The organism is Burkholderia sp. FERM BP-3421 (genome assembly GCF_028657905.1).
Lineage (GTDB): Bacteria > Pseudomonadota > Gammaproteobacteria > Burkholderiales > Burkholderiaceae > Burkholderia.
In genome coordinates, this window is record NZ_CP117782.1 from 569,180 (window position 1) to 799,865 (window position 230,686).

At 66.6% G+C, this 230,686-nt stretch carries 162 protein-coding genes, 7 tRNA genes and 1 pseudogene (2 of these 170 cut by a window edge); 113 read left to right on the top strand and 57 right to left on the bottom strand.

Annotated features, from left to right (window positions below):
- Both Bsp3421_RS18700 and Bsp3421_RS18705 read right to left on the bottom strand, forming a co-directional pair.
- Positions 1-45,853, bottom strand: partial view of a non-ribosomal peptide synthase/polyketide synthase gene (locus tag Bsp3421_RS18700; protein WP_274002322.1) — the 5' portion only. It extends 14,036 nt beyond the left edge of the window; the window shows 45,853 of its 59,889 coding nt (coding positions 1-45,853); it begins with the start codon at positions 45,851-45,853; its stop codon lies beyond the left edge, outside the window.
- Positions 45,854-46,494: 641 nt separating this feature from the next.
- Complete coding sequence (locus Bsp3421_RS18705) at positions 46,495-46,713, bottom strand: MbtH family protein (RefSeq protein ID WP_274002323.1); 219 nt, start codon at positions 46,711-46,713, stop codon at positions 46,495-46,497.
- A gap of 318 nt (positions 46,714-47,031) precedes the next feature.
- Here Bsp3421_RS18705 and Bsp3421_RS18710 point away from each other — a divergent pair, with 318 nt between their 5' ends.
- Positions 47,032-47,661 carry a glutathione S-transferase family protein gene (locus tag Bsp3421_RS18710; RefSeq protein WP_274002325.1) on the top strand — a complete coding sequence of 210 codons (630 nt, stop codon included), beginning with the start codon at positions 47,032-47,034 and terminating at the stop codon, positions 47,659-47,661.
- Positions 47,662-47,834: 173 nt separating this feature from the next.
- Positions 47,835-48,032 carry a hypothetical protein gene (locus Bsp3421_RS18715; RefSeq protein ID WP_274002327.1) on the top strand — a complete coding sequence of 66 codons (198 nt, stop codon included), beginning with the start codon at positions 47,835-47,837 and terminating at the stop codon, positions 48,030-48,032.
- Positions 48,033-48,124: 92 nt separating this feature from the next.
- On the opposite strand, the gene proP is transcribed toward Bsp3421_RS18715, so the two are convergent.
- Together proP and Bsp3421_RS18725 are read right to left on the bottom strand one after the other, a co-directional pair.
- Positions 48,125-49,606, bottom strand: a complete 1,482-nt coding sequence (gene proP / locus Bsp3421_RS18720) for a glycine betaine/L-proline transporter ProP (protein ID WP_274002328.1) — start codon at positions 49,604-49,606, stop codon at positions 48,125-48,127.
- A gap of 122 nt (positions 49,607-49,728) precedes the next feature.
- Positions 49,729-50,133, bottom strand: a complete 405-nt coding sequence (locus tag Bsp3421_RS18725; RefSeq protein WP_274002330.1) for a proline/betaine transporter — start codon at positions 50,131-50,133, stop codon at positions 49,729-49,731.
- Here Bsp3421_RS18725 and Bsp3421_RS18730 point away from each other — a divergent pair.
- The gene (locus Bsp3421_RS18730) at positions 50,132-50,464 is read left to right on the top strand and encodes a YnfA family protein (protein ID WP_274002332.1); all 333 of its coding nucleotides are present in this window, start codon (positions 50,132-50,134) and stop codon (positions 50,462-50,464) included. The two genes, Bsp3421_RS18725 and Bsp3421_RS18730, sit on opposite strands and share 2 nt — an antisense overlap.
- A 25-nt stretch (positions 50,465-50,489) precedes the next feature.
- Here Bsp3421_RS18730 and dnaQ read toward each other — a convergent pair whose 3' ends face one another.
- Genes dnaQ through Bsp3421_RS18745 form a run of 3 tightly spaced genes read right to left on the bottom strand, consistent with a single transcriptional unit; the run spans position 50,490 to position 52,506 of the window.
- Positions 50,490-51,194, bottom strand: a complete 705-nt coding sequence (dnaQ, locus tag Bsp3421_RS18735; protein ID WP_274002333.1) for a DNA polymerase III subunit epsilon — start codon at positions 51,192-51,194, stop codon at positions 50,490-50,492.
- Between the two features lie 56 nt (positions 51,195-51,250).
- Positions 51,251-51,697 (bottom strand): ribonuclease HI, encoded by a 447-nt coding sequence (gene rnhA / locus Bsp3421_RS18740; RefSeq protein ID WP_274002334.1) that lies wholly within the window; start codon positions 51,695-51,697, stop codon positions 51,251-51,253.
- Positions 51,694-52,506 (bottom strand): class I SAM-dependent methyltransferase, encoded by an 813-nt coding sequence (locus tag Bsp3421_RS18745; RefSeq protein ID WP_274002335.1) that lies wholly within the window; start codon positions 52,504-52,506, stop codon positions 51,694-51,696. The genes rnhA and Bsp3421_RS18745 overlap by 4 nt, the downstream gene beginning before the upstream one ends.
- 19 nt (positions 52,507-52,525) lie before the next feature.
- On the opposite strand from Bsp3421_RS18745, the gene gloB reads away from it, so the two are divergent.
- The 8 genes from gloB (at position 52,526) to Bsp3421_RS18785 (ending at position 63,010) form a co-directional block, all read left to right on the top strand.
- Positions 52,526-53,347 (top strand): hydroxyacylglutathione hydrolase, encoded by an 822-nt coding sequence (gene gloB, locus Bsp3421_RS18750; RefSeq protein ID WP_274002337.1) that lies wholly within the window; start codon positions 52,526-52,528, stop codon positions 53,345-53,347.
- A 152-nt stretch (positions 53,348-53,499) separates the two neighbouring features.
- Positions 53,500-55,089 (top strand): transglycosylase SLT domain-containing protein, encoded by a 1,590-nt coding sequence (locus Bsp3421_RS18755; RefSeq protein WP_274002339.1) that lies wholly within the window; start codon positions 53,500-53,502, stop codon positions 55,087-55,089.
- A gap of 147 nt (positions 55,090-55,236) precedes the next feature.
- Positions 55,237-56,466 (top strand): MFS transporter, encoded by a 1,230-nt coding sequence (locus Bsp3421_RS18760; protein WP_274002340.1) that lies wholly within the window; start codon positions 55,237-55,239, stop codon positions 56,464-56,466.
- 326 nt (positions 56,467-56,792) lie between these two features.
- Positions 56,793-57,938: a glutamine-hydrolyzing carbamoyl-phosphate synthase small subunit gene (gene carA, locus Bsp3421_RS18765; RefSeq protein WP_274002341.1), complete on the top strand. Its 1,146-nt coding sequence runs from the start codon at positions 56,793-56,795 to the stop codon at positions 57,936-57,938.
- A gap of 19 nt (positions 57,939-57,957) precedes the next feature.
- Entirely contained in the window at positions 57,958-58,623 is a 666-nt protein-coding gene (gene leuE / locus Bsp3421_RS18770) for a leucine efflux protein LeuE (protein ID WP_274002343.1), read from the top strand.
- A gap of 51 nt (positions 58,624-58,674) precedes the next feature.
- The gene (gene carB / locus Bsp3421_RS18775; protein ID WP_274002345.1) at positions 58,675-61,929 is read left to right on the top strand and encodes a carbamoyl-phosphate synthase large subunit; all 3,255 of its coding nucleotides are present in this window, start codon (positions 58,675-58,677) and stop codon (positions 61,927-61,929) included.
- A 117-nt stretch (positions 61,930-62,046) separates the two neighbouring features.
- Complete coding sequence (greA, locus tag Bsp3421_RS18780) at positions 62,047-62,523, top strand: transcription elongation factor GreA (protein ID WP_274002347.1); 477 nt, start codon at positions 62,047-62,049, stop codon at positions 62,521-62,523.
- Position 62,524: 1 nt separating this feature from the next.
- Positions 62,525-63,010 (top strand): DUF4149 domain-containing protein, encoded by a 486-nt coding sequence (locus tag Bsp3421_RS18785; protein WP_274002349.1) that lies wholly within the window; start codon positions 62,525-62,527, stop codon positions 63,008-63,010.
- Between the two features lie 27 nt (positions 63,011-63,037).
- Here Bsp3421_RS18785 and Bsp3421_RS18790 read toward each other — a convergent pair whose 3' ends face one another.
- On the bottom strand, positions 63,038-63,580 hold the full coding sequence (locus Bsp3421_RS18790) for a YhbY family RNA-binding protein (RefSeq protein ID WP_274002351.1): 543 nt from the start codon (positions 63,578-63,580) through the stop codon (positions 63,038-63,040).
- Between the two features lie 183 nt (positions 63,581-63,763).
- Between Bsp3421_RS18790 and Bsp3421_RS18795 the strand changes: the two genes are divergently transcribed.
- From Bsp3421_RS18795 to phoR, 11 genes are all read left to right on the top strand, one after another.
- Positions 63,764-64,426 carry an RlmE family RNA methyltransferase gene (locus Bsp3421_RS18795; protein ID WP_274002352.1) on the top strand — a complete coding sequence of 221 codons (663 nt, stop codon included), beginning with the start codon at positions 63,764-63,766 and terminating at the stop codon, positions 64,424-64,426.
- A gap of 167 nt (positions 64,427-64,593) precedes the next feature.
- Positions 64,594-66,480, top strand: coding sequence for an ATP-dependent zinc metalloprotease FtsH (gene ftsH, locus Bsp3421_RS18800; protein ID WP_274002353.1), 1,887 nt, complete (start codon positions 64,594-64,596; stop codon positions 66,478-66,480).
- A 179-nt stretch (positions 66,481-66,659) separates the two neighbouring features.
- Entirely contained in the window at positions 66,660-67,466 is an 807-nt protein-coding gene (gene folP / locus Bsp3421_RS18805; protein ID WP_443111592.1) for a dihydropteroate synthase, read from the top strand.
- Positions 67,467-67,491: 25 nt separating this feature from the next.
- Positions 67,492-68,850 (top strand): phosphoglucosamine mutase, encoded by a 1,359-nt coding sequence (gene glmM, locus Bsp3421_RS18810; RefSeq protein ID WP_274002354.1) that lies wholly within the window; start codon positions 67,492-67,494, stop codon positions 68,848-68,850.
- Between the two features lie 700 nt (positions 68,851-69,550).
- Positions 69,551-70,582: a phosphate ABC transporter substrate-binding protein PstS gene (gene pstS, locus Bsp3421_RS18815; protein ID WP_274002356.1), complete on the top strand. Its 1,032-nt coding sequence runs from the start codon at positions 69,551-69,553 to the stop codon at positions 70,580-70,582.
- Positions 70,583-70,671: 89 nt separating this feature from the next.
- Positions 70,672-71,649, top strand: coding sequence for a phosphate ABC transporter permease PstC (gene pstC, locus Bsp3421_RS18820; RefSeq protein ID WP_274002358.1), 978 nt, complete (start codon positions 70,672-70,674; stop codon positions 71,647-71,649).
- Entirely contained in the window at positions 71,646-72,542 is an 897-nt protein-coding gene (gene pstA, locus Bsp3421_RS18825) for a phosphate ABC transporter permease PstA (RefSeq protein WP_274002359.1), read from the top strand. Before pstC ends, pstA begins: the two co-directional genes overlap by 4 nt.
- A 15-nt stretch (positions 72,543-72,557) precedes the next feature.
- On the top strand, positions 72,558-73,406 hold the full coding sequence (gene pstB, locus Bsp3421_RS18830) for a phosphate ABC transporter ATP-binding protein PstB (RefSeq protein ID WP_274002361.1): 849 nt from the start codon (positions 72,558-72,560) through the stop codon (positions 73,404-73,406).
- Between the two features lie 18 nt (positions 73,407-73,424).
- Entirely contained in the window at positions 73,425-74,129 is a 705-nt protein-coding gene (gene phoU, locus Bsp3421_RS18835; RefSeq protein WP_274002363.1) for a phosphate signaling complex protein PhoU, read from the top strand.
- 31 nt (positions 74,130-74,160) lie between these two features.
- Positions 74,161-74,862, top strand: coding sequence for a phosphate regulon transcriptional regulator PhoB (phoB, locus tag Bsp3421_RS18840; RefSeq protein ID WP_017332664.1), 702 nt, complete (start codon positions 74,161-74,163; stop codon positions 74,860-74,862).
- Between the two features lie 67 nt (positions 74,863-74,929).
- Complete coding sequence (gene phoR / locus Bsp3421_RS18845) at positions 74,930-76,240, top strand: phosphate regulon sensor histidine kinase PhoR (protein WP_274002365.1); 1,311 nt, start codon at positions 74,930-74,932, stop codon at positions 76,238-76,240.
- Between the two features lie 65 nt (positions 76,241-76,305).
- Here phoR and Bsp3421_RS18850 read toward each other — a convergent pair whose 3' ends face one another.
- Positions 76,306-77,097 carry an SDR family NAD(P)-dependent oxidoreductase gene (locus tag Bsp3421_RS18850; protein WP_274002367.1) on the bottom strand — a complete coding sequence of 264 codons (792 nt, stop codon included), beginning with the start codon at positions 77,095-77,097 and terminating at the stop codon, positions 76,306-76,308.
- A gap of 99 nt (positions 77,098-77,196) precedes the next feature.
- Here Bsp3421_RS18850 and Bsp3421_RS18855 point away from each other — a divergent pair, with 99 nt between their 5' ends.
- A complete protein-coding gene (locus tag Bsp3421_RS18855) occupies positions 77,197-77,793 on the top strand; it encodes a TetR/AcrR family transcriptional regulator (protein ID WP_274002369.1) in 597 nt (198 codons plus the stop codon).
- Positions 77,794-77,826: 33 nt separating this feature from the next.
- Here the strand turns inward: Bsp3421_RS18855 and ppk1 are convergent, their stop codons facing one another.
- On the bottom strand, positions 77,827-79,890 hold the full coding sequence (gene ppk1 / locus Bsp3421_RS18860; RefSeq protein ID WP_274002371.1) for a polyphosphate kinase 1: 2,064 nt from the start codon (positions 79,888-79,890) through the stop codon (positions 77,827-77,829).
- Between the two features lie 274 nt (positions 79,891-80,164).
- On the opposite strand from ppk1, the gene ppx reads away from it, so the two are divergent.
- The gene (ppx, locus tag Bsp3421_RS18865; RefSeq protein ID WP_274002372.1) at positions 80,165-81,679 is read left to right on the top strand and encodes an exopolyphosphatase; all 1,515 of its coding nucleotides are present in this window, start codon (positions 80,165-80,167) and stop codon (positions 81,677-81,679) included.
- A gap of 102 nt (positions 81,680-81,781) precedes the next feature.
- Here the strand turns inward: ppx and Bsp3421_RS18870 are convergent, their stop codons facing one another.
- The 5 genes from Bsp3421_RS18870 to Bsp3421_RS18890 form a co-directional block, all read right to left on the bottom strand.
- The gene (locus Bsp3421_RS18870; protein ID WP_274002373.1) at positions 81,782-82,219 is read right to left on the bottom strand and encodes a hypothetical protein; all 438 of its coding nucleotides are present in this window, start codon (positions 82,217-82,219) and stop codon (positions 81,782-81,784) included.
- Positions 82,220-82,472: 253 nt separating this feature from the next.
- A complete protein-coding gene (locus Bsp3421_RS18875; RefSeq protein ID WP_274002374.1) occupies positions 82,473-83,036 on the bottom strand; it encodes a cupin domain-containing protein in 564 nt (187 codons plus the stop codon).
- Between the two features lie 197 nt (positions 83,037-83,233).
- A complete protein-coding gene (locus Bsp3421_RS18880; protein WP_443111565.1) occupies positions 83,234-83,623 on the bottom strand; it encodes a hypothetical protein in 390 nt (129 codons plus the stop codon).
- 64 nt (positions 83,624-83,687) lie between these two features.
- Complete coding sequence (locus tag Bsp3421_RS18885) at positions 83,688-85,457, bottom strand: S10 family serine carboxypeptidase-like protein (RefSeq protein WP_443111566.1); 1,770 nt, start codon at positions 85,455-85,457, stop codon at positions 83,688-83,690.
- Positions 85,458-85,821: 364 nt separating this feature from the next.
- Positions 85,822-88,002 (bottom strand): S46 family peptidase, encoded by a 2,181-nt coding sequence (locus tag Bsp3421_RS18890; RefSeq protein WP_274002376.1) that lies wholly within the window; start codon positions 88,000-88,002, stop codon positions 85,822-85,824.
- Between the two features lie 387 nt (positions 88,003-88,389).
- Between Bsp3421_RS18890 and Bsp3421_RS18895 the strand changes: the two genes are divergently transcribed.
- From Bsp3421_RS18895 to Bsp3421_RS18905, 3 genes are all read left to right on the top strand, one after another.
- Positions 88,390-89,358, top strand: a complete 969-nt coding sequence (locus tag Bsp3421_RS18895) for a phosphatase PAP2 family protein (protein WP_274002377.1) — start codon at positions 88,390-88,392, stop codon at positions 89,356-89,358.
- A gap of 544 nt (positions 89,359-89,902) precedes the next feature.
- Positions 89,903-91,483: an amino acid permease gene (locus Bsp3421_RS18900; RefSeq protein ID WP_274002378.1), complete on the top strand. Its 1,581-nt coding sequence runs from the start codon at positions 89,903-89,905 to the stop codon at positions 91,481-91,483.
- A 144-nt stretch (positions 91,484-91,627) separates the two neighbouring features.
- Entirely contained in the window at positions 91,628-92,896 is a 1,269-nt protein-coding gene (locus Bsp3421_RS18905) for an NAD(P)/FAD-dependent oxidoreductase (RefSeq protein ID WP_274002379.1), read from the top strand.
- 3 nt (positions 92,897-92,899) lie between these two features.
- Here Bsp3421_RS18905 and Bsp3421_RS18910 read toward each other — a convergent pair whose 3' ends face one another.
- Complete coding sequence (locus Bsp3421_RS18910; protein ID WP_274002381.1) at positions 92,900-93,817, bottom strand: LysR family transcriptional regulator; 918 nt, start codon at positions 93,815-93,817, stop codon at positions 92,900-92,902.
- 135 nt (positions 93,818-93,952) lie between these two features.
- Between Bsp3421_RS18910 and Bsp3421_RS18915 the strand changes: the two genes are divergently transcribed.
- The 3 genes from Bsp3421_RS18915 (at position 93,953) to Bsp3421_RS18925 (ending at position 99,066) form a co-directional block, all read left to right on the top strand.
- Entirely contained in the window at positions 93,953-94,990 is a 1,038-nt protein-coding gene (locus tag Bsp3421_RS18915) for a DUF1338 domain-containing protein (RefSeq protein WP_274002383.1), read from the top strand.
- A gap of 1 nt (position 94,991) precedes the next feature.
- Complete coding sequence (locus Bsp3421_RS18920) at positions 94,992-97,964, top strand: FAD-binding and (Fe-S)-binding domain-containing protein (protein ID WP_274002384.1); 2,973 nt, start codon at positions 94,992-94,994, stop codon at positions 97,962-97,964.
- Positions 97,965-98,352: 388 nt separating this feature from the next.
- Positions 98,353-99,066: a hypothetical protein gene (locus Bsp3421_RS18925; protein ID WP_274004274.1), complete on the top strand. Its 714-nt coding sequence runs from the start codon at positions 98,353-98,355 to the stop codon at positions 99,064-99,066.
- 150 nt (positions 99,067-99,216) lie between these two features.
- Here Bsp3421_RS18925 and Bsp3421_RS18930 read toward each other — a convergent pair.
- A tRNA-Pro gene (locus tag Bsp3421_RS18930) sits at positions 99,217-99,293 on the bottom strand.
- 136 nt (positions 99,294-99,429) lie between these two features.
- Here Bsp3421_RS18930 and sixA point away from each other — a divergent pair.
- Positions 99,430-99,891, top strand: coding sequence for a phosphohistidine phosphatase SixA (sixA, locus tag Bsp3421_RS18935; RefSeq protein ID WP_274002386.1), 462 nt, complete (start codon positions 99,430-99,432; stop codon positions 99,889-99,891).
- A gap of 151 nt (positions 99,892-100,042) precedes the next feature.
- A complete protein-coding gene (locus tag Bsp3421_RS18940; RefSeq protein WP_274002388.1) occupies positions 100,043-100,855 on the top strand; it encodes a GNAT family N-acetyltransferase in 813 nt (270 codons plus the stop codon).
- A gap of 201 nt (positions 100,856-101,056) precedes the next feature.
- On the opposite strand, the gene Bsp3421_RS18945 is transcribed toward Bsp3421_RS18940, so the two are convergent.
- Positions 101,057-101,227 carry a hypothetical protein gene (locus tag Bsp3421_RS18945; RefSeq protein ID WP_274002390.1) on the bottom strand — a complete coding sequence of 57 codons (171 nt, stop codon included), beginning with the start codon at positions 101,225-101,227 and terminating at the stop codon, positions 101,057-101,059.
- A gap of 182 nt (positions 101,228-101,409) precedes the next feature.
- On the opposite strand from Bsp3421_RS18945, the gene Bsp3421_RS18950 reads away from it, so the two are divergent.
- Positions 101,410-101,592 carry a hypothetical protein gene (locus Bsp3421_RS18950; RefSeq protein WP_274002391.1) on the top strand — a complete coding sequence of 61 codons (183 nt, stop codon included), beginning with the start codon at positions 101,410-101,412 and terminating at the stop codon, positions 101,590-101,592.
- Between the two features lie 19 nt (positions 101,593-101,611).
- Here the strand turns inward: Bsp3421_RS18950 and Bsp3421_RS18955 are convergent, their stop codons facing one another.
- The 3 genes from Bsp3421_RS18955 to Bsp3421_RS18965 all read right to left on the bottom strand — a co-directional run bounded on the left by Bsp3421_RS18955 (position 101,612) and on the right by Bsp3421_RS18965 (position 104,992).
- The gene (locus Bsp3421_RS18955; RefSeq protein ID WP_274002393.1) at positions 101,612-102,964 is read right to left on the bottom strand and encodes an MATE family efflux transporter; all 1,353 of its coding nucleotides are present in this window, start codon (positions 102,962-102,964) and stop codon (positions 101,612-101,614) included.
- Between the two features lie 9 nt (positions 102,965-102,973).
- Complete coding sequence (locus Bsp3421_RS18960) at positions 102,974-103,294, bottom strand: DUF2288 domain-containing protein (RefSeq protein ID WP_274002395.1); 321 nt, start codon at positions 103,292-103,294, stop codon at positions 102,974-102,976.
- A 75-nt stretch (positions 103,295-103,369) separates the two neighbouring features.
- Positions 103,370-104,992 (bottom strand): acyl-CoA synthetase, encoded by a 1,623-nt coding sequence (locus Bsp3421_RS18965; RefSeq protein ID WP_274002397.1) that lies wholly within the window; start codon positions 104,990-104,992, stop codon positions 103,370-103,372.
- Between the two features lie 114 nt (positions 104,993-105,106).
- Here Bsp3421_RS18965 and Bsp3421_RS18970 point away from each other — a divergent pair, with 114 nt between their 5' ends.
- Entirely contained in the window at positions 105,107-105,262 is a 156-nt protein-coding gene (locus Bsp3421_RS18970; protein WP_252983284.1) for an LPXTG cell wall anchor domain-containing protein, read from the top strand.
- Between the two features lie 57 nt (positions 105,263-105,319).
- On the opposite strand, the gene Bsp3421_RS18975 is transcribed toward Bsp3421_RS18970, so the two are convergent.
- The gene (locus tag Bsp3421_RS18975) at positions 105,320-106,036 is read right to left on the bottom strand and encodes a peptidoglycan DD-metalloendopeptidase family protein (RefSeq protein WP_274002399.1); all 717 of its coding nucleotides are present in this window, start codon (positions 106,034-106,036) and stop codon (positions 105,320-105,322) included.
- A gap of 157 nt (positions 106,037-106,193) precedes the next feature.
- A complete protein-coding gene (locus Bsp3421_RS18980; protein WP_274002400.1) occupies positions 106,194-107,102 on the bottom strand; it encodes an aldose epimerase family protein in 909 nt (302 codons plus the stop codon).
- A gap of 510 nt (positions 107,103-107,612) precedes the next feature.
- Between Bsp3421_RS18980 and Bsp3421_RS18985 the strand changes: the two genes are divergently transcribed.
- Positions 107,613-108,443 carry an undecaprenyl-diphosphate phosphatase gene (locus Bsp3421_RS18985; protein WP_274002401.1) on the top strand — a complete coding sequence of 277 codons (831 nt, stop codon included), beginning with the start codon at positions 107,613-107,615 and terminating at the stop codon, positions 108,441-108,443.
- A gap of 137 nt (positions 108,444-108,580) precedes the next feature.
- Positions 108,581-108,657: transfer RNA gene (locus tag Bsp3421_RS18990), tRNA-Arg, on the top strand.
- 125 nt (positions 108,658-108,782) lie between these two features.
- On the opposite strand, the gene Bsp3421_RS18995 is transcribed toward Bsp3421_RS18990, so the two are convergent.
- Positions 108,783-109,436, bottom strand: a complete 654-nt coding sequence (locus Bsp3421_RS18995; protein ID WP_274002402.1) for a hypothetical protein — start codon at positions 109,434-109,436, stop codon at positions 108,783-108,785.
- A gap of 329 nt (positions 109,437-109,765) precedes the next feature.
- Between Bsp3421_RS18995 and Bsp3421_RS19000 the strand changes: the two genes are divergently transcribed.
- Positions 109,766-110,080, top strand: a complete 315-nt coding sequence (locus Bsp3421_RS19000; protein ID WP_274002404.1) for a hypothetical protein — start codon at positions 109,766-109,768, stop codon at positions 110,078-110,080.
- A gap of 320 nt (positions 110,081-110,400) precedes the next feature.
- Here the strand turns inward: Bsp3421_RS19000 and Bsp3421_RS19010 are convergent, their stop codons facing one another.
- A complete protein-coding gene (locus Bsp3421_RS19010) occupies positions 110,401-111,585 on the bottom strand; it encodes an MFS transporter (protein ID WP_274002405.1) in 1,185 nt (394 codons plus the stop codon).
- Between the two features lie 101 nt (positions 111,586-111,686).
- On the opposite strand from Bsp3421_RS19010, the gene Bsp3421_RS19015 reads away from it, so the two are divergent.
- Together Bsp3421_RS19015 and Bsp3421_RS19020 are read left to right on the top strand one after the other, a co-directional pair.
- Entirely contained in the window at positions 111,687-112,622 is a 936-nt protein-coding gene (locus Bsp3421_RS19015) for a LysR family transcriptional regulator (RefSeq protein WP_274002407.1), read from the top strand.
- Between the two features lie 534 nt (positions 112,623-113,156).
- Positions 113,157-114,602 (top strand): sensor histidine kinase, encoded by a 1,446-nt coding sequence (locus tag Bsp3421_RS19020; protein WP_274002409.1) that lies wholly within the window; start codon positions 113,157-113,159, stop codon positions 114,600-114,602.
- A gap of 10 nt (positions 114,603-114,612) precedes the next feature.
- Here Bsp3421_RS19020 and Bsp3421_RS19025 read toward each other — a convergent pair whose 3' ends face one another.
- Entirely contained in the window at positions 114,613-115,110 is a 498-nt protein-coding gene (locus tag Bsp3421_RS19025) for an acyl-CoA thioesterase (RefSeq protein ID WP_274002410.1), read from the bottom strand.
- A gap of 380 nt (positions 115,111-115,490) precedes the next feature.
- On the opposite strand from Bsp3421_RS19025, the gene Bsp3421_RS19030 reads away from it, so the two are divergent.
- Positions 115,491-116,324: a response regulator gene (locus Bsp3421_RS19030; protein ID WP_337995310.1), complete on the top strand. Its 834-nt coding sequence runs from the start codon at positions 115,491-115,493 to the stop codon at positions 116,322-116,324.
- A gap of 584 nt (positions 116,325-116,908) precedes the next feature.
- Here the strand turns inward: Bsp3421_RS19030 and fabV are convergent.
- Positions 116,909-118,099, bottom strand: coding sequence for an enoyl-ACP reductase FabV (gene fabV, locus Bsp3421_RS19035; RefSeq protein ID WP_274002412.1), 1,191 nt, complete (start codon positions 118,097-118,099; stop codon positions 116,909-116,911).
- Positions 118,100-118,642: 543 nt separating this feature from the next.
- On the opposite strand from fabV, the gene Bsp3421_RS19040 reads away from it, so the two are divergent.
- Positions 118,643-119,521 (top strand): LysR family transcriptional regulator, encoded by an 879-nt coding sequence (locus tag Bsp3421_RS19040; RefSeq protein ID WP_274002414.1) that lies wholly within the window; start codon positions 118,643-118,645, stop codon positions 119,519-119,521.
- Positions 119,522-119,551: 30 nt separating this feature from the next.
- On the opposite strand, the gene Bsp3421_RS19045 is transcribed toward Bsp3421_RS19040, so the two are convergent.
- Positions 119,552-120,457 (bottom strand): LysR family transcriptional regulator, encoded by a 906-nt coding sequence (locus Bsp3421_RS19045; RefSeq protein ID WP_274002415.1) that lies wholly within the window; start codon positions 120,455-120,457, stop codon positions 119,552-119,554.
- Positions 120,458-120,939: 482 nt separating this feature from the next.
- Between Bsp3421_RS19045 and Bsp3421_RS19050 the strand changes: the two genes are divergently transcribed.
- From Bsp3421_RS19050 to purU, 7 genes are all read left to right on the top strand, one after another.
- Entirely contained in the window at positions 120,940-122,733 is a 1,794-nt protein-coding gene (locus Bsp3421_RS19050) for an FAD/NAD(P)-binding protein (protein ID WP_274002416.1), read from the top strand.
- Between the two features lie 15 nt (positions 122,734-122,748).
- Positions 122,749-123,573 carry an alpha/beta fold hydrolase gene (locus Bsp3421_RS19055; RefSeq protein WP_274002418.1) on the top strand — a complete coding sequence of 275 codons (825 nt, stop codon included), beginning with the start codon at positions 122,749-122,751 and terminating at the stop codon, positions 123,571-123,573.
- A gap of 20 nt (positions 123,574-123,593) precedes the next feature.
- Positions 123,594-124,916, top strand: a complete 1,323-nt coding sequence (locus Bsp3421_RS19060; RefSeq protein ID WP_274002419.1) for a hypothetical protein — start codon at positions 123,594-123,596, stop codon at positions 124,914-124,916.
- Positions 124,917-124,988: 72 nt separating this feature from the next.
- Positions 124,989-126,848: an NAD(P)/FAD-dependent oxidoreductase gene (locus tag Bsp3421_RS19065; RefSeq protein ID WP_274002420.1), complete on the top strand. Its 1,860-nt coding sequence runs from the start codon at positions 124,989-124,991 to the stop codon at positions 126,846-126,848.
- 72 nt (positions 126,849-126,920) lie between these two features.
- Positions 126,921-128,645: a gamma-glutamyltransferase gene (ggt, locus tag Bsp3421_RS19070; RefSeq protein ID WP_274002421.1), complete on the top strand. Its 1,725-nt coding sequence runs from the start codon at positions 126,921-126,923 to the stop codon at positions 128,643-128,645.
- A 21-nt stretch (positions 128,646-128,666) separates the two neighbouring features.
- Complete coding sequence (locus Bsp3421_RS19075) at positions 128,667-129,782, top strand: aminotransferase-like domain-containing protein (RefSeq protein WP_274002422.1); 1,116 nt, start codon at positions 128,667-128,669, stop codon at positions 129,780-129,782.
- 58 nt (positions 129,783-129,840) lie between these two features.
- Positions 129,841-130,722, top strand: coding sequence for a formyltetrahydrofolate deformylase (purU, locus tag Bsp3421_RS19080; protein ID WP_274004276.1), 882 nt, complete (start codon positions 129,841-129,843; stop codon positions 130,720-130,722).
- 65 nt (positions 130,723-130,787) lie between these two features.
- Here purU and Bsp3421_RS19085 read toward each other — a convergent pair whose 3' ends face one another.
- From Bsp3421_RS19085 to Bsp3421_RS19095, 3 genes are all read right to left on the bottom strand, one after another.
- Positions 130,788-131,864, bottom strand: a complete 1,077-nt coding sequence (locus tag Bsp3421_RS19085; RefSeq protein WP_274002423.1) for an NAD(P)H-dependent flavin oxidoreductase — start codon at positions 131,862-131,864, stop codon at positions 130,788-130,790.
- 56 nt (positions 131,865-131,920) lie between these two features.
- The gene (locus tag Bsp3421_RS19090; RefSeq protein ID WP_274002425.1) at positions 131,921-132,073 is read right to left on the bottom strand and encodes a hypothetical protein; all 153 of its coding nucleotides are present in this window, start codon (positions 132,071-132,073) and stop codon (positions 131,921-131,923) included.
- A gap of 221 nt (positions 132,074-132,294) precedes the next feature.
- Positions 132,295-133,878, bottom strand: coding sequence for an acid phosphatase (locus Bsp3421_RS19095; protein WP_274002427.1), 1,584 nt, complete (start codon positions 133,876-133,878; stop codon positions 132,295-132,297).
- Positions 133,879-134,097: 219 nt separating this feature from the next.
- Between Bsp3421_RS19095 and Bsp3421_RS19100 the strand changes: the two genes are divergently transcribed.
- The 3 genes from Bsp3421_RS19100 to Bsp3421_RS19110 all read left to right on the top strand — a co-directional run bounded on the left by Bsp3421_RS19100 (position 134,098) and on the right by Bsp3421_RS19110 (position 136,386).
- A complete protein-coding gene (locus tag Bsp3421_RS19100) occupies positions 134,098-135,426 on the top strand; it encodes a cytochrome-c peroxidase (RefSeq protein ID WP_443111567.1) in 1,329 nt (442 codons plus the stop codon).
- A gap of 83 nt (positions 135,427-135,509) precedes the next feature.
- Positions 135,510-135,896, top strand: a complete 387-nt coding sequence (locus tag Bsp3421_RS19105; protein WP_274002430.1) for a hypothetical protein — start codon at positions 135,510-135,512, stop codon at positions 135,894-135,896.
- A gap of 22 nt (positions 135,897-135,918) precedes the next feature.
- A complete protein-coding gene (locus Bsp3421_RS19110; protein WP_443111568.1) occupies positions 135,919-136,386 on the top strand; it encodes an NUDIX hydrolase in 468 nt (155 codons plus the stop codon).
- A 103-nt stretch (positions 136,387-136,489) separates the two neighbouring features.
- Here Bsp3421_RS19110 and fabI read toward each other — a convergent pair whose 3' ends face one another.
- Positions 136,490-137,281: an enoyl-ACP reductase FabI gene (fabI, locus tag Bsp3421_RS19115; protein ID WP_274002432.1), complete on the bottom strand. Its 792-nt coding sequence runs from the start codon at positions 137,279-137,281 to the stop codon at positions 136,490-136,492.
- A 118-nt stretch (positions 137,282-137,399) separates the two neighbouring features.
- Between fabI and Bsp3421_RS19120 the strand changes: the two genes are divergently transcribed.
- From Bsp3421_RS19120 to Bsp3421_RS19140, 5 genes are all read left to right on the top strand, one after another.
- A complete protein-coding gene (locus Bsp3421_RS19120) occupies positions 137,400-139,334 on the top strand; it encodes an extracellular solute-binding protein (protein WP_274002433.1) in 1,935 nt (644 codons plus the stop codon).
- Positions 139,335-139,373: 39 nt separating this feature from the next.
- Positions 139,374-140,414: a microcin C ABC transporter permease YejB gene (locus Bsp3421_RS19125; RefSeq protein WP_274002435.1), complete on the top strand. Its 1,041-nt coding sequence runs from the start codon at positions 139,374-139,376 to the stop codon at positions 140,412-140,414.
- 1 nt (position 140,415) lies between these two features.
- On the top strand, positions 140,416-141,516 hold the full coding sequence (locus Bsp3421_RS19130; RefSeq protein WP_274002437.1) for an ABC transporter permease: 1,101 nt from the start codon (positions 140,416-140,418) through the stop codon (positions 141,514-141,516).
- Positions 141,513-143,147, top strand: a complete 1,635-nt coding sequence (locus tag Bsp3421_RS19135) for an ABC transporter ATP-binding protein (RefSeq protein WP_274002439.1) — start codon at positions 141,513-141,515, stop codon at positions 143,145-143,147. Before Bsp3421_RS19130 ends, Bsp3421_RS19135 begins: the two co-directional genes overlap by 4 nt.
- A gap of 116 nt (positions 143,148-143,263) precedes the next feature.
- Complete coding sequence (locus tag Bsp3421_RS19140; protein ID WP_274002440.1) at positions 143,264-143,944, top strand: C40 family peptidase; 681 nt, start codon at positions 143,264-143,266, stop codon at positions 143,942-143,944.
- 104 nt (positions 143,945-144,048) lie between these two features.
- Here the strand turns inward: Bsp3421_RS19140 and Bsp3421_RS19145 are convergent, their stop codons facing one another.
- Positions 144,049-144,978, bottom strand: coding sequence for a patatin-like phospholipase family protein (locus Bsp3421_RS19145; protein WP_274002441.1), 930 nt, complete (start codon positions 144,976-144,978; stop codon positions 144,049-144,051).
- A gap of 305 nt (positions 144,979-145,283) precedes the next feature.
- Here Bsp3421_RS19145 and gltX point away from each other — a divergent pair, with 305 nt between their 5' ends.
- From gltX to Bsp3421_RS19180, 7 genes are all read left to right on the top strand, one after another.
- Positions 145,284-146,684 carry a glutamate--tRNA ligase gene (gltX, locus tag Bsp3421_RS19150; protein WP_274002442.1) on the top strand — a complete coding sequence of 467 codons (1,401 nt, stop codon included), beginning with the start codon at positions 145,284-145,286 and terminating at the stop codon, positions 146,682-146,684.
- Between the two features lie 133 nt (positions 146,685-146,817).
- Positions 146,818-146,893 (top strand) — tRNA-Ala (locus tag Bsp3421_RS19155).
- Positions 146,894-147,033: 140 nt separating this feature from the next.
- Positions 147,034-147,109: transfer RNA gene (locus Bsp3421_RS19160), tRNA-Glu, on the top strand.
- Positions 147,110-147,187: 78 nt separating this feature from the next.
- Positions 147,188-147,264: transfer RNA gene (locus Bsp3421_RS19165), tRNA-Asp, on the top strand.
- 65 nt (positions 147,265-147,329) lie between these two features.
- Positions 147,330-147,405, top strand: a tRNA-Glu gene (locus Bsp3421_RS19170).
- Positions 147,406-147,482: 77 nt separating this feature from the next.
- A tRNA-Asp gene (locus tag Bsp3421_RS19175) sits at positions 147,483-147,559 on the top strand.
- Between the two features lie 138 nt (positions 147,560-147,697).
- The gene (locus Bsp3421_RS19180) at positions 147,698-148,162 is read left to right on the top strand and encodes a GNAT family N-acetyltransferase (RefSeq protein ID WP_274002444.1); all 465 of its coding nucleotides are present in this window, start codon (positions 147,698-147,700) and stop codon (positions 148,160-148,162) included.
- On the opposite strand, the gene Bsp3421_RS19185 is transcribed toward Bsp3421_RS19180, so the two are convergent.
- Positions 148,159-149,010 carry an AraC family transcriptional regulator gene (locus Bsp3421_RS19185; RefSeq protein ID WP_274002445.1) on the bottom strand — a complete coding sequence of 284 codons (852 nt, stop codon included), beginning with the start codon at positions 149,008-149,010 and terminating at the stop codon, positions 148,159-148,161. The two genes, Bsp3421_RS19180 and Bsp3421_RS19185, sit on opposite strands and share 4 nt — an antisense overlap.
- Before the next feature lie 140 nt (positions 149,011-149,150).
- On the opposite strand from Bsp3421_RS19185, the gene rraA reads away from it, so the two are divergent.
- Both rraA and Bsp3421_RS19195 read left to right on the top strand, forming a co-directional pair.
- On the top strand, positions 149,151-149,645 hold the full coding sequence (gene rraA, locus Bsp3421_RS19190) for a ribonuclease E activity regulator RraA (protein WP_274002447.1): 495 nt from the start codon (positions 149,151-149,153) through the stop codon (positions 149,643-149,645).
- A gap of 50 nt (positions 149,646-149,695) precedes the next feature.
- Positions 149,696-150,109: a gamma-glutamylcyclotransferase family protein gene (locus tag Bsp3421_RS19195; RefSeq protein WP_274002448.1), complete on the top strand. Its 414-nt coding sequence runs from the start codon at positions 149,696-149,698 to the stop codon at positions 150,107-150,109.
- An 81-nt stretch (positions 150,110-150,190) separates the two neighbouring features.
- Here Bsp3421_RS19195 and aceB read toward each other — a convergent pair whose 3' ends face one another.
- Both aceB and Bsp3421_RS19205 read right to left on the bottom strand, forming a co-directional pair.
- Positions 150,191-151,783: a malate synthase A gene (gene aceB / locus Bsp3421_RS19200; RefSeq protein ID WP_274002449.1), complete on the bottom strand. Its 1,593-nt coding sequence runs from the start codon at positions 151,781-151,783 to the stop codon at positions 150,191-150,193.
- Between the two features lie 68 nt (positions 151,784-151,851).
- The gene (locus Bsp3421_RS19205; RefSeq protein WP_274002451.1) at positions 151,852-152,610 is read right to left on the bottom strand and encodes a haloacid dehalogenase type II; all 759 of its coding nucleotides are present in this window, start codon (positions 152,608-152,610) and stop codon (positions 151,852-151,854) included.
- Positions 152,611-152,769: 159 nt separating this feature from the next.
- Between Bsp3421_RS19205 and Bsp3421_RS19210 the strand changes: the two genes are divergently transcribed.
- Entirely contained in the window at positions 152,770-153,672 is a 903-nt protein-coding gene (locus tag Bsp3421_RS19210) for a LysR family transcriptional regulator (RefSeq protein WP_274002452.1), read from the top strand.
- A gap of 156 nt (positions 153,673-153,828) precedes the next feature.
- Positions 153,829-154,263 carry a universal stress protein gene (locus Bsp3421_RS19215; RefSeq protein ID WP_274002454.1) on the top strand — a complete coding sequence of 145 codons (435 nt, stop codon included), beginning with the start codon at positions 153,829-153,831 and terminating at the stop codon, positions 154,261-154,263.
- Positions 154,264-154,423: 160 nt separating this feature from the next.
- Here Bsp3421_RS19215 and aceA read toward each other — a convergent pair whose 3' ends face one another.
- From aceA to Bsp3421_RS19230, 3 genes are all read right to left on the bottom strand, one after another.
- Positions 154,424-155,731 carry an isocitrate lyase gene (gene aceA / locus Bsp3421_RS19220; RefSeq protein WP_274002455.1) on the bottom strand — a complete coding sequence of 436 codons (1,308 nt, stop codon included), beginning with the start codon at positions 155,729-155,731 and terminating at the stop codon, positions 154,424-154,426.
- Positions 155,732-156,108: 377 nt separating this feature from the next.
- On the bottom strand, positions 156,109-157,725 hold the full coding sequence (locus tag Bsp3421_RS19225; protein ID WP_274002456.1) for a DEAD/DEAH box helicase: 1,617 nt from the start codon (positions 157,723-157,725) through the stop codon (positions 156,109-156,111).
- Between the two features lie 416 nt (positions 157,726-158,141).
- Positions 158,142-158,411, bottom strand: a complete 270-nt coding sequence (locus Bsp3421_RS19230; RefSeq protein ID WP_274002457.1) for an acyl-CoA-binding protein — start codon at positions 158,409-158,411, stop codon at positions 158,142-158,144.
- Positions 158,412-158,557: 146 nt separating this feature from the next.
- Between Bsp3421_RS19230 and tsaB the strand changes: the two genes are divergently transcribed.
- The 4 genes from tsaB to Bsp3421_RS19250 are packed head-to-tail and all read left to right on the top strand — an operon-like array spanning position 158,558 to position 161,724.
- Positions 158,558-159,325 (top strand): tRNA (adenosine(37)-N6)-threonylcarbamoyltransferase complex dimerization subunit type 1 TsaB, encoded by a 768-nt coding sequence (tsaB, locus tag Bsp3421_RS19235; RefSeq protein ID WP_274002458.1) that lies wholly within the window; start codon positions 158,558-158,560, stop codon positions 159,323-159,325.
- Positions 159,322-159,819 (top strand): ribosomal protein S18-alanine N-acetyltransferase, encoded by a 498-nt coding sequence (gene rimI / locus Bsp3421_RS19240; RefSeq protein WP_274002459.1) that lies wholly within the window; start codon positions 159,322-159,324, stop codon positions 159,817-159,819. Before tsaB ends, rimI begins: the two co-directional genes overlap by 4 nt.
- Positions 159,806-160,756, top strand: a complete 951-nt coding sequence (locus Bsp3421_RS19245; protein ID WP_274002460.1) for a uracil-DNA glycosylase — start codon at positions 159,806-159,808, stop codon at positions 160,754-160,756. Before rimI ends, Bsp3421_RS19245 begins: the two co-directional genes overlap by 14 nt.
- Entirely contained in the window at positions 160,753-161,724 is a 972-nt protein-coding gene (locus Bsp3421_RS19250) for a DUF1853 family protein (protein WP_274002461.1), read from the top strand. The genes Bsp3421_RS19245 and Bsp3421_RS19250 overlap by 4 nt, the downstream gene beginning before the upstream one ends.
- 6 nt (positions 161,725-161,730) lie before the next feature.
- Here Bsp3421_RS19250 and thiD read toward each other — a convergent pair whose 3' ends face one another.
- Both thiD and lplT read right to left on the bottom strand, forming a co-directional pair.
- The gene (gene thiD, locus Bsp3421_RS19255) at positions 161,731-162,540 is read right to left on the bottom strand and encodes a bifunctional hydroxymethylpyrimidine kinase/phosphomethylpyrimidine kinase (protein WP_274002462.1); all 810 of its coding nucleotides are present in this window, start codon (positions 162,538-162,540) and stop codon (positions 161,731-161,733) included.
- Between the two features lie 85 nt (positions 162,541-162,625).
- On the bottom strand, positions 162,626-163,933 hold the full coding sequence (gene lplT / locus Bsp3421_RS19260) for a lysophospholipid transporter LplT (RefSeq protein ID WP_274002463.1): 1,308 nt from the start codon (positions 163,931-163,933) through the stop codon (positions 162,626-162,628).
- Between the two features lie 211 nt (positions 163,934-164,144).
- On the opposite strand from lplT, the gene alr reads away from it, so the two are divergent.
- The 3 genes from alr to Bsp3421_RS19275 all read left to right on the top strand — a co-directional run bounded on the left by alr (position 164,145) and on the right by Bsp3421_RS19275 (position 166,993).
- Positions 164,145-165,215: an alanine racemase gene (gene alr, locus Bsp3421_RS19265; RefSeq protein ID WP_274002464.1), complete on the top strand. Its 1,071-nt coding sequence runs from the start codon at positions 164,145-164,147 to the stop codon at positions 165,213-165,215.
- Positions 165,216-165,225: 10 nt separating this feature from the next.
- Positions 165,226-166,602, top strand: a complete 1,377-nt coding sequence (radA, locus tag Bsp3421_RS19270) for a DNA repair protein RadA (RefSeq protein ID WP_274002465.1) — start codon at positions 165,226-165,228, stop codon at positions 166,600-166,602.
- Between the two features lie 124 nt (positions 166,603-166,726).
- Positions 166,727-166,993: a DUF2866 domain-containing protein gene (locus Bsp3421_RS19275; RefSeq protein WP_274002466.1), complete on the top strand. Its 267-nt coding sequence runs from the start codon at positions 166,727-166,729 to the stop codon at positions 166,991-166,993.
- Between the two features lie 28 nt (positions 166,994-167,021).
- On the opposite strand, the gene Bsp3421_RS19280 is transcribed toward Bsp3421_RS19275, so the two are convergent.
- Positions 167,022-168,950: an ATP-binding cassette domain-containing protein gene (locus Bsp3421_RS19280; protein ID WP_274002468.1), complete on the bottom strand. Its 1,929-nt coding sequence runs from the start codon at positions 168,948-168,950 to the stop codon at positions 167,022-167,024.
- Between the two features lie 109 nt (positions 168,951-169,059).
- On the opposite strand from Bsp3421_RS19280, the gene Bsp3421_RS19285 reads away from it, so the two are divergent.
- Positions 169,060-169,539 carry a glutathione peroxidase gene (locus Bsp3421_RS19285; protein ID WP_274002470.1) on the top strand — a complete coding sequence of 160 codons (480 nt, stop codon included), beginning with the start codon at positions 169,060-169,062 and terminating at the stop codon, positions 169,537-169,539.
- A 20-nt stretch (positions 169,540-169,559) separates the two neighbouring features.
- Here Bsp3421_RS19285 and cls read toward each other — a convergent pair whose 3' ends face one another.
- From cls to dapC, 6 genes are all read right to left on the bottom strand, one after another.
- Positions 169,560-170,999 carry a cardiolipin synthase gene (gene cls, locus Bsp3421_RS19290; protein WP_274002471.1) on the bottom strand — a complete coding sequence of 480 codons (1,440 nt, stop codon included), beginning with the start codon at positions 170,997-170,999 and terminating at the stop codon, positions 169,560-169,562.
- Positions 171,000-171,125: 126 nt separating this feature from the next.
- Positions 171,126-172,049 (bottom strand): 50S ribosomal protein L3 N(5)-glutamine methyltransferase, encoded by a 924-nt coding sequence (gene prmB, locus Bsp3421_RS19295; RefSeq protein ID WP_274002472.1) that lies wholly within the window; start codon positions 172,047-172,049, stop codon positions 171,126-171,128.
- A gap of 14 nt (positions 172,050-172,063) precedes the next feature.
- On the bottom strand, positions 172,064-173,203 hold the full coding sequence (gene dapE, locus Bsp3421_RS19300) for a succinyl-diaminopimelate desuccinylase (RefSeq protein ID WP_274002473.1): 1,140 nt from the start codon (positions 173,201-173,203) through the stop codon (positions 172,064-172,066).
- A gap of 81 nt (positions 173,204-173,284) precedes the next feature.
- On the bottom strand, positions 173,285-173,647 hold the full coding sequence (locus Bsp3421_RS19305) for an ArsC family reductase (RefSeq protein ID WP_274002474.1): 363 nt from the start codon (positions 173,645-173,647) through the stop codon (positions 173,285-173,287).
- A complete protein-coding gene (gene dapD, locus Bsp3421_RS19310) occupies positions 173,647-174,474 on the bottom strand; it encodes a 2,3,4,5-tetrahydropyridine-2,6-dicarboxylate N-succinyltransferase (RefSeq protein WP_252986066.1) in 828 nt (275 codons plus the stop codon). Before dapD ends, Bsp3421_RS19305 begins: the two co-directional genes overlap by 1 nt.
- 54 nt (positions 174,475-174,528) lie before the next feature.
- A complete protein-coding gene (gene dapC, locus Bsp3421_RS19315; RefSeq protein ID WP_274002476.1) occupies positions 174,529-175,746 on the bottom strand; it encodes a succinyldiaminopimelate transaminase in 1,218 nt (405 codons plus the stop codon).
- Positions 175,747-175,949: 203 nt separating this feature from the next.
- On the opposite strand from dapC, the gene Bsp3421_RS19320 reads away from it, so the two are divergent.
- From Bsp3421_RS19320 to def, 5 genes are all read left to right on the top strand, one after another.
- A complete protein-coding gene (locus Bsp3421_RS19320) occupies positions 175,950-176,885 on the top strand; it encodes a DMT family transporter (protein ID WP_274002477.1) in 936 nt (311 codons plus the stop codon).
- A 148-nt stretch (positions 176,886-177,033) separates the two neighbouring features.
- Complete coding sequence (smc, locus tag Bsp3421_RS19325) at positions 177,034-180,552, top strand: chromosome segregation protein SMC (protein ID WP_274002478.1); 3,519 nt, start codon at positions 177,034-177,036, stop codon at positions 180,550-180,552.
- Positions 180,553-180,626: 74 nt separating this feature from the next.
- The gene (locus Bsp3421_RS19330) at positions 180,627-181,862 is read left to right on the top strand and encodes a cell division protein ZipA C-terminal FtsZ-binding domain-containing protein (RefSeq protein WP_274002480.1); all 1,236 of its coding nucleotides are present in this window, start codon (positions 180,627-180,629) and stop codon (positions 181,860-181,862) included.
- Positions 181,863-181,972: 110 nt separating this feature from the next.
- Positions 181,973-184,054, top strand: a complete 2,082-nt coding sequence (gene ligA, locus Bsp3421_RS19335; protein ID WP_274002481.1) for an NAD-dependent DNA ligase LigA — start codon at positions 181,973-181,975, stop codon at positions 184,052-184,054.
- Complete coding sequence (gene def / locus Bsp3421_RS19340) at positions 184,051-184,584, top strand: peptide deformylase (RefSeq protein WP_274002483.1); 534 nt, start codon at positions 184,051-184,053, stop codon at positions 184,582-184,584. The genes ligA and def overlap by 4 nt, the downstream gene beginning before the upstream one ends.
- 72 nt (positions 184,585-184,656) lie before the next feature.
- Here the strand turns inward: def and Bsp3421_RS19345 are convergent, their stop codons facing one another.
- The 3 genes from Bsp3421_RS19345 to map are packed head-to-tail and all read right to left on the bottom strand — an operon-like array spanning position 184,657 to position 190,184.
- On the bottom strand, positions 184,657-186,735 hold the full coding sequence (locus Bsp3421_RS19345; protein WP_274002484.1) for a pseudouridine synthase: 2,079 nt from the start codon (positions 186,733-186,735) through the stop codon (positions 184,657-184,659).
- Positions 186,736-186,751: 16 nt separating this feature from the next.
- Complete coding sequence (locus Bsp3421_RS19350) at positions 186,752-189,328, bottom strand: [protein-PII] uridylyltransferase (RefSeq protein WP_274002485.1); 2,577 nt, start codon at positions 189,326-189,328, stop codon at positions 186,752-186,754.
- A 40-nt stretch (positions 189,329-189,368) separates the two neighbouring features.
- Positions 189,369-190,184 (bottom strand): type I methionyl aminopeptidase, encoded by an 816-nt coding sequence (map, locus tag Bsp3421_RS19355; protein WP_274002487.1) that lies wholly within the window; start codon positions 190,182-190,184, stop codon positions 189,369-189,371.
- 379 nt (positions 190,185-190,563) lie between these two features.
- Between map and rpsB the strand changes: the two genes are divergently transcribed.
- From rpsB to Bsp3421_RS19435, 16 genes are all read left to right on the top strand, one after another.
- The gene (rpsB, locus tag Bsp3421_RS19360; protein ID WP_274002489.1) at positions 190,564-191,304 is read left to right on the top strand and encodes a 30S ribosomal protein S2; all 741 of its coding nucleotides are present in this window, start codon (positions 190,564-190,566) and stop codon (positions 191,302-191,304) included.
- A gap of 176 nt (positions 191,305-191,480) precedes the next feature.
- Positions 191,481-192,362: a translation elongation factor Ts gene (gene tsf, locus Bsp3421_RS19365; RefSeq protein ID WP_274002490.1), complete on the top strand. Its 882-nt coding sequence runs from the start codon at positions 191,481-191,483 to the stop codon at positions 192,360-192,362.
- A gap of 160 nt (positions 192,363-192,522) precedes the next feature.
- Positions 192,523-193,236, top strand: a complete 714-nt coding sequence (gene pyrH, locus Bsp3421_RS19370) for a UMP kinase (RefSeq protein ID WP_252987338.1) — start codon at positions 192,523-192,525, stop codon at positions 193,234-193,236.
- A gap of 83 nt (positions 193,237-193,319) precedes the next feature.
- On the top strand, positions 193,320-193,880 hold the full coding sequence (gene frr, locus Bsp3421_RS19375; protein ID WP_274002491.1) for a ribosome recycling factor: 561 nt from the start codon (positions 193,320-193,322) through the stop codon (positions 193,878-193,880).
- Between the two features lie 47 nt (positions 193,881-193,927).
- On the top strand, positions 193,928-194,710 hold the full coding sequence (gene uppS, locus Bsp3421_RS19380; RefSeq protein WP_274002492.1) for a polyprenyl diphosphate synthase: 783 nt from the start codon (positions 193,928-193,930) through the stop codon (positions 194,708-194,710).
- Positions 194,704-195,525 carry a phosphatidate cytidylyltransferase gene (locus Bsp3421_RS19385; protein ID WP_274002494.1) on the top strand — a complete coding sequence of 274 codons (822 nt, stop codon included), beginning with the start codon at positions 194,704-194,706 and terminating at the stop codon, positions 195,523-195,525. Before uppS ends, Bsp3421_RS19385 begins: the two co-directional genes overlap by 7 nt.
- Positions 195,526-195,541: 16 nt before the next feature.
- A complete protein-coding gene (locus Bsp3421_RS19390; protein ID WP_274002495.1) occupies positions 195,542-196,738 on the top strand; it encodes a 1-deoxy-D-xylulose-5-phosphate reductoisomerase in 1,197 nt (398 codons plus the stop codon).
- Positions 196,739-196,749: 11 nt separating this feature from the next.
- A complete protein-coding gene (gene rseP / locus Bsp3421_RS19395) occupies positions 196,750-198,120 on the top strand; it encodes an RIP metalloprotease RseP (protein WP_274002497.1) in 1,371 nt (456 codons plus the stop codon).
- Positions 198,121-198,187: 67 nt separating this feature from the next.
- On the top strand, positions 198,188-200,494 hold the full coding sequence (bamA, locus tag Bsp3421_RS19400; protein ID WP_274002498.1) for an outer membrane protein assembly factor BamA: 2,307 nt from the start codon (positions 198,188-198,190) through the stop codon (positions 200,492-200,494).
- 67 nt (positions 200,495-200,561) lie between these two features.
- Entirely contained in the window at positions 200,562-201,062 is a 501-nt protein-coding gene (locus tag Bsp3421_RS19405) for an OmpH family outer membrane protein (RefSeq protein WP_274002499.1), read from the top strand.
- 15 nt (positions 201,063-201,077) lie between these two features.
- Entirely contained in the window at positions 201,078-202,160 is a 1,083-nt protein-coding gene (lpxD, locus tag Bsp3421_RS19410; RefSeq protein ID WP_274002500.1) for a UDP-3-O-(3-hydroxymyristoyl)glucosamine N-acyltransferase, read from the top strand.
- A gap of 125 nt (positions 202,161-202,285) precedes the next feature.
- Entirely contained in the window at positions 202,286-202,753 is a 468-nt protein-coding gene (gene fabZ, locus Bsp3421_RS19415; RefSeq protein WP_274002501.1) for a 3-hydroxyacyl-ACP dehydratase FabZ, read from the top strand.
- Positions 202,754-202,807: 54 nt separating this feature from the next.
- Entirely contained in the window at positions 202,808-203,596 is a 789-nt protein-coding gene (gene lpxA / locus Bsp3421_RS19420) for an acyl-ACP--UDP-N-acetylglucosamine O-acyltransferase (RefSeq protein ID WP_274002503.1), read from the top strand.
- A gap of 3 nt (positions 203,597-203,599) precedes the next feature.
- On the top strand, positions 203,600-204,769 hold the full coding sequence (lpxB, locus tag Bsp3421_RS19425) for a lipid-A-disaccharide synthase (protein ID WP_274002505.1): 1,170 nt from the start codon (positions 203,600-203,602) through the stop codon (positions 204,767-204,769).
- Positions 204,766-205,398 carry a ribonuclease HII gene (gene rnhB, locus Bsp3421_RS19430; protein ID WP_443111569.1) on the top strand — a complete coding sequence of 211 codons (633 nt, stop codon included), beginning with the start codon at positions 204,766-204,768 and terminating at the stop codon, positions 205,396-205,398. Before lpxB ends, rnhB begins: the two co-directional genes overlap by 4 nt.
- Positions 205,395-206,177, top strand: a complete 783-nt coding sequence (locus Bsp3421_RS19435) for a TrmH family RNA methyltransferase (protein WP_274002506.1) — start codon at positions 205,395-205,397, stop codon at positions 206,175-206,177. The genes rnhB and Bsp3421_RS19435 overlap by 4 nt, the downstream gene beginning before the upstream one ends.
- Positions 206,178-206,257: 80 nt before the next feature.
- On the opposite strand, the gene ppsR is transcribed toward Bsp3421_RS19435, so the two are convergent.
- Entirely contained in the window at positions 206,258-207,073 is an 816-nt protein-coding gene (gene ppsR / locus Bsp3421_RS19440; protein WP_274002508.1) for a posphoenolpyruvate synthetase regulatory kinase/phosphorylase PpsR, read from the bottom strand.
- A gap of 218 nt (positions 207,074-207,291) precedes the next feature.
- Between ppsR and Bsp3421_RS19445 the strand changes: the two are divergent.
- The 4 genes and pseudogenes from Bsp3421_RS19445 to Bsp3421_RS19460 all read left to right on the top strand — a co-directional run.
- A pseudogene (locus Bsp3421_RS19445) lies at positions 207,292-208,050 on the top strand (phytochelatin synthase family protein); the annotation flags it as partial.
- A gap of 267 nt (positions 208,051-208,317) precedes the next feature.
- Entirely contained in the window at positions 208,318-210,720 is a 2,403-nt protein-coding gene (ppsA, locus tag Bsp3421_RS19450; protein WP_274002510.1) for a phosphoenolpyruvate synthase, read from the top strand.
- A gap of 115 nt (positions 210,721-210,835) precedes the next feature.
- Positions 210,836-211,270: an NfeD family protein gene (locus Bsp3421_RS19455; protein ID WP_274002511.1), complete on the top strand. Its 435-nt coding sequence runs from the start codon at positions 210,836-210,838 to the stop codon at positions 211,268-211,270.
- 49 nt (positions 211,271-211,319) lie between these two features.
- Positions 211,320-212,252 carry an SPFH domain-containing protein gene (locus tag Bsp3421_RS19460; RefSeq protein WP_274002513.1) on the top strand — a complete coding sequence of 311 codons (933 nt, stop codon included), beginning with the start codon at positions 211,320-211,322 and terminating at the stop codon, positions 212,250-212,252.
- 93 nt (positions 212,253-212,345) lie between these two features.
- On the opposite strand, the gene smpB is transcribed toward Bsp3421_RS19460, so the two are convergent.
- Positions 212,346-212,792, bottom strand: coding sequence for an SsrA-binding protein SmpB (gene smpB / locus Bsp3421_RS19465; protein ID WP_274002514.1), 447 nt, complete (start codon positions 212,790-212,792; stop codon positions 212,346-212,348).
- 99 nt (positions 212,793-212,891) lie between these two features.
- Here smpB and Bsp3421_RS19470 point away from each other — a divergent pair, with 99 nt between their 5' ends.
- Together Bsp3421_RS19470 and Bsp3421_RS19475 are read left to right on the top strand one after the other, a co-directional pair.
- Positions 212,892-213,329, top strand: a complete 438-nt coding sequence (locus Bsp3421_RS19470; RefSeq protein ID WP_274002515.1) for a type II toxin-antitoxin system RatA family toxin — start codon at positions 212,892-212,894, stop codon at positions 213,327-213,329.
- Positions 213,330-213,333: 4 nt separating this feature from the next.
- Complete coding sequence (locus Bsp3421_RS19475; protein WP_274002517.1) at positions 213,334-213,657, top strand: RnfH family protein; 324 nt, start codon at positions 213,334-213,336, stop codon at positions 213,655-213,657.
- 175 nt (positions 213,658-213,832) lie between these two features.
- On the opposite strand, the gene Bsp3421_RS19480 is transcribed toward Bsp3421_RS19475, so the two are convergent.
- Entirely contained in the window at positions 213,833-214,801 is a 969-nt protein-coding gene (locus Bsp3421_RS19480) for a DMT family transporter (protein WP_274002519.1), read from the bottom strand.
- Positions 214,802-215,083: 282 nt separating this feature from the next.
- On the opposite strand from Bsp3421_RS19480, the gene guaB reads away from it, so the two are divergent.
- The 8 genes from guaB (at position 215,084) to Bsp3421_RS19520 (ending at position 225,542) form a co-directional block, all read left to right on the top strand.
- Entirely contained in the window at positions 215,084-216,544 is a 1,461-nt protein-coding gene (guaB, locus tag Bsp3421_RS19485) for an IMP dehydrogenase (RefSeq protein ID WP_274002521.1), read from the top strand.
- Positions 216,545-216,549: 5 nt separating this feature from the next.
- A complete protein-coding gene (locus Bsp3421_RS19490; RefSeq protein ID WP_274002522.1) occupies positions 216,550-217,146 on the top strand; it encodes a hypothetical protein in 597 nt (198 codons plus the stop codon).
- Between the two features lie 86 nt (positions 217,147-217,232).
- Positions 217,233-218,852, top strand: a complete 1,620-nt coding sequence (gene guaA, locus Bsp3421_RS19495) for a glutamine-hydrolyzing GMP synthase (protein ID WP_274002523.1) — start codon at positions 217,233-217,235, stop codon at positions 218,850-218,852.
- 520 nt (positions 218,853-219,372) lie between these two features.
- Positions 219,373-222,081 (top strand): AAA domain-containing protein, encoded by a 2,709-nt coding sequence (locus Bsp3421_RS19500; protein ID WP_274002524.1) that lies wholly within the window; start codon positions 219,373-219,375, stop codon positions 222,079-222,081.
- A gap of 308 nt (positions 222,082-222,389) precedes the next feature.
- Positions 222,390-223,136, top strand: coding sequence for a glucose 1-dehydrogenase (locus Bsp3421_RS19505; RefSeq protein WP_274002526.1), 747 nt, complete (start codon positions 222,390-222,392; stop codon positions 223,134-223,136).
- Between the two features lie 150 nt (positions 223,137-223,286).
- Positions 223,287-224,144, top strand: coding sequence for a DJ-1/PfpI family protein (locus Bsp3421_RS19510; RefSeq protein ID WP_274002527.1), 858 nt, complete (start codon positions 223,287-223,289; stop codon positions 224,142-224,144).
- Positions 224,145-224,272: 128 nt separating this feature from the next.
- On the top strand, positions 224,273-224,737 hold the full coding sequence (locus Bsp3421_RS19515; RefSeq protein ID WP_274002529.1) for a YybH family protein: 465 nt from the start codon (positions 224,273-224,275) through the stop codon (positions 224,735-224,737).
- A gap of 136 nt (positions 224,738-224,873) precedes the next feature.
- On the top strand, positions 224,874-225,542 hold the full coding sequence (locus Bsp3421_RS19520) for a DJ-1/PfpI family protein (protein ID WP_274002530.1): 669 nt from the start codon (positions 224,874-224,876) through the stop codon (positions 225,540-225,542).
- A gap of 29 nt (positions 225,543-225,571) precedes the next feature.
- Here the strand turns inward: Bsp3421_RS19520 and Bsp3421_RS19525 are convergent, their stop codons facing one another.
- The gene (locus Bsp3421_RS19525; RefSeq protein WP_274002532.1) at positions 225,572-226,519 is read right to left on the bottom strand and encodes a GlxA family transcriptional regulator; all 948 of its coding nucleotides are present in this window, start codon (positions 226,517-226,519) and stop codon (positions 225,572-225,574) included.
- A 72-nt stretch (positions 226,520-226,591) separates the two neighbouring features.
- Positions 226,592-227,845, bottom strand: a complete 1,254-nt coding sequence (locus Bsp3421_RS19530) for a lipoprotein-releasing ABC transporter permease subunit (RefSeq protein ID WP_274002534.1) — start codon at positions 227,843-227,845, stop codon at positions 226,592-226,594.
- Between the two features lie 394 nt (positions 227,846-228,239).
- Between Bsp3421_RS19530 and Bsp3421_RS19535 the strand changes: the two genes are divergently transcribed.
- Positions 228,240-228,665 carry a hypothetical protein gene (locus tag Bsp3421_RS19535; RefSeq protein ID WP_274002535.1) on the top strand — a complete coding sequence of 142 codons (426 nt, stop codon included), beginning with the start codon at positions 228,240-228,242 and terminating at the stop codon, positions 228,663-228,665.
- Positions 228,666-228,692: 27 nt separating this feature from the next.
- Here Bsp3421_RS19535 and Bsp3421_RS19540 read toward each other — a convergent pair whose 3' ends face one another.
- A complete protein-coding gene (locus Bsp3421_RS19540; protein WP_274002536.1) occupies positions 228,693-229,499 on the bottom strand; it encodes an AraC family transcriptional regulator in 807 nt (268 codons plus the stop codon).
- A 269-nt stretch (positions 229,500-229,768) separates the two neighbouring features.
- Between Bsp3421_RS19540 and Bsp3421_RS19545 the strand changes: the two genes are divergently transcribed.
- Both Bsp3421_RS19545 and Bsp3421_RS19550 read left to right on the top strand, forming a co-directional pair.
- Positions 229,769-230,275, top strand: coding sequence for a DUF1993 domain-containing protein (locus tag Bsp3421_RS19545; protein ID WP_274002537.1), 507 nt, complete (start codon positions 229,769-229,771; stop codon positions 230,273-230,275).
- 44 nt (positions 230,276-230,319) lie between these two features.
- Positions 230,320-230,686: the beginning of an aldo/keto reductase gene (locus tag Bsp3421_RS19550; protein ID WP_274004281.1), read on the top strand. 620 nt of this gene lie beyond the right edge of the window; the window shows 367 of its 987 coding nt (coding positions 1-367); its start codon is at positions 230,320-230,322; its stop codon lies off the right edge, out of view.

The window sequence follows — 230,686 nt, forward strand, 5'->3', positions numbered from 1 at the left end:
AGAGCGAAGCGAGCGGCAGGTTTGCGCCGATCGCGGCGACGCGGCTCATGAGACGGACGGCGAGGAGCGAGTGGCCGCCGAGGGCGAAGAAGCTGTCGTGGCGGCTGACGCGTTCGATGCCGAGCAGTTCGCTCCAGATGCCGGCGATAGTCGTTTCCACTTCACCCGATGGTGCCTCGTAATCCTGTCGGACGAAGGCATCCTGATCAGGAGCGGGGAGCGCCTTGCGATCGAGCTTGCCATTGGGGGTGAGCGGGAAGGCATCGAGACGAACGAAGGCAGCCGGGACCATGTAGTCGGGCAGGCGTTCGGTCAGATAGATTCTCAGTTGGCTGGCGATGGCCAGATCAACGGACGCATCTTTCCCGTTGATCCGATCGCTGACGTTTTCGCTGGACGCATCTTCCCTGTCGAATGCATTGGCATCGGCAACGACGTAAGCGACCAGTCGGAGATTGCCTTCGGTGCCATGAGTCAGAACAGCCGCTTCGCGAACACCGGTATGTTCGGCAAGCCGTGATTCGATTTCACCGAGTTCGATGCGGAAGCCACGGATCTTGACCTGATGGTCGTTACGGCCGAGGAATTCGAGGTTGCCGTCGGGCAGATAGCGTGCGAGGTCGCCGGTTTTATAAAGACGAGCGCCGGGCCGATTACTGAACGGGTCGTCGATGAAGCGTTCGCTGGTGAGGTCCGGTCGGTTCAGATAGCCGCGCGCGACACCGGCCCCGCCGACATAGAGTTCACCGGCCACACCGAGCGGGACAGGACGCAAATGCGCATCGAGCAGGTACGCGGTGGCGTTGTGAATCGGTCGGCCGATATGCGGGACCTCGGCATCGACGGGCAACACGCCAGAGGTTGCCACGACGGTTGCTTCAGTCGGGCCATAGTTGTTGACCAGGGTGAGGCCATCGGGAAGCGCCTCGACACCCCCCGGGAAACGTTCACCGCCGATGAGCAGATAGCGGAGATTGGGCGGTAACTGCTTGCGGTCGATCGCCATGACGGCGAGCGAGGTGACGAGGAAGGAGACGTCGAGTTGCTGCTGCTGCCACCAGTCGAGCAGGGCAATCGGATCGCGAGCGGCATGCACCGGAGGCAGGACGAGGGTGCCGCCGGAGAGGAGGCTGGGCCAGAGTTCCCAGGTGGTGGCATCGAACGCCACGCCGGCCGTCATGGCCGAAGTCGATCCGGACCGAAGCGCGAAGGCATCGATATGCCAGTGGCAGAGGTTGACCAGATTTTGATGTTCGACCATCACGCCTTTAGGCACACCGGTGGACCCCGAGGTATAGATCACATAGGCCAGATTCCGGTCGTTCAGCCCATCGACCACCGGGTTGGTCGTCGGATAGGCGGAAAGCTTGAGCAGGATGTTGAGTTCGGAAGCTTGCCCGGCATGGAGGACGATACTTTCGTCGACAAGCGCCTCATTGGGATCGAGGACAGCCCGGTTGGCGAGCGGCGCATCGCCGATAGCAGCGAGGCCGGCGGTATCTGCGAGGACGATAGCAGGATTGGCGTCATCGAGAATGTGCGCGAGCCGGTCAGCGGGGTAAGCCGGATCGAGCGGGAGATAAGCCGCCCCGGCTTTAAGAATCGCGAGTACGCCAACAATCATGGCGGGCGCGCGCTCGACACAAACAGCAACCGGCATATCCAGGCGAGCGCCAAGCTCGATCAGATGATGCGCGAGCCGATTGGCACGCGCATTCAATTCGCCATAACTGAGCGCGACATCTCCAAACCGTACGGCGATAGCCGAAGGCGTCCGTTCAGCCTGCTGCTCGACCAAGCGCTGCACGGTGGCGCCAGTCGGGTGATCGCGACGCGTGCGATTCCACTCATCGAGCAGCAGCGCCCGCTCCGCAGCCGGCTGCACCTCCAGGCTGCGCACCGCCACTCCCGATCCGTATTCCAGCGCGTCGGCCAGACTTTCGAGCGCCTGCGCCATGTAGCGGCAAACACGCTCCGCATCCAGCGCCTCGATGGCCTGCAAGGTCAGCCCGAGCGCCTGCCCGAAATCCTCGACCGACAGCACGAGCGGATAGGTAGTGCGCTCCTCGGCATGCCCGAGCGAGATCCCGTCGAAGGCAATCGGATTGAGTGAATCGGTTGCATTGTGCCGATAGTTCAGCAGCGCGCTGAACAGCGGCGATTCGGCGGGCACGCTGCTGCACCGCTGCGCGAGCGCGAGTGACGCATGTTCGTGCGCAAGCAGATCCGCGAGGCGAGCATGCGCGGCTCGCACGCTCGCCTCGACCGGCGTGTCGTCGAGATCAAGCCGGATCGGCAGCGTATTGATGAACAGGCCCATCGCCCGGTCCGCGCCGTCGCCGGCCTGCATGCGGCCGAACAGCACCGTGCCGAACACGACCTGATCGCGGCCGCTGGTGCGCGAGAGCACCTGGGCCCAGGCAAGATGGCACAGGCTTGCGAGGCTGACATTGGCCCGTTTCGCCTGCGCGCGCAGCCGCTGGTTCAACACCGTCGGCAGCATCAGCTGGGTTTCGCGGACACGCGCGCCGTCGCGATGCACTTCCGAAAGGCCGAACGGCAGCGTGGGCTCGTCGATGCCGGCAAGCATCGACGTGAAGAACCGCATGTGTTCCGCTTCACTGGTCCCGAGCCGCGCCTGCGCCACGAGATTGCGGAATGGCTGAGCGTCGGGCAGCGCTTGGTCCGGATCCAGCAGCAACGCCTGCACTTCCTGATTCAGGATGTCGAGCGTCGAATGATCGCCGATCAGGTGATGCAGCAGCAGTTGAAGAATCCAGCGGCCATCCGTGTTGTCGGTCACCGCGAAGCGCAGCAGCGGCGCCTGCGTCAGATCGACGCGATAGTGATGCGGGTCGAAGCGCGCGGCGAGCTGCGCGGCGATCGGACCGTGGGCCGAATCGAGACGGCATTCCTCGACGGATAACCTCGCGTTACGCCAAACCACCTGCGCGGGCGTCGACACGCCTTCCCACACAAACGCGGTTCTCAGAATGTCGTGACGATCGACCACCTTCTGTACGGCATTCAGATAACGGTCGAGCAGGTCGCGCGTCTCGAACGCGAGTTGGCCGACGACCAGGTAAGGATCGCCGTCGGTCGACAGCAGATGATGGAACAGGATGCCGTCCTGCAGTGGCGACAGGGCATAGATATCCTGGATGTTCGATACCCCGCCGGGCACCCGTTCGACGATGCGATCGATGTCGGCCTGGGTGAGGTCGATGAGCGGGAGCAGGTCGGGCGTAATGGCGCGGGTTTCGGGCGTAATGCGATTCACCGGAACCTCGATCTCGCGATGTCCGCCCAGGCTTTGCGCGAGCGCGGCAAGCGTGGGCGCCTGGAACAGGTCGCGGATCGCGAGACTCAATCCGCGCTGACGCATGCGCTCGATCAGCTTGACGGCAAGCAGCGAGTGACCACCGAGGGCGAAGAAACTGTCGTGGCGGCTGATCGCGTCGATGCCGAGCAACTCGCTCCAGATGCGGGCAAGGGCGATTTCGATGTCGCCTTGCGGGGCCTCGTAGACCTGGCGTTCGAAGGCATCCTGATCGGGAGCGGGGAGCGCCTTGCGGTCGAGCTTGCCATTCGGTGTCAGCGGGAACGCATCGAGCTGAACGAACGCGGCAGGCACCATGTATTCCGGCAGACGCTCGATCAGGTGCGCGCGCAGCGCGGCTGTGGTGGGTGTGTCGCCGGGTGCGGCGGCATCTGCGATGAAATACGCCACGAGTCGCTTGTCCGCATCCGCGCCGACCGCGAGCACCACGGCCTCGCGCACCATCCCGTGCTCCACGAGGCGCGCCTCGATTTCTCCGGGTTCGATCCGAAAGCCGCGGATCTTGACTTGCTGGTCGTTACGGCCCAGGAATTCCAGTGTCCCGTCGGGCAGAAAGCGCGCGAGGTCGCCGGTTTTGTACAGACGGGCGCCGGGCAGCGGGCTGAACGGGTCGGCCAGGAAGCGCTCCGCATTCAGTTCGGGACGGCTGAGGTAGCCGCGCGCGACGCCCGCGCCGCCCACGAACATCTCGCCGATCGCGCCGATCGGCGCGGGCTCGCCGGACGGATCGAGCACATAGATCCGCAGGTCGGGAATCCGTTCGCCGATGGGGCTGCTCGCGGCGAGGCTGTCGTGTTGCAGGAGCGGCCGGTAGGTGACGTGCACGGTGGTTTCCGTGATCCCGTACATATTGACGAGTTGCGGCGCACACTCGTCGCGGGTCGCGTACCACGCCTGCAGCATCGTGGGTTCCAACGCTTCGCCGCCGAAGATCACGTAGCGCAGCCGGTCGCGCAGCGTGCTGTGCGACTGGCTGGCGATGAAGGTGCGGAAGGCGCTCGGCGTCTGGTTGAGCACGGTGACACGTTGTTCGCATACCAACTGGTGGAAATCCTGCGGCGAACGGGCGATCGCATGCGGCACGATCACGAGCTTGCCGCCGTAGCGCAGCGCGCCCCACATCTCCCAGACGGAAAAATCGAAGGCGAACGAGTGGAACAGGCACCACGTGTCGTTCGCGTCGAAACCGTACCAGGGGTGAGTGGCGTCGAACAGGCGCGTCACGTTGCGATGCTCGACCATCACGCCTTTCGGCTTGCCGGTGGAGCCCGACGTATAGATGACGTAGGCCAGGTGATGCGCGGCCAGATCGGTCGCGACGGGGTTGTCCGCTGGCTCATCCAGGGTTTCGTTCGGGTCGAGCACAGTCAGCGGGGCAAGCGTTGCGTCACCGAGCGCGGCGCGTCCCGCCGCATCGGCGATCAGCAGGCGAGGGGCGGCGTCCTCGACGATATGCGCGAGGCGCTCGCCGGAGTAGGCCGGATCGAGCGGAACGTAAGCGCCGCCGGCCTTCAGGATCGCGAGCAGGCCGACAACGGTGGCCACGCTGCGCTCGACACAGATCCCGACCAGGGTGTCCGGACGCACGCCGAGGCGGATCAGGCGATGTGCGAGGCGATTGGCATGGATATTCAGCTCCGCGTAGCTCAGCGTGCGACTGCCGCATACGAGGGCGGGCGCGGACGGCGCGCGCGCGACCTGGGCCTCGAACAGTTGCGGCAGGCTGGCGGCGGACGTGTCGTGCGCACCGACGGCATTCCAGGTGTCGAGCAGCAGCCTGCGCTCGTCGGACGGCAGGATGTTCAACTGACGCGCCGGGAGCGCCGGGTTCGTTTCCAGCGCCTCGGCGAGACTGTGCAGGGCCTGCATCATGTAGCCGCAGATGCGTGCGGCGTCGAGCGGCGCGACGACCTGGGCGGTTAGGCCGAGCGCGTCGCCGAAGTCGTCGATCGAGAAAGTGAGCGGATAGTTGGTCCGCTCCTCGCTGCCGAGCGATTCGACCTCGGTGGAAGCGACCTGATGCAGGGGATGCGGCGCACTGTGTCGATAGTTCAGCAGCGCGCTGAACAGCGGAGAGCCGGCCGGAATGCCGCTGCAGCGCTGCGCGAGCGCGAGTGACGCGTGTTCATGCACGAGCAGGTCCGCGAGCCGCGCATGCGCGGTGCGCACACTGGCTTCGATCGGTGTGTCGTCGAGATCCAGGCGAATCGGCAGGGTGTTGATGAACAGGCCCATCGCGCGATCCGAGCCGTCACCCGCCTGCATGCGGCCGAATAGCACGGTGCCGAATACGACCTGATGCTGTCCGCTGGTGCGCGCGAGCACCTGCGCCCAGGCGAGGTGACAGAGGCTCGCAAGGCTGACGCCCACGCGCTTGGCTTGGGCGCGCAGACGGTCGCTCAGCGAGCGCGGCAGGGGCAGATGGGCCTCGCTGATCTGCGAGCCGTCGCGGTGGACTTCGGCGAGGCCGAAGGGCAGGGTCGGCTCGTCGATGCCGGCCAGCATCGTGGTGAAGAAGCGGGTGTGCGCTGCTTCGCTGATGCCGAATCGCGCCTGTGCCACGAGGTTGCGGAATGGCACGGTGCGAAGCAAGGTGTCGTGGCGGCCGGAGAGAATTGCGTCGACTTCGGCGTTTATTATTTCGAGCGTGGAGTGGTCACCGGCCAGATGGTGCAGGAGCATCTGGAGAATCCAGCGGCCGCTGGTGTCCTGGGCAATCGCGAATTGCAGCAGCGGCGCGCGGGTCAGGTCGATGCGATGATGACGCGGGTCAACGCGCTGCGCCAGCTGATGGACGATGGGGCCGTGTTCCGGATCGAAGCGGTATTCCTCGATGGGCAGCTTCGCGTGGCGCAGGACGATCTGGGCCGGTGTGGACAGCTCTTGCCAGGCGAAGATGGTGCGGAGAATGTCGTGGCGGTCGGCAACCTGCTGGATGGCGTCGAGGTAGCGGTCGAGCAGGTCGCGGGTGGCAAAGGCGATTTGGCTGGTCAGCAGGTACGGGTCGCCTTCGGTAGACATCAGGTGGTGGAACAGGATGCCGTCTTGCAGCGGGGAAAGGGCGTAGATTTCCTGGATGTTGGCGATGCCGCCGGGGACCTGGGCGATGATGTGGTCGATGTCGGCCTGGGTGAGGTCGATGAGAGGCAGCAGATCCGGGGTGATCGCGGTGGTTTCAGGGGTGATGCGGTTGGCCGGGACTTCGATCTCACGGTGCTGGCCGAGGGTCTGGGCGAGCGCGATGACCGTAGGCGTGCGGAACAGATCGCGGATCGACAGGCTGAGGCCACGCTGGCGCATGCGTTCGATGAGTTTGACGGCGAGGAGCGAGTGACCGCCGAGAGCGAAGAAGCTGTCGTGGCGGCTGACCTTGTCGATACCGAGGAGGTCGCTCCAGATGTCGGCGAGGGTGGTTTCGACTTCGCCTTGCGGTGCTTCGTAATCCTGTCGGACGAAGGCATCCTGATCGGGGGTGGGGAGTGCCTTGCGATCGAGCTTGCCGTTGGGGGTGAGCGGGAAGGCATCGAGACGAATGAATGCAGCGGGCACCATGTGCTCGGGCAGGCGTTCGGCGAGGTGTGCGCGCAGTGCGCTCATCATCGCTTGGGCCGCGTCGTGTTCGGACGCATGTTCATCCGAGAATGCTTGGGCAGGTGCGACGACATAGGCGACCAGACGTTTGTCCGCATCGGAACCCGCGGCGACGACCACGGCTTCGCGCACGGCCTCATGGTCGACGAGGCGCGCTTCGATTTCACCGAGTTCGATGCGGAAGCCGCGGATCTTGACCTGATGATCGGTCCGGCCGAGGTATTCGATCTGACCGTCATGCCGCCAGCGTGCGAGATCGCCGGAGCGGTACATGCGTTCGCCCGAGGTGAACGGGTTCGCAACGAAGCGTTCGGAGGTGAGCGAGAAGCGGTTCAGATAGCCACGGGCGAGGCCCACGCCGGCGAGGTACAACTCGCCGGGCACACCCGGCGGCACGGGACGAAGCGCCTCATCGAGGATGTAAAGCTGGAGATTCCAGATCGGTGCGCCGATGGGTGCGGCGTTGCCAATCACCTCATCAGAACGATAAGCCCAGTAGGAGACGTCGACGGCGGCCTCGGTCGGGCCGTAAAGGTTGTGCAGCGGCGTGCCGAGAGTGGCATGAGCGCGCTTGGCGAGATCGGCGGAGAGGGCTTCACCGCTGCAGACGATACGGCGCAGCGTGTTTCCGCATTGAGCGGCGTCAGGCTCAAGCAGGAATGCTTCGAGCATGGAAGGCACGAAGTGCGCGGTGGTGATGCGTTGCTGCTGAATGAGCGTAGCGAGATAGGCGGGATCGCGATGTCCATCAGGACGAGCAAAGACGATGCGGGCACCGGCGATCAGCGGCCAGAAGAATTCCCAGACGGAAACGTCGAAGCTGGAAGGTGTTTTCTGAAGCACCGCGTCATCGCCCTGGAGTTGATAGGCGTGCTGCATCCAGAGCAGCCGGTTGACGATCCCGGCATGGGTATTGGCAGCGCCCTTGGGAGTCCCTGTCGACCCCGAGGTATAGATCACATAGGCGGGATGCAGTACCGAAAGCGGCGCGACGCGAGCACGGTTGTCGAGGTTATGGTCGGGCTGCGTGTCCAACTGCGCGAGAAGGGCGTCTCCATCGATCTGCAAGACAGGAATCGATCCGGTTTCGGGCAGCAGGGCGAGCACGTCGCCGCGCGAGATGAGTGCGGCGGGCTTGGCGTCGCGAAGCATGAAGGCGAGGCGTTCGGCGGGATAGTCGGTATCGAGCGGCAGATAAGCCGCCCCGGCCTTGACGACGGCGAGCAGCGAGACGATGAGATCGAGCGAACGCGGAATGGCGACGGCAACGACGGATTCCGGTCCGATCCCCGAGGCAACGAGCATGCGCGTCAGCTGATTGGCGCGGGCGTTGAGCTGCCGGTACGTCAACGCCTGATCGTCGAACACGGCGGCAATCGCGTCAGGCGATTTTTCGACCTGTTGTTCGACCAGCGCTTCCAGCGTCGTTTCTGGCAGCGCCTGGCTGGTGTTGTTCCATTCCCCAAGAACCAATTGGCGTTCTTGCTTGGAGAGGATGTCGATACGGTTCAGCGGTATAGCGGCTGATGTTTCGACAAACGCCTTGAGCATGGCGACGAGATAGCCGGCATGACGTTCGATCGTGGTCCGATCGAAGAGTGCGGTCGCGTAGTGGATGACACCGAGGATCTGGCCATCGGCCTCACCCATATTGAGTTCAAGGTCGAACTTGATGATCTGATGCTCGACCGGAACCAGCGTGGTAACGACGCCGGGCAACTGCCAGTTGCCGACCTCATTGTTCTGCCAGGAGAACATGACCTGGAAGAGCGGAGTGTGATCGAGGTGTCGTTGCGGTTGGACGATTTCGACGACCTGTTCGAAAGGCAGGTCCTGATGTTGCTGGGCATCGAGCGCGACGCGGCGGACACGCTGGACGAGTTCGGCGGGCGAAGGCAGGCCGTCGAGATCGATGCGCAGCGCGAGGGTGTTGACGAAGAAGCCGACGAGCGGTTCGATCTCGGCGTGTCCGCGATTGGCGGAAGGCGAGCCGATGACGATGTCGGATTGTCCGGAGAGGCGGGAGAGGACAGCGCTCCATGCGGCAAGGACAGTCATGAAGAGCGTGGCCTGCTGCTGTTGCGAGAACTGCCGCAGCGCGCGGGTGAGTTCGGCATCGATATGCAGGGGAACGGTTGCACCGGCATAGGACTGCTGGGGCGGGCGGGGCCGGTCGATGGGGAGTTCTATGCGAACAGGCGCGCCGGCGAGGTTGCTGCGCCAGAACTCGCTTTGCTCGGCGAGCCGTTCGCCGGCGAGCCATTGACGCTGCCATGCGGCGTAGTCGGGGTACTGGATGGCGAGGGCGGGCAGGTTGGCGGGTCGGTTCTCGACAGCGGCGGCGTAGAGCGCGCTGAGTTCGCCAAGCAGAATGCCAAAAGACCAGCCGTCGGAGACGATGTGGTGCTGGGTGAGCAGGAACTGATGATGATGCGCGTTGAAGCGGATCAGGCGGGCGCGAATGAGCGGGCCGTGTTCGAGGTCGAACGGTGTTTGAGCTTCCTCGTGTTGCAGGCGGAGGGCCTGTTCTTCGACATTGTCTCCGGACAAGACGTGCTGGCGAAGCGGCACACCTGACCCGGCGGGGAGCAGTTGGACCTGTGGTTGCCCGTCGACGGAGACGAATACGGAACGCAAGGCTTCATGCCGGTCGAAGAGTGCGTTAAGCGCGTCATGCCATGCATGCGTATCGAGTTCGCCATGAAGATCGATGGCGAAGGGGATGTTGTAGGCGTGGCTGCCCGGATCGAGTTGAGCGAGGAACCAGAGGCGCTGCTGGGCGAATGAAAGCGGCAGAGGCTGATCGCGGGACACCGATTCGATGGTGGGCAGGTCGAGGGATGCGGTGCGAAGCTGTTGAGAAACGACGTCGGCGAATGCGGCGAGAGAAGGTGCGGCGAAGAGGGAGGCGAGCGGCAGGTTTGCGCCGATCGCGGCGATACGGCTCATGAGACGGACGGCGAGAAGCGAGTGGCCGCCAAGAGCAAAGAAGCTGTCGTGGCGGCTGACGCGTTCGATGCCGAGCAGTTCGCTCCAGATGCCGGCGATAGTCGTTTCCACTTCACCCAATGGCGCCTCGTAATCTTGTCGAACAAAGGCATCCTGATCAGGAGCAGGGAGTGCCTTGCGATCGAGCTTGCCGTTAGGGGTGAGCGGGAAGGTATCGAGCCGCACGAAGGCAGCGGGCACCATGTAGTCGGGCAGACGTGCGGCCAGATAGGTTTTCAGTTGGCTGGCGACGGACGGATCTGTGCTTTCGTCGGGCGTATCTTCCCCGCCGAAGGCGGCAGCTTCCGCGACGACGTAAGCGACCAGTCGCAAGTCGCTGTCCTGGCCCAGCGCCAGAACGGCGGCTTCGCGGATCTCCGGATGCTCGGCAAGCCGTGATTCGATTTCGCCGAGTTCGATGCGGAAGCCACGAATCTTGACCTGATGGTCGTTGCGACCGAGGAATTCGAGGTTACCGTCGGGCAGATAGCGTGCGAGGTCGCCGGTTTTATAAAGACGAGCGCCGGGCCGATTACTGAACGGGTCGTCGATGAAGCGTTCGCTGGTGAGGTCCGGTCGGTTCAGATAACCGCGTGCGACACCGGCCCCACCGACATACAGTTCACCAGCGACACCGAGCGGGACGGGGCGAAGGTGAGCATCGAGCAGGTACGCGGTGGCGTTGTGAATCGGTCGGCCGATATGCGGGACCTCGGCATCGACGGGCAACACGCCAGAGGTTGCCACGACGGTTGCTTCAGTCGGGCCATAGTTGTTGACCAGGGTGAGGCCATCGGGAAGCGCCTCGACACCCCCCGGGAAACGTTCACCGCCGATGAGCAGATAGCGGAGATTGGGCGGTAACTGCTTGCGGTCGATCGCCATGACGGCGAGCGAGGTGACGAGGAAGGAGACGTCGAGTTGCTGCTGTTGCCACCAATCGAGCAGGGCGATTGGATCGCGAGCGGCATGCACCGGAGGCAGGACGAGGGTGCCGCCGGAGAGGAGGCTGGGCCAGAGTTCCCAGGTGGTGGCATCGAACGCCACGCCGGCCGTCATGGCCGAAGCCGATCCGGACCGAAGCGCGAAGGCATCGATATGCCAGTAACAGAGGTTGACCAGATTGTGATGTTCGACCATCACGCCCTTGGGCACACCGGTAGACCCCGAGGTATAGATCACATAGGCCAGATTCCGGTCGCTCAGCCCATCGACCACCGGGTTGGTCGTCGGATAAGCGGAAAGCTTGAGCAGGATGTTGAGTTCGGAAGCTTGCCCGGCATGGAGGACGATACTTTCGTCGACCAGCGCCTCATTGGGATCGAGGACAGCCCGGTTGGCGAGCGGCGCATCGCCGATAGCGGCGATGCCGGCGGTATCTGCGAGGACGATAGCAGGATTGGCGTCATCGAGAATGTGCGCGAGCCGGTCAGCGGGGTAGGCGGGATCGAGCGGGAGATAAGCCGCCCCGGCTTTAAGAATCGCGAGTACGCCAACAATCATGGCGGGCGCGCGCTCGACACAAACAGCAACCGGCATATCCAGGCCAGCGCCAAGCTCGATCAAATGATGCGCGAGCCGATTGGCGCGCGCATTCAACTCGCCATAACTGAGCGTGGTGTCTCCAAACCGCACGGCGATAGCCAATGGCATCTGTTCGGCGCGCTCCTCCACCAATCGATGCGTACAGATTTGGGTGGGATAGTCGCGCCGTGTCTGGTTCCATGTTTCGAGCAGCTGCGTGCGCTCGTGGTTTCCGAGGATCTCGATCTGAGCCGTCGACGTTGCCTGCTCATGAACAAACGCCCTGAGCATGGCGACGAGATAGCCGGCATGACGTTCGATGGTGGTCTGCTCGAAGAGCGCGGTCGCGTAGTTGATGACACCGACGATCTGGCCATCGACCTCGTTCAAATTGAGTTCGAGGTCGAACTTGACGATCCGGTGCTCGATCGAAACCGGCGCGGCGGTGATACCAGGCAACTGCCAGTTGCCGATCTCGTTGTTCTGCCAGGCGAACATCACCTGGAAGAGCGGGGTGTGATCGAGGTGCCTTGGCGGTTGGGCGATTTCGACGACCTGTTCGAAAGGCAGGTCCTGATGTTGCTGGGCATCGAGCGCGATGCGGCGGACGCGCTGGACGAGTTCGGCGGGCGAAGGCAGACCATCGAGATCGATGCGCAGCGCGAGGGTGTTGACGAAGAAGCCGACGAGCGGTTCGATCTCGGCGCGCCCGCGATTGGCGGAAGGTGAGCCGATGACGATGTCGGATTGTCCGGAGAGCCGGGAGAGGACAGCGCTCCACGCGGCGAGGACAGTCATGAAGAGCGTGGCCTGCTGCTGTTGCGAGAACTGCCGCAGCGCGCGGGTGAGTTCGGCATCGATATGCAGAGGAACGGTTGCACCGGCATAGGACTGCTGAGACGGGCGGGGCCGGTCGGTGGGGAGTTCGATGCGAACAGGCGCGCCGGCGAGGGCGTTGCGCCAGAACTCGCTTTGCTCGGCAAGCCGTTCGCCGGCGAGCCATTGACGCTGCCATGCGGCGTAGTCGGGGTACTGGATGGCGAGGGCGGGCAGGTCGGCGGGTCGGTTCTCGACAGCGGCGGCGTAGAGCGCGCTGAGTTCGCCAAGCAGAATGCCAAAAGACCAGCCGTCGGAGACGATGTGGTGCTGGGTGAGCAGGAACTGGTGATGGTGCGCGTTGAAGCGGATCAATCTGGCGCGAATGAGCGGACCGTGTTCGAGGTCGAACGGGGTCCGGGCTTCCTCGTGTTGCAGGCGGAGAGCCTGTTGCGCTTGTTCATCGATATTGTCTCCAGACAGGACGTGATGGCGAAGCGGCACACCTGACCCGGCGGGGAGCAGTTGGACCTGCGGTTGCCCGTCGACGGAGACGAATACGGAACGCAAGGCTTCGTGCCGGTCGAAGAGTGCGTTAAGCGCGTCATGCCATGCGTGCGTATCGAGTTCACCGTGCAGATCGATGGCGAAGGGGATGTTGTAGGCGTGACTGTTCGGATCGAGTTGAGCGAGGAACCAGAGACGCTGCTGGGCGAATGAAAGCGGCAAAGGCTGATCGCGGGACACCGATTCGATGGCGGGCAGGTCGAGGGGTGCGGTGCGAAGCTGTTGAGAAACGACGTCGGCGAATGCGGCGAGAGAAGGTGCGGCGAAGAGGGAGGCGAGCGGCAGGTTTGCACCGATCGCGGCGACGCGGCTCATGAGACGGACGGCGAGAAGCGAGTGACCGCCAAGAGCGAAGAAGCTGTCGTGACGGCTGACGCGTTCGATGCCGAGCAGTTCGCTCCAGATGCCGGCGATAGTCGTTTCCACTTCACCCGACGGTGCTTCGTAATCCTGTCGGACGAAGGCATCCTGGTCGGGGGCAGGGAGCGCCTTGCGATCGAGCTTGCCATTGGGGGTGAGCGGGAAGGCGTCGAGACGAACGAAGGCAGCCGGGACCATGTAGTCGGGCAGACGCTCTGCCAGATAGATTCTCAGTTGGCTGGCGATGGCCCGATCAACGGACGCATCTTCCCCGTCGATCCGATCGCTGACGTTTTCGCCGAACGCATCTTCCCTGTCGAATGCGGTAGTTTCCGCGACAACGTAAGCGACCAGTCTCAAGTCGCTGTCCTGACCCAGTGCCAGAACGGCGGCTTCACGGATCTCCGGATGTTCGGCAAGCCGCGACTCGATTTCGCCGAGTTCGATACGGAAGCCACGAATCTTGACCTGATGGTCGTTACGGCCGAGGAATTCGAGGTTACCGTCGGGCAGATAGCGTGCGAGGTCGCCGGTTTTATAAAGACGAGCGCCGGGCCGATTGCTGAACGGATCGTCGATAAAGCGTTCGCTGGTAAGGTCCGGTCGGTTCAGATAGCCGCGCGCGACACCGGCCCCACCGACATAGAGTTCACCGACAACGCCGAGCGGGACGGGGCGCAAATGCGCATCGAGCAGGTACGCGGTGGCGTTGTGAATCGGTCGGCCGATATGCGGGACCTCGGCATCGATAGGCAACACACCGGAAGTTGCCACGACGGTGGCTTCAGTCGGGCCATAGTTGTTGACCAGCGTGAGGCCGTCAGGCAATGCATTAACACCTCCCGGGAAACGTTCTCCGCCGATGAGCAGATAGCGGAGATTGGGCGGTAACTGCTTGCGATCGATCGCCATGACGGCGAGCGAGGTGACGAGGAAGGAGACGTCGAGTTGCTGCTGCTGCCACCAGTCGAGCAGGGCAATCGGATCGCGAGCGGCATGCACCGGAGGCAGGACGAGGGTGCCGCCGGAGAGGAGGCTGGGCCAGAGTTCCCAGGTGGTGGCGTCGAACGCCACGCCGGCCGTCATGGCCGAAGCCGATCCGGACCGAAGCGGGAAGGCATCGATATGCCAGTAACAGAGGTTGACCAGATTGTGATGTTCGACCATCACGCCCTTGGGCACACCGGTAGACCCCGAGGTATAGATCACATAGGCCAGATTCCGGTCGCTCAGCCCATCGACCACCGGGTTGGTCGTCGGATAAGCGGAAAGCTTGAGCAGGATGTTGAGTTCGGAAGCTTGCCCGGCATGGAGGACGATACTTTCGTCGACCAGCGCTTCATTGGGATCGAGGACAGCCCGGTTGGCGAGCGGCGCATCGCCTATAGCAGCGAGGCCAGCGGTATCTGCGAGGACGATAGCAGGATTGGCGTCATCGAGAATGTGCGCGAGCCGGTCAGCGGGGTAGGCGGGATCGAGCGGGAGATAAGCCGCTCCGGCTTTAAGAATCGCGAGTACGCCAACAATCATGGCGGGCGTGCGCTCAACACACACCGCGACGGGCGTATCCAGGCCAGCGCCAACTTCGATCAAATGATGGGCGAGCCGATTGGCGCGCGCATTCAACTCGCCATAACTGAGCGCGACATCTCCGAACCACACGGCGATAGCCGAAGGCGTCCGTTCAGCCTGCTGCTCGACCAAGCGCTGCACGGTGGCGCCAGTCGGATAATCGTGCCGGGTTTCATTCCACACGGTACACAACAGCGCGTGCTCTTCCGGAGGCATAACCTCGATCTGCCGAACCGAGATCGTGGACTTCGCTTCGATCGCGTCGGCAATGCTCTCCAGCGCCTGGGTCATATACCCGCAGATACGCGCGGCATCGAGCGTTTCAGCTACCTGCAAGGTGAGCCCGAGCGCGTTTCCGTAATCTTCCACGGACATCACCAACGGGTAGTTGGTGCGCTCTTGCGCGTTGAGGACTTCGACACCACCCAGCGGTGCATGTTCGGTTGTCAGGGCGGCATTATGTCGGTAATTGAGCAGCGTACTGAAGAGCGGTGATCCGGCGGGAACGCTGCTGCACCGTTGCGCGAGGGCAAGCGATGCATGCTCATGCGCGAGCAGATCGGCGAGCCGAGCGTGCGCGGTGCGTATCCCGGCTTCGATGGATGAGTCGTCGAAGTCGAGGCGAATCGGCAAGGTGTTGATGAACAGGCCCATGGTTCGGTCGGCGCCGTCGCCGGCCTGCATGCGGCCGAACAGCACGGTGCCGAACACGACGCTATCCCTGCCGCTGGTACGCGCGAGCACCTGCGCCCAGGCGAGATGGAAGAGGCTTGCGAGGCTGACTCCCAGATGCTTGGCGTGCGCGCGCAAACGGTCGTTGATGGCACTGGACAACGCGACATGCGCTTCGTTGATTTGCGATCCGTCGCGATGGACTTCGGCGAGACCAAACGGCAGGGTCGGCTCATCGATGTCGCGCAGCATTGTGCTGAAGAAGCGCACATGCGCCTCCTCGCTGATGCCAAGGCGGGCCTGTGCGATGAGATTCCGGAACGGCAGCGGTTGAGACAGGGCCTCGCCTTGGCCGGCAAGCAGGATCTGCACTTCGGCATTCATCGTTTCGAGCGTCGAGTGATCGCCGATCAGATGATGGAGTTGGTGCTGGAGAATCCAGCGGCCGTCGGTGTCCTCGGCGATCGCGAAGCGCAGCAACGGGGCGCGGGTCAGGTCGATGCGGTGATGACGTGGGTCGAAGCGCGCGGTCAGTTGCGTGGCGGTCGGACCATTGATCGGATCGAAGCGGCATTCCTCGACGGACAGTCGTGCATTGCGCCAGACGACCTGAGCCGGTATCGAAAGACCTTCCCAGACGAGCGCGGTTCGGAGGATGTCGTGGCGGTCGACAACCTGTTGAACGGCCGTGAGATAGCGGTCGAGGAGTGGACGGTTGTCGAAGGCGGCTTGTATCGACAGCAGGTACGGGTCGCCTTCGGTAGACATCAGGTGGTGGAACAGGATGCCGTCTTGCAGCGGGGAGAGGGCATAGATGTCCTGGATGTTGGCGATGCCGCCGGGGACCTGGGCGACGATGCGATCGATGTCGGCCTGGGTGAGGTCGATGAGGGGCAGCAGGTCCGGGGTGATCGCGGTGGTTTCAGGGGTGATGTGGTTGGCCGGGACTTCGATCTCGCGGTGCTGGCCGAGTGTCTGGGCGAGCGCGACGACCGTAGGCGTGCGGAACAGATCGCGGATCGACAGGCTGAGGCCACGCTGGCGCATGCGTTCGATGAGTTTGACGGCGAGGAGCGAGTGACCGCCGAGAGCGAAGAAGCTGTCGTGGCGGCTGACCTTGTCGATACCGAGGAGGTCGCTCCAGATGTCGGCGATAGTCGTTTCCACTTCACCCGATGGTGCTTCGTAATCCTGTCGGACGAAGGCTTCCTGGTCGGGGGCAGGGAGTGCCTTGCGATCGAGCTTGCCGTTGGGGGTGAGCGGGAACGCATCGAGGCGGATGAACGCTGCGGGCACCATGTGCTCGGGCAGACGTTCGGCGAGGTGCGCGCGCAGTGCGCTCATCATTGCTTGCGCGGCTTCCTGTTGCGAGTCAGCGAATGCGTGCGCGGGGGCGACGACATAGGCGACCAGACGTTTGCCCGCATCGGAACCCGCGGCGACGACCACGGCTTCGCGCACGGCCTCATGGTCGACGAGGCGCGCTTCGATTTCACCGAGTTCGATGCGGAAGCCGCGGATCTTGACCTGATGGTCGGTCCGGCCGAGGTATTCGATCTGACCGTCATGCCGCCAGCGTGCGAGATCGCCGGAGCGATACATGCGTTCGCCCGAAGTGAACGGGTTCGCAACGAAGCGTTCGGAGGTGAGCGAGAAGCGGTTCAGATAGCCACGGGCGAGACCGGCGCCGGCGAGGTACAACTCGCCGGGCACACCCGGCGGCACGGGACGCAGCGCCTCATCGAGGATGTAAAGCTGGAGATTCCAGATCGGTGCACCGATGGGGGCGGCGTTGCCAATTACCTCGTCGGAACGATAAGCCCAGTAGGAGACGTCGACGGCGGCCTCGGTCGGGCCGTAAAGGTTGTGCAGCGGCGTGCCGAGAGTGGCATGAGCGCGCTTGGCGAGATCGGCGGAGAGGGCTTCACCGCTGCAGACGATACGGCGCAGCGTGTTTCCGCATTGAGCGGCGTCAGGCTCAAGCAGGAATGCTTCGAGCATGGAAGGCACGAAGTGCGCGGTGGTGATGCGTTGTTGCTGAATGAGTTCGGCGAGATAGGCGGGATCGCGATGTCCATCAGGACGAGCAAAGACGATGCGGGCACCGGCGATCAGCGGCCAGAAGAATTCCCAGACGGAAACGTCGAAGCTGGAAGGTGTTTTCTGAAGTACCGCGTCATCGCTCTGGAGTTGATAGGCATGCTGCATCCAGAACAGCCGGTTGACGATCCCGGCATGGGTATTGGCAGCGCCCTTGGGAGTGCCTGTCGATCCCGAGGTATAGATCACATAGGCGGGATGCAACACCGAAAGCGGCGCACTCCGATCCCCGTCATCCAGATTCCGGTCGGATTGGCTACGCAGATGAGCCAGCCATTCCACGTCGTCGAGCAGCATGACTGGAGTGGCCCCGGCATCCGGCAGCTTGCGCGCGACGTCGCTGCGCGAGAGTAAAGCGGCAGGCTTGGCGTCGCCGAGCATGAAGGCGAGACGTTCGACCGGATAGTCGGTATCGAGCGGCAGATAAGCCGCCCCGGCCTTGACGACGGCGAGCAGCGAGACGATGAGATCGAGCGAACGCGGAATGGCGACGGCGACGACGGATTCCGGTCCGATCCCCGAGGCAACGAGCATGCGAGCCAGCTGATTGGCGCGCGCGTTGAGTTGCCGGTACGTCAACGCCTGGTCGTCGAACACGGCGGCAATCGCGTCAGGCGATTTTTCGACCTGCTGTTCGACCAGCGCTTCCAACGTCGTTTCAGGCAGTGCTTGTCTGGTGTTGTTCCATTCTCCAAGAACCAATTGACGTTCTTGTTTGGAGAGGATGTCGATACGGTTCAGCGGCATAAAGGCTGATGTATCGGCAAACGCCTTGAGCATGGCGACGAGATAGTCGGCATGGCGTTCGATCGTGGCCCGCTCGAAGAGCGCGGTAGCGTAGTTGATGACGCCGGCGATCTGGCCATCGACTTCACCCAAATCGAGTTCAAGGTCGAACTTGATGATCCGGTGCTCGATCGGAACCAGCGCGGAGGCGATACCGGGCAACTGCCAGTTGCCGACCTCATTGTTCTGCCAGGAGAACATGACCTGGAAGAGCGGGGTGTGATCGAGGTGTCGTGGCGGTTGGACGATTTCGACGACTTGCTCGAAAGGCAGGTCCTGATGTTGCTGGGCATCGAGCGCGACGTGGCGGACGCGCTGGACGAGTTCGGCAGGCGAAGGCAGACCATCGAGATCGATGCGCAGCGCGAGGGTGTTGACGAAGAAGCCGACGAGCGGTTCGATCTCGGCGCGCCCGCGATTGGCGGAAGGCGAGCCGATGACGATGTCGGATTGTCCGGAGAGCCGGGAGAGGACAGCGCTCCACGCGGCGAGGACAGTCATGAAGAGCGTGGCCTGCTGCTGTTGCGAGAACTGCCGCAGCGCGCGGGTGAGTTCGGCATCGATATGCAGGGGAACGGTTGCACCGGCATAGGACTGCTGGGGCGGGCGGGGCCGGTCGGTGGGGAGTTCTATGCGAACAGGCGCGCCGGCGAGGTTGCTGCGCCAGAACTCGCTTTGCTCGGCAAGCCGTTCGCCGGCGAGCCATTGACGCTGCCATGCGGCGTAGTCGGGGTACTGGATGGCGAGGGCGGGCAGGTCGGCGGGTCGGTTCTCGACAGCGGCGGCGTAGAGCGCGCTGAGTTCGCCAAGCAGAATGCCAAAGGACCAGCCGTCGGAGACGATGTGGTGCTGGGTGAGCAGGAACTGATGATGGTGCGCGTTGAAGCGGATCAGGCGGGCGCGAATGAGCGGACCGTGTTCGAGGTCGAACGGGGTCCGGGCTTCCTCGTGTTGCAGGCGGAGAGCCTGTTGCGCTTGTTCATCGATATTGTCTCCAGACAGGACGTGATGGCGAAGCGGCACACCTGACCCGGCGGGGAGCAGTTGGACCTGCGGTTGCCCGTCGACGGAGACGAATACGGAACGCAAGGCTTCGTGCCGGTCGAAGAGTGCGTTAAGCGCGTCATGCCATGCGTGCGTATCGAGTTCACCGTGCAGATCGATGGCGAAGGGGATGTTGTAGGCGTGACTGTTCGGATCGAGTTGAGCGAGGAACCAGAGACGCTGCTGGGCGAATGAAAGCGGCAGAGGCTGATCGCGGGACACCGATTCGATGGCGGGCAGGTCGAGAGGTGCGGTGTGAAGCTGTTGAGAAACGACGTCGGCGAATGCGGCGAGAGAAGGTGCGGCGAAGAGCGAAGCGAGCGGCAGGTTTGCGCCGATCGCGGCGACGCGGCTCATGAGACGGACGGCGAGGAGCGAGTGGCCGCCGAGGGCGAAGAAGCTGTCGTGGCGGCTGACGCGTTCGATGCCGAGCAGTTCGCTCCAGATGCCGGCGATAGTCGTTTCCACTTCACCCGACGGTGCTTCGTAATCTTGTCGGACGAAGGCATCCTGGTCGGGGGCAGGGAGCGCCTTGCGATCGAGCTTGCCGTTGGGGGTGAGCGGGAAGGCGTCGAGACGCACGAAGGCAGCGGGCACCATGTACTCGGGCAGACGTGCGGCCAGATAGGTTTTCAGTTGGCTGGCGACGGCTCGATCAACGGACGCATCTTTCCCGTTGATCCGATCGCTGACGTTTTCGCCGGACGCATCTTCCCTGTCGAATGCATTGGCATCGGCAACGACGTAAGCGACCAGCCGGAGATTGCCTTCGGTGCCATGAGTCAGAACAGCCGCTTCTCGAACACCGGTATGTTCGGCAAGCCGCGACTCGATTTCACCGAGTTCGATGCGGAAGCCACGGATCTTGACTTGATGATCGTTGCGACCGAGGAATTCGAGGTTGCCGTCGGGGAGGTAGCGCGCGAGGTCGCCGGTTTTATAAAGACGAGCGCCGGGCTGGTTGCTGAACGGATCGTCGATGAAGCGTTCGCTGGTGAGGTCGGGGCGGTTCAGATAGCCGCGAGCGACACCGGCCCCGCCGACATAGAGTTCACCGACAACGCCGAGCGGGACGGGACGCAAATGCGCATCGAGCAGGTACGCGGTGGCGTTGTGAATCGGTCGGCCGATATGCGGGACATCGGCATCGACAGGCAACACGCCAGAGGTTGCCACGACGGTGGCTTCAGTCGGGCCATAGTTGTTGACCAGCGTGAGGCCGTCAGGCAATGCATTAACGCCACCCGGGAAACGTTCACCGCCGATGAGCAGATAGCGGAGATTGGGCGGTAACTGCTTGCGGTCGATCGCCATGACGGCGAGCGAGGTGACGAGGAAGGAGACGTCGAGTTGCTGCTGTTGCCACCAGTCGAGCAGGGCAATCGGATCGCGAGCGGCATGTACCGGGGGCAGGACGAGGGCGCCGCCGGAGAGGAGGCTGGGCCAGAGTTCCCAGGTAGTGGCATCGAACGCCACGCCGGCCGTCATGGCCGAAGCCGATCCGGACCGAAGCGCGAAGGCATCGATATGCCAGTAACAGAGGTTGACCAGATTGTGATGTTCGACCATCACGCCCTTGGGCACACCGGTAGACCCCGAGGTATAGATCACATAGGCCAGATTCCGGTCGCTCAGCCCATCGACCACCGGGTTGGTCGTCGGATAAGCGGAAAGCTTGAGCAGGATGTTGAGTTCGGAAGCTTGCCCGGCATGGAGGACGATACTTTCGTCGACCAGCGCCTCATTGGGATCGAGGACAGCCCGGTTGGCGAGCGGCGCATCGCCGATAGCAGCGAGGCCGGCGGTATCTGCGAGGACGATAGCAGGATTGGCGTCATCGAGAATGTGCGCGAGCCGGTCAGCGGGGTAAGCGGGATCGAGCGGGAGATAAGCCGCCCCGGCTTTAAGAATCGCGAGTACTCCAACAATCATGGCGGGCGCGCGCTCGACACAAACAGCAACCGGCATATCCAGGCCAGCGCCAAGCTCGATCAAATGATGCGCGAGCCGATTGGCACGCGCATTCAACTCGCCATAACTGAGCGTGATATCACCGAACCGCACCGCAACAGCCGAAGGCGTGAGTTCGACCTGCTGCTCGACCAAGCGCTGCACGGTGGCGCCAGTCGGATAATCGTGCCGGGTTTCATTCCACACGGTACACAACAGCGCGTGCTCTTCCGGAGGCATAACCTCGATCTGTCGAACCGCGATCGTGGACTTCGCTTCGAGCGCGTCTGCAATGCTCTCCAGCGCCTGCGCCATATACCCGCAGATGCGCGCGCCATTGAGCGGTTCGACGACCTGGAGGGTCAGCCCGAGCGCTTCTCCGAAATCTTCGACGGAAAGCACGAGCGGATAATTGGTGCGCTCCTTTCCTTGCAGGAATTCGACACCTTCCAATGCAGCCTGCTCATCCGAGGTCGGTGTGTTATGACGGTAGTTCAGCAGCGAACTGAAGAGCGGTGACCCGGCCGGGACACCGCTACACCGTTGCGCAAGTGCAAGTGAGGCATGCTCGTGCGCGAGCAGATCGGCGAGACGCGCATGAGCAGCACGTATGCTGGCTTCGACCGATATGTGGTCGAGATCGATGCGAATCGGCAGGGTATTGATGAACAGGCCCATCGTGCGGTCCGCGCCGTCGCCGGCCTGCATGCGGCCGAACAACACGGTGCCGAACACGACGCGATTCTGACCGCTGGTGCGTGCGAGTACTTGTGCCCACGCAAGGTGACACAGGCTGGCGAGGCTCACGCCGGCGCGTTTGGCCTGCACGCGCAACCGATCATTCAATGCCTGCGGCAGCAGTCGATGCGCTTCGCGGACCCGGGTTCCGTCGCGATGAACTTCAGAAAGACCGAACGGATGGGTTGGTTCATCGAGGTCAGCGAGCATCGACGAGAAGAATCGCGCATGTTGTTCCTCAGTCATGCCGAGACGCGCCTGCGCAACCAGGTTGCGAAATGGTTGCGGCGGCGAAAGAGTGTGTTCGGGATCGCGGAGCTGAACCTGAATCTCGTTGAACAGAATATCGAGCGTCGAGTGATCGCCGATCAGGTGATGCATCTGCTGATGGAGGATCCAGCGACCATCGCTGTCCCGGGCGATCGCAATGCGGAGCAATGGCGCCTGGGACAGGTCGATCCGATGGTGATGAGGGTCGAAGCGTGCAGCGAACTGGTCGCTGACAGAACCCTCGGCCGGATTGAACGACAGTTCGTCGACGGTGAGTGATGCATGGCGTAAGACCACCTGGGCGGGGATGGACAAGCCTTCCCAGAAGAACGCGGTGCGCAGGATGTCATGCCGATCGACTACCTTCTGGACGGCGTCGAGAAAGCGGTCGAGCCGTGCTCGGCTGTCGAACGCCAGTTGCGCGACGAGCAGGTAGGGATCGCCCTCGGTGGCGAGCAGGTGGTGGAACAGGATGCCGTCCTGCAGCGGCGATAGCGCGTAGATGTCCTGGATGTTCGAGATACCGCCGGGGACATGGGCGACGATACGGTCGATGTCGGCCTGGGTGAGGTCGATGAGGGGCAGCAGATCGGGGGTGATCGCGGTGGTGTCCGCGGTGATGCGATTGGCCGGGACCTCGATCTCGCGGTGTTGGCCGAGGGTCTGGGCGAGGGCGACGAGGGTTGGTGCCTGGAACAGGTCGCGAACGGCGAGGCTGAGGCCGCGCTGGCGCATGCGCTCGATCAGCTTGACGGCGAGCAGTGAGTGGCCGCCGAGGGCAAAGAAGCTGTCGTGGCGGCTGACGCGTTCGATGCCGAGCAAGTCGCTCCAGATTTCGGCGAGAGTAGTTTCGATTTCGCCTTGCGGTGCCTCGTAATCCTGTCGGACGAAGGCATCCTGATCAGGCGCAGGGAGTGCCTTGCGATCGAGCTTGCCATTAGGGGTGAGCGGGAAGGCATCGAGACGGACGAAGGCAGCCGGGACCATGTACTCGGGCAGGCGTTCGGCCAGATAGATTCGCAGTTGGCTGGCGATGGCCCGGTCAATGGACGCATCTTCCCTGTCGAATGCATTGGCATTGGCAACGACATAAGCGACCAGCCGGAGATTGCCTTCGGTGCCATGAGTCAGAACAGCCGCTTCTCGAACACCGGTATGTTCGGCAAGCCGCGACTCGATTTCGCCGAGTTCGATACGGAAGCCACGAATCTTGACCTGATGGTCGTTACGGCCGAGGAATTCGAGGTTACCGTCGGGCAGATAGCGTGCGAGGTCGCCGGTTTTATAAAGACGAGCGCCGGGCCGATTGCTGAACGGATCGTCGATAAAGCGTTCGCTGGTAAGGTCCGGTCGGTTCAGATAGCCGCGCGCGACACCGGCCCCACCGACATAGAGTTCACCGACAACGCCGAGCGGGACGGGGCGCAAATGCGCATCGAGCAGGTACGCGGTGGCGTTGTGAATCGGCCGGCCGATATGCGGGACCTCGGCATCGATAGGCAACACACCGGAAGTTGCCACGACGGTGGCTTCAGTCGGGCCATAGTTGTTGACCAGCGTGAGGCCGTCAGGCAATGCATTAACACCTCCCGGGAAACGTTCACCGCCGATGAGCAGATAGCGGAGATTGGGCGGTAACTGCTTGCGATCGATCGCCATGACGGCGAGCGAGGTGACGAGGAAGGAGACGTCGAGTTGCTGCTGCTGCCACCAGTCGAGCAGGGCAATCGGATCGCGAGCGGCATGCACCGGAGGCAGGACGAGGGTGCCGCCGGAGAGGAGGCTGGGCCAGAGTTCCCAGGTGGTGGCATCGAACGCCACGCCGGCCGTCATGGCCGAAGCCGATCCGGACCGAAGCGCGAAGGCATCGATATGCCAGTAACAGAGGTTGACCAGATTGTGATGTTCGACCATCACGCCCTTGGGCACACCGGTAGACCCCGAGGTATAGATCACATAGGCCAGATTCCGGTCGTTCAGCCCATCGACCACCGGGTTGGTCGTCGGATAAGCGGAAAGCTTGAGCAGGATGTTGAGTTCGGAAGCTTGCCCGGCATGGAGGACGATACTTTCGTCGACAAGCGCCTCATTGGGATCGAGGACAGCCCGGTTGGCGAGCGGCGCATCGCCGATAGCAGCGAGGCCAGCGGTATCTGCGAGGACGATAGCAGGATTGGCGTCATCGAGAATGTGCGCGAGCCGGTCAGCGGGGTAGGCGGGATCGAGCGGGAGATAAGCCGCCCCGGCTTTAAGAATGGCGAGTACGCCAACAATCATGGCGGGCGCGCGCTCGACACAAACAGCAACCGGCATATCCAGGCGCGCGCCAAGCTCGATCAAATGATGCGCGAGCCGATTGGCACGCGCATTCAACTCGCCATAACTGAGCGCGACATCTCCAAACCGCACGGCGATAGCCAATGGCATCTGTTCGGCGCGCTCCTCCACCAATCGATGCGTACAGATTTGGGTGGGATAGTCGCGCCGTGTCTGGTTCCATGTTTCGAGCAGCTGCGTGCGCTCGTGGTTTCCGAGAATCTCGATCTGAGCCGTCGGCGTTGCCTGCTCAAGAACAAACGCATTGAGCATGGCGATGAGATAGCCGGCATGGCGTTCGATTGTGGTCCGATCGAAGAGTGCGGTCGCGTAGTTGATGACACCGACGATCTGGCCATCGGCCTCGCTCAGATTGAGTTCGAGGTCGAACTTGACGATCCGGTGCTCGATCGAAACCGGCGCGGCGGTGATACCAGGCAACTGCCAGTTGCCGATCTCGTTGTTCTGCCAGGCGAACATCACCTGGAAGAGCGGGGTGTGATCGAGGTGCCTTGGCGGTTGGGCGATTTCGACGACCTGTTCGAAAGGCAGGTCCTGATGTTGCTGGGCATCGAGCGCGATGCGGCGGACGCGCTGGACGAGTTCGGCGGGCGAAGGCAGACCATCGAGATCGATGCGCAGCGCGAGGGTGTTGACGAAGAAGCCGACGAGCGGTTCGATCTCGGCGCGCCCGCGATTGGCGGAAGGCGAGCCGATGACGATGTCGGCCTGTCCGGAGAGCCGTGAGAGGACAGCGCTCCACGCGGCAAGGACAGTCATGAAGAGCGTGGCCTGCTGCTGTTGCGAGAACTGCCGCAGCGCGCGGGTGAGTTCGGCATCGATATGCAGGGGAACGGTCGCGCCGGCATAGGACTGCTGGGGCGGGCGGGGCCGGTCGGTGGGGAGTTCTATGCGAACAGGCGCGCCGGCGAGGTTGCTGCGCCAGAACTCGCTTTGCTCGGCGAGCCGTTCGCCGGCGAGCCATTGACGCTGCCATGCGGCGTAGTCGGGGTACTGGATGGCGAGGGCGGGCAGGTCGGCGGGTCGGTTCTCGACAGCGGCGGCGTAGAGCGCGCTGAGTTCGCCAAGCAGAATGCCAAAAGACCAGCCGTCGGAGACGATGTGGTGCTGGGTGAGCAGGAACTGGTGATGGTGCGCGTTGAAGCGGATCAGACGGGCGCGAATGAGCGGACCGTGTTCGAGGTCGAACGGGGTTTGAGCTTCCTCGTGTTGCAGGTGGAGGGTCTGTTCTTCGACATTGCCTTCTGACAGGACGTGCTGGCGAAGCGGCACACCTGACCCGGCGGGGAGCAGTTGGACCTGTGGTTGCCCGTCGACGGAGACGAATACGGAGCGCAAGGCTTCATGCCGGTCGAAGAGTGCGTTAAGCGCGTCATGCCATGCGTGCGTATCGAGTTCGCCGTGCAGATCGATGGCGAAGGGGATGTTGTAGGCGTGGCTGCCCGGATCGAGTTGAGCGAGGAACCAGAGACGCTGCTGGGCGAAGGAGAGCGGCAGAGGCTGATCGCGGGACACCGATTCGATGGCGGGCAGGTCGAGAGGTGCGGTGCGAAGCTGTTGAGAAACGACGTCGGCGAATGCGGCGAGAGAAGGTGCGGCGAAGAGGGAGGCGAGCGGCAGGTTTGCGCCGATCGCGGCGATACGGCTCATGAGACGGACGGCGAGAAGCGAGTGACCGCCAAGAGCAAAGAAGCTGTCGTGGCGACTGACGCGTTCGATGCCGAGCAGTTCGCTCCAGATAGCGGCGATAGTCGTTTCCACCTCACCCAATGGCGCCTCGTAATCTTGTCGGACGAAGGCATCCTGATCGGGGGTAGGGAGTGCCTTGCGATCGAGCTTGCCGTTGGGGGTGAGCGGGAACGCGTCGAGACGAATGAATGCAGCGGGCACCATGTGCTCGGGCAGACGTTCGGCGAGGTGCGCGCGCAGCACGCTCATCATCGCTTGGGCGGCTTCCTGTTGTGAAGCGTGTTCGTCAGCGAATGCGTGCGCGGGGGCGACGACATAAGCAACCAGACGTTTGTCCGCATCGGAACCCGCGGCGACGACCACGGCCTCCCGTACAGCGTCATGGTCGACGAGGCGCGCTTCGATTTCACCGAGTTCGATGCGGAAGCCGCGGATCTTGACCTGATGATCGGTCCGGCCGAGGTATTCGATCTGACCGTCATGCCGCCAGCGTGCGAGATCGCCGGAACGATACATGCGTTCGCCCGGGGTGAACGGATTGGCGACGAAACGTTCGGAGGTGAGCGAGAAGCGGTTCAGATAGCCACGGGCGAGGCCCACACCGGCGAGATAGAGTTCACCAGGTACACCCGGCGGCACGGGACGAAGCGCCTCATCGAGGATGTAAAGCTGGAGATTCCAGATCGGTGCGCCGATGGGTGCGGCGTTGCCAATCACCTCCTCAGAACGATAAGCCCAGTAGGAGACGTCGACGGCGGCCTCGGTCGGGCCGTAAAGGTTGTGCAGCGGCGTGCCGAGAGTGGCATGAGCGCGCTTGGCGAGATCGGCGGAGAGGGCTTCACCGCTGCAGACGATACGGCGCAGCGTGTTTCCGCATTGAGCGGCGTCAGGCTCAAGCAGGAATGCTTCGAGCATGGAAGGCACGAAGTGCGCGGTGGTGATGCGTTGCTGCTGAATGAGCGTAGCGAGATAGGCGGGATCGCGATGTCCATCAGGACGAGCAAAGATGATGCGGGCACCGGCGATCAACGGCCAGAAGAATTCCCAGACGGAAACGTCGAAGCTGGAAGGTGTTTTCTGAAGTACCGCGTCATCGCTCTGGAGTTGATAGGCATGCTGCATCCAGAGCAGCCGGTTGACGATCCCGACATGGGTGTTGGCAGCGCCCTTGGGAGTCCCTGTCGACCCCGAGGTATAGATCACATATGCCGGATGCAGCACCGAAAGCGGCGCGACGCGAGCATGGTTGTCGAGGTTATGGTCGGGCTGCGTGTCCAACTGCGCGAGAAGGGCGTCTCCATCGATCTGCAAGACAGGAATCGATCCGGTTTCGGGCAGCAGGGCGAGCACGTCGCCGCGCGAGATGAGCGCGGCGGGCTTGGCGTCGCGAAGCATGAAGGCGAGGCGTTCGGCGGGATAGTCGGTATCGAGCGGCAGATAAGCCGCCCCGGCCTTGACGACGGCGAGCAGCGAAACGATGAGATCGAGCGAACGCGGAATGGCGACGGCAACGACGGATTCCGGCCCGATCCCCGAGGCAACGAGCATGCGCGCCAACTGATTGGCGCGTGCGTTGAGTTCCCGATAGCTGAGCGACTGATTCTCGAATACGGCTGCCACGGCATCAGCGGACTTCTCCGCTTGCTGCTCGACCAGCTCATGAAGCGTCACATGCGGTATTTCCTGCGTCGTGCTGTTCCACTCCTGTACGACAAGCTGACGTTCATCATCAGGCAACATATCGAGTAAGCGAACAGCGCGATTGGATCGATTGTCGAGCGCCTCGACGAGACTCTCGAGCGCCTGCGCCATATACCGACAGATGCGTTCCGCATCGATCGGTTGACTGACCTGGGCAATGAGCCCCAGCGCATTCCCATGATCATCGACGGAGAGCGTGATCGGATAATTCGTGCGTTCCTCGGCATGGAGAAATTCGATGCCTTCGATCGCATGCGAATCGTGCGTGGACGAATCGTTATGCCGATAGTTGAGCAGCGCACTGAAGAGCGGCGATCCGGCGGGGATGCTGCTGCACTGTTGGACGAGCGCGAGCGACGCATGCTCGTGTGCAAGCAGATCGGCAAGCCGGGTGTGAGCCTCACGGATGCCGACTTCGACCGATGCGTCGTCGAGATCGAGGCGGATCGGCAAGGTGTTGATGAAAAGTCCCATGGTGCGATCGGCGCCGTCGCCGGCCTGCATGCGACCGAACAACACGGTTCCGAACACGATGTGCTGGCGGCCGGTGGTACGGGCGAGGACCTGAGCCCAGGCGAGATGACACAGGCTCGCGAGGCTGACGCCGAGCCGTTTGGTTTGTGCACGCAGCCGGTTGTTCAACGCCGGAGGCAGAGTCAATTGGGCTTCGCTGATCTGCGATCCGTCGCGATGGACTTCCGCGAGGCCGAACGGCAGGGTAGGTTCATCGATCCCGGCCAGCATCGACTGGAAGAAGCGTGTGTGTTCCTCGGTCCTGATGCCCAGACGGATTTGCGCAATCAGATTGCGGAACGGCTGCGCTTCGGGAAGGTGCAGATCGGGATCGTGCAGCAGGGCTTGAACCTCCGCATTCAGTACATCGAGCGTGGAGTGGTCGCCGACCAGATGATGTAGGAGCAGCTGGAGAATCCAGCGGCCGTCGGTGTCCTCGGCGATCGCGAAGCGCAGCAACGGGGCGCGGGTCAGGTCGATGCGGTGATGACGTGGGTCGAAGCGCGCGGTCAGTTGCGTGGCGATCGGGCCATTGATCGGATCGAAGCGGCATTCCTCGACGGACAGTCGTGCATTGCGCCAGACGACCTGAGCCGGTATCGAAAGACCTTCCCAGACGAGCGCGGTTCGGAGGATGTCGTGGCGGTCGACAACCTGTTGAACGGCCGTGAGATAGCGGTCGAGGAGTGGACGGTTGTCGAAGGCGGCTTGTATCGACAGCAGGTACGGGTCGCCTTCGGTAGACATCAGGTGGTGGAACAGGATGCCGTCTTGCAGCGGGGAGAGGGCATAGATGTCCTGGATGTTGGCGATGCCGCCGGGGACCTGGGCGACGATGTGGTTGATGTCGGCCTGGGTGAGGTCGATGAGGGGCAGCAGGTCCGGGGTGATCGCGGTGGTTTCAGGGGTGATGCGGTTGGCCGGGACTTCGATCTCGCGGTGCTGGCCGAGGGTTCGGGCGAGCGCGACTAGGGTTGGGGTGCGGAACAGATCGCGGATCGACAGGCTGAGGCCACGCTGGCGCATGCGTTCGATCAGCTTGACGGCGAGGAGCGAGTGACCGCCGAGAGCGAAGAAGCTGTCGTGGCGACTGACCTTGTCGATACCGAGGAGTTCGCTCCAGATGTCGGCGATAGTCGTTTCCACTTCACCCGATGGTGCTTCGTAATCCTGTCGGACGAAGGCTTCCTGGTCGGGGGCAGGGAGTGCCTTGCGATCGAGCTTGCCGTTGGGGGTGAGCGGGAACGCGTCGAGACGAATGAATGCAGCGGGCACCATGTGCTCGGGCAGACGTTCGGCGAGATGGGCGCGCAGCACGCTCATCATCGCTTGGGCGGCTTCCTGTTGCGAAGCGTGTTCGTCAGAGAATGCGTGCGCGGGGGCGACGATATAAGCGACCAGGCGTTTGTCCGCATCGGAACCCGCGGCGACGACCACGGCTTCGCGCACGGCCTCATGGTCGACGAGGCGCGCCTCGATTTCACCGAGTTCGATGCGGAAACCGCGGATCTTGACCTGATGGTCGGTCCGGCCGAGGTATTCGATCTGACCGTCATGCCGCCAGCGTGCGAGATCGCCGGAGCGGTACATGCGTTCGCCCGAGGTGAACGGATTCGCAACGAAGCGTTCGGAGGTGAGCGAGAAGCGGTTCAGATAGCCACGGGCGAGGCCCGCGCCGGCGAGATAGAGTTCACCGGGTACACCCGGCGGCACGGGACGCAGCGCCTCATCGAGGATGTAAAGCTGGAGATTCCAGATCGGTGCACCGATGGGGGCGGCGTTGCCAATCACCTCGTCGGAACGATAAGCCCAGTAGGAAACGTCGACGGCGGCCTCGGTCGGGCCGTAAAGGTTGTGCAGCGGCGTGCCGAGAGTGGCATGAGCGCGCTTGGCGAGATCGGCGGAGAGGGCTTCACCGCTGCAGACGATACGGCGCAGCGTGTTTCCGCATTGAGCGGCGTCAGGCTCAAGCAGGAATGCTTCGAGCATGGAAGGCACGAAGTGCGCGGTGGTGATGCGTTGCTGCTGAATGAGCGTAGCGAGATAGGCGGGATCGCGATGTCCATCAGGACGAGCAAAGACGATGCGAGCGCCAGCGATCAACGGCCAGAAGAATTCCCAGACGGAAACGTCGAAGCTGGAAGGTGTTTTCTGAAGTACCGCGTCATCGCGCTGGAGTTGATAGGCATGCTGCATCCAGAACAGCCGGTTGACGATCCCGGCATGGGTATTGGCAGCGCCCTTGGGAGTCCCTGTCGACCCCGATGTATAGATCACATAGGCCGGATGCAGTATCGAAAGCGGCGCGACGCGAGCATGGTTGTCGAGGTTATGGTCGGGCTGCGTGTCCAACTGCGCGAGAAGGGCGTCTCCATCGATCTGCAAGACAGGAATCGATCCGGTTTCGGGCAGCAGGGCGAGCACGTCGCCGCGCGAGATGAGTGCGGCGGGCTTGGCGTCGCGAAGCATGAAGGCGAGGCGTTCGGCGGGATAGTCGGTATCGAGCGGCAGATAAGCCGCCCCGGCCTTGACGACGGCGAGCAGCGAAACGATGAGATCGAGCGAACGCGGAATGGCGACGGCAACGACGGATTCCGGTCCGATCCCCGAGGCAACGAGCATGCGAGCCAGCTGATTGGCGCGGGCGTTGAGCTGCCGGTACGTCAACGCCTGATCGTCGAACACGGCGGCAATCGCGTCAGGCGATTTTTCGACCTGTTGTTCGACCAGCGCTTCCAACGTCGTTTCAGGCAGTGCTTGTCTGGTGTTGTTCCATTCTCCAAGAACCAATTGACGTTCTTGCTTGGAGAGGATGTCGATACGGTTCAGCGGCATAAAGGCTGATGTATCGGCAAACGCCTTGAGCATGGCGACGAGATAGTCGGCATGACGTTCGATCGTGGTCTGATCGAAGAGCGCGGTAGCGTAGTTGATGACGCCGGCGATCTGGCCATCGACTTCACCCAAATCGAGTTCAAGGTCGAACTTGATGATCCGGTGCTCGATCGGAACCAGCGCGGAGGCGATACCGGGCAACTGCCAGTTGCCGACCTCATTGTTCTGCCAGGAGAACATGACCTGGAAGAGCGGAGTGTGATCGAGGTGCCTTGGCGGTTGGGCGATTTCGACGACCTGTTCGAAAGGAAGATCCTGATGTTGCTGGGCATCGAGCGCGACGCGGCGGACACGCTGGACGAGCTCGGCAGGCGAAGGCAGACCATCGAGATCGATGCGCAGCGCGAGGGTGTTGACGAAGAAGCCGACGAGCGGTTCGATCTCGGCGCGCCCGCGATTGGCGGAAGGCGAGCCGATGACGATGTCGGATTGTCCGGAGAGGCGTGAGAGGACAGCGCTCCATGCGGCAAGGACAGTCATGAAGAGCGTGGCCTGCTGCTGTTGCGAGAACTGCCGCAGCGCGCGGGTGAGTTCGGCATCGATATGCAGGGGAACGGTTGCACCGGCATAGGACTGCTGAGACGGGCGGGGCCGGTCGGTGGGGAGTTCGACGCGAACAGGCGCGCCGGCGAGGTTGCTGCGCCAGAACTCGCTTTGCTCGGCGAGCCGTTCGCCGGCGAGCCATTGACGCTGCCATGCGGCGTAGTCGGGGTACTGGATGACGAGGGCGGGCAGGTCGGCGGGTCGGTTCTCGACAGCGGCGGCGTAGAGCGCGCTGAGCTCACCAAGCAGAATGCCAAAGGACCAGCCGTCGGAGACGATGTGGTGCTGGGTGAGCAGGAACTGATGATGGTGCGCGTTGAAGCGGATCAGGCGGGCGCGAATGAGCGGGCCGTGTTCGAGGTCGAACGGTGTTTGAGCTTCCTCGTGTTGCAGGCGGAGGGCCTGTTCTTCGACATTGTCTCCGGACAAGACGTGCTGGCGAAGCGGCACACCTGACCCGGCGGGGAGCAGTTGGACCTGTGGTTGCCCGTCGACGGAGACGAATACGGAACGCAAGGCTTCATGCCGGTCGAAGAGTGCGTTAAGCGCGTCATGCCATGCATGCGTATCGAGTTCGCCATGAAGATCGATGGCGAAGGGGATGTTGTAGGCGTGACTGCCCGGATCGAGTTGAGCGAGGAACCAGAGACGCTGCTGGGCGAAGGAGAGCGGAAGAGGCTGATCGCGGGACACCGATTCGATGGTGGGCAAATCGAGGGGTGCGGTGTGAAGCTGCTGCGAAACGACGTCGGCGAATGCGGCGAGAGAAGGTGCGGCGAAGAGGGAGGCGAGCGGCAGGTTTGCACCGATCGCGGCGATACGGCTCATGAGACGGACGGCGAGAAGCGAGTGGCCGCCAAGAGCAAAGAAGCTGTCGTGGCGGCTGACGCGTTCGATGCCGAGCAGTTCGCTCCAGATGCCGGCGATAGTCGTTTCCACTTCACCCGATGGTGCCTCGTAATCCTGTCGGACGAAGGCATCCTGATCAGGAGCGGGGAGCGCCTTGCGATCGAGCTTGCCATTAGGGGTGAGCGGGAAGGCATCGAGCCGAACGAAGGCAGCCGGCACCATGTAGTCGGGCAGCCGTTCGGCTAGATAGGTGTGCAACTGGTCGATGATGGTCCGATCGGACGCATCTTCCCCATCGGCACGGCCATCGACGGTTTCACCAGACACATCTTTCCCATCGAATACGGCAGCATTCGCGACAACATAAGCGGCCAGTCGCAAGTCGCTGTCCTGACCCAGTGCCAGAACGGCGGCTTCGCGGATCTCCGGATGCTCGGCAAGCCGTGATTCGATTTCGCCGAGTTCGATGCGGAAGCCACGAATCTTGACCTGATGGTCGTTGCGACCGAGGAATTCGAGGTTGCCGTCGGGGAGGTAGCGCGCTAGGTCGCCGGTTTTATAAAGACGAGCGCCGGGCCGATTGCTGAACGGATCGTCGATAAAGCGTTCGCTGGTAAGGTCCGGTCGGTTCAGATAGCCGCGCGCGACACCGGCCCCACCGACATAGAGTTCACCGACAACGCCGAGCGGGACGGGGCGCAAATGCGCATCGAGCAGGTACGCGGTGGCGTTGTGAATCGGTCGGCCGATATGCGGGACATCGGCATCGATGGGCAACACGCCAGAGGTTGCCACGACGGTGGCTTCAGTCGGGCCATAGTTGTTGACCAGCGTGAGGCCGTCAGGCAATGCATTAACGCCCCCCGGGAAACGTTCACCGCCGATGAGCAGATAGCGGAGATTGGGCGGTAACTGCTTGCGGTCGATCGCCATGACGGCGAGCGAGGTGACGAGGAAGGAGACGTCGAGTTGCTGCTGTTGCCACCAATCGAGCAGGGCGATCGGATCGCGAGCGGCATGCACCGGAGGCAGGACGAGGGTGCCGCCCGAGAGGAGGCTGGGCCAGAGTTCCCAGGTGGTGGCATCGAACGCCACGCCGGCCGTCATGGCCGAAGTCGATCCGGACCGAAGCGCGAAGGCATCGATATGCCAGTGGCAGAGGTTGACCAGATTGTGATGTTCGACCATCACGCCTTTAGGCACACCGGTGGACCCCGAGGTATAGATCACATAGGCCAGATGCCGGTCGTTCAGCCCATCGACCACCGGGTTGGTTGTCGGATAGGCGGAAAGCTTGAGCAGGATGTTGAGTTCGGAAGCTTGCCCGGCATGGAGGACGATACTTTCGTCGACCAGCGCCTCATTGGGATCGAGGACAGCCCGGTTGGCGAGCGGCGCATCGCCGATAGCGGCGATGCCGGCGGTATCGGCGAGGACGATAGCAGGATTGGCGTCATCGAGAATGTGCGCGAGCCGGTCAGCGGGGTAGGCAGGATCGAGCGGGAGATAAGCCGCCCCCGCTTTAAGAATCGCGAGTACGCCAACAATCATGGCGGGCGTACGCTCAACACACACCGCGACGGGCATATCCAGGCCAGCACCAAGCTCGATCAAATGATGCGCGAGCCGATTGGCACGCGCATTCAACTCGCCATAACTGAGCGTGATATCACCGAACCGCACCGCAACAGCCGAAGGCGTGAGTTCGACCTGCTGCTCGAAATGCCGCTGTACGGTGGTCTTGATCGGATAATCGCGCCGGGTCTCATTCCAGGCTTCGCACAACAGCGCCCGTTCGCTGGCGGGCAGCACTTCGATGTGCCGAACTGCCACCGGGGATTGTGCTTCGAGTGCGTCGACCACACTCTCCAGAGCCTGCGCCAGATACCCGCAGATACGCGCCCCGTCGAGCGGTTCGACGGCTTGGAGCGTCAGCCCGAGCGCATGGCCGTAATCCTCCACGGACATCGCCAGCGGGTAATTGGTGCGTTCTTGTCCGCCGAGCACTTCAACATCGTTGTACCAAGCATTCGCCGATTCCTGCGAGGCGTTGTGCCGGTAGTTGAGCAGCGTGCTGAAGAGCGGCGATCCGGCCGGGACGCTGCTGCATCGCTGGGCGAGCGCGAGCGAGGCATGCTCGTGCGCGAGCAGATCGGCGAGACGCGCATGAACAGCACGTATGCTGGCTTTGACCGATATGTCGTCGAGATCGATGCGAATCGGCAGGGTATTGATGAACAGGCCCATCGTGCGGTCCGCACCGTCGCCGGCCTGCATGCGGCCGAACAGCACGGTGCCGAACACGACACGATCCTGGCCGCTGGTACGCGCGAGTACTTGGGCCCAGGCGAGATGGAACAGGCTGGCGAGGCTGACGCCGATGTGCTTGGCTTGCGCACGCAGACGATCGTTCAGGACAGTCGGCAACGCTACGTGAGTCTCGTGAACCTGCGAACCATCGCGATGGACTTCGGCGAGACCGAACGGCAGCGTCGGCTCATGGATCTCGGCGAGCATCGAGGTGAAGAAACGCACGTGCGCCTCTTCAGTGACGCCGAGGCGTGCTTGCGCAACCAGATTGCGGAATGGCTGGGCTGCGGGGAGCGGGTGGGTCGGATCGTTCATCAGTATCCGGACTTCCGCGTTCAGAACGTCAAGCGTCGAGTGATCGCCGATCAGATGATGCAGCAGTTGCTGGAGGATCCAGCGACCATCGCTGTCCTGCGCGATCGCGAAGTGCAGCAGCGGGGCTTGGGCGAGATTGATCCGGTGATGACGCGGATCGAAGCGCGCCGCGAGTTGCCCGGATACCGGGCCGTTCGCGGGATCGAAGGCCAGCTCGATGATCGACAGTTTCGCGTGCCGCCAGACGATTTGCGCCGGTGCGGACAGTTCTTCCCAAACGAACGCGGTGCGCAGGATGTCATGCCGATCGACTACCTTCTGGACGGCGTCGAGATAGCAGTCGAGCCGCGCTCGGCTGTCGAACGCCAGCTGCGCGACGAGCAGATAGGGATCGCCCTCGGTGGCGAGCAGGTGGTGGAACAGGATGCCGTCCTGCAGCGGCGACAGCGCGTAGATGTCCTGGATGTTGGCAATACCGCCGGGGATCTGATCGACGATGCGGTCGATGTCGGGCTGGGTGAGGTCGATGAGGGGCAGCAGATCGGAGGTGATCGCGGTGGTGTCCGCGGTGATGCGGTTGGCCGGGACCTCGATCTCGCGGTGCTGGCCGAGGGTCTGGGCGAGGGCGACGAGGGTTGGTGCCTGGAACAGGTCGCGAACGGCGAGGCTGAGGCCGCGCTGGCGCATGCGCTCGATCAGCTTGACGGCGAGCAGTGAGTGGCCGCCGAGGGCAAAGAAGCTGTCGTGGCGGCTGACGCGTTCGATGCCGAGCAGTTCACTCCAGATGCCTGCGAGGGTCGTTTCCACCTCACCCAATGGCGCCTCGTAATCTTGTCGAACAAAGGCATCCTGATCAGGCGCAGGGAGCGCCTTGCGATCGAGCTTGCCATTAGGGGTGAGCGGGAAGGCATCGAGACGGACGAAGGCAGCCGGGACCATGTACTCGGGCAGGCGTTCGGTCAGATAGGTTCGCAGTTGGCTGGCGATGGCCCGATCAACAGACGCATCTTTCCCGTTGATCCGATCGCTGACGTTTTCGCCGGTCGCATCTTCCCCGTCGAATGCATTGGCATCGGCAACGACATAAGCGACCAGCCGGAGATTGCCTTCGGTACCGTGAGTCAGAACGGCAGCTTCGCGAACACCAGCATGTTCGGCAAGCCGCGACTCGATTTCGCCGAGTTCGATACGGAAGCCGCGAATCTTGACTTGATGATCGTTGCGACCAAGGAATTCGAGGTTTCCGTCGGGCAGATAGCGTGCGAGGTCGCCGGTTTTATAAAGACGAGCGCCGGGCCGATTGCTGAACGGATCGTCGATGAAGCGTTCGCTGGTGAGGTCCGGTCGGTGCAGATAGCCGCGCGCGACACCGGCCCCGCCGACATAGAGTTCACCGACAACGCCGAGCGGGACGGGACGCAAATGCGCATCGAGCAGGTACGCGGTGGCGTTGTGAATCGGTCGGCCGATATGCGGGACATCGGCATCGACAGGCAACACGCCAGAGGTTGCCACGACGGTGGCTTCAGTCGGGCCATAGTTGTTGACCAGGGTGAGGCCATCGGGAAGCGCCTCGACACCCCCCGGGAAACGTTCACCGCCGATGAGCAGATAGCGGAGATTGGGCGGTAACTGCTTGCGGTCGATCGCCATGACGGCGAGCGAGGTGACGAGGAAGGAGACGTCGAGTTGCTGCTGTTGCCACCAGTCGAGCAGGGCGATCGGATCGCGAGCGGCATGCACCGGAGGCAGGACGAGGGTGCCGCCGGAGAGGAGGCTGGGCCAGAGTTCCCAGGTGGTGGCGTCGAACGCCACGCCGGCCGTCATGGCCGAAGCCGATCCGGACCGAAGCGCGAAGGCATCGATATGCCAGTGGCAGAGGTTGACCAGATTGTGATGTTCGACCATCACGCCCTTGGGCACGCCAGTGGACCCCGAGGTATAGATCACATAGGCCAGGTGCCGGTCGTTCAGCGCATCGACAACCGGATCGTGATCCGGATAGTCGCTCAACGGGCTGAGCGCAAGCGTGACAGGCGGCTCGTTCGCGCTATCCGGATTCAGCGTGATGGACGAGTCGAGCGATGCCGCCGTCGGATCGATGATGGCGCGCTTGGCGAGCGCATGCGTTCCGATCGCGAGCCGTCCGGCTTCGTCGGCGAGGACAATACTCGGATTGGCGTCGTCGAGGATATGGGCGAGCCGCTCGGCCGGATAGGCGGGATCGAGCGGCAGATATGCCGCGCCCGCCTTGAGGACGGCGAGCAGGCCGACCACCATCGCGGGTGAGCGCTCGAGACAGACGGCCACCGGCGTATCGATCCATGCGCCAAGCTTGATCAGATGATGCGCGAGACGATTGGCACGCGCATTGAGATCGCCATAGGTCAGGGCCACGTCGCCGAAGCGGACGGCGTGCGCTTCCGGCGTGCGCTTGGCCTGCTGTTCGAACAGATGATGGACGGCGTGCCCGACCGGATAGTCCCGACGGGTCTCGTTCCACGACGCCAGCAGCAAAGCGCGCTCGTCGGCAGGGAGCACGTCGAGCTCCCGAGCCGGCAGGTCGCCCTGGAATTCGAGTGCATCGGCCAGGCTCGCGAGCGCCTGCGCCATATAGCGGAACAGGCGTTTCGCGTCGAGCGGTTGGGCCGCTTGGGCGGCAAGGCCCAAGGAGGCCTGACCGTAGTCGTCGACCGAGAGCGCGATCGGATAGTTGGTGCGCTCCTTGGTGAGGAGCGTTTCCATGCCGTCGATCGGGTTTTCCGCCGAAGACGACGTATCGCCGTGGCGGTAGTTGAGCAGCGCGTTGAAAAGCGGCGTGCCGGCGGGAATGTTGCTGCACCGCTGAGCGAGCGCGAGCGAGGCATGCTCGTGTGCGAGCAGATCGGCGAGGCGCGCATGAGCCGCACGGACGCAGGCTTCGACCGACATGTCGTCGAGATCGATACGGATCGGCAAGGTGTTGATGAACAGGCCCATGGCGCGATCGGCACCCGCGCCGGCCTGCATGCGGCCGAACAACACGGTGCCGAACACGACTTGGTCGCGGCCGCTGGCGCGCGAGAGGACCTGGGCCCAGGCGAGATGGCAGAGGCTCGCGAGACTGACGCCGAGCCGTTTGGCCTGCGCGCGCAGCCGATCGTTGAGGGATTGCGGCAGGCGTTCGCGGTATTCGGTGACCTGGGAGCCGTCGCGATGGACTTCTGCGAGGCCGAACGGCAGGGTGGGTTCATCGATCCCGTCCAGCATCGACTGGAAGAAGCGCGCGTGCTCTTCCGCCTTGGCGCCGAGGCGAACCTGGGCGATCAGGTTGCGGAACGGCTGGGTATCCGGCAACGGCTGATCGGGATGAGACAGCAGCGCGCGCACTTCCGCATTCAGGATGTCGAGCGTCGAATGGTCGCCGATCAGGTGGTGCAGCAGTTGCTGAAGGATCCAGCGGCCGTCGACATCCTCGGCGATGGCGAAGCGCAGCAGCGGTGCCTGGGTGAGGTCGATGCGGTAATGACGCGGGTCGAAGCGCGTGGCCAGTTGCGTGGCGATCGGACCGTTGGTCGGATCGAAACGGCATTCCTCGACGGACAGCCGTGCGTTGCGCCAGACGATCTGGGCCGGTGTGGAGAGCCCTTCCCAGACGAATGCGGTGCGCAGGATGTCATGCCGGTCGACGACGCGCTGGACCGCGCCGAGATAGCGATCGAGCAAGGCGCGGCTGGTAAAGGCGATCTGCTCGGTCAGCAGGTATGGGTCGCCTTCGGTGGTGAGCAGGTGGTGGAACAGGATGCCGTCTTGCAGGGGAGAGAGGGCATAGATGTCCTGGATGTTGGCGATGCCGCCGGGGACCTGGGCGACGATGCGATCGATGTCGGCCTGGGCGAGATCGATGAGGGGCAGCAGGTCCGGGGTGATCGCGGTGGCGTCCGCGGTGATGCGGTTGGCCGGGACTTCGATTTCGCGGTGCTGGCCGAGGGTTCGGGCGAGCGCGACTAGGGTTGGGGTGCGGAACAGATCGCGGATCGACAGGCTGAGGCCGCGCTGTCGCATGCGCTCGATCAGCTTGACGGCGAGGAGCGAGTGACCGCCAAGAGCGAAGAAGCTGTCGTGGCGGCTGACCTTGTCGATACCGAGGAGGTCGCTCCAGATGTCGGCGAGGGTGGTTTCGACTTCGCCTTGCGGTGCTTCGTAATCCTGTCGGACGAAGGCATCCTGATCGGGGGTGGGGAGTGCCTTGCGATCGAGCTTGCCGTTGGGGGTGAGCGGGAAGGCATCGAGACGAATGAATGCAGCGGGCACCATGTGCTCGGGCAGACGTTCGGCGAGATGGGCGCGCAGCACGCTCATCATCGCTTGGGCGGCTTCCTGTTGCGAAGCGTGTTCGTCAGAGAATGCGTGCGCAGGGGCGACGACATAAGCAACCAGACGTTTGTCCGCATCGGAACCCGCGGCGACGACCACGGCCTCCCGTACAGCCTCATGGTCGACGAGGCGCGCTTCGATTTCACCGAGTTCGATGCGGAAACCGCGGATCTTGACCTGATGGTCAGTCCGGCCGAGGTATTCGATCTGACCGTCATGCCGCCAGCGTGCGAGATCGCCGGAGCGGTACATGCGTTCGCCCGAGGTGAACGGATTGGCGACGAAACGCTCGGAGGTGAGCGAGAAGCGGTTCAGATAGCCACGGGCGAGGCCCACGCCGGCGAGATAGAGTTCACCGGGCACACCCGGCGGCACGGGACGAAGCGCCTCATCGAGGATGTAAAGCTGGAGATTCCAGATCGGTGCACCGATGGGGGCGGCGTTGCCAATTACATCCTCAGAACGATAAGCCCAGTAGGAGACGTCGACGGCGGCCTCGGTCGGGCCGTAAAGGTTGTGCAGCGGCGTGCCGAGAGTGGCATGAGCGCGCTTGGCGAGATCGGCGGAGAGGGCTTCACCGCTGCAGACGATACGGCGCAGCGTGTTTCCGCATTGAGCGGCGTCAGGCTCAAGCAGGAATGCTTCGAGCATGGAGGGCACGAAGTGCGCGGTGGTGATGCGTTGCTGCTGAATGAGCGTAGCGAGATAGGCGGGATCGCGATGTCCATCAGGACGAGCAAAGACGATGCGGGCACCGGCGATCAGCGGCCAGAAGAATTCCCAGACGGAAACGTCGAAGCTGGAAGGTGTTTTCTGAAGTACCGCGTCATCGCGCTGGAGTTGATAGGCATGCTGCATCCAGAGCAGCCGATTGACGATCCCGGCATGGGTATTGGCAGCGCCCTTGGGAGTCCCTGTCGACCCCGAGGTATAGATCACATAGGCGGGATGCAACACCGAAAGCGGCGCACTCCGATCCCCGTCATCCAGATTCCGGTCGGACTGGCTACGCAGATGAGCCAGCCATTCCACGTCGTCGAGCAGCATGACCGGAGCGGCCCCGGCATCCGGCAGCTTGCGCGCGACGTCGCTGCGCGAGAGTAAAGCGGCGGGCTTGGCGTCGCCGAGCATGAAGGCGAGACGTTCGACCGGATAGTCGGTGTCGAGCGGCAGATAAGCCGCCCCGGCCTTGACGACGGCGAGCAGCGAGACGATGAGATCGAGCGAACGCGGAATCGCCACGGCCACGATGGCCTCGGGCCCGATGCCTGCCGCGACCAGCACGCGGGCGAGCTGATTGGCGCGTGCGTTGAGTTCCCGATAGCTGAGCGACTGGGCTTCAAACCCGGCCGCCACGGCATCGGGCGAACGCTCGACCTGTTGTTCGACCAGTGCGCACAGCGTCGTTTCCGGCACCGGCTGCCGGGTCTCGTTCCACTTCCGCACGACCAGTTGCCGCTCGTCCTCCGGCAGCACGTCCAGCAGCCTGACAGGCTGGACCGCTGGTGCATCGAGCGCATCGACGAGGCTTTCCAGCGCCTGCGCCATGTACCGACAGACGCGCGCGGCCTCGACCGGCTGACTGACCTGGGCGAACAGGCTCAACGCGTGGCCGTGATCGTCGATCGAGAGCGTGACGGGATAGTTGGTGCGCTCGATGGTGTGGATATGCTCGACGCCTTGCAGCGTCGCGCTGTCCTGCGCCGCTGCCGCGTGGTGCCGATAGTTGAGCAGCGCGCTGAAGAGCGGCGATCCGGCCGGTACGCTGCTGCACTGCTGGGCGAGCGCGAGCGATGCATGCTCGTGCGCGAGCAGATCGGCGAGCCGGGTGTGGGTCAGGCGGACGCTGGCTTCGACCGGCGCATTGTCGAGATCGATGCGGATCGGCAGGGTATTGATGAAAATGCCCATTGCCTGATCGCCGCCGCCGGCCTGCATGCGCCCGAACAGCACCGTTCCGAACACGACCTGCTGTTGGCCGCTCGTGCGGGCGAGGACCTGGGCCCAGGCGAGATGACACAGGCTCGCGAGGCTGACGCCGAGCCGTTTGGCCTGCGCGCGCAGACGATCGCTCACCGCCTGCGGCAGGGTCGTCCTTGCTTCGCCGATCTCAGGTCCGTCGTTCAGCACCTCGGAAAGGCCGAACGGCAGCGTCGGCTCGTCGATCTCGGCGAGCATTGTTTGGAAGAAGCGTGCGTGATCGTCGTCGCGGAGGCCGGAGCGCGCCTGGGCGATCAGATGACGGAACGGCTGTGCTTGCGGCGGAACGTGGTCGGGCCGCTCCAGCCGGTCCCATACCTCGCGGTTGAGGAGTTCGGATGTGGAGTGGTCGCCGATCAGGTGATGGAGTTGCTGTTGGAGGATCCAACGGCCGTCGGCATCCTGGGCGATCGCGAAGCGCAGCAGCGGCGCTTCGCCCAGGTTGATGCGATGGCAGCGCGGATCGAAGCGCGCGGCGAGCTGCGCGGGGATTGGGCCGTCGGCGGGATCGAGGCTCAGTTCCTGGATCGACAGTTCGGCATGCCGCCAGACCACCTGCGCCGGCGTGGAAAGCCCTTCCCAGACGAACGCGGTGCGCAGGATGTCATGCCGGTCGACGACGTGCTGGACCGCGCCGAGATAGCGATCGAGCAACGTGCGGTTGTCGAACGCGTGTTGAATCAGGATCAGGTACGGGTCGCCTTCCGAGGCGAGCAGATGGTGGAACAGGATGCCGTCTTGCAGCGGGGAAAGGGCGTAAATGTCCTGGATGTTGGCGATGCCGCCGGGAACCTGGGCGACGATGCGGTCGATGTCGGCCTGGGTGAGGTCGATGAGGGGCAGCAGGTCCGGGGTGATCGCGGTGATGCCGGCGGTGATGCGGTTGGCCGGGACTTCGATTTCGCGGTGCTGGCCGAGGGTCTGGGCGAGCGCGACGAGGGTTGGGGCGCGGAACAGATCGCGGATCGACAGGCTGAGGCCGTGCTGTCGCATGCGCTCGATCAGCTTGACGGCGAGGAGCGAGTGACCGCCAAGAGCGAAGAAGCTGTCGTGGCGGCTGACCTTGTCGATACCGAGGAGGTCGCTCCAGATGTCGGCAAGGAAAGTTTCGACTTCGCTTTGCGGTGCCTCGTAGCCCTGTCGGACGAAGGCATCCTGGTCGGGAGCAGGGAGTGCCTTGCGATCGAGCTTGCCGTTGGGGGTGAGCGGGAACGCATCGAGGCGGATGAACGCTGCGGGCACCATGTGCTCGGGCAGGCGTTCGGCGAGGTGCGCGCGCAGTGCGTTCATCATTGCTTGGGCCGCGTCGTGTTCGGACGCATGTTCATCCGAGAACGCTTGGGCAGGTGCGACGACATAGGCGACCAGACGTTTGTCCGTATCGGAACCCGCGGCGACGACCACGGCTTCGCGCACGGCCTCATGGTCGACGAGGCGCGCCTCGATTTCACCGAGTTCGATGCGGAAGCCGCGGATCTTGACCTGATGGTCGGTCCGGCCGAGGTATTCGATCTGACCGTCATGCCGCCAGCGTGCGAGATCGCCGGAGCGGTACATGCGTTCGCCCGGGGTGAACGGATTGGCGACGAAACGTTCGGAGGTGAGCGAGAAGCGGTTCAGATAGCCACGGGCGAGGCCCACGCCGGCGAGATAGAGTTCACCGGGCACACCCGGCGGCACGGGACGCAGCGCCTCATCGAGGATGTAAAGCTGGAGATTCCAGATCGGTGCGCCGATGGGTGCGGCGTTGCCAATCACCTCATCAGAACGATAAGCCCAGTAGGAGACGTCGACAGCGGCCTCGGTCGGGCCGTAAAGGTTGTGCAGCGGCGTGCCGAGAGTGGCATGAGCGCGCTTGGCGAGATCAGTGGAGAGGGCTTCACCGCTGCAGACGATACGGCGCAGCGTGTTTCCGCATTGAGCGGCGTCAGGCTCAAGCAGGAAGGCTTCGAGCATGGAGGGCACGAAGTGCGCGGTGGTGATGCGTTGCTGCTGAATGAGCGTAGCGAGATAGGCGGGATCGCGATGTCCATCAGGACGAGCAAAGACGATGCGGGCACCGGCGATCAACGGCCAGAAGAATTCCCAGACGGAAACGTCGAAGCTGGAAGGTGTTTTCTGAAGTACCGCGTCATCGCGCTGGAGTTGATAGGCATGCTGCATCCAGAGCAGCCGGTTGACGATCCCGACATGGGTGTTGGCAGCGCCCTTGGGAGTCCCTGTCGACCCCGAGGTATAGATCACATATGCCGGATGCAGTACCGAAAGCGGCGCGACGCGAGCATGGTTGTCGAGGTTATGGTCGGGCTGCGTGTCCAACTGCGCGAGAAGGGCGTCTCCATCGATCTGCAAGACAGGAATCGATCCGGTTTCAGGCAGCAGGGCGAGCACGTCGCCGCGCGAGATGAGTGCGGCGGGCTTGGCGTCGCGAAGCATGAAGGCGAGGCGTTCGGCGGGATAGTCGGTATCGAGCGGCAGATAGGCCGCCCCGGCCTTGACGACGGCGAGCAGCGAGACGATGAGATCGAGCGAACGCGGAATGGCGACGGCGACGACGGATTCCGGTCCGATCCCCGAGGCAACGAGCATGCGCGCCAACTGATTGGCGCGTGCGTTGAGTTCCCGATAGCTGAGCGACTGATTCTCGAATACGGCTGCCACGGCATCAGCGGACTTCTCCGCTTGCTGCTCGACCAGTACGTGAAGCGTCGTGCCGGGCAGATCGTGAGCCGTGTCATTCCACTCCCGCACGACGCGGTCCCGCTCGCCGTCGGACAGCATGTCGATCTGCGCGAGCGGCGCGTTCGGATCGGCCATCGCGGCGTCGATGAAGCGCATCAGCCGCGCATGTTGCGCGCCGAGTTCATCGCTGTCGAAGTATTCGACGTTCCCCTCGAAGTTGATCACGCAGGCGGCGTGGCCAAGGCGGCCATAGAACGTGATGGCTCGATCGGGTACCGGCCCGGTCGAGAACAGGTTGATATGGCCGGGCGCGCCGTCAAACCGGACCGTGTCGAAAAACGGCATGATGTTGACGCGCGGACCGAAAGTCTTGGCGAGCCTGTTCGCGAGATGCAGGTCTTTGCCGCGGAAATGCTGGTGCGCCAAGTGCCGGGAGATATGGCCGCCGAGCGTGCGGGCGAGATCATGCAGCGTCGTGCCGTGGCCCAGCGCGCTGTGCAGCGGCACGACGTTCGAGGTCATGCCTACCACCGATGACGTCGCCCGGTCCCGCCCGAAGAGCGCGAAATCGAACAACATGTCGGCCACGTTCGCGGCCTTGTGGAAGTAGCCGATGATCGCCGCGGTGACGAGCCGGGTCCAGCTCACGCCGGTTGAACGTTCCGCGGCCAGGATTCGCTCGGCGAGTTCGGGCGACACGGTCACGCGGCGGCGGTGAAACTCGCTGGATTCGGAGGGCGGCCCGCTTGCGGTGAGTGCGTCTCCGGCCTGCGCGAGGTAATCGCGCCAATAGTCCGCATCGCGCGCGAGCCGCGCGGATTCGCGGTAGTGGCGATCTTCATCGAGCAGCGAGGCGAGCGGCGGGGGCGTATCGGGGGCCTGCGCGTCGCGCGCGTTATAGTGCGCCGCGACTTGTTCGGTCAGCCGCGCGAGACCCAGACCGTCCACGAGAACGTGGTGATAGCGGTGGAACCAGACGTAGTGGTCCGCCGCGAGCCGGAACAGCACATGCTCGAAGGCGGGGCCCGCGAGCAGGTCGAGCGGGCGCGCGCAGGCGGCCGCCATGCGTTCGTGGGCCGTCGCGAACGGGTCCGGCGCGGCGGACACGTCGACGAACGCGTACGGCAGGTCCGGGTGCTCGAAATACTGGCGCGGGCCGTCCACGTCGCGCACGAAGCGCAGGTGCAGCGCGTCGACCTGGTCGACGCAGTGCCGTAACGCAGTTTCGAAGCGGAGCGCATTGATGGGGCCGCGGATATCGACATAGCACGGGCTGTCGTAATGCGGGTTGTCCGGGTCAAGCTCCTGGGCGAACCACATTTCGAGTTGCGGGGCCGACAGCGGCAGGAATGTCTCGTGGCTCATGAAACTGCTCCCGGAAATGGAATACGGTGGTGGCGCGTGCGTGCGGCGCCGGAAGGGGCGCTGCAGTGCGATACGGCAATCGGTTGACTGGAACGGGTGGGGGCGGGGCGAGGCGGCCGACCGAGCGTCGCGGGGGCGCTTCGTCCCGGGAATGCGTCAGGTGCGACGACCTGCTGCGGTGTCGCGATGGGCTGCGCATGGCATGCCGTGCAGCGGCTTCCGCGCGGGCCGGGCTGCTGTTGTTAGTGCGGCGATGGCGCGCAGCGCCTCCAGCACTGAGGTTCGGTGGATCGCTTCGGTCGCCGTGCATCGCAATGCAGGTGCGTCATAGATTCTCCGAGTGCTGCATAAACCGGTGTTCGCGCGTGGTCCGGCGCATCGGGCCGGATGCGGCCGGCCATGAGGCGGCGCAGCGCGGCGGGCGCGTCGAAAGAGTGCGCGCATTCAAGGCAATGGATGTCATTGAATTGAACGCGCGCACTGACCGACCGGCAGGGGTTTACCGGCCGGGACTGATCCCGTTTTGCGGGATCGCAATTAAAAGTAAATGCTTATATCGAAACGATATATTTAAGCGATATGTCGCTCGGATGAGAATTGCATGACAGCGGATTCATGCATTCCGGCGTAGGCGACAGGGCTTAGAGTGCGGATGCTGTCTCGGCTTCGATGAGCGAGCGCGGCCGCATGTCGGTCCAGTTTTGATCGACGAATTCGAGGCACGCATGGCGCGCCTGCGGTCCGAAAGCATGATTCCAGCCAGCAGGCGTCTCAATGAATTCAGGCCATAGCGAATGTTGGCCCTCCTTATTGACGATCACGATAAACGTACCATCCTTGTCATCAAATGGATTGGACATGATGTGGATTCCTTATCGGATGAGCGCTGCGTGTGGTTGAAATGCTTGCTGCGGACTTCGTTACGACAGGCGAGCCCATGTTAGTTTCAAGATACTCGGGTGTCTAGTATGAAATCGATAGAAATTTGCACGGTGTTTAATTTGATTGGAAAATCATTTCGCCGGAAAAAATACGCTGACTTTGCGTTGACCTGACGGAAACAATAACGAATGCGTGACAGCGGGTGTCGGCGAGATGAATGCCGTGATTGTTACGTTTCGCTGTAAGGAAGGAGGCTGCTACAGTGGGCGCATTCCTGACAGACGGAGACTTGAGCGATGAAGCTGATTGGCATGCTGGATTCACCCTACGTGCGCCGCGCCGCGATCTCGGCGAAGTTGCTGGCGTTGCCTTTCGAGCACCGGTCGGTGTCGGTGTTCCGTCAGATTGATGAATATAAGGCGCTGAGCCCGGTCGTGAAGGCGCCGACCCTGCTGCTCGATGACGGCGCGATGCTGCTGGACTCGTCGCTGATCGTCGACTATTTCGATCGGCTGGTCGCGCCGGAGCGGCGCCTGATGCCGGAGGAACTGGCGCTGCGGGTGCGCGCGCTCGAGCTGACGGGCCTGGCGCTCGCCGCGGCGGAAAAGACGGTCCAGGTGGTCTACGAGCACAGCCAGCGGCCGGGCGAGAAACAGCATCAACCCTGGCTCGATCGGGTGCTGGGCCAGGTCGAGGCGGCTTACGGCGAACTGGAGACGCGCGTCTCGGGCCGCCCGGGCTGGCTGATCGGCGAGCGCATCCTGCAGGCGGACGTGACGGTGGCGGTGGCGTGGCGCTTCACGCAGTACGTCGCGGCGCATTTCCCGGATCTCGCGCGCTTCGATCCAGCCCGATATCCGGCGCTGGCTGCGTTCTCGGCGCGTGCGGAAGCTCTGCCGGCGTTCGTGGAGAGCCCGCTCGACTGAGTATCCGGGCGCCGGGCATCCGGGCGCCGGGCGTCCTTGGGCGGGCCTTCGCACGACGGCCACGGATTGTTCGGCTGCCCCGACAAGTGACTTCATGCGCGCGTGGTTTATCCCGCGCGCGCGGATTCTTAGAATTCACTCCAACGTCACGCCGCTGTCCGCTGGAGCCCGCCATGAAGACCTTGATCGAAGCCCGCCTTTACCACCCGTCCGTGGTGTTGCCGATGGTGTCCCTGATGCAACTGATGGTCACGCACGATTTCAACCTGGGTCAGGTGGGCTTCGCGGTCGCCGCCAAGGGCGCGCGGGTCGCGGTCGAGCGTTCGCGTTCGCTGGTCTCGGGGCTGCATTGCCCGAACGCAGCGCATTGAATCGACGCCGGCCGGCATACAGGTCGCCCGCGCAAACAAAAACCCCACGCCGTTCACGGCGTGGGGTTTTTTCATGAGCGGGCCGGCGGGCGTCAGGCGCGGGCGGTGGACACGTGCGCGTACGCGCGGTCGTCGGTCGCGTCGTCGTTGAGCGCGCGCACGAGCGCATGCGCCTCGCGTCGCGACGCCACGGCGGGCGGCGAACCCATGAGCGGCTGGCGGGCGGTCTCGGGCAGCGCCAGCACCGAGATCACGCCGATCACGGCCGCGCCCATCAGATAGTAGGCGGGCATCATCAGGTTGCCGGTGCTGTCCACGAGCCACGCTGTGACGAGCGGCGTGGTGCCGCCGAACAGCGACACCGACAGGTTGAAGCCGATCGCGAGCGCGCCGTAGCGGATTTCGGTCGGGAACAGCGCGGGCAGCGCGGACGGCATCACGCCGGTGAAGCACGACAGCAGCGCGCCGATGATCAGGAGGCCGCCGAACACCGACAGCATGTCGCCCGTGAGGATCAGCATGAGCGCCGGGATCGACAGCGCGAGGAGGCCGAGGCAGCCGGCCAGCATGACGGGCTTGCGGCCGACGCGGTCGGACAGGCGGCCGGCGGCGAGCGTCATCGGCATCATCAGCACCATCACGATCAGCACCAGCACGAGGCCGTGCGTCTCGTTGAAATGCAGCGTCGACGACAGATAGCTCGGCAGGTACGACAACGCCATGTAGTCGGTCACGTTGAAGATCAGCACGAGGCCGACGCACAGCAGCAGCGCGCGCCAGTTGCGCAGCAGCGTCTCGCGGAAGCGGGTCTTGGGCAGCGCCTTGTCCTGGGCCTCGCGGGCTTCCGCCTGGCGCTTGAACGCGGGCGTCTCCTCGAGCTTCATGCGGATGTAGAGCCCGATCAGGCCGAGCGGGCCGGCGATCAGGAACGGCACGCGCCAGCCCCACGACAGCAGCGCGTCGTGCGACAGCGCGGCGGTCAGCAGCGCGACCACGCCTGCGCCCATCACGTAGCCGATCAGCGTGCCGAACTCGAGGAAGCTGCCCATGAAGCCGCGGCGCTTGTCGGTCGAGAATTCGGCGATGAAGGTCGCGGCGCCGCCGTACTCGCCGCCCGTCGAGAAGCCCTGCACGAGGCGGGCGACGAGTAGCAGCACGGGCGCCATGATGCCGATCGACGCGTAGCTCGGGATCAGGCCGATCGCGAAGGTGCCGAGGGCCATCATGATCATGGTCATCGCGAGCACGCGCTGGCGGCCGATGCGGTCGCCGAGCGGGCCGAACACCATGCCGCCGAGCGGGCGCACGAGGAAGGCGGCGGCGAACGTGCCGAAGGTCGCGAGCAGCTGCGCGGAGGGGCTGCTGGACGGGAAGAACACCTGGCCGAGCGTGACGGCGATGTAGCTGTAGACGCCGAAGTCGAACCATTCCATCGCGTTGCCGATGGCCATGGCGCTGACGGAGCGCTTGAGAAGGCTTTGATCGACGACGGTGATGTCGTCGACGGCGAGCGGCGCGTCGCCGTTCACGGAGGAGGAAGAGGCAGCTGACGGGCTGGCGTGTGTAGCGGTCAAGGTTGAAAGCTCCTGTGACTGCGGTCGAAGCGCGCGGTGAGGCGGGCGCGGTTCGCCACGGTTTGCCGAAAGTGCGGTTTCGCGAGCGGGGGCCGGGGTGCGCGGATCACGCCGTTAAGCGTTTAATCCAGAAAAAGGTCGAAACCTCGCGGGCGCCGGGCCGTCGCGAAAAAGCACTCGAGAATGACGCTGCCGCCGTGCGGAACAGGCGGCAAGCCGGTGTGGCGCGGGGCGCGACCGGCGATGCCCACGAAGGGCGTTGAAACGAAGCGGGCGACCCGAGGGGCGCGCTTGTGCTCGATATGTCGGACGGAGCGACCGGAGCGGGATAGCCCGGGCGGCGCGGCGACCGAAATAAATGACGGAAATTGAATGTTGAAACAGGCGACATGATAGCACGATGACGGATGATCGTGCAAATTGGGCGGGAAGCCCTGATCCGGCGGGGATCCGGCGGCATAATCGCGGGCTGGATTCGCCGCCGGTGCGCGGCCTTTTTCACCGCTTACCGGCCGCTGCCCGCCCATGATTGCCCTGCTCAAAATCGCCGCGTTGTTCGCCGTCACCGCGCTTGCCGAGATCGTCGGCTGCTACCTGCCCTGGCTCGTGCTGAAGTCGGGGCGGTCGGCATGGCTGCTGGCGCCGGCCGCGCTGTCGCTCGCGCTGTTCGCGTGGCTGCTGACGCTGCATCCGGCGGCGGCCGGCCGCACTTACGCTGCGTACGGCGGCGTCTATATCGCGGTTGCGCTGCTGTGGCTGCGGGTGGTGGACGGCGTGCCGCTGTCGCGCTGGGATGCGGCGGGCGCGGTGCTCGCGCTCGCCGGGATGGCGGTGATCGCGCTGCAGCCGCGCGTCTAGCGCGGCCCGCGCGGCCGCGGCGGCCTCACTGCCGCCAGACGCAGGTGCCCTTGACCGACTTGTCGAGATCGTCGAGCTGGGCCTGATGCGCGGCCTGCTCGTCCGCGCTCGCGGCGAGCACGGGCAGGTCGAGGGTGCTGAACGTGACGCGCGGCGTGTCGCCCGCGGCGTCGCCCGGGCCGCCGTCGCCGAGCATGTCGATCACGAGGCTTTCCTGGCCGCGCGTCATCGCGAGATACACCTCGGCGAGCAGTTCCGAGTCGAGCAGCGCGCCGTGCAGCGTGCGGTGCGCGTTGCTGATGTCGAAGCGGTCGCACAGCGCGTCGAGCGAGTTGCGCTTGCCGGGGAACATCGACTTGGCCTGCACGAGCGTGTCGATCACGCCGCCGCAATGCGCGGTGAACGCGGGCAGGCCGAGCAGCGAGAACTCGGCGTCGAGGAAGCCCAGATCGAAGGGCGCGTTGTGGATGATCAGCTCGGCGCCTTGCACGAAGTCGCGCAACGCGTTCGCGATCTCGGCGAACTTCGGCTTGTCGCGCAGGAATTCGGTCGTGAGCCCGTGCACCGCGAGCGCGCCGGGATCGCTGTCGCGCTCCGGGTTCACGTAGAAGTGCAGGTTGTTGCCGGTGAGGCGCCGGTTCAACAGTTCGACGCAGCCGATTTCGATGATGCGGTCGCCGGTGCGGGCGTTGAGGCCGGTGGTTTCGGTGTCGAGAATAATCTGGCGCATGTCGGTGAAACGTGAGTCGGGTGGGGCGGAGAAACGAAACGGGTGGGTGCGGCGGGTCAGGCCTGGGCGAGCGACGCGACGCCCTGGTTCGCGAGCGCGTCGGCGCGCTCGTTCTCCGGGTGGCCGGCGTGGCCCTTGACCCAGCGCCATTCGACCTCGTGCTGCGCGACGAGCGCGTCGAGGCGCTTCCAGAGGTCGGCGTTCTTGACGGGCGCCTTCGCGGCCGTCACCCAGCCTTTCTTCTTCCAGCCGTGGATCCATTCGCTGATGCCTTTCTGCACATACTGCGAATCGGTGTGGACGACCAGCTTGCACGGGCGCTTGAGCGCCTCGAGCGCGGCGATCACGCCCATCAGTTCCATCCGGTTGTTGGTGGTGTTGGGCTCGCCGCCGAACAGTTCCTTTTCCTGGTCGCCGTAGCGCAGCAGCGCACCCCAGCCGCCAGGGCCGGGATTGCCCTTGCAGGCGCCGTCGGTGTAAATGTCGATGATTTGCTGGGTCATGAATGTTCTTGATGGGTGGTGGGGCTTGCCGCGGGCGACAGGCCGGCGGCGAGCACGGGTTTCTTGACCCTGAGCGGGCCGACGAGGCGCATGCCGCGCACGCGCTTGATCGCGGTCACCATGTAGACCGCGCCGAAGATCGGCCACCAGCGGTCGCCCGCGGCTTCCATGAAGGCGTAGCGGGCGAGCCACTGGTCGGTGGCGAGGGGCGGCCGGTAGCAGCCGAAGCGGCCGCGTTCGAGGTCGAAGCCGAGCAGCTTGATCCAGTCCTTGAGCCGGATGAACGCGATCTGGTCGCAGGTGGCCGGCACGAACGGCCGGTTCGCCATGCGGCCGAACGACTGGCGCGCGCCCCACAGGCTCAGCGAATTGAAGCCGGTGATCACGAGCTGGCCTTCCGGCATCAGCACGCGCTCCGCCTCGCGCAGCAGGCGGTGCGGATCCGCGGTGAATTCGAGCGTGTGCGGCATCACGATCAGGTCGACGCTCTGCGATTCGAACGGCAGGTCGAGCAGGTCGCTCCACACCGTGCTGCGTCCCGCCGGCGCGTGCGTGGCGCCGTGCGCCTCGCGCGCCCAGGGCGGGTGGAACGGCGCGCTCGCGCCGCTCGCCGGGTCGAGCACGAGCGCGCGCCCCGGCATGCGGTTCTCGCGCAGGGCGTCGAGCTGCGGCAGGCCGAGCTGGAGCGCGTGGAAGCCGAACACGTCGGAGACGATGCGGTCGAGCTGCGCCTGTTCCCAGTCGAGCACGTAGCGGCCCGGCGGGGATGCGGTCCAGGCGGGCCAGTCTATAATTGGACGGTCAGACATATCAATGGTTGCGCGCCCCATGAACGAGCTGGAATACGTGCCGGTGCCGGCATTCGAGGACAACTACATCTGGCTCGTGTCGGACGGCCGCAACGCGGTCGCCGTCGATCCGGGCGAAGCCGGCCCGGTTCGCCGCTGTCTCGGCGAGCGGGGCTGGCGGCTGACCGCTATTTTACTCACGCACCACCATGCCGACCATGTCGGCGGCGTCGCCGATCTGCTCGCGAGCCAGCCGGACGACTTGCCGCTGGCCGTCTACGGCCCGGCCGGCGAGGCGATCGCGCATCTCACGCAGCGCGTCGCGGGCGGCGACGCGGTACGCATCGAGGCGCCCGCGCTGCACCTCGAGGTGCTCGACGTGCCGGGCCACACGAGCGGCCACGTGGCGTACTACCAGCGCGCGGACGACGCGCGCCGCACGCCGCACGTAGGCACGCCGCACGTGTTCTGCGGCGACACCTTGTTCTCGTGCGGCTGCGGCCGACTGTTCGAGGGCACGCCCGCGCAGATGCTCGCGTCGCTCGATGCGCTCGCCGCGCTGCCCGGCGCGACCGAGGTGCACTGCGCGCACGAATATACGCTGTCGAACATCCGCTTCGCGCTCGCCTGCGAGCCGGACAACGCCGCGCTCGCCGCCTGGCGCGACGACGCGCAGGCGCGCCGCGCGCGCGGCGTGCCGACGCTGCCGACGACGATCGCGCACGAGCGGGCGGTGAATCCGTTCCTGCGCGCCGACAGCCCGGCGATCCGCGCCGCGCTCGAAGCGGAATTGCATGAAACAGTGCCGGATCGATTGGCGGCTTTCACGCTGATGCGGGCGTGGAAGAACCGATTCCGATGAACGGGGGCGGGCGGGCCGAAGCTCATCCCGAATCTCCAGAATCGGCCCCAAATACAGGATTTATTGGGTTTTTCGGCGTTTTTATTGACGTGAACGGCGCACTTCCGTACTATCGCCTGCAATTTCCAGCCGTTGGAAGCCGAGATTTTTTCATGCGATTTATCCTCAGTGCGCTCCTGGTCCTCATGCTCGCCGCGTGCGCGAGCCCGGGGCCCACGGCCCAAAGTCCCGCCGCCGCTTCCGATCCGCAAGCCGCCTCGAATTTCCTCCGCAAGTCCGCGACCGCCAAGGAGACCGTCGACGTCGACAAGCAGTCCGTCGTCGACCTGACGACCGCCGACACCGATCTGTGGGCGCGGATCCGCCGCGGTTTCCAGATGCCGGACCTGCAGACCGATCTGGTCGACATGCAGACCACCTGGTACACGCAGCGTCCCGACTACGTGCAGCGGATGACCGAGCGGTCGCAGAAATACCTGTACCACATCGTCGAGGAGCTGGAGGCGCGGCACATGCCGACCGAGCTTGCGCTGCTGCCGTTCATCGAATCGGCGTACAACCCGCAGGCGCTGTCGGTCGCGAAGGCGGCGGGGATGTGGCAGTTCATCCCGGGCACCGGGCGCACCTACAACCTGAAGCAGAACATGTGGCAGGACGAGCGGCGCGACGTGCTCGCGTCGACGAGCGCCGCGCTCGACTACCTGTCGCGCCTGCATGACATGTTCGGCGACTGGTATCTCGCGCTGGCCGCGTACAACTGGGGCGAGGGCAACGTGCAGCGGGCGATCGCGCGCAACCAGGCGGCCGGCCTGCCGACCGACTACCAGAGCCTGCGGATGCCGAACGAGACACGCAACTACGTGCCGAAGCTGCAGGCGGTGAAGAACATCATCGCGAATCCTCAGCAATACGGGCTGGCGCTGCCGGACATCCCGAACCACCCGTACTTCGTCACCGTGACCACCGCGCGCGACATCGACGTGAAGGTGGCCGCGAAGCTCGCGAACCTGACGCTCGACGAGTTCAAATCGCTCAATCCGTCGTTCTCGAAGCCGGTGATCCTCGGTGCGACCGAGCCGCAGATCCTGCTGCCGTTCGACAACGCGGCCGCGTTCGAGAAGAACCTGAAGGGCTATGACGGCGCGCTGTCGTCGTGGACCACCTATACCGTGACCGAGCGTGCGCGCCCGGCCGCGATCGCCGAGAAGATCGGCGTCGACGCCGACACGCTGATGTCGGTGAACCGGATTCCGGCCGGCATGCGCCTGAAGCCGGGCTCGACGATCGTCGTGCCGCGCAGCGACGACGACGACGAGGACATCAGCGCCGACGTCGCCGAGAACGGCGCGCTGGCGATGGAGCCCGACGTGCCGGATACGCGCAAGATGCTGATCCGCGTGCGTCGCAAGCAGTCGATGGAAGCGCTCGCGGGCCGCTACGGCGTGTCGGTCGCGCAGTTGCGCGCGTGGAACCGCACGCACCGCGCGATCGTGATGCCGGGCCAGACGATGGTGCTGCACGTGCCGGTCGGGCGCGCGGTGCCGGCCGAGCCGGGCCCCGAGCGGATCGCAACCGCGGTGGCGGGCGGCCGTATCGAGAAGGCGAGCCTGCATACGGGCGGCAAGGCGGTGCGCGGTCGCAAGTCGGCCGCGCCGGCCGCGAAGGCGCCCGCGCGCGCCGCCGGCAAGGCCGCGCCCGCCCACTCGACCAAGACCGCGAGCAACAAGACAAAGAAGAAGTAGTGCGAAACGGTCGCACCGGGCGCGGGGGCATTCGTCCGTGCGCCGGCCGATCGACTATCATCCGCACCGATGCGCCGTCACTTTCGTGGCGGCGTTTTTGTTGGTGCGCCGCCTGCGGGTCGGGCGGCCGGTAGAGGGGTAGGGGGCATGTCTTCGGTTCAGTTTCGCGTGTTCGCGTTGTTCGCGATCGGTTATTTCATTTCTTACGTTTTCCGCGGCGTGAATCTCGGCTTCGCGCCGCTGATCACGCACGATCTCGGCTTGTCCGCGACCGACCTCGGGTTGCTGACGAGCCTTTATTTCCTGGGCTTCGCGGGCGCGCAGATTCCGGCGGGCGTGCTGCTCGATCATTACGGTCCGCGCCGCGTCAGCGCGGGGATGCTGCTGTTCGCGGCCGCGGGCGTATGGGTGTTCGGCGCCGCGCACAGCCTCGGCGTGATGATGGCCGGCCGGCTGCTGATCGGGGTGGGCGTGTCGGTGTGCCTCGGGGCGGCGTTCAAGGCGCTCGCGCAGCATTTCCCGGTTGCGCGGCTGCCGCTCGTGAACGGGCTCGTGATGGCGGTGGGCGGCCTCGGCGGCGTCGCGGTCGGCTCGCCGCTGACCTGGCTGCTCGGTTTCGCCGGTTGGCGTCTGGTGTGCGGCGGGCTCGGCCTGCTGACGCTCGCGGTCGCCGGGCTGCTGTGGACGCTCGCGCCCGAGACGCCGCCGTCCCATCAGCAGGCGAGCGTGGCGAGCCAGTTCAAGGGCACCTGGCACATCCTGCAGAGCGCGGCGTTCTGGAAGATCGCGTCGTTCTCGGTCGTCACGCAGGGGGTGTTCTATGCGATGCAGTCGCTGTGGGTCGGGCCGTTCCTGCGTGACGTGATGGGCTTCGACACGCATGGCGCGGCGGCGCTCGTGTCGGTGCTCGGGCTCGCGATGATGGCGGGCTGCGTCGGCTTCGGCGCGGCGGCGCGCAGCCTCGAACGGCGCGGCGTGTCGGTGTACGCGTTCTGCGGGATCGGCATGGCGCTGTTCGTCGCCACCCAGCTCGCGATCATGCTGCGCGCGCCGCTGCCCGCCGCGCTGCTGTGGGCGGCCTACGGCGTGTTCGGCGGAGTCGGCATCCTCAGTTACGCGATCATGGCCGAGCACTTTCCCGCACACCTGATCGGCCGCACGAACACCACGCTCACGCTCGTGATCTTCGTGCTGATCTTCGCGTTCCAGGTGGGCGTGGGCGCGCTGCTGTCGCAGTGGCCGGTGCATGACGGCCATTACCCTGCGGCCGCGCACCTGACCGCATGGAGCGTGCTGGTCGCGCTGCAGGTGGCAAGCGCCATCTGGTACGTGCTGCCGAGCCGCGCGCTCGCGAAGCGGGGCGCGCAGGCGGGCTGATCCGCCGGCCGGACAAAAAGGGGAGTATCGATCCGCGGCGGGTGGATGGCCGGTTCACGCGGATCGAGATTGAAGGGAAGGGCGGGTTCAAGCTATAATTTGAAAGTTTGTGCTAATCAACCTCGCACCCTAGCGCCTACCTTCATCTTCTCGTTCATTCCGCCGCACGCCGCTTGAGCCGGTGCTGCCGCGACAGCCTGCGCGCCGCGTCGGCTGCGCGCCACCCGCGAGCCGCGTCCAGCAAGCGCCCGCGCGCCATTGTGCGCGGCGGCGCACGCGGCAGGATCGATAGGGCGGCAGCAAGGGTGTTCCCCAAGGAGCCTCCCGTGTTGCCGTCTTTTTCTCCCGCTTTGCTCGCACTTGCCGACGGCACGGTCTTTCGTGGCTATTCGATCGGCGCGGCCGGCCACACGATCGGTGAAGTCGTGTTCAACACGGCCATCACCGGCTATCAGGAAATCCTCACGGATCCCAGCTACGCGCGCCAGATCGTCACGCTGACCTATCCGCACATCGGCAACGTCGGCGTCAACGCCGAGGATGTCGAGGCCACGAAAGTCCATGCCGCCGGCCTGATCGTGCGCGATCTGCCTGCGCTCGCGTCGAACTTCCGCATGGGGCGCACGCTCGGCGACTACCTGCGCGACGAAGGCGTGGTCGCGATCGCCGGGCTCGACACCCGCAAGCTGACCCGCGTGCTGCGCGACAAGGGCGCGCAGAACGGCTGCATTCTGACGGGCTCGGATGACGAGGCGAAGGCGATCGCGCTCGCGCGCTCGTTCCCGGGCCTCGCGGGCATGGATCTCGCGAAGGTCGTGTCGACCACCAAGTCGTTCGAATGGAAGCAGACCGAATGGCGTCTCGGCAGCGGCTACGGCATGCAGGAAGCGCCGCGCTACCGGGTCGTCGCGTATGACTTCGGCGTCAAGTACAACATCCTGCGGATGCTGGCCGAACGCGGCTGCCACGTCACCGTGCTGCCCGCGCAGGCGAGCGCGGCCGAGGCGCTCGCGCTCAATCCGGACGGCGTTTTCCTGTCGAACGGCCCGGGCGACCCGGAGCCGTGCGACTACGCGATCGCGGCGGCGAAGGAGTTCATCGAGCGCGGCGTGCCGACCTTCGGCATCTGCCTGGGCCACCAGATCATGGGGCTCGCGGTCGGCGCCAAGACCCTCAAGATGAAGACCGGCCACCACGGCGCGAACCACCCGGTGAAGGACCTCGGCGACGGCCGCGTCGTGATCACGTCGCAGAACCACGGTTTCGCGGTGGACGCCGACACGCTGCCGGCCAATGCGCGCGCGACGCACGTGTCGCTGTTCGATGGCACGCTGCAGGGCTTCGAGCTGACCGACAAGCCGGCGTTCTGCTTCCAGGGGCACCCGGAAGCATCGCCCGGGCCGCACGACATCGGCTACCTGTTCGACCGCTTCACCGCGTTGATGGACGCGGCGAAGGCCCGCAGCGCCTGAGACCGGCAAGGAGATTCGCATGTTCGGACACGCCCTCGGCATCACCGATTTCTGGACCTACGTGGTCGGGGTGGTGTTCATCATCCTGCTGCCCGGCCCCAATTCGATGTACGTGCTGTCGCTCGCCGCGCAGCGCGGCGTGAAGGCGGGCTATCGGGCCGCGTGCGGCGTGTTCGTCGGCGACGCGGTGCTGATGGTGCTGTCCGCGGCGGGCGTCGCGTCGCTGCTGAAGGCCAATCCGCTGCTGTTCTCGGTGGTCAAGTACGGCGGCGCCGCGTACCTGCTGTACATCGGCATCGCGATGCTGCGCGGCGCGTGGCGCAAGCTGCGCCAGCCGGCGGCCGCCGAGGCGGCCGCGGCGAACGCACCGGCGGTCGACGGCGAGCGGCCGTTCCGCAAGGCCCTGATCGTGAGTCTCCTGAATCCGAAGGCGATCCTGTTCTTCATCTCGTTCTTCATCCAGTTCGTCGACCCGGCGTTCCCGCATCCGGTGCTGCCGTTCGTCGTGCTGGGCGCGATCGCGCAGCTCACGAGCTTCCTGTACCTGAGCACGCTGATCTTCACGGGCGCACGCCTCGCCGCGCATTTCCGCCGCCGCCGCAAGCTCGCGGCCGGCGCGGCCAGCGGCGTGGGCGGCCTGTTCATCGGCTTCAGCGTGAAGCTCGCACTCGCGACGATGAGCTGAGCGCGGCCGGCGGACCCGTGCATTAACGATTATTTTTTGATTCCTAGAGCCATGCCAAAACGCACAGACATCAACAGCATCCTCATCATCGGCGCCGGCCCGATCATCATCGGCCAGGCGTGCGAGTTCGACTACTCGGGCGCGCAGGCATGCAAGGCGTTGCGTGAGGAGGGCTACAAGGTCATCCTCGTCAACAGCAACCCGGCGACGATCATGACCGACCCGAACACGGCCGATGTCACCTACATCGAGCCGATCACCTGGGAAGTGGTCGAGCGGATCATCGCGAAGGAGCGCCCGGACGCGATCCTGCCGACGATGGGCGGCCAGACCGCGCTCAACTGCGCGCTCGACCTGCATCACCACGGCGTGCTGGAAAAGTACAAGGTCGAGCTGATCGGCGCGTCGCCGGAAGCGATCGACAAGGCGGAAGACCGCCAGAAGTTCAAGGACGCGATGACCAAGATCGGCCTCGGTTCGGCCAAGTCGGGCATCGCGCATTCGATGGAGGAAGCGCTCAAGGTGCAGGCCGAGATCGCGGTCGCGACGGGCGGCGGCGGCTACCCGGCGGTGATCCGTCCGTCCTTCACGCTGGGCGGCTCGGGCGGCGGCATCGCCTACAACCGCGAGGAATTCGAGGAGATCTGCAAGCGCGGCCTCGATCTCTCGCCGACCCGCGAGCTGCTGATCGAAGAGTCGCTGCTCGGCTGGAAGGAATACGAGATGGAAGTCGTGCGCGACCGCGCCGACAACTGCATCATCGTCTGCTCGATCGAGAACCTCGATCCGATGGGCGTGCACACCGGCGATTCGATCACCGTCGCGCCCGCGCAGACGCTGACCGACAAGGAATACCAGGTGCTGCGCAACGCCTCGCTCGCGGTGCTGCGCGAGATCGGCGTCGACACCGGCGGGTCGAACGTGCAGTTCGCGATCAACCCGGACGACGGCCGCATGGTCGTGATCGAGATGAATCCGCGCGTGTCGCGCTCGTCGGCGCTCGCGTCGAAGGCGACCGGCTTCCCGATCGCGAAGGTCGCGGCGAAGCTCGCCGTCGGCTACACGCTCGACGAACTGAAGAACGAGATCACGGGCGGCCAGACGCCGGCCTCGTTCGAGCCGACGATCGATTACGTCGTGACGAAGATCCCGCGCTTCGCGTTCGAGAAGTTCCGCGAGGCCGATTCGCGCCTGACGACGCAGATGAAGTCGGTCGGCGAGGTGATGGCGATCGGCCGCACGTTCCAGGAGTCGTTCCAGAAGGCGCTGCGCGGCCTCGAGGTCGGCGTCGACGGGCTCGACGAGAAGACCGTGAGCCGCGACGAGATCATCCGCGAGATCGGCGAGCCGGGTCCGGACCGGATCTGGTACGTCGGCGATGCGTTCCGCTCGGGGATGTCGCGCGAGCAGATTTTCGCGGAGACCAGGATCGACCCGTGGTTCCTCGCGCAGATCGAACAGATCGTGCTGAAGGAGCGGGCGCTGGCGGGCCGCACGCTCGCGAGCCTGACCAAGCCCGAGCTGCACTTCCTGAAACAGAGCGGCTTCTCGGACCGCCGCCTCGCGAAGCTGCTCGGCGTGAGCCCGGCCGACGTGCGCGCGCGCCGGCTCGAACTGAACGTGCGCCCGGTGTACAAGCGCGTCGACACCTGCGCGGCCGAGTTCGCGACCAAGACCGCCTACATGTACTCGACCTACGAGGAGGAGTGCGAGGCGCAGCCGACCACCAACAAGAAGATCATGGTGCTGGGCGGCGGCCCGAACCGGATCGGCCAGGGCATCGAGTTCGACTACTGCTGCGTGCACGCGGCGCTCGCGATGCGCGAGGACGGCTACGAGACCATCATGGTCAACTGCAATCCGGAAACCGTGTCGACCGACTACGACACGTCGGACCGCCTGTATTTCGAGCCGCTGACGCTCGAGGACGTGCTCGAGATCGTCGACAAGGAAAAGCCGCTCGGCGTGATCGTGCAGTACGGCGGCCAGACGCCGCTCAAGCTCGCGCTCGATCTCGAGGCGCACGGCGTGCCGATCGTCGGCACCTCGCCCGACATGATCGACGCGGCGGAAGACCGCGAGCGTTTCCAGAAGCTGCTGCATGACCTGGGCCTGCGCCAGCCGCCGAACCGCACCGCGCGCGCGGAAGACGAAGCGCTCAAGCTCGCCGACGAGATCGGTTATCCGCTCGTGGTGCGTCCGTCGTACGTGCTGGGCGGCCGCGCGATGGAGATCGTCCACGAGCCGCGCGACCTCGAGCGCTACATGCGCGAGGCGGTCAAGGTGTCGAACGATTCGCCGGTGCTGCTCGACCGCTTCCTGAACGATGCGATCGAGTGCGACGTCGACTGCATCTGCGACGGCGACGCCGTGTTCATCGGCGGCGTGATGGAGCACATCGAGCAGGCGGGCGTGCACTCGGGCGACTCCGCGTGCTCGCTGCCGCCGTACTCGCTGTCGGCCGGGACGGTCGACGAACTGAAGCGCCAGACGGGCGCGATGGCGAAGGCGCTGAACGTGGTCGGCCTGATGAACGTGCAGTTCGCGATCCAGCAGGTGCCGCAGGCGGACGGTTCGAAGCAGGACGTCATCTACGTGCTCGAAGTGAATCCGCGCGCGTCGCGCACGGTGCCGTACGTGTCGAAGGCGACCAGCCTGCCGCTCGCGAAGATCGCGGCCCGCGCGATGGTGGGCCAGACGCTCGCGCAGCAGGGCGTGACGAAGGAAGTGGTGCCGCCGTACTTCAGCGTGAAGGAAGCGGTGTTCCCGTTCATCAAGTTCCCGACCGTCGATCCGGTGCTCGGGCCGGAGATGCGTTCGACGGGCGAGGTGATGGGCGTCGGCCGGACCTTCGGCGAGGCGCTGTTCAAGTCGCAGCTCGCGGCGGGTTCGCGCCTGCCGGAGTCGGGCACGGTGCTGCTGACCGTGATGGACGCGGACAAGCCGAAGGCGGTCGAGGTCGCGCGCATGCTGCATGCGCTCGGCTATCCGATCGTCGCGACGCGCGGCACCGCGGCGGCGATCGACGCCGCCGGCGTGCCGGTGAAGGTGGTGAACAAGGTGAAGGACGGCCGTCCGCACATCGTCGACATGATCAAGAACGGCGAGATCGCGCTCGTGTTCACGACGGTCGACGAGACTCGCGCGGCGATCGCCGATTCGCGTTCGATCCGCATGAGCGCGCAGGCGCACAAGGTCACGTACTATACGACCATGTCGGGCGCGCGCGCGGCGGTCGAAGGGCTGCGCTACCTGAAGGACCTGGAAGTCTATGATTTACAAGGTCTGCACGCTCGCCTAAACTAAGCCTTCAGTTACCTGTTCAGTATCACGTGCCGCGATTAAGCGGCGTTTCCGGTGGATCGGAAATGCGCTTAATCGCGGTGATTTTTTTTATAGCCGTTTTTAGCTATTGAGTCGTTTATGAGCACCATTCCGTTGACAAAACGTGGCGCGGAGCAGCTGCGCGATGAGTTGCAGCGTCTCAAGTCGGTCGAGCGGCCGGCCGTCATCAATGCGATTTCCGAGGCGCGTGCGCAAGGCGATCTGTCCGAGAATGCCGAGTACGACGCCGCGAAGGAAAAGCAGGGCTTCATCGAGGGCCGCATCGCCGAGATCGAATCGAAGCTGTCGGCCGCGCAGGTCATCGATCCGACCGCCGTCGACGCGGACGGGCGCGTGGTGTTCGCCGCGACGGTCGAGCTGGAAGACCTGGCGTCGGGCAGCACCGTCAAATACCAGATCGTCGGCGACGACGAGGCGGATCTCGACCACGGCCTGATCTCGGTCAGCTCGCCGATCGCACGCGCGCTGATCGGCAAGACCGAGGGCGACGTCGCCGCGGTGCAGGCGCCGGGCGGCGTGCGCGAGTACGAGATCATCTCGGTCAGCTACGTCTGAGATGACAGCCTCCGTCGTTTCGGCGCGCGTGTTCCGGGCGGTGTCGATGCTGTGGGTGGGCAGCCTGCTGACGATCGGTTATGCGGTCGCGCCGGTCCTGTTCACGATGCTCGACCGCACCACGGCGGGCTCGGTCGCGGCGCAGCTGTTCCGGATCGAGGCCTATGTCGGCTGCGTGAGCGGCGTGCTGCTGCTGATGCTCGCGAACCGCTTCGCGCAGCGCGGCGAGGCTGCGTACCGGCGCGTGCGCTGGATCGTCGCGGGCATGCTGGTCTGCGTGCTGGTCGGCTATTTCGCGCTGCAGCCGTTCATGAGCGCGCTGCGGATCGCCGCGATGGAGGCGGGCACCGATCTTGCGCATTCGGCCTATGCGGCGCGCTTCGGCCTGCTGCACGGCGTGTCGAGCCTGTTCTATCTGGTCGAGAGCGTGCTGGGGCTGTGGCTCGTGTGGATCCTGCCCGCGCAGGGCGGGCGGTCCGCGGCCTGAGGGCCGGGCCCGCGAGCCCGGAGCGGCTTACTTGTCGTTCTGGAACGGGCGCTTGGCGCTGGACTGACGCTTCTTGGCGCGCTTGACGTTGCCGCCCGCCGTCACGCGCTCGTTGCCGCGCACCACGACCTTCTGTGCCTTGGGCTTGCGCAGCGGCTTGTCGAGCGTCTGCTTGACCACCTTGACGACGCGCGGGGCACGGCCCTTGCCCGGTTGTTCCGGTTCGCCGCGCTGCAGCGCGATCTCGCGGGCGCTCGGCGCGCCGCGACGGCCGCGCGTCGGCGCGGGCGCCGCCTGCTCGGGGCGCCAGATCACGAGCAGCTTGCCGATGTGCTGGATCGGCGCGGCGTTCAATCGATCGCAGACCTCGTCGTAGATCGCGATGCGCGCGTCGCGTTCGTCGCCGAACACGCGGATCTTGATGAGCTGGTGCGCGGCGAGGTGGACCTTGATCTCGGCCAGCACGGCGTCGGTCAGGCCTTCGGCGCCGATCAGCACGACCGGCTTGAGCGCATGGGCCTGGGACCGCAGCGCGGAGCGCTCGGCGGGGGAAAGCGAAAGGGCGGGCATGGATGACTTCACTCTGAGGGCGCGGGCCGGGCGATCAGCCTCACGGCTTTTCTCCGGCGGCGCGCCGAAACCACGTAAAATCGCGACTTCGGCCCGAAACGGCCGCGAGTCGCGCGAATAAGACGCGTATTATCCGCCAAAAGCGCGGCTTCACGAAGCAATTGGCAGCAATCTCTCGTTCGAATGGCAAAGAATCGCTTTAACCAGCACTGGTTGCATGACCACATCAACGATCCGTACGTCAAGATGGCGCAGCGGGAAGGCTATCGCGCGCGCGCCGCGTACAAGCTCAAGGAAATCGACGAGCAGGACAAGCTGATCCGGCCGGGTCAGGTCATCGTCGACCTCGGCGCCACGCCGGGCAGCTGGAGCCAGTACGCGCGCAACAAGCTCGCGCAGGGCAGGCACCGCGACGCCGCGCGCGAAGGCGGCATCGACGGCACGATCATCGCGCTCGACATGTTGCCGATGGAGCCGATCGCCGACGTGCACTTCATCCTCGGCGACTTCCGCGAGGACGAGGTGCTCGCGCAATTGGAGGCGGTGCTCGAAGGTCGCGAGGTCGATCTTGTAATTTCAGACATGGCCCCCAATCTGTCCGGGGTGGCGATCGCGGACGCGGCACGGATCGAGCATGTGTGCGATCTGGCGCTTGAATTCTCGCAGAACCATCTGAAGCCGGATGGGGCGCTGCTGGTCAAGTGTTTCCACGGCAGTGGCTACAGCCAGATTGTCGAGAAGTTCAAGCAACAATTCAGGACGGTGGCTCCGCGCAAGCCGAAGGCTTCCCGCGACAAATCGTCCGAGACGTTTATTTTGGGTCGGCATCTCAAGCATCCCCGATAACCGGGGCGTGATGCCGCAGGCCCTGTCCCGGCCCTTGCCGGCCATGCGTTCCGCCTATCAGGGCGGTAATGAATCGTTATGGCAGGGGCCTGCGGACTGGATTAGAATGCCTGAAGAGCGCCGCAAGGAATATGTAGGCGCTCGTCTATGAGTGAAGGAGTGGTGCTTTGAACAACAATATGTTTTCCAAGGCAGCAGTGTGGCTGGTAATCGCACTGGTGCTGTTTACGGTGTTCAAGCAGTTCGATAAGCCCCGCGTCCAGGAAGGTGTGTCGTATTCGCAGTTCATGGACGACGCGAAGAACGGCAAGGTCAAGAACGTCATCGTGCAGGGGCGTAACCTCACCGTCACTCCCGCGGATGGCCAGAAGTACCAGATCGTGTCGCCCGGCGACATCTGGATGGTCGGCGACCTGATGAAGTACGGCGTGCAAGTCAGCGGCAAGGCAGACGACGAGCCGAATGCGTTCGTTTCCGCGCTCTACTATCTGGGGCCGACGATCCTGATCATCGGTTTCTGGTTCTACATGATGCGGCAGATGCAGGGCGGCGGTAAGGGCGGGGCGTTCTCGTTCGGCAAATCGCGCGCGCGTCTGATCGACGAAAACAACAACGCGGTCAATTTCTCCGACGTCGCGGGCTGCGACGAAGCGAAGGAGGAGGTGTCCGAACTGGTCGACTTCCTGCGCGATCCGCAGAAATTCCAGAAGCTCGGCGGCCGGATTCCGCGCGGCGTGCTGCTTGTCGGCCCGCCGGGCACCGGCAAGACGCTGCTCGCCCGCGCGATCGCCGGCGAGGCGAAGGTGCCGTTCTTCAGCATCTCGGGTTCCGATTTCGTCGAAATGTTCGTCGGCGTCGGCGCGGCCCGTGTGCGCGACATGTTCGAGCAGGCGAAGAAGCATGCGCCGTGCATCGTGTTCATCGATGAAATCGACGCGGTCGGCCGTCATCGCGGCGCCGGCATGGGCGGCGGCAACGACGAGCGCGAGCAGACCTTGAACCAGATGCTGGTCGAGATGGACGGCTTCGAGGCGAATTCGGGCGTGATCGTGATCGCCGCGACCAACCGTTCCGACGTGCTCGACAAGGCGCTGCTGCGCCCGGGTCGTTTCGACCGCCAGGTGTATGTCGGCCTGCCCGACATCCGCGGCCGCGAGCAGATCATGCGCGTGCACCTGCGCAAGGTGCCGATCTCGAACGACGTCGACGCGGCGGTCATCGCACGCGGCACGCCGGGCTTCTCGGGCGCCGATCTCGCGAACCTCGTGAACGAAGCCGCGCTGTTCGCGGCGCGTCGCGGCAAGCGCATCGTCGAGATGCAGGACTTCGAAGATGCGAAGGACAAGATCTTCATGGGTCCGGAGCGCAAGTCGGCCGTGATCCGCGAGGAAGCGAAGCGGGCCACCGCGTACCACGAGTCGGGCCACGCGGTGGTGGCGAAGCTGCTGCCGAAGGCCGATCCGGTGCACAAGGTCACGATCATCCCGCGCGGTCGCGCGCTGGGCGTGACCTGGCAGCTGCCGGAGCATGACAACGAGACCTATTCGAAGGACTACCTGCTCGATCGCCTCGCGATCCTGTTCGGCGGCCGGGTCGCGGAAGAGCTGTTCATGGACCTCCTCAGCACGGGGGCCTCGGACGACTTCAACAAGGCGACGCAAACCGCGCGTGCGATGGTGGCCCGTTTCGGGATGACCGATGCGCTCGGGCCGATGGTCTACGTCGACGACGAGAACGACGCCAGCCCGTTCGGGCGCGGCTTCACGCGCACGATTTCCGAGGCGACGCAGCAGAAGGTCGACGCGGAAATCCGCCGGGTGCTCGATCAGCAGTACAACCTCGCGCGTCGCCTGCTCGACGAGAACCGCGACAAGGTCGAGGCGATGACGGCCGCGCTGATGGAGTGGGAGACGATCGACGCCGATCAGATCAACGACATCATGGAAGGTCGTCCGCCGCGCTCGCCGAAGAGCAGCCCGCCCGCGAGCGATCCGTCGTCGGGCGGCAGCGCCGGCACCGAAGTCAAGCCGGGCAACGCGACCGCACCGGCCTGACCGGGCGCGCGCTGGATTCACGGGCTGGTGTGGCTGTCACACCGGCCCGTTTTGCTTTCTCCGCACTATCATTGCGACACCACGCGTCGCTCTTATCCGTGTCCAGATCTTCTTTCCCGTTCGTCCCCGCGCCGCTGCGCTGCGGCCGCTTCACGCTCGACTTCACCCGTCCGCTCGTGATGGGCATCCTCAACGTCACCCCGGATTCGTTCTCGGACGGCGGCCGCTATCTCGCGCGCGACGCCGCGCTGCGTCAGGCCGAGCAGATGCTGGCCGACGGCGCGGACCTGCTCGACATCGGCGGCGAATCGACCCGCCCCGGCGCGCCGCCGGTGCCGCTCGACGAGGAACTGGCGCGCGTGATCCCGCTCATCGAGGCGCTGCGCGGGGCCGGCGTGCCGCTGTCGGTGGATACCTACAAGCCGGATGTGATGCGTGCGTCGCTGGCGGCCGGCGCGGACCTGATCAACGATATCTGGGGGCTGCGCCAGCCGGGCGCGATCGAGGCGGTGAAGGACAGTGAATGCGGGCTGTGCGTGATGCATATGCTCGGCGAGCCTCAGACCATGCAGGTGGGCGAACCGGCCTACGATGACGTGGTCGGCGAGGTGCGCGATTTTCTCGCGGCGCGCGCGACGGCCCTGCAGGCGGCGGGCATCGACGCCCAGCGCATCAGCGTCGATCCGGGCTTCGGGTTCGGCAAGACGGTGATCGAGCACAACTACGCCTTGCTCGCGCATCTGCCCGCGACCACGCCCGCGCGGCCCGACGGCCGGCCTTACCCGATCCTCGCCGGCATGTCGCGCAAGTCGATGCTGGGCGCGGTGATCGACAAGCCCGCGCCGGAGCGGGTCGCGGCGAGCGTCGCGGCCGCGCTGTGCGCGGTGGAGCGGGGCGCGGCGATCGTGCGGGTGCACGATGTCGCGCCGACCGTCGATGCACTGAAAATCTGGCATGCCGTGCGCGAAGCCGCACGTCGCGCTTAAGTCGAAACAAGGAGGAATATTCCCTATGGGACGTCGTTATTTCGGTACGGACGGCATTCGCGGCACGGTTGGCGAGGCGCCGATCACGCCGGATTTCGTGCTGCGGCTCGGCTACGCGGCCGGCAAGGTCCTCGCGCGCGCCTCGGGCGCCCAGGCCGCCGGCGCGCGACCGACGGTGCTGATCGGCAAGGACACGCGGGTGTCGGGCTACATGCTTGAAGCCGCGCTGGAGGCGGGCTTCTCGGCGGCGGGCGTCGACGTGATGCTGGCCGGCCCGATGCCGACGCCGGGCGTCGCATACCTGACGCGCGCGCTGCGCCTGTCGGCGGGCGTCGTGATCAGCGCGTCGCACAACCCGTACCACGACAATGGGATCAAGTTTTTCTCGGCCGACGGCAACAAGCTCCCGGACGAGACGGAGTCTGAAATCGAGGCGTGGCTCGACAAGCGGCTCGACTGCGCGCCGTCCGACGGGCTCGGCAAGGCGCGCCGGCTCGACGACGCGGGCGGCCGCTACATCGAGTTCTGCAAAAGCACGTTCCCGGCGGCGTTCGATCTGCGCGGCATGAAGCTCGTGATCGATTGCGCGCATGGCGCGGCCTACCAGATCGCGCCGCACGTGTTTCACGAGCTCGGCGCCGACGTGATCCCGATCGGCGTCGCGCCGAACGGTTTCAACATCAACGACGGCGTCGGCGCGACCGCGCCGGACGCGCTGATGCGTTCGGTGCGCGCGAACCGTGCGGATCTCGGCATCGCGCTCGACGGCGACGCGGATCGGCTGCAGGTGGTTGACGGCGCGGGCCGCCTGTACAACGGCGACGAGCTGCTGTACGTCCTGGTCAAGGACCGGATCGCGACCAACGGCCGGGTCGACGGCGCGGTCGGCACGCTGATGACGAATCTGGCCGTCGAGGTGGCGCTGAAACAGGCGGGCGTGCAGTTCGTGCGCGCGGCGGTTGGTGACCGCTATGTGCTCGAACAACTGCACGAGCGCGGCTGGCAGCTTGGCGCGGAGGGGTCGGGTCATATCCTGTCGCTCGATCGTCATTCGACCGGAGACGGCATTGTTTCCGCGCTGCTGGTGCTGGCCGCGCTCAAGCGCAGCGGGCAGACGCTCGCCGAGATGCTGAACGGCGTCACGTTGTTTCCGCAGAAGCTGATCAACGTCCGCATGAAGCCGGGCGCGGACTGGAAAGGCAGCGCGGCGATCCGCGACGCGATTGCGTCCGCCGAGCAGGCGCTGGCCGGCAGCGGCCGGGTGCTGATCCGTGCCTCGGGCACCGAGCCCGTGTTGCGCGTGATGGTCGAGGCCGAGGATGCCGCGGCCGCGGCCCGCCATGCGGAGGCGATCGCCGAGGTGGTGCGCGAAGCCACCACCTGAGCGCAGCGCGCGGGCCGGCGGACCTGTCCGCATATCCATGACTTTTACCTCTCATGATATGCCCCGCCCACAAAATCCCGGACAGGTCCGGGCCGGCCGTCACGCCGGCGGCGCGCGCATCCTGCATCGCTCAGTCCCTCAATCCGGCGTGGCGTCAGCCGCGCCGCGCACCGGCACCGCGCACCGCGCACCGCGCACCGCGCACCGCGCACCGCGCACCGCGCACCGCGCACCGCGCACCGCGCACCGGCACCGCGCACCGGCACCGCGCACCGGCACCGCGCACCGGCACCGCGCACCGCTCACCGCTCACCGGCACCCGGCACCGGCACCGGCACCCGGCACCGGCACCGCTCACCGGCACCGGCACCGGCACCGGCACCGGCACCGGCCACCAGCCACCAGCCACCAGCCACCAGCCACCAGCACCCGCCGCGCGGGGCCATCCCCAACGCTTCACGGGCTTCTATTTCACGCATCTCCGGCGCCCGCCGCGGGATTTTTTTCCGTCCCGTGACTTTTCGCCTACCCTCTACAGGCGGGCTTGCCCAGCCGCGCATCGCCGCCCATTTTCCCGCGTTGCCGCCTTTCAAACAGTCATGTTACTGTCACGCCAGTTTCATCGATTGTCACATTACCGTCATGAGCAGCCCCTAATCTTCGCGGTGCCGTAGTCATCCGCTCACACACTGGAGGTCTCATGAAATTGATGCAAACCGCGTTTGCCGGCCTGGCTGGCGCGCTTTTCGCGGTCGCCGCGCACGCCGCCGACATCACCGGCGCGGGCAGCACCTTCGCGATGCCGATCTACACGAAATGGGCCGCTGACTACCAGCAGTCCGGCGGTGCGAAGATCAACTACCAGGGCATCGGCTCGTCGGGCGGTCTCAAGCAGATCATCGCGAAGACGGTCGATTTCGCCGGCTCCGACGCACCGCTGAAGGACGATGAACTGGCCAAGGAAGGCCTGTTCCAGTTCCCGACCGTCGTCGGCGGCGTGGTGCCCGTGATCAACGTGCCCGGCGTGAAGCCCGGCGAGATCGCGCTGTCGGGCCCGGTGCTCGGCGACATCTACCTGGGCAAGATCAAGAAGTGGAACGATCCGGCGATCGCCGCGCTGAACCCGAAGGTCAAGCTGCCGGATACCGACATCGCGGTGGTGCGCCGCGCGGACGGCTCGGGCACGAGCTTCATCTGGACGAACTACCTGTCGAAGGTCAACGAAGAGTGGAAGTCGAAGATCGGCGAAGGCACGACCGTCAACTGGCCGACCGGCACGGGCGGCAAGGGCAACGACGGCGTCGCGGCTTTCGTGCAGCGTCTGCCGGGCGCGATCGGCTACGTCGAGTGGGCGTACGCGAAGAAGAACAACATGGTCTACACGGACCTGAAGAACGCGACGGGCAACGTGGTCGAGCCGAAGACCGAAACCTTCAAGGCAGCGGCCGCCGGCGCGAACTGGTCGAAGTCGTTCTACCAGATCCTGACGAACCAGCCGGGCAAGGATGCATGGCCGGTGGTCGGCGCGACCTTCGTGCTCCTGCACGCGAAGCAGGAAAAGCCGGCGCAAGGCGCGGAAACGCTGAAATTCTTCGACTGGGCGTTCAAGAACGGCTCGAAGGCCGCGGATGACCTCGACTACATCTCGCTGCCGTCGGCGGTCGAGACCGAGATCCGCAAGCAGTGGAAGGTCAAGGTGACGGACGCAGCAGGCAAGTCGGTCGCCGAGTAAGCGGCAGCGGTTCGCCGCCCGGTTCACCGGGCGGCGTGTGCGGTACCGGTGGGCGGCCCAGGCCGTCCGCCCCTGAATAACAGGCTCCCATGTCTGATTTTCCTCTCGCGTCGACGAGCCAAGGGCTCCAGCGCGCGCCGAGCCGGCTCGGCGACCTCATCTTCGGCGGCCTGACGCGTCTCGCTGCGATCGTCACGCTGCTGCTGCTCGGCGGCATCATCGTTTCGCTGATCATCGCGTCGATGCCGACCATCCAGAAATTCGGCCTGGCCTTCCTCTGGCAATCCGAATGGGATCCCAATTCCGACGTGTACGGGGCGTTGGTGCCGATCTACGGCACGATCGTCACGTCCCTCATCGCCCTCGTGATCGCGGTGCCGGTCAGCTTCGGCATCGCGCTGTTCCTCACCGAGCTGTCGCCCGTCTGGCTGCGCCGTCCGCTCGGCATCGCGATCGAGCTGCTCGCCGCGATCCCGTCGATCGTGTACGGCATGTGGGGCCTGCTCGTGTTCGCGCCGATCTTCGCGGAATACTTCCAGAAGCCCATCGGCAAGCTGCTCGGCCCGATCCCGGGGCTCGGCGCCTTGTTCCAGGGCCCGCCGATCGGCATCGGCATCCTGAGCGCGGGCGTGATCCTCGCGATCATGATCATCCCGTACATCGCCTCGGTGATGCGTGACGTGTTCGAGGTCACGCCGGTGCTGCTCAAGGAGTCGGCCTACGGAATCGGCTGCACGACCTGGGAAGTGATGTGGAAGATCGTGCTGCCCTATACGAAGACCGGCGTGATCGGCGGCGTGATGCTCGGCCTCGGCCGCGCGCTCGGCGAGACCATGGCCGTGACCTTCGTGATCGGCAACACCAACCTGCTCGACAACATCTCGCTGTACTCGCCGGGCAACAGCATCACCTCCGCGCTCGCCAACGAGTTCGCGGAAGCGGCGCCGGGCCTGCATACCTCGGCGCTGATGGAACTCGGGCTGATCCTGTTCGTGATCACCTTCATCGTGCTGGCCATCTCCAAGCTGATGCTGCTGCGCCTCGAAAAAGGAGAGGGCAAGAAATGAGCGAGCCTATTCTGAACCTGCCGGGCGGCGTGCGCGGCGCGGCGCTCGACGCGATGCGCGAGAAGCTGCAGCGCCGCCGCAAGGCGACCAACGCGATGGCGCTCACGGCCTCGCTGGGCGCGATGGTGTTCGGCCTCGTGTGGCTCGTCTGGATTCTCTACACGACGCTGCATCTCGGCATCGGCGGCCTGTCGGTGTCGCTGTTCATCGAGTCGACTCCCGCGCCGAACACCGCGGGCGGCGGCCTCGCGAATGCGATCGTCGGCAGCCTGATGCTGGTCGGCCTCGCGACCTTCGTCGGCACGCCGGTCGGGATCCTCGCGGGCGTCTATCTGGCCGAGTACGGCCAGAAGAACTGGCTCGCGAGCCTGATGCGCTTCATCAACGACATCCTGCTGTCCGCGCCGTCGATCGTCGTCGGCCTGTTCGTGTATGCGCTCGTGGTCGCGAAGTCGGGCCGCTTCAGCGGCTGGGCCGGCGTGATCGCGCTCGCGCTGCTGCAGGTGCCGATCGTGATCCGCACCACCGAGAACATGCTGAAGCTGGTGCCGAACGCGCTGCGCGAGGCGGCCTTTGCGCTCGGCACGCCGAAATGGCGGATGGTGATGGCGATCACGCTGCGCGCGTCGATCGGCGGGATCGTGACGGGCGTGCTGCTCGCGGTCGCGCGGATCGCCGGCGAAACCGCGCCGCTCCTGTTCACCGCGCTGTCGAACCAGTTCTTCTCGCTCGACATGAACCAGCCGATCGCGAACCTGCCGGTCACGATCTACAAGTTCGCCATGAGCCCGTTCGCCGAGTGGCAGTCACTCGCCTGGGCCGGCGTCTTCCTGATTACGCTCGGCGTGCTGGGGCTCAATATCCTCGCGCGCTCGATCTTCTCGAAAAAGTAACGGCGGAGCAATCCGATGAACATGGCAGAAAGCCACCTGAACTCCATCGATCGCGCCACGGCGCCGGCCGGCGGCCACGCGCAACCGGGCGAGAGCCCGCTCGCGCCGCTCAACGCGAAGATCGAAGTCAACAACCTGAACTTCTTCTACAACAAGTTCCATGCGCTGAAGAACATCAACATGCGCATCCCGGAAGGCAAGGTGACCGCGTTCATCGGCCCGTCGGGTTGCGGCAAGTCGACGCTCCTGCGCACCTTCAACAAGATGTACGCGCTCTATCCGGAGCAGCGCGCGGAAGGCCAGATCGTGATGGACGGCGAGAACCTGCTCGAGACCACGCGCGACATCTCGCTCCTGCGCGCGCGGATCGGCATGGTGTTCCAGAAGCCGACCCCGTTCCCGATGTCGATCTATGACAACATCGCGTTCGGCGTGAAAATGTTCGAGAAACTCACGCGCTCGGAGATGGACGACCGCGTCGAGTGGGCGCTGACCAAGGCCGCGCTGTGGAACGAGGTGAAGGACAAGGTTCACCAGAGCGGCTACGGGCTGTCCGGCGGCCAGCAGCAGCGCCTGTGCATCGCGCGCGGCATCGCGATCCGGCCGGAAGTGCTGCTGCTCGACGAGCCGTGCTCGGCGCTCGACCCGATCTCGACCGGCCGCATCGAGGAACTGATCGCGGAGCTGAAGAGCGACTACACGGTCGTGATTGTCACGCACAACATGCAGCAGGCGGCGCGCTGCTCGGACTACACGGCGTACATGTACCTGGGCGAACTGATCGAGTTCGGCGAGACCGAGAAGATCTTCATCAAGCCGGTGCGCAAGGAAACCGAGGATTACATCACCGGCCGCTTCGGTTGATGAGGGAGAGAACACATCATGTCGGATAAACATCTGTCCAGCCAGTTCGACGCCGATCTGAACGCGGTGTCGTCGAAGGTTCTGGAAATGGGCGGCCTCGTCGAGGCGCAGATCACGGAGGCGATGCACGCGCTCAACGAGTTCGACCGCGCGGCGGCCGAGCGCGTGATCGCGGCGGAAGAGCGCCTCAATCACATGGAAGTCGAGATCGACGAGGAGTGCGGCAACATCATCGCGCGCCGCCAGCCGGCCGCGCGCGACCTGCGGCTCCTGATGTCGATCTCGAAGACGATCACGAACCTCGAGCGCGCGGGCGACGAGGCGGAGAAGATCGCGAAGCGGGTGCGGCGCCTCGTCGACGAGCCGGTCGCGCGCAGCGTGAACATCGCCGAGATCAAGATCTCGGGCGAGATGGCCGTGACGATCCTGCGTCGGGCGCTCGACGCGTTCGCGCGCCTCGACACGGTCGCGGCCGCGCAGATCGTCAAGGACGACAAGGAAATCGACCTCGAATTCCGCGCGTTCGTGCGCAAGCTCGTGTCGTACATGCAGGAAGATCCGCGTACGATCTCGGTCGGGCTCGACTATCTGTTCATCGCGAAGGCGATCGAGCGGATCGGCGACCACGCGAAGAACATCGCCGAATTCATCATCTACATCGTGAAGGGCACCGACGTGCGGCACCAGCCGCGCGATCTGCTCGACCGCGAAGCCAACAGTTAACACGTCACTTTAAGGACGGACAGAGGTGCCGATGCCCAGCAACATTCTTGTCATTGAAGATGAGCCTGCGATTTCCGAATTGATCTCGGTGAATCTTCAGCACGCGGGCCATTGCCCGATTCGCGCATACAACGCGGAGCAGGCGCAGAACCTGATCAGCGACGTGCTGCCGGATCTGGTGCTGCTCGACTGGATGCTGCCGGGCAAGTCCGGCATCGCGTTCGCGCGTGACCTGCGCAACAACGAGCGCACCAAGCATATCCCGATCATCATGCTCACCGCGCGCGGCGACGAGCAGGACAAGGTGCTGGGTCTCGAGATCGGCGCGGACGATTACGTGACCAAGCCGTTCTCGCCGAAGGAGCTGATGGCGCGCATCAAGGCGGTGCTGCGCCGCCGCGCGCCGCAGCTGACCGAGGACGTGGTGTCGATCAACGGCCTGCGCCTCGATCCCGCCACGCACCGGGTCGCGGCGCACGCCGAGGGCAGCGAGATCAAGCTCGACCTCGGCCCGACCGAGTTCCGCCTGCTGCATTTCTTCATGACGCACCCGGAGCGCGTGCACAGCCGCACGCAGTTGCTCGATCAGGTGTGGGGCGATCACGTGTTCGTCGAGGAACGCACCGTCGACGTGCACATCAAGCGCCTGCGCGCGGCGCTCAAGCCGGCCGGCTGCGATGCTATGATCGAAACCGTGCGCGGCAGCGGCTACCGGCTCGCCAAGCACGCATGACATCACCCGCGGCGCGCCGCGCGCGCTGCCTGAATCACACAGTTTTCCTCTTGCTTGAGCGCCATCCATGAACATCATCTGGGCGCGTTTTCTGGTGTCGCTCGTGCTGCTCGCGCTGCTGAGCACGCTGATCGGCGTGTTCATCGGCATCAGGAGCGCGCTGGTCTTCGCGCTCCTGATGCTGGTCGCGCAAAGCTTCTTCGGCACCTTTCATACACAGCGCCTGTGGCGTCTGCTCGATGCGCCCGTCTACGGCGAGGTGCCGAGCGCGCCGGGCATCTGGGGCGAAATCTATTACCGGTTGCACAAGCTGGCCAAGCAATGGCACGCGCAGGTGCGCCAGGTCGAGCAGCAGCACTCGCGCTTCATCCAGGCGATCCAGGCCTCGCCGAACGGCGTCGCGATGCTCGACGACCGCGACCAGATCGAGTGGTGCAACGCGATCGCCGAGGTTCACTTCGGGCTCGACGCGAAGCGCGATCTGCGCCAGCACATCACGCACCTGGTCCGGCATCCTGATTTCGTCCGCTACCTGAACGCGCAGCATTACGACGAGATGCTCGTGATGCGCGGAATGGGCGGCGCGCGCCAGAACGTGCTGTCGGTGCAGGTGTTCCCGTACGGGGAAAACCGCAAGCTGCTGCTCACGCAGGACATCACGGAACTCGAACGCACCGACGCGATGCGGCGCGACTTCGTCGCGAACGTGTCGCACGAGTTGAAGACGCCGCTCACGGTGTTGTCCGGTTTCCTCGAGACCTTGCGCGAGCTGCCCCTGTCGGAGGACGAGCGGGCGCGTTACCTGGAAATGATGGAGCAGCAGGCGTCGCGCATGCGCTCGATCGTGACCGACCTGCTGGTGCTCGCGAAACTCGAAGGCGAAAGCAAGCCGCCCGCCGATCGCGTGGTCGACATGCGCGGCGTGCTCGGTCATCTGCGGGAAGATGCGAACACGCTGTCGAGCGGCCATCATCAGATCAGTTTCGATATCGACGAGGCGCTCTCGGTGACAGGCGCGCAGACGGAGATCTTCAGCGCGCTCGGCAACCTGGTCACGAATGCGGTGCGCTACACGCCCGAGGGCGGCAGGATCCGCGTCGAATGGCGGCGCGACGGTGCGCAGGCGGTGTTCTCGGTGACCGACAGCGGCCTCGGCATCCCGGCCGCCGACCTGCCGCGCCTGACCGAACGCTTCTACCGCGTCGACCGCAGCCGTTCGCGCGACACGGGCGGCACGGGGCTCGGGCTCGCGATCGCGAAGCACGTGCTGCAGCGGCATGACGCGCAACTGCTGATCCAGAGCGAGGAAGGGCGCGGCAGCACCTTCACCGCGCGCTTTCCCGCGCATCGCACGATCGTGAACCGGCGCGCGGCCTGAGTGCGATCCGATACGGCGAAAAAGAGGCGGCGCGAGCCGCCTTTTTCATGTCCGGCGCGCGGGTGTCAGATGTTCGCGCCGCCGTCGATCGTGATCGCCGCGCCGGTGATGAAGCGGCTTTCCTCGCTCGCGAGATAGGCGACCGCGCCGGCGACGTCGTCGGGCGCGCCGAAATGGCCGAGCGCGAGCCGGCCGCGCTGGTAGTCCGCGTGCGGACCGTCGGCCGGATTCATGTCGGTGTCGACCGGGCCCGGATGCACGAGGTTCGCCGTGACGCCGCGCGGCCCGAGGTCGCGCGCGATGCCCTTGTTGAGGCCGATCAAGGCCGCCTTCGTCATCGCGTAGACGGCCGCCGCGCCGTTGTCGACGACTTCCGCGAGGCAACTGCCGATCGTGATCACGCGGCCGCCCGCGCGCAGATGGCGCGCCGCCGCCTGGGTCGTCGCGAACACGGCGCGCACGTTGACCGCGACGAGTTCGTCGAATTCGTCGAACGTGATGTCCTCGAACGGCTTGATCAGGCCGAGCCCCGCGTTGTTGACCAGGATGTCGAGGCGGCCGAATGCCTCCACGGTCTGTTCGACCGCGCGGGCCGCCGCGCGCGCGTCGGCGGCGTCGGCCTGCAGGGCCAGCGCGCGCCGGCCGAGCGCCTCGATCTCGCGCACCACGGCCTGCGCCGCGTCGGCCGAACGGGCGTAGGTGACGACGACGTCGGCGCCGTCCGCCGCGAGGCGGCGCGCGATCGCGGCGCCGATCCCGCGGCTCGCGCCGGTGACGAGCGCGACCTTGCCGGTCAGCGGCGTGCGGCCGCGCACGAGCGGTTGGACGATGGATGGGGCAAGCACGGAGGTCGACATGATCGTTCCTTTCTGTAGTGATCGTTATAAAATGATGCGGGACGGCTGGCAGGCCGTCAATCGATTTATTTAGTGACCGTTATATAAATAGGGAATGACATGGCAGAGCGGGGACGTCCGCGTCGTTTCGACCGCGATGAAGCGCTGGCGCGCGCGATGGAACTGTTCTGGGCGCGCGGCTACGAAGCCACCAGCATGGCCGATCTGACGGCGGCGATGGGGGTGGCCGCGCCGAGCCTGTACGCGGCGTTCGGCGGCAAGGACGCGTTGTTCCGGGCGGTGGTGGAGCGTTATCTGTGCACCGACGGCCGACATGTGCTGGACGCGCTCGATGCGCCGGGCGCGGTGCGCGACGCGCTCGGGCGGACGCTGATGACGGCCGCGTGGAGCCTGACGCTCGAGGCGCGGCCGCGCGGCTGTCTGGTCGTGCTGGGCGCGCTGCCCGGCGAGGTGGCGAGCGAGGAGGCGTGCGCGCTGTTGCGCGAGCAGCGGCGCGCGTTCGTCGTGCGCTTGCGCGATCACCTCGCGCGCGCGCTGCGGGAGGGTGAATTGCCGGCTGGTGCGAGCGTCGATGCGCTCGCGGAATATTTCGTGACGGTGCTGTACGGAATGTCGATCCAGGCGCGCGACGGCGCGTCGCGCGCGCAGCTGGAAGGGGTGGCGCGGACCGCGCTCATGGCCTGGCCGGCGGCCTGAGCGTCGCGCGCGGGAAGCGGCGGCCGTCGGCGGTCACGGGCAGAATTTCGCGAGCAGGCCGAGCTGCGCGCTGCGCGGCGTCTTGCCCGCGCGGCGGCGTCGATAGTGGCCGTCGCTCTGCATCAGCCACGCGGACTGATTGTCGCCGAGGAAGACCGACAGCCCCTCGGCGATCACGCGGCGCTTGAGCCTGCGCTCGTGGATCGGGAACGCGACCTCGACGCGGCGGAACAGGTTGCGGTCCATCCAGTCGGCGCTCGACAGGTAGACGAGCTCCTTGCCGTCCGCATGGAAATAGTAGATCCGGTGGTGTTCGAGGAAGCGTCCGATGATCGAGCGCACCGTGATGTTGTCCGACAGCCCCGGCACGCCCGGTTGCAGCGCGCACACGCCGCGTACGATCAGATCGACCTTGACCCCCGCCTGCGAGGCCTCGTACAGCTCGGCGATCACGCTCGGCTCCAGCAGCGCGTTCATCTTCGCGACGATCCGCGCGCGCTTGCCGGCGCGCGCGTTGGCGATTTCGGCGCGGATGCCGTCGATGATGCGCGGATGCAGCGTGAACGGCGATTGCCACAGCGCGTGCAGCTTCAGCTCGCCGCCGATCCCGGTCAGCTGCTGGAATACGTGGTGCACGTCCTCGCACAGCGCGGGTTCGGTCGTCATCAGGCCGAAGTCGGTGTAGAGGCGCGCGGTGCGTGGATGGTAGTTGCCGGTGCCGAGGTGCACGTAGCGGCGCAATACCGACTTGCCGCCGCGCGTCACGCGCCGGACGATCAGCATCATCTTCGCGTGGCACTTGTGACCGACCACGCCGTACACGACGTGCGCGCCGACGGCCTCGAGCTGGGCCGCCCAGTTGATGTTGGTCTCCTCGTCGAAGCGCGCGAGCAGCTCGACGACGACGGTCACTTCCTTGCCGTTGCGCGCGGCTTCCATCAGCGCGTCCATCAGCGGCGAATCGGTGCCGGTGCGGTAGATGGTCTGCTTGATCGCGACCACGCTCGGATCCTGGGCGGCCTGCTGCAGCAGCTCCAGCACGGGCTGGAAGCTTTCGTACGGATGGTGGAGCAGGATGTCGCCGTGGTCGATCGCGTCGAAGATCGACGGCGCGTTGGCGATCGCGGCCGGGATCGCCGGCGTGAACGGCGCGAACTTGAGTTCCGGCAGATCGACGAGATCGGGCAACTGCATCAGGCGCACGAGGTTGACGGCGCCGTTGACGCGGTAGCAGTCCTTGTCGTTGAGATTGCTCTCGTCGAGCAGGCGTCGCACCAGGTGCGGCGGCGTATCCGCCGAGACCTCGAGCCGCACCGCGTTGCCGAGATGGCGCGCGGGCAACTCGCCTTGCAGCGCGACGCGCAGGTTGGTGATTTCGTCCTCGTCGACGAACAGTTCGCTGTTGCGCGTGATGCGGAACTGGTTGCAGCTCTTCACGGTGAGCTTCGGGAACAGCTCGCCGACGAAGTATTGCATCAGCGAGCTGAGCAGCACGAAGCCGTGCTGGAATCCCGACAGCGCCTGCGGCATGCGCACGAGGCGCGGCAGCGCGCGCGGCGCCTGCACGATGCCCATCACCGCCTGGCGGCCGAACGCGTCGCGGCCCTCCAGCTCGACCACGAAGTTCAGGCTCTTGTTCAGCACGCGCGGGAACGGATGCGCGGGATCGAGGCCGATCGGCGTGAGCACCGGCAGCAGCTCGTCGAAGAAGTGGCGGTGCGCCCACTCGATCTGCCCCTCGCTCCAGCTTTCGGGCGAATGGAAGTAGATGCCTTCGTGTTCGAGGGCGGGCAGCACGGTCTCGTGCAGCAGCGTGTACTGGCGGTGCACGAGGCGCTGCGCCCGCTCGACGACGAGGTCGTACACGTGCTGCAGCGACATGCCGTCGGGCGCGACCGCGCCGGGGTTGTCGCGCATCTGTTCTTGCAGCCCGGCCATGCGGACCTCGAAGAATTCGTCGAGGTTGCTGCTGGTGATGCAAATGAAGCGCAGCCGTTCGAGGAGGGGAACGTGGGGATCGGCGGCCTGTGCCAGCACGCGCTCGTTGAACCCCAGGATGCCCAATTCGCGGTTGAGAAGCGGGTAACGGATGGACATCGGCAGAGAAGACGGAAAATCAGGCGAAGACTCGAAAGGACGCTCGGAAATTCTCACGGTGCGATGACGTCTTGATGACAGTTTGATGTTTATCGCCAAATAATACGACGGAAAACACCGGGGCTCATCCGGATTTCCGCTATATACAATGAAGGAACGCAGGATCTCGCGTCAGGCGACACGTGAAAGCGTACTACGCTTTAAAATGGCGCCTTTGATTTTTACGGCCGGCGCGGCAATCGCCCGGCGGTCGGACGAGAACGGAGCCCTCTCGATGGTTACATCCCCGCATTTACTGGCAGCGGTCGATCTCGGCTCCAACAGCTTCCGGCTGATTGTCGGGCGGGTCGAGGAGACGCCGGCGGGCAGTCAGATCTATCCTGTCGACGCGTTGCGCGAGCCGGTGCGGCTCGCGGCCGGGCTGTCGGGCGACAAGCTGCTCGACCGGGCGTCGCAGGAGCGCGGCTGGGAGGCCTTGAAGCGTTTCGGCGAGCGGCTGCGCGATTTCCACCCGGATCACGTGCGCGCGGTCGCGACCAATACCCTGCGGGTCGCGAAGAACGCGGCCGAATTCCTCGGCGAGGCGCAGGCGGCGCTCGGCTTCCCGATCGAAGTGATCGCGGGGCGCGAGGAGGCGCGGCTGATCTACGCGGGCGCCGCGCACTCGGTGCCCGCGAACGCGGGCAAGCGGCTCGTGGTCGACATCGGCGGCGGTTCGACCGAGTTCATCATCGGCTCGCACTACACGCCGCTCGTGATGGAAAGCCTCTACATCGGCTGCGTGAGCCACAGCCGCGCCTTCTTCCCGGCGGGCAACGTCGACGAATACACGATGCGCCAGGCCGAACTGGCCGCGAAGCGCGAGATCCAGATCATTTCGGGCGACTACAAGAAGGCGGGTTGGGATCAGGCGATCGGTTCGTCCGGCACCGCGCGCGCGCTCGCGGAACTGGTCGAGGCGAACGGCTTCAACGATGCGGGCGTGTCGCACGGCATCTCGCGGGGCGGGCTCGAACGCCTGAAGCGCGCGCTGATCAAGGCGGAGAACGTGAACCGGCTGAAGCTCGTCGCGCTGAAGCCGGACCGCATCCCGGTGCTCGCGGGCGGGCTGTCGATCATGCTCGCGGTGTTCGAGGAGCTGGGCGTCGACTATGTCGACACGACCGACGGCGCGCTGCGCCTCGGCGTGCTGTACGACCTGCTCGGCCGGACCCAGCACGAGGACATGCGCGCCGTGACGGTCGAGGGCTTCACGCGCCGCTACGGCGTCGATCGCGCGCAGGCCGAGCGGATCGGCGCGCTGGCGGTGCGGTTCTACGACCAGTTGGAGGAGCCGGATGAGGAGCGCCGCATGGAGAGCGGCATGTTCCTCGGCTGGGCGGCCGCGCTGCACGAGATCGGGCTGTCGATTTCGCACAGCGCGTATCACAAGCACTCCGCGTATATCGCGAGCAACGCGGACATGCCCGGCTTCTCGCGGACCGACCAGGCGCGGCTTGCCGCGCTGGTGCTCGGGCATGCGGGCAAGCTCGGCAAGCTGTCGCAGTCGCGCGAGGTCGAGTGGCCGCTGCTGTTCTGCCTGCGGCTCGCGGCGCTGCTGTGCCGGCGCCGGACCGATGCGGGGCTGCCCGACATCGCAGTCACGCAGATCAAGAAGGGCGGCTACGAGGTGCGGCTGCCGGGCGACTGGGTCGAGCAGAATCCGCTGACCGACTACAGCCTCAGCCAGGAGGCGGCGGAATGGGAGAAGGTCGGGATTCCGTACCGGGTGGTGTACACCGGCGCGTGAGCCGCATCGGGCGCCGCGCGCGGGCGCCCGGCCGGCGAGCGCGCCACGGTCTCGCCGTTACGGTCCCGCCGTCACGGCGGGACCGCGCCGAAGCAAATCCCGTCACGGCGACGTGCAGACGATCGCCGTGAGAAACGGAAACGCCTCCTTGACGGTCGCGCGGCTGCCGGCCTCGCGCACCTTCGCCTCGACCGCATCCTTCGAACCCCTGACCACCACGCCGTAGGACCAGTCGCCGATCGGCTTGCCGTCGCCGTGCGCGAAGATCGGGTCATTGGCCTGGTAGCCGAGTGCGACGAACACCGGGAAGCCGTAGGCGGTGAGCGAATGGATCGTGCGGAATGCGTTGACCGAGTTGGCTTCGACATGCATCGGCTTGTCGCGGATGTCGCCGGCGGCGAGAAGCGGCGCGATGAAGTCGTGGCCCGTCGACGAGCAGTCGAGCGCGGCGTCGAGCGCCTTGGGCGCCGCGATGGCGCCGGCCGGGCCCGCGAGCGCGGCGGCCAGCGCGAACGTGGCCGGGCGGAGGAGATTGGGCATGCGATGCGCGCGCGGGGCGCGAGGTTGTCGTTGAACGGGCGGCGCAGCGCATGTTCCGGCGCGCCGTTGTGGTCCGATGATAACGAAAAAGCGCGCGGGGCGACCGCGCGAGGAGGCTTCGAGGCGCGGCCGGCCGATGCAGCGGCGGATCGCGGCGCGCCGGCATCACGCCGAGAAAGGATGCGTGGGAGTCCCAGTTCGACCTGAAGCGGATCGACCGCCTGCCCCATGTCTACCATTCGACCCGACACCTCTATGACGCGGCCCAAGCAAACGCCGTGGCGCTAATCGCGCAGTCGCCGTGCGAGTGGAACACTTGCGGTTCGCCCGCTTCGCCGTCCATGTAGGGCGCTTTGGTCAGCCGTCCAACTGTTTTCAGGCTGCGAACCATGACCTTGCCGCTGTCGGGATAGGTGCATACCTCGTGAGGGTCGTTCAGCCCAACGGCAAAGTAGGCGAGATCTTCATCAAATGGATTGGCGAGTTGATGGGCGATGCCCGTTCCCGCTGGACACGAGATGCAGTTGCCGGCGCGAATTTCCTGAACGGTATCGCCGTAGCGGAAGACGCCTCGCCCCGAAAGCACGTAGAAGATTTCGTCCTCCCGTGCGTGCGTGTGAAATGGACACGCTGTCCGGTCGGCCGGAACGCGCGCGACATTCGCACCGAGCCGACCGGGCGTCGTGTCCATGGCGGGCGTCAAGGGCTTCCACGCGCTGCCCCAATGACCTCCGTCGAACTGCTCGACTTCCTCCACGCTATCGACGTTCCCGACGTTGGGCGCGGCGTCTCGCCCGGTTTCTTTCTCAGGCTGCATGTTCGCTCCTGGTTCGTCTGCTCCGCGTTTGTCGACCCGATTCCGCGAGCCGTCGGTGAGCGCCGGATACGGCCTCCTTGCGGCAGGCCCCGACAGTCTGCTCCACATCCTCAAACTCCCCAAATCCGCGACGAAGCAAAACGACGCAAAAAAAACGCCGCGCGAGGCGCGGCGTCGCAGCTCGATGACGGCGAGTGTTACTGCCGTTGCTGCAGATACTGCTGGACCTGCTTCAGCGTGACCTTGCCGGTATGCGCGGTGTCGATCTGGTCGAAATGCTGCGCGACATAGCCGAGGCCGCTGTTTTGCGCCTGCGCCTTGGAGACGGCCGCGCCGTTGCTGAACGCCTGGTTCGCGGCGAAGCTCGCGGCGAGCCGCTGTTGCGCCTGCTGCTGCAATTCGGGGCCCGTCGTCGCGGAGGCGGGCGCGGCCACCGCCGCGCGCGGGAAGAACGGACCGTCGACGCCGCCGCCCGCGGGCGGCGTGGCGGGCGAAACGGCCTGCAGCGACGCCGCATGGGCCGCGCCGGCGGCAAGCGCGAGCGCGATCAGGGTCGGGACGCGCCGCATCAGAGAGAACTTGGACATAACGTGACTCGCAAGAAAAAAGGGTCGCGCGAGCGGGCCGCACCGGGCCCGCTCGCCATTGGACTCAGCGCGCGGCCGTGAGTGCCGCCTTGAGCGTCGTCGGCGTATTGGCCGGATTCTCATCCGGCCACGGCGGCGGCAGCTTGGCGAGCGTCAGCGCGTTCGCGATCGGCTGGCTCTGGTAGTACGCGACCAGGTCCGACTTCAGCTGCGGACGCGCGGTGTTGTCCAGGTAGATCATGTGGCCCCCCTGGTAGAACGTGACCTGCAGGTTCGGATTGATCCCCGACACCGATTGCAGGCGCGCAAGCTGGTTCTCCGTGATGAAGAACGGCGTCGCGAGATCGTGGTAGCCGTTCGCGGACAGCACCTTCAGCTGCGGATTGAGCGTCAGCGCGGCCAGCAGGTCCGGAATCGTGTCCGGCACCGCCTGCCCCGCATGGCTGAAGTTCCACGCGCCGATGATGTCGTTGTTGAGCGTCTGGTAGGTCGCGTTCGGCGCCGTGTAGCCGAGGTAGTTCGGCATCTGCGTCGCGAGCGCCGTCGTGAACGGCTGCGAGATCAGGATGTCGGACGGATCGGAATCGGCCGCCAGGCGCGGATCGGAACTCGGCAGCGAGACGCGCCCGTCGTAGCGGCCGATCGTGGAGCCGGGCACGAGCGCGGTGCCATAGGGGCTGTTGCCGAAGTACGCGTTGAGCGACGCGACCGTCATGTTGGTCTGCGCGGACCAGGCCGACAGCGTGGTGTTGTTCGGGAACGTCGCGGGCGTCGTCTGCGGCGCGGAGCCGCCGAAGAAGAAGGTCGGTGCGTACAGCGCGAGCGACGAATACTGCGAGGTCACGAAGTTCTGGATCTGCAGCGCGAACGCCCCCATGCTGGTCGGCGCGGGCGCCACCTGGTTGAAGTAGGCGGCAACCTGCGCATAGCTCAGGAAGTAGCCGATCATCCCGTCCGTCGTGTACTTCAGCTCGACCTGCGCGTTGCCGGGGTTGCCGTTGGTGATCGCGGCGGTTTCGCCCGGATCGGCGAAGTAGTTGAGGATCGACGACTGCAGCACGATGCCCGTCAGGTGCACGCCCGCCGATTCGAGCGACAGCGCGAGCATGTTGGTGCGCGGCGTGCCGTACGATTCGCCGTACAGATAGATCGGCGAGCTGGCGCGGTTGTTCACGCTCAGGTAGCGACGGATGAAGTCGCGCATCACCTGCACGTCGGAATCGGCGCCCCAGAAGGTCTTGTTCGTGTTGGGCTGGATCGCTTCCGACAGCCCGGTGCCCGGCGGGTCGATGAACACCATGTCGGTGGTCGCGATCAGGCTTTCCTGGTTGTCGACGAGCGGGAAGTTCGGCCAGTTCGTCATGAGCGGATCGGGCGTCGCGACGCGGGTCGGCGCGAACGAGCCGAGCCGCAGCCACACCGACGACGAGCCCGGGCCGCCGTTGTAGAAGAACGTGACGGGGCGGGGCGAGCCGTCCGCGCTCGGCGCGGTGTACGCGACGTAGGACATCGTGGCTTCCGCATTGCCGCTCGGATCGGATGCGGTCAGGTGCCCGGTGGTGGTGGTGTAGTTGACCGTGGTGCCGCCCGCGGACCAGCTGTGGTGCATCACCGCGGCTTGCTCGGTGATTTGCGCGGCGGGCAGGCTGTCGCCGGCCTTCGGCGAGTACGCGACGTTGTCGGTGTAGGTCTGGTCGGGAGGCGGGGGCGTGGTGCTCGTGCCGTCGCCGCCGCAACCTGCCAGCGCGAGGAGCCCCAGCGCCAGTATCGTCCCTCCCATGTAGCGGGCCCGGCGGCCCGTTCCTGCGTCCTTCCGGAAGCGCTCTGCTTTCATTTTTATCCTTTGTGCCTTTCGATTATTTAACGAAATACATGCAGCAAGGGTAAAGCCTCGGTCATCGAGCTGTTTATTTACGTGAATATTATTTAATTCTTTCGTTTTTATTATTACGTGTGATTTTGATAAATCGTAAAAATTCAAAATCGAGGCGTCAACCGGCGCGGGGCGTTTTCCTGTCGAGTTTTGTGCGGGCTGCGCCACGCAAGCGCGTGGGAGGGCGGCCGGCGCGCGCCGGCCAGGGATATCGAGGTCGCGGGATTGAATGTTCCCGGTAATTGATTCGAATGAATCGGCGGTAAATCAGACGGCTATGGGGACAATCGCCGCGCCCGCCAGAAGCGGGCGCGGCGCACGGCGCTCAGCGCGCCGTGCCGACCTGCATTTCCTTCAGCAGGTTGTCCGCGTGGTCGAGGTGATGCATGACCCACAGCATGTAGCGGACGTCGACGTGGATCGAGCGCGTTTCAGCCGGATTGAACAGCCAGCCGGAACTCACGCCTTCCCAGTTGCCGTCGAACACGAGACCGACGAGCTTGCCGTTGCGGTCGAGCGTCGGCGAGCCCGAGTTGCCGCCCGTGATGTCGAGGTTCGCCAGGAAGTTGACGGGCAGCGTGCCGAGCGTCGGGCTCGCGTAGCCGTCGAACGCCTTCGCGCGGATCGCCGCGAGTTCGGCGGGCGGCGCGTTGAACGGCTCGGCTCCCGTGTTCTTCTGGACGATGCCGTCGACCGTCGTGAACGCCGCATAGCTGACCGCGTCGCGCGGCGCATAGCCGCCCACCGTGCCGTACGTCACGCGCAGCGAGTTGTTCGCATCGTGGTAGATCGGGCGGCCGCGCGCGGCGTCGAATGCGACGAGCGCCGTCATGTAGCGCGCGCGCAGCCGCGCGTCGTCGCCCGCGATCGCCTTTTGCTCGTGCTCGTAGGCGAGCAGATCCGGCATCAGCGCGCGCATCAGCTGCAACCACGTATCGTTGCTCGCGGCGATCCGCTCGGGCGTCGCATCCAGCCAGTGCACGCGCGTCGCGGTATCGGTGAGGCGCGAGCCGCGATAGAGCGCGGCCACCTTGCGGGTCAGCGCGGCGGGATCGGACGCGCCGCCCAGCCAGCGATCGAGCGCCGGCAGCCGCTGGTCGGCGGGAAGCTTCACGTAGCGTTGCAGCGTATCGACCAGCATCTGCTGGTCGACCGCCGGATCCATCGTGCGGTCGAGGCGGCGCGCCTCGCCCTCCACGCGGATCTCGTCGCGCTTCTGGTAGCCGGATTCGCGCTCGAGGTCGGGCTTCTGCTTCTCCTGCGCGAGCCGCACGATCTGGTAGGCGCTGTGGAACAGGCCGCCGAAACCGAGCTGGCGATACACGAGGTTGCGGTCGCGCAGCTTCAACTGGCTGGCGACCAGGGCGCGCAGCGCGCGGACGTCGGCGGCCTGCGCGGCGCCGCCGTCGGCTTGCGCGGCGAGCCAGCGGTCGAGGTCGGCCTCCTGCGCGCGCTTGGCGGCGAGCGCGTTGCTGCGCGCAAGACCCTCGAGGTTGCCCTGGTAGTTCTTCATCGCGTTGTTGAGGCCGGCGACCAGGTCCGCGTATTTGACGCCGACCTCCGGACGCGCGCGGCTCGCCGTGTCGACCATCGCGAGCAGATCCTTGAAGAGCGCGATCTCGGTCGGATAGCGCCAGTCGATCGTGTTTTGCAGTTCGTCCGCGAGTCGATAGCGGTCGGTGCGGCCTGGATAGCCGGCCACCATCACGAAGTCGCCCGTGCGCACGCCGTCCGGGTTCACCGTCAGCCAGTGCTTCGGGTGGTAGGGGACGTTGTCCTTCGAGTACGAGGCCGCGCTGCCGTCCTTCGCGACGTAGGCGCGCAGGAAGCTGAAGTCGCCGGTGTGGCGCGGCCACATCCAGTTGTCGACGTCGCCGCCGAACTTGCCGATCGACAGCGGCGGCGCGTAGACGAGCCGTACGTCGCGGATCTCGCGCTGGCGGATCAACTGGTAGCTGTAGCCGCCGCTGAAGGTGTAGACGTCGCAGCGATAGCCGGGCTGCTCGCAGTCCTGCACCTGCCGCTTCTTCGCGAGATCGATCGCGACGTAGCGCGCATAGCCGTTCATCCCGGGCTTGAGCGCCGCGTTGATCTTCGCGGTGACGTCGCTGATCTCGTCGGTCACGTAGATGCGCTGGGTCGGATCCGCGGGCAGCTCCTCGCCGGGCGCGCGCGCGAGGAAGCCGTTCTCGATCAGGTTGTTCTGCGTGGTCGAGTTGTATTGCAGCGCGCCGTAGCCGCAGTGGTGATTGGTGACGACCAGGCCGTCGGGCGAGACGAACGACGCGGTGCAGAAGCCGAGGCTCACGACCGCGTCGAGCGGCCAGTCGGTCAGCGTGGCGAGCTTGGCCGGATCGAGCGCGAGGCCGCGCTGTTCGAGCGCGCCGGCGAGTCCCGGGAGTTGCGGGGGTTGCCACATGCCCTCGTCCGCATGGGCGATGCCGCACAACGATGCGGCGGCCGCGAGCGACAGCAGGCGCGCGGCGGGTGACGGTTTTGCAAGCATTGAATCCTCATCTCTTGTTGTTATCACGCAGCCATGTCCGCGTCGTGTGCGGGCATGGCCGGGGCAGGCGCGGCGGTAGTCGCGCCGATGCCGGCCTACACACTGAAAGGATGCGGACGGGCATCCGCCCCGGCGGACAGTGTAGCGAGTCAGAAATCGCCGTGTCGCGGGGCGCGGTGGCGGGGGGCCATTGCTCGTGTGCGGCGTGCGGGCCGGCCGGTATTGCCGTCACCGGGGGCGGCCGTGATAACGTGCTGCGAGACGAGACGAGACGAGACGAGACGAGACGAGACGAGACGAGACGAGACGAGACGAGACGAGACGAGACGAGACGGGGCGACACCCACGCGGCCGCCGTGCGCGGTCCGCCAACCGGACGGGAGAGGCATGCAGGTGCGACAGGCGGAGGTGCGGGCGATGCGCGTGCGGTCGGGCTGGCTGGCCGCCCATCCCTACGCGTATGGATGGGGCGTGGTGGCCGCGATCGTCGCGTGCGATCTGCTGTGGTTGCGCGCAGGCGGTTATGCGGTGCAGCGCGCGGGCGTGGTGGCGGCGCTGAAGCTGATCGGCACCTGCATCGGGTTCGCGGTGCTGCTGGTGGGCGTGGCGCGCGTGGCGCGTTATCGCGAGCTGGCCGAGCGCTTCCGATATCGCGAGGTGGCCGAGGCCTTGTTCGCCACGGCGCTGCTGGCTGCCTTCATGGCGGCGACGGGCGTGTTGTCCTATCTGTGCGTGAGCGTGAATCCGCCGCTGATCGACGCTGCGCTGATTCGCGCCGATGCATGGCTCGGCTTCGATTGGCCGCGGGTATTCGCGTGGGTGCAGGCGCGTCCCCAGGCGCGGCAGGTGCTGGCGTTCGCATACGACAGCGCGAAGTGGCAGTTGATCGTCATTCCGTTCCTGCTCGCCGTGCTGCGCGATCGCGGCAACCTGCGCGCGTTCGTCTGGCTGTTCATGCTGAGCGGGATGATGGTGCTCGCGGTGTCCACGCCCTGGCCGGCGGCGAGCGCGTTCGTGCATTTCGGCGTGAGCGCGCCGGATACCGCGGATACGGTTGCGGATTTCGCGCGCCTGCGCGCGGGTTCCCTGCATGAGATCGACTTGCTGACCTTGCAGGGGCTCGTGTCGATGCCGTCGTTCCATACCGCGCTTGGCGTGATCTTCGCGTATGCGTTGAGACGCGCACGGGGCGTGTCGATCGTCGCGCTGGGGCTCAATGCGCTGATGATCGCGTCGACGCCGACGCAGGGCGGGCACTATCTGGTCGACGTGATATCGGGGGCGGTGGTGGCGGGGGCGGCGATCGCGTTGGTGAGGTCGGGCGGATTGGACGGTCGGCGACAGGCGCAGGGATGACGCGCCGCGAGACCGCATGCGCCGGTGGATGCGCAGGTTCGATCATGAGCGTTGCGAAGCGGCGCTGCGCCATGATCGGGCGCGGCCTCGACGCACCCGGGCGTGCATCGCTCAGGCGGCGTAGCGACGAACATGTCGGATATATTCGATTGCATCGAGACGTTCGACGACACTATTCACGCCTCGGCGCGTGAGGGGCGAGGCCATTCCGATCGGCATCGCGGATGCCATCCCTCCGTTTTCAACCCGCGAACGCGCACGCGACCCGCGCCTTCACCCCGCCGTCGACAGTTGATGATGAACATGCATCAACTAGTTCCGAAATGTCGTTTGGCGCTTCTTTTTTTTAATCAATACACTTTGTTCGGCGTCAAGGTCTGTGGCACAAGCAGCCGGCGTTTTTCGGCCGCGCTTTTCGCATGCGGCCGGCTCAGCGATGAAGGCGGCGCGCACGTCGGCCGGTCGGGGCATTCCAGCCGCTGGCGGGCGCAGCAGAACCAGGCGTGCACCGTCATCCGAGACAAACATGGAGACAGCGCACCTCATGCGTTCACAACCCGAGCAGCATTCCCGGGATTCATCCGACCCGCGTTCCAGGGCGCCCGTTCTCCATCGCGGGCTGCAGGCTCGCCATCTGCGCATGATCGCGATCGGCGGCTCGATCGGCACGGGGCTGTTTGTCGCCACGGGCGCGTCCATCTCGCAGGCCGGGCCCGGCGGCGCGATGGTCGCGTATCTGGTGATCGGCGTGATGGTCTATTTCCTGATGACGAGCCTCGGCGAAATGGCGGCCTTCATGCCCGTGTCGGGTTCGTTCGCATCTTACGGCGCGAAATTCGTCGACGAAGGCTTCGGCTTCGCGCTCGGCTGGAACTACTGGTACAGCTGGGCCGTGACCATCGCGGTCGAACTGGTCGCCGCGCAGCTCGTGATGCACTACTGGTTTCCGCAGGTGCCGGGCGTCTGGTGGAGCGCGCTGTTTCTCGCGCTGATCTTCGCGCTCAATGCCATGTCGGTGCGTGGCTTCGGCGAGGCGGAATACTGGTTCGCGTTGATCAAGGTGCTGACGGTGATCGCGTTCATCGCGATCGGCGTGCTGATGATCTTCGGCGTCATGCAGGGCGGCCCCAGCAACGGCTTCGACAACTTCACGCTCAAGGACGCCCCGTTCGTCGGCGGCTGGGCCTCGATCCTCGGCGTCGCGATGATCGCCGGGTTCTCGTTTCAGGGCACCGAGATGATCGGCGTCGCGGCGGGCGAGGCGGAAAACCCGGGCACCACGATTCCGCGCGCGGTGAAGCAGATCTTCTGGCGCATCCTGCTGTTCTACGTGCTGGCGATCTTCGTGATCGGCATGCTCATTCCCTATACCGACCCCAGCCTCCTGAAAAGCAACGTGACCGATGTGGGCGTGAGCCCGTTCACGCTCGTGTTCCGTCATGCGGGCCTCGCGTTCGCGGCCGGCGTGATGAATGCGGTGATCCTCACCGCGCTGCTCTCGGCCGGCAATTCCGGCATGTATGCGTCCACGCGGATGCTCTACAACCTCGCGGTCCAGGGCCGCGCGCCCAAGGTGTTCGCGAAGGTCTCGCGGGGCGGCGTCCCGCTCAATGCGCTGTATGCGACGACCGCGGTGGGCGCGCTGTGCTTTCTCACGTCGCTCTACGGCGACCAGACGGTGTACCTGTGGCTTTTGAACCTGTCCGGGATGGCCGGCTTCATCACGTGGCTCGGCATCGCGATCAGCCACTATCGGTTCCGCAAGGGTTTCGTGAAGCAGGGCTATCGCCTCGAACAGCTGCCGTACCGGGCCAAGCTGTTCCCGTTCGGCCCGATCCTCGCCGCGGCGCTGTGCGCGCTCGTCACGGTCGGTCAGGACTATCAGGCGTTTCTGGCCGACAGGATAGACTGGGTGGGCGTGGCCGCAACCTATATCGGCCTGCCGCTCTTTTTGGCGATCTGGATGGGCTATGCGCTCGTGCGCAGATGCCGCCTGGTGCGCTACGAAGAGATGGAGATCGCGCCCTGGATCGCGCGCCAGGCGGCGAGCCGCGTCGAGGCCGAGCAGGGCGGCGACCACCTGGGCCAGGTGTCCGCGCCGGCCAAGGTGGCGCCTTACGCGTGATCCGGCGCCTCAGGCCGTGACCGCGGCGCGGGCGGGGCAGTCGGCTGCTCCATCGGCGCGCCGCGACAAGGATGCGAGGCAGGCGCCGTTTTCGCGGAGCCGATGCGCCCGCATCCATTTTCTCGTTTCTCGAAGTCAGATCGCATGCAAAACTTTTACGAATCCACGGTTGCGCGTTCACCTTATCCATCGCTGAGCGGCACGCTCGACGCGCAGGTCTGCATCATCGGCGGCGGTCTCGCGGGCCTGAACACCGCGCTCGGGCTCGTCGAGCGCGGCGTGCGCGACGTGGTGCTGCTCGACGGCGAACGCGTCGGCTTCGGCGCCTCGGGGCGCAACGGCGGCTTCGTGTTCGGCGGCTACAGTCTCGACAATGGCGACCTGCTCGGCATGCTCGGTCAGGACCGGGCGCGCCACCTGTACGGCCTGACGATCGAGGCCGTCGATCTGATCCGCGCGCGCATCGCCCGCTACGGCATCGATTGCGACCTCGTCGATCGCGGCGTCATGCTCGCGAACTGGTTCGACGATCCGTCGAGGCTCGATGCATTGCGCACGCTGATGAAGCGCGATTTTCGCGTCGAGTGGGAGCCGGTGGCGCGGGATGCGCTGCGCGCGCGGCTGAAAACCGCGCGTTATCACGGGGGGCTTTTCGAACCCAACGCGTTTCATTTTCATCCGCTGAAATACGTGCTCGGCGTGGCGAACGCCGCGGCGCAGGGCGGTGCGCGCCTCTACGAGCAGTCGCCCGCGCGCGCGATCGAGCGCGACGGTGCGGGCTTCGTCGTGCGTACGCCGAATGGCGTCGTGCGCGCGAAGGACGTGGTGTTCGCGTGCGGCGGTTATGCGCGCGGCGTGTCGCCGCGCATCGAGCGCGCCGTGCTGCCGATCGCGACCTACGTGATCGCGACCGAGCCGCTCGGCGCGCGCCTCGCCGATGCGATCGACGCGCCTTATGCGGTCTACGACACGCGTTTCGCGTTCGACTATTACCGTCCGCTCAAGGACACGCGCATCGTGTGGGGCGGACGGATCTCGGTGCTCGACCGCGGTCCGGAGGCCATCGCGAAGCTGCTCAAGCGCGATCTCGCGCGCGTGTATCCGCAACTCGCGGACGTGAAGGTCGAGTACGCGTGGGGCGGATTGATGAGCTATGCGCGGCACAAGATGCCGCAGATCGGCCGCGACGCGGACGGCGTCTGGCACGCGATCGCCTTCGGCGGGCACGGCATGGCGCCCACCACGGTCGCCGGAGAGGCGCTCGCCGACGCCCTGGTGCAGCGCCGGCCGTTGCCGGACGGTTTCGCCGCGTTCGGCCTGACCCGCACCTTCGGCCTTGCCGGGCTCGCGGCCGCGCAACTCACGTACACGGCCTTTCAAGCCCGCGACGCGCTCGCGGCATACCGGCGCTGACGGCTATTGCGGCACGCCGGCGTAGTCGGCGGCCTGTTCCAGCAGCCAGCCGCGAAACGCCTCGAGGGGTTTGCCGTGGCTGAATTCCGTCGGATAGACGAGATAGTAGGCGGCATCTGAATTGGCATGCCGGGCCACGGGCGATTCGAACGGAATCACGAGGCCCAGATGCTTGAGCTGCCCTTCGACGAGGAACCTCGGCACGAGCGCGATGCCGAGCCCGGCCGCCGCGCCGGCGGTGAGCATCGTATGCAGCTCGTAGCGGATGCCTTGCATCGTCGCGTTGTCCTCGACCCCCAGCGACGCGAACCATTGCGACCATCCGTGAGGCCGCGTGGTCGAGTGGAGCAGCGGATACGCGAGCAGCTCGTGCGCTTTCCGGATCGGCTTCCTCAACAGCGCCGGCGAGCAGACCGGCACCACCTCTTCGCCGAACAGGTAATCGGACGTCGTGCCGGGCCAGGTGGGCTTCCCGTAGTGAATGGCGGCCTCGAAGTGCGATTCGCTGAACGAAAACGCGTCGGTGCGCACGCCCATGTTGATCCGCACGTCGGGATTGCGCTCGGTGAAATCCTTCATGCGCGGAATCAGCCATTCGGAGGCGAAGGTCGGCAGGACCGCCAGCTCCAGATAGCCGCCGCCGCTGCCGTGCACGACGATCGAGAGGGTGTCCTTATCGAGATGTTCCAGCGAGCGGCGCACCTGCATGCCGTACAGCTTGCCGGCGCGGGTCAGCACCACGCGCTGCTTGGCGCGCACGAACAGACGCACGCCGAGACCCGATTCGAGCGTGGCGATCTGCCGCGATACGGCGCTCTCCGTGAGAAACAGCTCCTTTGCCGCCTGCGTGAAACTTTCATGCCGCGCGGCCGCTTCGAACGCGATCAGCGCACTCATGTTCGGGATTCTGAATTTACGCACGATAGTTCCAAAAACTCATCGACTGTCGATTTTATGTCACTTTACGACAAGCCCGGCATTTTGAATAATCCGCCGACGTGATGCACCGGATGGAACGCGTTGCAAGCCCGATTGACGGTGATCTGAGAGGCGGTGATGAGAAATTCGAACGTTGAAAATCTGTTGCATGGCGTGCTCGGCGCGGAGAAAACCGGGCGGTTGTTTGCGGCGCTGAATATTCCCGCGCTGCTGCGGGAATGGGAGGCGGGCGTGGTCACGCGCGCCGAGCTGGCCCAGGCGATGAACATGGTGCTTTTCGAGGATTTGCTCGACCGCTCGCCCAACGGCCGGCGCTACACCGACGACGCGATCGCGCAGGGCGGTTCCGTGTACTTCGACCACGGCGCGCTGCGGACGGTGCGCTGGGCGCAGTGCGGCGCGTTGCCGCCCGGCGAGGCCGCGTTCACGCGGATCCTGCTGCCGCTCGGCTTCAAGCTCAACGGCCGCTATCCGCTGGACCCGCTCGGCATGACGGGCCGCGCTTATGTGCACGAGGACGCGCCGGACGAGATCGCGCAGTTCTTCGTCAGCGAGCTGCATCCGGAGCGCTTCTCGACGGCGTTTCAGCAGGCCGTGTCCAATGTGCTCGGAGCATCGCGCGATCCGCTCACGCCGCTGGCGTACGCGCAGCTTGCCGAGCTGGCGCGCGACGGCTGCCTGCCGCTCGACGCGGCGCGCGCGTTGCTGCCCGTGCTCGTCGGCGCATTTGCGCGTCAGCACGACGCGCCGGGCGTCGGCGACTACGAGACGCTGCTGCGCGAGTCGGCCGAGATGGCCTGGATCGCGACGGAGGGCAATGCGTTCAACCACGCGACCGACCGCGTGGCCGACGTGTTCAAGCTCGCCGACGACGAGAAGGCGAAGGGGCGCCCGATGAAGCCCGAGGTCGAGCGCTCGCGCTCCGGCCGCGTGTTCCAGACCGCCTATCGCGCGGACCGCGTGCTGCGCGCGCTGCGCCAGAGCGACGGCGCGATGGTGATGCGGGAAGTGCCGGGCTCGTTCTACGAATTCATCACGCGCAAGCGCATGTTCAATCAGGCGACGCGTCAGTGGGAAACCGATCTGCGCTTCGACGCCGGCAATGCCGCCGGCATCTTCAAGATGACGGCCGGTACGGCCGACAGCGGGGCGTGAGTTGAAAGCCGCCACCCCGTTCCAGGCCGGTGAGCGCCTGCTCGAACACGTGCAGGCCGATTTGTGTCGCGCGCTGCGCGGCGAAGTGCGCTTCGATGCCGGTTCGAAGGCGCTCTATGCGTCGGACGCGTCGAATTACCGGCAGATCCCGCTCGGGGTCGTCGTGCCGGCCGACGTGGAGGATCTCGTCGCCGCGGTGGACGTGTGCCGGCGCCACGACGTACCGTTCCTGACGCGCGGCGGCGGCACCTCGCAAAACGGCCAGTGCGTGAACGTGGCGGTGGTGGCGGACACGAGCAAGTACGTCAATCGCGTCGTTTCCCTTGACCCGGTCGGCAAGACGGCGCTCGTGGAGCCCGGCGTGATCTGCGATGCGCTCCGCGACGCGGCCGAACGACATGGCCTGACCTTCGCGCCCGACCCGGCCACGCACAGCCGCTGCACGCTCGGCGGCATGATCGCGAACAATTCCTGCGGCGCGCATTCGGTCATGGCCGGCAAGACGGCGGAGAACGTCGAGGCGCTGGAGATCCTGACGTACGACGGCGCGCGCTTCTGGGTCGGCCCGACGAGCGAAGGCGAACTGGACGCGATCATTGCCGAGGGGGGCCGTCGCGGCGATATCTATCGGCGTCTGCGCGAACTGCGCGACCGTTATGCGGATCACATCCGCGGCGCGTTTCCGCGCATCAAGCGCCGCGTGTCGGGCTTCAATCTGGACCAGCTGCTGCCGGAGAACGGCTTCAACCTCGCGCGCGCGCTCGTCGGCACCGAAGGCACCTGCGCGATCACGTTGCACGCGAAGGTGCGGCTCGTGCATAGCCCGGCGCATCGGGTATTGCTGCTGCTCGGCTTCAAGGACATCTACGTCGCGGCGGACGCGGTGCCGCATTTCAACCGCTTCAATCCGATCGCGATCGAGGGCCTGGATCGCGGCATCGTGCGCGGTTTGCAGGCGCGCGGCCTCAAGCACGAGGAAATCGCCTTGCTGCCGCGCGGCGATGCGTGGGTCGTGCTCGAGTTCGGCGCGGATTCGGCGGCGGCCGCGACGCTTCAGGCGCAGGCGGCGGCACGCCATTTTCTCGCGGGAGCGGCCGGCGAGGACGTGTCGGGCTTCGTCGTCACGGAAAAAACGCAGCAGCAGAAGATCTGGTCGATACGCGAGACGGGCGCATCGGCGGTCGCGCTCTCGATCGACCCCGGCACGTCCGACCCGATGGTGGGCTGGGAAGACGCCGCCGTCGATCCGGCGCGGCTCGGCGACTATCTCCGGGCGTTTCAGGCGCTGGTGGACCGTTACGGCTACGAAACCTGCCTGTACGGCCATTTCGGCGACGGGTGCGTGCATGCGCGGATCACGTTCGACGTCCGCACGGCCGAGGGCATTCGCAAGTGGCGCGGATTTCTTCGCGAGGCGGCGCAACTCGTCGTGGATTTCGGCGGTTCGCTGTCCGGCGAACACGGCGACGGGCAGGCCAAGGCGGAATTCCTGCCGATCATGTACGGCCCCGAGATCATGCAGGCGATGGAGGCGTTCAAGGCGATCTGGGATCCGGCGAATCGGCTGAATCCGGGCAAGGTCGTCAACGCCTATCGCGTCGACGAGAACCTGCGCATGGGGCCGTCCTACAAGCCCGTGACGCTGACGACGAAGCTGCGCTTCGAGAGCCCCGAGGGCGACGGCATGCCGCGCGCGCTCGAACGCTGCATCGGCATGGGGAAGTGCCGGTCCCTCGACGGCGGCACGATGTGCCCGAGCTTTCGCGCGACGCGGGAAGAGCGTTTCTCGACGCGCGGCCGCGCGCATCTGTTCTGGGAGATGCTGCAGGGCGAGGTCATCACCGACGGCTGGAACAGCGGGGAAGTCAAGGAGGCGCTCGACACGTGCCTCGGCTGCAAGGGCTGCAAGTCCGACTGCCCGACGCATACCGACATGGCGTCGTACAAGGCGGAGTTTCTCTCGCATTACTACGAGAACCATCGTCGGCCGCGGCAGGCGCTGTTCATGGGAAGAATCGGGCAGTGGGCGCCGTGGGCGAGCCGCTTTCCCCGGCTGGCGAACTTCGCGATGACTGCGCGGCCGCTGGCCGGCATCGGCAAATGGGTGGCGGGCGTGGCCGCCGAGCGCAGCCTCCCCGCGTTCGCGCCGAAGTCGTTCAGGGCGTCGCGCGCCGGCCAGCGCGCGGGGCGCGAGGCGGGCCCGCATGGGGCGCGCCGGAAGGTGATCCTCTGGGTCGATACCTTCAACGATCATTTCTCGCCGCAGATTGCGGCCGCCGCGATGGAGGTGCTGGAGCGCCTCGGCTGTGACGTGGTGGTGCCGCCTCGGCGGCTCTGCTGCGGCCGCCCGCTCTACGACTACGGTTTGCTGGACGAGGCGCGGGCGCTGCTGTCCGGGATCGTCGAGACGCTCGCGGACGACATTCTCGGCGGCGTGCCGGTGGTTGGGCTGGAGCCGGGTTGCCTGTCGGTGTTCAAGGACGAGTTGTTGAAGCAGCTTCCGGACAACGATCTCGCGCGGCGACTGTCACGGCAGAGTTTTCTCTTTTCCGACTTCGTCGCGCAGATCCCGTTCGATTGGCCGGCGCTCGACGAGACGGTCCTGGTGCATGGGCATTGTCACCAGAAGTCGCTGTTCGGCATGAAGGGCGAAGCCGCGTTGCTGGACAAGCTGGGGGTGCGCTGGACGCTGCTCGACGCCGGCTGCTGCGGCATGTCGGGGTCGTTCGGCTTCAATGCGGACCACTATGCGCTGTCGATGAAGATCGGCGAGGACGCGCTGTTGCCGCTCGTGCGGCAAGCGCCGCGCGAGACGCTGGTGGTGACGAACGGGTTCAGCTGCCGCGAGCAGATCGCTCAGGGGGCGGGGCGGCATACGCTGCATATCGCGGAGCTTGCGCTGCGCGCGCTTGCGGAGGGGCGGGCGGGGCCGTCCGGACGGAGATCCGGTTGTGTCGAGGCGGCGGCGGTGTAATCGCCGTCGGTCATCCCGGGGCGCGGAACGACGGTCTCATGTGCGCTTTATCGCAAAGATGCCGGCTGAATCCGGGCGGCAGCGCGTGGGGATGCGGGCGATGCAATCGATTTCGGCGCGCGGTTGGCATGGGGAGTCACTGTACGGCAGATGGCCGGTCGAAGGCGTCGATGCCTGCGTCAATGCCACTCACGCAAAGCGCCGCGATCACGCCGGCAAGGATGAGTTAGCCGGGCGATCCATCGATCGAATGCCCTGGCTGGCGGATAACGCGGGATGCCCCTGTGTCGCCAAGGTCGGAACATGGGGCCGGCGGCCGGTTTCAGCCGGAATGGTCTGGCCGAATCGTTACAATGGCCCCGATGAGCGCCTCCTCCGACAACATCGCATGCAAAACAGACTGACCTCGTATTTCTGGAGCGGCGACGTCATCCGCAGTCGACGTTTGAGCGACATTGTTTTGTCCGGCGCGCTCGATGTCCCGATGCCCTCTGCGCGCGTGCTTGCGGATTGGAAAAGAGAGACTTCGTCGCGGCTCGTGCTGGAGCCGGGGGATGTCGAGGTCATGCCTCTGGCGCGGACGCAGGCGCGCTGGCCGGACTACACGCGCTGCGTGCAGGCAATGAACGACTGGACCGGCGCGCTTGGACTGCCCGGCGTGCTTGCCGCCAGTGAGGTCGCCTTGATGGCCTGTCGAGGCGCGAGATATCACCACGACGGCGGGCCATATGGCGGCGCGGCCTTCTGCAATCTCTTCCTGAGCGAAGACTTGGGACTGGACGTGCATTTTCCCTCTACGGGGCGTCGCATTCCCCTGACCCGGGGAACCGCCGTGCTGTTCGATCCCAGTCAGCCGCATGGCGTCATTCGGCGGGGCAGCGACGGTTTCGACGCGGCCGATTTCGCATCGGACCAGGATTGCATCCAGATCTTCCTGACCTGGGAGCTTCCCATCGAGGACGCCCGGGTTGGGCGAGTACTCGAGGTGGCCTACGACGCCGAGCCCTCGATCCCGCCACACGTGGACGACGAGCAAGTCTGGTTGAACGACGGGCCCGCCGCCGTGTGCCCGGAGACGGGTCGCTGGTACAGGGTGGATTGAGGGCTGGCGGGATCCGCCCGGTAGGAGACCGGCGGATGTGCTGACGAAGCACGCGGAACGAGGGCGGTCGAGCCGAGAGAGGCTTCGCGGCGGCGCCTCGGAAAAAGGAAAGGGGTTACAAGCCAATGACTTGTAACCCCTTGATATCCTTGGTCGGAGCGATAGGATTCGAACCTACGACCCTCTGATCCCAAATCAGATGCGCTACCAGGCTGCGCTACGCTCCGAGGAATCGGTAATTCTAGCGTCAATGATATATAAAGGTCAATCATCAGACGCACGACGCGACCCGAGGCCGGCAGGCGAGGGCGCGCAACCCCGACGCAAGGTCGGCTTATCCCACCGATTCCGGAGCCTCTCCCCATGATGAACCTGATCCTCTGGCGCCACGCCGAAGCGGAAGACTCGGCGCCCAGCGATCTCGCGCGGCAGCTGACGACGCGCGGCCGCAAGGACGCGCAAGCGGTCGCCAAGTGGCTGCGCGCGCGCATGGAAAGCAGCGCCGTGATTCTCGCGAGCCCCGCCGCGCGCACCGTGCAGACCGTGGAGGCGCTGACCGACCAGTACCGCACGGTGCGTGAACTGGCGCCGGGCGGCAGCGTTGCCGACGTCCTCACGGTCGCGGGCTGGCCCGACGGCATTGCGCCCACGGTACTCGTGGTCGGCCACCAGCCGACGCTCGGCGCGGTCGCCGCGCGCCTGCTCGGCGGCGTGGACGACAGCTGGTCGTTGCGCAAGGGCGCGGTACTGTGGCTCGCAAGCCGCACGCGCGACGGTGGCCGGCAGGCGGTGCTGCGTGCGGCGATCTCCCCCGATCTGATTTGATTACGGTCGATCAAACGGCATTTCAGGCATTCTGCTAAAGTCAATTCGGCGACACGTCATCGAATAGACACCGTTTTGCCACGCAAGCTTCACGGCCGGTTACTACATTGGCGTGCATGTCGTCTCCTTTCTTACGACCAGGAAAGCCTACATGCGAGAACTGCCGACGCCCACGCTCCCCTTTGCCTCGCTGCCTCTCGATCTGCCGCGTCGCCGTTTGCCCCGCGCCGCGGAAACCGTCACCTCCGAATATCGTCTGCGCGCCGCGTGGGCGCGCAGCGAAGACGAGCTGCGCGAAGCGCAGCGGCTGCGCCACCACGTGTTCGCCGACGAGATGGGCGCACAGGTCAGCGGCCCCGCGGGCCTCGATGTCGATTCGTTCGATCCGTATTGCGATCACCTGCTGGTGCGCGATCTCGACACACTGAAGGTGGTCGGCACCTACCGGGTGCTGCCGCCGCATCAGGCGGCGCGCATCGGGCGCCTGTACGCGGAAGGGGAGTTCGACCTGTCGCGCCTGACCCACCTGCGCGCGAAGATGGTGGAAGTCGGCCGTTCGTGCGTGCATCGCGACTATCGCAGCGGCGCGGTGATCATGTCGCTGTGGGGCGGCCTCGGCGCCTACATGATGCAGAACGGCTACGAGACGATGCTCGGCTGCGCGAGCGTGTCGATGGCCGATGGCGGCCATTACGCGGCGAACCTGTATCAGTCGCTCGGCGATGCGTTGACCACGCCCGAGTACCGCGCGTTCCCGCATACGCCGCTGCCGGTCGACGAGTTGCAAACCGGCGCGAAAGTCGCGCCGCCCGCGCTCATCAAGGGCTACCTGCGTCTCGGCGCGAAGATCTGCGGGGCGCCCGCGTGGGATCCCGATTTCAACTGCGCGGATTTCCTGACGCTGTTCCGGCTCTCGGAGATCAACGCCCGTTACGCGCGTCACTTCCTCGGCGAAACGCAGTAAGGCGGATTCCGGTCGCGCGCGGCGCTGTCGCGGCGCGCGCCGGATCGCCGGTCATGTCGATCCATGGGCAACGCGCGGGGCGCGTGTTGCCCGGTTGCCGCGCGGTCACTGCCGCATGCGCATTGCCGCGGCGAGACCGGACGCGCGGCGTCCGGTGCCGGTCGTGACGGATTGGGAATGCGGCGCGCGTCAGTGTCAGTGTCAGTGTTTGCGTCGCCAGTCGAGCAGATGGTGCTCGGCCATCCAGTGATGAATCATGCCTTCGCCGCCGTGCGCTCGCTTGTATTCGCGCGATTCGAACACGGACAGGCCGACGAGTACGCCCAGCCCAATAGCCAGGCCGATCAGGCCCGCAATCGATTCGGTATCCATGGCAGCCCTCCTTTCCGCGGCTTCAGCGCCATCCCTTGATAGTAGGTCAGGCCGGGCGGAATGAAAGCGGGCCGGATCGTGGCGACACGGGCGTCCGCTGCCGGCGGGCGCGATTTCCATTAGACTCCCCGGGCTTGTCGCGGCCGCATGTCGCTGTCGCGCTCCCGTTCACAGGATGTTTCATGACCCGTTTGATTCTCGTCGCGCTCGCGGCGGCCGCGCTGGCCGGCTGCGCGAGCGATCCCCGCGCCGCGCATCGCGGCGTTCCTCCGCAGGATCCCGTCGATTATCACGGTGTGCCGACCGACATGACGCCGCCGTCGATGCTGGGCGAGCCTGCGCCGACGGCGCCGGCCGTGCAATAAGAAGGAAGGCGCGCGCGGCTCAGTCGCCGCGCGCGATCGAACGGTCGAGCGCGGGCAGGTGGCGTGCGAGCGTCGCGCCGCGCGCGGCCATGAAGATCAGCAGCGCGATCCACAGGCCGTGATTGCCGAATGAGCCGACCAGTGCGAAGGTCGCCGCGACGAAGATCGCGAGCGAGGCGGCCATCGAGCGCATCAGCGCGCGGGTCTCGGTCGCGCCGATGAACGCGCCGTCGAGCAGGAAACCCCACACCGAGATCACCGGCGACACGGCCGCCCACGGCAGGTAGCGCTCGGCGACGCGGAGCACGCCGGGCTGATCGGTCAGTTGCGCGACGATCCAGTGCCCCGCGCCCCAATACACGAGTGCGAAGGCGAGCGCGCCGCCGCCGGCCCACAGGCTCGCGACGCGCAGCGACTGGCGGAACGCGCGGCGATCGCGCGCGCCCTTGGCGGCGCCGACGAGCGTCTCGGTCGCGTGTGCGAAGCCGTCGAGCGCATAGGCCATGAAGGTCTGAAAATTGAGCAGCAGCGCGTTCGCGGCGAGCGTCGCGTCGCCCTGGCGCGCGCCGAGATGGGCGAACCAGCCGAACGCGGTCAGCAGGCACAGGGTCCGGATGAAGATGTCGCGGTTGAGCGCGACGAGCCGGCGCAGCGCGCCCCGATCGAGGAGCGCGGCGAGCGTCGGGCGCGGCAGGCCGCGCGTGCGCTGACGCCACAGGATCAGCGCGCCGAGCGCGAAGCCCGCGACGTCGGCGGTCGCGGTCGCGGCGCCGATGCCCGCGACGCCCGTGTTCAGCCGATACACATACAGCAGTACCGCGCCGATGTTGACCACGTTGATGAAGATCTGGATCACGAGCGCGAGCCGCACCCGCTGCACACCGAGCAGATAGCCGAGCAGCACGTAGTTGGCGAGGGCGAACGGCGCGGCCCAGATCCGCGTCTGCGAATACGCGAGCGCGGAGGCGCGCACCGCGTCGCTGCCGCCCAGCAGGGCGAACGCCAGGGCCAGCAACGGGGTTTGCAGCGCGAGCACCGTGCTGCCGAGCACGCCCGCGAGGATCAGGGCGCGCAGCACGTTGAGACGGATCGCGACGGCGTCGCCCGCGCCGTGCGCCTGCGCCACGAGGCCGGTCGTGCCCATCCGCAGGAAACCGAAGCCCCAGTAGACGAAGTTGAAGAACAGCCCGCCGAGCGCCACGCCGCCGAGATACTGCGTGCCGTCGAGGTGACCCGCGACGGCGGTGTCGACCGCGCCGAGGATCGGCTGGGTCAGGTTCGCGAGGATGATCGGCAGCGCGAGCGCCAGGACGCGGCCATGCCAGCGGGCGGCGGTGCCCGGCGCGGGCGCGGACGGAGAGGGGACGGACATCGCGCGGGCTTACGCGCGTTCCTGCACGCACACCCACGGCGAGACCACCACCGCCCACAGCTCGGGCGTGCGGGCCGCGAAGTCCTGGGCGGCGTCGGCGGGCATGCGCTGGACCAGCCCGGCGGACAGCCAGCGGGTGACCTGGTCCTTGTCGTCGCTCGCGATCGACTCGGCGACGCTGACGAGATCGAGGTCGCGGGCGACCAGGAGCAGCTTGCCCTGGGCGAAGAAGCGTTCCAGATCGCACCAGTCGATCTTCGCGGTTTCGCCGAGCAGTTGGGCGTAGAGCGGACTGTGCGAGGCGTCCGCGGAAGTTTCGTTTGAAGCCATGACTGTCGTGGGGAAAATAAGTGGCGCCACTATAAACCATCGCGCCGGCCTCCGCGCCGGCCGCGGCGGCGACGCTCACGCGTCGCGCAGCGCGCGCCGGATGATCTTGCCCGTCGCCGTCATCGGCAGGCTGTCGACGAACGCGACCGCGCGCGGATACTCGTGCGCGGCGAGCCGGGTTTTGACATGCGCCTGCAGGGCCTGCACGAGCGCCTCATCGGGCGCATGGCCCGGGTTGAGCACCACGAACGCCTTGACGATCTCGGTGCGGACCGGGTCCGGCACGCCGACCACGGCGGCCATGCGCACGGCCGGATGCGTGAGCAGGCAGTCCTCGATCGGCCCGGGGCCGATCCGGTAGCCGGCGCTCGTGATCACGTCGTCGTCGCGGCCGACAAAGCGGATGAAGCCCGCCGCGTCGGCGACGCCGATGTCGCCCGTCAACAGGTAGTCGCCCGCGAACTTCGCGTGCGTCGCGGCGGGGTTGTGCCAGTAGCCGCTGAACATCACCGGGTCGGGCGCGCGCACGCCGATATGACCGGGCGTGCCGGCCGGCAGCGTGCGGCCGGCCGCGTCGACGATCGCGACTTCATGGCCGGGCGCGGCCTTGCCGATCGCGCCGGGCTGCCGCTCGAACAGCGCGGCGCAGGACGACACCACCACGTTGCATTCGGTTTGTCCGTAGAACTCGTTGATGGTCACGCCAAGCGCATCGCGCCCCCAGGCGATCAATTCGTCGCCCAGCGTTTCGCCGCCGCTCGCGACCGCGCGCAGCGCCAGGGCGAAGCGTTCGCGCGGGCGTTCGACGCCGCGCATCAGCTTCAGCGCGGTCGGCGGCAGGAACGCGTGCGTGACGCCGTGCCGCGCGAGCAGGTCGAACGCGGCTTCGCCGTCGAACTTCTCGAAGCGGCGCGCGAGCACCGGCACGCCGTGATGCCACGAGGGCAGCAGCACGTCGAGCAGGCCGCCGATCCAGGCCCAGTCGGCCGGCGTCCAGAACAGTCGCGCATCGCGCGGAAACAGGTTCTGCGACAGCTCGACGCCGGGCAGGTGGCCCAGCAGCACGCGGTGCGCATGCAGCGCGCCTTTCGGCTTGCCGGTGGTGCCCGACGTGTAGATGATCAGGGCCGGATCGTCGGCGGCGGTATCGGCCGCGGTGAAGTCGGGCGATTCGGCGTCGAGCACGGCGTCGAACGACAGCACGCCGGGTTCGGCGAGATCGGGGGCGTCGTCGATGCAATAGACCGTGGTGAGCGCGTGCAACTGCGCGCGCAGCGGGGCGATCTTCTCGTAGCCGGCGCGATCGGTGACGAGCGCGACCGCGCCGCTGTCGGACAGGCGGAACTCGAGCGCGTCGGCACCGAACAGCGCGAACAACGGCACCGCGATCGCACCGAACTTGTAGGCGGCGAGATGCGCGATCGCAGTTTGCGGCCCTTGCGCGAGGAAGATGCCGATCCGGTCGCCGGGACGGATGCCGGCGCGCGCGAAACTGTTCGCGAGCCGGTTGGAGGCGGCTTTGAGCGCGTCGAAGCTGAAGTGTTCGAGCGTGCCGTCGGCGCGCTCGTGCACGAGCGCGAGGCGGCCGCTGCCGTCCGCCCATTTGTCGCAGGTATCGACACCGAGGTTGTAGCGCGCGGGAATCGACCAGGCGAAGCCGGTCGACAGATAATCGTAATCTTGGGCGTCGGGCAGCATGACGGCGGGTCTCCGGTGTCACTGTTTTCTATGAACATTACACCGGATCGTCATGCCATTCAGGCGATAGTGCGCGCGTATCCGAGGCCGGCCTCGATGCAAGAATTTTGAAGGATGCGTATTATCGTTGCACTCATAACCGATTCGACCATGAACTTGTTTCTGATTGCTGCGGGGCTCAGCTTGATCGGAATCGGCGCGCTGATCGCGTTCGCGCGGCGTGTCGATCCGCTCTCCGGCCGTTTGCACGGCCGTCTGCGCAAGCGCTGATCGTTCTCCCTCCCGGTTTTGTCCACGCGGGCGTTCGCCACGCGCGGTATCCCTTTGTCAGCGCGCGGGCAGATAACGCGACGGGTCGATCGAGCGGCCGCCGTAGCGCAGCTCGAAGTGCAGCGCGACCCGATCGTTGTCGGTATTGCCCATTTCCGCGATCTTCTGGCCTTGCGTGACCGTCTGGCCCTCCTTCACGAGCAGGGCGCGATTGTGCGCGTAGGCGGTCAGGAAATCGCCGTTGTGCTTGATGATCAGCAGATTGCCGTAGCCGCGCAGGCCATTGCCCGAGTAGACGACCGTACCGGCCGCCGCCGCGATGACGGGCGTGCCGGCCGCATTCGCGATGTCGATGCCCTTGGCGTTGGCGCCGTTGAACGTGCGCACCACCTCGCCGGCCGCGGGCCACACGAGCGCGATGTTGGTCGGCGGCTTGGCGGCCGGCTCGGCCGGCGCCGGGCGGCTCGCGCCCGCGCTGCTGGCGTTGCCGCCGCTGCTCTTCGCGCGCCCGGCGCTGCCGGTGCCGACCGTCGAGGCGGTGCCGGGCGGCGGATCGACGCGCAGCACCTGCCCGACCTCGATGGCGTCAGGATTGGACAACTTGTTCCAGCGCACGATGTTCGCGACCGGCTGGCGGTTGTCGCGCGCGATCTTCGACAGCGTGTCGCCGCGTTCGACGCGGTAGAAGCCGGGACCGACCGGGGCCGAGCCGCAGGCGGCGAGCAGGGCGGCCAGTGACGCCACGATGAGCCGTCTCGTTGTATTCACCAACATTGAACCTCGCAAAGCGCTGCCGCGACATGCGGCAGGGATACAAAACGTCCGATTTTAACGGGTTCGAGAGAGTGCTTACCGTTCGCTTGCGTCGCGCGGCGTTCCGGCGCGCTCGCGGCGGGGCCCCATGCGCCGTCTCGCGGGGGCCGTCGCGCCTTCAGGCCAGCGGGCTGACGCGGATCCGCAGCGCGGCGGTTTCGGTCGCGCCGGGCGCCAGCTCGCGCAGGCCGAGACCGTTGTGAATGGCGTCCGGCAGCCCGAGCCACGGTTCCACGCAATAGAAATCCGATTGCGGCGCTTCGGTCCAGGTCGTGACCGCGTACCACGGGATCGAACCCGGGCGCTGCAGGTCCAGCTCGATCGCGTGGCGGCGGCCCGGCATCGCGATCCGCACCGGCGTCGCGGGGGCGCCGTCGAGGCAGTGGAACTGGTCGAGGATGGCCTCGTCGTCGAGCGTGTAGCGCGCGGCGCCGGGTTCCGCCGCGCTGATCGAGCCGTCTTCCTGCTGGTGGCGCCGCCGGGTGGGCGGCAGATCGAGTGTCGCGGCCGCGCGTTCCGCATGCGGCAGCGCGAAGTAGAAGTGGTGGCCCGCGTAATAGGGCAGCGCCACCTCGCCCGTGTTGGTCGTGGTCAGCGCGACGTCGAGCGTGTGCGGGTCGGCGAGCCGGTACGCGGCGGCGAAACGGAAGGCGAACGGATAGCCGCCCAGGGTGGCCGCGCCGCTGTCGAGCGTCATCGTGACGCCCCGGCCGTCCGCATCGGGTTGGGCGGCGAAGGGCAGGTCGCGGGCGAAGCCGTGCGCCGGCAGGTCGCGCACGACGCCGGCGGCGTCGCGCCAGCGGCCGAGCCGGCCGTCGACGCGATGGCGGCCGAGGAACGGGAACAGCAGTGGATTGCCGCCGCGGATTTTCGCCGGATTCGACCAGTCCGCCTCGGCGGGCCAGAAGATCACGGCGTCGTCGCCGAGGTCCCAGGCGAGCAGCCGGCCGCCCGCTTGCGGCGCGATGCGCACGCGCGACGGCCCGTCCTGGAGTTCGAGGATGTCCTGTTGCTGGAAGGTCGGCATGGCGGATATAGTCTGCGAGTGGTCGACGGGCCGCCAGCATAGCGGATCGGCGCGCGCCTGTGCGGTGCGTGCGCTGACCGAGGCAGGGTAAACCCGTCCAGGGAAATCGCGAGTGTAAAAAATCGTGAGTTGTAAGGACAATGCCGTCTACGCGTCACCCATCTTGGCGTCGAGTCTTGACTCTTTCAGGAGCGAGCATGGATCTGGCAACCGCAATGGGCCTCACGCTGTTTGGTATGTTCACCGGCAGCACGGTACTGTTTTTCTATCGCGTCAATCGCTGACACGATACATTTCGCATCAATGAAACCCGCCATTCAATCAATGGCGGGTTTTTTATTTCAATTTCATTACGGCATCGAGCCGCTTGTGGGCCAGATGCCCATTCGGCGCTGGATGCCTTGGCGCGCACGTTTCCCGTCGGCATAATCGGGGCGCGGTTTTTCTGGGCGGCGCGGTGTCGTCGCGCCGATCTCCTCGCTTAATTTCTCCGATAAAAAGGACCGACGCGTGAGCCTCTGGTTTCTGGTATTTCTGAGCGTCCTGCAGGGCGTCACCGAACTCTTTCCCGTCAGCAGCCTGGGCCACACGCTGCTCGTGCCCGCCTTGTTCGGCATGCATATCGACAAGCATGCGCCGCAACTCCTGCCGTTCCTCGTCGCGCTGCACCTGGGTACGGCCGTGGCGTTGCTGTGGTACTTCCGCACGCGCTGGGTCGCGCTGATCCGCGGGTTCTTCGCAGCGCTCGCCGGGCGTCGCAACGACGACGGCCACATGATGTGGGCGCTGATCATCGGCACGATTCCCGCGGGGCTCGTCGGCTTGCTGCTCGAGAAGCGCCTCGAGCGCGTGTTTCACGATCTGCGGATCGTGGCGATCGCGTTGATCATCAACGGCGTGCTGCTGTGGTTCGGCGATCGGCTGCAGCGCTCGCGCGCGCATCTGCCGCCGGAGAAGCTGACCTTCAGGCAGGCGTTTTTCGTCGGGCTCGCCCAGGTGGGGGCGTTGATTCCCGGGTTCTCGCGGAGTGGCTTGACGATGATCGCGGGCAATGCGGCGGGTTTGAGCGCGGAGAAGGCGGCGGAATTCTCGTTCCTGCTCGGGACGCCGATCATTTTCGCGGCGGGGCTGCTCGAAGTGCCGAAGCTGTTCCATGCGCCGGGGCAACTGGCCGATGCCGTGTTGGGCGGCGTGCTGACCGCGATCGCCGCCTATCTGAGCGTGCGCTTCCTGATGCGCTATTTCGAAGGGCGCGGGCGGCTTGCTTCGTTCGGGCTGTATTGCGTGCTCGCGGGGTTGTTCTGCCTGGGGTGGTTCGCGTTTCACGCGCAGCCGGCTTGAGCGGGCGTGGGTTGCGGGTGTTGAGTGTTCCCGGTCGGCGGATTGGTTTGGTCTGACGATCGGGTATAATCTTTGGCTCGGCTTTTTGGGCGCCTCGGGCGCGCCGAACGCGCCGCTGTTTTCCTCCTTCTTCATGACCGCCCTTAGCTCAGACGGATAGAGCAACGGCCTTCTAAGCCGTAGGTCACACGTTCGAATCGTGTAGGGCGGGCCAGAAATTCATTCCAAAACAAGCGCTTATCAACGCGAGCGACTGTGGCTAAGTTGGCCCCATTCACGGTTCAGCGTGAATAGGGTGTGAATGGAATCTACCCGTGGGCCTACTATGCTGGGGCCGCGTCATTGTTTGCCGAGCGTCTGGGTTAGCAATGTTCCTCCGACACCGAGAGCTGCGCCTATGACGGCCGCTATCAAGTTGGCGAGGATGTCATCGCGCTTGCGCTGCCAGAACGATTTCCGGGCATCACGTCGGATGCCATAAAACACGGTGTCCCGGCGTGGCCTTGGCCTAAATATGGCAATGCACATCGCAAGGCCGATACCTGCTAAGCAGGCAAAGGGCACCGCTTGCCACGACTTGTAGTGGAACACTGTCTGCCCGATCCCGAGCCAAAACACAGCTCCCGAAGTAAATGCGACCCATCCCCGATCTCGCAGAGGCTTCGTGCCTTCGCAGCCTCTGACAGTGGTGGCTATCCGCTGAAATAGCGCAACGCTTGCGTCACTGGTGTCATACGTCGACACAGTTGCATACAGTCGGCCGTCGCTCCAAAGAGTGGTGGAGGGATTGTGGCGGCTGATTCTTATCTCGCCTTTCCCGTTCTCCCCGAGGAATGTGAATAGCTCCTCCGCATTGTCAAACTCATAGTTTCCACTGGTTAGCTTTGGTGGATCGCCGTCAATAGTCATGAGATCAATCACGTCTTGTAATTCCTCTCTGAATACGCGGCAGTAATGCAATTGTTGCCGATGGCCTTCTTCTATGCGTTTCATTTTATTTTGGTTGAAATAGGATCGGGGATGATGGCTGAACAGAGGCGCTATTCATGGCAAGCTTTAAAGCCGAGGGGCAGCAAGATTATGCCGCTTGCCGCTTAAACTGCCGAGCCGAAATTCGATAGAGATTTCTGCGCCGGGTGCGTAGCCGATTGGGCGCTGGGTTGTCCCGGTGAATGGTGGATGGGCGGGTAGACCGATGAAGGTGCGCGGTGCTGATTAATTTGGCGCGCGCGTCAAGAGATCAGTCGCGGTTGTATTGCCGATTGCCTATCCTCGTTATCAGCGGGCGAGTAGCCCTGATCCTAAACTGCTCGGGAGCGGCGATGAGCTGCTACGGAATTTCGATGATTAAGCTAGATGCGGCGGTGGGTGAAGTGGCCGAGGCGAAGGTGCATCAGTTCAGCAAAGACAAGGACGGAAACATCGGATTGGATGCGGGCAGGGCGATGGCCTATCACGATGTTGCCGATCTGATCGTAGGCGGAGACACCGTGTACGTCATCGTGCCTGACGGCCCCGGCTCGTATCGCCACACCGATAAGGTTCGAGTGAAGCGGGGACAGCACGAGTATCTGGAGAGCTTCGGGGGCGACGGTGCTGCCACCACCGCATTGATGGTGCTCCCGAAATACGATTGACGTTCCCTGCTCCTGTTGTTCGGTGGTTGGCGATTGTTGTCTTGCTCAAGATGGTCCGGTCGATCGTGCTGGGTTTTGATGCGCCGATGAAATGGACGGACCTAAATCTGCCTTGCCTATCTGCGCGGCCTTACGCCGACCGCTCACGCCTGCGCTCCCCGTGGATCTGACCATGGCATTGAGCATGGTCGGGCGCTTGCGCATGCGGGCGACCAGCGCGACCTTGGGCAGTGTGCCGCCGGAGATCGCGCGCTGGTAGAAGGCGGTGGTAGCGGGGTTGCGACGTTCGGCTGTCGGCGCCGACGCGCGGCGCCGCGCGTCTAGGCGGCGGAGGCGCGGCGTTTGCCAAGCCGCACGATCAGCGGCGCGGCGGCCAGCAGCGCCGAGACGGCGCCGAGCATGAACGATCCGGCGTGGGCGTGCCCCGCGACGAACCCGCCGAGTGGTCCGCTCACGGCGATGCCGAGATCCCAGGCGGACGTCAGCGTGCCCAGCGCGGTGCTGCGTTCGTGCGCGGCGGCGGCTTCGGTCACGAGACTGGCGAGGCACGGATACAGCATGGCGAGGCCGGCGCCTGTCAGCATCGTCGCCGCGAAGACGGCCGGCGCGTGAGCGGCGACCGACAGCGCGTACAGGCCGAGCGCTTCGGTCAGCAGCGCGATCAGCAGCATGCGGGGTGCGCCGAGCCGGTCGACGGTCTGGCTGCCGGCGAATCGCACGATGAGGAACGCGGCGCCGAATGCCGCGAGCACGAGGTCCTGTCCCACGAGATGCAGCGCTGCGACGCGCGGTACCAGGAAGGCCGCGATCACGCCGTAGCCGATTCCGGCGAGCGCGCCCGACACCCCCGGCGACCAGGCGGCGCGCGGCAGTAACGCGCGACGTGCGGAAGGCGCGGCGGCGGGGCCGGGCAGGCGCGGCGTGCGGGCGATCAGCGCAGCGCCGACGGCCGGCAGCACGCTCGCGACCATCCACACCTCCCGATAGCCGCCGATGACCAGCACGGCCGCGCCGAGCATCGGGCCGCAGGCGAGCCCGGCCCACATCGACAGTCCGAAGTGCCCCGCGATCTTGCCGCGTCGGCTCGGCTCGGCGTGCGCGAGCACCCAGCCGATGCAGCCGGTGAACAGCGCGCCTTCGCCTGCCCCGAGGACGAGGCGGGCGAGGATCAGGACGGGCAGCGTGGCCGCGACCAGATGCAGCAGGCCGCCGAGCACGCCGAGCAGCGCGCCCGCGATCACGATCGGCCGCGATCCGCGCACGTCGGCGAAGCGGCCTGCGAAGGGCCGGCTCAGCATCGTCGCGAGCGATCCGATCGTGACCGCGAGGCCCGCGACGACCGCATTCGCATCGAGACGATCGTGGGTGAACGACGGCATCACCTGGATCGTCATGCCGATCGATGCATAGCCGAGAAAGCAGGCGGCCCACAGCGAGCGGTACGGCGGGACGGCGGAAATGGGCTCGGCGCGGCGCGCGGGCGCGGCGCAATTCGTGGCGTTCATCGTATGGGGAATAACAATCACGCATGATGGTCTTTGAAATTATGCGGGGAAATTTGTATGATGCAATTCAAATATCCTCATGAAGATTATGTGGAATCCGCATGAACACGCGTGACATGGAAGCATTCCTGGCGGTGGTCGAGACGGGCTCGATCGTGGCGGCGTCGGCGCGGCTGCATCTCACGCAGCCGGGCGTGAGCCGTCGCATCCAGAGTCTCGAAACGCTGCTCGGCGCGGCGCTGCTCGATCGTCAATCGAAGCCGCTGCGGCCGACCGCGGCCGGCCGCGAAGCCTACGAGCACGGCCGCCGCCTGCTGCGGGTGCTGGACGACCTGAAGACGCGGCTGTCGCCCGACGGCGACGTCGCGGGGGAGCTGCGGCTCGGCATCACGCCCTATCTGTCGGAGCTGGCGGTCGCCGCGCCGCTCGATGCGTTGCGCACGGCGTTTCCGCAGCTCGCGGTCTGCGTGACGACGAGCTGGCCGGAGCAATTGACCGAGCGGCTGCGCCGCGGCGAGATCGACCTCGCGGCGTTCTGCCTGCCCGACGACGTTGCGCCGCCGGGCGATGTGGAGGCGCGCGCGGTCGGCCTGCAAGCGCTGTCGGTAGTCGCGCCGCACGACGTCGCGCTGCCGGCGCGGGTGAGCTTGCAGGCGTTGTCGGCGTTGCCGTGGATCATCAACCAGGATGGGTGTGGTTTTCGCAGCGTGATCCAGCGGCGCATGGCGCAGGAGCGCCTGCCGTTCCAGATCGGCATCGAGGCGCTCAGTTCGGACCTGCGGCTGTCGCTCGTCGCGCGCGGGCTCGGGGTCACGCTGACGTCCCGGGATGCATTCGAGCGCAGTCCGTTCCGGGCGCGCTTGAGGATGCTCTCGGTGCGGGATTTCCGGCCGCAGGTCCAGGCCTGGATCGTGCATCGTGCGCCGGCGGGGCGTCTCGCGCGTCCCTTTGAATGCTTCGGCGAGGCGATGGCGGCGGCGTTCGGCGCGGACAAGCGGCGCGGCGGCGCGGGCGGACGCAGGCTGTCGCGCGCCTGAGCGGCGAGGCCGGAGCGGGAAGGGAAAGGGCCGGCGCGCGAGCCGAGCCGATCGCGCCGGGGCGCCCGATGCGTCCTGCGAGCGCATGCCGTTCCGTCTTGACCGAAGCCGATGCATTGCGCACATCCCTTGCGGTGCAATTCGCGGAACGTCGGCCGCGCGGTCTTGCAATCGGGGCCGGGACAAATCGTCGCGCCTCGTTCTTCCGCTTTACGTTCCCGATCATTTTCAGCGTCGAACGAATTGAAGGTTTTCGATCTATTTCCCGATATTGTTCATGAATATGGCGCGATCATTTGCTCTAACGCAATGAAATCGACCTCCGCCCCACCCCTGAAGATGCGTTAAGATCGCAGCTGCATCGGGGTGGGTTTTCCCGGCGCCACGAAACAAAAATTCCCCGGTATCGGTGAAGCCAACTATCCGGAGACGATTTCAACCACGCACGGCGAGCGCCGCGCCAATTCCCGCTCACGAGACGGCCGCTCGCGAGTGATGCGCTCGGCGGGAACACGGGAAACGCGAACCAGCTCCATGTACTCGTTATTGCCTGCCTTCGTATCGGCGCTGTTTCTCGGGTTCGGCACCTACGTGCTGATCACGGAGGGGGCGACGCGCGTATCGATCCCGTTCGCCGTGATGTGCGTCACGACCTTCGTGTGGCAAGGCACCTGGGCGCTGCTGTTCCAGGCCACGAGCCCCGATCTCGCGGGCCTGCTCGTCAAGATCGGCTATCTGTTCATCCTGTTCCTGCCGACCACCTTCTATCACTTCGTCGTCGAGGTCGTCGCGCGCCGCGACGAGCGGCCGCTGCTGCTCGCGTCGTATGCGCTGAGCGCCGTGCTGGCGGTGCTGCTCGTCACGAGCAACGAAGTCGTCGACGGCTTCGGTTCCTATTTCTTCGGCTATTACCCGCGCGCCGGGCGGCTGCATCCGCTGCACGTCGCGCAGACGGTCTTCCTGGTCTGCCGCGCCGCCTGGCTGCTGCTGCGTGCGCGGCGCAAGATCACCAACGCCGGTTCGCGGCGGCTGCTCGATCTGTGCCTCGTCAGTCTCGGGCTGTATTCGCTCGCGGCCACCGACTACCTTGTCAACTACGGCTACGAGCTGTATCCGCTGGGCGTGCTGTTCATCACCGTCAGCCTGGGCATGCTGGCCGTGTCGATCGTGCGCTATGGGCTGATGGGGCCGTACCTGACGCTCGCGACGGTCGCGCACGAGGTCGCCACGCCGCTCGCGACGATCGGCCTGCATGCCGACGAATTGCGCCACGCGCTGCCCGAGCTGATGCGCGGCTACCGCCTGGCGGTGGAGCATCGCCTGGTCGACGACCGGCTCGACACCGCCGAGGAGCCCGAGCGGCTGCCCGCGCTGGTGTCCGCGATCCGTCGCCACGTCGACAGCACCAATACCGTGGTCGAGATGTCGCTCGCCTCGCTGACCCTGAACCGGCTCGACAAGCGCAGCTTCGCGGTCCACTCGGTGGGCGCGTGCGTCGAGGCGGCGCTTGAACGCTATCCGTTCCGGGACGGCGAGCGCGCGCTCGTGTCCGTCGCGCAGATCGATCCGGAGATCCGCTTCTCCGGTTCCGACACGCTGCTCATGTTCGTGTTGTTCAACCTGCTGAAAAATGCGATCCAGGCGATTCATTCGGTGGGCGAGGGCCGCATCGAGATCGCCGCCTATCGCAGCGAGGGCTTTTGCGTGCTGCGCTTCAGCGACAGCGGGCCGGGCATTGCGCCCGATGTCCTGCCGCAGATCTTCGATCCGTTCTATTCGACCAAGGCGCACGGCCGCGGCACGGGCGTCGGCCTGACGTTCTGCCGGCGCGTGTGCGAGGCGTTCGGCGGCGGCATTGCGTGCGAATCGGCGCAGGGCGTGCGCACCACCTTCACGCTGCAGTTGCCGGAGCCGGGGTCGGCGGCAGACCGCAGGCTTCGCGATCTGCCGCAACCGTCCGGAGACTATCGGATCGGGTGAATCACGGCGCTCAGAGAGTCGCCATATCGGTGCTCAGTTCATATTCCTCGACCCGCGCGAGGATGCCGGCCGGGAAGCGGCGAATGCGCTTGTCCGGACCGGCGAACAGGATCTGCTGGTAGCCCATCGACACCGGGCGGCCGTCCACGTAGAAGCGGAACAGCAGGTACGCCGAGCACTGCCTGACCTTGACGGTGTTCAGGTAGCAGTCGACCCGCTGGAACGGGAACGTTTCCTGGACATATTCCTGGTGCGCGCGCTTCGTGATGAAACTGCCGCCCGCGCCCAACAGGTTGTTGTCGATGCACTCGTGGAACCAGCGTTCGCGGCAGATGCCCTGCCATTCGAAATAACGCGCGAAATAGGTGTTCATGAAGGCATTCGAATCCTTGAGATAGATATCGATCACATGGTGAAAAGTCTTGTGAGCGGTCACGTCCATGCCGTCGGGCGTCAGCAGTGCCGGGCCACGGGAGAGCAGGGCGGGAATAGCGTCGCGATTCAACATGATCAGGTCCTCGTAAACATCGCTACAGGCGGTAGCAGCGCATTCCCCCTGTATTGGCGGAATGACGGATTCTTACCGCCTTTATCCGGCGTGATAGCGAAGCCTTGGCGTGGCGGCCGGCGCGCGCGGGCGCGGGGGCTTGCCGATATTCCGGACGGCGCTGGATAATCGGGGCGCGGCTTGATTCGTTTATCGTTTGCGCGCGTAACTTTCTTTTTCCCGAGGCAGAAATGAGCTCCTTTGTCAGGCAACCGATGTTTCACCCGGTATCAGTTGTCTTTCTCGACGATAGTGCGGATTTTCTCGATGGCTTGCGGGGACGCTTCCGGGATCGGGAATTGAATCGGTTTTTCACGCGCCCGAGGGCCGCGCTCGATTTCATGACGTCGCGCGATCGCGCGGTGCCCGTGGCCCGCATCGCGGGCGCCGATTACTCGGAAGTCGAGAAGGGCGGCAGCAACGCGCTGGGGCGCGATGCGCTCGACGATGCGTCGCGCTTCGAGGAGGTCGCCGCGGTGGTGGTCGACTACGAGATGCCGGAGATCGACGGGCTGCGTTTCCTGACCTCGCTCGAGGGCGCCGTGTGCACGCGGATCCTGCTGACGGGCGCGGCGGGCGATCGCGAGGCGGTGGATGCGTTCAACGCCGGGCTCATCGACTTCTATCTGAGGAAGAGCGATCCCGGCATGCCGGGCAAGCTCACGGCCGCGCTGGCGGAGGCGAAGAAGAAGCACTGCGCGCTGCGCGGCCACATCAGCGTGCACGACATCGGCGCGACCTACTGCGATCCGCGCGTCGTTCGCCTGCTCGACGAGCGGGTCGCGCGCGGCGAGATCGTCGAATACTACTGGCGGCCCGAGCAGAATGCGGTGCTGATGTTCGACGACGCCGGGCAGGCGTCGGTGTTCGTGGCCTGGGATGCCGACGAATGGTCGTTCCAGTGCGACACCGCGGCGGATGCCGGCGCGCCGTCGCGGCTGCACCGCGGCATGGCGGAGCGGAGGATCATGCCGCTGTTCTGGCCGCATCAGGCGTACCGGCCCGAGCTGATCGGGGTCCGTTCGGCCGAGCCGCTGCCGGTGCCGGAGTGGGCGGGCGCGTCCTACTGCGTGGCGCCGCTCGACGCCGACGAGCTGGCGCCTGCGTGGCTGAGCTTCGCCGGCTGGCGGCGCGCGAAGCGCGACGCGGCGGCCGCGGACGGCGGGCGGTCGTAAGCGCCGCTCCTGCCTGCATCCGCCCGTCGTCGCGCTGAGCGCGGCGACGGGTTCCTTCGTCGGGATGCCCGGCGCACGCCGTGCCGATGCGATGCGGCGCGCGTGTCGACTTCCAGCGTGTTCGATTCGTCCAAGGCTGGCGCGCCGCGGCGCTGCCGGCTCGTCGGCACGCGTCGATATTCGGCGCGGCCGGCGCCGTGGTCGGGGCAAGCCGCATCGCATTCGCGAGCCGCACAGAGCGGCCGGCGGCGATCCGCGCGGCCGGCCCGCGCGCCGATGCGCAGCGCGCGAGCAGCCGCGGCAGGGCGGGCGTGAGCGCGACGTCTGATATCCGGGCGGGCGACTGGGCCAGCGTGGTGGTCATCGGCGCGGCGCGACCTTGGGCGCGCCGTCCGCGAGATTCGCGCATGCGGTGAAGGCGCCGCGCGCGACCCTGTCGCGCGTGCCGGCTCCATCGCGGGCAGCACCGCATCGGTGGTCGTATTCGCGCACGTCTCCGAACGTGGGGCGTCGACCGTGCCGCGTCCGATGCCGGCCAAAGGACGGTGACGCGGCCGTCGCCTCGCGCGACGTCCGCGCGCGGGTCAGACGAGGTGCCGCAGCGGCGCGTCGGTCGCGACGTCCGCGTCGTAGTCGATGCCGGGAATGTCGAAGCCGAACAGGCGCAGGAATTCGTGCTTGTAGCCGGCGAAGTCGGTCAGCTCGTACAGGTTGGCGTCGCTCACCTGGTTCCACAGCGCCTGGACCTGAGCCTGCACGTCGGCGTCGAGTTCCTTGCCGTCGGCGCGCAGGCGGCCCACCTCGTCGAGGCGCGGGTTCGCGCCGTACAGGCTGTCCAGGTACAGGCCATGAACCTGCTCGATGCAGCCTTCGTGCGTGCCGCGCGCCTTCATCACCTTGAACAGCAGCGACAGGTAGAGCGGCATCATCGGGATCGCCGAGCTGGCCTGCGTGACCACGGCCTTCAGCACCGCCACGCGCGCGTCGCCGCCGCGCGCGGCGAGCGTGTCGCGGATCGCGAGCACCTTGTGGTCGAGATCCTGCTTGGCCGCGCCGATCGAACCGTGCCAGTAGATGTCGTGCGTGATTTTCTCGCCGAGGTAGGTGAACGCGGTGGTCTTCGCGCCGGGCGCGAGCACGTCGGCCGCGAGCAGCGCGTCGATCCACATCTGCCAGTCCTCGCCGCCCATCACCGCGACGGTGGCGTCGATCTCGTCCTGGGTCGCGGGTTCGAGCTGCGTGTCGCGGATCGTCTCGCGGTCGGTGTCGAGGCCGCGCAGCTTGACGGCGCGGCCGACCGGCTTGAGCGTCGACGTGAAGGTCTCGCCCGTGCGCGGATGCGTGCGGCGCGGCGCGGCGAGGCTGTAGACGACGAGGTCCACCTGGCCGAGGTCGCGGCGGATCGTCTCGATGGTCTTCTGCTTGATCTCGTCGGAGAACGCGTCGCCGTTGAGGCTGGCCGCATACAGGCCGGCCTCGTCCGCGCGCTGCTCGAACGCGACGCTGTTGTACCAGCCGGCCGTGGCGGGCTTGTCGGCGGCGCCGGGGCGTTCGAAGAACACGCCGAGCGTTGCGGCGCCGTAGCCGAATGCGGCGCTGATGCGGGCGGCCAGCCCGTAGCCGGTCGACGCGCCGATCACCAGCACCTTCTTCGGTCCGTCGCCGTGCGGCGCGTGGGCGCGCACGTAGTCGATCTGGGCGTCGACATTCGCCGCGCATCCGGTCGGATGCGCGGTCACGCAGATGAAGCCGCGCACGCGCGGTTTGACGATCATGGGAGCCTCATGGGAGTGAGCCGGCCGGTCGGTCGGCGGGAGTGCGTGCATTCTATCCGAGGCCGCGCGGGCGGGCGCGCCGGCCCGCGCGGCGCAGCGGCGGACCGAAGAATCATGACGTCGCATGACATATATTTCTATTTCCTTTCAAAAAGAAACCCATTGTTCGCATAGTTCGCTATCATGTCGACAAACAATCATTTCTAGTCCGAGAATAATCATGAGAGACGTTCCGATTGCGTCGGCCATTGCGCCGGCGGGCGGGCGGCCGCACCGCAAGGGCCAGCGGCGCGCGCGCACCTACCGACCTCCATCGGCCGACGGCGCTTGAGTGCCCGGCCGGTCCGCCGCGCGCGCGGGTTCGCGCACGGCGCAGCGCTTCACGCTTCACTTCTCGCCGCTTTGTTTTTCCATCACCAGGCCGGTCTGGTGAGGCGAGCCTACGCGCGGCACGACCGCGCCCGTTCCCGCCCGTTTGACGAGGGCAACCCAGAGCAGGACAGCCAATACGTCATTGGCAAGCGAAAGTGACGAGGGACCAGGATGGATTTGCAGGCGTTGAAGATCTTCAAGGCCGTTGCGGACGAGGGCGGCATTGCCCGCGCGGCCACCGTGCTGAACTGTGTGCAGTCCAATGTTTCGACCCGGCTGCGACAACTCGAGACCCGGCTGGGCATTCCGCTTTTCTATCGCGTCAACGGGCGCCTCGTCATCACGAATGAGGGCTCGCAATTGCTCGGCTACGCGGAGCGCATGCTGCAGCTGGCGGACGAGGCGCGTTCGATCGTGAAGGGCGGCGGCGAGCCCGCCGGGCGCCTGCGGATCGGCGCGACCGAGGCCACCGCCGCCGCGCGCCTGCCGCGCATGCTGGCCGGGTTCCACCAGCGCTACCCGAAGGTCGACATGACGATCGAGACCGGCTCGATCGAGCAGATCACGCACGCCGTCATCGGCCATCGCCTCGACATCGCGCTCGTGCCCGCGCCGGTCACGTCCGACGAGCTGGCGGAGGAGGCGGCGTTCGACGAGGAACTGCTGCTGATCACCGACCACAGCCACCCGACCGTCACGTCGGCCGAGGACCTGCGCGGCTGCAGCTTCCTCGCGTTCCGTTCGGACGGCACGCATCGCGCACGCTTCGAGAGCTGGCTGGAAGGCGCGGGGATCAAGCCGCGCATCGTGCTGGAGTTCGGCGCGCTCGAGGTCATCATCGCGTGCGTCGGCGCGGGCATGGGCGTGTCGCTGATGCCGCGCTCGCTGATCGAGCGCCGCGACCTGACGAATGTCATCAAGTGCCATGCCGTGCTGCCGGACGTCGCGCGCAATCGCGTGCACTTCGTCTGGCGCAAGGACATCGCGCGTCACAACGCGCGCGATGCGTTCGTGCGCAGCCTCAAGGGACAGGAGCTGCGCGTGTCGTGACGCCGGCGGTGCGCCGGCGCGTCGAGGGAGTCAGGTGTCGCAGATGTCGCAGAGGTCGACGGGCGGCGCGAACAGGGCGGGCGGGGCGGCGTGGGCGCGCAGGCTGTCCGCGAGCAGGCGGTGGTCGGCGTCGTGCCGGCTGTCGCTGCGCCAGATCATCACCGTCCTGGCGAGCGCATATTTCTCGGGCAGCGGATGACACTGGATCTGATCCGTGAAGCCGAGCGTGTCGACCAGGGCGGCCGGCATGAGCGCGGCGCCGAGCCCGGCCGCGACGCAGCCGAGGATCGCCTCGGCGGTGTCGAACTCCTGCGTGCGCGACCACGGCACGCCGGCCTCGGCCATCCAGCGCTGCAGGCGGCTGCGGTACGCGCAGCCTTCGCGAAAGCCGATGATCATCGTGTTCGCGAGATCCTTGGCGCTGCGAATCACCGGGTGACGGCGATCGGTCAGCAGCACGAGCGCCTCCGCGTCGAGCTCGACTTGCTGAAGTTCCTCGTGCCGCACCGGGCCGACGACGAAACCGATGTCGAGCTCCTGCCCGAGCACGTCGCGCACGATGCTGCCGGAGGTGGCCACGTTCACGTGCAACTGCACCGCGGGATGCGTGCGATGGAATTCCGTCAAGGCATGCGGCAGCTGCAGCGTCGCCGTCGTCACGATCGCGCCGATGCGCAGCTCCGCGCAGGGCATGCCCGATCCTTTCACCATCTGCCGCGCCTCGTCGGCGAGCTGCAACAGACGCACGGCATAGCCGTGCAGCACGACGCCGCGCGGGGTCACGGTCAGGCGCTTGCCGACCCGTTCGAACAGCTGGGTGTCCAGCATGTCTTCCAGCTGCCTGATGCGCATCGATACGTTCGACTGAACGCAGTGCAGGCGCTCGGCGGCGCGCGCCACGCCGCCTTCGTCGACGACCGCCTTGAATATCTGCAATGCCCTTAGATCCATGCCATACGCCCCGCGATTTGCCCCACCCATCCATCGATGAATTTGAAATTCCTCGTAATACGGGAAATTTCCTTTATTAGGATAGTTTCATTGCTTCTAAATCTGCGGGCAACTGTTTCTTGAAAAGCGAATGCATTATCAAAAATTTGAATTATCCCCATCGGTCACCTGTAAATAGAATTTGCCTGGTGATTGATGTCGAGGGCGGATTGCCTAATTCGACGCTGATCGCGTGGTAATTGGAGGCATCCGATCCCCGTGCATTTGATAGGCCTGTAAGGTCCGTCGGGCGGGCTGGAGCGGTGCTGTCGCGAGACCAGCGCCGGGGGGAGGTTTTGTCTTTCGATTATTGAATCCGGGTGTGGTGTATATGATTAAATAATTCGGGAACAAATATGGAAAGAATTAGTGTAGCCATTGTGGGAATGGGTCAGCGCGGGCTGACGCTCCTCGAACGATTGCACGCCGTGCTTTCGCAGCGCGAACTGGATGTCGGTATTGACCTGCATCTGATCGATCCATCCACGCCAGGTCAGGGCATTCACGAATGGAGCCAGCCGGATCATTTGCTGGTCAACACCATCGCCGCGCAGATCACGATGTATTGCGACGAGTCCGTCACGGATTCCGGCCCGGTGCTGCCCGGCCCGTCCTTTCTCGAGTGGGCGCTCGATCGCGGCTACAAGAAACTGGATGGCCGCTACGTCGTGTCGGACGAGGGCGAACCGGTGGACGAGAACATGTATCTGCCGCGCGCCGTGCTGGGCGAGTACCTGACCTGGGTATACGACCGCCTGCTCGACAGCCTCCCCGACTACGTGAACGTGATCAACCATCGCCGCAACGTCGTGAACATCGTGTCGATCGATGCGCAGCGGATCGAGGTGCATCTCGACGGCGATTTCCGGATCGACGCGAACTACGTGTTCATGACGATGGGCCACAGCCTCGGCGGCAAGGACGCGTTCGACCACAAGTTCGACCGCTGGGTCGAGCAGGGCAAGGCGGGCAACAGCCATCTCGCCTATTTCAAGTCGCCGTATCCGATCACCTCGCTCAATGCGATCAGCGCGCAGGCGCGCGTGGCGATCTGCGGCACGGGCCTGACGGCGGCGGATGCCATCTCGGCGCTGACCATCGGCCTCGGCGGCCGCTTCGAGAAGGTGTCGTTCGACCGCTATCGCTACATCGCCTGCGGACGCGAGCCGAAGCTCACCGTGTTCTCGCGCCAGGGCCTGCCGGCGGGCGGCCGCGCGGTGAACCAGAAGGGCACCTACGGCCAGTACAAGGCGAAATTCTTCACACGCGATTTCGTCGACGTCTGCCGCGCGAAGAACCGCCGCGAGCGCGGCAACGAGCAGCTCGATTTCGATCGCGATCTGTGGCCGACGCTGAGAAAGGAAATGGCCTATGTGTATTCGCGTTCGGTGACGGGCGTCTGGGCCGATCCCGAGACCTATGTGCCGGAGCCCGACATCGAAGCGGCGGTCGACCTGCTGATGCTGCCCGCCGCCAATTTGACGTTCGTCGATCAGGAGGCCTATCGAAAGTACGTGCGCGGCCACCTGACCGAAGACATCGCCGACTGCTTCGGCGGCAACGTCGACAACCCGCGCAAGGCCTCGGCCGACATCCTGCGCGACATCCGCGACAACATCCGGCACGCCGTCGACTACTGCCGGCTCACGCCCGAATCGCACCGCCGCTTCCTGTCGTACTGGTGCTCGATCAGCAACCGCATCGCGAGCGGGCCGCCGAAGGAACGCAACATGGAGATGCTGGCGCTGATGGACGCGGGCGTGCTGTCCTTCTTCGGTCCCAAGCCGGAGCTGGGCTACGACGAGGACGAGCAGTGCTTCACGTTGTCGACCGACCGCTTCGAGACGCCGGCCCGCGAATCGTTCGACGTGCTGATCCGCGCCAAGGTCGACCTGTTCGAGCCCGAGACGAGCCCGTCGCCGCTGGTGCGGAACATGCTCGCGTCCGGCGCCATCACGCCGTTCCGCAACGGTGAATTCAGCCCGAGCGGCATCGAGATCACGGCGGGCGTCAACGTGATCAACCGCGACGGCGCGGTGATCCCGAACCTGTGGGCGCTCGGCTACGTGGTGGAAGGCGCGCATTTCTACACCTACGTGCTGCCGCGCCCGTTTTCCAATTCGCGCGGCCTGCAGGACGCGGGCAAGGCCTGCATGGCGATGGCCGACGACATCGAGGCGCGCTGCGAAGCAGAGCAGGCGCTCAACGCTGAAGCTGTCTGAGAGGAGACCGGAACCATGAATCGACGCAATTTCAACAGCGGGGCGATCGGCCTCGCGCTGGGCGCGCTCGCGGCCCGTTCCGCGCAGGCGCAGGATGCGTCCGCCAAGCTCCCCGCGGCCGCGCCGGGCGGAGCCAAGACCTTCGTGCTCGTGCATGGCGCGTGGTACGGCGGCTGGTGCTGGAAGAAGGTCGCGCAGAAGCTGCGCGCGGCCGGGCACAACGTATCCACGCCGACCTGCCCCGGGGTGGGCGAGGCGAAGCATCTGCTGTCGAAGGACATCACGCTCACCACCCACATCACGAGCATCGTCAACCATATCCAGTACGAAGGCCTGAGCGACGTGGTGCTGGTCGGCAGCGGATTTTCCGGCCTGATCATCAGCGGCGTGGCCGACCGGATCCCGCAGGCGCTGCGCACGCTCGTCTACCTCGATGCGCTCGTCGTGCCGAACGGAATGTCCGCGTTCGACGCGCAGCCGGCCGAGATCACCCGCAAGCGGCTGGAGCAGGTGGCGCGCGAAGGCAACGGTATCGCGATCCCGACGCCGCCGCTCAGCACCTACGACATCGTCTCGGAGGCGGACAAGGCCTGGGTCGGATCGTTGCTGACGCCGCATCCGGTCGGCCCCTATCAGGAGAAGTTCTTCCTGAAGCACCCGATCGGCAACGGCGTGCCGCGCATCTACGTCGATTGCGTCGCCCATTCGTTCGCGCCGCTCGCGAAGCTCAAGAAGGACATCCGCGCGCAGCCGGGCTGGATCTGGCGCGAGCTCGACGCGCGGCACGACCCGATGGTGACCGAGCCGGAACTCCTCAACGAATTCCTGCAATCCATCTAGGACGATAAGGAGAAGACACCATGTTGAATGGATGGCAGAAGGCCAGCGCGCTGATGCTGAGTTCGCTGCTGCTGCTGGCGGCGACGACGTTCTCGGCCGCGCTGCCCAAGCTCGCGTCGAGCGTCGGCGTGGTCGCGTGCATTCCGCTCGCGATCCTGTGCCTGTCGAAGGAGAGCCGCAAGAAGCAGACGCTGTGGTACGCGGTGGGCATCTTCGTGATCTGCCTGCCGCTGCTCGGCAGCGTCGTCGACGCGCCGCAGCTGCTCGCGGCGATGGGGCGCTTCTCGCCGGTGATGGCGCTGCTCGTCGGCGTGTCGCTGTTCCGGCACAGCCTGACGCGCTCGGGGCTCGCCGCGTTCGTGAGCAGCCGCCTGATCACGCCGCCCGATGGCGCGCGGAACTCGGTGCGGGTGGCGCTCGCGACGATGGCGCTCACGCTGTTCACGAGCCAGGGCGCGATCTCGATGATGGGCGCCGTGTGCGGGCCGCAGGTGAAGAACCGCCAGGGCATCGCGCGGATCACGATGCGCGCGTTGTGCGCATCGATGTTCATCCTGCCGACCACGGTCGCGTCGGCGTCGATCGCCGCCGCGATCCCGCACCTCGATACCGGCGCGGTGCTGCTGCTCGGCATGCCGCTCGCGCTGTTCGTGGTGGCGGGGGCGATGACGCCGCGTCTCGAGATCGACACGGGCGCCGCCAAGGCGCGCGAAGTCGACAAGCTCAAGCCGCTCGTGCTCGCGGCGATGGTGGCGGGGTTCGGCGCGATCTGCTACGTGGCCACCGGCAAGCTGACCTGGTCATTCGCGTTCGCGATGATCGCGGGCTACGCGTTCGAGCTGCTGGTGCTGTCGGGCAAGGCGGGGGCGGTGACGAAGGAAGCGCCGAAGAGCATCGACGGCATCGCGCCCGAGCTGCTGCTGCTCGCGGCGTCGAGCCTGCTGATCTTCACGATCCAGCACGTCGACCTCGCCGCGTACCTGCCGCAGGCCGTGCGTGCGCCGCTCGGCAATCCCTACGCGGTGGGCGTGCTGCTGATCGCCGTGCTGCCCGCGATCACGATGCTGGGCGTGCATCCGATGATCCTGTTCGGCATTTTCTTCCCGCTCGTGGATGCCACCGTGCTCGGGCCGACCTACGTGCAGTACCTCGCGTGGACGTCGATGTTCGTGATGTCGAACCTGCTGTCGCCCGTGTCGATCTGCTCGATCCTCGCCGCCACCAGTCTGCAGATGTCGAGCCGCGAGACCAGCTTCGTGTCGAACGGTCGCTTCTGCGCGCTCGGCATGGTGCTCGCCTATGTCTACGTGCTCGGGCTGCTGGCGCTGAGCCCGCATGGCTGAGGCCCGGCCGCGACCGTATCGGATGCGCGGCGCGCATCCCTGACCCTTACCGACATTCCATCGGATACCACCATGAAAATACTGTTGTTAGATGTGCTGGACCAGCCGCTGCAGGACGCGCTGCTCGCCGACAACGTGATCTACCGTCCGGACCTGCTGCACAAGAGCCAGGACATGCTCGCGCGCACCCTGATCGAAGGCGGCGTCGACGCGCTGATCTCGAGCGATCCGGTGCCGCGCAAGGCGATCGACGAATGGGCCGCGGCGAGCGCGGCGCCCGTCCACGTCGTGCGCGTCGTGATCCCCGATCCGAATGCGCAGGATCTGCTCGACTACGCGCCGTCGGGCGAGATCGAGGCCGGCAACAGCATGACCTTGCAGGCGGTCGGGAAGTCGCTCGGCGACGCGTACGTCAACGCTTTTGAGCTGCTCGAAGCCCGCTGGGTGCGCCACGCGCTGCGCAGCCGCGCCGAGCGCGACGAGGCGGCCGCGCCCGAGACGATCGTCGGCCGCACCACGGTGCTGCTGGTCGGCGCGGGGCTCGTCAATCTCGTGACCGGATTCCGCCTGCAGCAGGAGGGCTATGCGGTGCACTTCGTCGATGCGCGCCCGGACCCGGGCGCGGCGCATCCGTGGACGGCCTACGGCTGCACCCACGGCGGCGACGACGCGCGCATGTTCACCTTGTCGGAGATGGACAACTACAACGACCGGCAGGTGTCGCTGACGATGAACAACCTGTTCCGGCGCAGCGTGACCGAGCTGGGCTGGAACGTGCACTGGAAGGAGACGCTGTCCGACCACGAGATGCGCTGGGTGCGCGAGTTCGAGGGGATCCCGGTCTGGCTCGCCGACAAGTACAACGAGGACATCTTCGCGTTGTCGCGCGCGAGCCATCCGCGCTGGACCCGCTGGATCGACGACGACCCGGACCTGTTCTCGGCCTCGCTGCTGTGCGAGGGGATCCTGCGGCTCTATTCGGACGACGCTCAGTTCGCGGGCGCGGTGCGACGCCAGAACCGCATCGGCGCGACGCGCCAGGTGCTGACGCCGCAGGAGGTCGCGCAGCGGCATCCGGCGCTGGCCGACGCCGTGCGGGGCGGCCATATCGCAGGCGGCATCCACGTGGTCGGCTTCACGGTCAACGCGCACAAGTTCGTGCGGGGGCTGCTGCAGCGTCTGCGCGCGGGCGGCGCGGAGTTCACCTGGGGCTGCGCCGCGCAGCGCCTGGAGCGCGACGCGGAGCAGCGCGTGTGCGGCGTGCGGATCGGCGACGACGTGCTGGAAGCCGACCACTACGTGCTGTCGACGGGCGCGTACGGCGATGCGCTGCTCGGCGGCACCGAGACGAAGGGCAAGATCCACGGCGTGCTGGGCGCGTGGCTGCGGATCCCGAACCTCGAACCGGGGCTGCGCCATTCGCTGAAGCTCGCGCGCAAGGGGCACATCACCGAGGACGCGAACATCACGGTGGCGACCGACGAGCGCGGTCAGCCGATCCTCGTGATCGGCTCGGGCTACGGCCATACCGGCGTCGATCCGCGCAACATCGACCTCGCGCAGCTGCAGCAGATCTACCAGGGGCTGGTCGACACGGCGGCCAAGTATTTCCCGGCCTCGTACAGCGCGGCGACGGAGGCGGGCAACCTGCAGGACAGCTTCAAGTACTGCGTGCGGCCGTGGACCTCGTCGGGTCTCGGCGTGTTCGAGATCGTGCCGGGCGCGCGCGGCGGCCGCTGCGTGATCACGGGCGGGCACAACACGGGCGGCTTCGCGCAGGCGCCCGAGATTGCCCAGGCGGTGTTCGACGCGGTCGAGCGCCGCGAACACCCGATGCATTTCGCCTACCACCCGAACCGGCCCGGCGTGTTCCTGGGCGCTTCCGCGCCGGCGCAGCAGGCCGTCGCGCACCCGGAAGCCGCGCTCGGCTGACGGCAGGGCGCGCGGGCCGCGTTCCGGCCGCCCGCGCGCCGTCTCATATCCATTCATCAGGACTGGCAGACCATGAAGATCAGCAATGAAAACCCCACCCGGCACGAACCGGAGCAGGACGCGCGCTCGCGTGATGCGGCCGAGGAATCGCGGCGCATCATGCGCAAGCTGCAGCAGGAACCCGGTGCGCGCGCGCCGCAGGTGCTGAAGGCGGGCGCGGTGGCCGCGCCGGACCTGTACAGCGCGAACGAGGCCGAGGCGGTGCTGGCCGAGGGCGGCAACGCGGTCGACGCGGCGGTCGCGGCCGCGTTCGTGCTGGCCGTCACCTATCCGGAGGCGGGCAACCTCGGCGGCGGCGGCTTCATGACCATTTTCCACGACGGCATCCCGTACTTCCTCGACTACCGCGAATGCGCGCCGGAGAACGCGCGGCGCGACATGTACCTCGACGAGGCCGGCGAGGTGGTGCCGGGCAAGGGCGTGGTCGGCCGCCACTCGGTCGCGGTGCCGGGCACCGTGCGCGGGCTGTGGGATGCGCACCGCCGCTTCGGCTCGCTGCCGTGGCGGCGTCTCGTGGAGCCCGCGATCCGCTACGCGCGGCAGGGCTTCATCGTGCATCGCCAGCTGATCGAGCGGCGCGACGTGATGCTCGACGATTTCGAGGGCAAGACGAACTTCAAGCACTACTTCGGCAAGATGGAGGAGGGCGGCGTATTCCGCCAGCCGGAGCTGGGCACGACGCTCGAACGGATCGCCCGCTTCGGGGTCGGCGAGTTCTATCTGGGCGCGACGGCGGAGCTGCTCGTGCGCCAGCTGTCCGGCCAGGACGTGCCGATCACCAAGGACGACCTGCGCCACTACCGCACGATCTGGCGCAAGCCGCTCGTCGGGCGCTGGAACGGCTACGAGGTCGTGACCGCGCCGCCGCCCAGCTCGGGCGGGATCGGGCTGCTTCAACTGCTCAAGATGCGGGACGAGCTGGACGGCGCGTTCGCGGGCGTCGAGCACAACTCGACGCAGTACGTGCATCTGTTCTCGGAGATGATGAAGCGGGTGTTCGCCGATCGCGCCGAATACCTCGGCGATCCGGGCTTCCAGATCATGCCGGTCGACGCGCTGCTCGACCCCGCCTACCTGCGCCGGCGCGCGGCGGAGATCGACCTCGCGGTGCCGACCCGGATGGAGGCCGTGCGCCCGGGGCTCGGGGAGAGCGACGAGACCACCCATTACTCGATCGTCGACAAGTTCGGCAACGCGGTGTCCAACACCTACACGCTGAATTCGAAGTTCGGCAGCGGCGTGGTGGTGGAGGGCGCGGGCTTCCTGCTCAACAACGACATGGACGACTTCTCGGCGAAGCCGGGCGCGACCAACCGCTTCGGCCTCGTCGGCGCCGACGCCAACGCGATCGCGCCGGGCAAGCGCATGCTGTCGTCGATGACGCCCACGATCCTGACCCGGGACGGCCGGGTGGCGTTCGTGATCGGCACGCCGGGCGGCTCGCGGATCTTCGGCTCGATCTTCCAGGTGCTGAACAACGTGCACGCGTTCGACATGCCGCTCGCGAAAGCGGTCGCGAAGATGCGCGTCCACCATCAGCTGCTGCCCGTCAACACCGTGTACTGGGAACCCTATGCGCCGATCGAGGGCGCGCTCGCCGAAGAATTGATCGCGCGCGGCTACAACCTCCAGCCGCGCTTCACGAACGGCGACATCCAGGTGATCCGCGTCGCCGGCGACATGCCGGAGGCGGCGTCCGATCCGCGCGCGCGCGGCACGGTGCGGCTCGTCAACTAATCCCCGTAGAGAGGACTTCCCATGAAAACCATCGATCTGTCGCGCGGCGTGCCCGATCCCCAATCGTTTCCGGTCGATTCGCTGCGCGCGATGGCGTCGAGCGCGCTCGCGCGCGACGCGAGCCGGATGTTGCAATACGGGCCGGCGTTCGGCTATCCGCCGCTGCGCGAATTCATCGCGTCGTGGTTCGATTGCGCGATGTCGAACGTGCTGATCGGCCAGGGCTCGCTCGAACTGTTCAACTTCATCTGCGACGCGTACCTGCGGCCGGGCGACGTGGTGTTCGTCGAGCGCCCGACCTATGACCGCGCGCTCACGACGCTGCGCCAGCACGGCGTCACGGTGGTCGGCATCGAGGTAGGAGACGAGGGCGTCCGGCTCGATGCGTTCGAGCGCGAGCTGCAGCGCCGCCGGCCGAAGCTGGTCTACCTGATTCCCGATTTCCAGAATCCGACCGGCGCGTGCATGAGCCTGGAGGCGCGGCAAACCATGATCCGCTGGGCGCGCGAATACCGTTTCCTGCTCGTCGAGGACGGGCCGTACGGCCTGCTGCGCTACCAGGGCGCGCCGCTGCCGTCGCTGCGCAGCCTCGCGCCGGACCTGACGCTGCATCTGAGCTCGTTCACGAAACTGATCAGCCCGGGCGTGCGCACGGGCTTCCTGGTCGCGCCCGAGGCGGTCGTGCAGCGCGTCGCGGGCGTCGCCGAGCGGCACTACATCACGCCCGGCGTGTTCGCTCAGGGCGTCGTCGCGGCCTGGTGCGAGAGCGGCCAGCTGCCGCCGCAGCTCGACCGCCTGCGCGCGCTCTACGGGCCGCGCCTCGAAACCTGCGTGCAGGCCATCGAGCGCTACCTGCCCGGACGGCTGTTCGTGCGGCCGGAGGGCGGCTTCTTCGCGTCGCTGAAGCTCGGCGCGCGCATCGACGAGCATTCGCTGCGCTCGGCCGCGCTCGAGGCGGGCCTGGTGCTGTCGTCGGGCAGCGCGTTCTTCGACGCGCACCCCGGCTACCAGTTCCTGCGCGTGCCGTTCTGCGCGCTGAGCGCCGCCGACCTCACCGAAGGCATTCGCCGGCTCGGTGACGTGGTGGACCACCTGAACATGGCGGCGCGCGGCAGCCACGCGCATGCCGCGCTCTGACGAGGAGGAAGACGTCGTGTTGACATCAAGCCAAACCGGCGCGTCCGGCGCCGCGGCGCTGGCGGAGCCGCCCGCCGGCGTCGAGTATGCGCTGCTCGCGTCCTGTCCCGCGCAGCGCGGCCTGCTGCATCGCGTGTCGAGCGTGCTCGCGGAACTGGGCGGGCACGTGCTCGATTCCGCGCAGTACAGCGACCCGGCGTCGCGGCGGCTGTTCATGCGCATCGTGTTCGCGCTCGACGAGGGCGGCGCGAGCGAGGCCGCGCTGCGCGCGGGCATCGGCCGGCTCGAGGACGGCTCGGGCCTGCAATGGACGCTGTACGCCACGGCCGCGCGGCCGCGCGTGCTGTTGCTGGCGTCGCGGCTAGGGCACTGCCTGAACGACCTGCTGTTCCGCCACGCGAGCGGCACGCTGCCGGTCGAGGTGGTCGGCGTCGTGTCGAATCATCGCGACTTCGCGCGGCTCGTCGACGGCTACAACCTGCCGTTCCATCATTTCCCGCTGCCGCCGCACGCGTCGGCGGAGGAGCGGGCCGAGCAGGAGCAGCGCATTCTCGCGCTGGTCGACGCGCAGGACATCGAGCTGGTGGTGCTCGCGCGCTACATGCAGATTCTGTCGCCGCAGTTCTGCGATGCGCTGAAGGGCCGCGTGATCAACATCCACCACTCGTTCCTGCCGAGCTTCAAGGGGGCGCAGCCGTACGGCCAGGCGCACGCGCGCGGGGTCAAGCTGATCGGGGCGACCGCGCATTTCGTGACGCGCGAGCTGGACGAGGGGCCGATCATCGAGCAGGACGTCGCGCGGATCGATCACGCGATGTCGCCGCAGGCGCTCGCGACGATCGGCGGGGATGCGGAATGCGTGGTGCTGGCGCGGGCCGTGAAGTGGTTCGCGGAACGCCGGATCCTGCTCAATGGCAACAAGACCGTCGTGTTCCGCTAGGCGGCTGAAGCGCTGCGCGCCCGGCCCCGTTCGCGGGGCCGGGCGCGCCTGCATGGGGCGGGGGCTCAGCCGAACGCCGCGACGGTTTCCTCGGCGAGCGCATGCACGAGCGCGCCGGCCGGGATGCCGTGGTCGCGCCGGCGGCTCAGGCCCGCGGCCTGGCCGGCCCACATCGAGATGAAGTCGGGGCGGTTCGCCGCGCCCGCGGCCTTGCGGATCTCGGCTGTCAGTGCGTTCTGGATCGGATAGGCGGGCACCTCGCGCTCGAACTCGACCATGCGCTCGATGTAGTGGTTGACGATGCCGCGCGCGGGGCGGCCCGTGAAGGTGCGGCTCGTGCGCGTGGAGGTGTCGGTCGACTCGCGGATCTGCGCCTGCCACAGCGGATGGATCGGCGATTCGGCGCTGGTCAGGAAGGCCGTGCCCAGCTGCGCGGCCTGCGCGCCGAGCGTGAGCGCGGCGGCGATGCCGCGGCCGTCCATGATGCCGCCCGCGGCGATCACGGGCAGCGGCACCGCGTCGGCGATCTGCGGCACGAGGGCGAGCGTGCCGATCATGCTGGCGTCCGGATGGCCGAGGAAGGTGCCGCGATGGCCGCCGGCTTCCGCGCCCTGCGCGCAGATGATGTCCGCGCCGTTGGCGGCCCAGGCGCGCGCCTCGGCGACGCTGGTGGCGGTGCCGATCACGAGGCTGCCGGCGTCGTGCAGGCGCTTGACCGACGGGGCGTCGAGCAGGCCGAACGTGAAGCTCGCGACCGGCACCTTCAATGCGATGAGCGCCTCGAGCTGCTGGCGGAAATCCTCGCAGTAGCGCGCGAGCGGCTGTCCGGGCGCGAGGCCCAGCTCGGCGCGGATCGGCTCCAGCCGTTCGAGCGCGGCGTTGACCTCGGCCTCGCTCGGCGCGGGCGTGTCGAGCACGAACAGGTTGATCGCGAACGGCTTCGACGTGCCCGCGCGGATCGTCGCGGCCTGCGCGCGGATCGCGTCGGGGCTCAACCCGGCGGCGGCGAGCGAGCCGAGACCGCCGGCGTTGGAGACCGCGATCACCATTTCAGGCGTCGAGCCGCCGTTCATCGGGCCTTGCACGATGGGCAGGGCGATGCCGAGCCGTTGGGTCAGCGGAGTGGAAAGCGAGCGTGGCATGGTCTGTTCCTCGAACGTGAAATGAGCAATCTGACTGGAGGCGCGGCGTCGTTATTCTAGAGCCCGCCGGGCGCATCGCCGCGCGGGCCGTGTTCCCGGCGGCGCGCGGCGGCCCGCTGGTCGGCCTGGTACAGCAGCAACAGGAACTTGTAGAACAGCGAGCACGCGACCGCGGCGATGCCGATGGTGACCAGGATGGCGTCCAGCATGAAAGGCGTCTCCAGATGGGGTGGCGCGGCGCGCGAGGCGGGCGCATTAAACATGCGCATGATATGAATTTTATCGGATCCGTGGGATGAAAAATACAGATGCAGGGTTTCTCTAAACGAGAACGGTCGTCGGGCGCGGCGCGGCGGGACGAAAAAAAGGGCGGCCGGAGCCGCCCTGCGAAGTCGTGATCGTGAAGATTATCGCGGCGTCGACGCCGTGCTTACTGGCCCGTCGACAGGTTGAGCGCGTTGGTCAGGTCGCCCATCGGCTTGCCGCCGTTCGCGACCAGCGCGTCGTCGCGCTGCTTGAGGCCCGCGAGGCGCGGCAGCGAGAAGCGGCGCGTGATGAAGCGCAGAATCGACGCGGTGTCGTACGGCGTGTGGTCGACGAAGCCCTGCTTGGAGTACGGCGAGATGATGAGCGCCGGAATCCGCGAGCCCGGGCCCCAGCGGTCGCCCTTGGGCGGCGCGACGTGATCCCAGAAGCCGCCGTTCTCGTCGTAGGTGACGACCACCACCATGTTGTTCCACTGCGGGCTCTTCTGCAGATGCGCGATCACGTCGGCGATGTGCTGGTCGCCCGAGGCGACGTCGGTGTAGCCCGCATGCTCGTTCAGGTTGCCCTGCGGCTTGTAGAACGACACCTGCGGCAGCGTGCCGGCGTCGATCGCCTTGATGAACTCGGTGCCGTTCACGCCGCCGTCGAGCAGATGCTGCGCCCGGCTCGCCGAGCCGGGCGCCTGGTTCGCGTAGAAGTTGAACGGCTGGTGATGCGGCTGGAAGTTCGGCGCGGTCATGTTCGGGCCGTAGATCACGCCCGAGGTGCCGCTTTGCGCGGCCTGCAGCGCCTGGTTCCAGGCGCCGCCGTACCACGCCCACGAGACGTTCGCGGCGCTCAGCAGGTCGCCGATGTTCTGCTGCGTCTGCGGCGGCAGCGTCGTGGCCACTGCCGGATCGGCGAGCGTCGGGTCGCCGCCCGCCGGGCTCTTGTTGCCGCTCGGCTGGTACGGCGGCTGCATCGTGTTGATCGCGTAGAAGTCCGGCGTCAGGTTGCCCGAGTTCACGTACTTCGGCGGGCCGCTTTGCGCCGACGCCGGCGAGTTGGCCGCGGTCTTGAGCGACACGCCGTCCGCGTTCAGCACCGAAACCGAGCCGGCCGCCGGGCTCTTGTCGGCGTTCGCGTAGTAGGGCGCGCACGCGCAGATCAGGTACTGGTGGTTCAGGAACGAACCGCCGAACGCGCCCATGAAGAAGTTGTCCGCGAGCGTGTATTGCTGCGCGATCTTCCACAGCGGCAGCTTCGACGCGTTGGTGTTGTAGTGGCCCATCACGAGGCCGCCCGAATCGGCCCACGCGGCGAACATGTTGTTCTTGCCGCCGTTGATCTGCATCTGGTTCTCGTAGAACCGGTGGTACAGATCGCGCGTGGTCACGTTCATCGAGGTATTGAAGCCCTGCGGATCGTCGATCGCGAACGGCGCGTTCGCCAGGTTCGCGGTCATCGCTTCCGTCACGGCGGGCGTCACGCCGCTGGCGGTCAGGCCGTTCCAGATCTTCGGCAGCGTCGCGAGCGGGGTGCCATCGCGATCGAGCTGCTGCGCGCTCGCGGCCGCCAGGTTCTGCAGGCCGTTCGCGCCCGGGAAGGCGCCGTACAGGTTGTCGAAGCTGCGGTTCTCCGCGTAGATCACGACGACGTTCTTGACCGCCGTCAGGCCCGGCGACGCAATATCATCCCCGCCGCATGCGCTCAGGCCGATAGCCGCTGCCAACGCGATGGGCGTGACGCGGATCCAGGTTTTCTTCATTCGTTGTCTCTCTTGTGTACCGAGGGACCGGCGTGCTGCGCGGCCATTCGCCGGACGCGCGCTGAACTGGTTTTGACAGCCGGCTGCGCGAATTATGTAAGGCGCGTTTGACAGCGGAATGTAGTGGAGCTTTCGATAAGCTATCAATGTAATCGTCACGGAAATGACATGCGACTGACATACGCTCGCGCCTCTCTTCCCTTGACTCGTGCCGATTCGATGATGCGTCGCCTGCCTGCCCAGCTGTCCCGGATCCTTGCGCCGCGCGCCGCGCTGGGCGTGTTCGCGCTCGCCGCGGCGCTCGCCGGCTGCCATGAGCGCACACCCGACGCGCCGGTCGCGCCCGCCGCCGCCGCGGCGGCGAGCGGCGCGGCCGTGGTCAGCGACCAGCCGCAGACGCGTGCGCAGGTTTACGAAGGCGTCAGGCGAATGACGGCGCTTGGCAAGGCGATGTTCTTCGATCCGTCGCTGTCGGGCTCGGGCAAGCTGGCATGCGCGTCGTGCCACAGCCCCGAACACGGCTTCAGCCCGCCGAACGCGCTGGCGGTGCAGCTCGGCGGCGACGACCTGAGCAAGCCGGGCTTCCGCGCGGCGCCCACGCTCAAGTACCTGCAGTCGGTGCCCGCGTTCAGCGAGCACTATCACGACTCCGACGACGAGGGCGACGAGAGCGTCGACAACGGTCCGACGGGCGGCCTGACCTGGGACGGCCGCGTCGACAGCGGTGCGGAACAGGCGCGCATCCCGTTGACCTCGTCGTTCGAGATGAACAGCACGCCCGCGAAGGTGGCGCGCGCGGTGCGCGCGGCGCCGTACGCGGCGGAATTCCGCGCGACCTTCGGCGCGCGCGTGCTCGACGACGACGACGCGGCCTTCGCCGCGGTGCTGCGCGCGCTCGGCACCTTCGAGCAGACGCCCGAGGTGTTCTATCCGTACACCAGCAAGTACGACGCGTACCTCGCCGGCCGCGCGCGGCTGACGCCCGCCGAACTGCGCGGCCTGCAGGTGTTCAACGACGAGAAAAAGGGCAACTGCGCAAGCTGTCACCTGAGCCAGCGCGCGCTCGACGGCACGCCGCCGCAGTTCAGCGACTTCGGGCTGATCGCGGTCGGCGTGCCGCGCAACCGCGCGCTGCCGGTGAATCGGGATCCGAAGTTCCACGATCTCGGCGCCTGCGGCCCGGAGCGGCAGGACCTGAAGGGGCGCGCGGAATTCTGCGGGCTGTTCCGCACGCCGACGCTGCGCAACGTCGCGCTGCGCAAGAGCTTCTTCCACAACGGCATCTATCACACGCTCGAGGATGTGATGCGTTTCTACGCGGAGCGCGACACGAATCCCGAGAAGTTCTATCCGGTGCGGCACGGCGTCGTGCAGAAATACGACGATCTGCCGAAGCAGTACTGGGGCAATCTCAACACCGATCCGCCGTTCGATCGCAAGCGCGGCGATCCGCCGGTGCTGAACGAAGCCGAGATCAAGGATGTGATCGCTTTTCTGCAGACCCTCACTGACGGCTATCAAGCGGGCGCGGCCGCGCCGGCCCGCTGAGCACGGCGGCCATGCTATCCTCGTCCGCTGTCGCCCGCGCGGACCTGCCGCGCGGTGATCCGATCGCCCACGAGGAGAACCCGATGTCCAAGCGAGCTTCCCTGTCCATCCTGGCGCGCGTGCTGGCCGCCGGCGCGCTGGCCGCCGGCGCCTGTGGCGCGCACGCGCAGAACAACCTGAATTTCCTGAACGACACGCCGGTCAGCTATTTCAGCAAGGCGGACACCGCCTCGCTGACGAAGGCCGTGCAGCACGTGCGCGACGATGGCAAGGATGGCGAAACAGTCGATTGGCAGAATGATCGGAAAGGCACGCCCATCGCGGCGAAGCTCACGCCGACGACGGCCGACGACGGCGGCCGCACGTGCCGCGAGATCGTCGTCGAGATCAGCGCGAAGGGGCAGTCGATGACGCTCAAGCCGCGCTTCTGCAAGACGGCGGCGGGCCAGTGGGCGCTGCAAAAGCGCTGAGCCCGCGCGGTCGGAACGACGCATGATGCGCGCCAGCCGGTCCCGCACGTTGTCGTGCGGGGTCGTGATCCTCGATGAACAGGGCCGCGTGCTGCTTGCGCACGCGACCGAGACGACCCACTGGGACATTCCGAAAGGGCAGGGCGAGCCGGGCGAGACCGCGCAGCAGGCGGCGCTGCGCGAGCTGGTCGAGGAAACCGGGATCACGCTCGCGCCCGCGCGGCTGGTCGACCTCGGCCGCTTCGCGTACCGGCCCGACAAGGACCTGTATCTGTTCGCCGCGCGCGCGGTGTCCGCCGAGATCGATCCGTCGCGCTGCGTGTGCACGTCGTTCTTCCCGAGCCGCGCCAGCGGCGCGATGATTCCCGAGATGGATGCGTTCCGCTGGACGTCGCCCGACGAGATCGAGCGCTACGCGAGCCGCAGCCTCGCGCGCCTGTTCCGCACGCTGGTGTCGCTGGCCGACCTGCATCGCACGCTGCCCGCGTGAGCGGCGGCGCGCCGCGCCACAGCAAGAACGCCCCGGCGGCCGGCGTGGAGGCCGGCCGCCGGGGCGCGTTCGCGCGTGGGACGCGCGCTTGCCCGCTTACTCCTTACTCTTCGAGGCCCGCCATGCCGCCGACGACGGCGTTGAAGCCGCTGTCGACGTGCATGATCTCGGCCGTCACGCCGCTCGCGAGATCCGACAGCAGGAACGCGCTGGTGTTGCCGACCTGCTCGATCGTCACGTTGCGCTTGAGCGGCGCATTGTGCTCGACGAATTCGAGGATCTTGCCGAAGCCCTTGATGCCGCTCGCGGCCAGCGTCTTGATCGGGCCGGCCGAAATGCCGTTCACGCGGATGCCCTTGGCGCCGAGCGAGACGGCGAGGTAGCGGACGCTGGCTTCGAGCGCGGCCTTCGCGACGCCCATCGTGTTGTAGTTCGGAATCGCCTTCTCGGCGCCGAGGTAGGACAGCGTCAGCAGCGATGCGTCGTTCGACAGGAGCGGCAGCGCGGCCTTGGCGAGCGCCGGGAAGCTGTATGCCGAGATGTCGTGCGCGATGCGGAAGCTCTCGCGCGACAGGCCGTCGAGGAAGTCGCCCGCGATGGCCTCGCGCGGCGCGAAGCCGATCGAGTGGACGAGGCCGTCGAGACGGTCCCAGTGCTGGCCGAGCGAGGCGAACAGCGCGTCGATCTGCGCATCGTCGGCGACGTCGCACGGGAACACCAGCGTGCTGTCGAATTCCGCGGCGAATTCGGTGACGCGATCCTTGAAGCGATCGCCGACGTAGGTGAACGCGAGTTCGGCGCCTTCGCGATGACAGGCCCTGGCGATGCCGTAAGCGATCGAGCGGTTCGACAGCAGGCCCGTCAGCAGAATGCGTTTACCGGCGAGAAAGCCCATGAATTCTCCTATTGAAGCGCGCGCCCGTGCGAGTTCGGCGGGCGGCGGATGGTCATGATCGGTTTTGAGTGGGTAGAATTCTCTCACATTGGCATTCCCGATCGACCGACAGGCTTCTATGACGACAGGTTCGCCCGCGGCCGCCCGGCCGCAACCGCCGCACGCGTCGCAACCGTCACGCCGCGCGGCAGCGCGACGAACCGCCGGCGCGCCGCGCCGGCTCGCGCGCGCCGCGGCGCTGGCGCTGCTTGCCGCGACGGCGCTGGCCGCGCGGCCGGCGGGCGCCGTCTACGCGATCGCGCAGTACGGCGAGCCGAAATACCCGCCGGGCTTCACGCATTTCGACTACGTGAACCCCGATGCGCCCAAGGGCGGCACGCTGGTGCTCGCCAATCCGAACCGGCTCACCTCGTTCGACAAGTTCAATCCGTACACGATGCGCGGCAATCCGGCGCCCGGCATCGACATGCTGTTCGAGAGCCTCGTCACGGGCAGCAGCGACGAGCCCGCGAGCGCCTACGGATTGCTCGCCGACGACATCGCGATCGCGCCCGACGGGCTGTCCGTCACGTTCCACCTGAATCCGGCCGCGCGCTTCTCGAACGGCGACCCCGTCACGGCGGCGGACGTCGTGTATTCGTTCGACACGCTGAAGAGTCCGCAGGCCGCGCCGCAGTACCCGGCCTATCTGGCGGATCTGTCGCACGCGGTCGCGGTCGATGCGGCCACGGTGCGCTTCGCGTTCCGCCGCCGCGACCGCGAGCTGCCGCTGATCGCGGGTTCGCTGCCGGTGTTCTCGCGCAAGTGGGGGCTGCGGCCGGACGGCACGCGCGTGCCGTTCGACCAGCTCGCGTTCCAGCAGCCGATCGGCAGCGGGCCCTACGTGATCGACCAATACGACAGCGGCCGCACCATCCGCTACAAGCGCAGCCCGAACTACTGGGGCGCGCGGCTGCCGGTGCGGATCGGCACCAACAACTTCGACCGGATCGTCTACAAGCTGTACGGCGATCCGGTCACGCGCCTCGAAGCCTTCAAGGCCGGCGAGTACGACGTGCTGGTCGAGAACATCGCGCGCAACTGGGTGCGGCGCGACGTCGGCAAGGCGTTCGACAGCGGCGAGCTGATCAAGCGCGAGTTCCGCCAGCACAACGGCGCGGGCATGCAGGGTTTCGTGATGAACCAGCGCCGGCCGATGTTCCGCGACGCGCGGGTGCGTCAGGCGCTCGATCTCGCGCTCGACTTCGAGTGGCTGAACCGGCAGCTGTTCTACGGCGGCTATACGCGCATCGACAGCTTCTTCGCCGACACCGACCTGCAGGCCACCGGCACGCCGGGGCCGGGCGAGCTGGCGATCCTGAATCCGCTGCGCGCGCAGCTGGATCCGGCCGTGTTCGGGCCGATGCCCGTGCAGCCGAACACCAACCCGCCCGGCTCGCTGCGCGCGAACCTGCTGAAGGCGCGCGCGCTGCTGGCGCAGGCCGGCTGGACCTATCGCGACGGCGCGCTGCGCAATGCGAAGGGCGAGCCGTTCGTGTTCGAGATCCTCGATGATTCGGGGTCCTCGGGGCCGGGCTCCACGATGGAAGCGGTGATCAACGCGTATATCCGCAATCTCGCGAAGCTCGGCATCGTCGCGAAGCTGCGGATCGCCGATTACGCGCTGCTGCAAAAGCGTTTCGACAGCTTCGATTTCGACATGACGACGCTGCGCTATCCGGCCGTGCAGGTGCCGGGCAGCGAACAGGCGCTGTATTTCGCGAGCCGCTACGCGGACCAGCCGGGGTCGAGCAACCTGATGGGCGTCAAGTCGCCCGCGCTCGACGCGATCGTGAAGACGCTGTTGCAGGCGCAGACGCGCGAGCAGCTGCTCGACGCGACGCATGCGCTCGACCGCGTGCTGATGCACGGCTATTACGTGGTGCCGCAGTGGTACAGCAACACCCACCGGATCGCTTACAAGCGCACGCTCGCCTATCCGGCGCGCCTGCCGCTGTACTATGCGGCGGAAGGCTGGGTGCCGTCGACCTGGTGGGCGCTGCCCGGCCGCTGATCCACCCGGCCCGTCGCGGGCCGACTATCTGGAACGCCTATGTGGAGCTACATCCTCAAACGCCTGTTGCTGATGATTCCGACGCTGCTCGGCGTGCTGACGATCACCTTCGTCGTGATCCAGTTCGTGCCGGGCGGGCCGGTCGAGCAGGCCGTGCAGGAATTGCGCAAGGGCGCGGAGCAGGGCGGCGCGCATTTCGGGATGCGCGCGTCGACGGGCGTCGACGCGCAGCAGGTCGCACAGCTGAAGGCGCTCTACGGCTTCGACAAGCCGCCGCTCGAGCGCTACGGGCTGATGCTGTCGCGCTTCGCGCGCTTCGACCTCGGCCAGAGCTATTTCCATCACCAGAGCGTGTGGTCGCTCGTGGTGTCGAAGCTGCCGGTGTCGATCAGCATCGGCGTGTGGACCTTCCTGCTGACCTATCTGCTGTCGGTGCCGCTCGGCATCGCGAAGGCCGTGCGCAACGGTTCCACCTTCGATGTCGCGACGAGCCTCGTGGTGCTGGTCGGCTATGCGATCCCGGGCTTCGTGCTCGGCGTGCTGCTGCTCGTGCTGTTCGGCGGCGGCTCGTTCTGGCAGCTGTTCCCGCTGCGCGGGCTGACCTCGGACAACTTCGCGCAGCTGAGCCTGCTGGGCAAGGTCACCGATTATCTGTGGCACCTGGTGCTGCCGATCACCGCATCGGTGGTCGGCAGCTTCGCGGTGGTCACGATCCTGACCAAGAACGCGTTCCTCGACGAGATCCGCAAGCAATACGTGCTGACCGCGCGCGCGAAAGGGCTGCCCGAGCGCCGCGTGCTGTGGAAGCACGTGTTCCGCAACGCGCTGCTGCCCCTGATCGTCGGCTTTCCGGCCGCGTTCATCGGCGCGTTCTTCTCGGGCAGCCTGCTGATCGAGACGCTGTTCTCGCTCGACGGGCTCGGGCTGCTGTCGTATGAATCGGTGATCCGCCGCGACTATCCGGTCGTGCTGGGCACGCTGTATCTGTTTACGCTGATCGGGCTTGCCACCAAGCTGATTTCCGATCTCTGCTACGTGTGGGTCGACCCGCGCATTCAATTCGAACATCTGGAGCGTTGACTTGAACCGAGCCGCCGCCCCGTCCGCCCGCCTCGACGCCGCGCGCGCGCGGCTGTCGCCGTCGCCCGCCCGGCGCGTGTGGCTGCGTTTCACGCAGCAGCGCCTCGGCTACTGGAGCCTCGTGATCTTCGTCGTGGCGTTCGCGGCCAGCCTCGCCGCGCCGCTCTGGTCGAACGACAAGCCGCTCGTGGTCCGCTACGACGGCCACTATTATTTCCCGCTGCTCAAGGACTATCCGGAAACCGCATTCGGCGGCGATTTCCCGACGCCCGCCGACTATCTCGACCCCTATGTGCGGCGCAAGCTCGAGACGCCCGGCAACTTCGTGCTGTACCCGCCGAACCGCTACTACTACGACACGCTCAACTACTTCTCGACCGTGCCGAATCCGGCGCCGCCGTCGCGCGCCAATTGGCTCGGCACCGACGCGCAGGGCCGCGACCTGCTCGCGCGGCTCGTGTACGGGTTCCGCGTGTCGGTGCTGTTCGGGCTGGCGCTGACCTTCATCGGCACGCTGATCGGCATCGCGACGGGCGCGGTGCAGGGTTATTTCGGCGGCCGCATCGATATCGTCGGGCAGCGCCTGATCGAGATCTGGAGCGCGATGCCGGAGCTGTACCTGCTGATCATCTTCGCGTCGATCTTCGAGCCGAGCTTCCTGCTGCTGCTCGTGCTGCTGTCGCTGTTCGGCTGGATCGGGCTGTCCGACTACGTGCGCGCCGAATGCCTGCGCAACCGCGGCCAGGACTACGTGCGCGCCGCGCGCGCGCTGGGCCTGTCGAACTGGCAGATCATCTGGCGGCACGTGCTGCCGAACAGCATGACGCCCGTGATCACGTTCCTGCCGTTCCGCATGAGCGGCGCGATCCTCGCGCTGACGAGCCTCGATTTCCTCGGGCTCGGCGTGCCGCCGCCCACGCCGAGCCTCGGCGAGCTGCTCGCGCAGGGCAAGGGCAACCTCGACGCCTGGTGGATCTCGCTGTCGACCTTCTGCGTGCTGGTCGCGACGCTGCTGCTCCTGACCTTCATGGGCGACGCGCTGCGCAACGCGCTCGACACGCGCATCGCGGATTCGACGCGCGCGGCCGGAGGCGGGCGATGAGCGCGCGCGTGCGGGACGGCGACGCGACGCCGCTGCTGGCGCTCGAGCGGCTCAGCGTGCGCTTCGGCGACACGCTCGCGGTCGACGACGTGTCGCTCGCGATCGGGCGGGGCGAGCGGGTCGCGCTGGTCGGCGAGTCGGGCTCGGGCAAGAGCGTGACGGCGCTGTCGATCCTGCGGCTCGTGCGGGACGCGCAGACGAGCGGGACGATCCGCTTCGCGGGCGAGGATCTGGCGGACAAGAGCGAGCGGCAGATGCGCGGCCTGCGCGGCGCGGACGTCGCGATGATCTTCCAGGAGCCGATGAGCGCGCTCAATCCGCTGTTTACGATCGGCGAGCAGATCGGCGAGACGATCGAGCAGCACGACGGCGTGAGCCGCGTCGAGGCGCGGCGGCGCGCGGTCGCGCTGCTCGCGCGCACCGGCATCGCCGAGCCGGAGCGGCGCGTGGACAGCTATCCGCACCAGCTGTCGGGCGGCCAGCGCCAGCGCGCGATGATCGCGATGGCGCTCGCGTGCCGGCCGCGCCTCCTGCTCGCGGACGAGCCGACCACCGCGCTCGACGTGACGATCCGCGCGCAGATCGTCGAGCTGCTGCTCGACCTGCAGCGGGAGGCGGCCGAAGCGCGCGGCATGGCGATCCTGCTGATCACGCACGACCTGAACCTCGTGCGGCGCTTCGCGCAGCGGGTCGCGGTGATGGAGAAGGGCAAGCTGGTCGAGAGCGGGCCGGTCGACGCGATCTTCGACGCGCCCGAGCATCCCTATACGCGGCGCCTGCTCGCGAGCCGCCCGCAGCGCGCGGTGATGCCGGTGCTGCCGATCGCGCCGGTGATGCTCGACGCGCGCGAGGTGAGCGTGCGCTTCGCGCAGAAGCAGCCGGGCTTCGCCGGCTGGTTCCGCGCCGGGCGCTTCACGGCGGTCGACGGCGCGAGCGTGGCGGTGCGCCAGGGCGAGACGCTCGGCATCGTCGGCGAGTCGGGTTCCGGCAAGTCGACGCTCGCGATGGCGCTGCTCGGGTTGCAGGCGATCGCGCACGGCGAGATCGAATTCGAGGGGCGCGCGCTCGCGGCCTACCGGGGGCGCGAACAGACCGCGCTGCGGGCGGCGATGCAGGTGGTCTTTCAGGATCCATTCAGTTCGCTTTCGCCGCGACAGACGATCGAGCGGATCGTCGGCGAAGGGCTCGCGTTGCACCGCCCTGAATTGGATGCGGCGACGCGTCGCGAGCAGGTGATCGCGGTGCTGCGCGAAGTCGGGCTCGACCACACCGTGCTGACGCGCTATCCGCATGAGTTTTCGGGCGGCCAGCGGCAGCGCATCGCGATCGCGCGGGCCTTGGTGCTCAAGCCCCGCGTGCTGATCCTCGACGAGCCGACGAGCGCGCTCGACGTGTCGATCCAGCAGCAGGTGCTGAAGCTGCTGGCCGGGCTGCAGCAGAAATACAACCTCGGCTACGTGTTCATCAGCCATGACCTGGACGTGATCGGCGCGATGGCGCACCGGGTCGCGGTGATGCAGGGCGGGGTGATCGTGGAGGCCGGCGATGTGACACAAATATTCACAAAACCGTCGCATCCTTACACGCGAAAGCTGCTGAAAGCGGTGGCGCTCCCGCGGACGCCGCAGTGACGGGCGTGTCCCGGCTAAAAAAGTCCAAATGATTTTGACAAATCAATACTTTGTGGCTAGTATCGACCGAAATTTTCCGCCAATCAGCTGATTTTTAAGCGTAAATCCATCGACCAATGCAGCACCGATATCTGACCCAGGCTTGCACGCGCGTCGTCGCCGGGATGTTCATCGGCGTCCTGATCGCTGCAGCTCCCGGCGCGTTCGCCGACGATGTCAGCAGTTTTAGCCAGAATGCCGCATTCACGCCCCAGTCGGGCTCGGCTTCCTCTTCTTCCTCCCAGCAAAATGCCCAGGCCAGCGCGTCGTCGAGCGACGGCGGTGCGAAGTCGTTCCTGTCCGGCATGGCCGGCAAGGCCGGCGACGTGGTGGTCGGCGCGCTGAACATGATCGGCGTGCGCTACCGCTGGGGCGGCAATTCCCCGGATTCGGGGCTCGATTGCAGCGGCTTCGTGCGCTACGTGTTCCAGGACACGCTCGGCATGTCGCTGCCGCGTCGCGCGGAAGAGATGAGCCGCGTCGGCGAAAAGGTGCGGATGAGCGAGCTGAAGCCGGGCGACCTCGTGTTCTTCAACACGATGCGCCGCACCTTCTCGCACGTCGGCATCTATATCGGCGACAACAAGTTCGTGCACTCGCCGTCGACGGGCAGCACGATCCGCGTCGACGATCTCGACAGCACCTACTGGGAAAAGCGCTTCACGGGCGCGCGCCGGATCGAGACGCAGTTCTCGACCAAGCCCGAGGATCTGCGTCAGCGCGTGAGCGCGACGATCGGCGGCAACGGCGGCAACTGATACCGCCGTGCCCTGCGGTTAGCGCCGCGCTCGGCGCGCCGCTTCCTCGAACCCCGCCTCCGCAAGGACGCGGGGTTTTTGTTTGCGTGAAGCCGACGCGCGCCTCAGACGCTCGCGCCGCGCGCGGCCGCGAGCTTGCGCTGCAGTTCCGGCATGATCCGGGCCACCGCCTCCTCGCCCGCGAGGATCGCCGCGTTGCGCTGGTTGAAGTCGCTGCCGCCCATCGCCGCGAGGTTCGGGCGGATCACGACGTCCGCATACTTGTCCAGCTCGTAGGTCTTGATCGTCTGGCCCATGATCGTGAAGGTCTGGAGCAGCATCTCGATCGGGTTCTGGGTGGGAGCACCCTCGGGGCGCGACGAGATGTCGACCGCGATCACGAAGTCGGCGCCCATCTTGCGCGCATACGACGCGGGCACCGGGCTCACGAGGCCGCCGTCGACATACTCGCGATCGCCGATCCGCACCGGTTCGAACACCGAGGGTACGCTGCACGACGCGCGCACCGCGAGCCCCGTGTTGCCGCGCTGGAACAGAATCGCCTGGCCGTTCTTGAGGTCGGTCGCGACGACGCCGAGCGGCTTGACCATCTTCTCGATCGGCCGGTTGTTGAGCGTCTTGTTCAGGAAATTCTGCAGCGCGACGCCTTGCAGCAGGCCGCGCGAACGGAACGGAGTGGCCCAGTCGCTGATCGACGATTCGTCCATCGTCAGCGCGAGCTTGTTGATCTGCAGCGCATTCATGCCCGATGCGTAGAGCGCGCCGACCACCGAGCCCGCGCTGGTGCCCGCCACGATCTCGACCGGGATGTTGCGGGCCTCGAGCGCCTTCAGCACGCCGATGTGCGCGAAGCCGCGCGCGGCGCCGCCGCCGAGCGCGATGCCGATCCGCAGCGGCTTCTCGCGCGGCTGCGCGGGCGGCGCGGACGCGGCGTTGTCCGCGGGGCGCTTGTCGCCGAACGAGGTGCAGGCGGCGAGGGTGGCGGACGCGCACGCAAGCGAGAAGGTGCGGCGGGACAGGCGAGGGGACGACATCGGGAAATCTCCGGCTACGCGGCGGGGCGCGGCCCCGCGTCAGGTGTGCGACGGCGCGCGAGGGCGCGGGCCAAGGCGCCGCGCCGGCGGTCGGCCGCGGCGCGCCCATCATAAAGCAAGCGGGCGGCCCTGCGCGAAACCCGCGACGCGTGCGCAACGGGGCCGGCAACGCGTGCGCGGCGGGTATAATTCGTCCTCTTTCCGTTCCGGCTTCGACGCGTGAGCCCGCCCGCACCGGCGGCTCGCGCGCCGATTCCGCGTCGTTTCATTTCACGCGCCGCCAAAAGGCCATCGAGTTACCAGTCATGACCCGTCCTGTACGCACCCGTTTCGCGCCGAGCCCGACCGGCTTCATCCATCTCGGCAACATCCGTTCCGCGCTGTATCCGTGGGCCTTCGCCCGCAAGATGAAGGGCGCCTTCGTGCTGCGGATCGAGGACACCGATCTCGAGCGTTCGAGCGAGGCGTCGGTCGACGCGATCCTCGAGGGCATGAAATGGCTCGAGCTCGATTTCGACGAAGGTCCGTTCTACCAGATGCAGCGGATGGACCGTTACCGCGCGGTGCTGGCCCAGATGCAGGAACAGGGGCTCGTCTATCCGTGCTACATGTCGACCGAGGAACTCGACGCGCTGCGCGAGCGCCAGCGCGAGGCGGGCGAGAAGCCGCGCTACGACGGCACCTGGCGGCCGGAGCCGGGCAAGGTGCTGCCGGCGCCGCCCGCGGGCGTGCAGCCCGTGCTGCGCTTCCGCAATCCGCTGACGGGCGCGGTCGCGTGGGACGACGCGGTGAAGGGGCATATCGAGATCTCCAACGAGGAACTTGACGATCTCGTGATCGCGCGCCCGGACGGCACGCCGACCTACAACTTCTGCGTCGTGGTCGACGACCTGGACATGGGCATCACGCACGTGATCCGCGGCGACGACCACGTGAACAACACGCCGCGCCAGATCAACATCCTGCGGGCGCTCGGCGGCGAGGTGCCGGTCTACGCGCATCTGCCGACCGTGCTGAACGAGCAGGGCGAGAAGATGAGCAAGCGGCACGGCGCGATGAGCGTGACGGGCTATCGCGACGACGGTTACCTGCCGGAAGCGGTGCTCAACTATCTCGCGCGGCTCGGCTGGTCGCACGGCGACGCGGAGATCTTCTCGCGCGAGCAGTTCGTGGAATGGTTCGATCTCGAGCATCTGGGCAAGTCGCCCGCGCAGTACGACCACAACAAGCTGAACTGGCTCAACAACCACTACATCAAGCAGGCCGACAACGGGCGGCTCGCGACGCTGGCGCAGCCGTTCCTCGCGGCGCTTGGCGTCGATGCGGCGACGGGCCCGGATCTCGTGGGCGTGGTCGGCTTGATGAAGGATCGCGCGTCGACGGTCAAGGAGATCGCGGAGGGCGCGGCGATGTTCTACCGCACGCCCGCGCCCGATGCGGAGGCGCTCGCGCAGCACGTGACGGACGCGGTGCGTCCGGCGCTGGCGGAGCTGGCCGGCGCGCTGAAGGGCGTCGAATGGACCAAGGAAGCGATCGCGGCCGCGTTGAAGGCGACGCTCGCCGCGAACGGGCTCAAGATGCCGCAGCTCGCGATGCCGGTGCGCCTGCTGGTGGCGGGCACCACGCATACGCCGTCGATCGACGCGGTGCTGATGCTGTTCGGCCGTGACGCGGTGGTCGCGCGTCTCGAGAACGGGGCCGCGTGAGTCCCGGATCCGGCGCCCGGAAGGGCGTCGGATCTTGCGTGAAACGAGCGCATGCAAAAAATGATGCTCGAATCACAAATAGGGTATTTACAAACCTCGAAACCGCCTCTACAATCTCGTTTCTGTTCTGCAAGGGGGTATAGCTCAGCTGGGAGAGCGCTTGCATGGCATGCAAGAGGTCAGCGGTTCGATCCCGCTTACCTCCACCACCAGAGCAGAATGAAGTTTGCGAAGCAGAGTGTGAAAAATTGCTTCACAAATGATTTAAAAGAAGTTAGAATCTCGTTCTCTGCTGTTGACGAAAGTTAATGGCAAGAACCAAGCAGTAAGACAAATCTGTAAAGATTATGTCCCCTTCGTCTAGAGGCCTAGGACATCACCCTTTCACGGTGAGTACAGGGGTTCGAATCCCCTAGGGGACGCCAGGATACAGCGGCGTTTCATTCGAAGCGAAGCAAGCTTGCAGGAGCTTAACCAACGCCTGCGAGTAGTAGTAAAAAGCTGGAGCGGTAGTTCAGTTGGTTAGAATACCGGCCTGTCACGCCGGGGGTCGCGGGTTCGAGTCCCGTCCGCTCCGCCAGATCAAAGCCCGTTCAGGCTGCATATATGAACGGGCTTTTGCGTTAAAGGTGTAAGCAGTACGTTGTCCCCTTCGTCTAGAGGCCTAGGACATCACCCTTTCACGGTGAGTACAGGGGTTCGAATCCCCTAGGGGACGCCAGATACAGCGGCGTTTCGTCGGAAACGAAGCAAGCTTGCAGGAGCTTAACCAATGCCTGCGAGTAGTAGTGAAAAGCTGGAGCGGTAGTTCAGTTGGTTAGAATACCGGCCTGTCACGCCGGGGGTCGCGGGTTCGAGTCCCGTCCGCTCCGCCAGATCAAAGCCCGTTCAGGAATGCCTGAACGGGCTTTTTGTTTTTGCGGCGCGAAAAGCCCCTCCGTGCAAACCGGCATTGCATCGCGATCGGGCTGCGCTATCGTGGCGGTCATGATGTGTTTTCCGGCCTGTCATCCATGCTCGATCCGACCGATGTCCGCTTGTTGTATCAGCTGCGCCCCGCCGAGGCGGATGATTTTCCGTTTGCCGAGGCGCTCACGCACCGCAACATGGGCGCGTATTACCGGCGCCACGGTCTCGAATGGCGCACGGACCTCTTTTTCGCCAGTTGGCGCGATTCGGAGAATTTCATTCTCGAACTCGAGGGCGAGCGGATCGGGGTCCTGAGGGTGACCGAGGAGGGGGCGTCGCTGCATATCCGCGACGTGCAGATCGCGCAGGGCCACCGGCAGCACGGCGCGGGCACCTATCTGCTCGACGCCGCGCATCGCTGGGCGAAGGCGCGCGGGCTCAGCGAGACCCAGCTGCGGGTGTTCGTCGACAACCCGGCCGCGCGCCTCTATCTGCGCATGGGCTACCGGCTGGCCGGCTCGCGGCTCGCGCAGCTCGGCTCGATCCGCCACATGGTGCGGCCGGTCTAGGCGCGCGCGTCGCGCTCGACCTCGGCCTTGCCCGCGCGCGGATCGGCGCCGCGCTGCATGAAGGCGCGCGGGCTCGCTCCGAATGCGCGCCGGAACATCGCCGAGAACGCGCTCTGACTGCGATAGCCGAGTTCGCGCGCCACCTGCGACAGCGGGCGGCCCTGGTTGAGCAGCGGAATCGCGCGCGCGAGCAGCGCCTGCTGGCGCCACTGCGAAAAGCTCACGCCCAACTCCTGACGGAACAGCCGCGCGATGGTGCGGGTGCTTGCGCCCACGCCGGCCGCCCAGTATTCGAGCGATTCGCCGTGCGCGGGCTGCGCGAGCACCGCCTCGCACAGCGCGCGCAGGCGTTTCTCGGTGGGCATCGGCACCGCGAGCGGCAGCGGTTCGGCCTGAGTCAGCTCGTCGAGCACGAGCGAAGACAGCAGCGTCTCGCGCGCGGCGCTCGCGGGCCGCGCCTCCAGCGCGCCGATCAACTCGCGCAGCAGCCCCGACACCTCGACCACCCGGCACGCATCGAGCCCGTCCGGCACCGCCGATTCGTCGATATAGAGCGTGCGCAGGTAGGCGTCCTCGACGATCACCACTTCGTGCGTGACGCGCGGCGGCACCCAGATCGCGCGCGAGGGCGGCACCATCCAGGTGGTGCTGGCCGTCGCGATCCGCAACACGCCGCGCGAGGCGTAGGCGACCTGCGCCCAGGCATGGGTATGCAGCGGAATGCGCACGCCCGCGGCCACCGGCCGCGCGCGTACGCACATCGGATGCGCAGGCGTGGGCGTGAACTCGGGAGGAATCTCGATGATGGTGGGCGCGGCGCTCGCGCGCGGGGGAACGGATGGGCTCATGGGCGATCGAAGTCGGTGCGGCATGCGACGGGTGTCTCACGCCTATTGTAGGGGCCCTGGACCTTGCGTTGCTGCGGGATTTTTTCGGCCGATAATGTCACGACCGGAATTGTTGACCCACCAGGACAGGAGACCCCGAGATGACGTTCGCCACCACCGATCTCTGCGACGCGCACGAGGACCGGCTCGCCGACGGCACGCTGCGCGTGCTCGAACCCGTATTCCGTCCGTTCGGCCGCGCCGCATCGTTCAGCGGCCCGGCCGCGACGCTCAAGCTGTTCGAGGACAACACGCTGGTGCGCAAGGCGCTGGAACAGGACGGCGGCGGGCGCGTGCTCGTCGTCGACGGCGGTGGCAGCACGCGCTGCGCGCTCGTGGGCGGCAACCTCGGCGTGCTGGCCGAGCGCAACCGCTGGGCCGGCGTGGTCGTATACGGTTGCGTGCGCGACACGCAGGAGTTGGCCGTGTGCAACGTCGGCATCGTCGCGCTGGCCGCGCATCCGCGCCGGAGCGACCGGCGCGGCGAGGGCGTGGCCGACGTGCCGGTCTCCGTGCTGGGCGCCCGCATCGCGCCCGGCGACTGGATTTACGCGGATGCCGACGGCGTGCTCGTCAGCGATGCGCCGTTGACCTGAGGCGGTGCGTCGCGTCAGGTCGTGTTTCACGTGATGAGGAAGGAGGGGCCATGCGCCATGTATTTGTCTACGGAACCCTGCGCGCGGGGGAGGTCAACGACATCAGCCGCGCCGCCGAGCGGCACGGGATCGCGGCGCCGCAGTTGCTGGGCGCCGCGGCGCTGGCGGGGCGGCTCTACGATCTCGGCCGCTATCCGGGGATGATCGCGACGGAAGGCGGCCCGGATCTCGTCTGGGGCGACGTCTACGCGATCGACGAACGGCTCGTGCCGGTGCTCGACGAGATCGAGCAGGTGTATCCGGGCGACGACGGCTTGTTCGCCGCGCGCGAGGCGTCGGTGCAACTGGGCGGCCGGTGCTACGCCTGCCTGTTCTATCCGGTGGCCGAGCGTGTGGCCGCGGACACGCTGCGCATTGCCTCGGGCGACTGGGTGCAGTATCGACGCGAGCGCGCCGCGGCCTGACGCGGCGCGCTCGCCGGACCATGAAAAAAGGCGCCTTGCGGCGCCTTTTTTCATGGCGGGCCGGGCGGCCCGCGCGATCCGTCAGATCGCTTCGTAGAGCGGCAGCGTCAGGAACTCGGTGAAGTTCTCCGACGTCGACATCTGCTCGAAGATCGCGGCCGCGCGCTCGTACGGCTGCGTGTCGCCCACGACGACCTGCTTCACGTTGCCGAGCTCGACCTTTGCGTACTCGCGCACGAGATCCGCGGTGACCTTGCGGCCGTCGTCGAGCACGCCCTTCGGCGAGCGGATCCATTGCCACACCTGCGAACGCGAGATCTCGGCCGTGGCCGCGTCCTCCATCAGGTTGTGGATCGGCACGCAGCCGTTGCCCGCGAGCCAGGAGCCGAGGTAGTGGATGCCGACGTTGATGTTGTTGCGCAGGCCGGCCTCGGTGATCGGCGCTTCCGGCTGGAAGTCGAGCAGGTTCTTGCCCTCGATCTTCACGTCGTCGCGCTGCTTGCCGATCTGGTTCGGCTTGTCGCCGAGCACCTTGACGAACTCCTCCATCGCGAGCGGCACGAGGCCCGGGTGCGCGACCCAGCCGCCGTCGTAGCCGTCGGTCGCGTCGCGCGCCTTGTCGGCGCGCACGCCGGCCATCGCCTTGTCGTTCGCTTCCGGATCGTTCTTGATCGGGATCAGTGCGCTCATGCCGCCGATCGCGGGCGCGTTGCGCTTGTGGCAGGTCTTGAGCAGCAGCAGCGCGTAGGCGCGCATGAACGGCACCGTCATCGTGATCTTCGCGCGGTCGGCGAGGCAGAAATCACGGTCGTTCCTGAACTTCTTGATCGCCGAGAAGATGTAGTCCCAGCGGCCCGCGTTCAGGCCCGAGCTGTGCTCGCGCAGTTCGTACAGGATTTCGTCCATCTCGAACGCGGCGAGGATCGTCTCGATCAGCACCGTCGCGCGGATCGTGCCGCGCGGGATCCCGACCGCTTCCTGCGCGGCGACGAAGATCTCGTTCCACAGGCGCGCCTCGAGGTGGCTTTCCATCTTCGGCAGATAGAAGTACGGGCCCGAGCCGCGCGCGATCAGTTCCTTCGCGTTGTGGAGCAGGTACAGCGCGAAGTCGAAGATGCCGCCCGACACGCGTTGGCCGTCGACCGTCACGTGCTTCTCGTCGAGATGCCAGCCGCGCGGGCGCACGATCAGCGTCGCGATCGTGTCGTTGAGCCGGTACGACTTGCCGTTCTGCTCGAGCGAGATCGTGCGGCGCACCGCGTCGCGCAGATTGATCTGGCCGTCGATCTGGTTGGTCCAGCTCGGCGCGTTCGAATCCTCGAAGTCCGTCATGTACGAGTCCGCGCCCGAGTTCAGCGCGTTGATGATCATCTTGCGCTCGACTGGACCGGTGATTTCCACGCGGCGGCACTGCAGGTCGGCAGGCAGCGGCGCGACCTGCCAGTCGGCGTCGCGCACCGCCTGGGTGGCGGCGAGGAAGTCCGGACGTTCGCCCGCGTCGAGACGCTGGGTGCGTTCGGCGCGCGCCTTCAGGAGGGCCTGGCGGCGCGGCTCGAAGGCGCGGTGCAGCTGCGCGACGAGTTCGAGCGCCTCGGGCGTCAGGATCGCGTCGTAGCCGGGCTTCAGTTCGCCCGTGATCGCCATGCCTTGCGGCAGCTTCAGCGTAATGCTCATGTGTCTCTCCTTGGTCGGTCAGTTGCGGTTTGCGGTAAAGGGTTGGGAATGGGGGCAGTCCTGCCGGCTCACGCGCCCGGGCTGGGGCGCGGCCGGCCGGCCGGTCTGCCGGCGGGAGCCGGGGCGGCGAGGAAGGCGAGCAGGTCGGCCATGCCGGGGCCGCTGCCGTCGGGCGGCGCGTCGAGTTCCTCGAACGGCGCGCCCGCGCGATTGAGCCAGAACGTCGTATAGCCGAACCAGCCGGCGCCTGCGGCGTCCCAGCCGTTCGACGAGACGAACACGATCTCGCGCGGCGCGGCGTCGAAGGCCGCGGTGCCGAGCGCGTAGGCGAGCGGCGACGGCTTGTACGCGCGCACCGCGTCCACCGACAGCACACGGTCGAACAGGCCGTTCATGCCGGCGCTCTTCACCGCGATGTCGAGCATGCGCGGGTCGCCGTTCGACAGGATCGCGAGGCGCGGCTGCGCCGGCAGCGCGCGCAGCGCACGCAACGCGGGCACGGTGTCGGGATGGGTCGACAGGCACGCGTAGTCGTCGAGCAGGCGCTTTTCAGCCGCGCCCGACAGCGTGAGGCCGAGCGCGCGCGCGGCGAAGCGCAGCGCGTCGCGCGTGATGTCCCAGAACGGCCGGTAACGGGCGCCGCCCGGGTCGGCGAGCGTGCGCAGCTGGGTGTATTCGATCTGCTTGCGCCGCCACAGCTGCGACAGCCGCTCGCCGTGGCCGGGGTACAGCTGCTCCGCCGCGGCGACGACCGCGTGCACGTCGAACAGCGTGCCGTACGCGTCGAACAGGATGGCCTTCGGGGAGAGTGTCGTTGTGGCCGACATAGCCTTGCGCTCCGTGATCAGAGGTCAGGGTTGATTGTATTGGTGATGGACTGAGATAAAAAAGACGCTAATCATCACTTGATCTTTTACTTTCATATACCTAATCTAGCGCGTCATCGCTGACTTCTTCACGGACGGCGTATACCGTTCATTCGCCGCATGGATCGTTTCAAGCAAATCGAAACCTTCGCCGCCGTGGCCGCGAAGGGCAGCCTGTCGGCCGCCGCGCACGCCGAGGGCGTCGCGCCGGCGATCATCGGACGCCGGCTCGACGCGCTTGAAGAGCGGCTCGGCGTGAAGCTGCTGGTGCGCACGACCCGCAAGCTGACGCTGACCTTCGAAGGCTCGGCGTTCCTCGAGGATTGCCAGCGCATCATCCACGACATGCAGAACGCGGAGGCGAGCGTGTCGGCGGGCGGCGTCAAGGCGAGCGGGCATCTGCGGGTGTCGGCGCCGGCGGGGTTCGGGCGCCGGCACGTCGCGCCGCTCGCGCCCGATTTCACCGCCGCGCACCCGGACGTGTCGATCACGCTCGATCTGTCCGATCGCATGGTCGATCTCGTCAACGAAGGCTTCGACTGCGCGGTGCGGCTCGGCGAGCTGCCCGATTCGTCGCTCGTGTCGCTCAAGCTCGGCGAGAACCGCCGGGTCTGCGTCGGTTCGCCGGCGTACCTGGCGCGCACCGGCACCCCGGCGACGCTCGCGGAACTGCCGCGCCACAACTGCCTCGCGCTCGCCGCGAACGCGAACCAGCAGCGTGGCTGGACCTTTCAGGAGGACGGCAAGGTCGTGTCGATCCGCGTGGCCGGCACCATGGAGTGCTCGGACGGCGCGGTGCTGCACGAATGGTGCCTCGACGGCCACGGCCTCGCGTGGCGCTCGTGGTGGGAAGTCGGCGCGGACATCGCCGCGGGCCGTCTCGTCACCGTGCTCGACGCCTTCGCGGCGCCGCCGATCGGCATACACGCGGTGTTCCCGCAGCGCCGCCATCTGCCGTTGAGGGTGCGGCTGTTCCTCGATTTTCTGAAGCATACGTACGAACAACCGGGCTATTGGGGTTGAGTCCGGCGCCGGCGCGCGTTTCCGATATGAGGGCGAACCCTCTGGCGCGGCCGACGGCCGGCTTTCGCGCACTACAATCAAGCTAGGCAGGGTGCCCGGCGGCGCGACGCGCGCGATTGCCGCGCGGGCGCTGTGTTGCCGCCGACGGAGGCCGCCATGTTCAAGCACATCCTGGTTCCGACCGATGGATCCGATCTGTCGAAGAAGGCGATCGACGGTGCGATCGATCTCGCGCGGACGGTCCGCGCGCGCGTGACCGCCTATGCGTGTCTGCCGCAATATCCGTACTCGCCGTTCTCCGAGGTGGTGATCGAGCCGCCCGCCGATTTTCGCGAACGCAGCGAACGCGAGGCGCGCACGCATCTCGACGAGGTCGAGGCCGCGGCGCGGCAGGCGGGGGTGGTGTTCGACAGCTGCACGAGCGTGCATCCGTCGCCTTACCTCGGCATCATCGAGGCGGCGGAGCGGGGCGGTTGCGACGTGATTTTCATGGCCTCGCACGGCCGGCGCGGGCTGGGCAGCCTGTTGATCGGCAGCGAGACGCAGCGGGTGCTGACCCATACGAAAATCCCGGTGATCGTCTATCGGTAGGGTGCGCGGGACGCGGGCCCGCGCACCAAGCGACGCGCGCCGGGCAAGCCGGCGCGCTGTCCTGCGCGGCGCTCGACGCCGCCGCGCGCGGCCTGCCTCGCGGTGCGCGGCAGGCCCATCTTCTCCCTGATCGCCAGTTTCGCGAGCGCGCCGCGCCGCGTTACGCGACCTTCTTGCCGTCGAAGAACTGTTCGTCTTCGGTCGAGCCGTGCAGCGCGGTGGTCGACGCGTCGCGCTCGACCGTCTGCGTGACGGCGTCGAAGTAGCCGGTGCCGACTTCGCGCTGGTGCTTGACCGCGGTGAAGCCCTTGTCGGCGGCGGCGAACTCGGCCTGCTGCAGTTCGACGAACGCGCTCATCTGGGTGCGGGCATAGCCGTGCGCGAGGTTGAACATCGAGTAGTTCAGCGCATGGAAGCCGGCCAGCGTGATGAACTGGAACTTGTAGCCCATCGCGCCGAGTTCCTTCTGGAACTTCGCGATCGTCGCGTCGTCGAGGTTCTTCTTCCAGTTGAACGACGGCGAGCAGTTGTAGGACAGCAGCTTGCCCGGGAACTGCTTGTGGATCGCCTCGGCGAACTGCTTCGCGTACTCGAGGTCCGGCTTGCCGGTTTCGCACCAGATCAGGTCGGCGTACGGCGCGTACGCGAGGCCGCGCGAGATCGCCTGGCCGAGGCCCGGCTGGGTGCGGAAGAAGCCTTCGACGGTGCGCTCGCCGGTCAGGAACGGCTTGTCGTTGTCGTCGATGTCCGAGGTGATCAGGTCGGCCGCTTCGGCGTCGGTGCGCGCGACCAGCACGGTCGGCGTGCCCGACACGTCGGCCGCGAGACGCGCCGCGGTCAGTTTGGCGACGGCTTCGCGGGTCGGCACGAGCACTTTGCCGCCCATGTGGCCGCACTTCTTCACGGAGGCGAGCTGGTCTTCGAAGTGGACGCCCGACGCGCCGGCCTCGATCATCGCCTTCATCAGTTCGAACGCATTCAGCACGCCGCCGAAGCCGGCCTCGGCGTCCGCGACGATCGGCGCGAAGAAGTCGACGTAGCCCTCGTCGCCCGGGTTCTTGCCTTCCGACCACTGGATCTGGTCGGCGCGGGTCAGCGTGTTGTTGATGCGCTTGACGACCTGCGGCACCGAGTTCGCCGGATAGAGCGACTGGTCCGGATACATTTCTCCGGCGAGATTCGCGTCGCCCGCGACTTGCCAGCCCGACAGGTAGATCGCCTTGAGCCCGGCCTTGACCTGCTGCATGGCCTGGTTGCCGGTCAAGGCGCCGAGCGCGTTGACGAACGGCTCGCTATTGATTTGCGCCCACAGCTTTTCCGCGCCGCGCTTGGCGAGCGTGTGCTCGATCGGGGTGGAGCCGCGCAGGCGCACCACGTCCTCGGCGCTGTAGTTGCGGGTGACGCCCTTCCAGCGCGGGTCGGTGTCCCATTGCTGTTGCAGTTCCTGAACCTGTTGTTGACGCGACATGGTGTGCTCCTTGTGTGGTCGTTGCCTGAAGAAGGGGGGTGCGAATCCGGTGGCCACGAAGCGGCGGGTGGGGCGGAGGCATTCCGTTTCGTGAACTCTTGTATAAGAGTCTAGGCAAATCGACGGAGCGAAGACAGGGCTTGAAGGTGGAACTTCAGAAAAATATAGATGAGTTAAAACAAAGGCTTATATATTGCATTTCATGATGAGGAAAGGCCTTTCCCATCCTGCAATCCACATGGTTGTGCCACGCAGCATGCTTTTTACGACACAAAAGATTTTTTCACATCGTGATATTTCGGCGCGGGCAAAAAAAACCGGCGCCTGGGCGCCGGTTCGGGGAGGGGCGATGCGGGCGCGTGGCCCGCATGCGAGGCTTACGACGCGTTGCCGCGACGCGGGCCGCTGCTGCGGTAACCGCCGCCGCTGCCTTCACGGCGTGCGCCGCCGTAGCCTTCGCGGCTGCCGCCGGCAGGCTTGCCGCCGCCATTGCCCGGCTTGCCGCTCCAGCCGCCGCCGTTGCCGCCGCCGTTGCCGCCGCCATAACCCTGGCCTTGGCGTGCGCCGTAGCCTTCACGGCTGCCGCCCGGCTTGCCGCCGAAGCGTCGACCGCCGTTGCCGCCGCCCGGACGGCCGCGGCTCGGGCCGCGATCGTTGCGCGGGGGCGCCTTGCGCGGCTCGAAACCCTCGACCACGTTGACCGGCAGCGGCGTGCGCACGAAGCGCTCGATGCGCTTGAGCGCGCCCTGTTCTGCGTGGTGCACGAGGCTCACCGCGATGCCCGAGCGCCCGGCGCGGCCGGTACGGCCGATCCGGTGCACGTAGTCTTCCGCGAACTTCGGCAGGTCGTAGTTGAACACGTGCGTGATGCCGGGGATGTCGATCCCGCGCGCCGCGACGTCGGTCGCGACGAGCACGCGCACACGGCGCTCGCGCAGCGCACGGATCGTGCGGTTGCGCGCGCCCTGCGGCAGGTCGCCGTGCAGCGCGGCCGACTCGAAGCCCGCGTCCGCGAGGCGGCCGGCCAGCTGGTCGGCGTCGATCTTGGTCGCCGTGAAGATGATCGCCTGGTCGAGCGCGTCGTCGCGCAGCAGGTGATCGAGCAGGCGATCCTTGTGGTCGCGGTCGTCGACGTAGTGGACGGTCTGCGCGATGTTCGTGCGCGATTCCAGGCGCTGGACGATCTCGATCCGCTCCGGATCCTTGAGCAGGCGGCCCGTCAGCGAACCGATCTTGCCGTCGAGCGTGGCCGAGAACAGCATGGTCTGACGGGTGGCCGGCGTAGCGGCGACGATCGTCTCGATGTCGTCGATGAAGCCCATGTCGAGCATCCGGTCGGCTTCGTCGAGCACCAGCATCTTCAGTTCGGACAGGTCGATACGGCCGCGCTCGAGGTGGTCGAGCAGGCGGCCCGGCGTCGCGACCAGGATTTCCGGGTTCTTCGCGAGCAGCATCAGCTGCTGGCCGTAGGCGACGCCGCCGAGGATGCTGACCGTGCGCAGGCGGCGCAGATGGCGGCCATAGGTCGACGCGGCCGTCGTCACCTGCATCGCGAGTTCGCGGGTCGGCGTCAGCACGAGCAGGCCCGGGCGGGCGACCGGCTGCGGCCGGCGCGCACCACGCGCAGCGCCTTGCGGCTCGCGCGGGGCGCGCGGCTGTTGCGCCAGCTGGGCGAAGCGCTCGATTGCCGGCAGCATGAATGCAGCGGTCTTGCCCGAGCCGGTCGGGCTCGATACCAGCAGGTCGCGGCCGGCGATCCCGGCCGGAATCGCGCGCTCCTGCACGGGCGTCGGCTTGGCGTAGCCGGCGGCTTCCAGTGCCGACACGATTTCCGGCGAAAGGCCGAGCGACGCGAAGGTCGGGCCGCTCGTGTCCGGCGCGGCGTCGGCCGGCGCGGCCTCGACGGGCGCTGCCACGGCGGGCGCGGCGGAGTCGAGGGCAAGCACGTCGTCGACGATCGCGTTCAGCGGGCTGGAGAGGTTGCTCGAAGTCATTAACAATCCTTGATACACACACAGTGGGTGAAACGTCGGCGCCAATCGCGCATACCCAAGTCGTCGGATTGATCGAGCAAATCGGGAAACGAGACATCGTCCGCATGCGGACTGCCATGCGGGCTTTTCGTTAGAAGCTGTTTCGGATGCGGCGCGCCTCCTTGGGCGCTGCCGCCAGCCTGATACAAGACGGCCCGTGGGGCCTAGGCAGGAGGGGACAGGTTCTAAACTGGATTGGAGCTAAACGCTACGGGACGTCAGACAGAAAGGGGCGGTTTCGGGCCGCTTAAGGTGTGACGCAGCGCGCATTATAAGGATTTTTGCTGCGCTGCGCCAGTCCTTTGTTGTGCCGATCGCACCACTTACCAGGGATTTGACTGCGGATAAGGGCAGGTTTCCGGTGCGATCGGTGTGGCTCAGGAGGCCGTGCCGTTCTTCAGCGACTCGACCAGCTCGACGTATTGCTGCTTCGCGGCGTCCTGCGAGGTGCCCTTGAGCGCTTCCCAAGCGTCGTACTTGTACTTGCCGACGATGTCGGTGAAGCCGGGCTTGTCGCCGTGCACGTCGCCGTCGGTGGCCTGCTTGAAGAGCGCATAGAGGCGCAGCAGCGTCAGGTTGCCGGGGCGCTCGGACAGTTGCTTGACGTCTTCCTGGGCCTGGTTGAATTGAACGGTGATGTCGCTCATCGGGTGTCTCCGTAAGGTTTCAAGGTGGGGCGATCTTAGCAAGCGGGGCGCGATGGCGGGTCGAGCGTTTCTTCCAAACCGCGGCGCGCGCGCCGCGCGTCGCGAATCGGGACGGAACGCCTGTGCGGGCGGGGCCTCGCATTACAATGTCGGCCATGACACAAACAGTGCTTCTTGCCATCGACACGTCGACCGAGTTTTGTTCGGTCGCGTTGCTGAGCGCGGCCGCGACGGCCGACGGCTCGTTTTCCTTCCAGACCTGGGTGCGCCACGACGAAACCGGGGCGGTTTCGAGCACGCGGGTGCTGCCCGCCGTGCGCGAGCTGCTCGACGAGGCCGGGCTCACGCTCGCGGCCTGCGCGGCGATCGCGTTCGGCGCGGGGCCGGGTTCGTTTACGGGCTTGCGCACCGCCACGGGCGTCGCGCAGGGGCTCGCGTTCGGGTGTGCGCTGCCGGTCGTGCCGGTCGGCACGCTGCTCGCGTGCGCCGAGCATGCGCGCCTGAACGCGCCGGCGGGCGCCGCGCCCGCACGCGTGCTGGCCGCGCTCGACGCGCGCATGGACGAGGTCTACTGGGCCGATTACGCCTGGGACGAGGCGCGCCAGGATTGGCGCACCGAACAGCCGGCGTCGCTCGATGCGCCGTCGGCCGTGCCCGCGCCCGACGCGCCGTTCACGCTGGCCGGCAATGCCGCCGCGGCGTTCGGCGCGCGTCTGCCGGCCGCGGCGCGCGCGCAGGCGATCGATGCGCGCGCGCTGCCGCACGCGCTGCCGATCGCGCATCTCGCCTGGCGCGCGTATCGCGCCGGCCGGGTCGTGCCCGCCGACCAGGCGGCGCCCGACTATGTGCGCGACAAGGTCGCGCAGACCACCGCGGAACGGCTCGCGGCGCGCGCGGGCGGAGGCGGCCGATGAGCGGCGTGTTGCTCGCCGACCGCTACTTGTCGCCGATGACCGACGCCGATCTCGACGAAGTGGTCGCGATCGAACGCGTCGCGTACGAATTTCCGTGGACCCGCGGCAACTTCGAGGATTCGTTGCGCAACGGCTATTTCGGTGTGTGCATGCGGCATGTGACGGGCACGCTCGTCGGCTATTGCGTGCTGATGCCGGTCGTCGACGAGATGCATCTGCTCAATCTGTGCGTCGCGCCTTCGGTGCAGCGCTCGGGCGCGGGTCTCGCGCTGCTGCGCGAAGTGGTGCGGATTTCGCGCGCCGAGCGTCTCGACGGTGTGTTGCTGGAAGTGCGGCCGTCGAATCCGCGCGCGCTGCAGCTGTATGAGCGCTTCGGCTTCGCGACGGTCGGCCGGCGCAAGAATTATTATCCGGCCCGGCTTCACGGCCGGGAGGACGCGATCGTGATGCGTCTTACCTTGACGAACGAAGGAGGCGCGCATGGCGTGGGTTGAGTCGGCACTCGAGGAACTGGGGCTCGCGCCCAGGTGGGTGAGGCGCGGTGCGCGCGCGGAAGGCGACGCGACGACGGCGCAGGCCGCTGTCGCGTCGCCCGGCGCGATCGAGATCGATGCGCGCGCATCGTCCGCGCTCGATGCGGCGCAAGCGCCGCCGCCCGCGCGCAGCGCTTCGCCGGACGCGGACCGGGCGCGCAACGAGGCCGCGCCGCGCGCGGCGCCGGCCGTCGCGCAGGTGTCACCCGACGCGCCCGATGAAGACATGTCGTGGTTCGATCTCGAACCGGGGTTCGAGCCGTCCCTGCCGGGCGCGCCGTCCGACGCCGCCGCGCCGGTCGTGTCCGCGTCGTCGGTGGCGGCGCTCGACTGGGACGCGCTCAGTGCGCGCGTCGCGACCTGCCGGGACTGCAAGCTGTGCGAGAAGCGCACCAACACGGTGTTCGGGGTCGGCGATCGCGAAGCGGACTGGATGCTGGTCGGCGAGGCGCCGGGCGAGAACGAGGACAAGCAGGGCGAGCCGTTCGTCGGCCAGGCGGGCAAGCTGCTCGACAACATGCTGCAGGCGCTGGCGCTCAAGCGGGGCGAGAACGTTTACATCGCGAACGTGATCAAGTGCCGGCCGCCCGGCAATCGCAACCCGGAGCCGGACGAGGTCGCGCGCTGCGAGCCGTACCTGCAGCGTCAGGTCGCGCTCGTGAAGCCGAAGCTGATCGTCGCGCTCGGCCGCTTCGCCGCGCAGACGCTGCTGAAGAGCGACGCGAGCATCGCCTCGCTGCGCGGCCGCGTGCATACGTACGAGGGCGTGCCGGTGATCGTCACCTACCATCCGGCCTATTTGTTGCGCAGCCTGCAGGACAAGTCCAAGGCCTGGGCCGACCTGTGCCTCGCGCGCGACACCTACCAGCGCGCGCCGGCGCCCGCCGGCGACCGATGAGCGCGGCCGCGCCCGCGGGCTGGCGCACGTTGCGCGACCCGGCGGTGCGCGATCTCGGCTGGTTGCTGGAAAGCGCGCCGCTCTTCGCCGCGACGCCGGACGTGCCGCTCGCGCAACCGGCCGCGCCGTCCGCCGGTCCGGCTGCGCTCGGCGCATGGCTCGCGGCGCTCGATCGGCAGCCCGACGCGCTGCATCGAGCGCTCGCGCACGCGCGTCCGACCCGGCTCGGGCGCTACGCGGAAGAACTGATCGGTTTCTTCGCCGCGCATGCGCCCGGCTGGCGTCTGGTCGCGGCGAACCTGCCGCTGCGCAGCCACGGGCGCACGCTCGGCGAATGCGATTTCCTGCTCGAAACGATGGACGGCGCGCGCCTGCACTGGGAACTCGCGGTCAAATGCTATCTGTGCGCGGCGGAGGCGGGGACGGCGGCGCTCGCGGACTTCGTCGGTCCGAATCTCGCCGACCGGTTCGACCTGAAGCGGCGCAAGCTGGTCGAGCACCAGCTGCGGCTGACGCATCTCGCCGCATTCGCCGCGCTGGGCCACGCGGGACCCTGGCAGGCGCAGATGCTGGTGAAGGGCTGGTTGTTCTACCGCGCCGCGCGGGTGGGGCTGGCGTCGCCGGTGAACGACCCGCCGGTGCTGCACGCGGGGCATCCGCGCGGATTCTGGATCACGCACGCCGATTGGCGCGCGTCGCTTCAAGCCGAGGCGCGCGACGCGTCGCGCTGGATCGTGCTGCCGCGTCTTGCATGGCTCGCGCCGCGCCGGATCGAGGCGGCGCAGGCGGAGGCGGAAGGGATGCACGCGTCCGCGTTGCTCGAGCGCGTGAGCGGGCAGGCCGCGCCGTCGCTCGTGGCCGTGCTCGGGCCTGACGCCGAGGGCGCCTGGGTCGAACGCGCGCGCGGCTTCATCGTGCCGGACGCGTGGCCCGGGCAGGCAACGGCATTCGCGGCGGCCGTGCTTTAACGCGCGTCACCACCACGCGTGGAAGTGATGCACCGGGCCGACGCCGTGGCCGACGTCGAGCTGCCCGCTCGCGGCGATCGCCGCGGTCAGGTACTGCTTCGCGTCGCGGATCGCCGGGGCGAGCCCGTCGCGTTGCGGCAGCAGGGCGGCGATCGCCGACGACAGCGTGCAGCCGGTGCCGTGCGTGTTGGCGACGGCCAGGCGCGGGCCGTCGAAGCGCCGCGTGTCGACGGCCCGCACGAGCCAGTCGGGGCTGTCCTGCGTCGCCGGCAGATGGCCGCCTTTCATCAGCACCGCCCGCGCGCCGCGCGCGACGAGCGCCTCGCCCTGGCGCACCATCTCCGCTTCGTCGTGCGCGGGCGCGACGCCGAGCAGCACGGCGGCTTCCGGCAGATTCGGCGTGACCAGGTCCGAGAGCGGCAGCAGCCGGTCGCGCAGCGCCTCCACGGCGTCGGGCGCGAGCAGCGCATGGTTGCTCTTCGAGATCATCACGGTGTCGAGCACCACGTGGCGCGGCCGATAGCGCTCGAGCGCGTCGGCGACCGCGCACGTGATCGCGGCGTTCGCGAGCATGCCGATCTTCACCGTGTCGATGCGGATGTCGCTGAACACCGCGTCGAGCTGGGCGGTGACGAAGCCCGCGTCAGGCGCGTGGACCGCGGTCACGCCGCGGGTGTTCTGCGCGGTGAGCGCGGTGATCACGCTCGCGCCATAGGCGCCGAGCGCCGAGAAGGTCTTGAGGTCGGCCTGGATGCCGGCCCCGCCGCCGGAATCGGAACCGGCGATGGTCAGCGCATGGGGAATGGATCGGGTCATGGATGGGGCGCGCCGGCGCGGGGGCGCGCGGCGCGGTAAAAAGGAACGGGGCGCGCCGAGTGCAGCGGGGGCGCGCGGCGCGGCCTCAGTGTTTCGATTCGCCGATCAGCGCGACCGAGTCGAACTGGCGCTGGTTCGCGACATGGCGGCGCATCACGAGCCACATCGTCAGGCACACGAAGGTGCCGAACAGCACGATCACGATGCCGACCGGCACGTCGAGCCAGACCAGCACCGCATACAGGCACAGCATCACGAGCACCGAGAGGTTCTCGTTGAAGTTCTGCACCGCGATCGAGTGGCCGGCGGACAGCAGCACGTGGCCGCGATGCTGGAGCAGCGCGTTCATCGGCACGACGAAGAAGCCCGACAGCGCGCCCACCACCATCAGGAACACATAGGCGACGATCAGGTGGACGGGCACCCGCAGGTGGCCGAGATGGACGACCCAGTTCGCCGGGAACAGGTCGCGCGTGTAGAACGCCATCATCATCACCGCGACGCCCATCATGATGCCGACGGGCAGCACGCTCAGCGACTTGCGCAGCGGGATCCGGCTCGCGGCGACCATCGCGCCGGCCGCCACGCCGATCGCGACCACCGCCTGCAGGATCGCGCCCTCGGACAGCGACATGCCGAGCGACACCTCGGCCCACTTCAGCACGATGAACTGCAGCGTCGCGCCCGCGCCCCAGAACAGCGTCGTGACGGCGAGCGAGATCTGGCCGAGCTTGTCGCGCCAGAGCGTCATGAAACAATCGGCGAAATCGGTGATGAGCTTGATCGGCCCGTGCTCCTGCCGCGGGTAGCGCGCGCCGGTGTCGGGGATTCGCAGATTGAACAGCGCGGCGATCACGTAGATGGCCATGATCACGAGCATCGCCGCCTCGGCGGGCGTGTTGATCGACGGCGGCGTGTGCGCGATCACATGCGCGGCGATGTGCGGGCTGATCAGCGCGCCGCCGAGCACGGTGCCGAGGATGATCGAGCCGACCGTGGTGCCCTCGATCCAGCCGTTGGCGGCGACGAGGCGGTCAGGCGGCAGCAGTTCGGTCAGGATGCCGTACTTGGCGGGCGAGTAGGCGGCCGCGCCGAAGCCGACGATGCCGTACGCGATCAGCGGATGCGCGCCGAACAGCATCACGAGGCAGCCGACCACCTTGATCGAGTTGGTGATGAACATCACGCGCCCCTTCGGACGCGAATCGGCGAACGCGCCGACGAAGGCAGCCAGCACGACGTAGGACAGGACGAAGAACAGCTTGAGCAGCGGTATCATCCAGTTCGGCGCGTGGAGGTCTTTCAGCAGGGCGATTGCGGCGATGAGAAGCGCACTGTCGGCCAGCGACGAGAAAAACTGCGCGGCCATGATGGAGTAAAAACCTTTTTTCATCTGTAGCGATGCTTTCCTCGCTGCGGCTCGGCCGTGGTGGCCGCGCAATCGGACTTATTCCGTTCAAAATGGGTTGTGCGCACGGCTTTATATCATGAAAATACGTCAATTCGGACTAGCAAGATCCCCCGATCGTTCCGTGAATGATCGGACCCGCGTCCACGAGACGCGTTAAGCTGATGATTCGCAAGCGTCTTTACGAAAATTTCCTATGCCGCGCCCGATTTCCGCCACGATTCACACCGCCGCCCTCGCGAACAATCTCTCCGTCGTCCGCCGCTACGCCGCCCGCTCGAAGGTGTGGACCGTCGTCAAGGCCAATGCCTACGGCCACGGTCTCGCCCGGGTCTTCCCGGGCCTGCGCGGCACCGACGGCTTCGGCCTGCTCGACCTCGACGAGGCCGTCAAGCTGCGCGAACTGGGCTGGGCGGGTCCGATCCTGTTGCTCGAAGGCTTCTTCCGTTCGACCGACATCGATGTGATCGACCGCTACAGCCTGACCACCTCGGTGCACAACGACGAGCAGATGCGCATGCTCGAGACCGCGCGCCTGTCGAAGCCCGTCAACATCCAGCTCAAGATGAACAGCGGGATGAACCGGCTCGGCTACACGCCGGAGAAATACCGCGCCGCCTGGGAGCGCGCGCGCGCCTGCCCGGGGATCGGCCAGATCACGTTGATGACCCATTTCTCCGATGCCGACGGCGAGCGCGGCGTGGCCGAGCAGGTCGCGACCTTCGAGCGCGGCGCGGAAGGGATCGCCGGCGCGCGCAGCCTCGCCAATTCGGCGGCCGTGCTGTGGCATCCGTCGACCCACTTCGATTGGGTGCGGCCCGGCATCATCCTGTACGGCGCCGCGCCGTCCGGGCAGTCCGCGGACCTCGCGGGCACCGGGCTGCAGCCCGCGATGACGCTGTCGTCCGAATTGATCGCCGTGCAGATGCTTGGAAAGGGCCAGACAGTGGGATACGGCTCGATTTTTTCGGCGCATGAAACGATGCGCATCGGCGTGGTCGCCTGCGGCTATGCCGACGGCTATCCGCGCGTCGCGCCGGAAGGCACGCCGGTGATCGTCGACGGCGTGCGCACGCGGATCGTCGGGCGGGTGTCGATGGACATGCTGACGGTCGACCTGACGCCGGTGCCGCAGGCGGGCGTGGGTTCGCGCGTCGAGCTGTGGGGGCCGGCGCTGCCGATCGACGACGTCGCCGCGAAGTGCGGCACGGTCGGCTACGAGCTGATGTGCGCGGTCGCGCAGCGCGTGCCGGTGCGCGCGGAATAAGGGCGCGCGCGTGGCGAAACAGAAAACCGTCTACGTCTGCACGGAGTGCGGCGGGCAGTCGCTGAAATGGCAGGGGCAGTGCCCGTCGTGCCAGGCGTGGAACACGCTCGTCGAGAGCGTGCCCGAAGCGCCGTCCTCGCATCGTTTCCAGGCGCTCGCGAAGAGCGCGCCCGTGCAGCGGCTGTCGGACATCGAGGCGGCCGACGTGCCGCGCTTCTCGACCGGCATCGGCGAATTCGACCGCGTGCTGGGCGGCGGCCTGGTGCCGGGCGGGGTCGTGCTGATCGGCGGCGATCCCGGGATCGGCAAGTCGACGCTGCTGCTGCAATCGCTCGCGCAGATCGCGAGCGAGCGGCGCACGCTTTATATCAGCGGCGAGGAGTCGGCCGCGCAGATTGCATTGCGCGCGCAGCGGCTCGCGCTGCTCGACGGCGGCGCGGATGCGGCGGACCTGAAACTGCTCGCCGAGATCCAGCTCGAGAAGATCCAGGCGACGATCGACGCGGAGCGTCCCGACGTCGCGGTGATCGACTCGATCCAGACCGTCTATTCCGAGGCGCTGACCTCGGCGCCGGGCTCGGTCGCGCAGGTGCGCGAATGCGCGGCGCAATTGACGCGCATCGCGAAACAGTCCGGCACCGCGATCATCATGGTGGGCCACGTGACCAAGGAAGGCGCGCTGGCCGGCCCGCGCGTGCTCGAACACATCGTCGATACGGTGCTGTACTTCGAGGGCGACACGCACTCGTCGTTCCGGCTGGTGCGCGCGTTCAAGAACCGCTTCGGCGCGGTCAACGAGCTGGGCGTGTTCGCGATGACCGAGCGCGGCCTGCGCGGTGTCGCGAATCCGTCCGCGCTGTTCCTGTCGCAGCACGAGCAGGTGGTGCCGGGCTCGTGCGTGCTGGTCACGCAGGAAGGGTCGCGGCCGCTGCTGGTCGAGGTGCAGGCGCTCGTCGACACCGCGAACGTGCCGAATCCGCGCCGGCTCGCGGTCGGCCTCGAACAGAACCGGCTCGCGATGCTGCTCGCGGTGCTGCACCGGCACGCGGGCATCGCGTGCTTCGACCAGGACGTGTTCCTGAACGCGGTCGGCGGCGTGAAGATCACCGAGCCGGCGGCCGACCTCGCGGTGCTGCTCGCGATCCATTCGTCGCTGCGCAACAAGCCGCTGCCGAAGGGTTTGATCGTGTTCGGCGAAGTGGGGCTCGCGGGCGAGATCCGGCCGTCGCCGCGCGGCCAGGAGCGTTTGCGCGAGGCGGCCAAGCTGGGCTTCACGGCGGCGCTGATCCCGAAGGCCAATGCGCCGAAGCAGCCGATCGAGGGGTTGCGGGTGCTCGCGGTCGAGCGGATCGAGCAGGCGATCGAGCAGGTGCGCACGCTCGAATGACGCGCGCCCGCTTACGGACGTAATCCTGCGTAACCATTCTGACGGCGGCCGTAACCCGGCCGCCGTTGCTTTTCCCTATGCTGATTTCGATGATCGGCCGCATCGTGCGGCGAAGGGAACTGCGTTGAAACGGACTGAACAAGCGGGATTGCAGCCGCATCGCTACAACGTGCGCGGCTGCCGGGTGTCCGAGCCGATCCGCCCGCCATGGGGCGGCGGCTGCCGGATCATCGAATGGGTCGACGAAGAGGGACGGATCGCGCGCCGCGTGGTCGCCGAGAACGTCACCGAGGCGGAGGTCGCCGCGACGATGCGTCAGCCGGTGGAAGGGCGGCGCTATCTGATGCCCGACGACGAGCAGATGCCGCGCGAGACCCTGCCGCGCCGCTGATGCCGGCGCGGTGCGCCGCGCGCATCGATCAACCGATCTGTTCCAGTTCCTCGTGGGCCATGAGCCATTCGGCTTCGAGCGTTTCGAGCCGGCTGCCGAGGTCGCCGAGCGTCCGGATCGCCTCGGTCAGGCGCGTTTTCTGCTCGGCCGCGTAGCTCGCCGGATCGGCGACGTAGGCGTCGAGCGTCGCCTTCTCCGCGTTGAGCTTTTCCATTTCCTTCTCGAGCTTCGTGATCCGCGTCTGCAACGGTTTCTTCAGATGTGACAGGCGCTGGCGCGTTTCCGCTTCGAGGCGCTTCTGGTCCTTGCGGTTGATCCCGGGCGTCGCGTTGTCCGATGCGGCGTCGTTGCGCGCGGCCGCGCGCTGCTCGGCCGCATGCTGGAGCAGCCAGTCGCGGTAGTCGTCGAGGTCGCCGTCGAACGGTTGCAGCCGGTGCTGCGCGACCAGCATGAACTGGTCGGTCGTCGCGCGCAGCAGGTGACGATCGTGCGAGACCAGGATCAGCGTGCCCTCGAATTGCGCGAGCGCCATCGTCAGCGCGTGGCGCGTTTCGAGATCCAGGTGGTTGGTCGGTTCGTCGAGCAGCAGCAGGTTCGGCTTTTGCCAGATGATCAGCGCGAGCGCGAGCCGCGCCTTCTCGCCGCCGGAGAACGGCGCGATCGACGCGGTCGCCATCTCGCCCGAGAAATTGAAACTGCCGAGGAAGTCGCGCAATTCCTGTTCGCGGGTATCCGGCGCGAGCCGCGCGAGATGCGCGAGCGGCGAATCGTCGGGGCGCAGCGTTTCGAGCTGGTGCTGCGCGAAATAGCCGATCGTCAAACCCTTGCCCTCGCGCACCAGGCCGCCGAGCGGCGCGAGCGTGCCGGCGAGGGTCTTGATCAGCGTCGACTTGCCCTGGCCGTTCGCGCCGAGCAGCCCGATGCGCTGGCCGTTCTGGATCGACAGCGCGACGCGCTCCACGATCGGGATCTCGGCGCCGTCGTCGGCGTGATAGCCGCAGCGCACGTCCTCCATCACCATCATCGGATTCGGCGCGGCGTTCGGCGTGCGGAATTCGAACGTGAACTGCGACGCGATATGCGCGGGCGCGATCAGCTCCATCTTCTCGAGCGCCTTGACCCGGCTCTGCGCCTGCTTGGCCTTGCTCGCCTTCGCCTTGAAGCGGTCGACGAAGCTCTGCAGATGCGCGATGGTCTTCTGCTGCTTCTCGTAGGCGCTTTGCTGCAGCGTCAGCTGCTGCATGCGCAGCACCTCGAACTGCGAGTAGTTGCCGCCGTAGCGCTTCACCTGGCGGTTCTCGAGGTGCAGCGTGACGTTGCAGATCGCGTCGAGGAACTCGCGGTCGTGCGAGATCACGACGAGCGTGCCCGCGTAGCGGTGCAGCCAGTCTTCGAGCCAGACGATCGCGTCGAGATCCAGGTGATTGGTCGGTTCGTCGAGCAGCAGGAGATCCGAGCGGCACATCAGCGCCTGCGCGAGATTGAGACGCATCCGCCAGCCGCCCGAGAAGCTCGCGACCGGCTCGCGGGTTTGCGCGAGCGTGAAGCCGAGCCCGAGCAGCAGGGCCTCGGCGCGCGCCGGCGCGGTGTAGCCGTCGGCATCGGCGAACGCCGCGTGCGCCTCGGCCTCGGCCGCGCCGTCGTGCGCGGCCGAGGCCTGCGCGATGCGCGCCTCGATCGCGCGCAGCGCGGCGTCGCCGTCGAGCGTGTAGTCGAGGGCGCTGCGATCGACGGCGGGGGTTTCCTGCGACACGTGCGCGATCCGCCACGACGGCGGCAGCGACAGATCGCCGCCGTCCGGATGCAACTCGCCGCGCAACACGGCGAACAAGGTCGACTTGCCCGCGCCGTTGGCGCCGATCAGGCCGGCTTTTTCACCCGGGTTGAGGGTGAAGGTGGTGGCGTCGAAGAGCGGCTTGGTGCCGCGGGCGAGGCTGAACTGGCTGAAACGGATCACGGCGGAACAGGCTGGAGGAAAACCGCTATTCTAGACTGCGTGGCGCGCGCACGGGCTCCGACGAGCCGGCGCGCGGGAATCCGGATCATCGAGAAAGGAAATCAGGACGATGTCGAAACTCTATTCGTTCAGCGCCGAGGCGCTCGGCGGCGGCGACGTGTCGCTCGACCAATACCGCGGCCAGGTGCTGCTGATCGTCAACACGGCGAGCGAATGCGGGTTCACGCCGCAGTACGCGGGATTGCAGGCGTTGTACGAACGCTATCGCGCGCGCGGCTTCGCGGTGCTCGGCTTTCCATGCAACCAGTTCGGCAAGCAGGAGCCGGGCGACGCCGCCCAGATCGGCGCGTTCTGCGAGCAGCGCTTCGGCGTGACCTTCCCGTTGTTCGCGAAGATCGACGTGAAAGGGCCGCAGGCGCATCCGCTGTATCGCTACCTGACCGACGAGGCGCCCGGCCTGCTCGGGCTCAAGGCGATCAAGTGGAACTTCACCAAGTTCCTGATCAACCGCGAGGGCGAGGTGGTGCGGCGCTACGCGCCGTCCGCGAAACCGGCCGAACTGGCCGCGGACCTCGAACCGCTGCTGTGACGGCCGCGAGCGCGGCGCGCCTACAGGATCGGCGCGAACAGCCGCGCGACGTGCATCGCGACGCGGCGCCACGCGCTCGCGCGCCGGTATTCGCCGGCGTCGACCTCGAAGGCTTCGGCGAAGTCGCGTGAGAGCATCGCGTCGACCTCGGCCGCGAAGCCGGCGTCGACCGTCAGCACCATGATCTCGAAATTGAGGCGGAACGAGCGGTTGTCGAGATTGGCGCTGCCGATTGCGGCGGCCGCGCGGTCGACCAGCACCACCTTCTGGTGCAGGAAGCCCGGGCGGTAGCGGAAGATCCGCACGCCGGCCGCGATCAGGTCGCGCGCGTACAGCTTCGAGGCCTCGAACACCACGTAGTGATCGCGCCGGCTCGGGATCAGGATCCGCACGTCGACGCCGCGCATCACCGCGAGCTTCAGCGCGGCGATCACCGCCTCGTCGGGCACCAGGTAGGGCGTGGTGATCCATACCCGCTCGCGCGCCGCGTTGATGGCCGCGACGAAGAACAGCGAACCGGTTTCCTGCGGATCGGCCGGCCCCATCGGCACGACGAGGCAATGCATGTCCGAGTCGGGGCGCGGCGCGGGCGGCGGCGCGTCGGGTGGCAGCGTCTGGGTGGCCCAGTGCCAGTCCTCGGCGAACACGTCCTGGATCCGCGCGACGGCGGGCCCGCGCACCTCGATGTGGGTGTCGCGCCACGGCGACAGGCGCGGGTTCGCGCCCAGGTATTCGACGCCGACGTTATGCCCGCCGACGAACGCCACCTCGCCGTCGACCACGACGATCTTGCGGTGGTTGCGGAAATTGAGCTGGAACCGGTTGACGAACTGCCGATGGGTGGCGAACGGATGCACCTCGACGCCGCCCGCGCGCAGCGCGCCCACGTAGCGCTGCGGCAGATCGAAGCTGCCGATGCTGTCGTACAGCAGGTAGCAGCGCACGCCGCGCGCGGCGCAGGCGAGCAGCGCGTCGCGCAGCATGTCGCCGAGCGCGTCGTCGCGCACGATGAAGAACTGCACGATCACGTAGCGGCGCGCGCGCTCGATCGCGGCGAGGATCGCGGAGAAGGTCGCGTCGCCGTTGACGAGCGTGCGCACCGCGTTGCCGGCCAGGAACGGCGTGCCGGCCAGCCGCGTGAGCGCGCGCACCGCGGCTTCGCCGGGCGCGCCGGCCGGCAGGCCGCGCGGCGCGGAGGCGTCGGCGGGCGGGGTCGCGCGCGTGCGGGTGCGCAGCGCGGCGGTCTCGTGGCGGCGCGCGTCGACATAGCCCGAGAACTTGCTGCGGCCGAGGAACAGGTAGGGGATCAGCGTCAGATACGGCATCGCGGTGAGCGACACCGCCCAGGCGATCGCGCCTTGCGAGGTGCGGGTGTTGAGGATCGCGTGGCAGGCGGCGATCACGCCCAGCGCGTGGGCGATCGCGATCAGGGTGCCGAGATGGAGCCAGTCGAGTTGCATGGGCGCGCAGGGGTCCGGAATGGGCGGCGCGCGCCACGTTTTGACGGGACGCGCTGACACGCATCTTACCGAACCGCGCGCCCGGGCGGGCAATGCGCCGCCCGGGGCCGGTCAGCCTTCGGCCGTTCAGGCCACGGCGGGCAGGTCCGCCGCGTGGATCAGGAACACGTTGTCGTCGCCCGCGCTGGTCGGCAGCCAGATCAGGTCGAGCCCGCCGAACGCGGCCTCGACGTGGGAGCGCTCGTTGCCGATCTCGACGACGAGCACGCCGTCGTCCTTGAGCCAGCGGCGCGCGTCGCGCACGATGCGGCGCACGATGTCCATGCCGTCCTCGCCGCCCGCGAGCGCCATCTCCGGCTCGTGCCGGTACTCGGGCGGCAGCGCGGCCATCGACGCGGCGTTCACGTAGGGCGGATTGGTCAGGATCACGTCGTAGCGCGCATCCGCGTCGTCGCGTCGCGCGGCGGGCAGCGGCGCGTACAGGTCGCCGTGGTGGAGCGCGATGCGCGCGTCGAGCCCGTAGTCGCGGCGGTTGATCTCCGCGACTTCCAGCGCGCCCGCGGACAGGTCGACCGCGTCGATGTCGGCGTTCGGGAACGCGCCCGCCGCGAGGATCGCGAGGCAGCCGGAACCCGTGCACAGCTCCAGCACCGCGCCGACCTGTTCCGGGTCCGCCACGTACGGCTGCAGCCCGTCGTCGAGCAGCTCGCCGATGAACGAACGCGGCACGATCACGCGCTCGTCGACGTGGAAGCGGTGGCCGTGCATCCAGGCCTCGTGGGTCAGGTAGGCGGCCGGCACGCGCTCGGCGGCGCGGCGCTCGATGATCGCGAGCACGTCGCCGATCTCGGCGGCCGTGAGGCGCGCGTCGTAGAACGGCTCCAGCGTGTCGAGCGGCAGGTGCAGCGTGTGCAGCACCAGGTAGGCGGCCTCGTCGTAGGCGTTGTCGGAACCGTGGCCGAACGCGAGTTGCGCCTGCGAGAAGCGCGACACCGCGTAGCGCACCAGGTCGCGCACGGTGTGGAACGGATGGTCGGTAGGGGTCGTCATGGGGTGGTCCTTGGTCAGGCGATCAGGTGTTCGAGCACCCGGCGGTACACGTTCTTGAGCGGGTCGATGAAGCGCACCTCGATGTGCTCGTCGATCTTGTGGATGCTGCCGTTCGGCGGCCCGAATTCGATCACCTGCGGGCAGATGCGCGCGATGAAGCGGCCGTCGGAGGTGCCGCCCGTGGTCGACAGCTCGGTCGTCACGCCGGTTTCCGCGAGGATCGCCTGCTCGAGCGCGTTCGACAGCTCGCCGCGCGGCGTGAGGAACGGCAGCCCGCTGACCGACCAGCGCAGCGTGTAGTCGAGCTGGTGCTTGTCGAGGATCGCATGCACGCGCTGCTGCAGGCCCTCGACCGTGCTCGCGGTCGAGAAGCGGAAATTGAAGTGCAGGTCCGCGTGGCCGGGGATCACGTTGGTCGCGCCGGTGCCCGCATGCAGGTTCGAGACCTGCCAGGTGGTCGGCGGGAAGTATTCGTTGCCGTCGTCCCAGCGCTCGGCCGCGAGTTCGGCCAGCGCGGGCGCGAGCAGGTGAATCGGATTCTTCGCGAGATGCGGGTAGGCGATGTGGCCCTGCACGCCCTTGACGACGAGTTCGCCCGACATCGAGCCGCGCCGGCCGTTCTTCACGACGTCGCCGAGCGTGGCGCTCGAGGTCGGTTCGCCGACGATGCAGTAGTCGAGGCGTTCGCCGCGCGCCTGCAGCGCCTCGACGACCTTCACGGTGCCGTCGGTGGCCGGGCCTTCCTCGTCGCTCGTGATCAGGAACGCGATCGTGCCGCGATGGCCGGGATGGGCGGCGACGAATTCCTCCGACGCGACCACGAAGCCGGCGAGCGAGGTCTTCATGTCGGCCGCGCCGCGGCCGTAGAGCTTGCCGTCGCGGTGCGCGGGCACGAAGGGCGGCGACGACCATTGTTCGAGCGGGCCGGTCGGCACGACGTCGGTATGGCCCGCGAACGCGAGCAGCTTGCCGTCGCGGCCGTCGGCGCCGCGCTTCACGGCCCACAGGTTGGTCACGCCGTGCGACGCGAGGGTTTCGCATTCGAAGCCGAGCGCGGCGAGGCGCTCGGTCAGGAGCTGCTGGCAGTGCTGGTCGTCCGGTGTGACGGAGGCGCGGGCGATCAGCTGTTCGGTAAGGGCTAGGGTGGCGGACATGGTTCGGACCACTTTCGATAAAAAATGCCGGCGCGGGGCCGGCAGGGTGCGGCGAGGACGGCCCGACGCGCGGGCCGGACCTCAGGCTGCGCCGGCGAACAGCCCGGCGTACTGCTCGGCGCTGAAGCCGAGCGCTTTCACGCGGCCGTCGACGACGAGCACCGGGCGCTTGATCACCGAGGGCTTGTCGATCATCAACGCGATCGCGCCGTCCTCGCGCTCGGCGGCGGCCTTCTGCGCGTCGGCCAGGCCGCGCCAGGTGGTGCCGCGCCGGTTCACGAGCGCGTCGAGCGGCACGTCCTTCAGCCAGCCCGCGACGAGCGGCGCGGTGACGCCGGCTTTCTTGAAGTCGTGGAACGCGAATTCGACGCCGTGCGCCTCAAGCCACACGCGGGCCTTCTTCACGGTGTCGCAGTTCGGGATTCCATACACGACGGTGCGCATCAGTCGCCTCGCAGCAGCTCGTTCAGGCCGACCTTCGCGCGCGTCTTCGCGTCGACCTTCTTGACGATCACGGCGCAGTACAGGCTGTGCGAGCCGTCCTTCGACGGCAGGTTGCCCGCCACCACGACCGAGCCGGCCGGGATCCGGCCGTAGCTGACTTCGCCCGTCTCGCGATCGTAGATCTTGGTGCTCTGGCCGAGATACACGCCCATCGAGATCACCGAGTTCTCCTCGACGATCACGCCTTCGACCACTTCCGAGCGCGCGCCGATGAAGCAGTTGTCCTCGATGATCACCGGGTTCGCCTGCAGCGGTTCCAGCACGCCGCCGATCCCGACGCCGCCCGACAGGTGGACGTTCTTGCCGATCTGCGCGCACGAGCCGACGGTCGCCCAGGTGTCGACCATCGTGCCTTCGTCGACATACGCGCCGATGTTCGTGTACGACGGCATCAGCACGACGTTCTTCGCGATGAACGAGCCGCGGCGCGCGATCGCGGGCGGCACCACGCGGAAGCCGCCCGCGGCGAAATCCTCGGCGGTGTAGTTCGCGAACTTCGACGGCACCTTGTCGTAGAACTGCGAGTAGCCGCCTGCCGGCATCGGCGCGTTGTCCTCGAGGCGGAACGACAGCAGCACCGCCTTTTTCAGCCACTGGTGCACGATCCATTCGCCGTCGCGCTTCTCGGCGACGCGCAGCTGACCGCGGTCGAGCTGTTCGAGCGCGTGCGCGACGGCGTCGCGCACCTCGGCGGGGGCGGCCTTCGGCGACAGCTCCGCGCGGTTGTCCCAGGCGTTATCGATGATTTGCTGAAGTTGTTGCGACATGTTCGTGGCTTGGTGGACGTGGATGATGGATGAAACGGGATCGGCCGGGCCGGCTCAGGCGCCGAGGCCGCGGCAGAATGCGACGATGCGTTCGGCGCCCTCGACGCACTCGGCCGTGCCGGCGACGAGGGCGATCCGGATGAAATCGCGGCCCGGATTCGCGCCATGCGCGTCGCGGGCGAGATAGGAGCCGGGCAGGACCGTGACATTATAGTCGGCGTACAGGCGCCGGGCGAATTCGGTGTCCGACAGGCCGGTGCGCGCGACGTTCGCCCACAGGTAGAACGCGGCGTCCGGCAGGCGGACGTCGACGACCTCGGCGAGCATCGGCGTCACGGTGCTGAACTTCTGCAGGTACTGCGCGCGGTTGTCGCGCACGTGCGCCTCGTCGCCCCACGCGGCGATGCTCGCCTGCTGGTAGACGGGCGACAGCGCCGCGCCATGGTAGGTGCGGTACAACAGGAAGCGCTTGAGCAGCGCGGCGTCGCCCGCGACGAAGCCCGAGCGCATGCCGGGCACGTTCGAGCGCTTCGACAGGCTCGACAGCATGACGAGCCGCTCGAAGCCCCGGCCCAGCCGCTGCGCGGCCTCGAGCCCGCCGAGCGGCGGCGCCGCCTCGTCGAAGTAGATCTCGGAGTAGCACTCGTCGGACGCGATCACGAAACCGTGGCGATCCGACAAGGCGAACAATTCCCGCCAGTCGTCGAGCGTGAGCACCGCGCCCGTCGGGTTGCCGGGCGAGCACACGTAGAGCAGCTGGGTGCGCGCCCAGACCTCGTCGGGCACGGCGGCATAGTCGGGCGCGTAGTTGCGCGCGGGATCGCTGTTGACGAAATACGGCTCGGCGCCCGCGAGCAGCGCCGCGCCTTCGTAGATTTGATAGAACGGATTCGGACAGAGTACGATCGCCTTCTTGCCGTCCGCGCGCGGGGCCGGGTCGATCACCGCCTGCGCGAGCGAGAACAGCGCCTCGCGCGAACCCGAGGCGGGCAGCACCTGCGTCGCGGCATCGACGGCGGGCAGCTGGTAGCGGCGTTCGAGCCAGCGCGCGACCGCCGCGCGCAGCGCGTCGGAGCCCGCCGTGGCGGGGTAGGACGCGAGGCCGTCGAGCGCGGCGGCGGCCGCGTCGCGGATCAGCGCCGGGGTCGGGTGTTTCGGCTCGCCGATGCCGAAGCTGATCGGGCGCAGGCCGGCGCGCGGCGTCAGGTCCTTGAAAAGCGCGCGGAGCTTTTCGAACGGATAGGGTTGAAGCGTATCGAGTCGTGGATTCACGGGCTGGGCGGCGCTCGGCGCCGATAGGTGGACCGCTGGCGCGGGCCGGTTTAAGCGAGGGCGGACACCGCCGGGCGCGCGGGTGCCGCGGCGCAGGACGGCGCCGCCGGTCGGGTCGACCGGCGGCGGTTTTCGATTATAGCGTGAGGGATCGCCGCCACGCCGCGCGGCGAGCACGGAACGGATGGAAAGAGGGGAAGGGAATGAGTCGTGACGAGGTGCGCGCCGGCTGGCCGACGCTGGCGATCCTGATCGGCGCGTCGGTATGGGGCCTGACCTGGTATCCGCTGCGCATCCTGGCGTCGCTCGGCGTGACGGGCACGGCGGCGAGCGCGCTGACCTGCATGGTCGCGTGCGGCTTCGTGCTGGTGGTGCGCCGCCGGTCGATCGCGACGCTGCGCTGGCACTGGCTGCTGCCGGCGCTCGGCGTCGCCGCGGGGATCACCAACCTCGGCTTCGTCTGGGGCACGATCCACGGCGAGGTGCTGCGGGTCATGCTGCTGTTCTACCTGACGCCCGCCTGGACCGCGCTGTACGCGCACTTCCTGCTCGGCGAGCGGCTCAGCTGGGCGGGCGCGGGGCTCGCGCTGCTGTCGATCGGCGGCGCGGCGCTGATGCTGTGGTCGCCGCGCCTCGGCCTGCCGCTGCCGGCCAGTCCGGCCGAGTGGGCCGGGCTCGCGGCCGGCATGGGCTTCGCGATGAGCAACGTGCTGATCGTCAGGATCAGCCGCGAGCTGCCGCAGATGAAGGCGGAAATGCGCACCGCGACGCTGTTCGGCGGCGCGGCCGTGCTGGGCCTCGCGGCGGCCTTCGCCGAAGGCCTGCCGCCCGTGCCGGCGGCCCCCCAGCTGGGCTTCGCCGCGCTCCTCGTGGCGGGCATCGGAGTGGTCGTCGCGTCGACCAACATGCTGGTCCAGTACGGCCTCACGCGGGTGCCGGCGAGCCGGGCCTCGATCCTCATGCTGTTCGAGATCGTGATCACGGCTTTGTCCGCGTGGCTGTTCGCGGGCGAGGTGCCCGGCGCGCGCGAATGGGCGGGCGGCGCGTGCATCGTGGCGGCGACCCTGCTGTCGAGCCGCGTCCATCGCCCGCCGGCAACTAACGGCGAGGCGCGGGACGGCGCGCGCGCGATGGTATGATTGCCCCCAGTACGCGGGGCCGCATGCTTGACAGCACGGCCCCGTTTTTCGAATCCTGGGGGCGTGCGCCGCGCGCCGGCCGGCTCGCCGGCGGGTCCGCGAGGCCGGGCGCCACCCTTCGTTTGACTCTATTACTACCGATACCGCCGTGCGTCTGAGCTCGATCAAACTGGCTGGCTTCAAATCATTCGTCGATCCCACGCACTTCCAGGTTCCGGGCCAGCTCGTCGGCGTGGTCGGCCCGAACGGGTGCGGCAAATCCAACATCATCGACGCCGTGCGCTGGGTGCTCGGCGAGTCGCGCGCCTCGGAGCTGCGCGGCGAATCGATGCAGGACGTGATCTTCAACGGCTCGACCGCCCGCAAGCCCGGCAGCCGGGCGAGCGTCGAGCTGATCTTCGACAACTCCGACGGCCGCGCGGCCGGCCAGTGGGGCCAGTACGGCGAGATCGCCGTGAAGCGCGTGCTGACGCGCGACGGCACCTCCAGCTACTACATCAACAACCTGCCCGCGCGGCGCCGCGACATCCAGGACATCTTCCTCGGCACCGGCCTGGGCCCGCGCGCGTACGCGATCATCGGGCAGGGCATGATCGCGCGCATCATCGAGGCGAAGCCCGAGGAACTGCGGGTGTTCCTCGAGGAAGCCGCGGGCGTGTCGAAGTACAAGGAACGCCGCCGCGAGACCGAGAACCGCCTGCACGACACCCGCGAGAACCTGACCCGGGTCGAGGACATCGTCCGCGAGCTGGGCGCGAACCTCGAGAAGCTCGAAGGGCAGGCGGTGGTCGCGACCCGCTACAAGGAACTCGTCGCCGACGGCGAGGAGAAGCAGCGGCTCCTGTGGCTGCTGCGCAAGAACGAGGCGGCCGCCGAGCAGGCGAAGCAGCAGCGCGCGATCGAGCAGGCGCAGATCGACCTCGAGGCGCAGACCGCGAAGCTGCGCGAGGTGGAAGCCCAGCTCGAGACGCTGCGCGTCGCGCACTACGCGGCGAGCGATGCGATGCAGGGCGCGCAGGGCTCGCTGTACGAGGCCAACGCCGAGGTGAGCCGGCTCGAGGCCGAGATCAAGTTCATCGTCGAATCGCGCAATCGTGTGCAGGCCCAGATCGCGGCGCTGACCGCGCAGCGCGAGCAATGGCACGCGCAGGCGGAGAAGGCGCAGGGCGACCTCGAGGAAGCCGAGGAAGCGCGCGCGGTCGCGGATGAAAAGGCCGCGCTCGCGGAAGACGACACGGCCGCGAAGCACGACGCGCTGCCCGCGCTCGAAGCCGGCTGGCGCGACGCGCAGGCGCAGCTCAACGACGAGCGCGGCCGGATCGCGCAGACCGAGCAGGCGCTGAAGCTCGAGGCCGCGCACCAGCGCAATGCCGACCAGCAACTGCAGCAGCTGCAGCAGCGCCACGAACGCCTGAAGTCTGAGGCGGGCGGGCTCGACGCGCCGGACGAGGCGCAGCTCGAGGAGCTGCGGATGCAGCTGGCCGAGCACGAGGAAATCCTCGCCGACGCGCAGGCGCGCGTCGGCGACGCCCAGGATGCGCAGCCGCGCCTCGACGCGGAGCGCCGCGCCGCGCAGGAGCGGGTGCAGGCCGAGAGCGCGCAGATCCACCAGCTCGAAGCGCGCCTCGGCGCGCTGCGCCAGCTGCAGGAGAACGTGCAGACGGAAGGCAAGATCCAGCCGTGGCTCGACAAGCACGAGCTGGGCTCGCTGCCGCGCCTCTGGAAGAAGCTGCACGTCGAGCCGGGCTGGGAAACCGCGCTCGAGGCGGTGCTGCGCGAGCGCCTCGCGGCGCTCGAGGTATCGAATCTCGACTGGGTGAAGGCGTTCGCGACCGATGCGCCGCCCGCCAAGCTCGCGTTCTACGCACCGCCGCCCGCGGGCGAGCCGCTCGCCGCGCCGGCCGCGCTGCGCCCGGTGCTGTCGCTCGTGCGGATCGACGACGCGGGCCTGCGCGCGGTGCTCAACGACTGGCTGGGCGCGGTGTTCATCGCCGACGATCTCGCGCAGGCGCTGGCCGCGCGCGCGCAGCTGCCGCAGGGCGGCGCGTTCGTGGTGAAGGCGGGGCATCTGGTCACGCGCGCGGGGGTCCAGCTGTACGCGGCGGATTCCGAGCAGGCGGGCATGCTCGCGCGCCAGCAGGAAATCGAAAACCTGGGCCGCCAGGTGCGCGCGCAGGCGCTGCTCGCCGACGAGGCGAAGGCGGCCGCGATCCGCGCGGAGGCGGCGCACACGCAGGCCGCGCAGGCGCAGACCGAATTGCGCGCGCAGGCCGAACGCGCGACGCAGCGCGTGCACGCGCTGCAACTCGACGTGCTGAAGCTCGCGCAGGCGCACGAGCGCTACACGCAGCGCAGCACGCAGATCCGTGAGGAGTTGGAGGAAATCGGCGCGCAGATCGACGAGCAGCGTGCGCTGCGCGCCGAATCGGAGGCGAACTTCGAGCGCCACGACGGCGAGCTGGCCGAGCTGCAGGCGCGCTTCGAGGACAACCAACTGGCGTTCGAAGCGCGCGACGAAACCCTGACGGCCGCCCGCCAGCAGGCGCGCGACCTCGAACGCGCGGCCAACGACGCGCGTTTCGCCGCGCGCAATTCCGCGAACCGGATCGACGAGCTGAAGCGCAGCATCCAGATCGCGCACGAGCAGCGCGAACGCGTGCTCGCGTCGCTCGAGGACGCGCGCGTGGAACTCGAGGCGATCAACGAGCAGACCGCGCATACCGGGCTGCAGGATGCGCTCGAGGTGCGCGCCGCGAAGGAGCAGGCGCTGTCGGCCGCGCGCATCGAGCTGGACGACCTGACCGCGAAACTGCGCGCGTCGGACGAGACGCGGCTCGCGGCCGAGCGCTCGCTGCAGCCGTTGCGCGACCGGATCACCGAATTGCAGTTGAAGGAGCAGGCGGCGCGCCTGTCCGGCGAGCAGTTCGCCGAGCAGCTCGCGGCGGCCGAGGTCGACGAGGCCGCGCTGCAGACGAAGCTGACGCCGGACCTGAAGCCGTCCTACCTGCAGGGCGAGGTGACGCGCATCAACAACGCGGTCGCGGCGCTCGGGCCCGTCAACATGGCGGCGCTCGAGGAACTGGCGGCGGCGAGCGAGCGCAAGGTGTTCCTCGACGCGCAGTCGGCCGACCTGAACAATGCGATCGAGACCCTCGAGGACGCGATCCAGAAGATCGACCAGGAAACCCGCACGCTGCTGCAGGGCACCTTCGACGAGGTGAACCGGCACTTCAGCGACCTGTTCCCGCGCCTGTTCGGCGGCGGCCAGGCGAAGCTCATCATGACCGGCGACGAGATCCTCGACGCCGGCGTGCAGGTGATGGCGCAGCCGCCCGGCAAGAAGAACGCGACGATCCACCTGCTGTCGGGCGGCGAGAAGGCGCTGACCGCGACCGCGCTCGTGTTCGCGATGTTCCAGCTGAATCCGGCGCCGTTCTGTCTGCTGGACGAGGTCGACGCGCCGCTCGACGATGCGAACACCGAACGCTTCGCCAACCTGGTTCGCGCGATGTCGGACAAGACGCAGTTCCTCTTCATCTCGCACAACAAGATCGCGATGGAGATGGCGCAGCAGCTGATCGGCGTGACGATGCAGGAGCAGGGTGTGTCGCGGATCGTGGCGGTCGACATGGAAACGGCTGCCGGGTTTGCCCAGAATATCGTTTGACGGGAGGCGGACGAGCGCGCGGCGCATGGCGCCCGCTGGTCCGCCGGATGACAAGAATTGCTGATGGAGCATGCATGGACGAGTTGACACTCGGGTTGATCGGCGCGGGCGCCGTCGTGGTCGGGGGCGTGGTGGTCTATAACGCGTGGCAGGGCGCCAAGGTGCGCCGCAAGATGCCGCGCCCGATGCCGGCCGAGGCCGCGGAGGGTCTGGCGCGCCAGGAGCGCGACGACGAGGCGCCGTTCATCGAGCCGGTGCGCCAGCCGACCCGGCGCGCCGAGGCCGCCGAGCCGGCGCCCGCGGCCTCGGCCGACGAGAGCGCGCGCGTCGAGCCGACGTTCGGCGCCGCCGGCGCAGAAGGGACCGCGCCCGACGCCGCGCCGCACGCGGAGGCCGAGGCGGCCGCGCCGGCGGGCACGACCGAGGCGGCCGTCGCGAGCGAACCGGTCGAGCCGGTGCTGCCGGCCGCGACCACGATCTCGGCCGCGCCGCCGGCGGTGGTCGACCGCCGCATCGACTGCATCGTGCCGATCCGGCTCGCGGGCCCGCTCGCGGGCGAGAAGATCCTGCCCGCCGCGCAGCGGCTGCGGCGCGCGGGCAGCAAGCCGGTGCACATCGAGGGCAAGCCGGAAGGCGGCGCGGCCTGGGAGTTGCTGCAGAACGGCGTGCGCTACGAGGAATTGCGCGCGGCGGCCCAGCTCGCGAACCGCAGCGGCCCGCTCAACGAACTGGAGTTTTCCGAATTCGTGACGGGCACCCAGCAGTTCGCCGACGCGCTCGACGGCGCGCCGGAGTTCCCGGACATGCTGGAGACGGTGTCGATGGCGCGCGAGCTGGACGGCTTCGCCGCGCAGTGCGACGCGCAGCTGTCGATCAACGTGATGTCGGACGGCGCGCCGTGGTCCGCGAACTATGTGCAGGCGGTCGCGTCGCAGGACGGCTTGCTGCTGTCGCGCGACGGCACCCGCTTCGTCAAGCTCGACGCCAAGCAGAACCCGGTGTTCATGCTGCAGTTCGGCGACACCAATTTCCTGCGCGACGACCTGACGTACAAGGGCGGCAACATGATCACGCTGGTGCTCGACGTGCCGGTCGCCGAGGAGGACATCCTGCCGTTCCGGCTCATGTGCGACTACGCGAAATCGCTGTCCGAGCGGATCGGCGCGCGGGTGGTCGACGACCAGCGCCGGCCGCTGCCGGAATCGACCCTGCTCGCGATCGAGCAGCAGCTGATGAAGCTGTACGCGAAGCTGGAGGAAGCGGGCATTCCGGCCGGCTCGCCGGTCACGCGACGCCTGTTCAGTCAGTAACGCGGCGGGCGGCGTCCGCCGTCCGCGACCCCTCGTTCGGACAATGCTCAAGCGGGCGCCGACCTGAGATAATCTTGGCTTGATTGTCTTGATGAGAAAGTGCCGCCAGCATGGCCCGATCCCCCGTTGAACCGCCAGCCAGCCAGCCGCCCGCCCGGGCCGCGTGGCTGCGCGCCGAACTCGAACGCGCGAATTACGCGTACTACGTGCTCGACGAGCCGGACCTGCCGGACGCCGAATACGATCGCCTGTTCCGCGAATTGCAGCAGATCGAGGCGGACCACCCGGACCTGATCGTCCCCGAGTCGCCCACCCAGCGGGTCGGCGGCGAAGTCGCGAACGGTTTCACGCCGGTCGTGCACGCCGCGCCGATGCTGTCGCTGAACAACGGTTTCGCCGACGAGGACATCGCCGCGTTCGACAAGCGCGTGTCCGATGCGCTCGGCAAGGCGCCGCCCGATCTCGCGGGCACCGCGACGGAGCCGGTCGAATACGCGTGCGAGCTGAAGTTCGACGGGCTCGCGATCTCGCTGCGCTATGAAGACGGCCGCTTCGTGCAGGCGGCGACGCGCGGCGACGGCACCACCGGCGAGGACGTCACCGAGAACATCCGGACGATCCGCTCGATTCCGCTGCAGCTCAAGGGCGGCCAGTGGCCGGCCGTGCTCGACGTGCGCGGCGAGGTGCTGATGTTCAAGCGCGATTTCGCGCGCCTGAACGAACGGCAGCGGGCCGCGGAGCAGCGCGAATTCGCGAATCCGCGCAATGCGGCGGCCGGCAGCCTGCGCCAGCTCGATCCGAAGATCACCGCGCAGCGGCCGCTGTCGTTTTTCGCCTACGGGATCGGCGTCCTCGAAGGGGCCGAGATGCCGGCCACCCACGGCGGGCTGCTCGACTGGTACGAGATCCTCGGCCTGCCGGTGAACCGCGAACGCGCGGTGGTGCACGGCGCGGACGGCCTGCTCGGCTTCTTCCGCGCGGTCGGCGCGAAGCGCGAGGGCTTGCCGTACGACATCGACGGCGTCGTCTACAAGGTCAACCGGCGCGACGAGCAGGAGCGGCTCGGCTTCGTGTCGCGCGCGCCGCGCTTCGCGCTCGCCCACAAGTTCCCGGCCCAGGAGGCGCTCACGCGGCTCGTCGCGATCGATGTGCAGGTGGGCCGCACCGGGGCGATCACGCCGGTCGCGCGGCTCGAACCCGTGTTCGTCGGCGGCGCGACCGTCACGAACGCGACGCTGCACAACGAGGACGAGGTGCGGCGCAAGGACATCCGGATCGGCGACACGGTGATCGTGCGGCGCGCGGGCGACGTGATTCCCGAAGTGGTGTCGGCGCTGCCCGAACGGCGGCCCGCCGACGCGGCCGAGTTCGTGATGCCGACCGCCTGCCCGGTGTGCGGCTCGCGCATCGAGCGCCTGCCGGACGAGGCGATCGCGCGCTGCACGGGCGGACTGTTCTGCCCGGCGCAGCGCAAGCAGGCGCTGTGGCACTTCGCGCAGCGCCGCGCGCTCGACATCGACGGGCTCGGCGAGAAGATCATCGATCAGCTGGTCGACATGAATCTCGTGCGCACGCCGGCCGATCTGTTCAACCTCGGTTTCTCGACGCTCGCCGAACTCGACCGCTTCGCCGAGAAATCCGCGCAGAACCTGATCGACTCGCTCGAGAAGGCCAAGCACACGACGCTCGCGCGCTTCATCTACGCCCTCGGCATCCGCCATGTGGGCGAATCGACCGCGAAGGATCTCGCGAAGCATTTCGGCTCGCTCGATCCGATCATGGACGCTTCGCTCGAGGCGCTGCTCGAAGTCAACGACGTGGGGCCGGTGGTCGCCGAGTCGCTCCACCAGTTCTTCGCGGAGGCGCACAACCGCACGGTGATCGAGCAACTGCGCGCGCCGGGCAAGGTCAGCTGGCCCGAGGGGCCGCCCGCGCCGAAGGCGCCGCAAGGCCTCCTGGCGGGCAAGACCGTGGTGCTGACGGGCACGCTGCCGACCCTCACGCGCGAGTCCGCGAAGGAGATGCTGGAGGCGGCGGGCGCGAAGGTGGCGGGTTCGGTGTCGAAGAAGACCGACTACGTGGTGGCGGGAGAAGAGGCGGGCAGCAAGCTCGCGAAGGCCGAGTCGCTCGGCATCCCGGTGCTGGACGAGGACGGATTACACAAACTGCTGGAGGAGGGTTCTGCGTCATGATTCGCGAGATTCTGAAGATGGGCGATCCACGCCTGCTGGAAATCGCCCGGCCGGTCGAGACCTTCGACACGCCGGAATTGCACCAGCTGGTCGCGGACATGTTCGAGACGATGCACCACGCGAACGGCGCGGGGCTGGCCGCGCCGCAGATCGGCGTCGGCCTGCAGGTGATCATCTTCGGCTTCGGCAGCAACGCCCGCTACCCGGAGGCGCCGGCCGTGCCGGAGACCGTGCTCGTCAATCCGACCATCGAGTACCTGCCGCCCGACATGGAGGAGGGCTGGGAAGGCTGTCTGTCGGTGCCGGGGATGCGCGGCGTGGTGAGCCGCTACGTGAAGGTGCGCTACAGCGGCTTCGACCAGTACGGCGAGCGGATCGAGCGGGTGGCGGAGGATTTCCACGCGCGCGTCGTCCAGCACGAGTACGACCACCTGATCGGCAAGCTGTACCCGATGCGGATCACCGATTTCTCGAAGTTCGGCTTCACCGAGGTGCTGTTCCCCGGGCTCGACGCGCAAGCGGACGATTGAGCCGCGCGGCGACGCGCCGCCGGAAAAGCAAAACGCCCGCGGATGCGGGCGTTTTGCATGAGGGCGGACGGTTCAGAACGATTCGTCGGGCGACAGGTAGCGCCACTGGCCCTGCGGCAGCGCACCGAGCATCACGCGGCCCATCCGCACGCGCTTCAGGCCGATCACGTCGAGGCCGACCAGCTCGCACATCCGGCGGATCTGCCGCTTCTTGCCTTCGCGCAGCACGAAGCGCAGCTGTTCGCCGTTCTGCCAGCTGACCATCGCGGGCTTGAGCGGCGCGCCGTCGAGTTCGAGGCCGTGGCGCAGCTGCGCGAGCGACTCGGCCGGGAAATGCTGGTCGATGTCGGTCAGGCGCTCGCCGAAGCGCACGCGCACCAGGTATTCCTTGTCGATGTCGGACTGCTCGCCGATCAGCTGCTTCGCGATGCGGCCGTTCTGGGTCAGCACGAGCAGGCCGGTCGAATCGATGTCGAGGCGGCCGGCCGGCGCGAGCGTGCGCAGGTGCTGCGGCGAGAAGCGCAGCCCCGAACGGTCGGCGTCCCAGTGATTGTCGCGCGTGATCAGCGTCGCGGCGGGCGCGTAGCCGTCCTCGGCCTGCCCGGACACATAGCCGACCGGCTTGTGCAGCAGGATCGTCACCTGCGCGTCCTGGGCGGCGCGGGCGTTCGCGTCGATCTCGATGCGCTGGTCCGGCCGCACCTTGGTGCCGAGCGTGTCGATGCGCTCGCCGTCGACGAGCACCCAGCCTTTCTCGATCCATTCGTCGGCTTCGCGGCGCGAGCACAGACCCAGTTCGGACATGCGCTTCGACAGGCGCACGAGGCCGGTTTCGTCGCCGTGATCGACGGGCTCGGCATACGCCTTGACCGGCTTCGCGACCTTCAGGCCGCCGGCCTCGCCGCGTGCGCCGCGCGGCTTGGCGCTGGCGGGGCCGTCGTCGCGCCACCAGGTGGGTTTCGCATCGGTGCGGCGCTCGGGCCGGGCGCTGTCGCGCGGGCCGGTCCGGTCATCGGCGGAGCGGAACGGGCGGCCTTCGCCGCGCGGTGCGCGCGGCTTGTCGTCGCCGGGGCGGTCGTCGCGTTTCCAGACGGGTTTCGAATCGACTCGACGGTCCGGACGTGCGCTGTCGCGCGGGCCGGTCCGGTCATCGGCGGAACGGAACGGGCGGCCTTCGCCACGCGGTGCGCGCGGCTTGGCATCGCCGGCGCGGTCGTCGCGTTTCCAGGCGGGTTTCGCATCGACTCGACGGTCCGGACGTGCGCTGTCGCGCGGGCCGGTCCGGTCATCGGCGGAGCGGAACGGGCGGCCTTCGCCGCGCGGTGCGCGCGGTTTGGCATCGCCGGCGCGGTCGTCGCGTTTCCAGGCGGGTTTCGCATCGCTACGGCGCTCGGTGCGTGCGTTGTCGCGCGGGCCGCCGCGGTCATCGGCGGAGCGGAACGGACGGCCTTCCCCGCGTGGTGCGCGCGGCTTGTCGTCACCGGGGCGGTCGTCGCGCTTCCAGGCGGGTTTCGAATCGCTACGGCGCTCGGGCCGGGCGCTGTCGCGCGGGCCGCCGCGGTCATCGGCGGAGCGGAACGGGCGGCCTTCGCCGCGCGGTGCGCGCGGCTTGGCATCGCCGTCGCGGTCATCGCGTTTCCAGGCGGGTTTCGAATCGCTACGGCGCTCGGGACGTGCGCTGTCGCGTGGGCCGCCGCGGTCATCGGCGGAGCGGAACGGACGGCCTTCCCCGCGTGGTGCGCGCGGCTTGTCGTCACCGGGGCGGCCGTCGCGCTTCCAGGCGGGTTTCGAATCGCTACGGCGCTCGGGCCGTGCGCTGTCGCGCGGGCCGCCGCGGTCATCGGCGGAGCGGAACGGACGGCCCTCGCCGCGCGGCGCGCGCGGCTTGGCGTCGCCGCCGCGATCCTCGCGTTTCCAGCCCGGCTTCGCGTCGGTCCGACGCTCGGCGCGCGAGCCGTCGTCGCTTGCGCGGAATCCGCGGGCGGGGGCGCGATCCGCGCCGCCGGCGGGTTTCTTCTTGGCCGGCGCGGCGGGCTTCGCGGCGGGCGCGACGGCGCGCACCGGCTTGCGGCCGACCAGGCTGCCGGCGCGCACGGGGGCGCGGCTCGGCGAGGCCGGTCGCGGATTCTTCACGGTCAATTTGGTGCGCATAAACGCTGAAACTTACTCACACTGCGATCGCACGCAGCAACTCGGTCTCGACCTGGATCTGCAGGCGGTTGTCGGACAAGCCGGCACCGTCCAGCAGGAACACGTCCTCGACGCGCTCGCCGAGCGTATTGATCCGCGCCGCATGGACGCCGACCCGGTGCTCAGCCAGCACGCGCGCGATCGAATAAAGAAGGCCCGGCCGGTCGTTGGCGGACACGGACAGGATGTAGTACTGGCCGCGCTCGTCGGCCCGGAGGTCGACGCGCGGTGTGATCGGGAAGGTGCGCGACAGGCGCGACAGCCGTCCCTTCGACGGGTCGGGCAGCGGCGCCGCGCCGGCCAGGCGCGCGGCGAGTTGCTGCTCGACGAGATTGGCGATGTCGCGATAATGCACGTCGCGCTCGGTCCGGGTCACGATGAAGTTGTCGAGCGCATAGCCGTGACGCGTCGTGCTCACGCGCGCATCGAGCACCGACAGCCCGTTGCGGTCGAAGTACGCGCAGATCCCCGCGAACAAGTCGGAGCGGTCCTGCACGTAGACGAGCACCTGCAGCGCGTCGCCGATCGGCGACGGACGGGCGCGCACGATCGCGGTGTCCGCGCGCACGTGCCGGCACAGCACGCGGGTCTGCCACGCGATGTCGGCCGGATCGTGCCGCAGGAAGTAGCCGACGTCGAGCTGGTCCCACAGTTCGCGGTGCGCATCGTCGGGCACGGTTTCGAGGCGCAGCAGCGCCAGCGCCTCCTCCTGGCGCGACTTCAGCTCCGAATGGGCGTCGGGCCGTGCGCCGCCGAGCACCGCGCTGGTCGCGCGGTACAGGTCTTCGAGCAGCTTGCCCTTCCACGCGTTCCAGACCTTCGGGCTGGTGCCGCGGATGTCCGCGACGGTCAGCAGGTACAGCGCGGTCAGCCAGCGCGGGTTGCCGACCAGCCCCGCGAAGCGCTTGATCACCTCGGGGTCGCTGGTGTCCTGCTTCTGCGCGACCTGGCTCATGGTCAGGTGATGCTGGACCAGCCACACGATCAGCGCGGCGTCCTCGCCGTCGATGCCGTGCTCGCGGCAGAAGCGTCGCGCATCGGCCATGCCGAGCGTCGAATGGTCGCCGCCGCGGCCCTTGGCGATGTCATGGAACAGCGCGGCGATGTACAGCACCCAGGGCCGTTCGAAGTTCGCGAACAGCTGGCTGCAGTACGGGTATTCGTGCGCGTGCTCGGCGAGCGCGAAGCGGCGGATGTTGCGCAGCACCATCAGGATGTGCTGGTCGACCGTGTACACGTGGTAGAGGTCGTGCTGCATCTGGCCGACGATGCGGCGGAAGTTCAGCAGGTAGCGGCCGAGCACGCTGGTCTGGTTCATCAGCCGGAACGCATGCGTGATGCCCTCGGGCTGCTGCAGGATCCGCAGGAACAGTTGGCGGTTCTGCGGATCGCGCCGCCAGGCGTTGTTCATCACGTCGCGCGAGTTGTACAGCGCGCGCAGCGTGCGCGCCGACAGGCCCTTCACGCCGCGGATCGTCTCGTACAGCAGGAATGCCTCGAGGATCGCGTCCGGGTGGCGCTCGAACAGGTCGTCGGCCGCGATCTCGAGCATCCCTTGCTTCTCGACGAAGCGGCCCGGCGACAGCACGCGCGTGATGCCGCTCGTGGCCGGGAACAGCTGGGCCTCGATGTTCTGGATCAGGATCGTCGCGAGCTGGGTGACCGCCTTCGCGGCCCAGTAGTAGCGGCGCATCAGCTGTTCGCTCGCGCGCCGCGCGGGCGTCGACGCGTAGCCGAAGCTCTCCGCGGCCTGGGTCTGCAGGTCGAACACGAGGATGTCCTGGCGGCGGCCGGCGATCACGTGCAGGCGCGCGCGCAGCGTTTTCAGGAAGCCCTCGTTGCGGCGCAGCTCGCGCGCCTCGCGCTCGGTGATGAGGCCGCGCGCCTCAAGCTCGCGCCAGCTGCTGCCGAAGCCCGCCGCGCGCGCGATCCACAGGATCGTCTGCAGGTCGCGCAGGCCGCCCGGGCTTTCCTTGAGGTTCGGTTCGAGGCTGTACGGCGTGTCCTGGAACTTCGCGTGGCGCTGGCGCATTTCCAGCACCTTGGCCTGGAAGAACGAGCGGGCGTCGAGGGCGTCGTGGTAGCGCAGAGTGAAGCGCTCGAACAGCGCGGTGCTGCCGATGATGCGGCGCGCCTCGAGCAGCGAGGTGCGCACCGTCACGTCCTGCTCGGCTTCCTCGAGGCATTGGTCCACCGTGCGCACGCTGCTGCCGATCTCGAGCCCGAGATCCCAGGCCATGCCGATGAAGCGCTCGATGCGCGCGTCCAGCTCGGCCGGATGCGCGTCCGGCAGCAGCACCAGGATGTCGACGTCGGAATAGGGGGCCAGTTCGCCGCGCCCGTAGCCGCCGACCGCGGCCAGCGCGAGCTGCGCCGGCAGCCCGCAGTCGTGCCAGACCTGGCGCAGCGCGTCGTCGGTGACGCGCGACAGCGCGTGCATCAGCGAGGTGACGTTGGCGGCCTGCCGGAAGCGGCCGAGCAGCTCGGCCTTGGCCGCCTTGAACTCGGCCTTGTGCACGAGCGCTTCGGAGGGGACGGCGACGGGAACGCTCATGGACGGGACGGCGGGCGCGCGGCGGGTGGGCGGGGCAGGCTCAGAGCGCCGCGGCGGGGGCCGCGAACACCGGGCGCGCGGGCGTGCCGGCCGACACGGTCAGCACGTCGTAGCCGGTCTCGGTGACGAGCACCGTGTGTTCCCACTGCGCCGACAGGCTGCGGTCGCGGGTCTTGACGGTCCACTGGTCGGGCATCGTGCGGATGTCGCGCTTGCCGGCGTTGATCATCGGCTCGATCGTGAAGATCATGCCGGCCTGCAGCTCGATGCCGGTGCCTGGCCGGCCGTAGTGGACGACCTGGGGATCCTCGTGGAACACCGTGCCGATGCCGTGCCCGCAGTACTCGCGCACGACGCTGTAGCCCTGCGCCTCCGCGTGCTTCTGGATCGCGTGGCCGATGTCGCCGAGGTGGGCGCCGGGGCGCACCTGGTCGATGCCGAGCCACATGCACTCGTAGGTGGTCTGCACGAGCCGCTTCGCGAGGATCGAGCCTTCGCCGATCAGGAACATGCGGCTCGTGTCGCCGAAGTAGCCGTCCTTGATGACGGTGATGTCGATGTTGAGCGCGTCGCCGTTCTTGAGCGTCTTGTCGCCCGGGATGCCGTGGCAGATCACGTCGTTGACCGAGGTGCAGATCGCTTTCGGGAACGGCGGGTAGCCGGGCGGCTGGTAGTTGAGCGGCGCGGGGACCGTGCCCTGCACGTTGAGCATGTACTCGTGGCAGAGGCGGTCGAGTTCGCCCGTCGTCACGCCCGCGGCGACGAACGGCGTGATGTAGTCGAGCACTTCGCTGGCGAGCCGGCAGGCGACCCGCATTTGCGCGATGTCATGTTCGTTCTTGAGCGTGATGGACATGGGTTGGTGCCTGGAATACGTTGAATCCCGCAATTATCGCACCTTATGCTCCGGGTCGCAGCCCTTGGCGGGCGCGCGGCGGGCCGTCGGCCGGGTTCGCCCCGATTGCGCGCACGGGCGGGCCCGGGGGCGGGAAAGTGGCGGGCGGCTTGAGGGGAGCAATAGGGGCGTGCTATACTCGCTGGCTAAGTCGATGCTGAATATCGCGTACTTTCCCCAATATGGGGCGGGAGTGCGCGGCAGAAGGCGGAGGCGCAGGGTCCGGCGTGTTGTGCCGGGCCGAATCGCAAGCCGGCGCATCCAGGGTGTCGTGGCGAGGTGAAAACCGCGTCCATGATACGGCAGCCGGCTTAAGACCCAACCCTCGCGGAGAATTCTCATGGCAATCACGATGCGCCAAATGCTGGAAGCCGGTGTCCACTTCGGTCACCAAACGCGCTTCTGGAACCCGAAGATGGCCCCCTTCATCTTCGGTCACCGTAACAAGATTCACATCATCAACCTCGAAAAGACGCTGCCGATGTACAACGACGCGCTGAAGTACGTGCGTCAGCTGGCTGCCAATCGGGGCACGATCCTGTTCGTCGGTACGAAGCGCCAATCGCGCGACACGATCTCGGAAGAGGCGCTGCGCGCCGGCATGCCGTACGTGAACGCACGCTGGCTCGGCGGCATGCTGACCAACTTCAAGACGCTGAAGGTATCGATCAAGCGCCTGAAGGACATGGAAGCAGCCGTCGAATCGGGTGAAACCGAGAAGATGAGCAAGAAGGAAGCGCTGCTGTTCGAACGCGAGATCGCCAAGCTGCAAAAGTCGATCGGCGGCGTGAAGGACATGGGTGGCATTCCGGACGCCATCTTCGTGGTGGACGTCGGCTACCACAAGATCGCCGTGACGGAAGCGAACAAGCTCGGCGTGCCGGTCATCGCGGTGGTCGACACGAACCACTCGCCCGAAGGCGTGGACTACGTGATCCCGGGTAACGACGATTCGAGCAAGGCTGTTGCGCTGTACGCGCAAGGCGTCGCCGACGCGATCCTCGAAGGCCGTGCGAACGCGGTCAACGAAGTGGTCCAGGCGGCGCGCGGCGACGACGAATACGTCGAGGAAAGCGCGTAACCGGTCCCGAGCCGGCATAAAAAGGGGGCTCTCAACAGGCCCCCTTTTTTTAAGCCGCTTTTCCTGGCAGGTGCGCTGGATCGCAGAGTGCGAAAAAGCGCGGAATTCCGGAAACGAATGCCTGCTGCCTGCGTCGAAGTGCGGGCGGCGTTGTAAACAGACTCAAGGAGCGAATGATGGCGGCAATTACCGCAAGCATGGTGGCAGAACTGCGCGCAAAGACCGATGCGCCGATGATGGAATGCAAGAAGGCCCTCACGGAAGCCGACGGCGATCTGGCGAAGGCGGAAGAGCTGCTGCGCGTGAAGCTCGGCAACAAGGCCAGCAAGGCTGCGTCGCGCGTGACGGCGGAAGGCATCGTCGCATCGTTCGTCGGCGCGGGCGCGGGCTCGCTCGTCGAACTGAACTGCGAAACCGACTTCGTCGCGAAGAACGACGACTTCAACGCGTTCGCGAAGACCGTCGCGGAACTCATCGCGACCCAGAACCCGGCCGACGTGGCCGCGCTGTCGGCGCTGCCGCTCGAAGGCAAGACCGTTGACGAAGTGCGTCTCGCGCTGGTCGGCAAGATCGGCGAGAACATCTCGATCCGCCGCTTCGTGCGCTTCGCGACCGCGAACCAGCTCGCGACCTACCTGCACGGCAGCCGTATCGGCGTGATCGTCGAGTACACGGGCGCGGAAGAGCAGGTCGGCAAGGACGTCGCGATGCACATCGCGGCCATGAAGCCGGTCGCGCTGTCGTCGGCCGACGTGCCGGCCGATCTGATCGAGACGGAACGCCGCGTGGCCGAGCAGAAGGCTGCGGAATCGGGCAAGCCGGCCGAGATCGTCGCGAAGATGGTCGACGGCAGCGTCCAGAAGTACCTGAAGGAAGTGTCGCTGCTGAACCAGACGTTCGTGAAGAACGACAAGCAGACGATCGAACAGATGCTGAAGGCCGCCAATGCGGCAGTGCAAAAATTTGCACTGTTCGTGGTCGGCGAAGGCATCGAGAAGCGTCAGGACGACTTCGCGGCCGAAGTGGCCGCGCAGGTCGCTGCCGCAAAGCAGCAGTAATTCGCAGTCCGCTTGACCCGCGGCGCGCGTCCGTGCGCCGCGGGCCGGCAGCGCCGCCGGGCGGGGCCTCCCGGTCCCGCCGCGACGGCGGCGCTTGCCCGAATCAGCATTTCGCCCCTACAGTTCGTGCTTGTCATCCTCTCGTCGCTCGGAAGCCCCTATGTCCAATGCCTATAAACGCGTCCTCCTCAAACTTTCCGGCGAAGCGCTGATGGGCGATGATGCCTTTGGCATCAACCGCGCAACGATCGAACGGATGGTGGCCGATATCGCGGAGGTCGTGCGGCTCGGCACGCAGCTCGCGGTGGTGATCGGGGGCGGCAATATTTTCCGCGGCGTCGCGGGCGGCGCGGCCGGCATGGATCGCGCGACCGCCGACTACATGGGAATGCTCGCGACGATGATGAACGCGCTCGCGCTGCAGGATGCGATGCGCCACGCGGGCATCGAGGCGCGCGTGCAGTCCGCGCTGCGCATGGATCAGGTGGTCGAGCCGTACATCCGGCCCCGTGCGATCCGCCAGCTCGAGGAAGGCCGGGTCGTGATCTTCGCGGCCGGGACCGGCAACCCGTTCTTCACGACCGACACGGCGGCCGCGCTGCGCGGCTCCGAGGTGGGCGCGGAGGTGGTGCTGAAGGCGACCAAGGTCGATGGCGTGTACTCGGCCGATCCGAAGAAGGATCCGTCGGCGACCCGCTATTCGACGATCAGTTTCGACGAAGCGATCGGCCGCAATCTGCAGGTCATGGACGCGACGGCGTTCGCGCTGTGCCGCGACCAGAAGCTGCCGATCCGTGTGTTTTCGATCAACAAGCCGGGCGCGCTCAAGCGCATCGTGCTGGGTGAGGACGAGGGCACCCTCGTCCACGTGTAAACTCTCGCGGAAGCGGGCCCGGCATGACGCCGCGCGCGTGCGGGCCCGCCTCGTTTTGAAGAATAGAAGGTTCGGAGGTTGAAATGAGTGTCGCTGATGTCAGGAAGAACGTCGAGCAGAAGATGCAACGCTCGATCGAAGCATTCAAGAACGATCTGGCGAAGATCCGCACGGGCCGCGCCCACGCCGGTCTGCTCGATCACGTGCAGGTCGACTACTACGGCTCGATGGTGCCGATTTCCCAGGTCGCCAACGTGACGCTCGTCGATGCGCGCACGATCGGCGTGCAGCCGTGGGAAAAGAACATGGTCGCGAAGGTCGAGAAGGCGATCCGCGAAGCGGACCTGGGCCTGAACCCGGCGACCACCGGCGACCTGATCCGCGTGCCGATGCCCGCGCTGACGGAAGAGCGCCGCCGCGAGCTGACCAAGGTCGTGAAGGGCGAGGGCGAGACGGCGAAGGTGGCCGTGCGCAATCTGCGCCGCGACGCGAACGAGCAGTTGAAGAAGCTCGTCAAGGACAAGGAAATCTCGGAAGACGACGAGCGCCGCGCGAGCGACGACGTGCAGAAGCTGACGGACAAGTCCGTCGCCGAGATCGACAAGCTCGTGCAGACCAAAGAAGCCGAGATCATGACGGTTTGACGCGCTTCGTGCGTCGCATTTTTCCCGCAGCCAGAGTCTCAGCGGCCATGACTTATACCAGCTCTACCGTTCGCGTGCCTGACGTCGCACACGTGCCGCGTCACATCGCGATCATCATGGACGGCAATGGCCGTTGGGCGACCGAGCGCCGCCTGCCCCGCGTCGCGGGGCACACCCGCGGCGTCGACGCGGTGCGTTCGGTCGTCGAAGGCTGCGCGCGCGCGGGGGTCCAGTACCTGACGCTGTTCGCGTTCAGTTCCGAGAACTGGCGGCGGCCGACCGACGAGGTGTCGTTCCTGATGCGCCTGTTCGTCACCGCGCTCGAGCGCGAGGTCGGCAAGCTGCACGCGAACGGCATCCGCCTGCGCGTCGTCGGCGATCTGACGAAGTTCGAGCCGCGCATCCAGGACCTGATCCGCCGCGCCGAAACCAAGACGGCCCGCAACACCCGCCTGACCCTGACGATCGCCGCGAACTACGGCGGCCGCTGGGACATCCTGGAGGCGACCCGCAAGCTGGTCGCGGAAACGGCCCGCGAAGGCCGCGAGGCCGAGGTGTCCGAGGACGCCTTCGCGCGCCACCTGGCGATGGCCTATGCGCCCGAGCCGGACCTGTTCATCCGCACGGGCGGGGAGCAGCGCGTCAGCAACTTCCTGCTGTGGCAGCTCGCCTACACCGAGTTCTATTTCACCGATAAATACTGGCCGGACTTCGACGCGGCGGCGCTTGCCGAGGCGCTTGCGTCGTACACCGAGCGCGAACGCCGCTTCGGGCGCACCAGCGCGCAACTCGAACCGCAGGCCCAGGACGCCGACTCCCTTTCATGCTGAAAACCCGTGTCATCACGGCGATCGTGCTGCTGGCGGTGCTGCTGCCCGTCACGCTGTTCGCGCCGCTTGGCGGGTTCGGCGCGTTGATCGCGCTGGCCCTCGTGTTCGCCGCATGGGAATGGGCGCGCCTGCTCAAGGTGGGCGGCCCGGGGCCCGTCCTCTACGCGCTCGCCGCCGCCGCCGTGCTTGCCGCGAGCACGCGGCTCGGCATCGGCGTGACCGAATCGCGGCCGCTGTTCGAGGCGGCCGGCGTGTTCTGGCTGCTGGCCGGCCCGTTCGCGCTGTGGCGCAAGCCGACCCTGGCCGAGCGTGCCTGGCGGCCGTTCCTGCTGATCGCGGGCCTCGTCGTGTTCGCCGCCTGCTGGCATGCGCTTGTCGCCGCGCGCGCGCAGGGCGTGCCGTTCGTGCTGTCGCTGCTGCTAGTGGTATGGCTGGCCGATATCGGCGCATACTTCGCGGGCAAGGGCTTCGGCAAGCACAAGCTCGCGCCGTCCGTGAGCCCGGGCAAGACCTGGGAAGGCGCGGCGGGCGGCTGGCTCGCGGTGATGATCGTCGCGGGCGTCGCGATCGCGACGCATGCCTATGACCCGACCCTGTTTTCGTCCCTGGCGGGGCGCTATGGCGCCGCGGGCGCGTTCGCGGCGCTGACGCTGCTGGTCGCGTTCAGCGTGATCGGCGACCTGTTCGAATCGCTGCTGAAGCGCCAGGCCCGCGTGAAGGATTCGAGCGGCCTGCTGCCGGGTCACGGCGGCGTGCTCGACCGGGTGGATGCCCTGTTGCCGGTGCTGCCGCTCGCGATGCTGCTGCTCGGTTAAAACCAGACTGATATCTATGCAAAAACGCCTGACATTGCTCGGTTCCACGGGCTCGATCGGAGACAGCACGCTCGACGTCGTCGCGCGGCATCCCGAGCGCTTCTCGGTCTACGCGCTGACCGCCCACCGCAACGGGGACAAGCTCGTCGGGCAGTGCCTGACCTTCGCGCCGGAAGTCGCGGTGGTCGGCGACGCCGACACCGCCGCGCAGGTCGAGGCGCAGTTGCGCGCGGCCGGCAGCCGGACCCGCGTCGAATACGGCCCGCAGGCGCTCGTCGAGGTCTCGAAGAGCGACGGCTGCGACACGGTGGTGGCCGCGATCGTCGGCGCGGCGGGGCTCGCGCCGAGCCTGGCCGCCGCGCGCGCGGGCAAGCGCATCCTGCTGGCGAACAAGGAATCGCTGGTGATGTCGGGTTCGATCTTCATGGACGCGGTCCGCGACCACGGCGCGATCCTGCTGCCGGTCGACAGCGAGCACAACGCGATTTTCCAATGCATGCCGCGCGACGCGGCCGAGCACGGTGGGATCGCGAAGATCATCGTGACCGCGTCGGGCGGCCCGTTCCGCACCCGCGAGCCGGCGACGCTCGTCGACGTGACGCCGGATGAAGCGTGCAAGCACCCGAACTGGGTCATGGGCCGCAAGATCTCGGTCGATTCGGCGACGATGATGAACAAGGGCCTCGAGGTGATCGAGGCGCACTGGATCTTCGGCCTGCCGAGCGAACGCATCGACGTGCTGATCCACCCGCAGAGCGTGATTCACTCGATGGTCTCGTACCGCGACGGCTCGGTGCTCGCGCAACTCGGCAACCCCGACATGCGCACCCCGATCGCGCACGCGCTGGCCTATCCGGAGCGGGTCGACGCGGGCGTCGCCTCGCTCGATCTCGCGCAGATCGCCTCGCTGACCTTCGAGAAGCCCGATTACACGCGCTTTCCGTGCCTCGCGCTCGCGATCCAGGCGCTCGAGGCGGGCGGCGTCGCGAGCGCCGCGCTGAACGCGGCCAACGAGATCGCGGTCGACGCGTTCCTGTCGCGCCGGATCGGCTTCATGGCGATCGCGCAGACGGTCGACTCGGTTCTGAACGGCCTGTCCAATCGCACGCCGAGCGGGCTTGACGACGTCATCGGCGCCGACGCCGACGCGCGTCGCGCGGCCGCCACCTTCATCGAGACGCTGCCCACGCCGAGCGTGGAGCGCGCGTTCTGAGCGGGGTGCTCGTGGGCGTGCTGGTCGAACTGGCGGCATTCGCGGTGGCGATCGGCGTGCTGGTCGTCGTGCACGAGTACGGGCACTATCGCGTCGCGCGCTGGTGCGGCGTGAAGGTGCTGCGTTTCTCGATCGGCTTCGGCACGCCGCTCGTGCGCTGGGTCAGCAAGAAGACCGGCACCGAGTGGACTTTGTCCGCGCTGCCGCTCGGCGGCTACGTGAAGATGCTCGACGAGCGCGACCCGGGGCCGGGCATCCGGCCCGAGGAGCGGGGGCAGGCCTTCAACCGCCAGCCGGTCGCGAAACGGATCGCTATCGTCGCGGCGGGTCCGGCCGCGAACTTCCTGCTGGCGATCGCCTTGTTCTCGCTGGTGTTCGCCACCGGCGTGACCGAACCGGCCGCCATCGTCGCGGCGCCGCCCGCGGGCACGGTCGCCGCGCGGGCCGGCTTCGACGGCAACGAGACCATCGTGTCGATCCGCGCCGCGCAAGGCGGCGAGGCCGAGCCGGTGCGTTCCTGGTCGGACCTGCGCTGGAAGCTGCTCGGCGCGGCCTTCGATCACCGCGAGGTGGTGCTCGGCGCACGCGTCGACGGCGCGACCTACGACTTCCGCGTGGATCTGCGCGATTTCCCCGACCGCAACATCGACGACGATTTCATGACGCGCCTCGGCTTCGAGGTCGGCGGCGGCGCGCCGTCGGTCGCGTCGGTGCTGCCGGGCAGCGCGGCCGAGCAGGCGGGGCTGCGGCCGGGCGACCGGCTGATCGCGCTCGACGGCGCGCCGGTCGGCAGTTCGACGCGTTTCATCGGCGACGTGAAGTCGCATGCGGGCCGTTCGCTTGCGCTGCGCATCGAGCGCGGCGGCGTCGAACAGACCCTGGCGATCGTGCCGCACGCGCAGCGCGACGAGGAGACCGGGCAGACGATCGGCCGCATCGGCGCGGCGCTGACGATGCCCGCGCGCGGCGTCGAGGTGCGCTACGGCCCGCTCGAGAGCGTGGAGCTGGGCGCGCGCCGGACCTGGGAGATTTCGCTGTATTCGCTGCGAATGTTCGGGCGGATGATCACCGGCGAGGCGTCGATCAAGAACCTGTCCGGGCCGGTGACGATCGCCGACTACGCGGGCAAGAGCGCGCGCCTCGGATGGTCGGCGTTCCTATCGTTTCTCGCCCTTGTCAGCATTAGCCTGGGGGTGTTGAACTTGTTACCGATTCCCGTTTTGGACGGGGGGCATCTGTTATATTATCTGGTTGAAGCCGCAACCGGTAAAGCCGTATCGGAACGCTGGCAACTGATTCTGCAACGCGCCGGATTGATCTGCATCGTCGTGCTGTCGGCGATCGCGCTGTTCAACGATCTGGCTCGGTTAATCCATTTCTGAAGCGTCAGGCGGGTGCCGGAGGGCGACCCGCCTGATCTGATGCAAGCTTAAACACTGGGGATGCACGTTGTTCAAACCTCATCGCTTTGTACCTAAGACGGTTGCAGCCGTGGCGCTCGCCGTGCACGGCCTCGCGGCCCACGCAACGGCACCTTTCGTCGTGCAAGACATCCGGATCGAGGGCTTGCAGCGCGTCGAAGCGGGGACCGTGTTCGCCTATCTGCCGATCAAGCAGGGTGATACGTTCTCCGACGACAAGGCGTCCGAGGCGATCCGCGCGCTGTACGCGACCGGCTTCTTCACCGACGTCCGGGTCGCGACCCAGGGCAGCGTGGTGATCGTGCAGGTGCAGGAGCGGCCGGCGATCGCGTCGATCGACTTCACCGGCATCAAGGAATTCGACAAGGACAACCTGAACAAGGCGCTCAAGGCCGTCGGGCTGTCCCAGGGGCGCTACTACGACAAGTCGCTCGTCGACAAGGCGGAGCAGGAGCTCAAGCGCCAGTACCTGACGCGCGGCTTCTACGCGGCGGAGGTGACCACCACGGTCACGCCGGTCGACGCGAACCGCGTGTCGATCCTGTTCTCGGTCGCCGAGGGGCCGAGCGCGAAGATCCGCCAGATCAACTTCATCGGCAACAAGACCTACAGCACCAGCGCGCTGCGCGACGAGATGCAGCTGTCGACACCGAACTGGTTCTCCTGGTACACGAAGAACGACCTGTACTCGAAGGAAAAGCTCACGGGCGACCTCGAGAACGTCCGCTCGTACTACCTGAACCGCGGCTACCTCGAGTTCAACATCGAGTCGACCCAGGTCTCGATCTCGCCCGACAAGAAGGACATGTACCTGACGGTCACGCTGCATGAAGGCGAGCCGTACACGGTGTCGGGCATCAAGCTCGGCGGCAACCTGCTCGACCGCGAGGCCGAACTCAAGAAGCTGATCACGATCAAGCCGGGCGACCGCTTCTCCGCGGAGAAGCTGCAGAAGACCACGCGCGCGATCGTCGACAAGCTCGGCGAGTACGGCTACGCGTTCGCGACCGTCAACGCGCAGCCGGAGATCGACCAGGTCACGCACAAGGTGAACCTGACGCTCGTCGTCGACCCGAGCCGCCGCGTATACGTGCGCCGCATCAACGTCGTCGGCAACACCCGCACGCGTGACGAGGTGGTGCGCCGCGAGATGCGTCAGCTCGAAAGCTCGTGGTTCGATTCGAGCCGCCTCGCGCTGTCGAAGGACCGCGTGAACCGGCTCGGCTATTTCACCAACGTCGACGTGTCGACGGTGCCGGTCGACGGCACCGCGGACCAGGTCGACGTGAACGTCAAGGTCGAGGAAAAGCCGACCGGCGCGATCACGCTGGGCGCGGGCTTCTCGTCGACCGACAAGGTCGTGCTGTCGGCGGGCGTGTCGCAGGACAACGTGTTCGGCTCGGGCACGAGTCTCGCGGTCAACGTGAACACCGCGAAGAGCTACCGCACGCTGACCGTCACGCAGGTCGACCCGTACTTCACGGTCGACGGCATCAAGCGGATCACCGACGTCTACTACCGGACGTACCAGCCGCTGTACTACTCGACGAACTCGAGCTTCCGCATCATCACGGCGGGCGGCAACCTGAAGTTCGGCATCCCGTTCTCGGAAACGGACACGGTGTTCTTCGGCGCGGGCTTCGAGCAGAACCGCCTCGACGTCGACTCGAACACGCCGGCCGCGTACCAGGATTACGTGAACGAGTTCGGCCGCGTGTCGAACACGGTGCCGCTGACGGTCGGCTGGTCGCGCGACGCGCGCGACAGCGCGCTGATCCCGAGCCGCGGCTACTTCACGCAGGCGAATGCCGAGTACGGCGCGCCGATCGGCAAGATCCAGTACTACAAGATGGACCTGCAGGCGCAGTATTACTATTCGTTCTCGCGCGGCTTCATCCTGGGCCTGAACCTGCAAGGCGGCTACGGCAACGGTATCGGCAATCCGTACCCGATCTTCAAGAACTACTACGCGGGCGGTATCGGGTCGGTGCGCGGCTACGAGCCGAGCTCGCTCGGCCCGCGCGATACGATCACCAACGATCCGATCGGCGGCTCGAAGATGGTGGTGGGTAATATCGAGCTGACGTTCCCGCTGCCTGGCACGGGGTACGACCGCACGCTGCGCGTGTTCACGTTCCTCGACGCCGGTAATGTGTGGGGCAATGCGCCGGGCGGCACCAGCACCGGCGCGAACGGTCTGCGCTATGGCTATGGCGTGGGTCTCGCGTGGATCTCGCCGATCGGGCCGCTCAAGCTGAGTCTGGGCTTCCCGCTGCAGAAACACGAAGGCGATCAGTACCAGAAGTTCCAGTTCCAGATCGGGACGGCATTCTGATCGAACCAGCATTGACTACAGCATCGAGAGGGTAATTTTGCTAACCGGTAAGTTTTCGAAACGAGTGATGTGTGCGTTGGCGCTGGCGGCCGCCCTGGGCGCGACCGCGGCGCACGCCCAGGACGTCGCCCGCATTGCGGCGGTCAATTCGGATCGGATCCTGCGCGAGTCCGCGCCCGCGAAGGCGGCGCAGACGAAGCTCGAAGCCGAGTTCGCGAAGCGCGACAAGGATCTGCAGGACATGGCCGCGCGCCTGAAGACGCTGTCCGACGGGCTCGACAAGAACGGCGCGTCGATGTCGGCGACCGATCGCGCGCAGAAGCAGCGCGACCTGGCGCAGCTGGACACCGACTTCCAGCGCAAGCAGCGCGAGTTCCGCGAGGACCTGAACCAGCGCCGCAACGAGGAGCTGGCGGCGGTGCTCGACAAGGCGAACAAGGTCATCAAGCAGATCGCGGAGCAGCAGAACTACGATCTGATCGTGCAGGAAGCCGTCTACGTGAGCCCGCGCATCGACATCACCGACAAGGTGCTGAAGGCGCTGTCGTCGTCTTCCACGTCGAACTGACGGAGCGGCACGCGCATGGCATTGACGCTTGACGCACTCGTGACCCGGTTCGGCGGCGAAGTCGCCGGCGATCGGACCTGCGAAGTCGCCGGCCTCGCGCCGCTCGACCAGGCGGGGCCGGGGCAACTGGCGTTCCTCGCGAACCCGAAGTACCTGGTGCAGGTCGAGACGACGCGCGCCGGCGCGGTGCTGATCGCACCGCGCGACCTCGAGAAGCTGGGCGCGGCCGCGGCCGGGCACAACTTCATCGTGACGTCGAATCCGTACGCGTACTTCGCACGGGTCGCGCAGATGTTCATCGATCTGGCCGCGCCGCCGAGCGCGGCCGGCGTGCATCCGAGCGCGATCATCGATCCGGCCGCGCAGGTTGCCGCGAGCGCCGTGATCGGCCCGCGCGTGACGGTCGAGGCCGGCGCCGTGATCGGCGAGCACGCACGGCTCGACGCGAACGTGTTCGTCGGCCGAGGCACGCGCATCGGCGAGGGCGCGCGCCTGTATCCGAACGTGTCGGTCTACCACGGCTGCCGGCTCGGGCCGCGCGTGATCGTGCACGCGGGCGCGGTGATCGGCTCGGACGGCTTCGGTTTCGCACCGGACTTCGTCGGCGACGGCGACGCGCGCACCGGCACCTGGGTCAAGATCCCGCAGGTCGGCGGCGTGTCGATCGGGGCGGATGTCGAGATCGGCGCGAACACGACGATCGACCGCGGCGCGATGGCCGACACGGTGATCGAAGACTGCGTGAAGATCGACAACCTCGTGCAGATCGGCCACAACTGCCGGATCGGCGCGTACACGGTGATCGCCGGCTGCGCCGGGATCGCGGGCAGCACGACGATCGGCCGCCACTGCATGATCGGCGGCGCGGTCGGCGTCGCCGGCCACGTCACGCTGGGCGACTACGTGATCGTCACCGCGAAGTCGGGCGTGTCGAAATCGCTGCCGAAGGCCGGCATCTATACGAGCGCGTTCCCGGCCGTCGAGCATGGCGACTGGAACAAGAGCGCCGCGCTCGTGCGCAATCTCGACAAGCTGCGCGATCGCATCAAGGCGCTCGAAACCGCGCTCGCGGCGCGCGACGGCGGCGCCGGCGCATAACCGCATGATCAGGGCGGGCCGGCTTCCGGGCCGGCTGTTCCGACCGCCGGGCGAGCGTTGCCTGGGCTGCGCCCGCCCGCATTCGTATTCAATCCCCACGCAGCCATTGCGTGAGACGAACCATCATGAGCACTGAAAAAATCAACCTCGACATCCACAAGATTCTCACGCTGCTGCCGCATCGCTACCCGATCCTGCTGGTCGATCGCGTGCTCGAGCTCGAGCCGCACAAGGGCATCAAGGCGCTGAAGAACGTGACGATCAACGAGCCGTTCTTCACGGGACATTTCCCGAAGCGGCCCGTGATGCCGGGCGTGCTGATCCTGGAAGCGCTCGCGCAGGCCGCCGCGCTGCTCACGTTCGCGGAAGAACAGCCGAAGGATCCCGAAAACACGCTGTACTACTTCGTCGGCATCGACGGCGCGCGCTTCAAGCGCGTGGTCGAGCCGGGCGACCAGCTGATCCTCAATGTCACGTTCGAACGCTATATCCGTGGCATCTGGAAGTTCAAGGCGGTCGCGGAAGTGGACGGCAAGGTCGCGGCGGAAGCCGAGCTGATGTGCACGGTCAAGACGACCGACTCGGCGCCCTGAGGCGCGCGGCACGCATCGGGCACAACGCGACTTCACACTGAGAGGCAAGGGCGCATGAGCAGGATTCACTCCACGGCGATCATCGAGCCGGGCGCGCAGGTTCACGAAACGGTCGAGATCGGCCCGTACGCCATCGTCGGTCCGCACGTGACGATCGGGGCCGGCACCACGATCGGCTCGCACAGCGTGATCGAAGGCCACACGACGATCGGCGCCGATAATCGCATCGGCCACTATGCGTCGGTCGGCGGCCGTCCGCAGGACATGAAGTACAAGGACGAGCCGACCCGGCTCGTGATCGGCGATCGCAACACGATCCGCGAATTCACCACGATCCACACGGGCACCGTGCAGGATGGCGGCGTGACGACGCTCGGCGACGACAACTGGATCATGGCCTATGTGCACATCGGCCATGACTGCCGGGTCGGCAGCAACGTGATCCTGTCGAGCAACGCGCAGATGGCGGGGCACGTCGAGATCGGCGACTATGCGATCGTCGGCGGCATGTCGGGCGTGCACCAGTTCGTGCGGATCGGCGCGCATTCGATGCTGGGCGGCGCGTCGGCGCTCGTCCAGGACATCCCGCCGTTCGTGATCGCGGCCGGCAACAAGGCGGAGCCGCACGGCATCAACGTCGAGGGGCTGCGCCGCCGCGGCTTCTCGCCGGATGCGATCTCGGCGCTGCGCAGCGCCTATCGCCTGCTGTACAAGAACGGCCTGACGCTGGAGGACGCGAAGCTGCAACTGCGCGAGCTGGCGACGGCGGGCGGCGACGGCGATGCGCACGTCAAGGCGCTCACCGACTTCATCGACGCGTCGCAACGCGGCATCATCCGCTAAGCGATGGCGCTCCAACCGAATCCGCTGCGGGTCGCGCTGGTCGCCGGCGAGCCGTCGGGCGACCTGCTCGCGGCCTCGCTGCTGGGCGGGCTGCAGGCGCAGCTGCCGGCGTCGTCCCGCTACTACGGGATCGGCGGCCCGCGCATGGCCGCGGTCGGCTTCGACGCGCACTGGCCGATGGAGAAGCTCTCGGTGCGCGGTTACGTCGAGGCGCTGCGCCACATCCCGGAGATCCTGCGGATCCGCGGCGAGCTGAAGCGGCAGTTGCTGGCGGAGCCGCCCGATGTGTTCATCGGCGTCGATGCGCCGGACTTCAACTTCGGGCTCGAGCACGCGCTGCGCGACGCCGGCATTCCGACGATCCATTTCGTCTGCCCGTCGATCTGGGCGTGGCGGGGCGGCCGGATCAAGAAGATCGCCAAGGCCGTCGACCACATGCTGTGCGTGTTCCCGTTCGAGACCGCGCTGCTTGAGAAGGCGGGCGTCGCCTCGACCTACGTCGGCCATCCGCTCGCCGACGAAATCCCGCTCGAACCGGACACGCACGGCGCGCGCATCGCGCTCGGCCTGCCGGACAGCGGCCCCGTGATCGCGGTGTTGCCGGGCAGCCGGCGTTCGGAGATCGAGCTGATCGGCCCGACCTTCTTTGCCGCGATGGCGCTGATGCAACAGCGCGAGCCCGGCGTGCGCTTCGTGATGCCGGCCGCGACGCCGGCGCTGCGCGCGCTGCTGCAGCCGCTCGTCGACGCGCATCCGCACCTGTCGCTGACGCTCACCGACGGGCGTTCGCAGGTCGCGATGACGGCCGCCGACGCGATCCTCGTGAAGAGCGGCACGGTCACGCTCGAGGCGGCGCTGCTCAAGAAGCCGATGGTGATCTCGTACAAGGTGCCCTGGCTGACCGGGCAGATCATGCGTCGCCAGGGCTATCTGCCGTACGTCGGCCTGCCGAACATCCTCGCCGGCCGGTTCGTGGTGCCGGAGCTGCTGCAGCATTTCGCGACGCCCGAGGCGCTCGCGGACGCAACGCTCACGCAGCTGCGCGACGAAGCCAACCGGCGCACGCTGGTCCAGATTTTCACCGACATGCATCATGCATTGCGCCAGAACACCGCGCAGCGCGCGGCCGAAGCCGTCGCGCGCGTGATCGAAAGCAGGAAACCCCGTTCATGAATGCCATGCGTGGCGCGTCCGCCGCGCCTCAATCCGGTCTCGACTTCAGCCTGCCCGACGAACGCGTGTGCGGCGTGGATGAAGCCGGGCGCGGCCCGCTCGCCGGCCCGGTCGTCGCCGCCGCGGTGATCCTCGATCCCGCCCGCCCGATCGACGGGCTCGACGATTCGAAGGCGTTGAGCGCCAAGAAGCGCGAACGGCTCTATGAGCTGATCGTCGCGAACGCGCAGTCCTATTGCGTTGCCTCGGCGTCCGTCGAGGAGATCGATACGCTCAACATCCTGCACGCGACGATGCTCGCGATGAAGCGCGCCGTCGAAGGTCTCGCGGTGCGTCCAACGCTCGCGCAGATCGACGGCAATCGCTGCCCGACGCTGTCGGTGCGCAGCGAGGCGATCATCGGCGGCGACGCGCTGGTGCCGAGCATCTCCGCCGCGTCGATCCTCGCGAAGGTGACGCGCGACCGGATGCTGGTCGAACTGCATGCGCGCTTCCCGATGTACGGCTTCGACGCGCACGCGGGCTACGGCACCGCGAAGCATCTCGCCGCGCTGCGCGAGCATGGCCCGTGCGAGGCGCACCGCCGCACCTTCGCACCGGTGCGCGCGGCCTTGAAGCCGTCCCGATGAAAGCGATCACCTCCCGCGACAACCCGCTCTACAAGCGCCTGAAGGCGCTGGCCGGTTCGACGCAGCAGCAGCGGCGCGCCGGCCAGGCGCTGCTCGAAGGGCTGCATCTCGCGAGCGCGTACCTCGATACGGCCGGGCAGCCGGCGCTGTGCGTGGTCACCGACGGCGCGCTGCAACTCGACGAGGCGCGCGCGCTGGTCGAGCGCGTCGGCGCCGAGCGGGTCGTCACGCTGCCGGATGCCTTGTTCGGCCAGTTGTCGACGCTCGTGAACGGCATCGGCTTCCTGATGCTCGTCGAGACGCCCGCGCCGACGCTGCCGGAGCGGGTGGCCGTGACGAGCGTCGTGCTCGACGGCGTGCAGGACGCGGGCAACGTCGGCTCGATCCTGCGCAGCGCGGCGGCGGCGGGCGTGACGCAGGTGTTCTGCGCGCCGGGCACCGCGCATGCGTGGTCGTCGAAGGTGCTGCGCGCGGGCATGGGCGCGCATTTCCTGCTCGAGGTGTACGAGGACGTCGACGCGCAGACGCTGATCGAACGGCTCGACGCGCCGGTCGCGCTGACCGATTCGCATGGCGCGCAGGCGCTCTACGATTGTGATCTCGCGCAGCCCGTGGTGTGGGTGTTCGGTAACGAGGGCGCGGGCGTGTCGGCGCGCTGGCGCGAGGCCGCGACGCATCGCGTGACGATTCCGCAGCCGGGCGGCATGGAATCGCTCAATGTCGCGGCTGCGGCGGCGGTGTGCCTGTTCGAGCAGTGCCGGCAGCAGCGGGGCGCGTGACGCGCGCGTCACGAGCCATGAAAAAATGCCGCGGCGACGCGGCATTTTTTCTGTGAGGCGCGGCACGCGGCCGTCCGGTTTCAGTACGACTGCCGTTCGAGCTTGATTTCCTGCAGGATCGTTGTCGCGATCTCCTCGATCGACTTGTGGGTCGACGACAGCCATTTGATCCCTTCGCGCCGCATCATCGCCTCGGCCTCGTTGATCTCGTAGCGGCAGTTCTCCGGGGCGGCATATTTGCTGCCCGGTCGGCGCTCGTTGCGGATCTCCGAGAGCCGCTGCGGATCGATCGACAGCCCGAACAGCTTGTCGCGGTGCGCGACGAGCGGCGTCGGCAGCTTGCCGCGCTCGAAATCCTCGGGGATCAGCGGGTAGTTGGCCGCCTTCACGCCGTACTGCATCGCGAGATAGAGGCTGGTCGGGGTCTTGCCGCTGCGCGACACGCCGACCAGGATCACGTCGGCGTCGGCCAGGTTGCGGTTCGACTGGCCGTCGTCGTGCGCGAGCGAGAAGTTGATCGCCTCGATCCGGCTCTTGTATTCATCGGTGTCGGCGTTCTGGTGGCCGCGCCCCATCGCGTGGCTCGACTTCATCTGGAGTTCCAGTTCGAGCGGTTCGACGAAGCGCTGGAACATGTCGAGCACGAGCGCGTTCGAGCGCTTGACGATCTCGTTCGATTCGCCGTCGACGAGCGTGGTGAACACGATCGGCCGGCGGCCGTCGTGGATCGTCGCCTCGTTGATCTTCTCGACTGCCGAATAGGCTTTGTCGAGCGAATCGATGAACGGCACGCGGACGAGCCGGAATTTCTGGTCGAACTGGGACAGGATCGAGTGCGCGAAGGTCTCGGCAGTGATCCCGGTGCCGTCGGAGACGATGAATACGGTTGGCAGCATGAATCGGGGCGTCGGGCTGTGAACGAGGGCGGCTGCGCGAGGCAGCCCGGAACGGCCATTCTAGCAGCGCGCCGGGCCCTCGGGCGAGGGTCCGGCGCGCCGCGCCGAATCGCGCTAAGCTTGCCCGGCCGCGCGATGCGGCCCGATGCCAGCTCCGGCGTCGCGAACCCGCGGACGGGAGGGCAGCGATGCGTATCACGTGGATGGGCGGCCTATTGGTGATTGCGCTCGCCGCCGGCGCGCCGGGCCTGGCGCAAACCTTGCCGTTGCCGCCGCAACTGATCGACCTCGGCAGCGCCGCGGGCGAGCAGCTGCTCGCCGACAGCGCCGCGCGCGCCGCCTACGTGCCGCTCGGCAGCCAGTTCGTCACGCAGAAGACGGAGAGCTACTGCGGCGTCGCGTCGCTCGTGATGGTGCTGAACGCATTGCGGATGCCCGCGCCCGCCGCCGAGCAATACCCGCCTTACCATTACTTCACGCAGGACAATCTGCTCAACGATGCGACCGAGCGGATCCGGCCGCGCGCGCTGATCGAGCAGCGCGGCATGACGCTCGACCAGCTCGGCGCGCTCGCGCGCGCCAGCGGCGTTTCGGCGACCGTGCGGCATGCCGGCGGCGTATCGCTCGACGCGTTCCGCGCGGAGGCCGCCGCCTCGCTCGGCCGGCCGGGGCGCTACGTGCTCGTCAACTACCTGCGCCGCCAGCTCGGCCAGCAGACGGGCGGCCACATCTCGCCGCTCGCGGCCTACGACGCGGCGGCCGACCGCTTCCTGATCCTCGACGTGTCGCGCTACAAGTACCCGCCCGTGTGGGTGCGCGCGGCCGACCTGTATGCGGCGATGCGCACGCCCGACGCCGACAACGGCGACGCGAGCCGCGGCTACGTGCTGGTGGACGCCCCGGCGCCCGATGCGCGCGCATCGAGCGGGCAGACTAGCCGGGCGGCGCCACAGGCGGCGGCCGGCACGGTAGAATAGCGGCAACCTGTTGGATAAGCCCTTGCGGGGACGGGTCGGCGCAAGCCGGGCCGTATCGCCGGGCGAACAATAAACTCCCGGCAAGTTTGGCGATTTGTCTGCTTTATTCGCCCATCTGCCGGGATTTTTGCAAACTGCGCTTTTGTAAGGCCGCTTGCCGCGAAGGTTTATCCGACAGGTTGTGCACTGCGCGTCCCGCTTTTTGCAAGCGGCCGCGCCCGAGCCCGCGTGCATGATCGAGCATTTTCTTCACACTTAGGGGCTTGTATGACTAACGCAGCAAACGTCGCAAAGGACCAGGCGTATGTAATTCCGTTCGAGCAGTTGCGGATGATCGATGTTGAAATCGTGGGCGGCAAGAACGCGTCCCTGGGCGAGATGATCAGTCAGCTCGCCGAGGCAGGGGTTCGGGTGCCCACGGGTTTCGCGACCACCGCGCTCGCTTTCCGTGATTTCCTCAAGCACAACACGCTCACCGAACGTATCGCCAAGCGTCTCGAGTCGCTCGACATCGACGACGTGAAGGCGCTCGCCGAAGCGGGCGGCGAAATCCGCAAGTGGATCGTCGACGCGCCGATGCAGCCGCGTCTCGAGGCGGAAATCCGCGCGCAGTTCGAGATCCTCCAGAACAACTCGCCCGAGGAGCTGTCGTTCGCGGTGCGCTCGTCGGCGACCGCGGAAGACCTGCCCGACGCCTCGTTCGCCGGCCAGCAGGAGTCCTACCTGAACGTGGTCGGCGTCACCGACGTGCTCGATCGCATGAAGCACGTGTTCGCGTCGCTGTACAACGACCGCGCGATCTCGTATCGCGTCCACAAGGGCTTCACGCACGCAGAGGTCGCCCTGTCGGCCGGCGTGCAGCGCATGGTGCGCTCCGACGTCGGCGCGGCGGGGGTGATGTTCACGCTCGACACCGAGTCGGGCTTCAAGGACGCCGTGTTCATCACCTCCAGCTACGGCCTCGGCGAGACGGTCGTGCAGGGCGCGGTGAACCCGGATGAGTTCTATGTGTTCAAGACCACGCTCGCGCAGGACAAGTATCCGATCATCCGCCGCTCGATCGGCTCGAAGCTGATCAAGATGGAGTTCACGCAGCCGGGCGAGCCGGGCCGCGTGAAGACGGTCGACGTGTCGCACGAGCAGCGCAACCGCTACTCGATCACCGACGAGGACGTGATCGAGCTGGCGAAGTACGCGGTGATCATCGAGAAGCACTACCAGCGTCCGATGGACATCGAGTGGGGCAAGGACGGCCGCGATGGCAAGATCTTCATCCTGCAGGCGCGCCCCGAGACGGTGAAGAGCCAGGCGGCCGGCAAGGCCGAGCAGCGCTTCAAGCTCAAGGGCCAGTCGCAGGTGCTCGCGACCGGTCGCGCGATCGGCCAGAAGATCGGCGCGGGCCCGGTGCGGGTGATCCACGATCCGTCCGAGATGGAGCGCGTGCAGCCCGGTGACGTGCTGGTTGCCGACATGACCGACCCGAACTGGGAGCCGGTGATGAAGCGCGCCGCCGCGATCGTCACGAACCGCGGCGGCCGCACCTGCCACGCGGCGATCATCGCGCGCGAGCTGGGCGTGCCGGCCGTGGTCGGCTGCGGCGACGCCACCGACGTGCTGAAGGACGGCGCGCTCGTCACCGTGTCGTGTGCGGAAGGCGACGAAGGCAAGATCTACGACGGCCTGCTCGAGACCGAGGTCACCGAGGTGCAGCGCGGCGAGCTGCCGGCGATCCCGGTGAAGATCATGATGAACGTCGGCAATCCGCAGCTCGCCTTCGATTTCTCGCAGCTGCCGAACGCGGGCGTCGGTCTCGCGCGCCTCGAGTTCATCATCAACAACAACATCGGCGTTCACCCGAGGGCGATCCTCGAGTACCCGAACATCGACCAGGACCTGAAGAAGGCGGTCGAGAGCGTTGCGCGCGGCCATGCGTCGCCGCGGGCGTTCTATGTCGACAAGCTCACGGAAGGCATCGCGACGATCGCCGCGGCGTTCTATCCGAAGCCCGTGATCGTGCGCCTGTCCGACTTCAAGTCGAACGAGTACAAGAAGCTGATCGGCGGTTCGCGCTACGAGCCGGACGAGGAAAACCCGATGCTGGGCTTCCGCGGCGCGTCGCGCTACATCGCCGAGGACTTCGCGCAGGCCTTCGAGATGGAATGCCTGGCGCTCAAGCGCGTGCGTGGCGAGATGGGCCTCGACAACGTCGAGATCATGGTGCCGTTCGTGCGGACCGTGAAGCAGGCGGAGCGCGTGGTCGGCTTGCTCGCGAAGTACGGCCTGAAGCGCGGCGAGAACGGCCTGCGCCTCGTGATGATGTGCGAGGTGCCGTCGAACGCGATCCTCGCGGAAGCGTTCCTCGAGTATTTCGACGGCTTCTCGATCGGCTCGAACGACCTCACGCAGCTCACGCTCGGCCTCGATCGCGATTCCGGCATGGAGTTGCTCGCGGCCGACTTCGACGAGCGCGACCCGGCGGTCAAGTTCATGCTCAAGCGCGCGATCGATGCGTGCCGCGCGCAGAACAAGTACGTCGGCATCTGCGGCCAGGGCCCGTCCGATCACCCGGACTTCGCGCAATGGCTGACCGATGAAGGGATCGCCTCGATCTCGCTGAATCCGGATACGATCATCGATACGTGGCAGGCACTGGCCGCGGCGAAGAAGTAATCGGCGGACCGTCAACCGGGTGGCGGTTTGTCGCCATTCGATTGAAGGCAAATTGCAAGCTTCGTGCTATAAACACCCCGGTACACACCGGGGTGTTTCATTTTGGGAGGCTGAAATGTTGTCAGGCCAGCTGTTTTGGTGGATCGGGGCCGGCGTGTTCATCGTCGCGGAGTTGCTGTCCGGCACCTTCTATCTGTTGATGATCGCGCTCGGCTTCGCGGCGGGCGGGCTTGCCCATCTCGCGGGCGGCTCGCTGCACTGGCAGCTCGCGGGCGCGGCGATCGTCGCGCTGGTCGCGGTGATCGTGCTGCGGCGCTCGGGGCTCGGCCGCAAGCAGAGGCGCGACGCGTCGAGCAATCCCGATGTCAACCTCGACATCGGCGCGACGATCGCCGTCGACGGCTGGCGCGACCGCCACGCCCGCGCGCAGTACCGCGGCGCGCAGTGGGACGTCGAGCTGGCCGCCGGCGAGCGCGACGACGCGCGCCTCTACGAGGTGCGCGCGGTGCGCGGCAACTGCCTGATCGTTGCCGCGAAACCCGCGGCCTGACGCGCGACACCCCGCATTCACGCTATGTTCACTACTGGAGGTTAATTACATGGACTCGCTCATCATTTGGGTGGTGCTGCTCGTCATCGTGTTCGTGATCGTGTCGCAGACGGTCAAGATCGTTCCGCAACAGCACGCATGGGTGCTCGAGCGCTTCGGCCGCTATCACGCGACGCTGTCGCCGGGCCTGAACATCGTGTTGCCGTTCGTCGACCGGATCGCGTACCGCCACGTGCTGAAGGAAATCCCGCTCGACGTGCCGAGCCAGGTCTGCATCACGCGCGACAACACGCAGCTGCAGGTCGACGGCGTGCTGTACTTCCAGGTGATGGACCCGATGAAGGCGTCGTACGGGTCGAGCAACTTCGTGCTCGCGATCACCCAGCTGTCGCAGACGATGCTGCGCTCGGTGATCGGCAAGCTCGAACTCGACAAGACCTTCGAGGAGCGCGACTTCATCAACCACAGCATCGTGTCGGCGCTCGACGAGGCGGCGGCGAACTGGGGCGTGAAGGTGCTGCGCTACGAGATCAAGGACCTGACGCCGCCGAAGGAAATCCTGCACGCGATGCAGGCGCAGATCACCGCCGAGCGCGAGAAGCGGGCGTTGATCGCGGCGTCCGAGGGGCGCAAGCAGGAGCAGATCAACATCGCGTCGGGCGGCCGCGAAGCGGCGATCCAGAAGTCCGAAGGCGAGCGGCAGGCGGCGATCAATCAGGCACAGGGCCAGGCGGCCGCGATCCTGGCGGTCGCGGAGGCCAATGCGCAGGCGATCCAGAAGATCGCGCAGGCGATCCAGTCGCAGGGCGGGATGGATGCGGTGAACCTCAAGATCGCCGAGCAGTACGTGGGCGCGTTCGGCAATCTCGCGAAGCAGGGCAATACGCTGATCGTGCCGTCCAACATGTCGGATCTGAGCACCGCGATCGCCTCGGCGCTCACGATCGTCAACCGCGCCGCGCCGGGGGCCGCCAAGACCTGAGCGCGCGCCTGCGTGCTTGCGCAATGAAAACGGCCCGCTCGGATGAGCGGGCCGCTTGTCTTGTGCGGGGCGGGTGGGGCCGTCAGGCGGCCGTCAGACGCCCGAGCGCATGATGCGCGCCTTTTCGCGCTCCCAGTCGCGCTTTTTCTCCGTCTCGCGCTTGTCGTGCAGCTTCTTGCCCTTGGCGAGGCCGATCTCGCATTTGACGCGGCCGCCCTTGTAGTGGAAATTCAGCGGCACGAGCGTGTAGCCGCGCTGCTCGACCTTGCCGATCAGTTTCTTGATCTCGTCGCGGTGCAGGAGCAGCTTGCGGGTGCGCACCGGATCGGGGGTGATGTGCGTCGAGGCTTCGGGCAGGGGGCTGATGTGCGTGCCGATCAGGAAGATCTCGGCATTGCGCACGACCACGTAGCCTTCCTTGATCTGGCCGCGTCCGGCGCGCAGCGCCTTGACCTCCCATCCTTCGAGCACGAGCCCCGCTTCGTAGCGTTCTTCGACCTGATAGTCGAAGAACGCTTTTCTGTTGTCGATGATGCTCATGAAGGGATTCGCCCAACTCGTTTAAAATCGCAATTTTAGCAAAGCCGGATGCGCCGCGTCCGGCCCCGCTGTCTTTACTTTAGCGACGCCGCGCGATTTATGGCAGATGTCCAGAAAACCGTATTGATCCGCCATTCGGTGGAGCAGATGTTCGACCTCGTCACCGACGTCGCCGACTACCCCAATTTCCTGCCCTGGTGCGGGGGGATCGAGATCCGCCGCCAGGACGAAAACGGCATGGAAGCCCGGATCGACATCAATTTCAAGGGGATCCGGCAGCACTTCGCCACCCGCAACACCCAGCAGCGGCCGACCCGCATCGACATGGAGTTCGCCGACGGGCCGTTCCGCAAGTTCACCGGCTACTGGCGCTTCACGCCGCTGCGGGCCGACGCCTGCAAGATCGAGTTCGCGCTGCATTACGAATTCTCGAACATCCTGCTCGAGAAGCTGATCGGGCCGGTGTTCAGCCATATCGCGAACACCTTCGTCGATTCGTTCGTGAAGCGCGCCGATCAGCGCTACGGCAAGGGGTAGGCCGATGCTCGCAGTCCAGGTGTGCTATGCGCTGCCCGACCGGCAGACGCTGATCGACGTCGAGGTGCCCGACGGCGCGACCGTGCGCGACGCCATCGACGCGAGCGGCGTGCTCGCGCGTCATCCCGACATCGACCCGGCGGCCCTGAAAACCGGCATTTTCGGCAAGCTCGCGCCGCTCGATGCGCGGCTTTCCGCGCATGACCGGGTCGAGATCTACCGTCCGCTCATCGTCGACCCGAAGCTGGCCCGCCAGCGGCGCGTCGACAAGACCCGCCGCGCCGGCTCGATCGAGGGCCGCAAGTGGCAGAACAAGGATTCCCGCTAGGTGCGGCCGGCCAGGTGCGGCCGGCTAGGCGCGGCAGGCCAGGTGCGGCAGGCCAGGCGCGCGCCGCCCGGCCGCCCGGATGGACGAAGGCCCCGCCGGCTTGCGCCGCGGGGCCTTTTTGCTGAGGTCGCGCCGGGCCGGAGGCGACGCGTTTGTCTGACGAATGGCGGCCGGCTCAGTGCGCGGGCAGATTCGCTTCGAGGCTGTCCGCCTCGCGGCACGCTTGATCGTGGCGGCGCACCGACGCGTACACGCCGGCGAGCAGCAGCGCGAGCGCGGCCAGCTCCAGCGCGCGCGGCAGGCGGTGGTCGTAAATGAACGCATAAAACAGCGCGAAGACGGTCTCGAACACGATCAACTGGCCGGACAGCGTGAGCGGCAGCCGCTTCGACGCGGCGTTCCAGAGCCCGTTGCCGAGCCAGGACGCGCCGATCGCGAGACCGAGATTCAGGACCCAGAACCATTCCCAGCGCGCGGCGGGCAGCGGCGCCTGCACCGTGTGCGCGGGCAGCGCGAGGATCGCCAGCCAGAGCAGGCCGCCGACCAGCCCCGTGACGACGCCCCACAGCACCGACCACTCGTTGCCGCTGAAATGCGGCTGGCGGCGCAGGTAGCGCGCGTTCGCGACCGCGTACCAGGTCCAGCTTGCAAGCGCGCCGGCCGCGCAGGCCATGCCGGCGAGCTTTTGCGCGAGCGTGGTCGCGTGCGCGGCTTCCGACGTGAACAGGTCGACGTTGATGCAGACGATGCCCGCGATCACGAGCGAGAGCGGCCCGGCGAGCCGCCGCAGCGGCACGGCGTCGTGGTCGCCGAGGCCCGCCAGCGTCACGGTGACGGGCAGCACGCCGATGATGAGCGAGGTGGGGGCGATGCCGATCAGGTGGACCGCGCCCGACAGCAGCATGTAGTAGGCGACGTTGCCGACCACGGCGAGCTGCACGAGCGCGACGAGATCGGTGCGGGTGAGGCGCGCGAGCAGGGCGCGCGCGTTCGGCAGCGCGACGGCGAGCGCGACCACGCCGTACATCGCGTAGCGCCCGGCGCTCAGCAGCAGCGGGGAGAAATCGGCGAGCAGCCGGGGCACGAGGAACACCATGCCCCACAGGGCCCCCGCCAATACGCCATACACCACGCCGCGCTGCATCGACCACTCCGCAAGAATCCATTTCGAGCGCGCATGATAGCGGCGCGGTGGGCGGTCGTCTTGTCGAATCCTGCACTTTCGGACCTGGGCGAGCGGCGCCGGCGACCCGATGTTCGGCCGCGTTGCTCGCGCCCTGAAAACGAAACCCGAGCGAAAACGACCTGAAGCGCGGACCGAACGCGGCGCGGCCCCAGCATGAAAAATACCGCTAAGCCGTTGTTCGTGTTGTGAAATTCCGGCGCGCATCGCGTATAATTCGGTTTTGCGCCCATAGGATTTGCCATGCGTCTGATCCAAAAAGCACTCACTTTCGATGACGTGCTCCTCGTCCCGGCGTTCTCCGACGTTCTGCCGCGCGACACCAGCCTCAAGACCCAGCTCACCCGCTCCATTTCCCTGAACATGCCGCTCGTGTCCGCCGCGATGGACACGGTCACCGAAGGTCGTCTCGCGATCGCGATGGCGCAGCAGGGCGGCGTGGGCATCGTCCACAAGAACCTGACGCCGGCCGAGCAGGCGCGCGAGGTCGCGAAGGTGAAGCGTTTCGAGTCGGGCGTGGTGCGTGATCCGATCACGGTGCCGCCGCAGATGAAGGTGCGCGACGTGATCGCGCTGTCGCGCCAGCACGGCATTTCCGGCTTCCCGGTGGTCGAAGGCGCGCAGCTCGTCGGCATCGTGACGAACCGTGACCTGCGTTTCGAGACCCGCCTCGACGAAGCCGTCCAGTCGATCATGACGCCGCGCGAGCGGCTCGTGACGGTCAAGGAAGGCACGCCGCTCGCTGAAGCGAAGGCGCTGATGCACAGCCACCGCCTCGAGCGCGTGCTGGTCGTGAACGACGCGTTCGAACTGCGCGGCCTGATGACCGTCAAGGACATCACGAAGCAGACCGAGCACCCGGACGCGTGCAAGGACGAACACGGCAAGCTGCGCGTCGGCGCGGCGGTCGGCGTCGGTGCGGACAACGAGGAACGCGTCGAGCTGCTGGTGCAGGCGGGCGTCGACGTGATCGTCGTCGATACGGCGCACGGCCACAGCAAGGGCGTGCTCGAGCGCGTGCGCTGGGTCAAGCAGAATTTCCCGAAGGTCGAAGTGATCGGCGGCAACATCGCGACGGCCGCCGCCGCGAAGGCGCTCGTCGAGTACGGCGCGGACGGCGTGAAGGTCGGCATCGGCCCGGGCTCGATCTGCACGACGCGGATCGTGGCGGGCGTCGGCGTGCCGCAGATCAGCGCGATCGCGAACGTGTCGGCCGCGCTCAAGGGCACCGGCGTGCCGGTGATCGCCGACGGCGGGATCCGCTTCTCGGGCGACGTGTCGAAGGCGCTTGCCGCCGGCGCGAACGCGGTGATGATGGGCAGCATGTTCGCCGGCACGGAAGAATCGCCGGGAGACGTGTTCCTGTATCAAGGCCGCCAGTACAAGTCGTACCGCGGCATGGGTTCCGTCGGCGCGATGAAGGACGGCGCGGCCGATCGCTACTTCCAGGACAACTCCGCGAACATCGACAAGCTCGTGCCGGAAGGCATCGAAGGGCGGGTCGCCTACAAGGGCTCCGTGAACGCGATCATCTTCCAGCTGATCGGCGGCGTGCGCGCGAGCATGGGTTACTGCGGCTGCAAGTCCATCGCCGAGTTGCACGACAAGGCCGAGTTCGTCGAGATCACCGCGGCCGGCATGCGCGAGTCGCACGTGCACGACGTGCAGATCACGAAGGAAGCGCCCAACTACCACGTGGACTGAGCGCGATGAAGCCGCTGCTGCGAGCCGTCCTGCTGGTCGATGCTCTGCTGCTTGCCGGGTTCGGCGCGCTGCTGCTGTTGAGCCCGTGGAAGTCGTTGTACGACGCGCTGCAGCTGGCGACCGTCGAGCCCGCCATGGTCGGGCAGGCGTTCGGCGTCGCGTTGCTCGGGCTCGCGTGGCTGTCGCTGCACGCGGCGGTCAACGGCGATCTCACGGCAGGCGTCGCGCGCGCGGTCGGCCATGTGAACTGGCTCACGGGCGTCGTGATGCTGGTCTGGCTGATCGGCTTGCGTACGCCGTCGCTGTCGGCGTTTGGCCAGATGGTGTCGGTGGGCGCTGCGGCGGTGCTGCTCGTGGTCGGGCTGGGCGGTGTGCGCCTGGCCGGGGCCGTGCGGCGTCGCGAGCGGGCCGCCGGCCCGGCCGCGAAGGGCGCCGATGCCCCGCGGCCTGCCGCGGAGCCGGAGGCGCCGCGCCTGATCACCGCGCCCGGGCGCACCGAGCCCACGGCGGTTCCCGTGGCGGCAGCCGCCGGGTTCGGGCCGGCTTCGACCGAAGGCGGCGAGCCGCGCAGCGATGCGCCGCGGCCGCCGGTCCAGCCCTAGTTGCGCGGGCCGTCCCGTTTCGTTTTTGATGCAGCGCCGTGTGCGCTGTTTTTCTTACCTGTTTGTTTTTCATCCCGTCCGCAGCCATGCACGACAAAATCCTGATTCTCGACTTCGGTTCGCAAGTCACCCAACTGATCGCGCGGCGTGTCCGCGAGGCCCACGTCTACTGCGAAATTCATCCGAACGACGTGACCGACGAATTCGTGCGCGAGTTCGCGCCGAAGGCCGTGATCCTGTCCGGCAGCCATGCGAGCACCTATGAGGACCACCAGCTGCGCGCGCCGCAGGCGGTGTGGGATCTCGGCGTGCCGGTGCTCGGCATTTGCTACGGGATGCAGACGATGGCCGTGCAGCTCGGCGGCAAGGTCGAGTGGAGCGACCATCGCGAGTTCGGTTACGCGGAAGTGCGTGCGCACGGTCATACGCGCCTGCTCGACGGCATCGAGGATTTCGCCACGCCGGAAGGCCACGGCATGCTCAAGGTGTGGATGAGCCATGGCGACAAGGTCGGCGAGCTGCCGCCGGGCTTCAAGCTGATGGCATCGACGCCGAGCTGCCCGATCGCCGGGATGGCCGATGAAGCGCGCGGTTATTACGCGGTGCAGTTCCATCCGGAAGTCACGCACACGGTCAAGGGTCGCGCGCTGCTGGAGCGTTTCGTGCTCGATATCGCGGGTGCGAAGCCGGACTGGATCATGGGCGATCACATCGAGGAAGCGGTTGCGAAGATCCGCGAGCAGGTGGGCGGCGAGGAAGTGATTCTCGGCCTGTCGGGCGGGGTGGATTCGAGCGTCGCGGCCGCGCTGATTCATCGCGCGATTGGCGATCAGCTGACCTGTGTGTTCGTGGATCACGGGTTGCTGCGGTTGAATGAAGGGCAGATGGTGCTCGATATGTTCGAGGGGCGTTTGCATGCGAAGGTCGTGCATGTGAATGCGTCCGAGCAGTTCCTCGGGCATCTGGCCGGGGTGACCGATCCGGAGGCGAAGCGCAAGATCATCGGGCGCGAGTTCGTTGAAGTGTTCCAGGCGGAAGCGAAGAAGCTGAGCAATGCGAAGTGGCTCGCGCAGGGCACGATCTATCCGGATGTCATCGAATCGGGCGGCGCGAAGACCAAGAAGGCGACGACGATCAAGAGCCACCACAATGTCGGCGGCTTGCCGGAGACGCTCGGGTTGAAGCTGCTGGAACCGCTGCGCGATCTGTTCAAGGATGAAGTGCGTGAGCTGGGTGTCGCGCTCGGGCTGCCGGAAGAGATGGTGTATCGCCATCCGTTCCCGGGGCCGGGCCTGGGCGTGCGGATTCTCGGTGAGGTGAAGCACGAGTACGCGGAGCTGCTGCGTCGCGCGGATGCGATCTTCATCGAGGAACTGCGCAATACGATCGCCACCGAGCAGGATGCGGCGGCCGGGCTGTGCGAGGCAGGGCAGGTCGGGAAGAGCTGGTATGCGCTGACGAGCCAGGCCTTTGCCGTGTTCCTGCCGGTGAAGTCGGTGGGGGTGATGGGGGATGGGCGCACGTATGACTACGTGGCCGCGCTGCGCGCGGTGCAGACCACCGACTTCATGACCGCGCATTGGGCGCATCTGCCGTACTCGCTGCTGGGCCGGGCGTCGAACCGGATCATCAATGAAGTGCGCGGGATCAATCGGGTCGTTTATGACGTGTCGGGGAAGCCGCCGGCGACGATTGAGTGGGAGTGATCGTCCCATCGCTCATATTGGTTCCGATTGCTGGATGATCGAACCAAATATTCAATCGAATTGATGTAAATTCCGGATCGTAAATGCGAATGACGATCTTGGTGGTTTCGAGTTCGATCCGGAATGTTTGACTGCACGATAACGGGAAAATGGGCGAGACGGCGTCTCGTCCATTTTTCCGCTTCTGGCTTCGTTAGTTCTCTATCCGGGCGAGACCCGCATATCGGTCCTGTTTCCAGCGCGAGCCCGTTGACCCGATGCGTCGCAGCCCCGCTGCTACGATTCTGCATGTCCCTTTCGATCGCGGCGGCGAGTAAGTCGCGATATCCCTGAAGTGAATAAATCCCATTGATACGGTTGTCGGAACACCGACAGGGCCGGCCTTTTCCGAAGGTGGCGGATGCCCTGCTTGTCGTGTCAAGACGAGACACCCGGCCACAAGCCTTTTACCCTGCGCGACGTTTACAATGGAAAACACATGATGTTTTTATGCTTCGAATAATGCGTGCATAAGGATCATATGATTTCCATTTACGTGGATGACGAGGATAGAACTCGGCAAATCGTCGACTGGACGATGCGCTTCAATTCCAAGGGCGGCGAGTTGACGCTGACTTGCCATTTTCGTTCCGGCAAGACGTTTAGCCGCCCGATCGACAATTGCCGGATTGAGCCCACCGAGGTGGTGCAGCAAAAGCTGTTGTCTAAAAAGGGCGGCGTGTCGTTCGGCCCCATCGACCAGGCGGTGATCTATGGCGGAAAGTACGCCGCTGTCCAGTATCGAGGACAGCCGAAGGTCTACCTGATGAGCGCGGACGAAATAACCTTCAGCGTGGAGACGGAACTGAAGGACAGCGAGCTATTCCACTATTTCCTCGACGTGGCCAACGCTCGGATCGAGCAGGCCAATTCGAAAGACAAGAAGGCGATTGCCGAGAACGTTCTGAATCAAATGCGCAAGATCGTTCCACATGAGGACACTGCGCTGCACGCCTACTGCACGGGCCGGAATCGGGCGCGTGATCCTGCCGGGGGCTTCATTTACCCGTTCGGCGTCAACGCAAGCCAGCTCAAAGCGGTGGAGCGGGCCTTTTCCTCGCAGATCAGCCTGATCGAAGGCCCTCCGGGAACCGGCAAGACACAGACGATATTGAACATCGTCGCCAACATCGTGTTGCGCGGAAGCACCGTGGCCATCGTGTCCAACAACAACGCGGCCGTCGGAAACGTTTACGAAAAGCTCGGCAAGGCCGGGTTGGATTACGTGGTTGCCAGGCTGGGGAGCGTGGACAATCGAGCCGAGTTCTTCGATGAGCTGCCCGCCGTGCCGTCGGACGCCATCGAGCCCGGGCCGGGTATGGCGCGCCTTCAAGACGTCCTGCAGCGTCTCAAGCAATATCTTGAGGCCCAGAACACGGCAGCGCGGCTTCAGGCCGAGATCGACGAACTGCACATCGAGCGGCGCTATCTGCAGCAATGGCAGCGTGAAAACGGCGTGGCGTCACCGGTCTCACTGGACAAGTACAGATTGTCCCCCCGGAAGTCCTCGGATCTGATGGCTTACCTGTCCCATCTTGCCGAGCGTCGCGTCACGCTCAAGGACAGAATCGAGCTGTTGCTCAATTTCAGGGTCCTGCGCGTGAAACCCTTCGACGATTGGGAAAAGCGCAAGTCCGTCATCTACGCGTTGCAACTCCACTACTACGAGAAGGCAGTGCTGGACAGGGAGTCGGCCCTTGCGGCGCATCGGGAGGCGCTGGCGGCCGGCAACGTCGATGCATTGCTCGATGAACTTGTCAGTGGATCGATGGCGCATTTCAAAAGCCATCTCCAACGACATGTTGCGCATCAGGAGGGATTCGATGCGCAGAACTATCGCCGTCAGTTCGACGCCTTTGTGAAGCGCTTCCCGATTATCGGCAGCAGCACCCATTCCATCGTCAATTCGATCGGAGCAAACGTGCTCCTCGACTATGTCATCGTCGACGAGGCTTCGCAGCAGGACATCGTTCCAGGGATCCTGGCGCTGGGCTGCGCACGCAATCTGATCATTGTCGGCGACAGGAAGCAGCTTCCGCATATTCCGGCGAATCTCGGCATCGGTGCGCCCGCCCAGTTCTACGATTGCGATCGGTACAGCCTGCTCGACTCATGCATCGGCGTTTTCGGGCAGGCGCTCCCGGTAACGCTGCTGAAAGAGCATTACCGCTGCCACCCGAGAATCATCCAGTTCTGCAACCAGCAGTTTTACGACAATCAGTTGGTTCCGATGACGCAGGATGCCGGCGAGACCTCGCTGAAGCTGATCGTCACCAGCAAGGGAAACCACACGCGCAACAACGCGAATCGCAGAGAACTCGATTCATTGCTCGAAACGCTCAAGTGGGATGGCGAGCGTGACTGGGATCCGGCGCACGGCAGGGGCTTCATCGCGCCTTACAACGCTCAGGTCGCGCTTTCCCGTGCGCACCTGCCTGACGATTTCGTGAAGGACACCGTGCACAAGTTTCAGGGCCGGGAGTGCGAGGAAATCGTCTTTTCCACGGTGCTCGACAAAAAGCACGGCAGCCAACAACGCTTGAGCTTCGTGGACGATCCTCACCTGGTCAACGTGGCGGTATCGCGGGCCAAGCACGCATTCACACTCGTAACGGGCGATGACGTCTTTGCCGAGAACAATCAGCACATCGCCGCGCTGGTGCGCTATATCGAATACTACGCGGACGACAGGCAGATTCATCGTGCGCCCGTCGTGTCGGCTTTCGATCTGCTCTACAAGGAATACGATCAATCCTTGGAGCGACTCAACGCAAGGCTGCGATCGAGCGATTCGCGCTACAAGTCGGAACAGATCGTGGCGCAAATACTGCGGGATACGTTGTCCCTTGATACGTATCGATCGATCACGTTCTATTCCCAGATCGCCTTGATCCAGGTGGTTTCATCGACAGACGAGGCATTCACGTCTCAGGAGCGCGATTTCATGCGAAATCGCGCCAGCTGCGATTTTGTGCTGTATTTCAAGGTGGGGAAGGTGCCGCTGGGCGTGATCGAAGTGGATGGAGGCTCCCATGACCAAGCACCACAGGCGAGGCGGGATGCATTGAAGGACAGCATCCTGGGAAAAGGCGAAATCCCCTTGTTGAGGTTGAAGACCGTCGAGAGCCACATCGAGGAAAAGATTGCGGCCTTTCTATCTCAGTGGGTGAGCAACGGATCGAGCGCCTGACGGAAGACGGGGAGCGCGCTCACCTCGACAGGCGCGGTTTCCGCGAATCGCCAAGCCGCCGCGTTGCCTGCCGCACCGGCGTGATATTCCCGATGACGTCGTTTCCATGCGACCTCGCGAACACGGGATAGAGCCCGATGCCATTGGGTCCCGTTGATTCATCGTATGACGCTTTTTAAGGGTTATACGTCCTTTGAGTCATTCACCTCAAGTTCCATAATTTGCTCACGAAATCAAGCCGGGCCACGCGCCGCCGCGCGTTGAATCCCCGGCTTGATCCCTTGCGACGCAGAGAAAGGAACATGAACATGAGGCTCAAGAACAAGTCGGCTTTGATCACCGGCGGGACGAGCGGCATCGGTCTCGCCACGGCCAAGCTCTTCATTGCGGAAGGCGCCCGAGTGGCCGTGACCGGCCGCGACGAATCCGTCTTCGAGCGCGTGAAGGCCGAACTCGGCGAACAAGCACTCGTCCTCAAGGGCGATGTCCGTTCGATCCAGGACATGCGGGCGATCGCCGCCGAGGTGAACGCGCAGTTCGGCGGCCTGGATGTCGTATTCGCCAACGCCGGCTGGGCTTTCCCGTCCGCCATCAACGACATCGACGAAGCACGCTATGACGAGATCATGGACATCAACGTCAAAGGCGTGGTGTTCACGCTTCAAGCGGTGCTGCCGGACTTGCGCGAGGGCGCCTCGGTCATCCTCAATACCTCGTTCGTCGCGCAGACCGGCAAGCATGGCATCTCGTTGACCGCGGCGGCGAAGGCCGCGGTGCGATCGCTTGCCCGCAGCTGGTCCTACGAGTTTCTCGACCGCAAGATCCGTTTCAACGCGATCGCGCCCGGCGCGATCAACACGCCTCTCATCACCAAATGGGGCATGTCCGACGAGTGGGTCCGCGACCGCCGGGCCGAATTCTCCCAGGCGATTCCGGTGGGCCGCTTGGGCCAGGCCGAGGACATTGCCTACGCGGCACTTTATCTCGCCAGCGACGAATCCTCCTATGTCGTCGGCACCGAACTGGTCGTCGATGGCGGGGCCTCGCAGCTTTAAGTCTTCGCCGGCCGATTTCAGTCCCCGCACGTCATCGCGGCAATCCCAATCCCAGGCAAACGCTCGCCAGGCTGCGCGTCGTGGCGGTTTTTCAATCTGGCCCAACCCGGCTGCGCTTGCCCAGGGGCCAAAGTGCAAGGAGAAGTTATCTTGACCGACCGTAGCAAAAACAATGCCTCTGGCGAGCCTCTCGGCAGGGCAGGTCATTCGCGCCGCGATGCGCTCAAGTTTGGAGGCGTCGCCGCGTTCGGCGTCGTGCTGGGCGGCGGCGCCTTGCTTTGCCGCACCGCGCCCGTCGTTGCGCAAGAGGGAGCCAGCCAGGGCGAGCTGGCGCCGCACGATCCCTTCAACATTCTGATCGTCAATTACGACGGCGGCACGCTGCTTGATTTCGCGGGCCCCAGCGAGATTTTTCACCGGTTGCCGAATACGCACGTTCGCTATGCAAGCCTGAATGGCGGCAACGTGACCCTCGAGTTCGGGGTGGTTTACGGCAAGACCGAACGACTGGCCGATATCAAGCAGACCGACCTGATCCTGGTGCCCGGCGGATCGGATTTGTCGGTGCCGATGCGCCCGGAATATCTCGCGCAGATTCGGCGTCTGGCTGACGGCGCCAAACACGTCACGTCGGTTTGCAACGGATCGCTCGTACTCGCCGCAACGGGCATTCTCAAAGGCAAGCGAAGCGCCTGCCATTGGGCCTTCATCAACAAGCTGTCCGAATATGGCGCGATCGGTGTTCCGGAGCGTTTCGTCGAGGACGACAACGGCCGCTTCATGAGCGGCGGCGGCGTGACGGCGGGCATCGACTTCGCACTGCGCGTTGCCGCGAAGATGCGAGGTCGACAAGCCGCCGAATTCACGCAACTCGCGATCGAATACGATCCTGCTCCGCCGTTCCATTCCGGTCATCCCAGGGATGCACGGCCGGAAGTCATCGCGATGGTCGACAAGGATCTGCCCGGCGCGTCCAGGGGCCTCGCGCGGATCCCGGGCGTTCGCTGAAATGCATGCGGGCAATGCGTGCGAGGCCACTCGCCGGCCTCGGTCGAGGCGACAGCCGACATTGCCTGCTTGATCTGCCCGAGTTGATTTACCTCCCTTCAATCCAAGCAAAAATCGGAACTCCACACATGCAACAGATTCGTCTTTGTGCGGCTGTCCTTGCCGCCTGCCTGTCCGTTTCCGCATTCGCCGCGCCGGCAGTTGCCGGTCGTCCCCAAGCTCGAATCGAGGCGGCGATCAAAGCCGAGAATGCCCGATGGGCGGAAGCCTATGCGCGCGGAGACTATGAGGCAGTGGGCCGCCTGTACACGAAAGACGGCTCGCTCCTGCCGCCCGGCGGCGACAGAATCACGGGTGCCGGCGCAATCACGGCGTACTTCACCAAGCTGGCTGTCGAATCGAAGCCCGACACCGTATCGTTCAGCAATGAAGAGTTTTACGGCGACGATCGGGTCGTGACGGAGGTTTCGGATGCGGAGATCCACGACCAGGCCGGCAAGCTCAAATATCGCGGTAAGCAAACGCTCATCTTCTTGAAGCAGGGCGGCGCGTGGAAGTTGCATCGCGATATGTGGAACGATGCAGCGCCCTGAGTGAAGTCGGGGCAACCGTCTTTCCCGATGTCGACCTTATCACCCGAGCATGGTCGACGCCCGATCAGTCCATGGAACATGAGGTGCAAGGAGTATGGCGGCGATTCCTGAGCATAGGCGTTTGGAGATTGGCGGCTTGATCTTCCCGAACATGGACCAATGCGATTTCACGGGCCCCTTTGAGGTGCTGTCGCGCGTGCCGAACTCGACTTTCCACACCGTGTGGAAGGACAAAGGTGTTGTGCGGGATAGGCGAGGCTTGCAGCTGGTCCCGGACACTGTGTTCGACGAAGCACCTCAGTTCGACGTGCTGCTCGTTCCGGGCGGGTATGGTCAGGAAGAAGCCGCAGCCGACGAGGTCGTTCTTGCATTTATCCGTGAGCAAGCCAAGCGCGCCGTGTATGTGTATTCGGTATGTACCGGCGCGCTTATCTGCGGCGCTGCTGGCTTGCTGCATGGCCGGAAGGCGACAACCCACTGGACGGCAATGGAAGCGCTGCCGTTCTATGGTGCCATCCCCAGCCATGACCGCGTCGTTGTCGACGGCGATTACGTGAGCGCGGGCGGGGTGACATCGGGCATCGACGGCGCGCTCATCCTGGCCGCACTGCTGCGTGGAGATCGGGCGGCCAAGGAACTTCAACTCTACATGGCCTACGACCCGCAGCCGCCGTTTGATTCGGGCTCCCCGGCGAAGGCATCGGCTGAGGTCCTGGGCGCCGTTCGTGCGCGTGCGCGGGGCATCACCGAACAACGCCTGGCCAGCGCTCGCAAGTACGCGCACCGGGCCTCAAGTCCTGTGTAACGACGCATGGCGTACCCGCCGTGGATCGATCAGCGGTTGCCGACGAGCCGGCTCTCGCGTCGAATCGATTGTGGCGGATGCCCATACAGTTTGACGAAGGCTCGCCGCATGCGCTCCGGATCGGTGAATCCCACGGCCAGCGCAATCTGTTCGATCGGCTCGCTACCGTCCTGCAAACGCAGTCGCGCCGCTTCAACCCGCAGACGCTCGACCGCCTTGGCCGGCGTTTCACCCGTTTCCCGGCGAAAAGCCCGCCCGAATTGTCGCGGACTCAAACTCGCGGCATCTGCGAGTCGTTCGACAGGGAGTGCTTCGGCCAGATGTTCCCTGGCGAAGTTCAGCGCGATGCGGATGCGGTCCGATTCCGGGTCCATCTGCGACATGGCGGAGAACTGGGACTGGCCGCCGGGTCGGCGATACGGAACCACCAGGAGCCGGGAGACGGTGCGGGCCGTTTCCGGGCCCATATCCCGTTCGATCATGGCCAGTGCCAAGTCGATTCCGGAGGCGATGCCTGCCGACGTCCAGATGTGGCCGTCCGCGATATAGATGCTATCGCCCTCGACACGGGTGCGAGGGAAGCGGGACTGCAATTGGGCGGTGTATCGCCAGTGCGTTGTCGCTCGGAGTTCGTCCAGCAGGCCGGCTTCCGCCAGCAAAAATGCCCCGGTGCACACGCTTGCCACCCGTGACGCCTTGGCGCTCAATTTCCTGGCGGCGGCGATGTTTTCCGGTTCCTGCATCGGATCGATGTCGCCGCCCACGAAGATGACCGTGTCAAACGCGCGTCGTCCGATCGGCTTTGTTTCGATCGGAAGACCGGCATTGCCCAGAACCGACCCTCCCGCCTGCGAGATGACGTGAAGCTCATAGGGCGTGTGGCCGGCGGCCGTGGCGACCTGATTGAACGCCGAGAGGGGGCCGGCAAGATCGAGCGCATCGTAGCCGCGGCAAACGAAGAATCCGATTCGATGCATGATGAGGTCGCCAACCGAAAGCCCTGGGATGTCCTAGTTTAAGGGAAAGTCGGAAATAGAGCCATGCCTCGCTCACTCATACCGCAACGCCTCCGCCGGCTTGACCCTCGCCGCGCGCCAACTCGGATAAAGCGTGGCGACCGACGACATCAGGAACGCGAGCACCGCCACCTCGACCACATCGGACGCCACTAGCTTCGACGGCAGCTCACTGAGGAAATAAACGGACGGCGTCAGGAACTGCACGCCGATCGCACGCTCGATCGCAGGCAGCAGCCAAGGAATGCTCCACGACACCACGCAGCCGAGCACCACGCCCGCGAGCGTGCCCACCAAGCCGATCGTCATGCCCTGGATCGCGAAGATCTTCGTGATCGAGCCCGGCTGCGCGCCGAGCGTGCGCAGGATCGCCACGTCGCCTTGCTTTTGCGTGACCGTCATCACGAGCGACGACACGAGGTTGAACGCCGCGACCGCGATGATCAGCATCAGGATCACGAACAGCATGCGTTTCTGCAATTGCTCGGCGATGAACCACGTGCGGTTCTGCTGGGTCCAGTCGCGGATGTAGAGATCGCCGGACAACGAGCGCGACAATTCCAGCGCCACATCCGGCGCGCGATCGAGATCAGCGATGCGCAGCCGCACGCCGGTCGGCGCGGGGCGATTGAACAGGTTCTGCGCGTCTTCCAGATTGATGAACGCGAGCGCGCTGTCGTATTGGTAGTGCCCGGATTCGTACGTGCCGACCACCCTGAACTGCTTGAACTGCGGCAGGAAATTGCTGAGCCTGGTCGAGCCGCCCGGCGCGAAGAACGTCAGTCGATCGCCGACCCGCACCTGCAGGCTGGCCGCGAGCGGCACGCCGAGCACGATCCCCAGTTCGCCCGATGCGAGCGCATCGAGACGGCCCGTCTTCATATCCTTCGCGATGTCGGACACCTGCGGCTCGCGTTGCGGATCGATGCCGCGCAATGCGACGCCCGTGATCTTGCCGCCGTGCCTGAGCAGCACCTGCGCCTCGACGTACGGTGCGGCGCCCTTGACCGCCGGATTGCGCAGCGCTTCGCCGGCGGTCAGCGTCCAGTTCGGCATCGCGCCTGTCGGCGAGAAGATCTCGATATGCGCGAGCACCGACAGCATGCGGTCCCGCACCTCGTTCCGGAAGCCGTTCATCACCGACAGCACGATGATCAGCGCAGCCACGCCCAGCGCGATGCCGGCCATCGAAACCGTGGCGATGAACGAGATGAAGCCGTTGCCGGTCGTGCGTTTGCCGGCGCGCGTGTAGCGCAGGCCGATCTGCCATTCGTACGGGAGTTTCAAGCGATGTCCTCGGGGCGCGTCTGTCTAGCAAGGGAGGCATTCTAGCGAAGATCGCTGGCGGGCGAGGTGGGGTTGGGGAGGGCGCGAAACGCACGCAGGCGGGACCCAAGGCTTGATTGAGCGAAGTGGGCGAGGGGATGGCGCAGACAGGTACACCCTCATCCATTCCGGAAACGACGGCAGGAACGCGCGCCCTGGATTGACCGCTTTTAGCGATTCATTGGCCGAAGAAAAAAATAACGATTCTCATTCTCAAAATAAGATGACGAGCCACGGCGGCATCCGCTCGCGATAGCCCGGAGGGCTCGAGAATCGATCCGGGGTTCAGCCACCGAGGCATTGAGCGTGTCAACCGCGAAGCGACCACCGCCGCCCAACTTTCCAGGAGCCCAGCATGACCCTCGACTCATCCCAGTTCCGTCTCCACGACCTCAGTCAATTCCCCATGTGCCTGTTCCGTTCGACCGAGGCCACGGAAGGCTACGCGTCCACCTGGATCGCGGAAATGGAGGCGCTCGTCGCGGCGGGCAAACCCTTCACGGTGGTCTATCAAGCCCTGGGCGACGAAGCCCACGAAGACCGCAAGCAGCGCGGCCTCTGGCTGAAGCGGAACAAGGTCGAACTGGGCGCGGTTTGCCAGGCCACGATTACCGTCGAACCCGACGCGAAGCGTCGCGCCGAACTCGAAGCCTGGGCGGAGGGCGCGGTCAAGGCATTCGGCATCCCGCACAAGGCGGTTCCCACGCTGGCCGACGCGGCCGCCGTCACATTGGAACTCTGTGTCAACGACACACGCGGCCACGCACCCGCCGACGCCTGACAGCAAGCCCCGGCCGACTCGCGGCATTCACTCATCCCGCCCCTGGGCAATCGACGCAAAATACTTCGCCGGCGGTTTGCCCAGCGCCTTCCTGAACATCGTGATGAACGCGGTAACCGAGTCATAACCGAGCATATCGGCCACGCGCTGCACGGTCTGCCCGGCCGCAAGCTGATGCAGCGCGACCATCAGATGCAGCTGCTGCCGCCAGCGCCCGAACGTGAGCCCCGTCTCATCGCGCACGAGGCGGGCGAGCGACCGTTCGCTCATCGCGACGAACTTCCCCCATTCCGCGAGCGTGCGCCGATCGGCCGGGTCGTCGGACAGCGCCTTGGCGATCCTCTTCATCCTCGGCTCGTCCGACGTCGGCAGATGCAGATGCTCGACAGGCATCCGAGCCAGTTCCTCCAGCAAGACCCCGACGAGCCGCCCGGTCGGCCCCTCGGCCGCATAGTCGGGCGGCTGCGCGGCCATATGCAGCACCAGTTCGCGCACGAGCGGGGTGATCGCGAGCGTGCAGCAGCGCTCGGGCAGCGGCGCAGCGCCGGATTGCACGAACAGGTGGCACATGCGCGCGTTCGCGGTGGCGCGGATGCTGTGCGGCGTGTTGCCGGGCACCCAGACCGCACAGGTCGGCGGCACCATCCAGATGCCGTTCGGCACTTCGCAGGTCACGCCGCCCTTGAGCGCGAGCACCAATTGCCCGTGCCTATGCTGATGCACGGGGAATTCGCGCTTGTGATCGACGGCCTCGACATGCATGCCGACGGCGGGCCCGGGCACGGACGTGAGGTCGAACGACGGACGGGAGGGGTCGAGTGGACGGGCGGCCATGACGGCAGGATTCAGCGATTTCCAGCCATTCTATTGGGATTCGCCTCGCGCGCCTATGCTCGCCGGCCGCGAACAAGCACCGCGTCACCCGACGCACCCGCCTGCGGGCGCCACGCCGCCCGCCCGACGGCAAGGCACCCGAAAGCCAGCCCGAACCCGCCACCCGCCCGCCGTCCCGCGTCAAGCAGCCCATCCCGATCCGCACTATCCTACGGGGCGGCGCGGTACCCACCGCGCCCCCAGTCATTCAAACAACAGGAGAGGTTCCCATGTCGCTCTCGATGTATGAAGTCTCGGTTCCCGTGCTCAAACGCGGGTTGTCCAGTCTGTCGGGCTTGCTCGACAAGGCCGATGCGCACGTGCGGGAACGCGCGATCGAGGCGTCCGCGCTGCTCGACGCGCGTCTCGCCGACGACATGTTTCCGTTCGTGCGCCAGGTGCAGATCGCGAGCGACGCGGCGAAGGGCACGGGCGCGCGGCTCGCGGGTCTCACGCCGCCCTCGTTCGAGGACACCGAAGCGAGCCTCGCCGATCTGAAGGCGCGCATCGCGAAGACGATCGCCTTCCTCGACACCCTCACGCCGGCGCAATTCGAAGGCAGCGAGTCGCGCACGATCGAACTACCGATGAAGCAGGGCACGCTGACGTTCGACGGCAAATCCTATCTGCTGGGCTTCGCGCTGCCGAACTTCTATTTCCACGTGACGACGGCCTACGACATCCTGCGTCAACAAGGCGTCGCGATCGGCAAGCGCGACTATCTGGGCGGCCTGTAACGCGGGCCGTCGACATCCACCTACGTATCAAGGAGCGCACCGTGCTGGGCAAACGCAAGCTGGGCCGCCAGGGCCTGGAAGTCTCGACGATCGGACTCGGCTGCATGGGCATGAGTCACGCCTACGGCACGCCGGACGATACGGAGTCGATCGCGACGCTGCATCGCGCGATCGATCTCGGCTGCACTTTTCTCGATACGGCCGAGATCTACGGGCCGTTCGCGAACGAGGAACTGCTCGGCCGTGCGCTGGCCGGCCGGCGCGACGAGGTCACGCTCGCGACCAAGTTCGGTTTCCTGATCGATGACGGCAAGGCGGCCGGCACCGACAGCCGTCCCGCGCATATCCGCGAGGTGGTCGATGCGTCGCTCAAGCGCTTGCGCACGGATCGGATCGACCTGCTGTATCAAC

What these genes read in the sequence shown, in the direction of transcription:
- Bsp3421_RS18705 (WP_274002323.1), bottom strand. Translation starts at nt 46,713, where the DNA reads ATGTCCAATCCATTTGATGACAAGGATGGTACGTTTATCGTGATCGTC.
- Bsp3421_RS18710 (WP_274002325.1), top strand. Translation starts at nt 47,032, where the DNA reads ATGAAGCTGATTGGCATGCTGGATTCACCCTACGTGCGCCGCGCCGCG.
- Bsp3421_RS18715 (WP_274002327.1), top strand. Translation starts at nt 47,835, where the DNA reads ATGAAGACCTTGATCGAAGCCCGCCTTTACCACCCGTCCGTGGTGTTG.
- Bsp3421_RS18730 (WP_274002332.1), top strand. Translation starts at nt 50,132, where the DNA reads ATGATTGCCCTGCTCAAAATCGCCGCGTTGTTCGCCGTCACCGCGCTT.
- Bsp3421_RS18725 (WP_274002330.1), bottom strand. Translation starts at nt 50,133, where the DNA reads ATGGGCGGGCAGCGGCCGGTAAGCGGTGAAAAAGGCCGCGCACCGGCG.
- dnaQ (WP_274002333.1), bottom strand. Translation starts at nt 51,194, where the DNA reads ATGCGCCAGATTATTCTCGACACCGAAACCACCGGCCTCAACGCCCGC.
- rnhA (WP_274002334.1), bottom strand. Translation starts at nt 51,697, where the DNA reads ATGACCCAGCAAATCATCGACATTTACACCGACGGCGCCTGCAAGGGC.
- Bsp3421_RS18745 (WP_274002335.1), bottom strand. Translation starts at nt 52,506, where the DNA reads ATGTCTGACCGTCCAATTATAGACTGGCCCGCCTGGACCGCATCCCCG.
- gloB (WP_274002337.1), top strand. Translation starts at nt 52,526, where the DNA reads ATGAACGAGCTGGAATACGTGCCGGTGCCGGCATTCGAGGACAACTAC.
- Bsp3421_RS18755 (WP_274002339.1), top strand. Translation starts at nt 53,500, where the DNA reads ATGCGATTTATCCTCAGTGCGCTCCTGGTCCTCATGCTCGCCGCGTGC.
- Bsp3421_RS18760 (WP_274002340.1), top strand. Translation starts at nt 55,237, where the DNA reads ATGTCTTCGGTTCAGTTTCGCGTGTTCGCGTTGTTCGCGATCGGTTAT.
- leuE (WP_274002343.1), top strand. Translation starts at nt 57,958, where the DNA reads ATGTTCGGACACGCCCTCGGCATCACCGATTTCTGGACCTACGTGGTC.
- carB (WP_274002345.1), top strand. Translation starts at nt 58,675, where the DNA reads ATGCCAAAACGCACAGACATCAACAGCATCCTCATCATCGGCGCCGGC.
- greA (WP_274002347.1), top strand. Translation starts at nt 62,047, where the DNA reads ATGAGCACCATTCCGTTGACAAAACGTGGCGCGGAGCAGCTGCGCGAT.
- Bsp3421_RS18785 (WP_274002349.1), top strand. Translation starts at nt 62,525, where the DNA reads ATGACAGCCTCCGTCGTTTCGGCGCGCGTGTTCCGGGCGGTGTCGATG.
- Bsp3421_RS18790 (WP_274002351.1), bottom strand. Translation starts at nt 63,580, where the DNA reads ATGCCCGCCCTTTCGCTTTCCCCCGCCGAGCGCTCCGCGCTGCGGTCC.
- Bsp3421_RS18795 (WP_274002352.1), top strand. Translation starts at nt 63,764, where the DNA reads ATGGCAAAGAATCGCTTTAACCAGCACTGGTTGCATGACCACATCAAC.
- folP (WP_443111592.1), top strand. Translation starts at nt 66,660, where the DNA reads ATGGGCATCCTCAACGTCACCCCGGATTCGTTCTCGGACGGCGGCCGC.
- glmM (WP_274002354.1), top strand. Translation starts at nt 67,492, where the DNA reads ATGGGACGTCGTTATTTCGGTACGGACGGCATTCGCGGCACGGTTGGC.
- pstS (WP_274002356.1), top strand. Translation starts at nt 69,551, where the DNA reads ATGAAATTGATGCAAACCGCGTTTGCCGGCCTGGCTGGCGCGCTTTTC.
- pstC (WP_274002358.1), top strand. Translation starts at nt 70,672, where the DNA reads ATGTCTGATTTTCCTCTCGCGTCGACGAGCCAAGGGCTCCAGCGCGCG.
- pstA (WP_274002359.1), top strand. Translation starts at nt 71,646, where the DNA reads ATGAGCGAGCCTATTCTGAACCTGCCGGGCGGCGTGCGCGGCGCGGCG.
- pstB (WP_274002361.1), top strand. Translation starts at nt 72,558, where the DNA reads ATGAACATGGCAGAAAGCCACCTGAACTCCATCGATCGCGCCACGGCG.
- phoU (WP_274002363.1), top strand. Translation starts at nt 73,425, where the DNA reads ATGTCGGATAAACATCTGTCCAGCCAGTTCGACGCCGATCTGAACGCG.
- phoB (WP_017332664.1), top strand. Translation starts at nt 74,161, where the DNA reads ATGCCCAGCAACATTCTTGTCATTGAAGATGAGCCTGCGATTTCCGAA.
- phoR (WP_274002365.1), top strand. Translation starts at nt 74,930, where the DNA reads ATGAACATCATCTGGGCGCGTTTTCTGGTGTCGCTCGTGCTGCTCGCG.
- Bsp3421_RS18850 (WP_274002367.1), bottom strand. Translation starts at nt 77,097, where the DNA reads ATGTCGACCTCCGTGCTTGCCCCATCCATCGTCCAACCGCTCGTGCGC.
- Bsp3421_RS18855 (WP_274002369.1), top strand. Translation starts at nt 77,197, where the DNA reads ATGGCAGAGCGGGGACGTCCGCGTCGTTTCGACCGCGATGAAGCGCTG.
- ppk1 (WP_274002371.1), bottom strand. Translation starts at nt 79,890, where the DNA reads ATGTCCATCCGTTACCCGCTTCTCAACCGCGAATTGGGCATCCTGGGG.
- ppx (WP_274002372.1), top strand. Translation starts at nt 80,165, where the DNA reads ATGGTTACATCCCCGCATTTACTGGCAGCGGTCGATCTCGGCTCCAAC.
- Bsp3421_RS18870 (WP_274002373.1), bottom strand. Translation starts at nt 82,219, where the DNA reads ATGCCCAATCTCCTCCGCCCGGCCACGTTCGCGCTGGCCGCCGCGCTC.
- Bsp3421_RS18875 (WP_274002374.1), bottom strand. Translation starts at nt 83,036, where the DNA reads ATGCAGCCTGAGAAAGAAACCGGGCGAGACGCCGCGCCCAACGTCGGG.
- Bsp3421_RS18880 (WP_443111565.1), bottom strand. Translation starts at nt 83,623, where the DNA reads ATGTCCAAGTTCTCTCTGATGCGGCGCGTCCCGACCCTGATCGCGCTC.
- Bsp3421_RS18885 (WP_443111566.1), bottom strand. Translation starts at nt 85,457, where the DNA reads ATGAAAGCAGAGCGCTTCCGGAAGGACGCAGGAACGGGCCGCCGGGCC.
- Bsp3421_RS18890 (WP_274002376.1), bottom strand. Translation starts at nt 88,002, where the DNA reads ATGCTTGCAAAACCGTCACCCGCCGCGCGCCTGCTGTCGCTCGCGGCC.
- Bsp3421_RS18895 (WP_274002377.1), top strand. Translation starts at nt 88,390, where the DNA reads ATGCAGGTGCGACAGGCGGAGGTGCGGGCGATGCGCGTGCGGTCGGGC.
- Bsp3421_RS18900 (WP_274002378.1), top strand. Translation starts at nt 89,903, where the DNA reads ATGCGTTCACAACCCGAGCAGCATTCCCGGGATTCATCCGACCCGCGT.
- Bsp3421_RS18905 (WP_274002379.1), top strand. Translation starts at nt 91,628, where the DNA reads ATGCAAAACTTTTACGAATCCACGGTTGCGCGTTCACCTTATCCATCG.
- Bsp3421_RS18915 (WP_274002383.1), top strand. Translation starts at nt 93,953, where the DNA reads ATGAGAAATTCGAACGTTGAAAATCTGTTGCATGGCGTGCTCGGCGCG.
- Bsp3421_RS18925 (WP_274004274.1), top strand. Translation starts at nt 98,353, where the DNA reads ATGCAAAACAGACTGACCTCGTATTTCTGGAGCGGCGACGTCATCCGC.
- sixA (WP_274002386.1), top strand. Translation starts at nt 99,430, where the DNA reads ATGATGAACCTGATCCTCTGGCGCCACGCCGAAGCGGAAGACTCGGCG.
- Bsp3421_RS18940 (WP_274002388.1), top strand. Translation starts at nt 100,043, where the DNA reads ATGCGAGAACTGCCGACGCCCACGCTCCCCTTTGCCTCGCTGCCTCTC.
- Bsp3421_RS18945 (WP_274002390.1), bottom strand. Translation starts at nt 101,227, where the DNA reads ATGGATACCGAATCGATTGCGGGCCTGATCGGCCTGGCTATTGGGCTG.
- Bsp3421_RS18950 (WP_274002391.1), top strand. Translation starts at nt 101,410, where the DNA reads ATGACCCGTTTGATTCTCGTCGCGCTCGCGGCGGCCGCGCTGGCCGGC.
- Bsp3421_RS18955 (WP_274002393.1), bottom strand. Translation starts at nt 102,964, where the DNA reads ATGTCCGTCCCCTCTCCGTCCGCGCCCGCGCCGGGCACCGCCGCCCGC.
- Bsp3421_RS18960 (WP_274002395.1), bottom strand. Translation starts at nt 103,294, where the DNA reads ATGGCTTCAAACGAAACTTCCGCGGACGCCTCGCACAGTCCGCTCTAC.
- Bsp3421_RS18965 (WP_274002397.1), bottom strand. Translation starts at nt 104,992, where the DNA reads ATGCTGCCCGACGCCCAAGATTACGATTATCTGTCGACCGGCTTCGCC.
- Bsp3421_RS18970 (WP_252983284.1), top strand. Translation starts at nt 105,107, where the DNA reads ATGCGTATTATCGTTGCACTCATAACCGATTCGACCATGAACTTGTTT.
- Bsp3421_RS18975 (WP_274002399.1), bottom strand. Translation starts at nt 106,036, where the DNA reads ATGTTGGTGAATACAACGAGACGGCTCATCGTGGCGTCACTGGCCGCC.
- Bsp3421_RS18980 (WP_274002400.1), bottom strand. Translation starts at nt 107,102, where the DNA reads ATGCCGACCTTCCAGCAACAGGACATCCTCGAACTCCAGGACGGGCCG.
- Bsp3421_RS18995 (WP_274002402.1), bottom strand. Translation starts at nt 109,436, where the DNA reads ATGAAACGCATAGAAGAAGGCCATCGGCAACAATTGCATTACTGCCGC.
- Bsp3421_RS19000 (WP_274002404.1), top strand. Translation starts at nt 109,766, where the DNA reads ATGAGCTGCTACGGAATTTCGATGATTAAGCTAGATGCGGCGGTGGGT.
- Bsp3421_RS19010 (WP_274002405.1), bottom strand. Translation starts at nt 111,585, where the DNA reads ATGAACGCCACGAATTGCGCCGCGCCCGCGCGCCGCGCCGAGCCCATT.
- Bsp3421_RS19015 (WP_274002407.1), top strand. Translation starts at nt 111,687, where the DNA reads ATGAACACGCGTGACATGGAAGCATTCCTGGCGGTGGTCGAGACGGGC.
- Bsp3421_RS19020 (WP_274002409.1), top strand. Translation starts at nt 113,157, where the DNA reads ATGTACTCGTTATTGCCTGCCTTCGTATCGGCGCTGTTTCTCGGGTTC.
- Bsp3421_RS19025 (WP_274002410.1), bottom strand. Translation starts at nt 115,110, where the DNA reads ATGTTGAATCGCGACGCTATTCCCGCCCTGCTCTCCCGTGGCCCGGCA.
- Bsp3421_RS19030 (WP_337995310.1), top strand. Translation starts at nt 115,491, where the DNA reads ATGACGTCGCGCGATCGCGCGGTGCCCGTGGCCCGCATCGCGGGCGCC.
- fabV (WP_274002412.1), bottom strand. Translation starts at nt 118,099, where the DNA reads ATGATCGTCAAACCGCGCGTGCGCGGCTTCATCTGCGTGACCGCGCAT.
- Bsp3421_RS19040 (WP_274002414.1), top strand. Translation starts at nt 118,643, where the DNA reads ATGGATTTGCAGGCGTTGAAGATCTTCAAGGCCGTTGCGGACGAGGGC.
- Bsp3421_RS19055 (WP_274002418.1), top strand. Translation starts at nt 122,749, where the DNA reads ATGAATCGACGCAATTTCAACAGCGGGGCGATCGGCCTCGCGCTGGGC.
- Bsp3421_RS19060 (WP_274002419.1), top strand. Translation starts at nt 123,594, where the DNA reads ATGTTGAATGGATGGCAGAAGGCCAGCGCGCTGATGCTGAGTTCGCTG.
- Bsp3421_RS19065 (WP_274002420.1), top strand. Translation starts at nt 124,989, where the DNA reads ATGAAAATACTGTTGTTAGATGTGCTGGACCAGCCGCTGCAGGACGCG.
- ggt (WP_274002421.1), top strand. Translation starts at nt 126,921, where the DNA reads ATGAAGATCAGCAATGAAAACCCCACCCGGCACGAACCGGAGCAGGAC.
- Bsp3421_RS19075 (WP_274002422.1), top strand. Translation starts at nt 128,667, where the DNA reads ATGAAAACCATCGATCTGTCGCGCGGCGTGCCCGATCCCCAATCGTTT.
- Bsp3421_RS19085 (WP_274002423.1), bottom strand. Translation starts at nt 131,864, where the DNA reads ATGCCACGCTCGCTTTCCACTCCGCTGACCCAACGGCTCGGCATCGCC.
- Bsp3421_RS19090 (WP_274002425.1), bottom strand. Translation starts at nt 132,073, where the DNA reads ATGCTGGACGCCATCCTGGTCACCATCGGCATCGCCGCGGTCGCGTGC.
- Bsp3421_RS19095 (WP_274002427.1), bottom strand. Translation starts at nt 133,878, where the DNA reads ATGAAGAAAACCTGGATCCGCGTCACGCCCATCGCGTTGGCAGCGGCT.
- Bsp3421_RS19100 (WP_443111567.1), top strand. Translation starts at nt 134,098, where the DNA reads ATGATGCGTCGCCTGCCTGCCCAGCTGTCCCGGATCCTTGCGCCGCGC.
- Bsp3421_RS19105 (WP_274002430.1), top strand. Translation starts at nt 135,510, where the DNA reads ATGTCCAAGCGAGCTTCCCTGTCCATCCTGGCGCGCGTGCTGGCCGCC.
- Bsp3421_RS19110 (WP_443111568.1), top strand. Translation starts at nt 135,919, where the DNA reads ATGATGCGCGCCAGCCGGTCCCGCACGTTGTCGTGCGGGGTCGTGATC.
- fabI (WP_274002432.1), bottom strand. Translation starts at nt 137,281, where the DNA reads ATGGGCTTTCTCGCCGGTAAACGCATTCTGCTGACGGGCCTGCTGTCG.
- Bsp3421_RS19120 (WP_274002433.1), top strand. Translation starts at nt 137,400, where the DNA reads ATGACGACAGGTTCGCCCGCGGCCGCCCGGCCGCAACCGCCGCACGCG.
- Bsp3421_RS19125 (WP_274002435.1), top strand. Translation starts at nt 139,374, where the DNA reads ATGTGGAGCTACATCCTCAAACGCCTGTTGCTGATGATTCCGACGCTG.
- Bsp3421_RS19135 (WP_274002439.1), top strand. Translation starts at nt 141,513, where the DNA reads ATGAGCGCGCGCGTGCGGGACGGCGACGCGACGCCGCTGCTGGCGCTC.
- Bsp3421_RS19140 (WP_274002440.1), top strand. Translation starts at nt 143,264, where the DNA reads ATGCAGCACCGATATCTGACCCAGGCTTGCACGCGCGTCGTCGCCGGG.
- Bsp3421_RS19145 (WP_274002441.1), bottom strand. Translation starts at nt 144,978, where the DNA reads ATGTCGTCCCCTCGCCTGTCCCGCCGCACCTTCTCGCTTGCGTGCGCG.
- gltX (WP_274002442.1), top strand. Translation starts at nt 145,284, where the DNA reads ATGACCCGTCCTGTACGCACCCGTTTCGCGCCGAGCCCGACCGGCTTC.
- Bsp3421_RS19180 (WP_274002444.1), top strand. Translation starts at nt 147,698, where the DNA reads ATGCTCGATCCGACCGATGTCCGCTTGTTGTATCAGCTGCGCCCCGCC.
- Bsp3421_RS19185 (WP_274002445.1), bottom strand. Translation starts at nt 149,010, where the DNA reads ATGAGCCCATCCGTTCCCCCGCGCGCGAGCGCCGCGCCCACCATCATC.
- rraA (WP_274002447.1), top strand. Translation starts at nt 149,151, where the DNA reads ATGACGTTCGCCACCACCGATCTCTGCGACGCGCACGAGGACCGGCTC.
- Bsp3421_RS19195 (WP_274002448.1), top strand. Translation starts at nt 149,696, where the DNA reads ATGCGCCATGTATTTGTCTACGGAACCCTGCGCGCGGGGGAGGTCAAC.
- aceB (WP_274002449.1), bottom strand. Translation starts at nt 151,783, where the DNA reads ATGAGCATTACGCTGAAGCTGCCGCAAGGCATGGCGATCACGGGCGAA.
- Bsp3421_RS19205 (WP_274002451.1), bottom strand. Translation starts at nt 152,610, where the DNA reads ATGTCGGCCACAACGACACTCTCCCCGAAGGCCATCCTGTTCGACGCG.
- Bsp3421_RS19210 (WP_274002452.1), top strand. Translation starts at nt 152,770, where the DNA reads ATGGATCGTTTCAAGCAAATCGAAACCTTCGCCGCCGTGGCCGCGAAG.
- Bsp3421_RS19215 (WP_274002454.1), top strand. Translation starts at nt 153,829, where the DNA reads ATGTTCAAGCACATCCTGGTTCCGACCGATGGATCCGATCTGTCGAAG.
- aceA (WP_274002455.1), bottom strand. Translation starts at nt 155,731, where the DNA reads ATGTCGCGTCAACAACAGGTTCAGGAACTGCAACAGCAATGGGACACC.
- Bsp3421_RS19225 (WP_274002456.1), bottom strand. Translation starts at nt 157,725, where the DNA reads ATGACTTCGAGCAACCTCTCCAGCCCGCTGAACGCGATCGTCGACGAC.
- Bsp3421_RS19230 (WP_274002457.1), bottom strand. Translation starts at nt 158,411, where the DNA reads ATGAGCGACATCACCGTTCAATTCAACCAGGCCCAGGAAGACGTCAAG.
- tsaB (WP_274002458.1), top strand. Translation starts at nt 158,558, where the DNA reads ATGTCGGCCATGACACAAACAGTGCTTCTTGCCATCGACACGTCGACC.
- rimI (WP_274002459.1), top strand. Translation starts at nt 159,322, where the DNA reads ATGAGCGGCGTGTTGCTCGCCGACCGCTACTTGTCGCCGATGACCGAC.
- Bsp3421_RS19245 (WP_274002460.1), top strand. Translation starts at nt 159,806, where the DNA reads ATGGCGTGGGTTGAGTCGGCACTCGAGGAACTGGGGCTCGCGCCCAGG.
- Bsp3421_RS19250 (WP_274002461.1), top strand. Translation starts at nt 160,753, where the DNA reads ATGAGCGCGGCCGCGCCCGCGGGCTGGCGCACGTTGCGCGACCCGGCG.
- thiD (WP_274002462.1), bottom strand. Translation starts at nt 162,540, where the DNA reads ATGACCCGATCCATTCCCCATGCGCTGACCATCGCCGGTTCCGATTCC.
- lplT (WP_274002463.1), bottom strand. Translation starts at nt 163,933, where the DNA reads ATGAAAAAAGGTTTTTACTCCATCATGGCCGCGCAGTTTTTCTCGTCG.
- alr (WP_274002464.1), top strand. Translation starts at nt 164,145, where the DNA reads ATGCCGCGCCCGATTTCCGCCACGATTCACACCGCCGCCCTCGCGAAC.
- Bsp3421_RS19285 (WP_274002470.1), top strand. Translation starts at nt 169,060, where the DNA reads ATGTCGAAACTCTATTCGTTCAGCGCCGAGGCGCTCGGCGGCGGCGAC.
- cls (WP_274002471.1), bottom strand. Translation starts at nt 170,999, where the DNA reads ATGCAACTCGACTGGCTCCATCTCGGCACCCTGATCGCGATCGCCCAC.
- prmB (WP_274002472.1), bottom strand. Translation starts at nt 172,049, where the DNA reads ATGACGACCCCTACCGACCATCCGTTCCACACCGTGCGCGACCTGGTG.
- dapE (WP_274002473.1), bottom strand. Translation starts at nt 173,203, where the DNA reads ATGTCCGCCACCCTAGCCCTTACCGAACAGCTGATCGCCCGCGCCTCC.
- Bsp3421_RS19305 (WP_274002474.1), bottom strand. Translation starts at nt 173,647, where the DNA reads ATGCGCACCGTCGTGTATGGAATCCCGAACTGCGACACCGTGAAGAAG.
- dapD (WP_252986066.1), bottom strand. Translation starts at nt 174,474, where the DNA reads ATGTCGCAACAACTTCAGCAAATCATCGATAACGCCTGGGACAACCGC.
- Bsp3421_RS19320 (WP_274002477.1), top strand. Translation starts at nt 175,950, where the DNA reads ATGAGTCGTGACGAGGTGCGCGCCGGCTGGCCGACGCTGGCGATCCTG.
- Bsp3421_RS19330 (WP_274002480.1), top strand. Translation starts at nt 180,627, where the DNA reads ATGGACGAGTTGACACTCGGGTTGATCGGCGCGGGCGCCGTCGTGGTC.
- ligA (WP_274002481.1), top strand. Translation starts at nt 181,973, where the DNA reads ATGGCCCGATCCCCCGTTGAACCGCCAGCCAGCCAGCCGCCCGCCCGG.
- def (WP_274002483.1), top strand. Translation starts at nt 184,051, where the DNA reads ATGATTCGCGAGATTCTGAAGATGGGCGATCCACGCCTGCTGGAAATC.
- Bsp3421_RS19345 (WP_274002484.1), bottom strand. Translation starts at nt 186,735, where the DNA reads ATGCGCACCAAATTGACCGTGAAGAATCCGCGACCGGCCTCGCCGAGC.
- Bsp3421_RS19350 (WP_274002485.1), bottom strand. Translation starts at nt 189,328, where the DNA reads ATGAGCGTTCCCGTCGCCGTCCCCTCCGAAGCGCTCGTGCACAAGGCC.
- map (WP_274002487.1), bottom strand. Translation starts at nt 190,184, where the DNA reads ATGTCCATCACGCTCAAGAACGAACATGACATCGCGCAAATGCGGGTC.
- rpsB (WP_274002489.1), top strand. Translation starts at nt 190,564, where the DNA reads ATGGCAATCACGATGCGCCAAATGCTGGAAGCCGGTGTCCACTTCGGT.
- tsf (WP_274002490.1), top strand. Translation starts at nt 191,481, where the DNA reads ATGGCGGCAATTACCGCAAGCATGGTGGCAGAACTGCGCGCAAAGACC.
- pyrH (WP_252987338.1), top strand. Translation starts at nt 192,523, where the DNA reads ATGTCCAATGCCTATAAACGCGTCCTCCTCAAACTTTCCGGCGAAGCG.
- frr (WP_274002491.1), top strand. Translation starts at nt 193,320, where the DNA reads ATGAGTGTCGCTGATGTCAGGAAGAACGTCGAGCAGAAGATGCAACGC.
- uppS (WP_274002492.1), top strand. Translation starts at nt 193,928, where the DNA reads ATGACTTATACCAGCTCTACCGTTCGCGTGCCTGACGTCGCACACGTG.
- Bsp3421_RS19385 (WP_274002494.1), top strand. Translation starts at nt 194,704, where the DNA reads ATGCTGAAAACCCGTGTCATCACGGCGATCGTGCTGCTGGCGGTGCTG.
- Bsp3421_RS19390 (WP_274002495.1), top strand. Translation starts at nt 195,542, where the DNA reads ATGCAAAAACGCCTGACATTGCTCGGTTCCACGGGCTCGATCGGAGAC.
- Bsp3421_RS19405 (WP_274002499.1), top strand. Translation starts at nt 200,562, where the DNA reads ATGTGTGCGTTGGCGCTGGCGGCCGCCCTGGGCGCGACCGCGGCGCAC.
- lpxD (WP_274002500.1), top strand. Translation starts at nt 201,078, where the DNA reads ATGGCATTGACGCTTGACGCACTCGTGACCCGGTTCGGCGGCGAAGTC.
- fabZ (WP_274002501.1), top strand. Translation starts at nt 202,286, where the DNA reads ATGAGCACTGAAAAAATCAACCTCGACATCCACAAGATTCTCACGCTG.
- lpxA (WP_274002503.1), top strand. Translation starts at nt 202,808, where the DNA reads ATGAGCAGGATTCACTCCACGGCGATCATCGAGCCGGGCGCGCAGGTT.
- lpxB (WP_274002505.1), top strand. Translation starts at nt 203,600, where the DNA reads ATGGCGCTCCAACCGAATCCGCTGCGGGTCGCGCTGGTCGCCGGCGAG.
- rnhB (WP_443111569.1), top strand. Translation starts at nt 204,766, where the DNA reads ATGAATGCCATGCGTGGCGCGTCCGCCGCGCCTCAATCCGGTCTCGAC.
- Bsp3421_RS19435 (WP_274002506.1), top strand. Translation starts at nt 205,395, where the DNA reads ATGAAAGCGATCACCTCCCGCGACAACCCGCTCTACAAGCGCCTGAAG.
- ppsR (WP_274002508.1), bottom strand. Translation starts at nt 207,073, where the DNA reads ATGCTGCCAACCGTATTCATCGTCTCCGACGGCACCGGGATCACTGCC.
- ppsA (WP_274002510.1), top strand. Translation starts at nt 208,318, where the DNA reads ATGACTAACGCAGCAAACGTCGCAAAGGACCAGGCGTATGTAATTCCG.
- Bsp3421_RS19455 (WP_274002511.1), top strand. Translation starts at nt 210,836, where the DNA reads ATGTTGTCAGGCCAGCTGTTTTGGTGGATCGGGGCCGGCGTGTTCATC.
- Bsp3421_RS19460 (WP_274002513.1), top strand. Translation starts at nt 211,320, where the DNA reads ATGGACTCGCTCATCATTTGGGTGGTGCTGCTCGTCATCGTGTTCGTG.
- smpB (WP_274002514.1), bottom strand. Translation starts at nt 212,792, where the DNA reads ATGAGCATCATCGACAACAGAAAAGCGTTCTTCGACTATCAGGTCGAA.
- Bsp3421_RS19470 (WP_274002515.1), top strand. Translation starts at nt 212,892, where the DNA reads ATGGCAGATGTCCAGAAAACCGTATTGATCCGCCATTCGGTGGAGCAG.
- Bsp3421_RS19475 (WP_274002517.1), top strand. Translation starts at nt 213,334, where the DNA reads ATGCTCGCAGTCCAGGTGTGCTATGCGCTGCCCGACCGGCAGACGCTG.
- Bsp3421_RS19480 (WP_274002519.1), bottom strand. Translation starts at nt 214,801, where the DNA reads ATGCAGCGCGGCGTGGTGTATGGCGTATTGGCGGGGGCCCTGTGGGGC.
- guaB (WP_274002521.1), top strand. Translation starts at nt 215,084, where the DNA reads ATGCGTCTGATCCAAAAAGCACTCACTTTCGATGACGTGCTCCTCGTC.
- Bsp3421_RS19490 (WP_274002522.1), top strand. Translation starts at nt 216,550, where the DNA reads ATGAAGCCGCTGCTGCGAGCCGTCCTGCTGGTCGATGCTCTGCTGCTT.
- guaA (WP_274002523.1), top strand. Translation starts at nt 217,233, where the DNA reads ATGCACGACAAAATCCTGATTCTCGACTTCGGTTCGCAAGTCACCCAA.
- Bsp3421_RS19500 (WP_274002524.1), top strand. Translation starts at nt 219,373, where the DNA reads ATGATTTCCATTTACGTGGATGACGAGGATAGAACTCGGCAAATCGTC.
- Bsp3421_RS19505 (WP_274002526.1), top strand. Translation starts at nt 222,390, where the DNA reads ATGAGGCTCAAGAACAAGTCGGCTTTGATCACCGGCGGGACGAGCGGC.
- Bsp3421_RS19515 (WP_274002529.1), top strand. Translation starts at nt 224,273, where the DNA reads ATGCAACAGATTCGTCTTTGTGCGGCTGTCCTTGCCGCCTGCCTGTCC.
- Bsp3421_RS19525 (WP_274002532.1), bottom strand. Translation starts at nt 226,519, where the DNA reads ATGCATCGAATCGGATTCTTCGTTTGCCGCGGCTACGATGCGCTCGAT.
- Bsp3421_RS19535 (WP_274002535.1), top strand. Translation starts at nt 228,240, where the DNA reads ATGACCCTCGACTCATCCCAGTTCCGTCTCCACGACCTCAGTCAATTC.
- Bsp3421_RS19540 (WP_274002536.1), bottom strand. Translation starts at nt 229,499, where the DNA reads ATGGCCGCCCGTCCACTCGACCCCTCCCGTCCGTCGTTCGACCTCACG.
- Bsp3421_RS19545 (WP_274002537.1), top strand. Translation starts at nt 229,769, where the DNA reads ATGTCGCTCTCGATGTATGAAGTCTCGGTTCCCGTGCTCAAACGCGGG.